Origin of the sequence: Collimonas sp. OK607 (assembly GCF_900111995.1) — a bacterium.
Taxonomy (GTDB): Bacteria; Pseudomonadota; Gammaproteobacteria; order Burkholderiales; family Burkholderiaceae_D; genus Collimonas.
Genome location: NZ_FOKF01000003.1, coordinates 1 through 222,858, shown reverse-complemented (window position 1 = coordinate 222,858; position 222,858 = coordinate 1). Strand labels below are relative to the sequence as shown.

At 55.0% G+C, this 222,858-nt stretch carries 193 protein-coding genes, 2 tRNA genes, 1 rRNA gene, 1 other RNA gene, 1 pseudogene and 1 riboswitch; of the genes and pseudogenes, 77 read left to right on the top strand and 121 right to left on the bottom strand.

Features of this window, described 5'->3' with window-relative positions; translation table 11 throughout:
* The 3 genes and pseudogenes from BM029_RS04260 to BM029_RS04250 all read left to right on the top strand — a co-directional run.
* Positions 1-324, top strand: a pseudogene (locus BM029_RS04260) (DDE transposase); the annotation flags it as partial.
* Between the two features lie 318 nt (positions 325-642).
* The gene (locus BM029_RS04255; RefSeq protein ID WP_371329080.1) at positions 643-1,788 is read left to right on the top strand and encodes a branched-chain amino acid ABC transporter substrate-binding protein; all 1,146 of its coding nucleotides are present in this window, start codon (positions 643-645) and stop codon (positions 1,786-1,788) included.
* 280 nt (positions 1,789-2,068) lie between these two features.
* On the top strand, positions 2,069-3,196 hold the full coding sequence (locus BM029_RS04250) for a branched-chain amino acid ABC transporter substrate-binding protein (RefSeq protein ID WP_092432959.1): 1,128 nt from the start codon (positions 2,069-2,071) through the stop codon (positions 3,194-3,196).
* Between the two features lie 144 nt (positions 3,197-3,340).
* On the opposite strand, the gene BM029_RS04245 is transcribed toward BM029_RS04250, so the two are convergent.
* Entirely contained in the window at positions 3,341-3,652 is a 312-nt protein-coding gene (locus BM029_RS04245; protein WP_092432926.1) for a c-type cytochrome, read from the bottom strand.
* A gap of 163 nt (positions 3,653-3,815) precedes the next feature.
* On the opposite strand from BM029_RS04245, the gene BM029_RS04240 reads away from it, so the two are divergent.
* The 4 genes from BM029_RS04240 to BM029_RS04225 all read left to right on the top strand — a co-directional run bounded on the left by BM029_RS04240 (position 3,816) and on the right by BM029_RS04225 (position 7,564).
* A complete protein-coding gene (locus BM029_RS04240; RefSeq protein ID WP_092432924.1) occupies positions 3,816-4,052 on the top strand; it encodes a TIGR04438 family Trp-rich protein in 237 nt (78 codons plus the stop codon).
* A gap of 112 nt (positions 4,053-4,164) precedes the next feature.
* Positions 4,165-5,058: a LysR family transcriptional regulator gene (locus tag BM029_RS04235; RefSeq protein ID WP_092432923.1), complete on the top strand. Its 894-nt coding sequence runs from the start codon at positions 4,165-4,167 to the stop codon at positions 5,056-5,058.
* 5 nt (positions 5,059-5,063) lie between these two features.
* Complete coding sequence (lgt, locus tag BM029_RS04230; protein ID WP_092432921.1) at positions 5,064-5,921, top strand: prolipoprotein diacylglyceryl transferase; 858 nt, start codon at positions 5,064-5,066, stop codon at positions 5,919-5,921.
* Between the two features lie 77 nt (positions 5,922-5,998).
* A complete protein-coding gene (locus BM029_RS04225; protein WP_092432919.1) occupies positions 5,999-7,564 on the top strand; it encodes a malonate--CoA ligase in 1,566 nt (521 codons plus the stop codon).
* Here the strand turns inward: BM029_RS04225 and BM029_RS04220 are convergent.
* The 5 genes from BM029_RS04220 to BM029_RS04200 all read right to left on the bottom strand — a co-directional run bounded on the left by BM029_RS04220 (position 7,551) and on the right by BM029_RS04200 (position 9,539).
* The gene (locus BM029_RS04220) at positions 7,551-8,015 is read right to left on the bottom strand and encodes an EVE domain-containing protein (RefSeq protein ID WP_092432917.1); all 465 of its coding nucleotides are present in this window, start codon (positions 8,013-8,015) and stop codon (positions 7,551-7,553) included. The two genes, BM029_RS04225 and BM029_RS04220, sit on opposite strands and share 14 nt — an antisense overlap.
* Positions 8,016-8,101: 86 nt before the next feature.
* A non-coding RNA gene (ssrS, locus tag BM029_RS04215) (6S RNA) lies at positions 8,102-8,282 on the bottom strand.
* 121 nt (positions 8,283-8,403) lie between these two features.
* Positions 8,404-8,715, bottom strand: a complete 312-nt coding sequence (locus tag BM029_RS04210; RefSeq protein WP_092413779.1) for a cell division protein ZapA — start codon at positions 8,713-8,715, stop codon at positions 8,404-8,406.
* Positions 8,712-8,951 (bottom strand): coiled-coil domain-containing protein, encoded by a 240-nt coding sequence (locus BM029_RS04205; protein WP_092432915.1) that lies wholly within the window; start codon positions 8,949-8,951, stop codon positions 8,712-8,714. Before BM029_RS04205 ends, BM029_RS04210 begins: the two co-directional genes overlap by 4 nt.
* A 72-nt stretch (positions 8,952-9,023) precedes the next feature.
* Positions 9,024-9,539, bottom strand: coding sequence for an FUSC family protein (locus tag BM029_RS04200; RefSeq protein WP_092432913.1), 516 nt, complete (start codon positions 9,537-9,539; stop codon positions 9,024-9,026).
* Positions 9,540-9,783: 244 nt separating this feature from the next.
* On the opposite strand from BM029_RS04200, the gene BM029_RS04195 reads away from it, so the two are divergent.
* A complete protein-coding gene (locus tag BM029_RS04195; protein ID WP_092432958.1) occupies positions 9,784-10,998 on the top strand; it encodes a lactonase family protein in 1,215 nt (404 codons plus the stop codon).
* A gap of 14 nt (positions 10,999-11,012) precedes the next feature.
* Here BM029_RS04195 and BM029_RS04190 read toward each other — a convergent pair whose 3' ends face one another.
* The 6 genes from BM029_RS04190 to BM029_RS04165 all read right to left on the bottom strand — a co-directional run bounded on the left by BM029_RS04190 (position 11,013) and on the right by BM029_RS04165 (position 18,932).
* Entirely contained in the window at positions 11,013-11,237 is a 225-nt protein-coding gene (locus BM029_RS04190; RefSeq protein WP_092413782.1) for a formate dehydrogenase subunit delta, read from the bottom strand.
* A 59-nt stretch (positions 11,238-11,296) separates the two neighbouring features.
* Positions 11,297-12,112, bottom strand: a complete 816-nt coding sequence (fdhD, locus tag BM029_RS04185) for a formate dehydrogenase accessory sulfurtransferase FdhD (RefSeq protein ID WP_092432911.1) — start codon at positions 12,110-12,112, stop codon at positions 11,297-11,299.
* Between the two features lie 17 nt (positions 12,113-12,129).
* Positions 12,130-14,997 (bottom strand): formate dehydrogenase subunit alpha, encoded by a 2,868-nt coding sequence (gene fdhF / locus BM029_RS04180; protein WP_092432910.1) that lies wholly within the window; start codon positions 14,995-14,997, stop codon positions 12,130-12,132.
* A 51-nt stretch (positions 14,998-15,048) separates the two neighbouring features.
* Positions 15,049-16,605, bottom strand: coding sequence for a formate dehydrogenase beta subunit (locus BM029_RS04175; RefSeq protein WP_092432909.1), 1,557 nt, complete (start codon positions 16,603-16,605; stop codon positions 15,049-15,051).
* Positions 16,602-17,117, bottom strand: a complete 516-nt coding sequence (locus tag BM029_RS04170; RefSeq protein WP_092432957.1) for a formate dehydrogenase subunit gamma — start codon at positions 17,115-17,117, stop codon at positions 16,602-16,604. Before BM029_RS04170 ends, BM029_RS04175 begins: the two co-directional genes overlap by 4 nt.
* Positions 17,118-17,294: 177 nt before the next feature.
* Complete coding sequence (locus BM029_RS04165) at positions 17,295-18,932, bottom strand: OFA family MFS transporter (protein WP_092432907.1); 1,638 nt, start codon at positions 18,930-18,932, stop codon at positions 17,295-17,297.
* A gap of 165 nt (positions 18,933-19,097) precedes the next feature.
* Between BM029_RS04165 and BM029_RS04160 the strand changes: the two genes are divergently transcribed.
* From BM029_RS04160 to BM029_RS04140, 5 genes are all read left to right on the top strand, one after another.
* Positions 19,098-20,174, top strand: a complete 1,077-nt coding sequence (locus tag BM029_RS04160) for a substrate-binding domain-containing protein (RefSeq protein ID WP_092432905.1) — start codon at positions 19,098-19,100, stop codon at positions 20,172-20,174.
* Positions 20,175-20,386: 212 nt separating this feature from the next.
* Positions 20,387-21,166 (top strand): basic amino acid ABC transporter substrate-binding protein, encoded by a 780-nt coding sequence (locus tag BM029_RS04155; protein ID WP_092432903.1) that lies wholly within the window; start codon positions 20,387-20,389, stop codon positions 21,164-21,166.
* Between the two features lie 15 nt (positions 21,167-21,181).
* Complete coding sequence (locus tag BM029_RS04150; RefSeq protein ID WP_092432901.1) at positions 21,182-21,973, top strand: basic amino acid ABC transporter substrate-binding protein; 792 nt, start codon at positions 21,182-21,184, stop codon at positions 21,971-21,973.
* Between the two features lie 50 nt (positions 21,974-22,023).
* Positions 22,024-22,818, top strand: a complete 795-nt coding sequence (locus tag BM029_RS04145; protein ID WP_092432900.1) for a basic amino acid ABC transporter substrate-binding protein — start codon at positions 22,024-22,026, stop codon at positions 22,816-22,818.
* Between the two features lie 174 nt (positions 22,819-22,992).
* Entirely contained in the window at positions 22,993-23,736 is a 744-nt protein-coding gene (locus tag BM029_RS04140; RefSeq protein WP_092432899.1) for an amino acid ABC transporter permease, read from the top strand.
* 183 nt (positions 23,737-23,919) lie between these two features.
* Here BM029_RS04140 and BM029_RS04135 read toward each other — a convergent pair whose 3' ends face one another.
* Together BM029_RS04135 and BM029_RS04130 are read right to left on the bottom strand one after the other, a co-directional pair.
* Positions 23,920-27,234, bottom strand: coding sequence for a UvrD-helicase domain-containing protein (locus BM029_RS04135; RefSeq protein ID WP_371329079.1), 3,315 nt, complete (start codon positions 27,232-27,234; stop codon positions 23,920-23,922).
* Positions 27,225-29,972 (bottom strand): PD-(D/E)XK nuclease family protein, encoded by a 2,748-nt coding sequence (locus BM029_RS04130; protein ID WP_092432896.1) that lies wholly within the window; start codon positions 29,970-29,972, stop codon positions 27,225-27,227. Before BM029_RS04130 ends, BM029_RS04135 begins: the two co-directional genes overlap by 10 nt.
* Positions 29,973-30,297: 325 nt before the next feature.
* Here BM029_RS04130 and trxA point away from each other — a divergent pair, with 325 nt between their 5' ends.
* The 6 genes from trxA (at position 30,298) to BM029_RS04100 (ending at position 36,234) form a co-directional block, all read left to right on the top strand.
* A complete protein-coding gene (gene trxA / locus BM029_RS04125) occupies positions 30,298-30,624 on the top strand; it encodes a thioredoxin TrxA (protein WP_092414674.1) in 327 nt (108 codons plus the stop codon).
* Positions 30,625-30,728: 104 nt separating this feature from the next.
* Positions 30,729-31,991, top strand: a complete 1,263-nt coding sequence (gene rho, locus BM029_RS04120) for a transcription termination factor Rho (RefSeq protein ID WP_014004861.1) — start codon at positions 30,729-30,731, stop codon at positions 31,989-31,991.
* A gap of 276 nt (positions 31,992-32,267) precedes the next feature.
* The gene (locus tag BM029_RS04115; RefSeq protein WP_092432894.1) at positions 32,268-33,554 is read left to right on the top strand and encodes an MFS transporter; all 1,287 of its coding nucleotides are present in this window, start codon (positions 32,268-32,270) and stop codon (positions 33,552-33,554) included.
* Between the two features lie 249 nt (positions 33,555-33,803).
* Complete coding sequence (locus BM029_RS04110) at positions 33,804-34,073, top strand: type B 50S ribosomal protein L31 (protein WP_061532390.1); 270 nt, start codon at positions 33,804-33,806, stop codon at positions 34,071-34,073.
* Between the two features lie 232 nt (positions 34,074-34,305).
* The gene (locus BM029_RS04105; protein ID WP_092432890.1) at positions 34,306-36,024 is read left to right on the top strand and encodes an ArnT family glycosyltransferase; all 1,719 of its coding nucleotides are present in this window, start codon (positions 34,306-34,308) and stop codon (positions 36,022-36,024) included.
* A 123-nt stretch (positions 36,025-36,147) separates the two neighbouring features.
* A tRNA-Leu gene (locus tag BM029_RS04100) sits at positions 36,148-36,234 on the top strand.
* A gap of 284 nt (positions 36,235-36,518) precedes the next feature.
* Here BM029_RS04100 and BM029_RS04095 read toward each other — a convergent pair.
* From BM029_RS04095 to BM029_RS04020, 16 genes are all read right to left on the bottom strand, one after another.
* Positions 36,519-37,178, bottom strand: a complete 660-nt coding sequence (locus BM029_RS04095) for a DUF2968 domain-containing protein (RefSeq protein ID WP_244544893.1) — start codon at positions 37,176-37,178, stop codon at positions 36,519-36,521.
* 185 nt (positions 37,179-37,363) lie between these two features.
* The gene (locus BM029_RS04090) at positions 37,364-38,731 is read right to left on the bottom strand and encodes a sigma 54-interacting transcriptional regulator (protein WP_092432955.1); all 1,368 of its coding nucleotides are present in this window, start codon (positions 38,729-38,731) and stop codon (positions 37,364-37,366) included.
* Positions 38,732-38,827: 96 nt separating this feature from the next.
* Positions 38,828-40,483: a pilus assembly protein TadG-related protein gene (locus BM029_RS04085; protein ID WP_256381599.1), complete on the bottom strand. Its 1,656-nt coding sequence runs from the start codon at positions 40,481-40,483 to the stop codon at positions 38,828-38,830.
* A gap of 86 nt (positions 40,484-40,569) precedes the next feature.
* Entirely contained in the window at positions 40,570-41,016 is a 447-nt protein-coding gene (locus tag BM029_RS04080; protein ID WP_092432881.1) for a DUF3613 domain-containing protein, read from the bottom strand.
* Positions 41,017-41,053: 37 nt separating this feature from the next.
* A complete protein-coding gene (locus tag BM029_RS04075; protein WP_139217196.1) occupies positions 41,054-41,956 on the bottom strand; it encodes a tetratricopeptide repeat protein in 903 nt (300 codons plus the stop codon).
* Entirely contained in the window at positions 41,953-42,909 is a 957-nt protein-coding gene (locus BM029_RS04070; protein ID WP_092432879.1) for a type II secretion system F family protein, read from the bottom strand. The genes BM029_RS04075 and BM029_RS04070 overlap by 4 nt, the downstream gene beginning before the upstream one ends.
* A 41-nt stretch (positions 42,910-42,950) precedes the next feature.
* Positions 42,951-43,880, bottom strand: coding sequence for a type II secretion system F family protein (locus tag BM029_RS04065; protein ID WP_092432878.1), 930 nt, complete (start codon positions 43,878-43,880; stop codon positions 42,951-42,953).
* 2 nt (positions 43,881-43,882) lie between these two features.
* The gene (locus BM029_RS04060; protein ID WP_092432875.1) at positions 43,883-45,238 is read right to left on the bottom strand and encodes a CpaF family protein; all 1,356 of its coding nucleotides are present in this window, start codon (positions 45,236-45,238) and stop codon (positions 43,883-43,885) included.
* Positions 45,239-45,355: 117 nt separating this feature from the next.
* Positions 45,356-46,660, bottom strand: coding sequence for a MinD/ParA family protein (locus BM029_RS04055; protein ID WP_092432872.1), 1,305 nt, complete (start codon positions 46,658-46,660; stop codon positions 45,356-45,358).
* A gap of 20 nt (positions 46,661-46,680) precedes the next feature.
* On the bottom strand, positions 46,681-47,997 hold the full coding sequence (locus tag BM029_RS04050; protein ID WP_092432869.1) for a type II and III secretion system protein family protein: 1,317 nt from the start codon (positions 47,995-47,997) through the stop codon (positions 46,681-46,683).
* A 56-nt stretch (positions 47,998-48,053) separates the two neighbouring features.
* Positions 48,054-49,079 (bottom strand): Flp pilus assembly protein CpaB, encoded by a 1,026-nt coding sequence (cpaB, locus tag BM029_RS04045; protein WP_092432867.1) that lies wholly within the window; start codon positions 49,077-49,079, stop codon positions 48,054-48,056.
* Between the two features lie 167 nt (positions 49,080-49,246).
* Complete coding sequence (locus BM029_RS04040) at positions 49,247-49,708, bottom strand: TadE/TadG family type IV pilus assembly protein (RefSeq protein WP_092432866.1); 462 nt, start codon at positions 49,706-49,708, stop codon at positions 49,247-49,249.
* An 82-nt stretch (positions 49,709-49,790) separates the two neighbouring features.
* Positions 49,791-50,333: an A24 family peptidase gene (locus BM029_RS04035; protein ID WP_211482430.1), complete on the bottom strand. Its 543-nt coding sequence runs from the start codon at positions 50,331-50,333 to the stop codon at positions 49,791-49,793.
* 71 nt (positions 50,334-50,404) lie between these two features.
* Positions 50,405-50,593: a Flp family type IVb pilin gene (locus tag BM029_RS04030; RefSeq protein WP_092432864.1), complete on the bottom strand. Its 189-nt coding sequence runs from the start codon at positions 50,591-50,593 to the stop codon at positions 50,405-50,407.
* A 490-nt stretch (positions 50,594-51,083) separates the two neighbouring features.
* Complete coding sequence (locus tag BM029_RS04025; RefSeq protein ID WP_092432863.1) at positions 51,084-52,802, bottom strand: ShlB/FhaC/HecB family hemolysin secretion/activation protein; 1,719 nt, start codon at positions 52,800-52,802, stop codon at positions 51,084-51,086.
* Between the two features lie 225 nt (positions 52,803-53,027).
* Positions 53,028-54,548, bottom strand: coding sequence for a collagen-like triple helix repeat-containing protein (locus BM029_RS04020; protein ID WP_092432861.1), 1,521 nt, complete (start codon positions 54,546-54,548; stop codon positions 53,028-53,030).
* A 369-nt stretch (positions 54,549-54,917) separates the two neighbouring features.
* Between BM029_RS04020 and BM029_RS04015 the strand changes: the two genes are divergently transcribed.
* A complete protein-coding gene (locus BM029_RS04015) occupies positions 54,918-55,832 on the top strand; it encodes a 5'-nucleotidase (protein WP_092432860.1) in 915 nt (304 codons plus the stop codon).
* A gap of 25 nt (positions 55,833-55,857) precedes the next feature.
* Here BM029_RS04015 and BM029_RS04010 read toward each other — a convergent pair whose 3' ends face one another.
* Both BM029_RS04010 and BM029_RS04005 read right to left on the bottom strand, forming a co-directional pair.
* Entirely contained in the window at positions 55,858-57,510 is a 1,653-nt protein-coding gene (locus tag BM029_RS04010) for a 3-(methylthio)propionyl-CoA ligase (RefSeq protein ID WP_092432858.1), read from the bottom strand.
* Between the two features lie 186 nt (positions 57,511-57,696).
* The gene (locus BM029_RS04005; RefSeq protein ID WP_092432855.1) at positions 57,697-60,009 is read right to left on the bottom strand and encodes an NADP-dependent malic enzyme; all 2,313 of its coding nucleotides are present in this window, start codon (positions 60,007-60,009) and stop codon (positions 57,697-57,699) included.
* Positions 60,010-60,331: 322 nt separating this feature from the next.
* Here BM029_RS04005 and BM029_RS04000 point away from each other — a divergent pair, with 322 nt between their 5' ends.
* Positions 60,332-61,510, top strand: coding sequence for an FAD-dependent oxidoreductase (locus tag BM029_RS04000; RefSeq protein WP_092432853.1), 1,179 nt, complete (start codon positions 60,332-60,334; stop codon positions 61,508-61,510).
* A gap of 154 nt (positions 61,511-61,664) precedes the next feature.
* On the opposite strand, the gene recQ is transcribed toward BM029_RS04000, so the two are convergent.
* The 5 genes from recQ to BM029_RS03975 all read right to left on the bottom strand — a co-directional run bounded on the left by recQ (position 61,665) and on the right by BM029_RS03975 (position 66,316).
* Positions 61,665-63,521 carry a DNA helicase RecQ gene (recQ, locus tag BM029_RS03995; protein ID WP_092432852.1) on the bottom strand — a complete coding sequence of 619 codons (1,857 nt, stop codon included), beginning with the start codon at positions 63,519-63,521 and terminating at the stop codon, positions 61,665-61,667.
* 22 nt (positions 63,522-63,543) lie between these two features.
* Positions 63,544-64,416 (bottom strand): undecaprenyl-diphosphate phosphatase, encoded by an 873-nt coding sequence (locus BM029_RS03990; protein ID WP_092432850.1) that lies wholly within the window; start codon positions 64,414-64,416, stop codon positions 63,544-63,546.
* Positions 64,417-64,504: 88 nt separating this feature from the next.
* Positions 64,505-65,350, bottom strand: a complete 846-nt coding sequence (locus BM029_RS03985; RefSeq protein ID WP_092432849.1) for an undecaprenyl-diphosphate phosphatase — start codon at positions 65,348-65,350, stop codon at positions 64,505-64,507.
* 100 nt (positions 65,351-65,450) lie between these two features.
* On the bottom strand, positions 65,451-66,023 hold the full coding sequence (locus BM029_RS03980; RefSeq protein WP_092432846.1) for a DUF1439 domain-containing protein: 573 nt from the start codon (positions 66,021-66,023) through the stop codon (positions 65,451-65,453).
* A gap of 38 nt (positions 66,024-66,061) precedes the next feature.
* On the bottom strand, positions 66,062-66,316 hold the full coding sequence (locus BM029_RS03975) for a YkgJ family cysteine cluster protein (RefSeq protein ID WP_211482431.1): 255 nt from the start codon (positions 66,314-66,316) through the stop codon (positions 66,062-66,064).
* A gap of 302 nt (positions 66,317-66,618) precedes the next feature.
* Between BM029_RS03975 and BM029_RS25840 the strand changes: the two genes are divergently transcribed.
* The 9 genes from BM029_RS25840 (at position 66,619) to BM029_RS03930 (ending at position 75,939) form a co-directional block, all read left to right on the top strand.
* The gene (locus tag BM029_RS25840) at positions 66,619-66,888 is read left to right on the top strand and encodes a hypothetical protein (RefSeq protein WP_092432842.1); all 270 of its coding nucleotides are present in this window, start codon (positions 66,619-66,621) and stop codon (positions 66,886-66,888) included.
* 4 nt (positions 66,889-66,892) lie between these two features.
* Positions 66,893-67,399: an RNA polymerase sigma factor gene (locus BM029_RS03965; RefSeq protein WP_092432841.1), complete on the top strand. Its 507-nt coding sequence runs from the start codon at positions 66,893-66,895 to the stop codon at positions 67,397-67,399.
* Positions 67,396-68,205 (top strand): anti-sigma factor, encoded by an 810-nt coding sequence (locus BM029_RS03960; RefSeq protein WP_092432840.1) that lies wholly within the window; start codon positions 67,396-67,398, stop codon positions 68,203-68,205. Before BM029_RS03965 ends, BM029_RS03960 begins: the two co-directional genes overlap by 4 nt.
* Positions 68,206-68,353: 148 nt before the next feature.
* Positions 68,354-69,013, top strand: coding sequence for a TetR/AcrR family transcriptional regulator (locus BM029_RS03955; protein ID WP_092432839.1), 660 nt, complete (start codon positions 68,354-68,356; stop codon positions 69,011-69,013).
* A 2-nt stretch (positions 69,014-69,015) separates the two neighbouring features.
* Positions 69,016-70,167, top strand: coding sequence for an efflux RND transporter periplasmic adaptor subunit (locus tag BM029_RS03950; protein WP_244544891.1), 1,152 nt, complete (start codon positions 69,016-69,018; stop codon positions 70,165-70,167).
* A gap of 3 nt (positions 70,168-70,170) precedes the next feature.
* Entirely contained in the window at positions 70,171-73,365 is a 3,195-nt protein-coding gene (locus tag BM029_RS03945; RefSeq protein ID WP_092432836.1) for an efflux RND transporter permease subunit, read from the top strand.
* Between the two features lie 219 nt (positions 73,366-73,584).
* On the top strand, positions 73,585-74,244 hold the full coding sequence (locus BM029_RS03940) for a protein-L-isoaspartate O-methyltransferase family protein (protein ID WP_092432835.1): 660 nt from the start codon (positions 73,585-73,587) through the stop codon (positions 74,242-74,244).
* An 8-nt stretch (positions 74,245-74,252) separates the two neighbouring features.
* Positions 74,253-74,576 carry a rhodanese-like domain-containing protein gene (locus BM029_RS03935; RefSeq protein WP_092414619.1) on the top strand — a complete coding sequence of 108 codons (324 nt, stop codon included), beginning with the start codon at positions 74,253-74,255 and terminating at the stop codon, positions 74,574-74,576.
* Between the two features lie 61 nt (positions 74,577-74,637).
* Positions 74,638-75,939: a TolC family outer membrane protein gene (locus BM029_RS03930; RefSeq protein WP_092432832.1), complete on the top strand. Its 1,302-nt coding sequence runs from the start codon at positions 74,638-74,640 to the stop codon at positions 75,937-75,939.
* A gap of 29 nt (positions 75,940-75,968) precedes the next feature.
* Here the strand turns inward: BM029_RS03930 and BM029_RS03925 are convergent, their stop codons facing one another.
* Positions 75,969-76,613, bottom strand: coding sequence for a TetR family transcriptional regulator (locus BM029_RS03925; protein ID WP_092432828.1), 645 nt, complete (start codon positions 76,611-76,613; stop codon positions 75,969-75,971).
* 286 nt (positions 76,614-76,899) lie between these two features.
* On the opposite strand from BM029_RS03925, the gene BM029_RS03920 reads away from it, so the two are divergent.
* The 4 genes from BM029_RS03920 (at position 76,900) to galE (ending at position 83,902) form a co-directional block, all read left to right on the top strand.
* Positions 76,900-78,126 (top strand): efflux RND transporter periplasmic adaptor subunit, encoded by a 1,227-nt coding sequence (locus tag BM029_RS03920; protein ID WP_092432824.1) that lies wholly within the window; start codon positions 76,900-76,902, stop codon positions 78,124-78,126.
* Positions 78,127-78,137: 11 nt separating this feature from the next.
* Entirely contained in the window at positions 78,138-81,290 is a 3,153-nt protein-coding gene (locus BM029_RS03915; RefSeq protein ID WP_092432823.1) for an efflux RND transporter permease subunit, read from the top strand.
* A complete protein-coding gene (locus tag BM029_RS03910) occupies positions 81,283-82,725 on the top strand; it encodes an efflux transporter outer membrane subunit (RefSeq protein WP_092432821.1) in 1,443 nt (480 codons plus the stop codon). The genes BM029_RS03915 and BM029_RS03910 overlap by 8 nt, the downstream gene beginning before the upstream one ends.
* Before the next feature lie 142 nt (positions 82,726-82,867).
* The gene (galE, locus tag BM029_RS03905; protein WP_092432820.1) at positions 82,868-83,902 is read left to right on the top strand and encodes a UDP-glucose 4-epimerase GalE; all 1,035 of its coding nucleotides are present in this window, start codon (positions 82,868-82,870) and stop codon (positions 83,900-83,902) included.
* Between the two features lie 74 nt (positions 83,903-83,976).
* Here galE and BM029_RS03900 read toward each other — a convergent pair whose 3' ends face one another.
* The 5 genes from BM029_RS03900 to BM029_RS03880 form a co-directional block, all read right to left on the bottom strand.
* Complete coding sequence (locus BM029_RS03900; RefSeq protein WP_244544897.1) at positions 83,977-85,236, bottom strand: O-antigen ligase family protein; 1,260 nt, start codon at positions 85,234-85,236, stop codon at positions 83,977-83,979.
* Positions 85,237-85,369: 133 nt separating this feature from the next.
* The gene (locus tag BM029_RS03895) at positions 85,370-86,374 is read right to left on the bottom strand and encodes a glycosyltransferase family 8 protein (protein WP_244544890.1); all 1,005 of its coding nucleotides are present in this window, start codon (positions 86,372-86,374) and stop codon (positions 85,370-85,372) included.
* A 246-nt stretch (positions 86,375-86,620) separates the two neighbouring features.
* Positions 86,621-87,379 carry a YdcF family protein gene (locus tag BM029_RS03890; RefSeq protein ID WP_244544889.1) on the bottom strand — a complete coding sequence of 253 codons (759 nt, stop codon included), beginning with the start codon at positions 87,377-87,379 and terminating at the stop codon, positions 86,621-86,623.
* Positions 87,380-87,402: 23 nt separating this feature from the next.
* Complete coding sequence (gene waaA, locus BM029_RS03885; protein ID WP_244544888.1) at positions 87,403-88,740, bottom strand: lipid IV(A) 3-deoxy-D-manno-octulosonic acid transferase; 1,338 nt, start codon at positions 88,738-88,740, stop codon at positions 87,403-87,405.
* Positions 88,737-89,618, bottom strand: coding sequence for a Kdo hydroxylase family protein (locus BM029_RS03880; RefSeq protein WP_092432811.1), 882 nt, complete (start codon positions 89,616-89,618; stop codon positions 88,737-88,739). The genes waaA and BM029_RS03880 overlap by 4 nt, the downstream gene beginning before the upstream one ends.
* A gap of 209 nt (positions 89,619-89,827) precedes the next feature.
* Here BM029_RS03880 and fdnG point away from each other — a divergent pair, with 209 nt between their 5' ends.
* From fdnG to BM029_RS03840, 7 genes are all read left to right on the top strand, one after another.
* Positions 89,828-92,896 (top strand): formate dehydrogenase-N subunit alpha, encoded by a 3,069-nt coding sequence (gene fdnG, locus BM029_RS03870; RefSeq protein WP_139217195.1) that lies wholly within the window; start codon positions 89,828-89,830, stop codon positions 92,894-92,896.
* Positions 92,897-92,904: 8 nt separating this feature from the next.
* Positions 92,905-93,891 (top strand): formate dehydrogenase subunit beta, encoded by a 987-nt coding sequence (gene fdxH / locus BM029_RS03865; RefSeq protein ID WP_092432807.1) that lies wholly within the window; start codon positions 92,905-92,907, stop codon positions 93,889-93,891.
* Entirely contained in the window at positions 93,888-94,529 is a 642-nt protein-coding gene (locus tag BM029_RS03860) for a formate dehydrogenase subunit gamma (RefSeq protein ID WP_092432806.1), read from the top strand. Before fdxH ends, BM029_RS03860 begins: the two co-directional genes overlap by 4 nt.
* Before the next feature lie 10 nt (positions 94,530-94,539).
* Positions 94,540-95,475, top strand: coding sequence for a formate dehydrogenase accessory protein FdhE (fdhE, locus tag BM029_RS03855; RefSeq protein ID WP_092432804.1), 936 nt, complete (start codon positions 94,540-94,542; stop codon positions 95,473-95,475).
* A complete protein-coding gene (selA, locus tag BM029_RS03850) occupies positions 95,476-96,933 on the top strand; it encodes an L-seryl-tRNA(Sec) selenium transferase (protein ID WP_092432803.1) in 1,458 nt (485 codons plus the stop codon).
* Positions 96,930-98,870, top strand: a complete 1,941-nt coding sequence (gene selB / locus BM029_RS03845) for a selenocysteine-specific translation elongation factor (protein WP_092432802.1) — start codon at positions 96,930-96,932, stop codon at positions 98,868-98,870. The genes selA and selB overlap by 4 nt, the downstream gene beginning before the upstream one ends.
* Before the next feature lie 61 nt (positions 98,871-98,931).
* A tRNA-Sec gene (locus BM029_RS03840) sits at positions 98,932-99,027 on the top strand.
* Here BM029_RS03840 and waaC read toward each other — a convergent pair.
* From waaC to rfbB, 20 genes are all read right to left on the bottom strand, one after another.
* Positions 98,989-100,020, bottom strand: coding sequence for a lipopolysaccharide heptosyltransferase I (waaC, locus tag BM029_RS03835; RefSeq protein WP_092432800.1), 1,032 nt, complete (start codon positions 100,018-100,020; stop codon positions 98,989-98,991). The genes BM029_RS03840 and waaC overlap by 39 nt on opposite strands.
* Positions 100,021-100,044: 24 nt before the next feature.
* Entirely contained in the window at positions 100,045-101,433 is a 1,389-nt protein-coding gene (locus BM029_RS03830) for a phosphomannomutase/phosphoglucomutase (protein WP_092432799.1), read from the bottom strand.
* 208 nt (positions 101,434-101,641) lie between these two features.
* The gene (locus BM029_RS03825; protein WP_092432798.1) at positions 101,642-101,962 is read right to left on the bottom strand and encodes an H-NS histone family protein; all 321 of its coding nucleotides are present in this window, start codon (positions 101,960-101,962) and stop codon (positions 101,642-101,644) included.
* A 45-nt stretch (positions 101,963-102,007) separates the two neighbouring features.
* Positions 102,008-103,942, bottom strand: a complete 1,935-nt coding sequence (locus tag BM029_RS03820; protein WP_092432797.1) for a polysaccharide biosynthesis protein — start codon at positions 103,940-103,942, stop codon at positions 102,008-102,010.
* Positions 103,943-104,018: 76 nt separating this feature from the next.
* Entirely contained in the window at positions 104,019-104,579 is a 561-nt protein-coding gene (locus BM029_RS03815) for a sugar transferase (RefSeq protein WP_092432946.1), read from the bottom strand.
* A 100-nt stretch (positions 104,580-104,679) separates the two neighbouring features.
* Entirely contained in the window at positions 104,680-105,273 is a 594-nt protein-coding gene (locus BM029_RS03810) for a sugar transferase (RefSeq protein WP_092432780.1), read from the bottom strand.
* Positions 105,267-106,418, bottom strand: coding sequence for a DegT/DnrJ/EryC1/StrS family aminotransferase (locus BM029_RS03805; RefSeq protein ID WP_092432778.1), 1,152 nt, complete (start codon positions 106,416-106,418; stop codon positions 105,267-105,269). Before BM029_RS03805 ends, BM029_RS03810 begins: the two co-directional genes overlap by 7 nt.
* Positions 106,419-106,421: 3 nt before the next feature.
* Positions 106,422-107,039 carry a GNAT family N-acetyltransferase gene (locus BM029_RS03800; RefSeq protein ID WP_092432777.1) on the bottom strand — a complete coding sequence of 206 codons (618 nt, stop codon included), beginning with the start codon at positions 107,037-107,039 and terminating at the stop codon, positions 106,422-106,424.
* Positions 107,036-108,259, bottom strand: coding sequence for a glycosyltransferase family 4 protein (locus BM029_RS03795; RefSeq protein ID WP_092432775.1), 1,224 nt, complete (start codon positions 108,257-108,259; stop codon positions 107,036-107,038). Before BM029_RS03795 ends, BM029_RS03800 begins: the two co-directional genes overlap by 4 nt.
* 1 nt (position 108,260) lies before the next feature.
* The gene (wecB, locus tag BM029_RS03790; protein ID WP_092432774.1) at positions 108,261-109,388 is read right to left on the bottom strand and encodes a non-hydrolyzing UDP-N-acetylglucosamine 2-epimerase; all 1,128 of its coding nucleotides are present in this window, start codon (positions 109,386-109,388) and stop codon (positions 108,261-108,263) included.
* 2 nt (positions 109,389-109,390) lie between these two features.
* Positions 109,391-110,500, bottom strand: coding sequence for a UDP-2-acetamido-2,6-beta-L-arabino-hexul-4-ose reductase (locus tag BM029_RS03785; protein WP_244544887.1), 1,110 nt, complete (start codon positions 110,498-110,500; stop codon positions 109,391-109,393).
* A 1-nt stretch (position 110,501) separates the two neighbouring features.
* Complete coding sequence (locus tag BM029_RS03780) at positions 110,502-111,536, bottom strand: polysaccharide biosynthesis protein (RefSeq protein ID WP_092432772.1); 1,035 nt, start codon at positions 111,534-111,536, stop codon at positions 110,502-110,504.
* Between the two features lie 99 nt (positions 111,537-111,635).
* Positions 111,636-112,883 (bottom strand): hypothetical protein, encoded by a 1,248-nt coding sequence (locus tag BM029_RS03775; RefSeq protein WP_092432771.1) that lies wholly within the window; start codon positions 112,881-112,883, stop codon positions 111,636-111,638.
* Between the two features lie 34 nt (positions 112,884-112,917).
* On the bottom strand, positions 112,918-114,147 hold the full coding sequence (locus tag BM029_RS03770; protein ID WP_092432769.1) for a glycosyltransferase family protein: 1,230 nt from the start codon (positions 114,145-114,147) through the stop codon (positions 112,918-112,920).
* Positions 114,144-114,956 carry a glycosyltransferase gene (locus BM029_RS03765; protein ID WP_092432767.1) on the bottom strand — a complete coding sequence of 271 codons (813 nt, stop codon included), beginning with the start codon at positions 114,954-114,956 and terminating at the stop codon, positions 114,144-114,146. The genes BM029_RS03770 and BM029_RS03765 overlap by 4 nt, the downstream gene beginning before the upstream one ends.
* Positions 114,957-114,962: 6 nt before the next feature.
* Positions 114,963-116,234 carry a flippase gene (locus tag BM029_RS03760; RefSeq protein ID WP_092432765.1) on the bottom strand — a complete coding sequence of 424 codons (1,272 nt, stop codon included), beginning with the start codon at positions 116,232-116,234 and terminating at the stop codon, positions 114,963-114,965.
* A gap of 273 nt (positions 116,235-116,507) precedes the next feature.
* Positions 116,508-117,410 (bottom strand): dTDP-4-dehydrorhamnose reductase, encoded by a 903-nt coding sequence (gene rfbD / locus BM029_RS03755; RefSeq protein WP_092432764.1) that lies wholly within the window; start codon positions 117,408-117,410, stop codon positions 116,508-116,510.
* Positions 117,407-117,952, bottom strand: a complete 546-nt coding sequence (rfbC, locus tag BM029_RS03750; protein ID WP_092432762.1) for a dTDP-4-dehydrorhamnose 3,5-epimerase — start codon at positions 117,950-117,952, stop codon at positions 117,407-117,409. Before rfbC ends, rfbD begins: the two co-directional genes overlap by 4 nt.
* Before the next feature lie 2 nt (positions 117,953-117,954).
* The gene (gene rfbA / locus BM029_RS03745) at positions 117,955-118,854 is read right to left on the bottom strand and encodes a glucose-1-phosphate thymidylyltransferase RfbA (RefSeq protein WP_092432760.1); all 900 of its coding nucleotides are present in this window, start codon (positions 118,852-118,854) and stop codon (positions 117,955-117,957) included.
* Positions 118,854-119,933, bottom strand: coding sequence for a dTDP-glucose 4,6-dehydratase (gene rfbB, locus BM029_RS03740; protein WP_092432759.1), 1,080 nt, complete (start codon positions 119,931-119,933; stop codon positions 118,854-118,856). Before rfbB ends, rfbA begins: the two co-directional genes overlap by 1 nt.
* A gap of 385 nt (positions 119,934-120,318) precedes the next feature.
* On the opposite strand from rfbB, the gene BM029_RS03735 reads away from it, so the two are divergent.
* Complete coding sequence (locus BM029_RS03735) at positions 120,319-121,152, top strand: symmetrical bis(5'-nucleosyl)-tetraphosphatase (RefSeq protein ID WP_092432943.1); 834 nt, start codon at positions 120,319-120,321, stop codon at positions 121,150-121,152.
* Positions 121,153-121,156: 4 nt separating this feature from the next.
* Here the strand turns inward: BM029_RS03735 and BM029_RS03730 are convergent, their stop codons facing one another.
* From BM029_RS03730 to BM029_RS03705, 6 genes are all read right to left on the bottom strand, one after another.
* On the bottom strand, positions 121,157-121,909 hold the full coding sequence (locus BM029_RS03730; protein ID WP_092432757.1) for a lysophospholipid acyltransferase family protein: 753 nt from the start codon (positions 121,907-121,909) through the stop codon (positions 121,157-121,159).
* Positions 121,906-123,195: a dihydroorotase gene (locus BM029_RS03725; protein ID WP_092432754.1), complete on the bottom strand. Its 1,290-nt coding sequence runs from the start codon at positions 123,193-123,195 to the stop codon at positions 121,906-121,908. Before BM029_RS03725 ends, BM029_RS03730 begins: the two co-directional genes overlap by 4 nt.
* Before the next feature lie 241 nt (positions 123,196-123,436).
* Positions 123,437-124,396 (bottom strand): aspartate carbamoyltransferase catalytic subunit, encoded by a 960-nt coding sequence (locus BM029_RS03720; RefSeq protein ID WP_092432752.1) that lies wholly within the window; start codon positions 124,394-124,396, stop codon positions 123,437-123,439.
* Positions 124,389-124,910 (bottom strand): bifunctional pyr operon transcriptional regulator/uracil phosphoribosyltransferase PyrR, encoded by a 522-nt coding sequence (gene pyrR, locus BM029_RS03715; RefSeq protein WP_092414588.1) that lies wholly within the window; start codon positions 124,908-124,910, stop codon positions 124,389-124,391. Before pyrR ends, BM029_RS03720 begins: the two co-directional genes overlap by 8 nt.
* 29 nt (positions 124,911-124,939) lie before the next feature.
* A complete protein-coding gene (ruvX, locus tag BM029_RS03710; protein ID WP_092432750.1) occupies positions 124,940-125,338 on the bottom strand; it encodes a Holliday junction resolvase RuvX in 399 nt (132 codons plus the stop codon).
* A gap of 39 nt (positions 125,339-125,377) precedes the next feature.
* Positions 125,378-126,037 (bottom strand): YqgE/AlgH family protein, encoded by a 660-nt coding sequence (locus BM029_RS03705; protein ID WP_256381598.1) that lies wholly within the window; start codon positions 126,035-126,037, stop codon positions 125,378-125,380.
* A 131-nt stretch (positions 126,038-126,168) separates the two neighbouring features.
* On the opposite strand from BM029_RS03705, the gene BM029_RS03700 reads away from it, so the two are divergent.
* Entirely contained in the window at positions 126,169-127,257 is a 1,089-nt protein-coding gene (locus BM029_RS03700) for an RNA-guided endonuclease InsQ/TnpB family protein (protein WP_092432748.1), read from the top strand.
* A gap of 128 nt (positions 127,258-127,385) precedes the next feature.
* On the opposite strand, the gene BM029_RS03695 is transcribed toward BM029_RS03700, so the two are convergent.
* The 6 genes from BM029_RS03695 to BM029_RS03670 form a co-directional block, all read right to left on the bottom strand.
* Positions 127,386-133,328 carry a hybrid sensor histidine kinase/response regulator gene (locus tag BM029_RS03695; protein ID WP_092432746.1) on the bottom strand — a complete coding sequence of 1,981 codons (5,943 nt, stop codon included), beginning with the start codon at positions 133,326-133,328 and terminating at the stop codon, positions 127,386-127,388.
* Positions 133,329-133,471: 143 nt separating this feature from the next.
* On the bottom strand, positions 133,472-135,865 hold the full coding sequence (locus tag BM029_RS03690) for a methyl-accepting chemotaxis protein (RefSeq protein WP_244544886.1): 2,394 nt from the start codon (positions 135,863-135,865) through the stop codon (positions 133,472-133,474).
* Between the two features lie 79 nt (positions 135,866-135,944).
* A complete protein-coding gene (locus BM029_RS03685) occupies positions 135,945-136,535 on the bottom strand; it encodes a chemotaxis protein CheW (RefSeq protein WP_092414582.1) in 591 nt (196 codons plus the stop codon).
* A gap of 64 nt (positions 136,536-136,599) precedes the next feature.
* Complete coding sequence (locus BM029_RS03680; RefSeq protein ID WP_038485766.1) at positions 136,600-136,965, bottom strand: response regulator; 366 nt, start codon at positions 136,963-136,965, stop codon at positions 136,600-136,602.
* 77 nt (positions 136,966-137,042) lie between these two features.
* Positions 137,043-137,459, bottom strand: coding sequence for a response regulator (locus BM029_RS03675; protein ID WP_092432742.1), 417 nt, complete (start codon positions 137,457-137,459; stop codon positions 137,043-137,045).
* A gap of 160 nt (positions 137,460-137,619) precedes the next feature.
* Complete coding sequence (locus tag BM029_RS03670) at positions 137,620-137,772, bottom strand: rubredoxin (RefSeq protein ID WP_038495022.1); 153 nt, start codon at positions 137,770-137,772, stop codon at positions 137,620-137,622.
* A 98-nt stretch (positions 137,773-137,870) separates the two neighbouring features.
* Between BM029_RS03670 and BM029_RS03665 the strand changes: the two genes are divergently transcribed.
* Both BM029_RS03665 and hemL read left to right on the top strand, forming a co-directional pair.
* Positions 137,871-138,722 (top strand): bifunctional hydroxymethylpyrimidine kinase/phosphomethylpyrimidine kinase, encoded by an 852-nt coding sequence (locus BM029_RS03665; RefSeq protein ID WP_092432740.1) that lies wholly within the window; start codon positions 137,871-137,873, stop codon positions 138,720-138,722.
* A gap of 87 nt (positions 138,723-138,809) precedes the next feature.
* The gene (gene hemL, locus BM029_RS03660) at positions 138,810-140,093 is read left to right on the top strand and encodes a glutamate-1-semialdehyde 2,1-aminomutase (RefSeq protein ID WP_092432738.1); all 1,284 of its coding nucleotides are present in this window, start codon (positions 138,810-138,812) and stop codon (positions 140,091-140,093) included.
* Positions 140,094-140,186: 93 nt separating this feature from the next.
* Here hemL and corA read toward each other — a convergent pair whose 3' ends face one another.
* From corA to mpl, 8 genes are all read right to left on the bottom strand, one after another.
* Positions 140,187-141,152, bottom strand: a complete 966-nt coding sequence (gene corA / locus BM029_RS03655) for a magnesium/cobalt transporter CorA (protein WP_092432735.1) — start codon at positions 141,150-141,152, stop codon at positions 140,187-140,189.
* Positions 141,153-141,255: 103 nt separating this feature from the next.
* Positions 141,256-141,951: a monofunctional biosynthetic peptidoglycan transglycosylase gene (gene mtgA, locus BM029_RS03650; protein WP_092432733.1), complete on the bottom strand. Its 696-nt coding sequence runs from the start codon at positions 141,949-141,951 to the stop codon at positions 141,256-141,258.
* A 47-nt stretch (positions 141,952-141,998) separates the two neighbouring features.
* The gene (gene aroE, locus BM029_RS03645; protein WP_092432731.1) at positions 141,999-142,838 is read right to left on the bottom strand and encodes a shikimate dehydrogenase; all 840 of its coding nucleotides are present in this window, start codon (positions 142,836-142,838) and stop codon (positions 141,999-142,001) included.
* On the bottom strand, positions 142,835-143,734 hold the full coding sequence (locus BM029_RS03640; protein ID WP_092432729.1) for a TonB C-terminal domain-containing protein: 900 nt from the start codon (positions 143,732-143,734) through the stop codon (positions 142,835-142,837). Before BM029_RS03640 ends, aroE begins: the two co-directional genes overlap by 4 nt.
* Positions 143,735-143,904: 170 nt before the next feature.
* Positions 143,905-145,986, bottom strand: a complete 2,082-nt coding sequence (locus tag BM029_RS03635) for a ribonuclease catalytic domain-containing protein (RefSeq protein ID WP_244544885.1) — start codon at positions 145,984-145,986, stop codon at positions 143,905-143,907.
* Positions 145,987-146,037: 51 nt separating this feature from the next.
* On the bottom strand, positions 146,038-146,700 hold the full coding sequence (locus tag BM029_RS03630) for a chorismate--pyruvate lyase family protein (protein WP_092432727.1): 663 nt from the start codon (positions 146,698-146,700) through the stop codon (positions 146,038-146,040).
* Complete coding sequence (locus BM029_RS03625; protein WP_092432725.1) at positions 146,700-147,296, bottom strand: YqiA/YcfP family alpha/beta fold hydrolase; 597 nt, start codon at positions 147,294-147,296, stop codon at positions 146,700-146,702. The genes BM029_RS03630 and BM029_RS03625 overlap by 1 nt, the downstream gene beginning before the upstream one ends.
* Complete coding sequence (gene mpl / locus BM029_RS03620; protein ID WP_092432723.1) at positions 147,293-148,705, bottom strand: UDP-N-acetylmuramate:L-alanyl-gamma-D-glutamyl-meso-diaminopimelate ligase; 1,413 nt, start codon at positions 148,703-148,705, stop codon at positions 147,293-147,295. The genes BM029_RS03625 and mpl overlap by 4 nt, the downstream gene beginning before the upstream one ends.
* 228 nt (positions 148,706-148,933) lie before the next feature.
* On the opposite strand from mpl, the gene BM029_RS03615 reads away from it, so the two are divergent.
* From BM029_RS03615 to BM029_RS03570, 10 genes are all read left to right on the top strand, one after another.
* Positions 148,934-149,587 (top strand): hypothetical protein, encoded by a 654-nt coding sequence (locus tag BM029_RS03615; RefSeq protein ID WP_092432721.1) that lies wholly within the window; start codon positions 148,934-148,936, stop codon positions 149,585-149,587.
* Positions 149,587-150,108 carry a TlpA disulfide reductase family protein gene (locus BM029_RS03610; protein ID WP_092432720.1) on the top strand — a complete coding sequence of 174 codons (522 nt, stop codon included), beginning with the start codon at positions 149,587-149,589 and terminating at the stop codon, positions 150,106-150,108. Before BM029_RS03615 ends, BM029_RS03610 begins: the two co-directional genes overlap by 1 nt.
* A gap of 129 nt (positions 150,109-150,237) precedes the next feature.
* Positions 150,238-150,675: a type II 3-dehydroquinate dehydratase gene (gene aroQ, locus BM029_RS03605; protein ID WP_092432718.1), complete on the top strand. Its 438-nt coding sequence runs from the start codon at positions 150,238-150,240 to the stop codon at positions 150,673-150,675.
* Between the two features lie 112 nt (positions 150,676-150,787).
* Complete coding sequence (accB, locus tag BM029_RS03600; RefSeq protein WP_092432717.1) at positions 150,788-151,249, top strand: acetyl-CoA carboxylase biotin carboxyl carrier protein; 462 nt, start codon at positions 150,788-150,790, stop codon at positions 151,247-151,249.
* Positions 151,250-151,419: 170 nt separating this feature from the next.
* The gene (gene accC, locus BM029_RS03595) at positions 151,420-152,802 is read left to right on the top strand and encodes an acetyl-CoA carboxylase biotin carboxylase subunit (RefSeq protein WP_092432714.1); all 1,383 of its coding nucleotides are present in this window, start codon (positions 151,420-151,422) and stop codon (positions 152,800-152,802) included.
* 52 nt (positions 152,803-152,854) lie between these two features.
* Positions 152,855-153,766 carry a 50S ribosomal protein L11 methyltransferase gene (gene prmA, locus BM029_RS03590; protein ID WP_092432710.1) on the top strand — a complete coding sequence of 304 codons (912 nt, stop codon included), beginning with the start codon at positions 152,855-152,857 and terminating at the stop codon, positions 153,764-153,766.
* A gap of 10 nt (positions 153,767-153,776) precedes the next feature.
* Positions 153,777-155,216, top strand: a complete 1,440-nt coding sequence (locus tag BM029_RS03585; protein WP_092432708.1) for a DUF3426 domain-containing protein — start codon at positions 153,777-153,779, stop codon at positions 155,214-155,216.
* A 105-nt stretch (positions 155,217-155,321) separates the two neighbouring features.
* Positions 155,322-156,254: a carbohydrate kinase family protein gene (locus tag BM029_RS03580; RefSeq protein WP_092432707.1), complete on the top strand. Its 933-nt coding sequence runs from the start codon at positions 155,322-155,324 to the stop codon at positions 156,252-156,254.
* 205 nt (positions 156,255-156,459) lie between these two features.
* Positions 156,460-156,690, top strand: a complete 231-nt coding sequence (locus tag BM029_RS03575) for a hypothetical protein (protein WP_092432705.1) — start codon at positions 156,460-156,462, stop codon at positions 156,688-156,690.
* 103 nt (positions 156,691-156,793) lie between these two features.
* Complete coding sequence (locus BM029_RS03570) at positions 156,794-157,333, top strand: peroxiredoxin (protein WP_092432703.1); 540 nt, start codon at positions 156,794-156,796, stop codon at positions 157,331-157,333.
* Positions 157,334-157,415: 82 nt separating this feature from the next.
* Here BM029_RS03570 and BM029_RS03565 read toward each other — a convergent pair whose 3' ends face one another.
* Positions 157,416-158,651 carry an MFS transporter gene (locus BM029_RS03565; protein WP_092414561.1) on the bottom strand — a complete coding sequence of 412 codons (1,236 nt, stop codon included), beginning with the start codon at positions 158,649-158,651 and terminating at the stop codon, positions 157,416-157,418.
* Between the two features lie 179 nt (positions 158,652-158,830).
* Here BM029_RS03565 and BM029_RS03560 point away from each other — a divergent pair, with 179 nt between their 5' ends.
* Entirely contained in the window at positions 158,831-159,652 is an 822-nt protein-coding gene (locus BM029_RS03560; RefSeq protein WP_092432702.1) for an AraC family transcriptional regulator, read from the top strand.
* Here the strand turns inward: BM029_RS03560 and dapA are convergent.
* The 3 genes from dapA to BM029_RS25835 form a co-directional block, all read right to left on the bottom strand.
* Positions 159,634-160,506 (bottom strand): 4-hydroxy-tetrahydrodipicolinate synthase, encoded by an 873-nt coding sequence (gene dapA / locus BM029_RS03555; protein ID WP_092432700.1) that lies wholly within the window; start codon positions 160,504-160,506, stop codon positions 159,634-159,636. The genes BM029_RS03560 and dapA overlap by 19 nt on opposite strands.
* Positions 160,507-160,787: 281 nt before the next feature.
* The gene (locus tag BM029_RS03550; RefSeq protein ID WP_092432699.1) at positions 160,788-161,396 is read right to left on the bottom strand and encodes a glutathione S-transferase C-terminal domain-containing protein; all 609 of its coding nucleotides are present in this window, start codon (positions 161,394-161,396) and stop codon (positions 160,788-160,790) included.
* 94 nt (positions 161,397-161,490) lie between these two features.
* Positions 161,491-161,667 (bottom strand): hypothetical protein, encoded by a 177-nt coding sequence (locus tag BM029_RS25835; RefSeq protein ID WP_170850969.1) that lies wholly within the window; start codon positions 161,665-161,667, stop codon positions 161,491-161,493.
* Positions 161,668-161,671: 4 nt separating this feature from the next.
* Here BM029_RS25835 and purB point away from each other — a divergent pair, with 4 nt between their 5' ends.
* Entirely contained in the window at positions 161,672-163,039 is a 1,368-nt protein-coding gene (gene purB / locus BM029_RS03540) for an adenylosuccinate lyase (RefSeq protein WP_092432695.1), read from the top strand.
* Positions 163,040-163,117: 78 nt separating this feature from the next.
* On the opposite strand, the gene secF is transcribed toward purB, so the two are convergent.
* The 5 genes from secF to queA all read right to left on the bottom strand — a co-directional run bounded on the left by secF (position 163,118) and on the right by queA (position 168,987).
* Positions 163,118-164,062 carry a protein translocase subunit SecF gene (secF, locus tag BM029_RS03535; RefSeq protein ID WP_092432693.1) on the bottom strand — a complete coding sequence of 315 codons (945 nt, stop codon included), beginning with the start codon at positions 164,060-164,062 and terminating at the stop codon, positions 163,118-163,120.
* 109 nt (positions 164,063-164,171) lie between these two features.
* Positions 164,172-166,037: a protein translocase subunit SecD gene (gene secD, locus BM029_RS03530; RefSeq protein ID WP_092432690.1), complete on the bottom strand. Its 1,866-nt coding sequence runs from the start codon at positions 166,035-166,037 to the stop codon at positions 164,172-164,174.
* Between the two features lie 176 nt (positions 166,038-166,213).
* A complete protein-coding gene (gene yajC, locus BM029_RS03525; RefSeq protein ID WP_092414554.1) occupies positions 166,214-166,567 on the bottom strand; it encodes a preprotein translocase subunit YajC in 354 nt (117 codons plus the stop codon).
* A gap of 244 nt (positions 166,568-166,811) precedes the next feature.
* Positions 166,812-167,939: a tRNA guanosine(34) transglycosylase Tgt gene (tgt, locus tag BM029_RS03520; RefSeq protein ID WP_092432688.1), complete on the bottom strand. Its 1,128-nt coding sequence runs from the start codon at positions 167,937-167,939 to the stop codon at positions 166,812-166,814.
* 28 nt (positions 167,940-167,967) lie between these two features.
* Positions 167,968-168,987 carry a tRNA preQ1(34) S-adenosylmethionine ribosyltransferase-isomerase QueA gene (gene queA, locus BM029_RS03515; RefSeq protein WP_092432941.1) on the bottom strand — a complete coding sequence of 340 codons (1,020 nt, stop codon included), beginning with the start codon at positions 168,985-168,987 and terminating at the stop codon, positions 167,968-167,970.
* Positions 168,988-169,183: 196 nt separating this feature from the next.
* Here queA and recG point away from each other — a divergent pair, with 196 nt between their 5' ends.
* From recG to BM029_RS03495, 4 genes are all read left to right on the top strand, one after another.
* Positions 169,184-171,319: an ATP-dependent DNA helicase RecG gene (gene recG / locus BM029_RS03510; protein ID WP_092432687.1), complete on the top strand. Its 2,136-nt coding sequence runs from the start codon at positions 169,184-169,186 to the stop codon at positions 171,317-171,319.
* 124 nt (positions 171,320-171,443) lie between these two features.
* Positions 171,444-172,391, top strand: a complete 948-nt coding sequence (locus tag BM029_RS03505; RefSeq protein ID WP_092414551.1) for a LysR substrate-binding domain-containing protein — start codon at positions 171,444-171,446, stop codon at positions 172,389-172,391.
* A gap of 146 nt (positions 172,392-172,537) precedes the next feature.
* Entirely contained in the window at positions 172,538-173,392 is an 855-nt protein-coding gene (gene ubiA, locus BM029_RS03500) for a 4-hydroxybenzoate octaprenyltransferase (protein ID WP_092432685.1), read from the top strand.
* 93 nt (positions 173,393-173,485) lie between these two features.
* On the top strand, positions 173,486-173,809 hold the full coding sequence (locus BM029_RS03495; RefSeq protein WP_092414549.1) for an ElaB/YgaM/YqjD family protein: 324 nt from the start codon (positions 173,486-173,488) through the stop codon (positions 173,807-173,809).
* Between the two features lie 100 nt (positions 173,810-173,909).
* Here the strand turns inward: BM029_RS03495 and proC are convergent, their stop codons facing one another.
* Both proC and BM029_RS03485 read right to left on the bottom strand, forming a co-directional pair.
* Positions 173,910-174,734 carry a pyrroline-5-carboxylate reductase gene (gene proC, locus BM029_RS03490; RefSeq protein WP_092432683.1) on the bottom strand — a complete coding sequence of 275 codons (825 nt, stop codon included), beginning with the start codon at positions 174,732-174,734 and terminating at the stop codon, positions 173,910-173,912.
* Positions 174,731-175,468 (bottom strand): YggS family pyridoxal phosphate-dependent enzyme, encoded by a 738-nt coding sequence (locus BM029_RS03485; protein WP_092432681.1) that lies wholly within the window; start codon positions 175,466-175,468, stop codon positions 174,731-174,733. Before BM029_RS03485 ends, proC begins: the two co-directional genes overlap by 4 nt.
* A gap of 122 nt (positions 175,469-175,590) precedes the next feature.
* Between BM029_RS03485 and BM029_RS03480 the strand changes: the two genes are divergently transcribed.
* The 3 genes from BM029_RS03480 to BM029_RS03470 are packed head-to-tail and all read left to right on the top strand — an operon-like array spanning position 175,591 to position 178,311.
* A complete protein-coding gene (locus BM029_RS03480) occupies positions 175,591-176,634 on the top strand; it encodes a type IV pilus twitching motility protein PilT (RefSeq protein WP_092432679.1) in 1,044 nt (347 codons plus the stop codon).
* A gap of 49 nt (positions 176,635-176,683) precedes the next feature.
* Positions 176,684-177,820 (top strand): PilT/PilU family type 4a pilus ATPase, encoded by a 1,137-nt coding sequence (locus BM029_RS03475; protein WP_092432677.1) that lies wholly within the window; start codon positions 176,684-176,686, stop codon positions 177,818-177,820.
* Entirely contained in the window at positions 177,817-178,311 is a 495-nt protein-coding gene (locus BM029_RS03470; protein WP_092432675.1) for a glutathione peroxidase, read from the top strand. Before BM029_RS03475 ends, BM029_RS03470 begins: the two co-directional genes overlap by 4 nt.
* Before the next feature lie 39 nt (positions 178,312-178,350).
* Here BM029_RS03470 and BM029_RS03465 read toward each other — a convergent pair whose 3' ends face one another.
* The 9 genes from BM029_RS03465 to BM029_RS03425 form a co-directional block, all read right to left on the bottom strand.
* The gene (locus BM029_RS03465; protein ID WP_092432673.1) at positions 178,351-179,064 is read right to left on the bottom strand and encodes an MIP/aquaporin family protein; all 714 of its coding nucleotides are present in this window, start codon (positions 179,062-179,064) and stop codon (positions 178,351-178,353) included.
* A gap of 98 nt (positions 179,065-179,162) precedes the next feature.
* Positions 179,163-180,659, bottom strand: a complete 1,497-nt coding sequence (gene glpK, locus BM029_RS03460; protein WP_092432671.1) for a glycerol kinase GlpK — start codon at positions 180,657-180,659, stop codon at positions 179,163-179,165.
* A 151-nt stretch (positions 180,660-180,810) separates the two neighbouring features.
* A complete protein-coding gene (gene glpD, locus BM029_RS03455; RefSeq protein WP_244544884.1) occupies positions 180,811-182,340 on the bottom strand; it encodes a glycerol-3-phosphate dehydrogenase in 1,530 nt (509 codons plus the stop codon).
* 495 nt (positions 182,341-182,835) lie between these two features.
* Positions 182,836-183,630 (bottom strand): DeoR/GlpR family DNA-binding transcription regulator, encoded by a 795-nt coding sequence (locus tag BM029_RS03450; RefSeq protein WP_092432667.1) that lies wholly within the window; start codon positions 183,628-183,630, stop codon positions 182,836-182,838.
* Between the two features lie 100 nt (positions 183,631-183,730).
* Positions 183,731-184,978, bottom strand: a complete 1,248-nt coding sequence (glcF, locus tag BM029_RS03445) for a glycolate oxidase subunit GlcF (RefSeq protein ID WP_092432665.1) — start codon at positions 184,976-184,978, stop codon at positions 183,731-183,733.
* Between the two features lie 22 nt (positions 184,979-185,000).
* The gene (gene glcE / locus BM029_RS03440; RefSeq protein WP_092432940.1) at positions 185,001-186,083 is read right to left on the bottom strand and encodes a glycolate oxidase subunit GlcE; all 1,083 of its coding nucleotides are present in this window, start codon (positions 186,081-186,083) and stop codon (positions 185,001-185,003) included.
* A gap of 19 nt (positions 186,084-186,102) precedes the next feature.
* The gene (locus BM029_RS03435) at positions 186,103-187,602 is read right to left on the bottom strand and encodes an FAD-linked oxidase C-terminal domain-containing protein (protein WP_092432664.1); all 1,500 of its coding nucleotides are present in this window, start codon (positions 187,600-187,602) and stop codon (positions 186,103-186,105) included.
* Positions 187,603-187,766: 164 nt separating this feature from the next.
* Complete coding sequence (locus BM029_RS03430; RefSeq protein ID WP_092432938.1) at positions 187,767-188,654, bottom strand: LysR substrate-binding domain-containing protein; 888 nt, start codon at positions 188,652-188,654, stop codon at positions 187,767-187,769.
* Between the two features lie 51 nt (positions 188,655-188,705).
* Positions 188,706-190,115 (bottom strand): FAD-binding oxidoreductase, encoded by a 1,410-nt coding sequence (locus BM029_RS03425; protein WP_092432663.1) that lies wholly within the window; start codon positions 190,113-190,115, stop codon positions 188,706-188,708.
* Positions 190,116-190,224: 109 nt separating this feature from the next.
* Between BM029_RS03425 and BM029_RS03420 the strand changes: the two genes are divergently transcribed.
* On the top strand, positions 190,225-190,782 hold the full coding sequence (locus tag BM029_RS03420; RefSeq protein WP_092432662.1) for a cob(I)yrinic acid a,c-diamide adenosyltransferase: 558 nt from the start codon (positions 190,225-190,227) through the stop codon (positions 190,780-190,782).
* Positions 190,783-190,841: 59 nt separating this feature from the next.
* Here BM029_RS03420 and folE2 read toward each other — a convergent pair whose 3' ends face one another.
* The 4 genes from folE2 to BM029_RS03400 all read right to left on the bottom strand — a co-directional run bounded on the left by folE2 (position 190,842) and on the right by BM029_RS03400 (position 194,842).
* Positions 190,842-191,645 (bottom strand): GTP cyclohydrolase FolE2, encoded by an 804-nt coding sequence (folE2, locus tag BM029_RS03415; protein ID WP_092432660.1) that lies wholly within the window; start codon positions 191,643-191,645, stop codon positions 190,842-190,844.
* A 114-nt stretch (positions 191,646-191,759) separates the two neighbouring features.
* Positions 191,760-193,631, bottom strand: a complete 1,872-nt coding sequence (gene dxs / locus BM029_RS03410) for a 1-deoxy-D-xylulose-5-phosphate synthase (protein ID WP_092432658.1) — start codon at positions 193,629-193,631, stop codon at positions 191,760-191,762.
* Between the two features lie 12 nt (positions 193,632-193,643).
* Positions 193,644-194,579, bottom strand: coding sequence for a polyprenyl synthetase family protein (locus BM029_RS03405; RefSeq protein WP_092432656.1), 936 nt, complete (start codon positions 194,577-194,579; stop codon positions 193,644-193,646).
* Positions 194,576-194,842: an exodeoxyribonuclease VII small subunit gene (locus tag BM029_RS03400; protein ID WP_092432937.1), complete on the bottom strand. Its 267-nt coding sequence runs from the start codon at positions 194,840-194,842 to the stop codon at positions 194,576-194,578. The genes BM029_RS03405 and BM029_RS03400 overlap by 4 nt, the downstream gene beginning before the upstream one ends.
* 243 nt (positions 194,843-195,085) lie before the next feature.
* Here BM029_RS03400 and BM029_RS03395 point away from each other — a divergent pair, with 243 nt between their 5' ends.
* The 3 genes from BM029_RS03395 (at position 195,086) to BM029_RS03385 (ending at position 198,249) form a co-directional block, all read left to right on the top strand.
* Positions 195,086-196,189: an aromatic ring-hydroxylating oxygenase subunit alpha gene (locus tag BM029_RS03395; protein WP_092432654.1), complete on the top strand. Its 1,104-nt coding sequence runs from the start codon at positions 195,086-195,088 to the stop codon at positions 196,187-196,189.
* Between the two features lie 188 nt (positions 196,190-196,377).
* Positions 196,378-197,337: a DMT family transporter gene (locus BM029_RS03390; RefSeq protein ID WP_092432652.1), complete on the top strand. Its 960-nt coding sequence runs from the start codon at positions 196,378-196,380 to the stop codon at positions 197,335-197,337.
* Positions 197,338-197,382: 45 nt separating this feature from the next.
* Entirely contained in the window at positions 197,383-198,249 is an 867-nt protein-coding gene (locus tag BM029_RS03385; protein WP_092432651.1) for a sulfurtransferase, read from the top strand.
* Between the two features lie 100 nt (positions 198,250-198,349).
* Here the strand turns inward: BM029_RS03385 and BM029_RS03380 are convergent, their stop codons facing one another.
* Positions 198,350-199,093 carry a ZIP family metal transporter gene (locus tag BM029_RS03380; RefSeq protein ID WP_244544896.1) on the bottom strand — a complete coding sequence of 248 codons (744 nt, stop codon included), beginning with the start codon at positions 199,091-199,093 and terminating at the stop codon, positions 198,350-198,352.
* Here BM029_RS03380 and BM029_RS26205 point away from each other — a divergent pair.
* Positions 198,996-199,217 carry a hypothetical protein gene (locus BM029_RS26205; RefSeq protein WP_244544899.1) on the top strand — a complete coding sequence of 74 codons (222 nt, stop codon included), beginning with the start codon at positions 198,996-198,998 and terminating at the stop codon, positions 199,215-199,217. The genes BM029_RS03380 and BM029_RS26205 overlap by 98 nt on opposite strands.
* Before the next feature lie 38 nt (positions 199,218-199,255).
* On the opposite strand, the gene BM029_RS03375 is transcribed toward BM029_RS26205, so the two are convergent.
* Together BM029_RS03375 and polA are read right to left on the bottom strand one after the other, a co-directional pair.
* The gene (locus BM029_RS03375; RefSeq protein WP_092432649.1) at positions 199,256-200,140 is read right to left on the bottom strand and encodes a dienelactone hydrolase family protein; all 885 of its coding nucleotides are present in this window, start codon (positions 200,138-200,140) and stop codon (positions 199,256-199,258) included.
* A gap of 90 nt (positions 200,141-200,230) precedes the next feature.
* Positions 200,231-203,026, bottom strand: coding sequence for a DNA polymerase I (gene polA / locus BM029_RS03370; RefSeq protein ID WP_092432647.1), 2,796 nt, complete (start codon positions 203,024-203,026; stop codon positions 200,231-200,233).
* Here polA and BM029_RS03365 point away from each other — a divergent pair, their 5' ends adjacent.
* From BM029_RS03365 to BM029_RS03350, 4 genes are all read left to right on the top strand, one after another.
* Entirely contained in the window at positions 203,027-203,764 is a 738-nt protein-coding gene (locus tag BM029_RS03365) for an LOG family protein (RefSeq protein ID WP_092414526.1), read from the top strand.
* Between the two features lie 114 nt (positions 203,765-203,878).
* The gene (locus tag BM029_RS03360) at positions 203,879-204,316 is read left to right on the top strand and encodes a hypothetical protein (protein ID WP_211482429.1); all 438 of its coding nucleotides are present in this window, start codon (positions 203,879-203,881) and stop codon (positions 204,314-204,316) included.
* Between the two features lie 125 nt (positions 204,317-204,441).
* On the top strand, positions 204,442-205,398 hold the full coding sequence (locus tag BM029_RS03355; RefSeq protein ID WP_092432645.1) for a homoserine kinase: 957 nt from the start codon (positions 204,442-204,444) through the stop codon (positions 205,396-205,398).
* Positions 205,399-205,432: 34 nt separating this feature from the next.
* A complete protein-coding gene (locus BM029_RS03350; RefSeq protein WP_092432643.1) occupies positions 205,433-206,236 on the top strand; it encodes a BPSS1780 family membrane protein in 804 nt (267 codons plus the stop codon).
* A 116-nt stretch (positions 206,237-206,352) separates the two neighbouring features.
* Here the strand turns inward: BM029_RS03350 and BM029_RS03345 are convergent, their stop codons facing one another.
* Positions 206,353-208,632, bottom strand: coding sequence for a UvrD-helicase domain-containing protein (locus BM029_RS03345; RefSeq protein WP_092432641.1), 2,280 nt, complete (start codon positions 208,630-208,632; stop codon positions 206,353-206,355).
* A 201-nt stretch (positions 208,633-208,833) separates the two neighbouring features.
* On the opposite strand from BM029_RS03345, the gene BM029_RS03340 reads away from it, so the two are divergent.
* Both BM029_RS03340 and BM029_RS03335 read left to right on the top strand, forming a co-directional pair.
* On the top strand, positions 208,834-210,087 hold the full coding sequence (locus BM029_RS03340; protein ID WP_092432640.1) for an MFS transporter: 1,254 nt from the start codon (positions 208,834-208,836) through the stop codon (positions 210,085-210,087).
* A gap of 108 nt (positions 210,088-210,195) precedes the next feature.
* The gene (locus BM029_RS03335) at positions 210,196-210,684 is read left to right on the top strand and encodes a Dps family protein (protein ID WP_092414521.1); all 489 of its coding nucleotides are present in this window, start codon (positions 210,196-210,198) and stop codon (positions 210,682-210,684) included.
* Positions 210,685-210,733: 49 nt separating this feature from the next.
* On the opposite strand, the gene thiE is transcribed toward BM029_RS03335, so the two are convergent.
* From thiE to thiC, 5 genes are all read right to left on the bottom strand, one after another.
* Positions 210,734-211,348, bottom strand: a complete 615-nt coding sequence (thiE, locus tag BM029_RS03330) for a thiamine phosphate synthase (RefSeq protein WP_092432639.1) — start codon at positions 211,346-211,348, stop codon at positions 210,734-210,736.
* A gap of 4 nt (positions 211,349-211,352) precedes the next feature.
* Positions 211,353-212,171, bottom strand: coding sequence for a bifunctional hydroxymethylpyrimidine kinase/phosphomethylpyrimidine kinase (locus BM029_RS03325; RefSeq protein WP_092432933.1), 819 nt, complete (start codon positions 212,169-212,171; stop codon positions 211,353-211,355).
* A 14-nt stretch (positions 212,172-212,185) separates the two neighbouring features.
* Complete coding sequence (locus tag BM029_RS03320; RefSeq protein WP_092432637.1) at positions 212,186-212,998, bottom strand: thiazole synthase; 813 nt, start codon at positions 212,996-212,998, stop codon at positions 212,186-212,188.
* 99 nt (positions 212,999-213,097) lie between these two features.
* On the bottom strand, positions 213,098-213,298 hold the full coding sequence (gene thiS, locus BM029_RS03315) for a sulfur carrier protein ThiS (RefSeq protein ID WP_092432635.1): 201 nt from the start codon (positions 213,296-213,298) through the stop codon (positions 213,098-213,100).
* Positions 213,299-213,306: 8 nt separating this feature from the next.
* Positions 213,307-215,220: a phosphomethylpyrimidine synthase ThiC gene (thiC, locus tag BM029_RS03310; RefSeq protein WP_092432633.1), complete on the bottom strand. Its 1,914-nt coding sequence runs from the start codon at positions 215,218-215,220 to the stop codon at positions 213,307-213,309.
* A gap of 100 nt (positions 215,221-215,320) precedes the next feature.
* A riboswitch (TPP riboswitch) is annotated at positions 215,321-215,428 on the bottom strand.
* 259 nt (positions 215,429-215,687) lie between these two features.
* On the opposite strand from thiC, the gene BM029_RS03305 reads away from it, so the two are divergent.
* Together BM029_RS03305 and BM029_RS03300 are read left to right on the top strand one after the other, a co-directional pair.
* Complete coding sequence (locus BM029_RS03305; RefSeq protein WP_092432631.1) at positions 215,688-218,522, top strand: valine--tRNA ligase; 2,835 nt, start codon at positions 215,688-215,690, stop codon at positions 218,520-218,522.
* A 68-nt stretch (positions 218,523-218,590) separates the two neighbouring features.
* On the top strand, positions 218,591-219,052 hold the full coding sequence (locus BM029_RS03300; protein WP_092432629.1) for a DUF2147 domain-containing protein: 462 nt from the start codon (positions 218,591-218,593) through the stop codon (positions 219,050-219,052).
* A gap of 100 nt (positions 219,053-219,152) precedes the next feature.
* Here the strand turns inward: BM029_RS03300 and BM029_RS03295 are convergent, their stop codons facing one another.
* From BM029_RS03295 to rrf, 5 genes are all read right to left on the bottom strand, one after another.
* Positions 219,153-219,995 carry a 2-keto-4-pentenoate hydratase gene (locus BM029_RS03295; RefSeq protein ID WP_092432627.1) on the bottom strand — a complete coding sequence of 281 codons (843 nt, stop codon included), beginning with the start codon at positions 219,993-219,995 and terminating at the stop codon, positions 219,153-219,155.
* 140 nt (positions 219,996-220,135) lie between these two features.
* The gene (locus tag BM029_RS03290; protein WP_092414689.1) at positions 220,136-220,588 is read right to left on the bottom strand and encodes a YaiI/YqxD family protein; all 453 of its coding nucleotides are present in this window, start codon (positions 220,586-220,588) and stop codon (positions 220,136-220,138) included.
* Between the two features lie 55 nt (positions 220,589-220,643).
* Complete coding sequence (ruvB, locus tag BM029_RS03285; protein ID WP_092414513.1) at positions 220,644-221,702, bottom strand: Holliday junction branch migration DNA helicase RuvB; 1,059 nt, start codon at positions 221,700-221,702, stop codon at positions 220,644-220,646.
* A 105-nt stretch (positions 221,703-221,807) separates the two neighbouring features.
* Positions 221,808-222,386 (bottom strand): Holliday junction branch migration protein RuvA, encoded by a 579-nt coding sequence (gene ruvA / locus BM029_RS03280; RefSeq protein WP_092432625.1) that lies wholly within the window; start codon positions 222,384-222,386, stop codon positions 221,808-221,810.
* Positions 222,387-222,553: 167 nt separating this feature from the next.
* Positions 222,554-222,666 (bottom strand): 5S ribosomal RNA (gene rrf / locus BM029_RS03275).
* Positions 222,667-222,858: the final 192 nt, after the last annotated feature.

The window sequence follows — 222,858 nt, the reverse complement described above, 5'->3', positions numbered from 1 at the left end:
AAAACCGTGGACGGCGTATATCAGGAAATATGGGGCACCCTGATCGCCTACAACATGATTCGCCTGGAGATTGCCAAGGCAGCATTGGTGGTCAAATGTGAACCCACGCAAGTAAGCTTCATCCGCGCCTTTCATTTGATCCAGTTCGAGCTTCACTGGGCCGCCGTCAGCAGGTCCTACGGCAAGCTGCCCGCTTCGATGAAGCATCTCCGTGAAAGGCTCGTTAGCCTTCTCAATGACGAACGGCCCGATCGAAAATTCGACCGGGCCGTTAAGGCAAAACCACAGCGCTATGCTACTCGCGTTCTACGAAAACCTGCTTAACTGAACGGCATTACCGTCTGACGGGGCGTTTTTTTATTTCTCGTTATTACGCATCAAAATTACCGGCAGTATCGCCAGAAGCGATCGCCGTTTATCTCTCAGCCAGTCACAGCCTGCCACGGCCAGCGTTGTTCGCGCCAAATATCCCGTTATTCCAGCCGCATTTCCCACCCAGGCCATAAGGATATTGTCTAAAAGACATGAAAAATCCTATACGGGGATTTTTTTCTGTTGTAATGTTTGCATGTTCTGCGGAACATGCAGAACAAACAGCAGGGCAATCTTTGCTTATTTACCCTTAGGAGGAAACACGTGCAGATGAAGAACAAAATGTTGCCGTTGGCTGCAGCAATCGCGATGGCACTGGGCGCTGTCGGCTCGGTCCATGCAGAGGAACAAATCGTCAAGATCGGCCATGTCGGTCCCGTGACCGGCCCTTCGGCCCATCTCGGTAAAGACATGGAAAACGGCGCCAAGATGGCGATCGAAGAATTGAACGCCAAGGGCATTACTCTCGGCGGCAAGAAAATCAAGTTCGTACTGCTGACAGAAGATGATGCGTCCGACCCAAAACAGGGTACGGCCGCAGCGCAAAAACTGGTGGACGCCAAGATCGACGGCGTCATCGGCCACATGAATTCGGGCACCACGATACCCGCTTCCAAGATCTACTACGATGCCGGTATCCCGCAAATCTCGCCGGCTGCCACCAGCCCGAAATACACCCAACAAGGTTTTAACAGCGTATTCCGCATAGTCGCCAACGACGGCCAGCTGGGCGGCACGCTGGGACGATATGCGGCCACCACCCTGAAGACCAGGAATATCGCCGTCATCGACGATCGCACTGCCTACGGCCAAGGGGTTGCGCAAGAGTTTGCCAAAGGCGCCAAAGCGGCCGGCGTCAATATTGTCGCGACCCAGTTCACCAATGACAAGGCAACCGATTTCAACGCAATCCTGACTTCGATCAAAGCCAAGAATCCGGACGTGATTTTCTTCGGTGGCATGGACGCGGTTGCCGGCCCGATGCTGCGCCAGATGAAGGCGCTCGGCATCAAGGCCAAGTTCATGGGCGGCGATGGCGTCTGCACTGGCGAACTGGGCAAACTGGGTGGCGATGGCGTGATCAATGACCAGGTGGTGTGTGCGGAAGCGGGCGGCGTCGAAGATTCGGGCAAGAAAGGCCTGGACGATTTCAAGGCGGCTTACCAGAAGAAATACAACACTGAAGTCAAACTGTATGCGGCCTACTCGTACGACTCTGTGATGACCATGGTGGAAGCCATGCAAAAAGCCAATTCCGCCGATCCGAAAAAATATCTGCCGGAACTGGCAAAGATCCACTACAAGGGCGTGACCGGCACAATCGCCTTCGATGCCAAGGGCGACATCAAGGACGGCGCGCTGACCTTGTACACCTACAAGGATGGCAAGCGTACTTTGCTGGCCGTCACTAAGTAAATAACATCCACCGGCTGTTCCATGGAAGCGTCCGAACCTAGGGCGCTTTTTTTCTTTTACGCACCACTGCTTCGCACATTACACATATCATTCTGTCGAATTGACAAAAAAACATATAAAAGCGCTTTGCGAAGCTATTCTTATGTTGTACCGTTTAACTCCCCGGACAGGCCGAACTACTGATTAAAGTCGACTGTCTAAAAATTTACTTACCGTCAATTCACTAATTTAATAATTTCGCCGCAAATCCTCAGGAGGAAACCAGGTGCACAAAATGAAAATGATTCCGTTGACCGCTGCCATCGCAATGACCCTGTCTGCAGGCGCCTATGCGCAAGAACAAGTGGTCAAGATCGCGCACGTCGGCCCCATCACAGGCCCCATCGCCCACATCGGCAAGGATAATGAAAACGGCGCCAGGATGGCGATCGAAGAATTGAATGCGAAAGGCATCACGCTGGACGGCAAGAAAACCAGATTCGTGTTGATGGCGGAAGATGATGCGTCCGACCCGAAACAAGCCACTGCGGTAGCGCAAAAACTGGTCGACGCTAAAGTTGCCGGCGTCATTGGCCACGTCAATTCGGGCACGTCGATTCCTGCGTCGAAAATTTATTACGATGCCGGCATCCCGCAAATTTCGCCGTCGACTACCAGCGCAAAGTATACCCAGCAAAATTTCAACACCACCTTCCGCGTAGTGGCTAGCGATGCCCAACTGGGCAGCGCCCTGGGCCGTTATGCAGCCAAGACATTGCATGCCAAGACCGCAGCAGTGATCGACGACCGCACCGCCTACGGCCAGGGCCTGGCGGAAGAATTCACCAGGGCAGCCAAGGCGGCCGGCATGACCATCGTGTCAACCCAATACACCAACGACAAAGCGACCGACTTCAACGCGATCCTGACCTCGTTCAAGGCCAAGAAGCCTGATGTCGTGTTCTTCGGCGGACTGGATGCCGGCGGCGGCCCTATGCTGCGCCAGATGAAGCAACTGGCCATCAAGGCAAAATTCATGGGCGGCGACGCCATTTGCACTTCCGACCTGCCTAAACTGGCGGGCGACGGCATCGGCAACGATCAGGTGATTTGCGCCGAAGCCGGCGGCGTGGAAGAATCCGCCAGAAAAGGCCTGGACGATTTCAAGACAGCCTACAAGCAGAAATTCGGCAAGGATGTCGTGATCTATGCGCCGTACACTTACGATGCCTTGATGACCATGGCAGACGCGATGCAAAAAGCCAAGTCGGCCGATCCGAAAAAATACCTGCCGGAACTAGCCAAGATTCACCACAAGGGCGTGACCGGCATGATCTCGTTTGACGCCAAGGGCGACATCAAGGACGGCACGATCACTTTGTATACCTACAGGGATGGCCAGCGTACCCAGTTGGCGGTGACCAAGTAATTTCGTCGCAGGGTGGGCACGATGTGCCCGCCGTGGATGCCAGTTAAAAAGCGTTCCGGTTGCCGGGACGCTTTTTTTATTGGACCTGTAACCGTAAAAAAAGGCGCTCATCTGAGCGCCCTGTTATCGGTATGGCCTGCGCTTTTACTTCAGCGACAAAATCCATTTCACCAGCGTATGCGCTTCGGCTTCGCTCACTTGTGGATTGGCCGGCATCGGGATCGCACCCCAGGTACCTGTGCTGCCCTTCATGACTTTTTGCACCAGCATGTCTTCAGCGCCTTTTTGACCGGCGAATTTCGCTGCAACGTCCTTGTATGCAGGACCGACCACCTTGTTAGTTACCGAGTGGCACGCCAGACAGTTCTTGGCTTTTGCCAGATCCAGACCGGCATCCGCCAGGGCGGAACCTGAGGCCATTGCACCAAGCACTGCACAGATCAACAAACGTTTCATTCTTATCTCCGTCAAAAAAATGTGACACCATTTTACCTGCCCGTCTGCATTGTCTCATATCCCGGAAACACCTACATACATCTGAAATTCAACATATCAGACCGACATCCGTTGACCACAGGCATCTTTCGCCCTATCCTTTCCGCAAAGTAAAGGGAAAGCCATGCCACTGATTATTCTTATCGTTTCATTAATAGCGTTAAAATACTTCGAGATTGGTCCGTTTGCCGGCATATCCTGGTGGTGGATCGCTGGCCTTATGGCGGTTGCCTTTATCTGGTTTGAGTTCCTGGAGCGGATGCTCGGCCTGGACAAGCGCAAAGCGCACGAAGCCATCGAAAAGACCCGGCAGGAACGGGTCAAGAAAACCTTTGATAACCATAAAGGCCGGGGCCGCTGAAATACGCAGGAAGACATCGTTATGCAACACCAAAAGCCGGTACTTCTCCGGCTTTTTTATTAGTTACGGGCTTTTGACGACGAATGTTTGACGACGAATTTAAGAAGAACATATGAATATCGAGCTGCGACAACTGCGCTATTTCGTGGCGGTTGCCGAAGAAAAGCATTTCGGCCGCGCCGCACTGCGGCTGCACATGACGCAGCCGCCGTTATCGCAAGCCATCCAGGCGCTCGAAGCCAACCTTGGCACGCCACTGTTTGCACGCACCAAACGCAGCGTTGCCCTTACACCGGCGGGGCTGGCGCTGCTGCCTGAGGCGCAACGCCTGTTGCAGCAGGCCGCCACCCTGCCCGATCTGGTGCGGCGTGCGGCTTCCGGTGAATCCGGTTTGCTAACCCTGTCGTTTGTCTCTACCGCCGATTACAGTATCTTACCTCCGCTGCTACGGGCCTTCCGTGAAGCCTATCCGCAAGTGCAAATCGACTTGCAGGAAGCCACCAGCGATCTCCAGCTGGCGCAATTGATGGAAGGCAGGATCGATGCCGGCCTGCTGATCCCGCCCTTACCGGACAAGGCCAAGCTGGCGCTGGATTATCAGCCGGTTTTATCGGAACCGCTGATCCTGGCGGCACCCAGCGGGCTCAAGGTTTTGCGGACCAAGGGCAAGATCGCGCTGAGCTCCCTGGCAGACATGCCCTTGATTATTTTCCCGCGCCGCATCTCGCCAGGTTTCCACGACACCATCCTGGGTTGTTTCCGGGCCGCCGGCGTCACCCCGCATATCGGCCAGGAAGCGATCCAGATGCAAACCATCGTCGGCCTGGTATCGGCTGGCATGGGAATCGCGCTTGTGCCACAATCGGTGTCGAACCTGCAACGCCCGGGGGTCGACTATCGCGAATTGCAGGATCAGACGCCGCTGGTAGAGATCGGCCTGGCCTGGCGCCGTGATAATGTTTCGCCCGTACTGCAAGCCTTTTTGGAATTATTGAGAAAGAAATAAAGAACATGCTGATTCATCCATTACCCGACCCGATCGCCTTTTCTCTGGGGCCGCTCCATGTCCGTTGGTACGGCCTGATGTATCTGCTGGCGTTCATCCAGTTCATCTGGGTCGGCCGTATCAGGATCAAGCAACCGCACATTGCCGCTGCCGGCTGGAAAAAAGAAGATATCGACGACATGCTGTTTTATGGCGTGCTGGGGGTAGTGATCGGCGGCCGCCTGGGGCAGGTATTCTTTTACGATCCGGCCTACTATTTTTCCAACCCGAGCGAAATCATCGCAGTCTGGAAGGGCGGCATGTCGTTCCACGGCGGCTTTATCGGCGTCATGGTTGCCATGTGGTGGTGGGGTCGCAAGTCGGGCCGCAAACTGATGGATATCATGGATTTCATCGCACCCATGGTACCGCTCGGCTATGCCGCCGGCCGCCTCGGCAATTTCATCAACGGTGAATTACCGGGCCGCGTAGTCTCCGATCCATCGCTGCCGTGGGCCATGATCTGGCCTAACGTGGACAGCCTGCCGCGCCATCCTTCGCCGATTTACCAGATGCTGGTTGACGGCATTTTGCTGTTCATCGTCCTCTGGATATTCTCGCGCAAACCGCGGCCGCGCATGGCCGTGGCCGGCATGTTCTCGCTGCTGTACGGCTGCGCCCGATTCTTTACCGAATATTTCCGCGTGCCGGACTATAACGTGACGTTTGGCGGCATCACCATTTCCGCCGGCCAGATGCTGTCGGTGCCGATGATCGTATTAGGCATCGTATTGCTGGTCATCGCTTATAGAAAGCCGTATCAATTTGCTGGCGCCGCCGATGCGCCGCCAGCCAAAGCCCAAACAGGCAAATCGACATCCTGAACCAAAGTGCGGGCGTTCGCCTTGCCACCTGCAGGTGACCCGGCGAACGCTTCCCGCCTACCTTTTCCGCTTTGACTATGACAGCCAATCTTTACGCCCTTTTTGCGTCACGCTTTCCTGCCGATAAAACCGCTTGCTGCATCGAAACCCATGACGGCCAGTACTACACCTGGAGCGACATCGAACGCGCCTCCGCCAAGATGGCCAATCTGCTCAGCAGCCTGGATCTGCCAAGCGGCGCGCGAATCGCCGTGCAGGTGGAAAAATCACCCGAGGCATTGATACTTTATCTGGCGACATTACGCGCCGGTTTCGTCTACCTGCCTCTGAACACAGCCTACCGTGCAGCCGAAATCGAATACTTCATCGGCGATGCAGAACCCGCGGTATTCGTCTGTTCGCCACAGAATTTCGGCTGGATAGCCCAGATCGCATTCAAGGCCGGCACCCGGCATCTGTTTACGCTGGATGAAGGCGAAGGTGGTAATGGCCGCAGGAACTCCGGATCGCTACTGGCGCGCGCCATGCATCACCCGGACCAGTTTGAGACAGTTGAAAAGCAAGCCGACGACCTCGCCGTGATCCTGTACACCTCGGGCACCACCGGCCGCAGCAAGGGCGCCATGCTTTCGCACGGCAATATCGGCTCGAACGCCCAGGTGTTGCAGCAATACTGGCACTGGCAAGCGGATGACGTCCTGCTGCATGCGCTGCCGCTGTTTCACATCCATGGCTTGCTGGTGGCGGCCAACGGCGCGCTGCTGAACGGCAGCAAGATGATTTTCCTGCCAAAATTCGACGCTGCAGAAGTCTGCCGGCAGCTCCCCCGCAGCACGGTTTTCATGGGCGTGCCGACCTATTACGTGCGACTGCTGGCGAACAGTGGATTCGATCGCAATACTTGCCGCAATATCCGCTTGTTCGTGTCCGGCTCGGCGCCCTTGCTGGCAGATACCTTTGCCGAATTTACCGCACGCACCGGCCACACCATACTGGAACGCTACGGCATGAGCGAGACCGCCATGCTGACCTCCAATCCGTATGCCACGGAGCGGCGCGGCGGTACCGTCGGCCTGCCTCTGCCGGGCGTCTCGTTGCGCTTGATGACAACGGACAGTAATGGCGACAGCATGGTTTGCGGTACGAATGGAATCGGCGATATCCAGGTCAAGGGACCGAATGTATTCCATGGTTACTGGCGCATGCCTGAAAAGACTGCGGAGGAGTTCACAGCCGACGGCTATTTCAAGACCGGCGATGTCGGCAAAATCGATAGCAATGGTTACCTGGCGATCGTAGGCCGTAGCAAGGATTTGATTATTTCGGGTGGTTATAACGTCTATCCGAAGGAAATCGAAAGCGTGATAGATGAAATCGATGGCGTGCTGGAATCCGCCGTGATCGGCATTCCGCACGTGGATTTCGGTGAGGCGGTTACTGCTGTAATCGTGAAACGGCCGGAAGCCACGCTGACGACGGCGGATGTGATCACCTTGATGAAAAACACGATTGCCAATTTCAAGGTGCCCAAGCAGGTGTTCTTTGCCGAAGAACTGCCGCGTAACACCATGGGGAAAGTCCAAAAGAACTTGCTGCGCGAGCGTTATGCAACGCAAGTCGCCGGCATCGTCACGCCTTCATGAGCTTGGTTGTGATGTGGCGCCATTCTGCAGCGCTGACCGGCGTGATGGAAAGCCGGTTGCCTCGGCGCAGGATCTGCATCTCGGCCAGCGCTTCCTGTTCTCGCAATTCGGGCAAGGCGATGAGGCGCGTTTTCTTCAGGGCGCGCACATCGACCAGCATCCAGCGCGGATTCTCGCGCTCTGCCTTGGGATCGAAATATTTACCCTTGGGATCAAACTGCGTGTCGTCCGGGTAAGGCGTGCTCGCCACTTCGGCCAGGCCAGCTATCCCTGGCACGGCGCAGCCGGAATGATAGAACAGCACGCCGTCGCCGACCCGCATCACATCGCGCATGAAATTGCGTGCTTGATAATTGCGCACGCCATACCAGGCGATGGTTTGTTTGGGCATGCCCAGGACGTCGTCGATACTGGCGTCGTCCGGCTCGGATTTCATTAGCCAATAACTCATTTCGCCCCTAATCTGATATCAAAGATAATATGGAAAATCCGGTCGAAAATAAAAAAAGCGGCTACACATGTGCAACCGCTTTAGAGTCAAGTCCCGCCTGTGCCGCTTTGTCGGCATCCTGAACCAAAGCGATTCAAGTTGGCCGCAGTTAGTTCAATTTCGGGCTCATCGGACTAGCGACGCTCACACCTATCGAACAAAATTCCGCAGCCGTTGCGTATAAATGGTTCAAGGATTTTATGACAATCGCGAACACGGCAGGAGACGTTAGTCTACTCCAAACGATATCCAAGTCAAACCCCTTTTGGCAAAATTTTTGGTGCCATGCGGTCGGCAAAGCAGCCAGATACTTGGCTGACCGGAAGATGCAACGTCATGGCAACAAGAATTAAAACAAGTCTTCCTGTGCAGCCAGCGCTTCATCCAGGACCGCGTGCATCGCAGTGATGTTCTGCTTCACCTCTGACATGGTGAGATCGGACAACGGGCCTGCGGGAGCTTTGCTGCCCAATAATTCGGCAGCGATGCCAAGCGCGGCGATGACAGCAATGCGATCATTGCCGCGAATTTTCCCGGCATCGCGGATGGCAGACATTTTGCCATCCAGATAGGTGACGGCTTCCTGCAGCGCCTTTTCTTCGCCTTCTTTGCAAGCCAGTGTGTATGGCTGGCCCATGATGCTGACATTTAACTGGCTCATGTAAGCTCCTGATCTTGCAACGATTTTTGCGACACCGCTTCCGGCAATGCCGGGAATTTCTCCAGTAAAGCAGCTACCCGCTGATGCGCTTCTCCGATGCGTTGCTTCAACTCTTCGTTTTCACTCTGCAAACCGGTCACGCGCAGGCGCAGTTCGGCATTTTCGCGACGCAAGGCGTGCGTCAGCTCGGCCAGCTGGCCGATTTTCTCTGATAATTGATGGAATTCTGAAATCATTTTGTCACTATAGTGTCGCTAAGGAAATTACGTCAATAGATTCGAACAATGAATCTAGCGGCTGATCATCGATTAGGTGTTGGTCGGTGCTGGCGCCAGGCGCTTGAGTACATAGGAATACGCCAATGATTGCAATAATGCCACGGTACTGCCGGCGATAACCTCTCCGACCCGCAACAAAGCATACTGCAACTCCTGATGCAGGCCTTTACCGCCAATTGCAGCTGACATCAAGATAACCACGGTTGCCGGGCCCAGACGCCAGTTGGCGGGATAGTTCTGCAACAGCATGGCCACCAGCACCGATGTTGCCAAAGCGACCAGCAAGGACAGAAATCCGGGGCCGAGAACGACCAGCGCCAGACAAGCCACCACGCAGCCATTCAAGGTATTGATCAAACGGGCCCGGAAGTTTGCCTTGGCCAGGTTGACATCCGGCTCAGTCACAATGATCAGGGAAATCAAGGCCCAGTACGGCTCGTCCAAACCCAGGGCGCGCAATCCGTACCAGGTGATCAACGACCCCGTCACGATCTTGATCAGATAAACCAGGGCATTTTTTCTGGGACTAATGAATTGAAAGTCCATTCCGGCCTTTAGAATTTCGGTGCGATCGCCATTTTAGCCGAGAACCTGATTCGCCCCGAGAATTCAGTACCTTACACTGTGACACGGACCTCTGGCGAACGTTCGTCCGTGGCGGCGGTGAATTTACATATTGCCAATCGGTTTGGATCACCCTATATTCATTCGTCGCAACAATCCGGCAAGTCATTCGGCACATGGTCCGGAAAGAAACGCCGAAGCCGCCGGCTCGGCTACCGGAGAAAATATGCAGATTCAGCCAGCGATCTTCCGCCTGTCCAAAAGGATGGCGCTATCCATTGCCCTACTTACCATGACCAGTATGCCGCTAAAAGCCGAAACGCCGTCGACTCTTGCCCCCGCGCTATTTGCCTATGTCGGAACCTATAACCCTAACGGCGAAGGCGTCTACCTGTTCAAGGTGGATGGCCAGTCAGGCGCGCTGAGCCGGGTGAAAGTCGTCAGCACGCTGCCGAATGCGGCCCAGCTAGATCTCGATGCTGCCGGCAAAACGCTGTATGTAGCAAGTGAAGTGGACAATTACAACGGTAGCCAGCACGGCGTGCTGGCGGCGTATGCGGTGAACCGGACTGATGGCTCGCTAACGCTGTTGAATCAACAGGATGCGCAAGGTAAGAACCCGGTGCATATGGCGCTGACACCAAAACAGAATTATCTGCTCGCCGCGAATTACGGCAGTGGCTCGGTGGCGTCGTTCCCGCTAGCTGAAGACGGTAGCTTGCAGTCGGCCGTATCGATCCGGCAAAGCACCGGTCCGGTTGGCGCCGAGCGACCCGAGGCCGCTGCTATCGGCAGCTTTACCGCCAGCGGCCATGACAGTCCGCATGCGCACATGATCGCCAGCGACCCCAGCGGCAAGTTTGTCTTTTCTACCGACCTTGGGCTGGATCGGATATATCAATGGCGCTTTGATCAAAGCACCGGCAGCTTGATGCCGAATACGCCGCCCTTCATCAAGGCGTCGTCGGCCGGCGCCGGTCCGCGCCATTTCGTGTTTCATCCCAATGGCAAATATGTCTACCTGATCAATGAAGAATCTTCAACGCTGACGCTCTATCACTTCGATCACGCCACAGGAACTTTGCACGAACAGCAAACCGTCTCAAGCCTGCCGAAAAATTATCAGGGCACCAGTTTTGCCTCCGGCCTTGCCTTGAGCCACGACGGCCGCTTCCTGTATGTGGCAAACCGTCTGCACAACAGCATCGCCCAGTTCGCCATCGGCGCGCAAGGCAAACTCAGCTGGGTAGAGGAAACATGGACCCGCGGCGACTATCCGCGCAGTATCGTGATTGAGCCGCAAGGGCGTTACATTTATGCACTGAACCAGCGCAGCGACAATATCACCCAGTTCGCCATCGACAAGCACAGCGGCAAGCTGAAATTCATCGACGGGTATACCGGGCTGGGCAGCCCTTCGCAGATGGTGTTTTTACGCTGACCGCTTACTGCAAATTACTGCAGCTTGCCGGGATGCTGCTGAATCGCCTCCAGCACGAAGGGCTTGAGATCTGCCCCCCCCTGTTCTTCAATATGCGCCAGCAACGCGCGCCGCATGCGCGGCTCCCAGCTACGCTTCAGGTGGCTGGTGAGATCCGTCATGGCTTGCTGGTGGTCGGGCATGGTCTCGAAAAATGACCCGATCTGATTGGCCATCTTCACCAGGTGCTCTACATTCATTGCGCTACCCTTTCTGCTGCAGTTTGGTTTTGGCGGTGGTCATGAAAATTCATGGCAGCTCATGGCAACAACCGCTGCGGATGAGCGTACACCACATGACCGGGTTGCCGCACGAAGCCAAGCAAGGTGACGTTGGCCTGCTCCGCCAGGCGGATCGCCAGCGCAGTCGGCGCCGATACCGCGACGATAAAACCACAGCCCGTGCTCGCTGCCTTTTGCACCATTTCATAACTGGCGCGGCTGGTGATCAGCACTGCGCCGCTGGAAAAATCCTGTTTAGGATTTTTTTGCGCCAAGGCGCCGATCAATTTATCGAGCGCATTGTGGCGCCCGACATCTTCCCGAACCAACGCAATCTTGCCGTCAGCCTGTAGCCATGCGGCGGCGTGGGTCGCACCGGTTACCTGCTGCAAATGCTGCTGCTTCTGCATGTCGGACATAGCCGCGTATATGTCTGCCGCCGAGAACTGTGCATGGGAAACTACCGGCGCCGGCCTGCGTACCGCCTGCTGCAAAGTTTCCGCTCCACACAAGCCACAACCGGTACGACCGGTCAGGTTGCGCCGCTTCTCCTTGAGCGCGACAAAACGTTCAGTGGCAATCTGCATCTGCACCTGAATCCCGTCCACTGCCGTGACAATCTCGCAATCGAACAACTCACTTCGATCCTGCAAGATTCCCTCGGTCAAGGAAAAACCCAGTGCAAAATCTTCCAGGTCGGCAGGCGACGCCATCATCACGGCATGCGAAATGCCGTTGTATTCCAGCGCCACCGGCACTTCTTCGGCAACCACGTCGCGGCGCTTGCTGACGACGCCGTTACTCCACCTTTCGACATCGACTTCAGTGCTGCTGGCGTATTCGGGTGTGGCCATGCTATTCCTCTATGCGATTACTTGGTGACTGCAGCCTCAGCCTCATGCCCGGCTTGCCCTTGCAGCAGCTTCAGCTGCTGCTCGGTGAAACGGCTGAACTGCTTCTGCCATTCGGAAGGCTGGCTGACCGGCATGACCTGCACCGCCGTGACCTTGTATTCCGGACAATTGGTGGCCCAGTCGGAATTATCGGTGGTAATCACATTGGCGCCTGATTCCGGGAAATGGAAAGTGGTGTATACCACGCCCGGCTGCACTCTTTCAGTCACCGTTGCGCGCAATACGGTCTGTCCGGCACGCGATTCAATGCCGACCCAATCGTCTTCCTTGATGCCTCTGTCTTCGGCGTCATGCGGATGGATCTCCAGCCGATCCTCGCTATGCCACTCGACGTTCTCGGTACGCCGGGTCTGTGCGCCGACATTGTATTGCGACAGGATGCGCCCGGTGGTCAGGATCAGCGGATACTTCTGCGTGACCTTTTCGTCGGTAGCGATATATTGCGTATTGATGAATTTTCCCTTGCCACGCACGAATTCATTGATGTGCATGATCGGTGTGCCTTCGGGGGCCGCGTCGTTGCATGGCCACTGCAGGCTGCCGGCCTGTTCCAGCTTGGCATAGCTGACGCCGTGAAAGGTGGGTGTCAGCGCGGCGATTTCGTCCATGATTTGAGAAGGATGCTGGTAATCCATCTGATAGCCGAGGGCCGCGGACAAGGCGACAGTGACTTCCCAATCCGACTTGCCGCCCTTTGCCGGCATCACTTTTCGTACGCGAGAGATACGTCGTTCAGCGTTGGTGAAAGTGCCATCCTTTTCCAGGAACGACGATCCGGGCAGGAACACGTGCGCATATTTGGCGGTCTCGTTGAGGAACAGATCCTGCACCACGATGCATTCCATCGCTGCCAGCGCGGCGGTGACGTGCTGCGTGTTCGGGTCCGACTGCACGATGTCCTCGCCTTCGCAATACAAGCCCATGAAACCGCCATCCATGGCGGCGTCGAACATGTTCGGAATCCGCAAACCCGGCTCGGGGCTCAGCGTGACGCCCCAGGCTTGTTCGAACTCGCCGCGCACGGTGCTATCCGAAACATGGCGGTAACCTGGCAATTCATGCGGGAACGAACCCATGTCGCAAGAGCCCTGGACATTGTTCTGGCCGCGCAGCGGATTGACGCCGACGCCTTCGCGGCCGACATTACCGGTCGCCATCGCCAGGTTGGCGATACCGATCACCATGGTCGAACCTTGCGCATGCTCGGTCACGCCGAGGCCGTAGTAGATGGCGCCGTTGCCAGCAGTGGCAAACAAACGTGCGGCACCGCGTAGCTGGTCTGCGGGCACGCCAATGACGTCAGCCATCATTTCCGGCGAATTCTCCGGCCGTAATACGAATTCCTTCCAGTCGGCATAGGATTTCTGGTCGCAGCGTTCTGCGACGAAATCTTCCTTCTGCAAACCCTCTGACAAGATCACGTGCGCCAGTGCAGTGATCAAGGCGACGTTGGTACCGGGCCGCAGTTTGAGATGGTAATCGGCTTGCACATGGGGTGATTTCACCATGTCAGTGGTGCGTGGATCGATCACGATCAACTTGGCGCCCTGGCGCAGGCGGCGTTTCATTTGCGAAGCAAACACCGGATGTGCAGCAACCGGATTGGCGCCGATGACCATGATCACATCCGACTTCATCACCGAATCGAAAGTCTGGGTACCCGCCGACTCGCCCAGCGTTTGCTTCAAGCCGTAACCGGTAGGTGAATGGCAGACGCGCGCGCAGGTATCGACGTTGTTATTGCCGAACGCGGCACGCACCAGCTTTTGCACCAGATAGGTTTCTTCATTGGTGCAACGTGATGATGTGATACCACCGATGGAATCTTTACCGTGCTTGGCCTGGATGCGGCGGAACTCGCTGGCGGCATAGGTCAGCGCTTCGTCCCACGACACTTCGCGCCATGGATCGGTGATCTTGCTGCGTATCATCGGCTTGGTGATGCGGTCCTTGTGGGTCGCGTAACCCCAGGCGAAGCGGCCTTTTACGCAGGAGTGGCCGTGGTTGGCCTGACCGTCTTTGTGCGGCACCATGCGCACCACTTCATTGCCTTTCATTTCGGCCTTGAACGAACAGCCGACGCCACAATACGCACATGTCGTGATCTTGCTGTGTTCGGCCTGGCCCATCATGATGACGGTCTTTTCAGTCAGTGTCGCAGTCGGGCAAGCTTGCACGCACGCGCCGCAGGACACACATTCCGACTCCATGAAGCTATCCATCTGTCCTGCCGATACGCGCGATTCGAAACCGCGACCGTCGATCGTCAGCGCAAATGTACCCTGGGTTTCTTCGCAAGCACGTACGCAGCGGTTACAGACGATGCATTTGGATGGATCGTAGGTGAAGTAAGGATTCGATTCATCCTTTTTCATCTTCAGATGATTGTCGCCTTCGTAGCCGTAGCGCACTTCACGCAAACCGGTCACGCCTGCCATGTCCTGCAATTCGCAATTGCCGTTAGTGGGGCAAGTCAAACAATCCAGCGGATGGTCAGAGATGTACAACTCCATTACGCCGCGCCGGATATCGGCCAGTTTCGGGGTCTGGGTCTTGACCTTCATTCCCGGCTCGCACGGTGTGGTGCAAGATGCCGGATAGCCTTTCCTGCCATCAATTTCCACCAGGCACAAACGGCAAGAACCAAACGGCTCCAGGCTGTCGGTAGCGCACAATTTCGGTACGTTGATGCCGGCTTCTACCGCCGCACGCATGACCGAAGTGCCGGCTGCCACTTCGACGCTAACGCCGTCGATTTCCAGTACCACTGATTTTTCGGATTGCTTGGCCGGTGTACCGTAGTCAAGTTCATTAAGCTGATTCATCACATACTCCTGGTTCCATTGGAACGTGGATGGTGTTAGTCGTGCAAGCTATCAAGCGGCCTTGTCGGCGGCGCTGCTGGCAAAATCTTCGGGAAAATGATCGAGAGCCGACAGCACCGGCAACGGCGTCATGCTGCCCATCGCGCATAAAGAGCCATTGATCATGGTGTCGCACAGATCCCGTAGCAGATGTATTTCATGCACCTGGCCGGCGACAATCTTGTCGATCACTTCGACGCCGCGGGTGGAGCCGATGCGGCAAGGCGTACATTTTCCGCAGGATTCAACCGCGCAGAATTCCATTGCGTATCGCGCTTGTTTTGCCATGTCGACGCTATCGTCGAACACCACGATGCCGCCGTGGCCCAGCATGCCGCCGACAGCAGCGAAGGCTTCGTAATCAAGCTTCGTGTCAAATAGCGACTCCGGCAAATATGGTCCCAACGGGCCGCCGACTTGCACTGCGCGTATCGGCTTGCCGCTGGCGGTGCCGCCGCCAAAGTCGAGCAGCAATTCGCGCAGGGTGACGCCGAACGCCTTCTCCACCAGGCCGCCGTATTTGATATTGCCTGCCAACTGCATCGGCAAGGTGCCGAGCGAACGTCCCATGCCGTAATTTTTATAGAAGGCGGCGCCACGCGCCAGGATGATCGGCACCGAGGCCAGCGAGATCACGTTATTGATGACGGTCGGCTTGCCGAACAAACCTTCGATGGCCGGCAACGGCGGCTTGGCACGCACCACGCCACGCTTGCCTTCCAGGCTTTCGAGCAATGCGGTTTCTTCACCGCAGATGTAAGCGCCAGCGCCTTTACGAACCTCCAGATGGAAGGAATGGGGTGAACCGAGAATATTCTCGCCCAGATAATTGTGGCCGTTTGCCGTGGCGATTGCCTGGTTCAGCGCCGCGATAGCATGCGGATACTCCGAGCGGACATAGATGTAGCCCCGGGTCGCACCAACCGCCAGCGCTGCAATCGTCATGCCTTCGATCAGCATGAACGGATCGTCTTCCATCACCATGCGGTCCGAGAACGTACCCGAATCGCCTTCGTCGGCGTTGCAGACTATGTATTTTTGCGCAGCCTGGGTGTTGGCCACCGTCTTCCATTTGATGCCGGTCGGGAAAGCCGCGCCGCCACGGCCACGCAGGCCGGACTCCAGCACTTCCTGCACCACGTCTGCGCCGGACAGTGTCAAGGCGCGCCTCAAACCGGCGTAACCTTCATGCGCAAGATAATCGTCCAGCGACAGCGGATCGGTGATGCCGACGCGGGCGAAGGTCAGACGCTCCTGGTTTTTCAAATAAGGAATTTCTTCGACCAACCCCAAGGCCAGGCGATGCTGGCCGCCAGCCAGAAAATCGGCATCGAACAGTTCCGCCACATCGTCCGGCTCTACCGGCCCGTAACCGATGCGTCCGGCGGCAGTAACCACTTCCACCAGCGGTTCCAGCCAGAACATGCCGCGTGAGCCGTTGCGTATCAAAGTAATTTCCTGGCCGCGCTTACCTGCTTCGGCAACGATTGCCGCGGCAACCTCGTTGGCTCCCAGCGCTAGCGCGGTAGAGTCGCGCGGTACGTAAACAGTAATACCGGTAGTACTCATTGCGCACCTCGCTTGGCACGCACCAGCTTGTTGAATTTGTCGTTACTGACGCGCGCATACAGATCGTCGTCGATCTGTATGTTCGGGCCGCAAGCGCATTGGCCAAGGCAATACACCGGTTCCAGCGTGAACTGGCCATCGCTGCTGGTACCGTGGAAATCACAGCCCAGCGCCGCCTTGGCGTGCGCGGCAAGCGCTTCTGCGCCAACCGCCTGGCAGGCCTCGGCCCGGCATAGCTGGACTATGTGGCGCCCTGCGGGTTGCTGGCGGAAATGGTGGTAGAAGCTGATTACGCCATGCACTTCGGCACGCGACAGATTCAACTGGTCCGCGATCAACGGCACTACCGATGCCGGTACGTAGCCGAGCGCATCCTGGATCGCATGCAAGACCGGCAGCATGGCGCCGGGCATGTTTTGATATTCTTGAATAATGGATTTGACCTGGTCCAGATCAACAGATGGGTCCGACGGTACAACTTGCGATACTTGCGACACTTGAGAGCTTTGCATCTTCACGACTGTCTCCTACCGGTATTCGGTACTACAAAAGGTGCGCAGAATGGATGTTCTTGTTTTATAACTCAATGCACCCTGATCGGCGCACAACGTTGCGTCTTGAAACCTGTACTACACTGATCAATCGTAGGGTGGGCACGGATGCCCACCCTGCTTCACTACTGAACTCTATTACTTAAACAATACTGCAGATTTCTGCAGGGTGATCGAAATCCCCCAAACCAGAGGAATGATCACCGCCGCCCACGACGCCCACAGCACAGCCGGATTACCGCCGTTGCCGATGGTCGCCATCACTTCCGGCGCCAGCACCGCTTCGCCGCTGGCGGAAGCCTGTTCATGCGCCAGTTGTTTCTCGCGTGCCAGTTCTTCCGGCGTCATGAAGTACTTTTCAGCGACCGGCCTGATCATCAGGTTGCACAGCAGGCCAACTACCAGCATGCCGGCCAGGATGTACATCGTGGTGTTGTAGACCGCTTCACGTGGGATACCAAGCGAGAGTTGATATTCGCGCATGTAGTTCACTACCACCGGCCCGAGAATCCCGGCAGTCGCCCACGCTGTCAGCAGACGGCCATGGATCGCGCCTACCATCTGGGTGCCGAACAAGTCAGCCAGATAGGCCGGCACCGTTGCAAAACCACCGCCATACATCGACAGGATCAGGCACACGGCAGCCACGAACAGCGCCACACTGCCGGCCGCACCGGACCAAGGCAAGCTCACATACAGCACGAAGCCGAGGACAAAGAACACGACATAAGTCATCTTGCGTCCGATGTAGTCAGAGCATGTGGCCCAGACGAAACGGCCGCCAATGTTGAACAGGCTGATCAAGCCGGTAAAGCCGGCGGCAATCGCCGCTATCGCACTTTTTTGTTCAACCGACAAATCCGCAAACTTGGCGCTCACACCCAGCAGATGGCCGCCGAACATTTCTTGCAACATAGGCGACGCCATGCCGATCACGCCGATACCAGCCGAGACGTTCAGGCACAACACCAGCCACACCAGCCAGAACTGCGGGATGCCCCAGACTTTGCTGACATGTACGTGGTGCTGGGTGATCATGGCGTTGCTATTGGTGACAGGCGGAGTCCATCCAGCCGGTTTCCAGCCGCTAGGCGGAATCCGGTAACCGAAAGCGCCGGCCATCATGAATACAAAGTAGATCAGAGCCATCACGACAAAAGTTTGCCAGACGCCGACTGAAACGTCGTTAGCGAAATGCTTCATCAGCTTGTCTGCCAACGGACTGCCGATCAGCGCACCGCCGCCGAAGCCCATGATCGCCATGCCAGTCGCCATACCGCGACGGTCCGGGAACCATTTGATCAGCGTCGACACGGGCGAGATATAACCCAGCCCGAGACCAATCCCGCCAATCAAACCGGAGCCTAGCCAGATCAGCCATATCTGATGCAGATAAACTCCGAGCGCTGAAATCAGCAAACCTCCGCACCAGCACACCGCAGCCACAAAACCGGCCTTGCGCGGACCGACGTGTTCCAGCCAGCCGCCCCAGATTGCCGCCGATGTTCCGAGCAAAACGAAGAACATGGTGAAGATCCAGCCAAGCATTGAAATTTTCCAGTCGCAATTACTTGCGAATATTTCAGCAAAGAAACTCATGTCCTTTGCGCAAACTACCGATTCCTTGATGCCGACCGCTTTCGACAGCGGCAGCCAGAACACGGAAAAGCCGTAAGCCATGCCAATACACAGGTGGATTGCCAACGCTGCGGGCGGCACCAGCCAACGGTTGAAGCCTGGACCTGCGATGGTCCGTTCCTTATCTAAAAATCCCACATTCCCCCCTGGAAATAAAAAAAGCTTATATGTACCATAGGTAATTACTTACATATAGTTTTATTTGAGAAATATTTTGTTTCCTTATATTTCCTCTATATATTTCCTATAAATATACAAAATATCACTAGTAGATGGCCTGCTCAATAGGCTATATTTTGCATAATGTATAGAGTCAAAATAAAGCCGCATTGGGAAATTTCGCGCGATGCAGAGTCGCCACTGGATACTGCTGTTTTATTGACATTACTTACGGCAATCCAGGAAACCGGCTCGATTGCCAATGCCGCCAAACAGACCGGCGGTTCTTACCGTCACGCCTGGGGCTTGTTACGTGCAGCAGAACAGATGTTCGGTCACCCACTGGTAGAAACCGGGCGCGGCCGCGGTAGCCGCCTGTTGCCGCTTGCAGAAAAACTGATCTGGGCTGATCGCCGCATCGCGGCGCGTTTGTCGCCGACACTGGAGACCCTGGCGTCCGAACTGGAAGGTGAGCTGAGCAAAACAGTAAGCTGCGGGCCGCCGATGATCCGCCTGAACGCCAGTCATGGCTTTGCCGTTGCGGCATTGCTGAATCAGCTGAATGAACGACGCCTGCCGGTGGAACTGCGTTATCGCAATAGCGCAGATGCGGTGGCGGCCCTGGCGCGGCAGGAATGCGACCTGGCCGGCTTTCACGTGCCGCTGGGAGAATTCGAAGAAGCATCGGTAGCCAGCTATCGCCAATGGCTGGATAAAGACAAACATTGCCTGGTTCACCTGGCGGTACGCAACCAAGGCTTGATGGTGGCGCCGGGTAATCCGAAAAAAATCGCCGGCTTATCCGACCTGACCCGATCCGGCGTACTTTTTGTCAACCGCCAACCGGGCTCCGGTACGCGCATGCTGCTGGAACTGATGTTGTCCAGGCAAGCGTTGTCGCCCACTGCCATCGACGGTTTCGAAACCGCAGAATTCACCCACTCCGCAATTGCCGCCTTTATCGCCAGCGGCATGGCCGATGTCGGTTTCGGCGTACAGACTGCGGCTCAGCGCTTCGGTCTGGATTTCATCCCGCTGGTGCGGGAGCGTTATTTCTTTGCCATATCCTGCAGCGCCATGAGCGACCCGCTGATGCAGCAAGTGATCAGCATCTTGCAATCAGCCTCGTTTCGCGAAATAGTTGACCAGATCAGCGGCTACGATGGCAGCGCCACCGGTCAGATCTTGTCGCTGTCGGAAGCGTTCAAGAGCCTGCAATAAAGTCGCCATTGCCGCCACACATCTATATAAATCATTGTTATTTACATAGATGAATCTAAAATAGCGGCTTACTCCAAACAATATTGATAAAATTGCAACTACATGCTCCGGCCAGAAAGCCGCACGTGGCCGCAACTCTTGAACGCTGGCTTTCGTTGCCGCGTTGCCGATATGAACTGGAACACATTACCCATCTTTACTGGAGAGACTCAATGAAACGCATTTTCAATCTGGGCCTGTGCGTACTCGCGCTGTCGTTGGCAGCTTGCGGCAAGCAGGAACCGAAAACGGCGGCAGCGCCTGCGCCGACTGTATATCTGGTCGGCGCCGAGGCGACTTTTGCGCCGTTCGAATACCAGAATGAACAAAAGGAAATCGTCGGCTTTGATGTCGATGTAATGAATGCAATCGCCGACAAGGGCGGTTTCAAGATCAAGTTCGTCAACACGCCGTTCGAAGGCATCTTCAATTTCCTGGCGCAGGGCGACCGCGATCTGCTGGCATCGGCAATCACGATTACCGATGAACGCAAGCAGACCGTCGATTTTTCCGAGCCCTACTTCGAAGCCAATCAACTGATCGTGGTGCCGAAAAATTCCACAGTCACGAAGTTTGCCGATTTGAAGAACATGAAAGTGGGCGTGCAAAGTGCAACCACCGGCGATGAAATCGTGCAAAAGGAATTGGGCAAGAGTAATCCCAACATCAAACGCCTGGAATCGGCGACCCTGGTCATGAAGGAACTGGAAGGCGGCGGCGTCGAGGCAGTCGTATCCGATAACGGCGTGATCAAGAATTACATCAAGAACAATCCATCCGAAGGTTTCCGCTTCATCACCGATCCGGCATTCCCTAAAGAGTACTACGGCATCGCAGTCAAGAAGGGCAACGCCGAGTTGCTGGCCAAGGTCAACAAAGGACTGGCGGCAATCAAGGCCGACGGCACTTACGACAAGATCTACGCCAAGTATTTTGCTGAATCGTCCAAATAAGCGCCGGGAGAAAATATGAAACAACGATATCTGCCGGCTCTGACTCTGGCGTTGGTATGTTCACTTGCCGTTCTGGCAGGTTGCGGCAAGAAGGATAACAACGCTGCGGCGACCACGGGCAACATTGAATACGTAGTTGGCGCCGACGGCGCATATGCTCCCTTCGCTTCCGAGAATGAACAGAAAGAACTGGTTGGCTTCGATGTCGAAATCATGAAAGCCGTGGCCGACAAGGCCGGCATCAAGATCCGGATCGTCAATACACCGTTCGACGGCCTGTTCAATGCCCTGTCCCAGGGCGACCGCGATATCCTGATTTCCACCATCACGATCAACGACCAGCGTCGTCAAACCATGGATTTCTCGGAACCTTACTTTGTGGCCAAGCAGCTGATCGTGCTGCCGTCGAATTCCAAAGTAGCTAAATTCGAAGATCTGAAATCTTTGAAGATCGGCGTTCAGAGCGCTACTACCGCTGACGAAGCGGCACAAAACCTGGTCGGCAAAAACAGCCCTAGCGTCAAACGCTTCGAGTCGATGCCGCTGGCGTTTCAAGAGCTGGAAGGCGGTGGCGTCGATGCCGTGGTCGGCGACAATGGCGTCGTCACCAATTTCGTGAAGAACAATCCGGGCAAGAATTTCCGCATCGTCAACGATCCGGCTTTCCCTAAGGAATATTACGGAATCGCGGTCAAGAAGGGCAATGCCGACTTGCTGGCCAAGCTGAATCACGGGTTGGAGCAGATCAAGGCGGATGGCACCCAGGACCGGATATACAAGAAGTATTTCGCGGACGAGAAGCTATAAATTCGATTATAAACTCAGCTAAAAATCCGACTTATTTTTGCGAGAGCACCATGAAAAAAATGTTACGCCGTTACCTGCCGCTATGCGCTCTGAGCATGAGCCTGCTGGCAGTGGGCGCCTGCAGTAAAAAGGAAGAAGCACCGGCGGCAGCTGCCAAACAAAACCTGTACGTGGTTGGGGTTGAATCAGCTTACGCGCCGTTTTCCGCTGAAAACGAAAAGAAGGAAGTGGTCGGTTTCGACATCGACTTGATGAAAGCGATTGCGGCAAAAATCGGCATCGAAGTGAAATTCGTTCCGACGCCGTTCGAAGGCATCTTCAATTTCCTCGCGCAGGGCGACCGCGATCTGCTGATTTCAGCCATCACGATTACCGATGAGCGCAAGCAGACTGTGGATTTTTCGACGCCGTATTTTGAAGCCAGCCAGTTGATCGCCGTCCCGCAAAACAACACCTCGGTCAAGCAGTTCAACGACCTGAAAAACATGAAAATCGGCGTGCAAAGCGCCACTACGGGTGATGAAGTGGTACAAAACCTGGTGGGAAAGAACAATCCGAGCATCAAGCGCTTCGATTCCACCACGCTGGCCTTGAAAGAACTGGAAAGCGGCGGCGTCGATGCCGTGGTGGCTGACGATCCGGTGGTGAGGAACTACATTACCAACAATCCGTCCGCCAGCTTCCGCGTAGTAAGCGATGCCGGCTTTCCGAAAGAGTACTATGGCATTGCGGTACGCAAGGGGAATACCGAGCTGCTGGCCAAAATCAATCAAGGCCTGGCAGCTGTCAAAGCTGACGGCAGCTTTGACAAAATCAATGCAAAGTACTTTGGCGGCAGCAAATAAGCAGCAAGTAAATAGTTGAAAATCCCCCGCAGACCGCCTGTTTTTTGGCTGTCTGCGGCAACTACGGTATAATTTTGCGCTAATTTTTAGTATCTTCTTGCATAGCCCGGATCGCCAACCAGCCGGGTTACGCGTCCATTCAGCCCGTCACACCGTTTCTTCTCAACAATACTTATGGATTTTCGCTGGAGCATCATACAAGGCTACGCGCCGCTATTCGTCAAAGGCTTCTTCATGACGCTACAGGTCGCCGTGATCAGTATCGTCATCGGCACCATCCTGGGCTTATTGCTGGGCATGCTACGTTTGGCGGATGTCAAACACGGCCCATGGAAATGGCCGCTCCGCGTGCTTAAAGGGCTGGCCAGCTTCTATGTCGCCTTCTTCCGCGGCACTCCGCTGTTCGTGCAGATCCTGCTGATCCACTTTGCAGTGATGCCGGTGCTGATCCATCAAGACAACGGCCTGCTGATCTCCGGTGAGCTGGCGCGCACCATCAAACAGGATTACGGCGCCTTCATCTCCGGTGTCGTGGCCTTGTCGTTGAATGCCGGTGCGTATATTTCCGAGATTTTCCGCGCTGGTATCCAGTCGATTGATCGTGGCCAGACGTATGCGGCATCCAGCCTCGGCATGGGTTACAAACTGACCATGCGTTATGTGGTGCTGCCGCAAGCGTTTCGCCGCATGCTGCCGCCGCTTGGCAATGAAGCGATCACGCTGCTCAAGGACTCATCGCTGGTGTCGGCCATCGGCCTGGCCGAGCTGGCTTACGCTGCAAGGACCGTGGCCGGTGCCTATTCGCGCTATTGGGAGCCATACATCACGATTTCCGTGGTCTATTTCGCCATGACCATGTGCCTGGCTATGTTGGTTGGCCGGCTGGAAAAGAAATACGCGGCGCCGCATCACCGTTGATTGCACGCCGGCTATTTCCATGATCTGGTAGGGTGGGCACGCATTTGTGCCCACGCGTGATCCACTTCACGTACACGTCTGTTTCGGCAGCGCATGGGCATGCACTCCGGTTATCGCGGTCACGCGTGGGCATTCATGCCCACCCTACGGTTGCCTTGGCGTGAATTATAGGTGCGCTCTTATTTAGTCAATTTCGGACAACCGTCCGTCCACTGTCAGCAACGCCGTTCGCAAGCGCTTATCCGCAAACACCGGCTGCGCCGCTTGCCGGTATGTGCGCAGCTGAGTCGTATACGCCGCGCGTTCGCTGTCGAGCAGATTGCGTTTGTAATCCAGGATCCACACCTCATCGTCAAAGATCACCACCCGGTCGAAACGCAGCACGACGTTATCGGCGATGATTTCCATTTCATTGCGGGCGTGCAAATGTAAGGCTGGATTAAAGAAATGCGCCAGATCGGCCTGCCCCAGAATGGTCTGGGCCTGATGTCTGATCAGCTTTGCCAACGCTAGCGGACACGGTAGCCAGCGCGCAATTGTCTCGGCATCCGGCAGCAGCACCGGCCATTGACCATGCTGGGTGACTCGTTCCAGCAATCCGTGCAACGCGATACCTTCAGCTATCGCCTGATTATCGAAAGTGGCAGCGACTGCTACCACCGGCGGCGGCAATTGCGGAGGATCGAATATTTCCTGCTCAAATCTTTGTGCACCATCGACGACAGCAGCAGCTTCTGCTACTGCATCGAAACTGGCTTCAGGAACATGTTCAAGCCGTGCGTACCAACTGTCATCCGTCACGCCGCCGCTTCTGCCTGCGACGCCGCTAATGATCAGCAACTGCTTGGCGCGGGTGGTAGCTACGTACAACAGGTTCCAGTCTTCCTGCGTCTTGAAACCTTCTTCTGCCGCAAACAAAGGATCGCGCGCAGCGCCGCGCTCGGCGCTGCTGCCGAACGCGGAAAAGTGCTGCGGCGCTTCCGCGTCTTGCGGCCAGTCGCACAGGATACCGTAGTCGTCGCGGGCAGGTTTGCTGTGGTTGGCGTCCAGCAGCACCACTACCGGTGCTTCCAGTCCCTTGGCGCTATGTACAGTCAGTATCCGTACTGCATCGGTCGCGGCATCGATACTGGCTTCGTCAGGCGCATCGCCGCCGGCGGCGTTTTGCAAGCTGCGCAAGGCATCGATAAATTTCGGCAGGCTGGGATAGCGGCCCGCATCCATATTCAGTGCAAGTTCGACGAAGGTTTCGATGTTGCCGATGGCCTGGCTACGCGACAAAGGCGTCGCGGCTTGCGCATAGCGGGCCAGCAATTGGCCTCGGTGCAAGATAACATCGAGCAGATCGTGCACCGGCAAACGTGGTGCAGCCTGCAGCCAATCTTCCAGCAGAACACTAGCGCGTTGCAGCGCCGGCGCGGCGTCATGCTCCAGCGCAGCAGCCCGCAGACGGGGCCACCAACCTCGTTCGGTGCGTTGCGCCAGACCGATCAGATCATTATCGCTGGCGCCGAAGATCGGCGATTTCAATACATGGCCCAATGCCCGCGCATCGTCAGGTGTGATCAGGAAAGTCAGCAAGGCAATCAGATCGGAGATTTCCAGCGACTCCAGCAGGCCGCCGCGCTTGTCGGACATGAACGGTATGCCGGCTTCGCGCAGCGCGCTTTCGTAAGCGCCGAGATGACTGCGTTTCTTAACCAGCAACATCACGTCCGACCACTGTATTTTGCGGCTACCCTGCTCCTGAAGCACTACCAGTTCTTGCCTGGCGCGCCATAAAGCTTGCGCCAGTTGCCTGCCCTCGTCGCGGCGGCGCGCATCTTCCGATTCTTCACGTGCGGTCGTCAAGGGATTACGCAGGCCCTGCGGCGCCTCCGCTGCCTCATCGCCGGCTTGCCGGATCAACGGCAAACGCCACACAACGCCGCCGACTTCGCCCAATGTGGTTTGTGCTGAGAACAAGGGGTTGGCGTAGAAGCTGGCGTTCAACACATCGACAATCGCGCTGGCGTTGCGCCTGGTCTGATTGGCTTGCAACACCGTGGCGCCCTGCTCTTGCAATAACTTACGCGCGGCTTCGAACACGCGCGGCTCGGCGCGGCGGAAACGATAGATCGATTGTTTCGGATCGCCGACCACAAACACGCTCGGCTGGCCGGCATCTTCGCCATAGGCGTTCAACCAGGCGCGCACGATGCTCCACTGCAGCGGATTGGTGTCTTGAAATTCGTCCAGCAGGATATGCTTGTAGCGGCTGTCGAGCCGGCTTTGCAGATAGGCCGCGCTTTCCGGATTGGTCAGCAAGCGGTAGGCTTGCCATTCCAGGTCGGCGAAATCGAATACACGCTGCTCTGCCTTGAGCGCCTGATAGCATTCCAGATAGGCATTGCCAACGCTGAACAGATGCTGGTTCAAACTGATTACGGTACGTTCGTAACTGCGCTTGCGCAGCAACTTAAGCGCTTCCCCGGTCGCAAAAAATTCTGCTTCGAAGGCATCAAGGGCATTGCCGCCCAGGCTGTTTTCCAGTGCCTTCAGAAAATCCTTGGTTTTGCCGTTACTCCGCGGCTTGCCTGCGTCATCGAAGAACTGATTACAGAGCGCATCGAAATTGCCTACTGCCGCGCCCGCGGTCAGTGCCATTTCAATCGCGGTCGCGCGTTTCTGGTTGGTCGCCGAACCCTGCCCAAGTAACCAGGCAATCTGCTTCACCTGAGATAATAATTTCTCGTCGTCCCACAAGGACAGGCGGGCGTCGACTTCGGCATCTTCGCCGCACATTTCACGCAGCCATTCCATCGGCGCATCCACACCCTGCTGGATTACCGCCCACCACTCGGCGCGCTTATCGAGGAAAGCGTTCAATAATTTCCTGGTACTGAAATCGCCAACCAGCTGATATAGCGTCAGCAAATCCTGCTTGACCTGGCTATTATCTTCATCGTTCAGCGATTGCATGAAACGCAGATAAGCATCGGCCTGCAACTCGCCGGTTTTCTCTGTCAACGCGTAGCCGTGCGGCACCCCCGAAGCCAGCGGCGCAATTTTCAGCAGACGTGCGAACCAGCTATGAAAAGTATCGATAGATAAACTTTGCGGACTGGCCAGCACGCGCTCGTACAGATTGCGTGCTGCAGGCAATACCTGGGTCATGGCTTGTGGCGCGATACCGCGCTCCAGCAGCAAGTTGCGCACTTTGGCATCCGGCTGCAGGGCCAGATCGTGCAACAGTTCCAGCAACCGTTCGCGCATTTCCTGCGCGGCCTTGCGGGTAAAGGTAATCGCCAGCAGCTCGGATGGTGCGGCGCCGGCCAGCAACAGGCGCAACATGCGCGCCACCAGCAACCAGGTTTTACCGCTGCCGGCACACGCTTCCACCACCACCGAATGTTGAGGATCGCAAGCGGCATTGGTAAAACCCTGTGCGTCGACCACTTCGCCATTCATCCGATAAGCGCTCGGTAGCGCGATTTGCACAGGCTCGGTCATTCCCATGCTCCCTTGCGACACAGGCCGCGTACATCGCAATACTGGCATACCGATGCGACACCGTTGGCAGGCAGGCCGACGCCGCGCGCAATCGCTTCCACATTGATCGTAATCTGTGCGGCCAAAGCGCGTTGCGCTTCGTCATAATCAGGTGCGCTCACATCACCGACCTTGTCTTTGGTAGTTTCCAGCGCGACGTAGTGCGCCGCCGCAACCGGTCGGTCCGACAGCAAACCGTAGAAGGCCAGTTGATGATCTTCATGGTCTTTGAGTTTCTTATTCAGCACGAGCTGGTTGTTGGTCTTGTAATCCAGTACCGCACGTTCCCCGGCATCGTTCTCGTCGATCCGGTCAATCCGCCCATGCAGGGTCAGGTCGCGGTCTGCCAGCGGCATCGGCTTTTCATACGCCTGTTCGCCAAACACAAAACGCCAGCCTTGGGCTTCGTGCTCATTGGCCCAGATGACATAAGCAGAAATGACTTTTTGCCAGCGCGAGTAGTAACCCAGGGCTGCGGCATTTTTGGCTATGACTTCGTCGAATAATTTTTTTGAAATATCCACCAGCAACGCTTCGCGCTGATCTGCCGGACGTGGCTGATCACGCAGGGTTTCGTGATAGGTTTCCAGGATTTCATGCAGCCAGCCGCCGTAGTCACGCTTTTCCGGCAGATCGGACAGCTCATCCAGCGACGCCAGGCCCAACATGCGCCGGGCAAAAAATTGATACGGGCATTGAATAAAACTGTTGTAAGCACTGGCTGACAGACGGCTTGGTGTCAACTGCGGCGCTGCCGGCCTCGGCATGATTGACAGTGTCGCCTGCAAGGTTTGTGCAGCAATCTCCGCCCGCGTTTCAGTCAGTGCAGGCGCGGCATTACGCGCCAAGGTCAGTTGCAAGCGCTGGATCCATGGGCTGACCGGGTTCGGTTCACCATCCTTGTGCGCCTGCCAGGACAGCACTACCTGCGGATTCATCGCCAGCAATTCGACCACGTCGCGCAATTGCTGGCGCTGCCGGCTCTCGCGTGTCGCTAGGCCCAGCTCACGCCTGACGGTATTGGCAAAGAACAGCGTCTCTTGCGGTTGCGATGGCAGGTGGTCGGCGTCGGCGCCAACCATCAGCACCGCATCGAATGAGCGCAAGCGGGCGCCATTCAACGGCAGCATCACTACCCGGCGGTCATTGATGGCGCTGATGAAACTGGTGTCGTCGAGCTGCAGATTGACCAGCGCGCGCCATTCCGGAAAAGAGAATAGCGCAGCATAATCTTGACCCAGCGCATTCGCCGGTGGCGCAATATGCTGCAACAGCTGCAAGATCTGCTGGCCCGCCGAATCCGCGCTGAGCGCCGACGCGATGCCCAAGCTATCCAATGCCGAAGTGGTGGTAGCAATCCAATCGCGTAAATTCTTGCGACCGCTGAACAATGCTGCCTGCTGCGCGAGCAACGCTACCGTCTTTTGCTCCGTGGGCGCCGCATTCAACGCATTGATCACCGCGCGCCACTCGCCGAGCACGTTGGCGCGCCGCAGCAGCAATTCTATTTTCATCACCAGTGCCGACTTGTTGGCGACGCTGTCCTGCGCCTCATGCAACAAATCCCTGGGCGCTTCGTTCAATACAAACGGCGACTTCAGCAAATCCAGCAAGGCGGTGGTTTCGCCGCGCGCAGCGACAACATCGAACCAGGCGGCAATGGCGGAGGCAGCGCGCGTAGTCGATAACTTCCAGCCGGTTTCATCGGCCACATGAATTTGCGCACGTTCCAGCAAGGCGCGAATCCGCCGGGCCACTACCCGGTCCTGCGCCACAATCGCCAGATTGGTTTTGCCTGACCGCAGCCAGTCGATCACCATTTGCGCGCCCTGCACCGCTTCGTCTTCGACACTGCTGGCGGCGCACAATTGCATCTCGGCCGGTAGCGCAAGATCGCTGGCTGCGATGTCGGTGCGTTCTTCGTTGGTTGCGACTTCCACCATCTCCGGCCACGCCATTGTGTAAGTCGGCAGTATTGCCTGCGCACGCCAGTCCAGCGTCATCGTAACCACCCGTTGACGCATGGCATAGGCGTCGAGAAAAGCCTGCTCCAAAGGCTCCGGCGCTACCGAACTGATCCAGATCAGCGGCTGGCTGGCGCTTTCCGCTATTTGCAGCATTTGCGCGAAGCGTGCCGCTATCGCATCGTCGGCATCCAGCTGGCTTTTCCAGATCGACCACACCAGCTGCGTCTCGTCCGACAATAATTTACGCGCATCCGGCGACAATTGTTCCAGCGCGCTTTGCCAGCGCTGTTCCGGATCACTGGCAGCATCGGCATGCAGCCCGGGTAATAAAGCCTGGGTCAGCTCATCTGATAGCGCTAACAGCGTTTGTGCCAGCGGCAGCAGATCGGTATTGCGACGCGCGGTAAATAATTTTTTCAGCCAGCCGTGCTGGCGCAACTCAGCATACAAACGCATCAGCCGTTCGCTGGCGGGCAGCACATTCGGCAACGGTGGCAACGTCATCAACCAGCCGGACAAGGTAAAGAATTGCGGCGGCACGAAAGTCCCGCCTAATTCCGCAGCGATCGCTGCTTTCAACGGCTGCGCATGAGCGAAAGTCGGCAGCACCACGCGCCAGCGGGCGAAATCGCGCTGGCCGCGATCACCGCTATCCTCGCGGCAGGCCGCCAGCAATGCACGTGCCGCAGCCGGCCAGAAGTTGGCAGATGGCACAAGTTTTATGGATTCTAGGGACATGTGGCTCACTGGATGGACGGGACCCGCCGGTCGGCTACGAGAATTGGCACTCTCGCATTTTTGCAACAATTAGCCCTCATTTTATGCGAGGCCTTGAAAAAATAAGCTCGAAATAATTACATCGCCCACACTTTTTATAAAAATCGGTTATTATTTAGTGAATATCCCGCCGCAACACCTCTTACCACACCCACAAAAACTTGAATTCGCGCACGGCATCCCCACTTATTAAATAGAATAGGGAACGCCGATGGCAACCACCAAGCAGGAATGGTAAGTAGTCTTGGCACACATTGATTCTTTTTTCCCTCACACTGAGGAAACCATGAGCGAACACATTAAACATACTTCCGACGCATCCTTTGAAGCAGATGTACTTAAATCGGACAAACCGGTCCTGGTCGATTTCTGGGCTGAGTGGTGCGGTCCTTGCAAGATGATTGCCCCTATCCTGGAAGAAGTCGCCAAGGAATACGGCGACAAGCTGCAAATCGTCAAGCTGGACGTTGATGCCAACCAGGCAGTGCCTGCCAAGCATGGCATCCGTGGCATTCCGACCTTGATCCTGTTCAAGAACGGCGTTCCTGCGGCACAAAAAGTCGGCGCGCTGGCCAAAGGCCAACTCACTGCATTCATTGATTCGAACCTATAATAACAACCGCGGCGATGCGCCCGCATCGCCGCTTGTGTTTTACTAACGACACCACGCAGTTCCCTCCCCCACCCAATACTTCCCATCCCGGGACACTCATACCTATGCATTTATCTGAATTAAAGGCGTTACACGTCTCCGCCCTGCTAGAAATGGCAATCGGCCTGGACATCGATAACGCGGCGCGATTGCGCAAACAAGAACTGATGTTCGCGATCCTGAAAAAGCGCGCGAAATCAGGAGAACAGATTTTTGGCGATGGCGCCCTCGAAGTACTGCCTGACGGCTTTGGTTTCCTGCGCTCGCCCGACGCCAGCTACATGGCGTCCACCGACGACATTTACATTTCGCCTTCGCAAATCCGCCGTTTCAATCTGCATACCGGCGATTCGATCGAAGGTGAAGTGCGTACGCCGAAAGACGGCGAACGCTATTTCGCACTGGTCAAGGTCGACAAGGTCAACGGCGAATCGCCGGAAGCGTCGAAACACCGCATCCTGTTTGAAAACCTGACGCCACTGCACCCGAACAAACCGCTGCCGCTGGAACGCGACATGCGCGGCGAAGAAAACATCACCGGCCGTATCATCGATATGATCGCGCCTATCGGCAAAGGCCAGCGCGGCCTGCTGGTGGCGTCGCCGAAGTCGGGTAAATCGGTCATGCTGCAGCACATTGCGCATGCCATCACGACTAACCATCCTGACACCGTGATGATCGTCCTGTTGATCGACGAACGTCCGGAAGAAGTGACAGAAATGCAGCGCTCGGTGCGCGGCGAAGTGGTTGCATCCACTTTCGACGAACCGGCCACACGTCACGTACAAGTCGCCGAAATGGTGCTGGAAAAAGCCAAGCGCCTGGTGGAAATGAAAAAAGACGTGGTGATCCTGCTAGACTCGATCACCCGCCTGGCACGTGCCTACAACACCGTGATCCCTGCTTCCGGCAAGGTCCTGACCGGCGGTGTCGACGCCAACGCGCTGCAACGTCCGAAGCGTTTCTTCGGCGCCGCCCGTAACATCGAAGAAGGCGGTTCGCTGACCATCATCGCTACTGCCCTGATCGAAACCGGCAGCCGCATGGATGACGTGATCTACGAAGAGTTCAAGGGTACCGGCAACATGGAAGTGCATCTGGAACGCCGCCTCGCCGAGAAGCGCGTTTATCCATCGATCAACCTGAACAAATCCGGCACCCGCCGCGAAGAATTGCTGATCAAGCCTGACCAGCTGCAAAAAATCTGGGTACTGCGCAAGCTGCTGTACAGCATGGATGAAATCGAAGCGATGGAGTTCATCCTCGACAAGATGAAGTCGACCAAGAATAACGCCGAGTTCTTCGACATGATGCGACGCGGCGGCTAATCGGCCTCGACCCCGGCCCGTTTCGGTTGAAATCCATCTCAATCGAAAATAAAAAAAGTCTGACCTGCGCAAGCACGTCAGATTTTTTTTGTCGTAAGGTCGGCGCATTTGTTATTTCTGACATTACTAATCTCGGATCTGTAAAAAAGCCTTTTTTTACGGCAGAAAATCGTGATTTACAGCAAGGATTGCGGGCTGATTGATAAGGTGTAGACTGATCGAGCTCACCGGTTAAATGCCATTCTTCCGAACCTAAAATTTTCGCGACAACACACCATGGCCACGACTCAATCCAGCCCATCGAAATTCGGCACCGTTCTGCGGGTTACCAGCGGTAACTTCATGGAGATGTTCGATTTCTTCCTATTCGGCTTTTACGCGACCTACATTTCAAAAACCTTTTTCCCGGCCGGCGATGAATTCGCTTCGCTGATGCTGACTTTCATGACTTTCGGCGCGGGCTTCCTGATGCGCCCCCTGGGCGCAATCATTCTTGGCGCCTATGTCGACCGGGTTGGCCGCCGCAAGGGTCTGATCACTACCCTGGCACTGATGGCGGTCGGCACCATGCTGATTGCCTTCGTACCGGGTTACGCCACCATCGGCTATGTGGCGCCGCTGCTGGTATTGATCGGCCGCTTGCTGCAAGGATTTTCGGCAGGGGTTGAACTGGGCGGCGTCTCGGTCTATTTGTCGGAAATGGCAACGCCCGGCAACAAGGGCTTCTATGTCAGCTGGCAATCGGCCAGCCAGCAAGTGGCGATCATCGTCGCCGCGGCGATCGGTTTCGGCCTGCAAGTGTGGCTGCAGCCCGCGCAAATCGCCGACTGGGGCTGGCGCGTGCCGTTCTTTGTCGGCTGCATGATTGTGCCGGTGCTGTTCGTGATTCGCCGCTCCCTGCAGGAAACCGAGGAGTTCATGGCGCGCAAGCACAAACCGGCAGTGCGCGAAATCCTGCGCTCCATGGTGGATAACTGGGGCCTGGTGGTTGCCGGCATGATGCTGGTATCGATGACTACCGTGTCGTTCTACCTGATCACCGTCTACACGCCGACTTTCGGCAAGAGCGTATTGAAACTCACCACCATCGACGCGCTGGTGGTTACCTTCTGCGTCGGCGTTTCGAATTTCATCTGGCTGCCAGTGATGGGCGCCCTGTCAGACCGCATCGGCCGCAAGCCGCTGCTGCTGACATTTACCATACTCACCATCCTGACTTCTTATCCAGCCTTGTCGTGGCTGGTGGCCGACCCGACCTTCCAGAAGATGCTGATGGTGGAACTCTGGCTGTCATTCCTGTACGCCAGTTATAACGGCGCCATGGTGGTGGCCCTGACCGAGATCATGCCGGTCGAAGTGCGCACTGCGGGCTTTTCCCTGGCCTACAGCCTGGCAACGGCGATTTTTGGCGGCTTTACCCCAGCCATCGCAACCGGCCTGATTGAGTACACTGGCGATAAGGGCGCACCTGGCATGTGGATGACTGCCGCAGCAATATGTGGCTTAATTGCAACACTATATTTGTACCGCAAAAGCGGCAATCAAAAAATGGTGCCTGCATAGAACAAAAACCAGCCCCAGCCTGGGTGAATCCTCTACTCGCCCAGGCCGTTATCAAAAAACAAAGTAAAAATCAGTTCTGAAATTCCCCAAGGCACTGATTTCATTCGTTTTTTCCATTTCGCAACCGGATTTACCGAGTTTTATTGTATAATTCGCGGTTTTCCACCCCCGGCAAGTGATCGACAATCGGGTCAAGAAGCAAGACGACCGACGAAGTGATTGATTGGCTACCACTCAATAGAGGCAATTATGAAAGACGGCATTCACCCAAATTACCGCGAAGTTCTTTTCCACGACGTTTCGAACGATTTCAAGTTCGTGACCCGTTCGACTATCCAGACTCGCGAAAACATCACTCACGAAGGTAAAGAATATCCTTTGGTGAAGATTGAAGTTTCGTCGGAATCGCATCCGTTCTACACCGGTCAACACAAAATCGTCGACACCGCCGGTCGCGTTGACAAGTTCCGTAAGAAATTCGGTACTGTCGGCTCCAAGACTTCGATCGCAAATACTTAATTCGATCGCATGTTTAAAAAGGCAGCTGCGGCTGCCTTTTTTTGTTTATCGGGATTGGCAGCAACGCAGAATCCATCGCCGACCGCTGCAGTGCGCCAACTCTTTGATAAATCATAAAGAAGTGGTTATTTCCTTGAGAATATCAAGAACAAAAATTACGCTCAGTAATAGCGAAGTAACCCGCTATCCGGCACAATACCCAGCAATTCAACATTGATCAGACGCCATTGTGATGAAGCCCGTCCGCCTTCCTGCCTCCGCCACCAGCGCACTGCCACGCTGGGGCCTGTGGGCGCTGGGATTGCTCTATATCTTGCCCGGCCTGATCGGACGCGATCCGTGGAAAAATGAAGACGCATCCGCCTTCGGCATCGCCTGGACCATGGCCCATGGCGGCATCGCCGACTGGCTGATGCCGAACATCGTCGGCCTGCCCATGCCAGGTGAAAGCCCGCTGACTTACTGGATAGGCGCAATCTGCATCAAATTATTCGGCGGGTTGCTGGGCGATCCGCTCGCGGGCCGATTGCCGGCAGTCGGATTTTTCCTGGTCGGTTCGCTATCGGTCTGGTATGCCACTTATTTGCTGGGACGACGCAGCGAAGCGCAACCGCTCAGACTGGCATTCGGTGGCCAGCCGGAACCCGCCGATTTTGGCCGCACCCTGGCCGACGGCGCATTCCTTATTTATCTCGGCAGTCTCGGTTTACTGTTGCAAAGTCACGAGCCAACCGCCAAGAATTTGCAAGTTTCACTGGTGGCTTTTTCCATCTATATTGCGGTGCGGCTGTTTGAGGCACGCAGCCTGCGTAGTGCGGCCATGCTCGGCCTCAGCTTCGGCCTGCTGATCCTGACCCGCGGCTGGCTGGTGCCGATGGCATTGCTGTGCGGCTTGCTGACACTGGCTTTTATCCGGGAAAAAGCCATCGCCAGGGATTTGCTGCTGATGACATTACCCGTCACGTTGGCGGTTGCGGCCACCTGGTTCGTCGCCAGCTGCGTGCTATTGCCAGGTGCAATGGATCGCTTCGTCGCCTGGGAAATTTTCAATCTGCGACAACTGAGCTGGCCGACCTGGACCGCATTATCGTATTACTTTAAATACGGCATCTGGTTTGCATGGCCGGCATGGCCTTTCGCCGGCTGGGCGGTATATGCGTGGCGCCAGCAACGCTCGACTTTGCATATCGCATTGCCTCTCGCATTTTTCATCAGCCTGACGATCGTGCTGTTGCTCAATCCGCATCCTGAAGAAGGCATTTTGCTGCCCTTGCTGCCGCCGCTGGTGATTCTGGCCGCATTCGGCTTGCCGACCATGAAGCGCGGCGCCATCAACGCGGTGGACTGGTTCTCTGTGATGACCTTGACCGCCTGCGCGGCATTTATCTGGCTGGCCTGGATCGCCAAGGAAAGCGGCTGGCCGGCACAGATTGCCAAGAATGTCTACAAACTGGCGCCAGGCTTTAAACCCGAGTTCAATCTGATCGCGCTGGTAATCGCCCTGCTTGGCTCGGTATTCTGGATTTTGCTGGTGAACTGGCGCCTGTCACGCCGGCCGGCGGTCTTGTGGCGCGCCGTGGTGCTGTCCTCAGGCGGCGTGATTCTCTGCTGGCTGTTGCTGACCACCTTGTGGATGCCATGGATCAATTACAGCAAAAGCTACGCCGGAGTGGCCGCGCAAATCGATCAGCACCTGCCTGCAGTCAAACAATGCGTGGATACCAACGTGGGCCCGGCGCAGCGCGCATCGTTTGCCTATTTCGGTAGCATCCCGTTTGGCGAAAATGGCCAGCCCCATTGCGATTTCCTGCTGTATCAAGACAACATCTCGGTCAAATCCGACGATGCGATCTGGCGCGAATTCAAGGGTAACTGGCAACTGCTGTGGACCGGCCGCAGGCCGTCGGATCGCGATGAGCGTTTCCGCCTGTATCAGCGGGTCGGTAAGTAATCTTATCTATTTGTCCGATCTTGTAAGAAGGATGGCGGTAGCTAATATCTCCGGAGAAAAATAGATTCATGCAGAAAGGCTATTGATCGCTCCGCAGAAATCAGTCATAATAGCGGACGCGTTGCCGAGATGGCGGAATAGGTAGACGCACGGGACTCAAAATCCCGCGCTGGAGACAGCGTGCCGGTTCGATTCCGGCTCTCGGCACCAAAATGAATACGCTCCTGCATAGGAGCGTTTTTCATTTCTGCCAAAGAATAAGTACCAGTAATTAAGCAGCAGCTATTACCTTCAGCAATACCACGCCGTACCCTTCCCTTTTTTATACCCAGAATTGTCCTGATAATTTCCCGCACCAGTCAAGATGCCGGGGACTGCGACGTAATGTTGCATACCCGTCTGGTCAAAAAAAATCGGAATGCGCCGAAGTACGCATCCCGATGTATTTTCTGCCTAAGCGCCAAACCCGATTGCCGGGCCCGATATTGCCGTCGTTATTTCTTGCTAGTCTTGCTGCCGCCGAAATTGCCGCTATCCAGTACGGTTTGCTGTGCTTCCAGTGTACGAATACGGTTTTGCAAACCCTGCAACTCGCTGCGTGCCGTTTGCTGTTTGCTGCTTAGCAGCTGCGCTTGCTGACGTGCCTGATCCTGTTGGACCGAGACATTCTGCTCTTGCTGCTGCTGAACCACCAGATCGTTTTGCAAGGCGTTCAGTCTGGTTTCCTGAGCCGCAATAAGCTGCTCGGTGTATTGCTTCTCTGCTTCCAGCTTGATGCGGCGGATATCTACCTCAGCCAGTTTCTCGGTCTGGCCGACGAAACTCTTGTAGACCTGCTCGGCCTGCGTTTCCGACATGGTTTTCACGACGCGCCAGAAATTCTTTTGTTGGAACAATGCGACATAATAGGTACGGGTATCCGGTTTGAACAACTGGCTAGCGCCGTAGTTACCGTTATAGGTCGTACGCAATTCGCTCACACCCTGGCTCTGCATCAATTGCTGCAACTCGCTGATGGTGCTGTTGGCGCTGTTGGTGGCACTAATCGCAGACTTGGCAGCAACAGTGGCCGGAGTAGTTGAAACTGCTGTCGGCGCGGGGCTTGCTGTAGATGATTGCGCCAGTGCGTTGACCGACAAACCTGCAATGAGCATTCCGAGTCCTAAACCGCGGACTGCTTTGCATACATTCACTTTCATCCCCTGATTCCTTCGCTAACATTAGTTTTGTCGGTATGAGTTACAGCTAGTAGACAATTTTATCTGTAATCCTGTTGTTGCTGGGCACTGTTTTTAGTTAAACCAACGCTGTTGTTATTTTGTCACGCCATCATACCCAATTATTCGGTCTCACCGATAGCTTCGGTGTCCGCAATCTGGAATTTGCGCATTTTTTCCCACAACACCTTACGGCTGATGCCCAATGCATGCGCGGTATCCTGGCGTCGCCAGCCGTTGGCATCCAGCATGGAAAGAATCCTGCTGCGTTCGGCCAGATCCCATTTTTTCCGTACCGCGGTCAGGTCGGTGCCCTCGTTCACCCTCTCCATGGTGCCCAGTTTGTCGAACACGCGATCGATGCGGACACGATCCCAGACGCCCAATTGGCGATAGATGATGCCAACCCGCTCAGCCACGTTGCGCAGTTCACGCACGTTACCCGCAAATTTCGCTTCTGCCACCAGTTCCAGCAGCCAGTCCGGCGGTTGCGGGATCTGATCGTAGGTCTGCGCCAGCAGCGTGTTGAAAATCGCGATCTTGTCGATTCTGCCGCGTTCTTCCAGATTAGGAACGCGCAGCTCAATTACGGCCAGCCGATAATACAAGTCGGCGCGAAACATGTCTTGCTGCACCTGCTCGCGCAAATTGCGATTGGTCGCCGCCACCAGACGGAAATCCAGTTTGACCTCAGTTTGTGAACCAAGCCTGGTGACCGTGCTTTGCTCCAGCACGCGTAATAGCTTGACCTGCTGGTACAACGGCAAATCGCCGATCTCGTCGAGGAACAAGGTGCCGCCATCGGCCTGTTCGAAATAACCTTTGTGCGCCAGCAAGGCGCCGGTGAACGCACCTTTGGCGTGCCCGAAAAACAGCGATTCGAACAAACCGTCCGGAATGGCGCCGCAGTTGACGGCCACAAACGGCCCGTGGCGGTAACGGCCGTGCCGTTGATGCAAAAGCTGCGCGATGCGTTCCTTGCCGACCCCGGTCTCGCCGATAATCAACACGCTGGATTCGCAATCGGCGAAAGCTTCAGCCTCGGCCACCAGCATCTGCATGGATTCGGACTGCGCAATCAGCGGCTGTGGCGCACGATCGGCGCTGGCGCTGGCGTGCAGCTCGGAGGCCAGGCGGAACACCAGCTTGCGCAATTCGGCGCAGGTAAAATCGAGCATCAGGATATGCGAATATTCGACCGGATACACGCGCGGATTGGCAGTGCGCCCGACTTCGGCCACCCAGATCACCGGCATACCATGCGATTTCTGCCAGGCGTCGATAGAAAATTCGGCATGCTCGATCACCGTCACCGAAATCACCGCCAACGACGGCCGCGACGACACCTGATCACGCGTCACCGGCAAGCCGTCGGCACGAATCACTTCAATATCGAAACTCGCCAGACATTGCGAAATCCGGTCGGCAATATCCGAATTGCCTTCCCATACGTATATGTCGAGACTTTCTTGCAAAGGTTTGTTTTGCATGGTCATTTCTTTTCAGTCTTCGCAGATCAAAATCGCACAGGCTGGACGATTTGGTGTGCGCCGTTTTTTGTCATCACAGTATTCTCATCATATAGCTCAATAGACCAGTTTCACGTTGCCGCAGCTGATGGAAGACAAGTTCAGCGTACTCTGACCAACGCCGATTCCCAATGCTGAGAACAACGTATCGAGTACACCGCCAACAGCTGCCAACACCGGGTTTAACACAGCGCCCAAAGTCATCAGCAATGGGTTCAGCAGGCTAAGAATTCCTCCAAAAGAAAAACTTTTTGATGTGATAATTCCTCCTAAGGTCGTGCTTAAGGAGGAACCAACAGTCTGGCTGCTAGGGCCGTTTGGGGAAACGCCTGGAGGTGGCGGTGGATACAACGGCACTGTTTGAGATTGAGTTGTCGGCAATGTGTTGATGCCGAGAGTCACCAAGGGAAATACCGTCACCTGATTTGTGGGGTCAGTTATATCAGGACACGACCCTGGCTGACTCATGGCATTCTGCCCCTTTGCCAGACAAACTTGTGCTACCCCTGTTGTCACATTGAATTTCGCGCTTTGCGGCGCACTGCATCGCACGCTGTCGAGCTGGGCAATGCCTGGAGCAACGTCAATGAAAAGAGGAAGATTAACCAAACCCAGCAACGCGTTCACGTTGAGCGCCAGCCGAACCTGGGCCGACTTTGCTACTGCACTTTTTGGGGAGCCGACAGCCATCTGTGGCGGTTCAATCACTCTTAATTGCAGCCCGACCTGGCCCAAGGGACCGAGGTCTACATTGGCGCCAAGATTAATCAGGTTATTTCCGTTAGCGAGTTGAAGGGTCCCTATATTTAATAAATCAAGGACATTGATCTGTGCGCTCAACGCTGCTACTCCGTCAGCTGGATTCAGTTTCAAAATATCGCCAATTTTGAACTGAATCGCGCTCAATGGTCCAGAAGTCAACTTCACGAGGTCTTTATTGATAGCGGCAATATCAAGGTTTGTCGGCGACGCAGCTGACAGAGCCTGTATGCTCGCACTGACAAGTTGCCCCAACGATACCTTAGCATTTATTACTTGATCAATGCTACCGACATTCAGGCCCATATTGGCAAGCACCTTCAGCAATGAAACCTGCGCTCCAAGCAGTCCTTTATACGAGGCTAGAGACAAGCAAATATTACTTCCTAGAAGACCGTTGACCAAGAGCGCCGTCAACGATCCGCTAGCAGTGCATAGAGAGAGCAGTCCTGTCCCGATAGAGAACGCTGCAATAGGACTGCTGCCAGATGCAATCGCCTGAGCACTGAGGGCACGCCCTCCCAAACCAAAGAATACCGGCACAGTCTGCGACACTACGACCTTCACTGCGTTCAGAGACGTTCCCGCCGCGGGCGCGGGAATAGAAAAATAATCGGGGGCCGGATTGGCTGCCGGATCCCATACACCGCAAATCGGGTTAATTGCATTTGCCATTGCATTCGGAGCAGCATTCGAGAAACCATTGGCCTGCGCGTTACCAATCGCCGCCTGCACTACCTCGGGCACGCATGTGGTGGGATTGCCCATTGTAACGAGCTGCTGAGCCCCAGCCAGCGCGGCCAGATCAGCCACTTTTTGCAGATCACGCTTCATATAAAACAAATAACCAATGTCAATTGACGACAACAAGATGACCATTATGGACAAGCAAATTGCAGCCATGATCGCAATCGAACCGCGTTGACAACCAGCCTCGCGCCGTCGGTGGCGCATGACTGACGGTTGATCCGCATCGGGATTCGAACATAAATTCATGAAAGTTGGCACCGATCTGATATCGCTATCCGCATTCAAAATTACTAGTTTGAGGCACCCTTCGATACCTTGTTTTCATAAAATTCCGGCAAAGGATGCTTGAAGCTATCAAGGTAGCGTTGCCAACTCGCATCAGCCGTCGCTCCTAACATCGGTAATCGAGGACCTGCAACACGGCCATCGGCTTGCGCCTGCAATAAGGTATGTGTGACGTCACCGATACGTATCGTTGCTTGCTGCTCTGCCGCGACAGGTGTTTCCTGTGTCTGCACAGGCGCGGTGGAAGTCGTGCGTGAAACGGCGGATGCACTGGTGGTTGCAGGCCGGGCCGCCGGCACTGATGTGTTTGCCGTCGCGGCTACCGGTTCCTGCAACAGCTTTCCTGTGAGCGGAGACCGTGTCTGTGCTCCCGCATCCGGAATCCAGGCTATCACCAGTAATACGGCGCCAACGAACAGACTGCATTGACCGGGAATTCCTTGCGCTTTCATTGCATACCTCTTGAGCAAAAGTTTAATTGCATGACATTCAACCACCGTTGCCAAATCTGTCTAGCATCGACTGGAACGGCGTAGCCGGAGACAATACCGAATCTGATTTTTTACCCGTGGTGACGACAGATCCTTTCACGTTGGCTTTTGCGCCATCAGCGGAATCTTGAACCGCAACCACAACAGGCTGTTGCTGCCCAATTTCGGCCGCCAGTCGATACACAGTCGCTCGACTTTCCGCGGACAAGCTCGCCTTGTCCATCACGGCGCGTGCCTTTCCGGCATCGCCTGAAACCAACAGGAACAACGCCAGATTGCCTATCATTTTGCGATTATCGGGCGCCAGCTCCGCAGCTTGGGCCAATGGCACTCGCGCAGCAGCAATATCGCCGCTACGTAACATCGCATAGCCGAGATCGCTCAACATCACTGGATTGGTCGGCTCGCGTTTTGCCGCTTCCCGTAACGAAGCGGTGGCCCCCTTGTAGTCGCCATTCTGTGCCGCCATCAGCCCCAGGCCGTGCCAGGCGGCACTAGCCTCGGACGAGTTCAATAATTTACGGTAAGCGGCATCCGCAGCGGCGCTTTGCCTGGTTTCACGCAATGCGTCGGCACGCAAACGCTGGATGTCCGGCGTACTGCCATTTTGCTGTTCGTAAGCATCGATATGCGCCAGCGACGCAAAGTACATGCCCTTCTCCTGCATTTGCCTAATCACCCCCAGATACATGCCTTTGTTGTCAGGCGTCGGAGCCTTTTCTTCTGCCTCCTGACGGAGTTGCGCCGTTTCGACCTGCTGCGCGTACATCTTTGCAGAACTTGTGCCGCAACCAGCCATTACCGTTGACAACAGTACGATGGAAACCGGCACGGTCCAGCTCGATAGAAACTGTTGCGGCACCCGCCAGGCCTTGTTTTCTTGCGTCAGAAAAGACTTCATATATGTCCACTCATTTTCGAGAGAGCCCGGATTACGGCTAAAAAGCCCATGCCACCGGTAATCACCAATAATCCAGGCAGAAGAGTCAGCACCATGACTCCAGTCATCTTTACCGTCAGCTTCCCTATTTTTTCTTTCATATCCAGTTTGCGTTGTTCGCGAATCCGTTCACTGAACAATTTGAGCGGTTCTTGCACCGCGCCGCCGTGATGCTCCACCTGCACCAGCAGACGCGATACGGCGCGCAAGTCCTCGTTGTCGAATACCGTGGAAAATCGCCGCATCGACTGTTCCCTGCTGCGCCCTGTACTGTATTGACGACCGGCGATCGTCAGCTCCTCGCCCAGTACCGGCAATACATTACCGAATTCGTTTTCAATGACATGCAAGCTCTGGTCAACCGACAAACCCACGCCCTGCAACAAGCGCAGCAGGTCAATCAACAATGGCAGTTCGTCAGCAGCCAGGCGCTGACGTTTGCGCGCAACCCGCTGCATCACCCATTTCGGTAACATGTAACCCAAGGCGACGCCAAAAAAAATAATCAACAACACTGATAGCCATCTTCCGCGATCAAACAGCAACAGGCCCAGCAACGGCAAACTGATCGCCAACACTACCCGAGCCAAAATGAATTGAGACTGTCCACGGGTATCGTTGACACCGCACTGATCTAACAGATGACGATCTTCCTCCGCCACCAGCTGGCGCCCCAACGAAGTATCCAGCCAATTCGCACTGAGCGCGATCAGGCGTTCGCGCCAGCCTGGCGGTTCAGTCTGCACATTGGGCATAGCCACGGGCCTGTCGTGTGCAGCGATCTTTTTATCAATCGTGGCCAGATTGCGTTTGAGCCGCCACGCCCTTGCTATCAACGCCCCGCCCACCAGCAACAGAGCAGCTGCCATCAATAGGATCGCCAGGATAATCAGCGTATGTTGCGTTGTATTCAACGTAATTCCACCTCATGTAGCACTCAACATCAAACTTGTAGTCAGACCGACTTCGCCAGTCGAAACAAGCCATAACCACCGATCACTTCGAGAACGACTGCACCGATCAACATTTTTTTCCCAATGGGGTCATGCCACATATTGAGAAACATATTGTTATTAAAAATAATCAGGAACAAACCGATAGCAACAGGCAAAATACCCATGATCCAGCCAGACAGACGGATTTCCGCCGATAGAGCGACCAACTCATTTTGAGCGTGTTCCAGATCACGCATAAATGCCGCCATGCGTTCCAGAACCAAATCGGAACGTCCGCCAAAGCGTGAAGAAACGCCGATCACGGCAGCCACCAGGTCGAGTTCCTTGAATCGAAAAATCGCTGCCTGCTGGCGTAACGCATGTTCCAGGTCGACCCCGGCTTGCACCTGTCGGTTGGCGCGATCCAGTACTACTCGCAACGGTCCCTCGGTACCTACTATGCCAGTTTGAAAAGCCGCGCCGATGCTGTTGCCAATGGTGACCAGACGTACCAAAGTGTCCAGGAATCCTGGCAATTGCCGCACCATGGTGCGTTGCAATTTCGAGCTTCTTGACCAAAAATAAAAAGTCATAAGCATTAGGTATAGGAACAACGTTCCCAGCGCTGAAAGCCATCCGCCGAACAACAAAGCCAACAAGGTCAGGCCGACGCCAGGCGCCAGCAACTTAAAATACAATTTACCGTCAGGTTGCTGAATCCCTGCACGCAAAAAGAAATGACGCAGAGTTTCTATTTGCAATTGCAAATGCGGCACCGTTTCGTTCCCGCCCTGGAACTGCTGCTGTAACGGCTGCATTCCTTGAATTTGCCTATCCACAAACGCAGCGCTGACATCTTGCCGCGAACGTTGTTGCGCGCGCTGCCACAGCCATAGCGCAGTGCCCGCCATTAGCAGAGCTGCAGCTAGTAACCAAAGGACGATATGCATGACTAGCGTCTTCCAGGCTGCGTACCGGTACTTTGACCAAAACCACCGGTATTCGGACTGCCCGTGCTTTGCTGGCCAAGCTGGCGCTGCCGTTGCAATTTCGGTGCATGCGGGAAGATGCCCAGCGATACCCAGCGGTCTGTTTCTTCACCATCCGGGCCGATATAGCTCTCGTGCTTATACAGCTCTTGCAGGGTGATGATGTTGTCGCCCATGCCTGTGACTTCGGTAATCGAAACGATACGGCGGCGGCCATTGGAAAGCCGGCCGATCTGCACGATGAAATCAAGAGCGCCGGCAATCTGCCGCCTGAGGCTGCTTTCACTGCCCTGGAAACCGGCAAAGCCGGCCAGCATTTCGATCCGGTACAAGCATTCGCGCGGGGTATTGGCGTGAATCGTGCCCATCGATCCGTCGTGGCCGGTATTCATGGCCTGCAGCATTTCCAGTACCTCGGCGCCGCGTACTTCACCGACGATAATCCGATCCGGGCGCATCCGCAGGCTATTGCGGATCAGGTCGCGGATACTGACTGCACCGGCGCCTTCGAATCCACCCAATCGCGATTCCAGGCGCACCACATGCGGGTGGTTGAGCGACAGTTCGGCGGTATCCTCCACGGTCACCACACGTTCAGCTTCCGGGATGAAAAATGCCAGGGCATTCAGCAGGGATGTTTTGCCGGAACTGGTGCCGCCTGAGACCAGGATATTACAGCGGGCTTTCACGGCGTTATCCAGCAGCGCATAGATCTCGTCGTTCATGGTGCCGAGATTAAGCAGGTCGGTAGGCTTCAGCGGCTCTTTGCGGAACTTGCGAATCGACACCATGGGTCCGTCTACAGATAACGGTTCAATCACCACGTTCAGCCGGCCGCCATCCGGCAAGCGCGCATCAACCATCGGATTCGATTCGTCCAGCCGACGCCCGAGCGGCGCCAGGATGCGCCGGACGATACGCAGCAAATGAGCGTTATCGGTAAAGCGTAGCGTTTCGCGCTGCAATATGCCGTGGCGCGAAACGAACACGTCGTTATAGCCGTTGATCAGGATATCTTCGACGGTCGCATCGGCCAGCAAGTCTTCCAGCGGTCCCAGACCTGCGAGCTCTTTGGTCAGGGCATCGGCAATCTGCCGCACCTCGGCTTCATTCAAGGGGATACGCTGCAGACGGACAAAGCCGTCAACGTCCAGATTAACGAATTGCTGGATCGCGCTGCGCGACCAACGGCCGAATTCAGCGCCTAGTTCTTCAATCCGCGTCAGCAAATGATCGTAGGCCGCCGTCTTGATATCCTGGAATTCCTGGGTATTCGAAAACGTTTGGTCGTCATCAGCAAATTCAATCTGGTTACTCACGTTTGTATCTCCCGTCTTTCATCTGGAGCCGCTTCTCGCCTGTTCATTTCCAATTATTTGAACGGGTACCAAGATCGCGGTGCGCATTACGCTTACGTTGTGCCTGAATCGGCTTGCTTATTTTCGTAATAAAATTTTCGGTAGCCAGCGTCCCACCCCGTGCTTGTGCGACACCGTCTCGTCATGACTGAGTAAGCCGTCGATCAAACCATCGAGCGCCTTTACGTAGGAATCGTGCGGAGCGACTTCATGCAGCAGCTTGCCGCGATTGGCGCTGGAAGTCAGTTTCAGCGTACGTTCCGGTAAAGTCGCAAGCAAAGGCAATTTGAAACGTTCGGCTATCTGGCTGGCAGCCATGCCGAAACGATCGTCATAACGATTCACTACCAGACGTCGCTTGCCGTCATCCGGATGACGGCCGTTCAATTCTTGCAATGTACCCGCCAGCGACACCAGCGCCCCAACGCTTTGATCCGTCACCAGCCATACCTGGTCGGCCGCCCCGGTCAGGTTGGCTATGAATTCATGGTTGGTAAAGCCGCCAAGATCCGCGATCAGCACATCGAAATACAGACGCAAGCGGTCCAGCAACGCCAGCGCATCGTGATGCGAGACGGTGCGCATCTCACTCAAGCTGTGAGGCAGGGAAATCACGGTTACGCCACCTGGGCTGCGCGGCAGTGCGGTGTGTACCAGCGTTTCGTCCAGGCGGCGCAGATTACGCACAGCTTCGGCAAAATCGAAATTGCCGTTGGCGCTCAAATATAACTTGCCGTCTCCGGCAGGCAGGCCGAGATCGAGCAGGGCCACACGACTGTCGGCCGCATTTCGCTTGCCATCGTGACTCGTATTGCGTTGCTGAATCATGTCAGCGAGATGCGCCGCCAGCGTGCTGGTGCCGATTCCGGGACGTACACCGAGCAAGGTCACCAGTTGCCCGCGCCTGACCGGCGCCGGATTTCGCGCCGCAGCCTTGGCCAACACACGTTGTACTACATCGCGCGCTTCATCTTCCGAAGCACTGACGTCGATGAAGTCACTCACGCCGGCTCGCAATGCGGCAATCGTCCCTTCGGGAAAAGCCATGGAACCGACTGCCACCAAGGGTAGCGTCGGTAGTGTTTTACTTAATGCACGCGCCAATTCAATCGCGTGCGCGGTGGTGCCGAGAGAGTCAATGGTCAGGACTCCGCCATGATCGCTGACTGACTCGATCCCGGAAAAATCAAGCAATACCAGCAAGGGATTGAGTTCAGCTATGCGTGACACTAATTCCGCCACGTCGGCTTTTTCTTGTAGCAAGGTACCCCATTTACTCAAGGCTGCGCCGAGCCATTCGGCTTGCGTGCTGTTACGCGAGCAAAATACGAAACGGCTCAGCGCCGTCAGTTCATTCAAAGCCTTGTTGCGAGCGTTCATCATGTGGCCCAAATAGTTATCGCTTACTTAGAAAATCCTGGCAACTCATCCCGGCTGGCTCCTCCAAGCAGATAACTTCCCCACGCGGTACCTGCTGTATTGCGGCGTTCCTGTTCTTCGCCCGGAAGTGGCAGCGGTACATTCTTTGCCATGGGCTGGACCACATGTGGTGTGACGATAATCACTAATTCCTTGTCGTTCTGGGTATAGCTCAGGTTACGGAAAAAGCTGCCGATAATGGGCAGGTCTCCAAGTAACGGAATTTTATTAACATTAGATTTTGTGGAGCGTGAAACCAGGCCGCCAATAATGAAACTTTCTCCATCGCCTAGCTCAACCGTGGTATCTGCACGCCGCGTGGTAATCGCCGGGATCGATGGACTACCGGCACCGCCGATATTGATGGCATTGGCATAATCGATATCGCTGGCTTCAGGGGCAACTTTCAAAGCGATCCGGCCCTTGGCCAGAATGGTCGGCGACACAGTCAAGCCTATGCCGAAAGGCTTGTAGACAATCGTGGTGGTGCCGAGACCTCCCGACTGAGGAATAGGTAGTTCGCCGCCCGCCAGAAAGCTTGCGCTTTGCCCCGAAAGCGCGGTCAAAGATGGTTCTGCCAATACGCGCGCCATGCCATTACCTTCAATCAGGCGCAAGTTACTGCTCAGGCTGTAACTGCCTCGGCTAAACTTGGTCAACAGACCGAATGCCGACGACACCGTTGACAATCCGCCGTTAGAAGCAAGATTGCTGCCTAGATTAAAACTGAAGTTGCCGCGATTCAGGCCGGCTGAAAAATCAAAACCGATTTCTTTCAATACTGTTTTGCTGAACTCGACAATCTTGACGTCAATCTGCACCACGTTGCCGCTGTCTATGGTCGAGATATCGAGTACCTTGCCTTTACCTGCCACGTCAGTTGCTGCAGCGCTGCTTTTTGTGTGATCCAATAACGAGGCTGCCTGGCCACTGATCACGCTCGCTGCGCCGCGAACTTTCACTTCGGCGCCTCCCTGTCCTGCCAGGGCAGCCTGCAAGTCACCCATTACCGTTACTCTCCAGGTATTTGCCGGTATGCCTTTGGCCCAAGCCGTCACTGTGGTGGTACCGGCTTTTTTCCCGACCAGAATCACACTGCCGCTCTTGCCGCCGGAACCGCGTACCATCAACACATCCGCCACTTCCGGATCGGCTACGGCAATGCGCTCTAGCGTACCTGCAACCGGCAGGCTCTGCTGCTCGCGCATGCCGAGGGTGATATCCGCGGTAGCGGCCATGGAAAATACCGGAATTACACTTGCGCTCAATAGCAATGGCAGAACTAGGTCGTGAATTTTCATGAGTTGCGGTCGATCCTGTTATTGATATAGGCCTGTCATTGAAAAACATCTTCGCCTCAAAAGGCCACCGACTCCCGTTGCGTACCGCGGATCACTTCGACTGTTCCGGAATTATTGGCACCTCGGTTCTGCACCGCGCCCGATTGCACAGCGACGCTATTGGCGCTATTCGCATACGGCTTGCGGCTTGATGCGGATTTGGAGTCACCAGCCAATCCACTCATCTCCATGCCGGCAAAAGCCTGATTGTCGGGCTGCTTCATGGCTTGCTGCTGATCCCGGGTCAGGTCCTTTTTCCCCGCGAGCACGGCTGTCGGCACCGGGAACAATGCCGGATCAGGCGCTGTTGTATCAGCCGGATTGCGCAATGCCAGCATCAACTTGCCGTTCTGGGTTGCCAGCAGCAATCGATTGATATCAGCGACCGGCGTCGCCAGCACTGCAGTACGAGCGACTTGCTGGGCTTGCTGCGACGATTGCACTTGCTGGCCCGATTGCGATGTTTGCTGATTCGGTATCGCTCCTGCGCTGCCGCCACTGGTAGCAGTACCGATCACTGCCGCGCCATAAGACAGAACTTGCAAGCGCGACATGAGCAATCGCGATTGTGATTTCTCAATCTCCTGGCCTTGCTTGAGGGTGAAAAACACATCCACGTAATCGCCCGCCTGGACACGATTGCCCGCGCCTACAATTTCGTCGACAGGAATCGCCACCGCGCGTTCACCGTCCGCCAATTTCACTGCCAGGCCACTTGCCAGGCCGCTTTCTGTAATCGGGGTACCGGCACCGATGTCAATCAAGGGAATTTTTCCAACTACCGAGCTGGCCTGGCTATACGCGCCGGCGGGATTGATCGGCAAGGTCACCAGGCTGATGTCATCGGTGGCAATCGCCTTGCCCGCCGCTAGCGCGCGTGCCGCCACTACAACCTCGTATTGTTTGGAAGTGCTGGCGACTACCGCGGTCGGCGCCGCCGAAATCGGCGGCGGTGGGCGACTGCCCAGCCACCAGGCCACAAATGCCAGACCGAGCGCCGCTGCTACCAATATTGCTGCAACAATTTTTGTCAGGTTATTCATAGCTTGTACTCGATGCTTGTCCGAACGGAGATAATGTTCAAAGTAATTCCCATGCAAAACTCAAATCAACAAGAACGTTAGGTCATCGGCGCATCGATTCGAGACCGACAAAAATCGACATGTCCCCCAAAAGATAAATAATTTCCGGCCGCATGACATGACAATATTCAATCAATTTGCACGGTGGCCGAACTTCCCAGTGTGGTGGGTAGCGCAATACCCATTCCAGGTAATGACGGCACCAGTGGATGAGTGGTATATGGATAAGTGACTTTGACCGTGATGCAACGTGCGCTGCTGGAGGCAGCGCATGGCATCGGTGCTGGCGGCGTACATGTGTCGACATGCACTAGCCAGCTGACAAGCGGAGTGACGGTAGCACAGGCTGCAGTGCCACGGTCGGCATCGACGACGGTGTATCGTAGCGCGGCACGCGCACCCTCCTCGGCGGCCAGTGTCATTGACTGCTGCGCCAGGAAAATCATGCCATAGGTAATTATCCCGTATAGCATCAGGAAAAATATCGGAAAGATAAATGCAAACTCTATCGCTGCAACACCGTGCTGGCCTAGTGTCCTGGCTCTCGCTCCGATGCCGGGATGAACCGCATATTTATATTTGTTATACATCCCTGCTCCCGATCTTTACCGCCGATACGATCAGTGCATTACCGACGCGTGCTGCGCTGACATGCATGACGCAAACGAGAACTCAAATCAATCCTGGCACTGCTCCGGCGCCATGTACCCCCATCCAGGCCCCAGCCAGAGCCAGGTACGCTGCATAAGGAATACCAACGCGGTTACCGCGCTTCTCCAGCATCCGCTGGTATAAAGGCCGTTGCATCACCCACATCATGGCCAGTTTCAGATCTCGTGCGATTTCCAGCCGCGATGCGTAGACGACTACGGCGTGAACGAGAGCCATCAGCGACGCTATCAGGAACACCGGCAATAACGCAGTCGGTCCAATCAATAAACCAAGCACCGCAAAAAACTTTACATCGCCTGCTGCCATCGCTCTCAGTGCATACAAAGGCAAGAAAAACACCAATCCCGCGGCAAAACCAGCGAACGCGCTCAACCAACTTATTCCGTTTAACCCGTTGCCCAAAATAACAAAGCATCCAAGTTGCACAGCAGTTGCAATCAACAACAAATTATTGGGAACACGGCGAAACAAGTAGTCGTATAGAAATACTGTGGCGCAAAACACCAGAAGCGGCAGCATCAAGAAAAAACTTGTATCGAACATTTTTTGCCCCGTCTAACTAATCGGCAAAAATAGTTGGACAGTTCAAATATCTGATTGATATTCCGCTTTCTTTATGGAGCCTTTGTTGGAACAGCTGTCTTCAACTGAGTGTCAATGTTGCCAAATATGCTAGTTAGATCGCTACCTATATTGGTCGCTCCAACAATGATCGCTACAGCAATCAGGCCAGCAATCAGGCCATACTCGATAGCAGTAACGCCATCCTCATCCCGAAGAAATTTCATTAATTTGGCATTCATTGTGATCTCCTGAAAAAGCACATACCTCACTAAAGTAGCTACCCCAGGTGCTGAAATCCGCGGCCAAACGATCCCCACATTCAACCGTGAATAACGACTCCTGATCTCGGACTACGCGGTACCAGCATAGCCTTGAATAAACATTACCTCAAGATAAATTTTCCTTTTTAGAAACACACAAATAGAGTTATTTCTCTAATTGTATTTCATAGGAGAAATGCGGATTATGCTGAAATATCGTTTTACATTATGAAACAAATAATTTCAAAAAAAGAAATAACAATTGATTTTAGACAACGCTAAAATTCAACTATAAACATGTAATTTTAATAACTTTTTTCATCCTAATAAATAGCTTTATCTTGACGGATTGACACATGAATGAGCGCATATGTAAGTGCGCATCAATTGCTGTTTTTGGCGACTATCTTCCGGCATATATTTAACGTTAGAGTGCGTCGATAGCTAATCGCCCGGCATGACGCGAAATTTAATCCAACTGATACGAGTAAGATGCATTCACACGCGGCGATCTCGAACTGGAATTGATCGGAACGTCTCCCACCGGTTTTGCCAGCGACAGGTCAAGGGTGTAGTAACGGTCATCCGAAAAGCGCACTCCTAGCGCAATTGAACCCAGGGTATCGTGGGCCAAGGGGCCGGAATTCGAATACACGCGAGAATGATCCAGCAGGAAATAAGGCTGCACCTTCTTCAGATAGGTGTAACTCATCGGGAACATGCGATTGACTTCGGCCGAGATGCCCCAGCCTTTGTCGCCGGCCAATTCACCCACCGGATAGGCGAGACCGAACAGTTTGCCGCCGAAACCGATCTGTTCCGAGGTCGGCAAAATATTGCTGCTGTACTGCACGCTGGTGGCCACCGCAACGCCGAAACCGCCGGGCAGCTGATTCGATTGCGCCGCTTGCAAGGTGACCTTGGTAAAGCCCAGGTCGACGTTGCTGCTCTCGCTTCGAGTGCCGAGCCCGCTCACTGCTTTATATACACCGACACTCAACTGACGTGTCTGCTGCAGTTTCTCCGGCCCGGTTTTGACATCGACCCAGGCGGCTTCCGCGCTCAATACCCGTACCTGGGAACTAAGCTCTAACGTCATCGGCGTGGCCGGCACCGAACGCGTGAACTCCTGGCTATTTTCGGCGCTGTAAGCGCCGCCGGTGACGGTCAGGCTATGGGTGTTATCGAGGATCACCGGATAACTGAGGGAGCCGCCGGCGTGTACGGTTTTGGTTTGATAGCGCGCTTGGTATTGCACACCTTCCAAAGCCGAATTTTCCGGCTGGGCCCGATAATCGGACCAGTTCAGCTTGCCCAACAGGCCGTCATTGCCGATTGGCTGGACATAATTGATCGCATAATATTTTTCGTCCTGCGGTCCGCTGGGTTGCAGCGTGCTGACTGTCACCTGCTCACCCAACGGCGTCAGACCATTGGTGCTGGCGGTCAGCAAACCGCGTATTCCGGGTTGCCGGTAATCGGCGCCAACCCCGACCGTGACCGGCCGTCGCTTCACCGTCAGCACCATATCGGCAGCGCCATCGGTGGTGGTAGGCGGCGCTACGTTGGCGACAATCTTGACTCCTGGCTGCAGGCTGAGGATGCCGGCGACCCGTTCAAAAGTGGCGCGGCGTAACGGCCGTTCTTGTTGCAATTGTTCAGCAATCTGCTTCAGGCGCTCTTCGTTACCGCCGGGATTGCCTTCGATCTTGACGTTCTTGACGTAGCCCTCGACTACCGTGACCACTACCACGTTATTCTCGAAACTCTGCGCCGGGATAAAGGCAAATGAAAGCGGGTAACCCCGGTCCTGATACATCTGCGTGACCTTGTTGGCAGCGGCCAGCAATTCGGCGACTGTGGTATCGCGGTTAGCCAACGGCGCAAATAACGCAGCTACCTGATCGAACGGCAGGGTTTTCACGCCGGCGATCTGGAAACGCGACGGCGTCAGATGGCTTGCCAACAAATTTTGCAGCGCGGGATCTACCGCCTGGGTCTGGATATTGATAGTCACCGGTGCGCTTGGCGGCGCCTCGGCTTTGGGTAACGTATCGGCCGGATTACCTTGCAGCGGACTGCGCCCATCCGCATGTGCAGGCAAAGAATACGACGCCATCAGGCAGTAAGCACTGCTGACCGCGATCACCGCAGCACGGTGGTAGCACCTCGATTTGAATAGTTGCATGCTGCTACGGCTCTCGTTCGTTGTAGACGGTAAACCTGCCCATTAATCGGGATGTATCGGGATGCGAAGTCACTATTAAATTACGGCAATAATTCATATAGTGCAACTATTTTGTTGTAGCATATGTTGGCATTCCGCCCCGCCATGACTTGACTGTTTAGCCTGCCTGCTAAACAAAAAAGCCTTGGTCGTAACCAAGGCTTTTTTGCAAACCGCCGCTACTGCTTATTTTTTTACTAAACCACCAAGCAAGCCGCTCAACAATCCCGTTGTTTGTCCGCTACCTGCGGCGCCCCCGGTTCCTGCGGAACCCGATGAGGTCAAGCCTGCTACCAAATTGGTCACCGGGGCCAGAGGACTGCCACCGCTTGCACCACCTGCGGCGCCACTCAAAGTCCCCAACAGACCTGTGACCGGAGCCAGAGGACCACTACCGCCTGCACCGCCCACGGAACCGCTCAAAGTCCCTAACAAACCGGTGACCGGAGCCAGAGGACCACTACCGCCTGCACCACCGACGGAACCACTCAAAGTCCCTAGCAAACCGGTGACTGGAGCCAAAGGACCACTACCGCCTGCACCACCAACGGAACCACTCAAAGTCCCCAGCAAACCGGTGATTGGAGCCAAAGGACCGCTACCACTTGCACCGCCGACGGTGCCGCCCAAAGTTCCTAACAGGCCAGTGACTGGCGCCAGAGGACCACTACCGGCGCCGGCTAATGCACCGGTGAGGCTGCCAGTCAGGCCATTCACAGTACTAACCACGGGAGCCAGCGGTCCGACAAGGGCGCCAAGCAGCGCATTGTCAACCGGTTGCACGATGCCGCCGGTTTTATTTCCCAATAAAGGCTGGTCGGTGCCAGTCACACCGTTGACAGCAAGATAGCCAACCAGATTGCCTGTGTTGCTCACTACCGGGCCGAGATTACTGGCGACAGGCACGCCGGAATTAGTCAGGCCATCACCGACGCTGGCGACAGTACCGCCAACCACACCCAGTAAAAGATTAGCCGGCTGATTCACCGCTGTAACATTGCCAACGGTCTGGAGCAAGGTCCCTGCAGTGCTGGTCAATGGCTCAATCGCGGTGCTCACCGTTTGCGTGACTTGTTGTACCGGACCGGTCGTCAATGCCGTATTAAGTGTCGGCGCCAAAGTACCGGAGATGGTGTTGCCGATGGTGCTGACCAAACCGCCAACCGGCGCGGTTACCGGCGCCAAAGCACTAAGCGGACCGCTACTGCCCAAGCTGGTGACTACCTGTCCTGTACTGTTCACGGTGGCGCCAAGCTGCGCGATCACTCCGCTGGTACTGCCGACCGTGATACCCACCGGGTCCTGCGCTGTGCCGATTTGCCCCAGGCCGTTAGTCAAGCCGCCACCGAGCACAGTAACGATGCCGCTGGCATTGTCGATTACGCCATTCAATGCGGTCTTGGTAGCAGGTGTGAGCGGCAACTGGCTGACGATTGTATTGCCGGCGCCGTCAACCGCTGTACCCACGCTCGATACGGTGGTGCCTACGTTCGAGATCAGATTGCTCGATGAAGCAGTCGGCGGTGTCGGAGGTGTCGGCGGCGTGACTGGAGGGGGGTTAGTCGGTGTGGTGCCGCCAGGACCGGTACCCGCTGTATTACCGCGTGCGCCATCAGCATGTATGCCACCGCTGCCGCCGCAGCCGCTGAGCAATGCTGTCAGTAATATGGATGCCGCTAGCAATCCGCCTTTTTTCGATGCTTTCATGATCTATCTCCCTTTTTGATGACTCGGATAAAGCTATGCCTACTGTCTTTTCGCAAAGAGCGTGCCAGCCAGAAACGCCTTCAAAACAGCAACAGTTGCAGCTCACCAAACATCATGCAAATGAGAAAAAGAACTTATAAATCAATGACTAACAGAAACATTTACTCCTGGAACGATAACATTGCCGTGCCGGCCGCCACGGCCTTTGACACGTAACATGTAACGTAACGCGAAGGAACAAAGCCGGCGTAACACGACGAATAAATTGCAAAAAACATCACCTTACAAGCATGTCCCTGATGATCCGTTAATAGTTGCCCCAACGCCTATAATGAGCGCTCTCGCTAATCGACCTCAAGACTACCAACCATGCCGCAGTCCTTAGATAATTTGCTGGTAATCGGAATTTCATCCCGCGCGCTATTCGACCTGGAAACCGAAGAGGCGATCTTTCGGCAACAGGGGCTGGAAGAATATCGCCGTCACCAGTTGCTCAATGAAGACCAGGTCCTCAAACCTGGCGCTGGGTTCGCCTTGGTAAAAGCGTTGCTGAAACTGAATCAGCTGACCGGCCAGCGTTTCGTCGAGGTAGTCGTGATGTCGCGTAATTCCAGTGAGACCTCGATGCGCATCTTCAACTCGATCAAGCATTACGGCCTCGACATTACGCGTGCCGTGCTGTCCGGCGGCGCTTCGTTGGCGCCGTATTTGCACGCCTTCAACGTCAGCCTGTTCTTGTCCTTGCATGAGGATGATGTCCAGGCTGCCGTGAATTCCGGCGTGGCGGCGGCGCTGCTGTATCAAAAACCGGAGAATGCACTGGAAGAGCTGGAGCAGATCCGTATCGCGTTTGACGGTGATGCGGTTATTTTTTCAGATGAATCGGAAAAGATTTATCAATTGGAGGGGATTGAAGCATTTGAGAAACACGAACGCGAAAACGCCATGCTGCCGTTGCCGCAAGGCCCGTTTGCGCGGCTGTTGCTGGCGCTGTCGTATATCCAGAATAACTTCAAGAATCCGGATGGACACGCGGCGCCTATCCGTACCGCGCTGGTGACGGCGCGCTCGTCGCCGGCACATGAACGCGTGATTCGCACCTTGCGCGCCTGGGATGTGGCGATCGATGAAACCTTCTTCATGGGCGGCCTCGTCAAATCGGATGTGCTGGCCGCCTTCAATCCGCACATGTTTTTTGACGACCAGCCCGCGCATTGCGAACGTGCCGCCGGCACCGTGCAAACCGGGCGCGTGCCATGGAAACAGGCGGGAGAGCTGCAGTAAACCTGCCGGCTGCTGCGACAATGCTTCAGGCAGTCGGCAAGACATATCCCTTGAACTGTTCCCGCAATTTGTTTTTCAATAGCTTGCCGGTAGCACCGATCGGCAATGCGTCGACAAAAGCCACGTCATCCGGCATCCACCATTTGGCGATCTTGCCTTCAAAAAATTCGAGCAGCTGCTCGCGACTCACTTCCATCCCCGGCTTCCTGACTACCACCAGTAACGGCCGCTCGTCCCACTTCGGATGAAACATTCCGATACAGGCGGCCATTTGCACCGCCGGATGCGCCATCACTATATTTTCCAGGTCTATGCTGCTGATCCACTCGCCGCCTGATTTGATGACGTCCTTGCTGCGATCGGTTATCTGCATGTAGCCGTCGGCATCGATGGTCGCCACGTCGCCAGTGGGGAACCAGCCATCCTGCAGCACCTCCCCGCCCTCATTCTTGAAATAGGTATCAACTACCCACGGCCCCTTGACCAGCAGGTTGCCGTAAGTGACGCCATCCCATGGCAGCTCCTGGCCGGCATCGTCGACAATTTTCATATCGACGCCGTAGATCGCGTGGCCCTGCTTTTGCAGCAGCAATTCCTGTTCTTCAAGAGGCAAAGATAAATGCCTGGTTTGCAGGCTGCCGGTGGTGCCCAGCGGCGACATCTCGGTCATGCCCCAGGCGTGCACCACATCTACGCCATAACGATGGCGCAAAGCTTTCATCATCGCTGGCGGGCAGGCGGAGCCGCCGATGATGGTGCGCCTGAAGCTGGAGAATTTCAGCTGGTTTTGATCCATATAGTTCAGCAAGCCAAGCCAGACCGTCGGCACGCCGGCAGAAAAAGTGACTTGTTCTTGCTCGAACAGTTCATACAGGGATTTCCCATCCAGTCCGGGACCGGGAAACACCATTTTCGCGCCCGTAATCGGTACCGCGTATGGCAAACCCCAGGCGTTGACATGAAACATCGGCACTACCGGCAGCACCACATCGCGCCCCGATATGTTCATGGTGTCCGGCATGGTCGATGCCAGTGAATGCAACACAGTCGAGCGATGCGAGTACAGGGCGCCCTTGGGATTGCCGGTGGTGCCCGAGGTATAGCACAGGCTGGAGGCGGAATTCTCATCGAACAATGGCCAGCTGTACTCGTCAGGACTGGCTTCCAGCAAGGCCTCGTAGCACATCAGGTTGGGCAGTTTGCTGTCTTGCGGCAGATGCTCGGGGCCGCACATGGCGATGTAGCCTTTGATGGTCTTGGCCAGCGGCGCCACCGCCTCCACCAGCGGCAGGAAGCAGACATCGAACAGCAGGTATTGATCTTCGGCGTGGTTGGCAATGTAGCCGATCAGGTCCGGATGCAGGCGTGGATTGATTGTGTGCAGCACCGCTCCCGAACCGGATACCGCGTAGTACGCCTCCATATGCCGATAACCGTTCCATGCCAGGGTGGCAACCCGCTCGCCCATCTTCACGCCCAGCGTGCCCAAGGCATTGGCAAGCCGGCGTGCGCGGCGATGGCAATCGCTATAGGTGTAGCGATGGATATCTCCTTCAACCCGCCGCGAGACTATTTCGTTGCTGCCGAAATAGCGGTCTGCGTGCTGCAGAATGCTGGAAATGAGCAACGGCTGGCTCATCATCTGCCCCATCAACGGACTCTTGGGATACTGTGACATTGCATCTCCTGATGTTGTAATGAAACCGCTTTTTTAATGAAACAGCGTACTCACAATAATCCAGGGATGACATATATGTCAAAAACAAAAAGGCCCGACTTTACCGCCGGTCGTCTGGCGTTAAAATCGGGCCCGTCTATTCTTACTTGCTACTGGTACTACTGATACCTGTATCTTACCGTGCGTTTACCGTGCCGAAATCGCGTCCACCACGCACAAGGCGGTCATGTTGACGATACGGCGCACCGTTGCCGATGGCGTCAGGATGTGGACCGGCTTGGCGCAACCCAACAGGATCGGACCGACCGCCACACCGTTGCCGCAGGTGTTCTTGAGCAGGTTGTAGGCGATATTAGCGGCATCGATGTTTGGCATTACCAACAGGTTGGCATCGCCTTTCAACGACGAATCCGGCATCGTTTTTCTCAGCAGCTCGGCGTTCAGCGCGGTGTCGCCATGCATTTCGCCATCGACTTCCAGCTCCGGCGCCAGTTCCTTGATGATAGCCAGTGCATTCCGCATTTTCCGCGCAGAAGCGCTGTCGCTGGAACCGAAATTCGAATGCGACAGCAAGGCTGCGCGCGGCTTGATGCCGAAGCGCAGCATTTCTTCCGCTGCCAGGATCGTGATTTCCGCCAGTTGCTCGGCAGTCGGATCTTCGTTGACATGGGTGTCGACCAACACCAGTTGGCGATCTGTCAGGATCAAGGCATTCATCGCGGCGTAGACATTCACACCTTCGCGACGGCCCAGCACCTTGTCGATGTAGTTCAGATGCAGGCTGGTGGTGCCGTAAGTACCGCAGATCATGCCGTCGGCATCGCCTTTGTGGATGGCCATCGAACCGATCAAGGTATGACGGCGGCGCATTTCCAGTTTGGCGTATTGCTCTGTCACGCCCTGGCGCTTGGTCATCGCCAGGAAAGTTTGCCAGTAATCGCGATAGCGCGCATCGAATTCCGGATTGATGACTTCAAAATCGACACCGGCTCTCAGACGCAGGCCGAAACGCTCGATGCGCTGTTGCAGCACCGCTGGACGGCCAACCAGGATCGGCCGCGCCAGATTTTCATCGACCACCACTTGCACTGCGCGCAGGACGCGTTCTTCTTCGCCTTCAGCGTAGACGATCCGCTTTTTCTCGGCCGCTGTCTTCTTGGCGACCTGGAACAACGGCCGCATGAAGGTACCGCTGCGATAAACGAATTGCTGCAGCTTGTCGATATAAGCATCCATATCCTTGATCGGACGGCTGGCGACGCCGGACGCTTCAGCGGCCTTGGCGACTGCCGGTGCAATCTTGATCATCAGACGCGGATCGAACGGCTTTGGAATGATGTATTCAGGTCCGAACGACAGATTGGCGATGCCATAGGTCGTGGCGACGATGTCCGATTGCTCGGCTTGCGCCAGCTCGGCAATCGCATGCACCACCGCGATTTCCATCTCACGCGTGATTGTGGTGGCGCCGCAATCCAGCGCGCCGCGGAAAATGTAAGGGAAGCACAGAACGTTGTTAACCTGGTTCGGGTAGTCCGAACGGCCAGTCGCCATGACCGCATCGTCACGCACCGCCTTGACATCTTCCGGCAGGATTTCAGGCGTCGGGTTAGCCAGCGCCAGCACCAGCGGCCGTGGCGCCATCGCCTTCACCATGTCTTGCTTGAGCACGCCGCCGGCCGACAGGCCGAGGAAAATGTCGGCACCCGGGATCAGCTCGGCCAGGGTACGCGCATCGGTCTCGCGCGCGAAACGCAGCTTGTCCGGATCCATCAATTCAACCCGGCCTTTGTAGACCACGCCAGCCAGGTCGGTGACGAAAATATTTTCAATCGGGAAGCCGAGATCGACGATCAGATCCAGGCAGGCCAGCGCTGCGGCGCCTGCACCGGAGACCACCAGCTTGCAGCTCTTGATGTCTTTGCCTACTACCTTCAGGCCATTCAGAATCGCCGCGCCGACGATGATAGCGGTACCGTGCTGGTCATCATGGAAGACCGGGATCTTCATGCGGTCGCGCAATTTGCGCTCGATCTCGAAACACTCTGGCGCCTTGATGTCTTCCAGGTTGATACCGCCGAACGTCGGCTCCAGCGAGGCGATGATGTCGCACAGCTTTTCCGGATCGTGTTCGTTGATTTCGATATCGAAGACGTCGATGCCGGCGAATTTCTTGAACAGCACGCCCTTGCCCTCCATCACCGGCTTCGATGCCAGCGGGCCGATATTGCCAAGGCCGAGAACGGCGGTACCGTTGGTGATAACTGCAACCAGGTTGCCGCGTGCCGTGTAGCGGAAAGCATTGGCCGGATCGGCCACGATTTCTTCGCAGGCCGCAGCCACGCCCGGCGAATAAGCCAGCGCCAGATCGCGCTGGTTCGTCAACAGCTTGGTCGGGGTTACGCTTATTTTCCCGGGGGTTGGAAACTCGTGATACTCAAGCGCAGCTTGGCGCAATTGTTGGCGGAGCTCTTCTTTTTTATCAATCATCGAATCCATATGCCTCTGTCCCCAAGTCTAACAAGTGAAAGTCTTTGATTTTATCAGACTGCTCGCCGTGAACCATGTGAATTTCGCATTGTGAATGAGGATTTCACGTAACCATTTACAATAACTATCGATTAATAATTATTGATTAATTTTCATTATTATAAATATCCACTATTCACTGGGAATACCCGGAAAATGATCGAGATCAAGCTAGTACTACCGATGTTGTAATAAAATTGCCCCCCGCACGCATGACGGCGGCTTACCGCTCAATGCAGACAAGATTGAAGACCGTTTTTTCATCACCGCCAACCATCCTCCAGGACACTCCATGAAACCCATCATCATTATCGGCGCCGGCATGGCTGCCTATTCTCTGGCGCGCGAAGTACGCAAGCTGGACAAGAGCGCCGAGCTACTGATCATTACAGCCGACGATGGCGGTTTCTATTCCAAGCCGATGCTTTCCAACGCCTTCGCCCAAAAGAAAGTGGCGGCGCAACTGATCTCGCAAAGTTCGGCGCAAATGGCGGAACAGATTGGCGCCGATATCATGACCAAAACCCGGGTCAATGCCATCGACACTGCACGTAAGGTAGTTGACACCAGCAACGGCGCTTTCGAATACCGGCAACTGGTGCTTGCCGTCGGCGCCCAGCCAATCCGGCTGAACCTCGTCGGCGACGCCAGCGACCGCGTGCTGTCTGTCAATCACATCGACGATTACGCTACGTTCCGCGCCAAGTTGCTGCCCGACCTGCAAGCATCGGCCCGCGTGGCGATTCTGGGCGCCGGTTTGATCGGTTGCGAATTTGCCGACGATCTTGCTGCGCACGGCCATACGGTTACGCTGATCGACCCCAATCAATTGCCACTGGCAGCGCTGGCGCCGCAAGCTTTGTGCGAAGGCTTGCACGCGGCACTGACTGCGCGTGGCATCAACTTGCGACTTGGTACGACTGCCTCCAGCATCGACCATGCAGACGGTGCAATCAAGATTACTCTGTCGAATGGTGAAGTGGTCGTTGCCGATGTGGTCTTGTCGGCCGTCGGCCTGCGTCCCGACCTGGCTCTGGCGCAAGTAGCGCAACTGACCACCGGCCGCGGCATCATGGTTGATAGCCATGGCCGCACCAGCGCTGCCGACGTGTACGCGCTCGGCGATTGCGCCGAGTACCGCGTCGACCGTGAAGGCCGCACCAGCCCGTTGCCATACATCGCACCGATCCTTACGGCTGCGCGTGCGATTGCCAAGACATTGACTGGTGATGATACCGAAATCGATTTGAAACATTCGCCGGTGATCGTCAAGACACCGAGTTATCCGCTGGCGCTGATACCGCCGCCACCGCACACGGTAGCCGCCGGCCGCTGGGAAACCGAACTGGATGGCGCCACCACTATCTGCCGCTTCTTTGATGCGCAAGGGGTGATGGTTGGTTTTGGGGTTGCTCCGCAAGAAGCGAAAATCAGGCAAGCGTTGATGGCGGCTTTGGGTACGTCAGCGTAGGTGGTTTGACGGTGCTGTTGTAGGGTGGGCACGCCTTTGTGCCCACGCGTGAACTCACTCCACGCACTTGCCTATTTCCGCGCCGCGGAGGCCCTTACTCCGGTTATCACGGTCACGCGTGGGCACAAAAGCGTGCCCACCCTACGTTGCAGCATTACACAAACTCGGCAATCAGCTCCACAATTTCCGCGCCGTAGGTTTCCAGCTTCTTCTCACCGACACCGCTGACACCGCGCAAGTCATCCAGGGAAGCTGGTTGCGCCTTGGCGATTTCACGCATGGTGGCGTCGTGGAAGATGACGTAAGCGGGCACGTTGTGTTTGCGCGCAGTCTCGACCCGCCACCAGCGCAACTTCTCGAAAATCGCCTGTTCCAGCGTCGACAGATCCGTTTCGACATAGCCCTTCGGCTTGCTGCCGCTGCGTTTCTGCTTGACCGGCTTTTGGTATTCCCGCAACTGTACCGCTTGCTCGCCGCGCAGCACAGGACGCGCCGCATCGGTCAGTTTGAGCGCGCTGTATGCCTCGTGGTCGACCGTGATCAGGCCAAGCGCAATCGACTGCCGCATGATCGCCCGCCACTCGGCTTCGCTGCGATCGCTGCCGATGCCAAACGTCGACAGTTGATCATGGCGCCATTGCTTGATTTTGTCAGAGTCTATGCCGCGCAAGACATCCATCACATGCATCGCGCCGAAGCGCTGGTCGACCCGGTAAATCGTCGACAGCAGCTTTTGCACCACCACTGTCGCATCGAATGACACCGGCGGGCTCATGCAGGTATCGCAATTACCGCAACGCTCGGAGCCCTGACCGAAATAATCCAGCAAGCGCACGCGGCGGCAGTGCAGGGTTTCACACAACCCCAGCATGGCATCCAGCTTGACGCCCAGCACCCGCTTGAAGACCTCGCCTGCTTCCGACTCATCGATCATGCGCCGTTGCTGCACCACGTCTTGCAAACCGTACGCCATCCAGGCGTTGGCAGGCCCGCCGTCGCGGCCGGCGCGGCCGGTTTCCTGGTAATAACCTTCAATACTCTTGGGTAAATCCAGATGCGCGACAAACCGTACATCCGGTTTATCGATCCCCATGCCGAATGCAATAGTGGCCACCATCACGATGCCGTCCTCGCGCAGGAAACGTCCTTGATTCTTGGTCCGTTGCGCGTAATCCATACCGGCGTGATAGGGCAAAGCCTGAATCCCCTGTTGCCCCAGAAATTCAGCGGTTTCCTCAACCTTCTTGCGCGACAGGCAATACACGATGCCGGCATCGCCGCCATGCTCGCTTTGAATAAAGTCGAGCAGCTGCTTGCGGCCGTTGGCTTTTTCAACAATCTGGTACCGGATGTTGGGACGATCGAAGGAGGAAACGAAACGTGCGCCCTGCTCAAGTTGCAGGCGCAGCGCAATTTCTTCGCGGGTCTGCTGGTCGGCAGTGGCGGTCAACGCAATCCGCGGCACGTTCGGAAAACGTTCGTGCAGGATGGACAGCTTGATATATTCGGGCCGGAAATCATGCCCCCATTGCGATACGCAATGCGCTTCATCAATCGCAAACAAGGCAATCTTGGAAGATTCCAGCAAATCCAGGCAACGCGGCGTCAGCAAGCGTTCCGGCGCCACATACACCAGATCGAGATCGCCACTGCGCACGCGGCGTTCGATCTGCGATGCCTCTTCGTAGGTTTGCGTAGAATTCAGGAAAGCGGCGCGCACACCGACTTCCGCCAGCGCGTCGACCTGGTCTTGCATCAACGCGATCAGCGGCGACACCACCACCCCGACCCCATCCCGCAACAACGCCGGAATCTGGTAACACAGCGACTTGCCTCCACCGGTCGGCATCAGCACCAGCGCATCCCCACCGTTGGCTACATGACTGACAATCTCAGCCTGCTGGCCACGAAAAGATGGATAACCGAATACCGTTTGCAGTATATGAAGTGCTTGCGGGTCGGCACTGACGGATGCTTCTGCTGAATCTGACGAATGTGGCGAATGTGGCATTAGTTACTTAAGGAATCTTGTATTAGCTGAGGAAGCCGTTATGTACGCCGACCAGGAGAAATACTCCCAAAGCGACGCGATAGATGATGAACGGCCAGGTTGAGAACTTCTCCAGGAATTTCATCAAACCCCAGATCGCGCCAAAAGCCGAAATGCTGGCGACCACCAGGCCGAAGATCAGCAACAACCAGGTCTCCAGCGGCATGTGCAAATGGAACAGCACCAGCAACTCTTTCAGCCCCGCCAGCGCAATCGCCGGCAAACCGAGCAGGAAGGAGAAACGTGCCGCTTCTTCACGCTTGAAATTAAGGAACAAGGCGGCAGTCAGCGTCGAACCGGAACGCGACACGCCCGGAATCAGCGCACCGACTTGCGCCAGGCCGACGATCACTGCATCGCGCATACGCATCTCGCCGACAGTGCGGCGATGACGGCAACTGAGTTCTGCGAGCGCCAGCAGCACACCCATGGCGATACAGGCATAGCCGATCACACTCAGGCTGCGCAACGGCGAGCCGCAGGCGTTCAGCACATGCGACAGGGACAGTCCGGCAATCCCGATCGGGATCGTCGCCAGGATGATCGCCATCCCGAGACGGAATGACGGGCTGCTGAAATTGCGTTCACGCACCGCCGTGATGCTGCCGACAGTCACTTCGCGTACATCGCGCCAGAAATAACTGACCACTGCCGCCAGCGCCGCCAGCTGCATCGCTGCAGAAAAAGCGGAGCCGGGATCGTGCCAGCCGAGTATGGCTGGAACGATGCGCATATGCGCGGTGGAAGAAATCGGCAATAACTCAGAGATCCCCTGAATCACGCCCAGAATCGCTACCTGTAAATAGTCTAGCGATGCAAACCCGATATCGGTACCAGCGGAACATACACTTGCCACAGCAATCTCCAGTTCAGAATTGAATGATTACAATTTTATAAAATGCCGATGATTTTTCTTTTGCGGGTCACGCAAGAGCAGACCCGGCTCAATGCGCCCAATTTACCCAACCGGTATATCCGGTCACGATCACCACCAGGCCAAACACAATCCGGTACCACGCGAACACGGTGAAATCATGGCTGCTGATATAACGCAACAACCAGCGCACGCACAGGAACGCCGAGACGAACGCCGCTGCGGTGCCGATCGAGAACAGCGGGATATCGGCCGCCGACAATAGCGCGCGATCTTTATATAGGGAATAAATGGTGGCGGCAAACAAGGTAGGAATTGCCAAAAAAAATGAAAACTCGGTAGCCGCCTTGCGTGACAGGCCAAACATCATGCCGCCGATAATCGTTGCACCTGAACGGCTGGTGCCGGGAATCAGCGCGAACGCCTGGGCAATGCCGATCTTCAGCGCATCCAGCGCGCTCATGTCGTCCACCGATTCGACCCTCGCAACCCGATCACCATTCTTGTTACGGCGCTCAACCCAGAGGATCACAAAGCCGCCGACAATCAGCGCAATCGCCACCGGCAAAGGCGCGAACAGTTTTTCCTTGATCATCTTGCTGAACAACAGCCCCAGTATCGCTGCCGGGATAAAAGCGATGGCCAGGTTGATAACCAGTCTGCGCGCCTTGACGTCGTTAGGCAGGCCGCGCAGCACCGCACCGATACGGGCCCGATATTCCCAGCATACGGCGAAAATCGCACCGGCCTGGATGGCGATGTCGAACACTTCGGCTTTTTCACGCGTAATGTCGGCCGTAAAGTCCAGCAAGCTGCCGGCCAGAATCAGGTGGCCGGTCGACGAGATAGGTAAAAACTCGGTGAAACCTTCGACCAGGCCCATGATGAGCACTTTTAACGCGAGAACAATATCCATGTAATGTGGGAGTAAAAAAGTGAAAGGAAATCAGGCTCCGGGGCGAATGATACCGCCCAGGCCGTTGTAAAGTTGCTGGATATTTCTTAAAAACAGCCGGCTATTTTACCGGTTCAAAGGTAACCACCAGATTTTCGGGCCTGGTGCCGATTCTTGTCGGCATGAAAGCGACGCCGGCATAACGTAGATCTTCCGGCTTGAAGGTATACAACGGGACGTTGGCCAGCAACTGATGCGCCAGCAAATTGCCTATCTGCGTTACTTGCGCGGCGTAGGTATTGTCGAGGCCGTCCAGCACCAGGCTGTCCAGCTTGGGCTCCTGCAATGTCACCGCGCTGTGCGGGTTATCCAGGGTCAGTACGCCCGAGATCGCCATCTTGCCGCTCCATGACTTACCTAGCAGGGGCATGGCGAGCGTCACATCGGTTGCCATCGACAAGCGATTCTGCTCCGGCGGCAAGCTCAGCAGGGCCTTGTTGGCGGTAATCTCGAACAGGCCCAGGTAACGTTGCGAAAACGGCAAGCGCTTGTCGACCGATTGCTGCAGTTTAGTTAACGGGAATTCGACATCGCGCGGTCCGATAAGGGCGGCGCATGACGATAAGAGCAGTGAGGTGAATAGCGCCAACAACACCGGCATGACCTTGCCGAGAGTCAATTTTTTAGATTGCATTCAAATTTTTCCTTTTTCTGCGGATCAATAGACTGACCCTACGCAGCGGTCAATCGTTCCAGCGTTGCCAGGTAATGCATCGCATGCGCTTGAGAACTGCCGCACATATCCAATGCCGGCTGCAGGCTGGCGCAAACGGCAGGACGATCCGGGCTGCCGAAAATCCGGCAAAGATTGGCGTGATCCAGCTGAATACAGCGAACACCCGCCGGCTTGCCATCGGGCATACCAGGAATCGGCGACGAAATCGACGGCGCGGTACAGCAGGCGCCGCAATCGGGACGGCATGAGATGCCTTCCGCGCTCATATCGGCATGCACATCGGCACTCACGCCGTGACCTCGGCAATTAGTGTATATTTTGAAAACATTTTACGATCTATAGCATTGCAAATTGAACCGAAGGCCAGATTCTACTTGCAATCACCTTCCCTACCGACGCCTCGATTGCATTCAATCGCCGACATCAAGGCAAAAATATCTTAAATATCTTTGATGGCATGGAATAAATGGTTCGGATTTGCGTTCACGTACATGAAATTGCATTTTTTGCATTTCATTTAAATGAATCTCCGGGAGTAGCCGATATAAAACACATGAATCATTTATTTCTTAGCGCAGTCTTTGCCATTGCAGCGGGTTCTTATGGTGTTTTCTTAACTTTCGCTGTCTACCCGTCTGTAGCAGGCGCGAGCCAGCTACGTACTACATTTGACGGTAATATCCGCAACAATTCGCTGGCGCTGAGCCCGGACGAAACCATCGCAGTCGTTTTCAACAGCGAGCGCACTGTGCCAGTCGGCAAAGAACCTTACGGCGCCGCAAAGAACTGGCTCCCGCAACTCTTTAAAATTTCTTTTGATTGAGACTATGCAAGATGCACGTGCTGAATTGCTTGCCTGTATTCCCCGCCTGCGCCGCTATGCCCGTGCGCTGGTAGGGGGCCATATGGGTGCCGACGATCTGGTGCAGGATACGATTGAGCGTGGCCTGGTAAAACTGCCAATGCGCCCGTTTAGCGGCAACATGCGTGCCTGGCTGTTCAGCATCATGCATAACCTGCACATAGACCAAATCCGAAAAATGCGGTTGCCGACCGAAGTATTGGACGATGACACATCTGAATTGTCCGTCGCAGCTGCGCAAACACTTGGGCTTGAAATACGTGATCTGGAATCATGTCTGCGGCTGCTGCCAGCCGGGCAACGTGAAGTCCTGCTCTTGGTGGCATTGGAAGAAATGAGTTACGACGAAGTCGCCGCCACCTTGCAAATCCCGTTGGGAACCGTCATGTCGCGGCTGTCTCGTGCACGCGAAAAATTGCGCGCACTGATGGATGGCCGCACCGTCGTATCGCCGTTGAAGGTGGTTAAATGAATCAGTTACCTGTTACAGAAGCAGACTTGCATGCATATGTGGATGGCTTGCTGCCGCAATCCAGAAGGACGGAGATCGAATCGTACCTGGCGTCGAGGCCAGCCGAAGCAGAACGGATAAATGCCTATCGCGAACAGTCTGCCCGGCTGCGCGCGCTATTCGAACCCGTGCTGGATGAGCCGATGCCGCCGCAGTTGTCTACGCTAACTGCCCCGCCTGCGCCAGCGCGCGCGCACCTGCAACGCTATGCCGCCGGCCTGGCGATCGCTCTTATAGGCGGCGTGGCGGGATGGGTACTGAACGGACAAACGCAATCCGGTACGATGCCTTTTCGGGCCTCGGCTACAGCCCCCGCATCCGCCAGAAATGTGACGGCACTGGCGCATCAGGCGGCAATCGCCCATGCCGTCTACAGCCCGGATGTGCGACGTCCGGTCGAGATCGACGCGGATCAGGAAGATCAACTCGTCGCGTGGCTATCGAAACGGATTGGCACCCCGATTCGTCCGCCCAAGCTCGGCAAGCTGGGGTATGAGTTAATTGGCGGTCGTCTGTTGCCAGGTGAAAGCGGCCCTGTTGCCCAATTCATGTATCACGACGGCACAGGCCGGCGTCTCACCTTGTACGTCTCCACTGAACAGACGCACAACAAGGATACCGGCTTCCGCTTTACGCAAGAAGGACCAGTCAATGTCTTCTATTGGATTGACGGCAAGTTTGGCTATGCGCTGTCTGCGGGTATGGATAAAGGTGAACTTGCCCGTGTCGCCAACGCGGTCTATGAACAGCTGGATAAACCTGGATGAAACGGGTATGTGAACCGGGTATGACGCGTGCCCATGATGTGTGCCTACGCCTACGCCGCCGCCTTGCCTTGACACTCCCGCTGTTGCCGCTTACATTACTGACTCCAAAGTCAGTTAATAAATAACCGAAGCAGGCAACCAGGCATTCATGAACTGCCCTTTCAGCTCCAAACCCCGTTGGGCCAGACGCAAAGAAGCACGTCCGCAGGAATTGCTGGCGGCCGCGCTGGATTTGTTCGTCGAACGCGGATTTGCGGCCACCCGATTGGGCGACGTTGCGGCCCGGGCTGGCGTCTCCAAGGGAACGCTGTACCTGTACTTTGAGAACAAGGAAGAATTGTTCAAGGCAGTGGTGCGCGAAAACATGCTGCCGCTGCTGGATGAGGCAGACGACATCATCGGCAGCTACGAAGGCTCCAGCGCCGATCTGTTCCGTCACATCATCCTGGTCTGGTGGGAGCGTATCGGCGCCACCAAACTGGCCGGGATTACCAAACTGATGATGGCCGAATCGGGCAATTTCCCCGAACTGGCGGCGTTCCATCGCGAAGAAATCAGCATGCGCGGCGACGCCATGCTGGTGGGCCTGCTGCAGCGTGGCATCGAGCGCGGCGAATTTCGTGCGATCGACGTCCACCAGACCGCCAATGTACTGGTCGCACCGGTCATGATGCTGATGATGTGGCAGCAACCTCTCAATCCCTGCCACGTCGAAGCGGTCAACCCGGAAACTTATCTGAAGAGTTTTATCGACCTCTGCCTGCATGGCTTGCTTAGGCAGCCGCCCCCTGCTCCAACTAACCAATGACTATGCCGAAACGCCGTAAACTGTGGATCGCCATCGCTGTTGTCGGCATTGCGGCGGTGCTTGGCATGTTCCTCATGGCGCAACGCAAGGCCGCTCTGCCGGTGCCGCAAAAGCCGGCAGCCGCCGCTCCCAGCCTGGAGTTCCTTGCAAGCGATGTGATGCGGGTAACGCCGCACGATCTGCGTGACGTCTTGACGCTTTCGGGCGCCCTGCGCGCCGTCAACCAAGCCCAGGTCAAAGCCCGGGTCAGCGGCGAAGTACGGGAAGTGCTGGTAAGAGAAGGTGCAAGCGTCAGCAGCGGCCAGGTCATCGTCAAGATGGACACCAGCGAATATCGGGCACGCGTCAATCAGGCGCTGGGATCGCAAGTAGCGGCGCAGGGCCAGCTCGATATCGCCAGCAAGACCCGCGCGAACAACAAGGTCCTGGTGGAAAAAGGTTTCATTTCCAAAAATGCCTTCGACAATGCCGCCAGCCAGTACGACATCGCCAAAGCCAATGTCGACTCCGCCAACGGTGCGCTGGACGTAGCGCGCAAGGCGCTGTCGGATACGGTGATCCGGGCGCCGATCAGCGGCTTGATCAGCCGCCGTTCGGTGGAACCCGGCGAGAAGGTATCGCCCGATAATAACCTGCTGGAAATCGTCGATTTGCAGCAAATGGAAATGGCGGCCGCGGTGCCAACCTCGAACATACTGAGCGTGGCGCTGGGCCAGGAAGTCCGGTTGACGCTGGACGGTTTGCCCGCCCCGGTGATCGGCAAAGTGGCCCGCATCAACCCATCGATTGAAACCGGTTCGCGCTCGATCATGGTGTACATCCAGATCGACAATCCGCAGGGCTTGCTACGGGCCGGCATGTTTGGCGAAGCGCAGCTGACCCTGTCACGGAAAAACGGCGTGCTGACTGCACCGCAATCGGCAATCCAGAGCGACGCCAGCGACAACTATGTGTACCTAATAGAAAACGGCAAGGTGCAGCGCCGCAGCGTCGCTTTAGGGTTGCGCGGCACCGACGGCGATAGCAGCAATGCAGTGGAAATCGTGAGCGGCGTCAGCAACGGCGCCCGCATCGTCAAGGTGAATCTCGGCAATCTGCCGGACGGCGCCAGCGTCAGGGTACTTGCCGCCAAACCCGTCGGCGGCAAGGGCTAAGCCATGTGGTTCACGCGCATCAGCATCGGCAATCCGGTACTGGCCACCATGATGATGATGGCCTTTGTGGTGCTGGGGCTGTTCTCCTACGACCGGCTGCGGGTGGACCAGTTTCCGGACATCACGTTCCCGGTAGTGGTGGTGCAAACCTTGTATCCCGGCGCCTCGCCGGAAACGGTGGAATCGGATGTCAGCCGCCCGATTGAAGAAGCGGTCAACACCATCAATGGCATCGATACCCTGACCTCGCGCTCGTATGAAGGGCAGTCGGTAGTCATCGTTCAATTCAACCTGAATGTCGATCCGACCCAAGGTGCGCAGGATGTGCGGGAAAAAGTAGCCGCAGTCAAAGCCGCCTTCCGCAAGGAAATCAAGGAGCCGCTGATCACGCGCTACGATCCGGCCGATGCGCCGATCTTTTCAATCTCGGTCACCAATGATCCCAAAGCCAAGCCGCGCGACTTGCGCGAGCTGACCACCATCGCCGATCAAATCGTCAAGAAGCGCCTGGAGAATGTGCGCGGCGTCGGTTCGGTGACGCTGGTGGGCGGAGTCAAACGGCAAATCAATATCTACGTCAAACCGGTGGAGATGGAATCGCTGGGGATCGGGATCAATCAAGTCGAAGATGCAATTCGAAATGAAAATCAAGAGCTGCCGACCGGCGCGATCCGCAGCACCGACAGTGAAAAAGTTGTGCAAGTCCTGGGTAAGTTCAAGGACCCGCAGCACTTCAACGATATCGTGGTGGCGATACGCGGTGGCCAGAGTGTCAAGCTGTCGCAAATCGCCACTGTAGTCGATGGCCAGGAAGAACAGGAGAACCTGGCGCTCTACAATGGCCAGCGCACCCTGGCGCTGGATATCCTGAAGGCGCAAGGACAAAACACGATCGAAGTGGCGGACGGCTTGATGCAGGCCATGCAAGAGCTGCAAACTACCATGCAGACCTTGCATCCCGGCGTCAAGATCCAGGCCATCCAGGATGGCTCGCGGCAAATCCGTGTCGGCGTCCATAATGTCCGGCAAACCTTGCTGGAAGGCGCTGCACTGACGATTCTGATCGTATTCCTGTTTCTCAATTCATGGCGCTCTACCATTATCACCGGGCTGACTTTGCCGGTGGCGTTGATCGGCACGTTCCTGTTCATGAACATGTTCGGTTTCACCATCAACATGATTACGCTGATGGCGCTATCGCTGTGTGTCGGCTTGCTGATCGACGACGCTATCGTGGTGCGTGAAAATATCGTGCGCCATGCCGGCATGAGGCTCAACGGTCGTTTCAAGAGCCACAAACTGGCGGCGCTCGACGGCACAGCTGAAATCGGCCTGGCGGTATTGGCCACCACCTTTTCCATCGTCGCCGTGTTCTTGCCGGTCGGCTTCATGGGCGGCATCATCGGCCGCTTTTTCCACCAGTTCGGCATCACGGTGACCGCGGCAGTTTTGATCTCCATGTTTGTCTCGTTCACGCTGGATCCGATGCTGTCTTCCATCTGGCCTGATCCGGCATTACATACCGATACCGACGACGCCGGCCACAAGCAACGCCGTGGCATCTACGCCAACACCATCGGCCGTGTGCTGGAGGTGTTCGAGCGCCTGGTGCAATGGCTGTCGGACGGTTACCAGGTGCTGCTCAAATGGTCTCTCGGCCATCGGAAAATGACGGTAGGGATTGCCGTACTTGCCTTCGTTGCCGGCCTGGCGCTGCCGGCTGCCGGATTGGTCGGCACCGAGTTCATCCCGAATGCCGATTACTCCGAAAGCGGCGTCACCTTCTATACGCCGGTCGGTTCTTCACTGGAGCTGACGGAAACCAAGGTCCATCAGGTCGAAAACATCCTGCGCGAATTTCCCGAAGTGCAGGATATCTACACCACCGTCAATACCGGCGCATCGCAGGGTAAAAATTACGCGTCCATCTTTATCCGCCTGACCCCGCGCCAGCAGCGCAAACGCAGTAATGCCGAGCTGACGCCGTTGCTGCGTGAGCGCCTGTCGCAGGTGGCCGGTATCACGGTGACCCAGGTCGGTTCGCTGGCAGCGGCCGGCGGCGATAGCAAACAGGTAAGATTGAGCCTGCTGGGCCACGACCTGAAGGAACTGGAGCGCTTGTCGGCCGAAGCGCAGCGCCGCATGCGTACGGTGCCTGGCCTGGTTGACCTCGATTCCAGCCTGAAAGACAACAAACCCAACATCGCGGTGACGCCGAAACGCAATATCGGCGCCGACCTCGGTATCGGCGTGGCGCAAATCGGTAATGCCTTGCGCCCCCTGCTGGCGGGTGAAGCGGTCAGCAGCTGGCGCGGCCCGGATGATGAGAATTACGATGTCAACGTCCGCCTGGCGCCGTCCGACCGCAATGCCAGCGAGGATTTGTCGCGCCTGATGCTAGCCAGCACCCAGCTCAACAGCGACGGTTCGGCCAAGATGGTGCCGTTGCGCCAGGTCGCCGACATCGCAGCTTCCACCGGCGCCAACCAGATCAACCGGCGCGACCTGAATCGCGAGATCGAATTGTCGGCCGACGCTGTCGGCCGTTCCGCCGGCCAGGTCAATGCCGATGTCAAAACGGCGCTGGACAGCATGCACTGGCCCGCTGGCTATCGTTATCAGGTGGGAGGCACCACCAAGAGCATGCAGGAATCGTTTAACTACGCGTTGATCGCCTTGGGGCTGGCGATCATTTTCATTTACATGATCCTGGCTTCGCAATTTGCCAGCTTCTTGCAACCGCTGGCGATCATGTCGGCGCTGCCGCTGACCTTGATCGGCGTGTTCCTGTCGTTGATGATTTTCCGCTCCACCCTGAACATGTTTTCCATCATCGGCTTCATCATGCTGATGGGCCTGGTGACCAAGAATGCGATCTTGCTGGTCGATTTCGCCAACCAGGCGCGTAAAGCCGGCGCCGAGCGCAGCGCGGCGCTGCTGGAGGCGGCGCACGTGCGCCTGCGCCCTATCCTGATGACGACGCTGGCGATGGTGTTCGGCATGGTGCCGCTGGCCTTTGGCGTGGCCGAAGGCTCCGAACAGCGCGCGCCGATGGGACAAGCTGTTATCGGCGGGATTATCACTTCGTCACTATTGACGCTGGTGGTAGTGCCGGTGATGTATACCTATCTGGATGATTTTGGCAGTTGGGTCAAACGCAAGTGGCAAGGTAATGCCGTTGTAACCGATGAGGTTTGAAATCTATTTGGCAATACCGAAGTTTTTTACGGCCTATGCGAGGAGCCGCCCGAACTAACCGGGGTCAGAGTGAACTTTCGGTATGTTTTATCGCCGAAAGTTGACTCCGACCCCAGATCACTATGTCGTCGATTCGCATCTGCAAACAGGTTCTTAATAGGTTTTTGAGGGTGGCCTTTGATAGAATGAGCCCTTTATTTTCACTACCGAGCCTTAACCATGAATATCGAACAAGCCCGCTTCAACATGATCGAACAGCAAATTCGCCCTTGGAATGTGCTGGACCTGGACGTCCTGGAACTGCTGACGGTAGTACGGCGCGAAGAATTCGTCCCCGCCGCCTACAAGAGCCTGGCGTTTTCCGACACTGAAATCCCGCTGCCAGGCGGCGAAAGCATGCTGGCGCCTAAGGTTGAAGCACGCCTGTTGCAAGAAGCTGCCGTAAAGAAACATGAGCAAGTGCTGGAAATCGGCTCCGGTTCCGGCTACATGGCCGCGTTGCTATGCTACAAGGCCCGCCATGTTACGACGGTTGAAATCGATCCCGAGTTGAAAACATTGGCGGCAAAGAACCTGGCGGCCTACGGCATTACCAATGTCGAGGTTGCACTTGGCAGCGGCGCCCAGGGTTGGGACCAAAGCGAAACCAAAACCTACGACGTGATCGTAATTTCCGGTTCACTCTCCACTCTGCCGGACGCTTTCCTGAAGCAGCTCAATGTCGGCGGCCGGATTGTGGCAATCCTCGGCGACGCACCGGTGATGACTGCACAAATCATTACCCGTACTTCGGACAATAGCTACAGCACCCGCCAACTGTTTGAAACCGATGTCAAGCCGTTGCGTGACGCCGCTGCTCACTCCAACTTCAAGTTCTAAGCCAACCTATGCAACATCTCACTGCCTCAGAACTGGCCGCCTGGATCGCCGATCCGCAACGTCCGACGCCGTTGTTGCTGGATGTGCGCGAACCTTGGGAATACGAAACTTGCCATATAGATGCAGCACGGCTGATGCCGATGCAAACGGTGCCCGCGCATCTGAATGACCTGGAAGAAGATCAGGCCATCGTCTGCATCTGCCATCACGGGGCGCGCAGCATGCAGGTCGCGGCGTTTCTCGAGCGTCAGGGGTTTTCTGCCGTCAGCAACCTGACCGGCGGCGTCCACGCCTGGGCGCAGCAGGTCGATCCAGGCATGCCGACCTACTAGACATCCAGATATCGCTATTTAGATATATACATCGACCTGCCGCACTGTTCCGGAGAATGTAATGCGCAATACCCTGATGGTTTCGTTGGTCGCCAGCGCATTGCTGGCCGTGAATGCGCACGCAGTCGATCTGGTTCAGACCTATCAGCAAGCGCTGGCCAACGATCCCGTGTATACCAGCGCGCGCTATGCGCTGAGCGCCAGCAACGAAGCTGGCATACAGGGACGCGCCAGCCTGTTGCCGACAGTCGGCTTCGGCGGCAGCTACAGCCGCGCCGGAGAAGCCTGGACCACCATCACCAATAACTACAGCCTGCAGCTGACCCAGCCACTGTTTCGTCCGGCTTATTGGCAACAGTATCAGGAAGGCAAATTATCGGTGGCCGCGGGTGAAGTCCAATTTGCCCAAGCGCAACAAGATTTGATATTACGCGTCAGCCAGGCTTATTTTGACATCTTGACGGCGCAGGACGTTTTGGCCTCCCTGCAAGCCCAGGAGAGTGCGATCGCCGAGCAGCTTGCTTCCGCCAAGCGCAATTTCGACGTCGGCACCGCTACCATTACCGACACCAACGAGGCGCAAGCCAGCTACGACCTGGTGGTCGCGCAGGAAATCGCGGCCCGCAATAGCCTGGAAGTCGCCCGCAATGTGCTGCAACAGATCATCGGCAAACCGCCGGCACCACTGGCGACCCTGCGCCCCGGCGTCCAGCTGAGCGCGCCGCAACCGGCGGCGATTGAGACCTGGGTTAGCAGCGCCGAACAACAGAATTTCGGTGTGATCGGCCAGGGAATAGCGCTGGATATCGCGAAGCATGAGATCAAGAAGAGCCGTTCCGGCCATCTGCCTACGGTCGATCTGGTGGCCAGCCGCGCGCATTCGGATGTCAGCGGCAGCCCTATTCCCTTTTACAATATCTCGCAAATGTCCAACTCGATCGGCGTGCAATGGACCATTCCGTTGTATGCCGGCGGCGCAGTCAACAGTAGCGTGCGGCAGGCGGTGGCACTGGAAGACAAAGCACGTTCCGATCTTGAAAATGCGCGCAGGGCTGCTGCGCTGAATGCACGCCAGGCCTATCTCGGCGTCAATAGCGGATTGGCTCAGATCAAGGCGTTTGAGGCTGCCGAGATTTCCAGCCAGTCATCGCTGGACTCCAATCGCCTTGGCTATCAGGTTGGCGTGCGCATCAATATCGACGTGCTGAACGCGCAACAGCAGCTGTATTCCACCCGCAGGGATTTGGCAAAGGCGCGTTACGACACGCTGATGAATAGTCTGAAACTCAAGTCCGCAGTGGGGACGTTGAAAGAAGAAGACCTACAGCAAATCAATGGCTTGCTGGTGCCGGCGGTATATTAAGTTACGCTGCGTAAATCGCACTTCGTAAATCAGGCTTCGTGATTCTTGAGCATGAATGGCGAAGTCTTGAACATGTGAATGCAGTTATCAACTACTTTCGAGACATTTTCCGCGAGATCGAAACTGTGCGGACTGAAGGTCCAGTTGCTCAAAATGCCGAACAGCAGTCCTTGCACCATGACCGCAGCCATGACCGGATCCAGTTCGCGCGGCAATTGCCCTTTCGCAACGGCAAATCGCAACAAGCGTTCTATATCGGTACGACCTTGTAGAAAGCATTCGTGCTGACGAATAAAAATGGGATCTTCCGGATCAACCAGTTCACACTTGTGCAAAACGATTTCAAAAATCTTGCGCGACTGCGAATTCAGCGTCGCTTCCTGCAACGTGAACAAACATCTGTTGCGAAACTGGTTTAAGGGATCGTGTGCATTTTCGTCGGCGGTTTTTTCAATCATCGCCTCCATCGGCAAGCGCACCCGCTCGCACATGGCATCGAATAAATCGCTCTTGTTCTTGAAGTGCCAATAGATAGCGCCGCGCGTAACGTCGGCGGCAGCGGCAACATCGGCCAGCGTGGTACGCGATACGCCGTTCTGGTGAAACACCTCCGCGGCGGCATCAAGGATGCGGCCACGGGTTTCCAGTGCTTCTTCTTTTGTACTTCTAGCCATTTTGTGCTGACCTCCAAACTTATACGGTGCTGTGCATGTTCGTTGTGGTGCGTCGTGCATCTGCAGCAAATAATTAAATAGCAACAAAACGCAACATATGCAAATCACATACATTCGTGCATGTATGTATAATAGCAGCATTCCGGCTGTTCCACCTGCTTTCTGGCAACGCATCCGGTGCAACAAAGCCATTAGTTATATATCCTATGTCAATTCCAGAAGCAGAGTTACCTGTCAGATTTGCAGTCTTTCCTCAGACTTTCTTCAATTACCGTGCGAGAATTTTATGAATTCAGTTAGCTCCATCAATCGTCTCACGCGTATCACCCTGGCTATCGCGGTATTGTCCGCTGTCGCTGCCTGTGGCAAAAAGCCAGATGCCCAGGGCGCGCCTCCGCCACCTGGTGTTTCCTTTATCACTGTTGCGCCAGAACGCCTGGCTCTCACAACTGAACTACCGGGTCGCCTGGAAGCGACACGCATCGCTGAAATTCGCGCGCGTACCGCCGGCATCATACTCAAACGCAGCTTCCGCGAAGGCAGCGACGTCAAGTCTGGCGAAGTCCTGTATCGCATCGACCCGGCGCCAATGCAAGCGGCGTACGAGAGCGCGCAGGCAACGCTGGCCAGAGCCGAAGCAAATCTGACGACTGCAACCCTGAAAGCACAGCGTTATAAACCGCTGGTGGATGTCAATGCAGTCAGCAAGCAAGAGTACGACGACACTGTTGCAACGCAAAAGCAAGCTGCCGCAGATGTAGCTTCCGCCAAAGCAGCGCGTCAGACCGCCAGCCTCAACCTGGGCTATGCCACTGTGACCTCGCCGATTTCCGGCCGTATCGGCAAGGCGCTGGTCACTGAGGGCGCGCTGGTTGGACAAGGCGAAGCAACCCAGCTGGCCACCGTGCAGCAAATCGATCCGATCTACGTCAACCTGACTCAGTCCAGCACTGACATTCTCAAATTGCAGCAAGCAATGAAGAGCGGTCAGTTGCAAAGTGCCGGTCAAGGCCAGGCTAAGGTGACACTGAAGACCGAAGATGGCAGCACTTATCCGCAATCGGGAAAATTGCTGTTTTCGGATTTGACGGTCGACCCTACCACCGGTTCGGTCACCCTGCGCGCCGAGTTTCCTAATCCTGACCACAACCTGTTGCCCGGCATGTATGTACGCGCCAAGCTGGAACAGGCAGTGAACGACTCTGCCCTGACAGTACCGCAACAAGCAGTCCAGCGCGACCTCAACGGTTCCTCCGTGTTTGTGATCGGTGCCGACAATAAGGTAGTAGTACGGCCGGTAAAAGCCGATACGGCACAGGGTGACAAATGGATCGTCACCGATGGTTTGAAGAGCGGCGATAAAGTGATCGTCGATGGTTTGCAAAAAGTCAAACCAGGCGCGGTAGTTAATCCGTCGCCATGGAATCCGACTGCTGCCGCCGCACCAGCTGCTGCAGCGGCTGCTGCAAGCACCGGCGCCAGCGCCGCCGCAGCTGCCTCAACTGCTAAATAAGGAGCCTATTAATGGGCAAGTTTTTCATCGACCGCCCCGTATTTGCGTGGGTGCTCGCCATCTTCATCCTGCTCGGGGGTGCTTTGGCGATCACGCAATTACCGGTGGCGCAGTATCCTTCGATTGCACCGCCAACGATTGTCGTTAGCGCGTCATACCCAGGCGCTACCGCGCAAACTATTGACGATAGCGTTACCAGCCTGATCGAACAGGAAATGAACGGCGCCGACGGCTTGCAATATATCGAGTCGCAAAGCCAGGCCGATGGTTCGGTATCTATCACTGTTACTTTCACTCCGGAAACCAATGCCGACCTGGCAGCGGTGGATGTGCAGAACCGTTTGAAACGGGTTGAAGCACGCCTGCCGGCGGTGGTTACGCAGAACGGTGTGCAAGTCACCAAATCGCGTAGTAACTTCCTGATGTTTATCGGCCTTTCATCATCCGACGGCAAGCTAGATCCGATCGCGCTGGGCGACTATTTGTCACGCAACGTGCTCAATGAAATCAAACGCGTGCCAGGCGTCGGCCAGGCGCAACTGTTCGGTACTGAACGCGCCATGCGGATCTGGATCGATCCAGTCAAACTGGTTGGCCTCAGCCTGACGCCAGCCGACGTAACGGCTGCAATCACAGCGCAAAATGCACTGGTCGCCGGCGGTACGCTTGGAGATTTGCCTAGCCCTGGCACACAGCAGATTTCCGCAACCGTGGTAGCAACCGGGCAACTGACTACCGTCGAACAGTTCGGCAATATCCAGTTGCGCGCCAATGCAGATGGCTCGATCGTGCGTCTGCGCGACGTCGCTCGCATCGAAATCGGCGGTCAGTCGTATGCGACTGCCGGCCGCCTCGACGGCAAGCCGACGTCCTTCGTCGGCGTGCAATTGTCGCCATCCGCGAACGCGCTGGGTACTGCTACAGCAGTCCACGCCAAGATGGCAGAACTGTCTAAGTATTTCCCTCCCGGCGTCACATACACCATTCCCTACGACACCTCGAAATTCGTCAAGATTTCGATCGAAGAAGTGGTCAAGACCTTGGTAGAGGCGATCATCCTGGTGTTCCTGGTGATGTATCTGTTCCTGCAAAACATCCGCTACACCTTGATTCCGACACTGGTCGTACCTGTCGCGCTGATGGGCACTTTCGCCACCTTGCTGTTGTTTGGCTTCTCGATCAACGTGCTGACCATGTTCGGCATGGTGCTGGCGATCGGTATCCTGATTGACGACGCGATCGTGGTCGTGGAAAACGTTGAACGCATCATGAGCGAAGAAGGTTTGTCGCCGCGTGATGCAACCCGCAAGGCGATGGGCCAGATTACCGGCGCACTGATCGGCATCACCCTGGTGCTGATCGCGGTGTTCATCCCGATGGCATTCTTCAGCGGTGCGGTTGGCGCCATCTATCGCCAGTTCTCGTTGTCGATGGTGGCTTCGATGGTGTTCTCGGTATTGATGGCATTTACGCTGACGCCAGCGCTGTGCGCCACTATCCTGAAACCGGTGGAAGCAGGACATCACCATGAGAAAAAGGGCTTCTTCGGCTGGTTCAACCGTAAGTTCAACGTTGCCACCACCAGCTATCAAGGCATTGTCGCCAAGATGCTGACCAAGACCGGCCGTTACCTGCTGATATATGGAGCGATCCTGATATGCGTCGGCTTGCTGTATGCACGCTTGCCAGCATCGTTCCTGCCGGCCGAAGATCAGGGCTACATCATCACCAACGTGCAATTGCCTGCCGGCGCCAGCAAAAACCGCACCTTGGAAGTCATCAAGACGATTGAAGACTATTACGCGAAATTGCCTGGTGTCGCCCACGTGGTTGCCATTACCGGTTTCAGCTTCTCCGGTAACGGTCAGAATGCCGGTTTGGTATTCACACCGCTCAAGGACTGGAGCGAACGCGGTCCGGATCAGTCCGCCGACGCGATTGCTGGCAAGGCATTCGGTGTGTTCTCGCAAATCAAGGACGCCATCGTCTATCCGCTGAACCCACCGCCGATCCCTGAACTGGGTAACGCCACGGGCTTTACCTTCCGCCTGCAAGACCGTTCGGGGCAAGGACATGCGGCATTGACCGCAGCGCGTAACCAATTGCTTGGCATGGCTGCGCAAAGCAAGATCCTGGCTGGCGTCCGCCCTGAAGGTCTGGAAGATTCACCGCAGCTGCAACTGGAAATCGATCGAGACAAGGCCAATGCCCAAGGCGTATCGTTTAGCGCCATCAATAGCACGCTGTCGACCGCACTCGGGTCTTCGTACGTAAATGACTTCCCTAACCAGGGCCGTCAACAACGGGTGATTGTGCAAGCCGATGCACCTCAGCGGCTGCAGCCGGAAGATCTGGCCAGGTTGTATGTCAAGAATACGCAAGGAAACATGGTGCCGTTCTCGTCATTCACCACCTCGCATTGGATCAAAGGCCCGGTACAACTGTCACGCTATAACGGCTATCCGGCGATGAAAATCTCCGGCGGCGCGGCACCTGGCCATAGCACCGGCGAAGCGATGGATGAAATGGAAGCACTGACTGCCAAACTCCCTCCCGGCTTCGGCTTTGAATGGACCGGCCAGTCATTGGAAGAAAAAACTTCCGGCGCGCAAGCACCGATGCTCTATGCATTGTCGCTGCTGGCGGTGTTCCTGGTATTGGCAGCCTTGTACGAAAGTACCTCCATTCCGCTGGCAGTGATGCTGGTGGTACCGCTGGGGATTCTCGGCGCATTGCTGGGCGTAACCTTGCGCGGCATGCCTAACGACGTCTACTTCAAGGTCGGGATGATTACCGTGGTTGGCTTGTCGGCGAAGAATGCGATTCTGATTATCGAATTCGCTAAAGACCTGCAGGCTCAAGGCAAGGGCCTGATCGAAGCGACGCTAGAAGCGGTGCACCTGCGGTTCCGGCCGATTCTGATGACCTCGTTCGCGTTCATCCTGGGTGTGTTGCCGCTAGCGATCAAGACCGGCGCCGGCTCGGGCAGCCAGCGTGCTATCGGTACCGGCGTGATGGGCGGCATGATCACAGCGACTGCCTTGGCGGTATTCCTGGTGCCGGTGTTCTTCGTGGTGGTACGCAAGCTCTTCAAAGGCAGCGAACGCCAACGCAAGCTGCACGCGGCCGGTCAGAAAATAGATTTGGAGAATCAGCATGTTTAATACGGCAATTACGGCGTACTTACCCAAGCAACTGACCGGCGCCCTGTTGTTGGCAGGGATCCTCTCGGGTTGCACCATGGCGCCGACCTACGTACGGCCGGAAGCGCCGGTGGCCGGCAGCTATCCGGCTGCTGCCGATGGTCAGGTGCAACTGGATGCGGCGGCGCTCGGCTGGCGCCAGTTTTTCCCTGACCAACGCCTGCAGGCGCTGATCGCATCTGCACTTGAAAACAACCGCGACCTGCGTACCGCAGCTCTGAACATCGAGCAGGCGCGCGCCCAGTACGACATCACCGCTTCAGATGCGTTGCCGCACCTGGAGGGCAATTTCAGCCGTACTCGCGGTCGTACAGCGGCCGATCAATTGGTTTCAGGCCAGCCCGCCGTCGGCACTGCTTATTCGGTGGGGTTGAACATGACCTCGTTCGAGCTGGACTTCTTTGGCCGCGTCCGCAGCTTGAAAGATGCCGCACTGGCGAGCTACCTGGCGACAGAGGAAGCACGTCAGTCCGTACAAATCAGCCTGATTTCGCAGGTTGCGCAAGCCTATCTGACCGAGCAGTCGTACGCCGAACAGCAACGGTTGGCGGAGCAAACCCTGGATAGCCGGCTAGACGACTACAAGCGCGACAAATTGCGCTTTGATGTCGGCGCATCGTCGGAACTTGATCTGCGCAATTCCGAAACATTGGTGCAGGCAGCCCGCGTGTCGCTAGCTACGCTGGTACGCCAGCGCGGCCAGGCCACCAACGCATTGGTACTTCTGGTCGGCAAGCCACTGGGCGACCTGCCAGCGCCGCAAACGCTGTCGGATGAAAAAATCGTCACCGACATTCCGGCCGGCCTGCCTTCCGATCTGCTGATACGCCGTCCTGATATCCGTGAGGCAGAACAGCAATTGCGTTCCGCCAATGCCAACATCGGTGCCGCCCGCGCAGCCTTCTTTCCGACCATTTCGCTGACGGCCGGGATCGGCAATTCAAGCACATCGCTCGGCAGCCTGTTCTCGGCTGGCAGCCGTACCTGGTCGTTTGTGCCGCAGTTGACCTTGCCGATTTTTGAGGGCGGACGCAACCGCGCCAACCTGTCGCTGAGCGAGATCCGCAAGAATCTGGCGATTGCCAACTACGAGAAAACCATACAGAGCGCATTCAGAGAAGTTTCCGATGCGCTGGTTGCCCGTGGCACGCTGGAAGATCAGCTGGCAGCTCAGGACGCATTCGTCAAAGCGCAGGAACAACGGGTGAAGTTGACCGATCTGCGTTACAAGAATGGTATCGCCAGTTCCACCGATCGCCTCAACGCGGAGCGTGATCTGTTCTCGGCACAACAGGCGCTGATCCAGACGCGGCAGCTGCGTTTGAATAATGCGATTGACCTGTATCGTTCGTTGGGTGGCGGGTTGAATGAGAATACCTTGGCGGCCAAGTCGTAATTTGACTGGATTTCAGTATTGATCCAAATAAAAAGGCGCCACACTTGTGTGGCGCTTTTTTTACCACTACAGTTTGCACATGTAGCTCGTAAAGCGGGTGAGCTATTTTCGAATTTACGATTCAAACTGAAATCAACTACTTATGAAGAAAACTATTGTCTTGACCGGCGCTACCGGATATATCGGCTCCCATACCTGGTGCGCCCTGATTGAGGCCGGATACGACGTCATAGGCCTGGATAATTTATGTAACAGCAGTATTGAAGTAATTGAACGGATCTCGACAATTACTCAGTCAAAATTGAATTTTGTTGAAGGCGATGTACGGGACAGATCTCTTCTCAACACCATTTTTTCACAAAACCAAATTGACGCGGTCATTCATTTTGCCGCGTTAAAATCAGTGGGGGAATCAGTTGAGAGTCCTCTTACCTACTACGATACCAATTTGAACGGCCTGCTAACCTTGTGCATGGTTATGGCGCAGCATGCGGTAAAGACACTGGTATTCAGTTCGTCTGCTACGGTCTATGGCGATCCCGAATCCATACCAATTAAAGAAGATGCTTCTTTAAAAGCGACCAGTCCGTATGGTCAAACAAAATTGATGAGCGAACAGATTTTGCGTGACCTGGAATGCTCAGATCATCAATGGAACATTGGCTATTTACGTTATTTCAATCCGGTCGGCGCCCATGAAAGCGGATTGATCGGAGAAGATCCGCATGGTGTGCCCAATAATCTGATGCCTTATGTGGCGCAAGTTGCCGTTGGAAAACTAGATAGATTGCGCATATTTGGGGGCGACTACCCCACACCAGACGGTACTGGCGTACGCGACTATATACATGTGATGGATCTGGCGGAGGGACATGTTGCTGCGTTATCACATTTACTTAACGGCAACGAATCTAACAAGACCTCATTCACAGTCAATCTCGGCGCCGGGTTTGGCGTCAGCGTTCTGGAGGTGATCCGAGCATATGAGAAAGCCAGCAAGCGTCCAATCCCCTACGAAATCGTTGCAAGACGGCCGGGGGATGTCGCCGCATACTATGCGGACCCTTCGCTGGCCGCAGAAATCATCAAATGGCATGCGACTCGAGGACTCGATGTTATTTGCAAGGATTCATGGCGCTGGCAGAAAATGAATCCGAACGGATTTTCTGACATCTGACGTATTCATCTGATTTTTATGAATATATTTAAAAATGTAGTCGAATTTCCAATATTGTTTATTTAATTAAAAATTTAAGAGAGAAGAGATTTATTTTCATTTAAATTTTTCTTACGCTTTATTATATACGTCAAGAAAAATGCAATACTTATGACATAGTATGGATAAATTTCCCACCACAAAAATATAACATCGACCAATCCCAGGACGAGAAATCCAAGGCAGAGTGCCACACCCATTCCTGCCGTATACCGGACTCCGGCATCGTCATTACGCATATCACGCAAGAAATAATACGCCGGAGCGAAATACAACCCTAGTATCGCGAAGAGTCCGAACAAACCAAGCCGGGACATCATAAATAATACTTCGTTATGTGAATGCGGAAAAGTTGCTGCTGCAGAAGTAATAATATTCCGCTTGGATAATTCTTCCAAAGCTTTCGGAAAATTTTCTACGCCGACACCAAAAATAGGATGTTCTTTGAACAACACCCAAGATCCCCGCCATAGCTGAAGGCGAGTACCAAGAGAACTATCGATATTTTCACCTGCAGAATACTGACTCATATCGCTTTCGGCAACAGAGACGCGCTCTTTTACAATTTGACCGAAATAAGATACGGCACCAATCAGAACTACAAAAAAAACGATAACTGATAGCTTATAACTGAGACGAATATTTTTTGTGACCACACAGGCAATAGCAATAAGAACTGGTATCGTAAGCCAAACCCCACGTGACTGGGATAAATAAGCTACATATAAACCGGCACATAACGCGACAATTTTTAAAGCAATAATGACCACATCATTAGATTTATTCCATGCAATCGACATTGCAGAAAAAACTCCAAGCAACAAGGCCATTTCAGCAAAAATTATAATTGGAATGAAATCCGATCCATAACGTGTTGCTCCACCACCAGTAAGTACATAGATTTTGACCGCAGACAGGAAAGCCCCTATTACAAAGGCCCATTGGACATGTTTCATGAACTTGATCGGCACAAATGAAAATACCCAAAAAATCAGGGCGAATATTGCAAGCCGAAATGGTGGATCGTATGTTCTACCGGTAAATTCGCCAGATCCAATCTGATTCGCAAGTACGGCAATCAGTGGGCCGCACATCGCCAAGGCAAGCGGCCAATATTCTTTCGTCAATTGAAAGAACGTCTTATCGTCGGACCGACTCCGAGATACAAGTAAGCTGATGCCAGCTATAAACAGTAGTGCAAAAAGCACTCCTGCTGCACGATCTACAACCAATGCCAATATATAAAAGGCTACGATTAAGGCAGTAACCAGTAATTTCATGTAACGCAAGTGCATCTCCGATTTACGAATGTTTTCCATCTAACGCATATACAACCATCTTCTTTTTAACAATTGAAGCTTGGTCTAAATCACAAATCAGATGTCTTTTCATAAATTATAAAAACTAATAAAACATGACATTAAGCATTTATGCTTTTGCTCTGCTTTTAAAATATTGAATAAATTTTTTCCATAAATATTTAATATGCCAACCTATACCTTCAATGACTCTATCTTGCTTGATCAGAAATTTTGAGAACAACTTTAATTCTTTGACACTTTTTGGCTGGTCCAGTGGCATGTCAGCCCAGGAAGACATTAACTGATATTCGATGAATATGGATTTTGCTTCGTGCAAACACCAATCCTGCCAAGGCTTTACCGGCCCTGTGAAATGCATGAACACAACAGGTTCCGTCACATTCAGCGTTGTACCACCTTTGCTGAGGAAATCTACCAAGTGGTAACGAAAATTCCATTTTTTATCGATATATTTTGTATATCCATTTAATATAATATTCAATGCATCCTGATCCGCAAAACGTAATTCTTGCATTGATAGTATAGTTAATGCTTTATTTTGTGAGTCATTCGCAATCCAATTATCAACATCGATATACATCACACCTGCGTTGAAATATTCTGGATTTTTCAAATTTAGCGCTGCGACCTGTGTCTTTACAGTGGTTTGAATTTCATCTTGAACAACTGCAGCAATACACCCCGTCATTTCAACAGATGACAACTCTTCCAGTTTACCCATGCATAGGATATCGGCATCAAGATAAAGCACCTTTTGAGTTATCCCACGCAACAGATTCGGGATTAACAATCGAACAAATGTTCCAAGTGAGTGTTGTGAAAAACAAGGAAATTGAGAGAATTCAGATAATATGTCAGAATCTAAAACATGAATTTTTATTGATGTATTGAAACTGCTTTCCAATTGCGCCAGCCGACGTCGATTATCATCCGTAATGGAAAATGCAAAGACGTGAAAAATAAAATCCATATCAGGATTATTTTTAATAACAGAGGTGATATTTACACCCATGCCACGGAAGTAATTGGTATCGACTCCGAAGGCGACATGCATTACGGCAGGGTTGAGAATAGTATCTGATGCTGGGGTACAAGATGAAATGGCGCTCAATTGCAATCCTTACCAACTTATATTGTGTGAATCCTCAAATCTCAAGGATGAAAATCTAATCGAGCTGAATTTATTAAAAATATATACTTGAGAGCAATGCAGTAAGACCACTTCGTTTTCTTAAAGTAGCGAAGGATAGCAAACTTAGGGTCCCCATGTCATTAGAACGCTCTGCGTAAAGAGACCACCCGGATCTCGCTGGTTGACAAACTTAGAGTTAACTTGTGGTCACACAGTTCCAGCTTGTCACAAACCAGCATGTCTTGCTGTATACCAAAACACTCCTAGCCATTCATGCATTGCGTACGCGCTACGACGCATACCTTCGCCCGACGGCAGGAAACTCAAAAGGGTAAACCGCTCCTGGCTAAAAAATATTGTCGGAGCGGCAATCACTTCCAACCCTGTCTGGGCAAACACCAACCGCGCGCGCTGCATGTGCAAGGCATCGGTAACAAGGATGATTTTTTTCACATTCGCTTGTCTTAACATCTCGGCTGAAAATTTTGCATTTTGCTCTGTATCGTCTGATTTCCCTTCCTGCCATTTTACCGGCGTAGCAAAATCATCCTGCAAACTCTGTGACATCACTGCCGCCTCCGACACTGCCGAACCGTCTGGCATGCCACCGGATACCAGGATCGGCAACCCGGTTTGACGCTGAATCTTGGCGCCATAACGCAAACGGGCCAAAGTCCAATAGTTTGGTTGGTCTTTGCTGTCGTACTCGGGAGCATTTCCCAGGCGACCGCCTCCTAATATAACAATCGCCTGCGCATCGCTATCCGCACTTAAAGTCAATGGCGACGAATGCTGTTCCAGCGGCGCAACCAGCAATAATGCACCGGCCTTACTGCTTAATACGGCAAGCAGTAGCAACGCGGCTACACTGACTGTCACGCCAAGGCGCGGATAGGCACGCCGCAGCAGCATGCCGATGACGCAAAGAACAATGAGATTGGTTGGTAGAAGTAGCAGCATACTAACCACTTTGGTGATGATCACAGTTGCATGCATGGTAGACAATATTAGATAAACGGCGCCAGCAGAGCCATGGTCCGCGCGGTGGCGCCACGATGCTGTTGCGCAAAATGGGTGGCTTGTTCGCCCATCGCCGAGCGTTGCAGATCATCCTGCAACAGCTGCCGCGCCGTATCCAGCATGGTGTCGACGTCACCCACTCGTAGCGCGGCGCCGGCAGCAATCGCCTGTTCGGTAATATCTGAAAAATTGAAAGTATGCGGCCCGATCAATACCGGCTTGCCAACCGCAAACGCCTCGATCAGGTTTTGGCCACCCATCGGCAGCAGGCTACCGCCGATGAATGCCACATCGCACATTGCGTAATAGGCGAACATTTCGCCCATCGAATCGCCGATCAGCACCTTCACTTGCGGCGGTACCGGTTCGTCAGCCAGTCGGGTGCGGCGCAACGGCGGCAATCCCTTTGCTGCAGCCATGTCTGCCACTTCATCGAACCGTTGCGGGTGACGCGGCACTATGATGGTCAGCAAGTTAGCTGGCAGCAAATCGGTATGGGCAGGATCATGGCCGCGCCTGGACAATGCATCGAAAATCAATTCTTCTTCACCATCGCGCGTACTGGCACACAGCAGCACCGGACGATTACCGATCTGCCCGCGCATCGCAGCGCCGACGGCCAACAATGCAGGTGAAGGCGTGACGTCGAACTTGAGGTTGCCGGTCACGTGCACGTTGTTGCCACCGAGTTGCTGCAAACGTCCGGCATCTGCTTCAGTTTGCGCGCCAACGCAGGACATGCCGCTGGCAGCCTCGGTCATCAATGTGGAAAAACGTTTACCGCGACGCAGCGACCGCGCCGACAAACGCGCATTCACCAGCGCCACCGGCACCTTGTAGCGCCCGCATTGGACGATCAGGTTCGGCCACACTTCAGTTTCCATCAGCACGCAGAGGCGCGGCGAGAAATGGCGCAGGAACCGTCCCACCATCCAGCCGGTATCGTAGGGAAGAAAGCATTGCAGCACCCGCGGCGATTTGCCAAACAAAGCCTGTCCGGTAGCGCGACCGGTCGCCGTCATATGGGTCAACAAAATAGCGTGATCTGGATAGGTATCCAGCATGGCTGCAATCAAAGGCTCGGCAGCGCGCGTTTCGCCAACAGAGACAGCATGCACCCACAGGAATTTGCGCGATGCCAGCGCCGGCGACAGCGGTGGATAAAAGCCGATGCGCTCCGCCACATGCTGGCGATAACCAGGTTCCTTGCCGCCGCGGCGCCACAAGCGCAGCAATACGAAAGGCATCGCTAGCCACCATACTGCCGAATACAACAAGCGGATACGCCATGCCCGCCCTGCATCAAAACCCGATGCAGCGCTCATTCGGTCAGCGCACGGCCGGTCAGACGACGCAAAATTGCGAGCGGGCTAGCGCCTGGATCGTATTGCCTGGCTGCGGGCAGATGCAAGGTTTGCTCCATCATGTACTGGCCCGACATCACGGCATGCGGAGTCTGGTCGGAAAAACAAACCCAAACCGATCCTGCGGCAAATGGCTGCGTCACCTGCGGACCATCTTTTTGATATGCCGGATCTGATTTCATGGCGTCATGTAATTGCAGCATCAGATGATCGTATTCGCTACGCAGGGATTTGGTGACATGCAAGGCATTCAATGCCTGCGCCTGCCAGCGCGAATATGATGTCACCCTAGGCAAGAACCGTTGCGCCACATCTTCGAACGGTTCGCCAACCCGCCAAACGCGTGGTACGCCGTCCGGATTCACATTGGCAAATACGCGCAGAATGCGTTCGCCGTAATTAGGACGCGACGGGAATGCATCAACATGCAGGCGGCGATCATCGGCACGCCAGGATTGGGCGCGGGTTTCCACCTGCATCGGCCGATAACTGGTCGGCGCCATGCGCAGTTCGCTGCGTGTGTCTGCGTATGCAGGCAACAAGGAATAAATCAGTTGCTGCGCTTGCGCTCTAAAGCGCCCGATCATGTTGGCCAGCGCCGCCTGGTCAACCGCGTCGCCCAGCGCGCCTTTCAGCTTGCCATTGGCATCCAGGCTGATATTGCGGCTCTTGGGATCGCGCACTGCCGGTGTCAGGAAGCGCTGTTCGTCGGCCGTAAACGCGAAGCTGAGATGCGGGAAATACAGGACTTTTCCTGCCTCAAGCGCGGAAATCCAGGCTGAATTCGGTGTGCTGATCTGCCAGTCGGCAATATCGATTTCGAGAATTTGTTGTTCCATGGCCGTATTATGCCGCGTTGCGATGACTGCGGGAACAGCGCGATAGCTTCGCCTGTGAAATAGTTGCTAATTAAGAAATAAAATTGAACGGTATTGCCTGCACAAGGCGAGCGTATTTGGTTCTGTTGACAAACAAGAATCCAATCTATAATGAAAACCAGCAGGTTCCTAAACCGGTTTGGCATGAATACATACAGGGAGGTCTCCCCATGGTTCAAATGTCGCGGCGCCAGTTTCTTAAAACGACTGGCGCTACCCTGGCAGGTTCGAGTCTGGCGCTGATGGGATTTTCGCCGGCGCCGGCGCTGGCGGAAGTACGCAGCTATAAACTGACACGCACCGTCGAAACCCGCAATACCTGCCCCTACTGCTCCGTCAGTTGCGGAGTCCTGATGTACAGCCTCGGCGACGGCGCCAAGAATGCCCAAGCCAGCATCATTCACATCGAAGGCGATCCGGATCATCCGGTCAATCGCGGCACGCTCTGCCCCAAAGGCGCAGCTTTGCTCGATTTCGTACACAGTCCAAGCCGTCTCCAGTTCCCCGAATATCGCGCGCCAGGTTCCAAGGAATGGAAACGCATGTCATGGGACGATGCGCTAAGCCGTATCGCCACCTTGATGAAACAGGACCGGGATGCGAATTTCGTCGAAAAGACGCCGGAGGGCCTGACCGTCAACCGCTGGCTGACCACAGGCATGCTGGCAGCATCGGCCAGCAGCAATGAAGTCGGCTACCTGACGCATAAAACCATACGCAGTCTTGGCATTCTGGGATTCGATAACCAGGCGCGTGTCTGACACGGTCCGACGGTGGCAGGTCTTGCCCCGACGTTTGGCCGTGGAGCGATGACGAATCATTGGGTCGACATCAAGAATGCGGACGTTATTCTCATCATGGGCGGCAATGCAGCCGAGGCGCACCCGTGCGGTTTCAAATGGGTGACAGAAGCCAAGGCGCATAACAAGGCGAAGCTGATCGTGGTTGATCCGCGCTTTACACGCTCGGCCTCGGTGGCGGATTTCTACGCGCCGATCCGTACCGGCACCGATATCATTTTCCTCGGCGGTGTCATCCGCTATCTGCTGGAAAAGGATCAGATTCAACACGAGTACGTCAAGAATTACACTGATTTCACCTTTATCGTACGGGAAGACTTCACTTTCGACGACGGTATTTTTTCAGGCTACAACGCGGAAAAACACAACTACACCAAGACCACCTGGGATTACGAACTGGGTGACGACGGTTTTGTAAAAACCGATCCGACCCTGGCCCATCCACGCTGCGTATTCAACCTGATGAAACAGCACTACGATCGCTATACACCCGAGATGGTGGAGAGCGTGTGCGGCACGCCCAAGGAGAAATTCCTGAAAGTGTGCGAGATGCTGGCATCCACCGCATCGCCGACGCGTGCCGGCACCATCTTGTACGCACTCGGCTGGACCCAGCATTCGATCGGCTCGCAAATCATCCGCACCGGCGCCATGGTGCAACTGCTGCTCGGTAATATCGGGATTGCCGGCGGCGGCATGAATGCCTTGCGCGGCCACTCGAATATCCAGGGATTGACCGATCTGGGGCTGATGACTAATCTGCTGCCGGGTTATATGACGCTGCCCTCGGAATCCGAGCAAGACTACAGCAAATATATCGCCGCGCGCGCCAGCAAACCGTTGCGTCCCAATCAACTGAGTTACTGGCAGAACTACGGCAAGTTCCATGTCAGCCTGATGAAATCATGGTGGGGCGATGCCGCCAAGGCAGAGAACAATTGGGGCTACGACTATCTGCCCAAGCTGGACAAACCGTACGACATGCTGCAGGTGTTCGAGCTGATGAAACAAGGCAAGGTCAACGGTTATATCGCCCAGGGCTTCAACCCGCTGGCCGCAGCGCCGGACAAGGGAAAAATCGGCGCCAGCCTGGCTAATCTGAAGTTTCTGGTCATCATGGATCCGCTAGCTACCGAGACTTCCGAGTTCTGGCAGAACCATGGCGTGTTCAACGACGTCGATCCGAGCAAGATACAGACTGAAGTATTCCGCCTGCCAACCACCTGCTTTGCCGAAGAGGATGGCTCGCTGGTGAATTCCGGCCGCTGGCTGCAATGGCACTGGAAAGGCGCACCGCCGCCGGGCGAGGCGCGCAGCGATCTGGAAATCATGTCGGAACTGTTCCTGAAGATTCGCAAGATGTACGCCACCGACGGCGGCAAATATCCTGATCCGATCCTCAACCTGTCATGGCCCTACGCCAATCCGGAAAGCCCGACCGCCGAAGAACTGGCCAAGGAATACAATGGCCGCGCGCTCAGCGACCTGGCAGACCCCAAGGATGCGACCAAGATCGTGCGCAAGAAAGGCGAACAGGTAGCAGGCTTTGCCGAACTGCGCGATGACGGCAGCACGGCCAGCGGTTGCTGGATTTTTGCCGGTTGCTGGACCGAAGCCGGCAACCAGATGGCGCGGCGCGACAACTCCGATCCGACCGGTATCGGGCAAACCCTGAACTGGGCATGGGCATGGCCGGCCAACCGGCGCATCCTGTATAACCGCGCATCATGCGATCTGAATGGCAAACCGTTCGATCAAAAACGCAAGGTGATCAGCTGGAACGGTCAGAAATGGGGCGGCGTCGATGTTCCCGATTTCAAGGTGGACGAAGCGCCGACGGGAGGCATGGGACCGTTCATCATGAACCCGGAAGGCGTGGCGCGTTTCTTTGCCAGGGCTGGCATGGCCGAAGGACCGTTCCCGGTGCATTACGAACCGTTCGAAACGCCGGTCGGCTATAACCCGCTGTTCCCAAAAAATCCGGCGGCGACCAGCAATCCTGGCGCGCGGGTGTTCCCCGACGACCGTGCCATGTTTGGCAAGGCTGATGCATTCCCGCATGTCGGCACCACTTACCGGCTGACCGAACATTTCCACTACTGGACCAAGCATGCGCGCCTCAACGCCATTCTCCAACCCGAACAGTTTGTCGAGATTGGCGAAGAACTGGCGAAGGAAGTCGGCGTGGTTGCCGGTGAGCGGGTCAAGGTGAGTTCCAAGCGCGGTCACATTATTGCCGTGGCAGTTGTGACAAAACGCATCAAGAAAATGACGATTGAAGGCAAGCCGGTGCATCACGTAGGGATCCCGATTCACTGGGGTTTCAAGGGTTTGACCAAACCGGGCTACCTGGCCAACACGCTGACACCGGGTGTGGGCGACGGTAATTCGCAAACGCCGGAATTCAAGTCGTTCCTGGTCAAGGTTGAGAAGGCATAGGAGAAACCATGGCCCTGCAATCACTCGATGTCAAACGCGTTTCCGCCACCACTACGCCGCCACCCGGCGTGCGCGAGCCGGTGACCGGTACTGTCGCCAAACTGATCGATGTCACTAAATGCATAGGCTGCAAAGCCTGCCAGACCGCATGCATGGAATGGAACGATCTGCGTGACGAGGTCGGCGTCAACGTCGGCGTGCTGGATAATCCACCTGACATGACGGAACACTCGTGGACCGTCATGCGGTTCTCTGAGTACGAAAATCCGGATGGTAATCTGGAATGGCTGATCCGCAAGGATGGCTGCATGCATTGTGAAGATCCGGGCTGCCTCAAGGCTTGTCCGTCGCCCGGGGCGATTGTCCAGTACAACAACGGGATCGTCGATTTTCACGAAGAAAACTGCATCGGTTGCGGCTATTGTGTAACCGGTTGTCCATTCGACGTCCCGCGCATTTCAAAGAAGGACCACAAAGCCTATAAGTGCACGCTCTGTTCAGATCGGGTCGCCGTGGGCCAGGAACCGGCTTGCGTCAAGACCTGCCCTACCGGCGCGATTGTATTCGGCACCAAAGAGGACATGAAGACGCACGCAGCGGAGCGCATAGTCGATCTCAAGGAGCGTGGCTTCGCACAAGCCGGCCTGTACGATCCGCCAGGCGTCGGCGGCACGCATGTCATGTACGTATTGCATCATGCGGATAAGCCTTCGCTCTATCATGGCTTGCCAGACAATCCGCACATCAGTCCGTTGGTCGGTTTGTGGAAAGGTGTCGCCAAACCACTGGCGCTGGCCGGTATCGCGCTGACGGCGCTGGCGGGATTTTTCCACTATATCAAGGTCGGGCCGAGTGAGGTCTCGGAGGATGACAAGGCGGCGGAGCAAGAGGAAGCCGACGCCGCTACCAGGCGTGCCGCGCTACTCACTGCGCCGGCAGTCAACATGAATGATCCCCACGATCCCAACATCAACTCGCAGGATCTGCCGCCATGAACAACGCCGACCGAGATGTAGAAAAAGACCGCATCGTCCGTTACAACGCCAGGGAGCGCATCAACCACTGGCTGGTTGCCATCACCTTCGTGGTGCTGGCGCTGTCCGGACTGGCGTTGTTCCATCCAGCGATGTTCTGGCTCACCTTTGTATTGGGCGGAGGTACCTGGACGCGCATCTTGCATCCGTTCATCGGACTGGTGATGTTTGTCTGTTTTGCGATACTGGCCGTGGGTTTCTGGCGTTACAATCTGATCGAAAAGAATGACATTGCCTGGCTAAAAGGCATCCGCGACGTGGTCAGCAATCGCGAAGAAAACCTGCCGCCGGTGGGGCGCTACAACGGTGGCCAGAAGTTGCTGTTCTGGACCATGATCGCCTGTATGATAGGGTTGCTGCTGTCCGGTATTGTCATCTGGCGCGCTTGGTTTTCCTGGATGTTCCCGATACTTGTGATCCGGGTTGCGGTGGTGCTGCATGCGCTGTGCGGCTTCGTGCTTATAGTTGGCATCGTCGTGCATATTTACGCGGCCATCTGGATCAAGGGAACGGTAGGCGCCATGACACGCGGCACCGTCAGCCGTGCATGGGCGCGCAAGCATCATCCGGCCTGGTACCGGAAAATGACAGACGAATGAAGGAACCGACTTGCAACGTATCCTCGAACCGGGTGAAATCGAAGCACTTGACCACAATGCCATTCCACGCATTCGCATGCCGGAGCGCGCCAGCGTATTCAGCAATCGCGCGCAACGCCTGAAACAACTCGCTGCAGGAAATGCCATCGGTGGCTACCTGAGCCTGATGGCGGTACTGGCAGAGGCACAGCAGCAAACATTGAACAAATTGGCCGGTGAGCCAGACGACCAAGCTCAGGACCAGGCCCGCATCAACCTGGTGCACGCGCATTTGATGCCACTGATTCTGGCTACAGATCAGGTGCGTAATCCGCACTGGCAAACTGTCTTGATTCAATTACTCGAGCATGTCGCCAAGGCCGGCAACATCCCAGCTGCCGTAACGCAACTGGTAGCGCGACTTCAACAAACCGGCGCCAACGAACGTGACAGTCAGGCTGAAGCAATCCTGCGCAGCAATCATGAGATTGTCGATCCGGCCAGCGCCCCGTTTTACGCTGCAGCCCTGCAAGTGGTGTGCTGCGATCTTGTGACCCGCTTCAGCGAACGCGATGTACCGCTGCTGGATACACCAGGCCTGTGCCCATGCTGCGGCTCACTGCCGGTTGCCAGCGTGGTGCGCATGGATGGTCAATCGCAGGGACATCGATACCTGCAATGCAGCATGTGCGCGGCCGAGTGGCATATGGTGCGCATCAAATGCAGCTATTGCGATTCCACAAAAGGCATCGCCTATCAGGTCATAGAAGATGGTTCGGCAGCTATCAAGGCCGAGACCTGCGATGAATGCCACAGCTGGCTGAAAATCTTCTACCAGGAAAAAGATCCCTACCTCGAACCGCTGGCCGACGACCTTGCCAGCGTAGCCCTCGATCTGCTGATGGGCGAAACGGTTTACGCACGCCGCCATGGCAACCCCTTGCTCTGGCAATCCACGGAGAACTGAATGGCTGGAGCAACCACGCAAGCTGAGGCAGCCACTACCTCGATCGCCTCTGTCAGTGACATTCCATCCGTCGACCGTGTTCTGACTCTGACGGAATCCCAGCCGCTGATGACGCAATACGGACGTACTCAGGTAACTGCTGCGGTACGTAAGCACCTGGATAAGCTGAGAAGCGATGCCCTTGCCGGCAAACTGGTGCAGGCAGATGTGGATGATTCACAGCTGGTAGACATTCTCGGAAAGCAGCTGGCAGCCGCCAGTCGATTGCATCTGCGCGCATTGTTCAACCTTACCGGCACTGTGCTGCATACCAACCTCGGCCGTGCGCTGCTGCCGGACGAAGCGGTGCAGGCGGTGGTCAGCGCGCTGACATCTCCCGGAAATCTTGAATTCGATCTGGAAACCGGTGGCCGCGGCGACCGTGACAGCCTGGTTGAAGACGTATTGTGCGAACTCACCGGCGCCGAGGCAGCCACCGTTGTCAACAACAACGCTGCCGCCGTGTTGCTGATGCTGAATGCGCTGGCGCAGAGGAAAGAGGTCATCGTCTCGCGCGGCGAACTGGTCGAAATCGGCGGCGCATTCCGTATCCCCGACATCATGCAGCGCGCGGGAGCAAAATTGGTGGAAATCGGCACCACCAACCGCACCCATCCGGCGGATTACGCCAACGCCATCACACCGCGCAGCGCGATGCTGATGAAGGTTCATTGCAGTAATTACGCCATTAGCGGCTTCACACGCAGCGTCGAAATCTCCACGCTGGCAGAACTGGCGCGGCCACACGGGCTGCCTGTTACGGTTGATCTTGGCAGTGGCACATTGGTTGACCTGACGCAGTGGGGCTTGCCCGGGGAGACAACGGTACGGGAGACCATACGTCAAGGGGCTGATCTGGTGACGTTCAGCGGCGACAAGCTGCTGGGCGGGCCGCAGGCAGGGCTTATCGTCGGTCGCGCGGACCTGATAGCCCGCATCAAAAAAAATCCGCTGAAGCGCGCGCTGCGCGTCGGCAAGCTCACCCTGGCCGCACTGGAGCCAGTGCTCAGACTTTATCTGGCGCCCGAATTTCTGGCGGAGCGCCTCACAACCTTGCGCTTGCTCACCCGTAACCAGCTGCAGATACATGCCCAGGCCGAACGCCTGCTGAGCGTATTGCAGACGGCACTGGGAACCAGCTATACCGTCACCGCAGAAGCAATGTTCAGCCAGATTGGCAGTGGTGCATTACCAGTCGACCAGCTGCCGAGTTACGGCCTGGTAGTGCGCGCCGGGAATGCCCCCAATGGCGCCAAACGCCATGGCCGCGCACTCGACAAACTGGAAAAATCCCTGCGCCAGTTGCCGCGCCCGGTCATCGGACGGATTGCCAACGACGCACTGTGGCTGGATTGCCGCTGCCTGGAAGAACGTGATGAAGCCTTGTTCAACACACAGTTGCTGGATCTCTCCATATGATCGTCGGCACCGCCGGGCATATCGATCACGGCAAGACCACACTCATCAAGGCGCTGACAGGCGTCAATACCGATCGCCTCAAGGAAGAGCAAGTCCGGGGTATTTCGATTGAGCTTGGTTATGCCTACACGCCGCTGCCGAACGGCGAAGTATTGGGATTTATCGACGTCCCTGGCCACGAGCACCTCGTGCATACGATGGTGGCCGGCGCCTCCGGCATCGACTTCGCATTGCTGGTGATTGCCGCCGACGATGGCGTCATGCCGCAAACACGTGAGCATCTGGAAATCCTGCAGTGGCTGGGAGTCGAAACAGGCGCAGTAGCCCTGACAAAAATCGACCGGGTCGATCACGCGCGCATTGCTGAAGTCACCAGCGAAATTCAGCAACTGTTGGCGACCACCATGCTCGCAGACGTATCGATCTTTCCGGTCGCCGCGCATGACCCGCAAGATGCTGGAACCGCCGCCCTGCAGCAGCATTTGCATGAGATCGCGCAACGCATGCAACCGCGTCGAGACGACGGACTATTCAGGCTGGCGATTGACCGGGTATTTACCCTTGCAGGGCACGGCACAGTGGTGACCGGAACCGTTTTTTCCGGCCAGGTCCACGTCGGCGATCACATCGCGTTGATGCCAGCCGGCGACATGGCGCGTGTGCGCAGCCTGCATGTGCAAAACCGATCGGCTTCCGGCGGCCATGCCGGACAGCGTTGCGCACTCAACCTGACTGGCATCGACAAGGATGCCATCAAGCGCGGCGACTGGCTGGCCGATCCACGCGCGATGACGCCGTCGACACGGATTGATGTGGAACTTCAGCTGTCAGCCCATGCAGGCGTATTGCTGCGCAATCGCTCTCCTCTGCATATGCACTTGGGTACCTTGCATCAAGTTGCCCTGGTCACGCCGCTGGAAGGAAGTACGCTATCTCCGGGCAATCGCAGCAGAGTGCAGCTGCAATTTGAAACGCCTGTCTGCACGATTCCGGGCGACCGCTTTATCGTCCGCAATGCACAGGCAAACATGACCATCGGCGGTGGCCACGTACTGGATCCGGCTGCCCCTGCGCGCAAGCGTCGCACGCCGGAACGTCACGCCTGGCTCGATGCGATCGAACATATGCTGCATGGTGCCGGCATCAGCGCGTTGCTGCAAGCCGCTGCGCCTGGCGGTTTGCGTCTCTCCGTGCTGATGCAGCTTAGTGGATTGTCATCCACCGCATTGCAATTGCCGGAAGACGCACAGTCGATTGTCACGGGTTCGCAAGAGCATGATAATTTTGTTATGTTGTCTGCCCAATGGCAGTCGCTACGAACACTGGCCGTAACTGCGTTGACCGAGTTTCATGCACGCTTTCCTGATGAACAAGGTGTCGATAGCGCACGCCTGCGACGGATGACGCTGCCGGCACTGGATAGCGCGCTGTGGTTAGCAGTCGTCGAATCCCTCACAGGCGATGCGACGATTCAGCGCAGCGGACCATGGCTGCACCTACCGCAACATACGGTCACTCTGTCAGAAGATGAACAAGCGCTGGCGCTGCTGCTTCTGTCAACACTGGCCGCTGCCGGATTTGATCCTCCCTGGGTGCGCGAACTGGCGCAGGCACACAGGATTCCCGAAGAACAGGTGCGGCAGCTCTTGCGTAAATTGCTGCGGCAGGGGCTGGTATATCAAATTGAGCGCGACCTGTTTTATCACCATGACCGTGTACGAGAGTTAGCCGAGCTGCTGGCGAGTCTGGCGGCAGAACAAATGCCAGAACATGGCTCTACAGTTGCGAACGGAATAAACGCCGCACGCTGGCGCGATGCCACGGGGCTGGGCCGTAAGCGCGCCATCCAGATTCTGGAATTTTTCGATCGAATAGGCTATACCCGCCGCATACGTGATGCGCACGTATTGCGCGACGGTGATGTGAACTGGTTCTGATGGCGCAGGAATCGCGAATCAGGATAAAGGATAAAGGATAAAGGATAAAATAACGCACCAAGGAAGGCACACGTATCCGGTGATGCGGCCGGGCTTCAAACCCGGTGGGGGGTGCCAGTCACTCCCGGGTAGGTTCGACTCCTGCTGCCTTCCGCCAATCGATTTTTTGCGTCAGCGTGTCCACCGCCAACGCGACCTGTTCCACAGTAGGAGGCGCGCCAAGTTCACCCAGATTGATAATTTGCGACGACCAGTTGCCTTCGGTTTTCCAGCGCGGCGAATCGCAATATAGCTCAATGGTCGGACGGTTGAATGCAGCCGCGATATGGGTCAGGCCGGTATCGACGCCGATCACCAATGCAGCACGCTGAGCCAGCAATACCGCTTCCATCAGCGGCAATTTGGGGAGCACCTGGGCATTGGTCATTTGGCTTGCCAACTGCTCCGCAGTTTTTTTCTCAGCATCGCTGCCCCAGGGCAGCAACACCGGCAGATCGCGTTCGGCCAACAAGGCGGCAATGCGCACCCAGTTAGCATTGGGCCACTGTTTGGCAGCGCGCGCCGTGCCATGGAAAAAAACGGCATATGGTTCGTCTGGCAGCCATGCTGGTCGCTCCGCGGACGTCATGGCCGGAGGATGCAGATTGAAATCTGCAACGCCATCAACGCCGTAGCCAAGCGCCTTTGCCGCTACTTCGCGGGCGCGCAATACAGCGTGCGTATGCAGGCCCACTTCGACACTCTTGGTATGAAATATGCGTGACAGCGGCTCATAGCCGGAGCCCTCAGTCGCGTTTGCCAATCCGACCCGTTGGCCACCGGGAGCAAGCCGCGCCATCCGCATGACTACGCTGGTTTTCAGCAAACCTTGCGTATCGAACACGATATCGTAGGCATCCTGCTTGAGCTGTTGCCTGAAATTCGAAATTTCCGCCCGTGTGGCGGCGGACGACAGACTCTTGCGCCAGCGCCGCAGGGCAATCGGTATGATGCGACGTACGTCGTGATTCATGCGTACCAGGCCGGTGTAACCCTCTTCCACGACCCAATCGATATTCGCGTCGGGATAGTGGCGTCGGATGTCCGACACCATTGGCATGTTATGCACCACGTCGCCTAAAGAGGAGACGCGAACGATCAGGATGTTCAAATCGGAGCCGCTTCGACAGGTAAATTAGAAAGGCAGCGATGCATGGGGTTTGGCAGCCAGAATTACGCGCTTGAATTCAGACTGGATTCGAGCCAGAGCCTGTTCCGACTCGGCCTCAAAGCGCATCACCACAACCGGCGTGGTGTTGGATGAACGCGCCAGGCCGAAACCATCTGCATATTCAACGCGCAAGCCATCGATCTTGATAATTTCATCAGATCCGGGGAAATGCGCTTCGCGCTGCAATTTCTCGATCAGGGCGAAATTCTCCCCTTCTTCCAGCTTCAATTGCAATTCAGGTGTGCTGGAGGATTGCGGCAATGCATTCAACACCGCCGAAGGATCGCTTTCGCGACTCAGCAGTTCCAGCAAGCGCACGCCGGCGTACAAACCGTCATCAAAGCCGTACCAGCGGTCTTTGAAGAAAACATGGCCGCTCATTTCACCGCCCAGCGGCGCACCGGTTTCACGCATCTTGGCCTTGACCAGCGAATGACCGGTTTTCCACATCAGAGGCTTACCGCCGTGCTTGGCAATCCATGGCGCCAGGTGGCGGGTACATTTGACGTCGTACAAGATTTCGCGGCCCGGATGACGCGTCAGCACATCTGCCGCAAACAGCATCAGTTGCCGGTCCGGATAGATAATTTGGGCATCCTTGGTGACGACACCGAGACGATCGCCGTCGCCATCGAATGCCAGGCCGATTTCGGCATCTGAATTTTGCAATGCGCGAATTACATCTTGCAGGTTTTCGGGATGGGCCGGATCGGGATGATGGTTAGGGAAAGTGCCGTCCACTTCACAAAACAGTTCCTGTACTTCGCATCCGAGTGCGCGATAGAGCTCGCCGGCAAAAGCGCCGGCCACGCCGTTGCCGCAATCGACTACGATTTTCATTGGCCGCGCCAATTTGGTATCGCTCACAATGCGCTGCAGATAGGCATCCTTGATGTCGTGCTGGCGGTAGCTACCGGGCGGCGTTGACACGGTGGTCTTGACGCCGCCATTCGCGATAGCCTGATACAGCTGCTGGATGGTGTCGCCGTATATCGCTTCACCGGCCAGCACCATCTTGAAGCCGTTGTAATCGGGAGGATTGTGACTGCCTGTGACCATGATCCCGGATTGCGCGCCAAGTACATGCGTAGCGAAATAAACCATAGGCGTCACCACAACGCCCAGATCCACTACATCCACACCAGCGTCCTGCAAACCGGTTGCCAGGGCAGAGGTCAGTTCCGGCCCGGACAAACGGCCGTCGCGGCCGATAATCACCACTTGTTCGCCTTTGGCACGCACGGCAACACCGAATGCCTGGCCGATTTGGCGGGCGATACCGGCGTCTAACGTGGTGCCGATGACACCGCGAATGTCGTAAGCCTTGAAGATCGATTTGGAGAGTGGGAGCATAGTTTTATGTAATGAGAACGCAGGGTTCCGCGGGGAGAAAACTTCAACAATATTGGTTCACATGCCGCTGCCGGCATGGATGAGACGTTTCACCGAACCGAAAGATACGGGCCTGATTCCAGGCACGTATCTTTCGGTTCAGGTACCGGTCGTCAGGCTGGCGCTATTTCGCGGAAAGCAAAAACAACGGCGATTGTTTCGATGATTGTTATACGCGTATGGCATCCAGCGATTGACCGGAAGCGACCCAGTCCTGAATCCATTTAGGCTGGCGACCGCGGCCGGTCCATTGCAATAACGCATCCGAAGGATGGCGATAACGCACCGCTACTTTTGTCTTGGAAGCAGCGTTCTTGCCACGCGACTGAGCGCCCAGCAAATCCTGCAGCGAGATCCCTGCACTTTGCGCGATAGCTAAAATTTGTTCGCGTGCCTTGACCTGCTCCTGATGTTCGCGATCTTTCAAAGCTTGCTTGACTTGATCCTGCAATGCACGTAACTCGGCTACTGTTAATCCCGATAAATCCATGCTACCCCCGATAAGTGAAATTCAATCAAATTATTGCTGCCTCGATTAATGCAGCGTCGTATCGCTCACCTCTGACAAGCGACGTTTGGCGCGCCATATAAAATCTTCAATTCCACACTGCGGTGCATACTCGGCGACTGTGCGCAGCAATAATTCACGTACTTCCTCGTACGCAAACCTGGAGCAAGCGTCTTCCAATTTACCCAACAAATCTTCCAGTGTTGCCCACGGAATTTCAACTTCCTGCGCGCGCATGATCAGCGGATGTTCAGTGCCTTCGACATTTTCGCCAATCAACAACTCTTCGTATAATTTTTCGCCAGGACGCAAACCTACGTGGTTGATTTCTATCGTGCCGTCTGGCGTTGTATCCGATAATACTTCCAGCCCACTTAGATGCACCATCCGCGTCGCCAGATCAATGATTTTTACCGGATCGCCCATGTCCAGGACAAACACATCTCCCCCCTGTCCCATCGCTCCGGCCTGCAGCACCAGTTGCGCCGCCTCGGGAATGGTCATGAAATAACGGGTGATTTCGGGGTGCGTTAATGTGATTGGCCCACCTGCCATGATCTGCTTGCGAAATAAAGGAACAACTGAACCGGATGAGCCGAGCACGTTACCAAAACGCACCATGCAAAATCTCGTCGTTGACGCACCTTTGACTTGCGCTCGTGAAAACGCTTGCAAAATCAACTCGGCAAATCGTTTGGTTGAACCCATTACATTGGTCGGCCGCACCGCTTTGTCAGTGGAAATCAATACGAATGATTTGACGCCGGCAGCCATGGCGGCTTTGGCTACGCTCAGCGTACCAAACACATTATTCCGGATACCTTCGATCGGATTGTGTTCAACCAAGGGCACGTGTTTGTAAGCTGCGGCGTGGTATACCGTTTCAACTGAAAACGTGCGCATGATGCGTTCGCATTTCTCCGTTTCCAGCACCGAACCCAGAAACGGCAACAATTCAATTTTGAGACCTAGGCTGCGCTGCAACTCGCTCAGCTCCTGCTCAATCGCATATAGGCCGAATTCTGACATTTCAAGCAAGATCAGGCGCGACGGCCGCTGGCGTATGATCTGACGACAGAGTTCTGAGCCGATCGAACCGCCTGCCCCCGTTACCATCACAGACTGATTCACTATACAAGCAGAAATCAGTTCCGGATTAGGCTCCACTGGGTCACGTCCAAGCAGATCCTCAATCTCGACCTCACGAATATCCTGCACGCGCAGTTCGCCATTGACCAGGCTCTTGATTGGCGGCGTTACTTTGATTTTGACTTTGAGGGGTTCCAGTTTATCTAGAATGTGCTTTTGCTGTAGCTTGCTCAAGGAAGGCATTGCCAGCAAAATTTCTTTGAAATTGTATCGCCCAATCAAGTTGGCTAAATCATTAGCCGCGAATACTTTGATGCCTGCAATGGTGGCTTTTTGCAATTCCTTCTTGTCATCTATAAATGCTACCGGCAAATACTCGTTGCCGGCCCGAAGAGCACTCGCCAACTGTGTACCGGCCTGACCGGCACCGTAGATCGCTACAGGTACCGCACCGTTCACTCCGCTAACACGCAACAGATACCCTCGTGCCAGAAATCGGCTAGCCGTCACGTACAAGATCGCACTAACCCAATAGATACCAAAAACTGCCCTGGAATAGCCAGCTGTTTGAGTAAAAGTCCCGATAGCACCCAAAGCAACTACCGACAGCGTTACCCCAAATACCACTACATAAACAATTTTATGGTCTATGAAACGGATAACAGCTCTATACAATCCTAATCTTAAAAAAATAGGTATTGATATTAAAGGTGCTGTCAAAATCAATAAGCTATATTGATGCAGCAACCACGAATTAAGACCATCATGACGCAGCCATATCGCCAGACAAAATGTGAGTGGCAACAAAATTAGATCTGCAGATGCTGCAATTATTTGCTTATGAACGCGGGGCAAGCTTAAAAAAGAAATCATATTGATAATTCAGCGGATAACCCGCATAAGAAATCGAAATACCTCTAAGGTAACAACCTGGATGCTTCACAGGTGATCAATGCATCACTCCGTCTCTTCGAATTACTTTTAAAAAAGTAAGAAGTACGATTTTCATATCAAAAAAAAACGATTGCTGCTGTAAATACTCAACATCTAATCTGACTTTTTCTGGAACCGACAGTTCATCTCGTCCATTAATTTGGGCCCAGCCTGTCAATCCTGGAAGTAAAACCTCTACACCGGATTTTGTACGCAATTCAATCAGACAATCCTGATTGAACAGCGCAGGCCTCGGGCCGACAAAACTCATATCCCCTTTGATGATACTCCAAAGTTGAGGTAATTCATCCAAACTGGATTTGCGCAAAAAAGGGCCAACTGGGGTCAAAAATTTATTGGAGTCGTTTAATAAATGCGTCGCCACTTCAGGTGTATCAACCAGCATAGTGCGAAATTTTGGCATCTTGAAAATAACGTTATTACGACCTACTCGATTAGACCAATACAAAACAGGACCACTTGAGGTGCATGCAATAAGGAAAACAATAATTAAAAGAGGCGATGAAAAAATTAATAGCAATAACAGGCTTAAAAACAGATCAAAAATACGCTTCATGATTATATGTATCAACTTCATCTAATAAAATCGATATAATTTTCCGAATCGCAGACTTTAACGTATCAATATCTGTGAAAGAAGTTGTAATGAACGGGTTTTATTTAATGATCACCCACAAAGTGCGGAAGATAATCTTCAGATCCATTCCAAAACTGCGTTCTTGTACATATCGCACATAATATTTCATCTTAACAGGAAGAATCTCTGTCATATACGCTTGTTCCGCATCGGTTGCTCTACCAAGTATCGTGCTTTCATCTTTGTATTCGATTGATGCCCAATCAGTAATACCAGGTGGCACGGATAACACGATATTACGAATATCCACAGGATAACAGGCAATAAAGCGGGGCACCTCTGGGCGAGGCCCTACCAAGCTCATATCACCGCTAAGCACATTTAACAGCTGTGGCAATTCGTCAAGTTTATAGCGACGTATCACATGTCCAACATTTGTTATCCGTGCATCACGGCCAACGGTGATCTGCCCTTTTGACTCACTGTCCGTCGTCATAGTACGGAATTTGAATATACGGAACAACTTATTATTTTTACCAACCCGCTCCTGCCGAAAAAAAACTGGCCCGGAAGAATCAAGCTTGATCCGGCAGGAAATCCATAAAAATAGCGGGGATAATAAGATGAGCCCTATCAGCGCCGCAAAAAAATCAAAACAACGTTTAATCAGCACAGCAATTCTTTCAGAGCTTGTATTACTCGTGTTTGATCCTCATCACTCATTTTCGTATATAGCGGGATACTCAGCATCGCTCTATAAGCGGCATCGGCATGAGGAAATTGCTCGGGGGCCAAGCCATAGGTATCGCGCCAGTACGGTTGCCTGTGCAAGGGAACGTAATGCACACTGGTGCCGATGCCTCGGTCTGACAGAGCTTGAATAAATGCATCCCGTCCAATACTGACGTCCTCGCGGAGACGGATCACATAAAGGTGCCATGAGTGGGTACCACCAGCTGGAGCATCCGCTGGCAAAATCAAAGGCAATCCCGCCAGTTCTTCGGCATAGCGTTTTGCCAACTGCTGCCGTCGCACCAAAAAGCGATCAATCTTGCGCAACTGATGAATTCCCATCGCAGAAGCGATATCAGTTAAATTATATTTAAACCCCGGCGCAACAATTTCATAAAACCAAGAAGGTGTTTTGGAGGTAAAACGATCAAATGCATCCTTGCTGATGCCATGAAGACGCATAATTTTCATACGCTTGGCAAGGGCAGGATCTTTTGTTACAACCATGCCACCTTCGCCAGTGGTCATAGTCTTGTTTGCATAAAAACTGAATACAGTAATATCGCTGTCCAAAGTGCCTATCAAACGCCCCTTGTAGCTGGTCGGGAATGCATGCGCCGCATCCTCTACAACTTTCACCCCATGTGCATGGGCAAGCTCCAATAACGCATCCATATCGCACGCCAAACCGGCGTAATGCACCGGCATGATCACCTTCGTTTTCGATGTGATGGCGGCTTTGACTGCTGGCACATCGATATTGAGCGTAATAGGATCAACATCGACAAAAACCAACTCCGCCCCCAGATACCTGGCAACTTCGGCAGTTGCAGTAAAAGTAAGCGTCGGCACGATTACCTCATCGCCGGGCCCGACGCCTAAAGCCTCTAACGCCAAATGCAGTCCTGCAGTCGCTGAATTCACTGCGATCGCTTCGCCGCCATCGCCTAAATAAGCGGCGAAATCCTGTTCGAATTGTTTGGTTTTCGGCCCGGTGGTTACCCAGCCCGAGCGCAGACATTCGACAACTTCCTGAATTTCTTCTTCGCCGATTTCGGGAAGAGCAAACGGTAAAAATTTAGTCATGAATTAGATATTTCCAAGAGGTTTTATATATCGCAACATCGGCCTGGACCCTTGTTGCATGAATTGGGATTCCTGCTTATAACCGTATTTCGTATAAAAGGAATTGACGTGATCATTATTTTCCTGATCCGTCGTCAAATACACAAATTTAAGGCCTTTCGACAAAACTTCTTGCTCAAACCCTGCCAGCAACTGCCCACCCAACGATTTCCCGCCAAAATGAGGGGCTACTCCAATGCTGCTTAACAAGGCAGCCTGATGCAGAGTCTGTGGCTGATCTCCCTTGTAGAACAAGGCGCCATAGATTTTATGCAACACCGGCAGCGGCCTGCGCAAGATGGCCGGAATGGCGCGGATGAAAAATATTGCTCCCCGCTTTCTCCTTAGTCGCTTAAAAAATGTATCTGGTTCAGTAGTACCGGCAGCGAATCCTAAAATTTCCTGTCCCCGGCTAGCGACCACCAGGAGACCTTGCTCGCCATCCAGAAATCCCCGATACAACTCTCTAAGAAATCCATCTCCCAATGAAGTAAGAAAAAATCCTTTGAATGCGTCTTTATGCACCAAAACAATCGCTTCGATATCGGCCGAGGTGGCAGTTCTGATCTGTACTGAAGTCATCCCTTTTGCTCGTTTCTTGTATACAGCATTTTCTGCAATATTTCGGCGATTTTCGCACTACCAATTTTTATCGACATGTTTTCCATATAAAAATCGTAGCCATTTTTGCCCATCCGGGCCCAGTCGTCCTTTTGATTAATCAAACTGGTAATCGCTTCAGCAACGCTGCTTTCATTTTCGGGAGCAGCTTTTACACCTGCATTAACCGTCTCGATTAATTGACCTGTTTCTCCGCCTACCGCCATCAGCAATGGCTTCTTCCCATATAAATACGATTGAGTCTTAGATGGAATCGTAATGTCAAATAGCCGCTGATTCTTCAAATGGGCAAGAAGGACATCGGCTCTGTTCTGAAATTTCTTCACTTCCTTCGACGGAATATAGCCAAGAAAGAAAATATTTTTCGCACCCAGAGACTGCAAATGCTCTTTCAATGCAGCTTCCTCAACCCCAGTTCCAATGATAATCAGGCACACCTCGCTGCCATTAAAGCGAGAAAATGCCGAAATAACAGGCGTCAATGCTTGCGCAGCGCCAAGATTGCCAATATAACAAAATTTATGCTTGAATTTCTCGATTTCAGCATCGAACAGGGCTGTTTCATCGGAATACTCTTCAAGACACCAGTTATAAATTACAGAAATCTTTTCTGCTGGAACATTTCTTTCAATCAATGCTTTTTTATATCCCTGCGACAACACGACGATTTGGTCAGCCCGTCTATAAATATAATTACAAAGACCTGACAAAAATGAATATAAGCGGCCTTGTTTTGCCGAATTGGTCGCCACCAAGGCATCGGGCCATAAATCTTGTACATCAGTGATAAATGGCACACCTCTGATCATCTTATAGAAAGAAGCCAATATTCCGGTTGTTACTTGAGGATGATATGCGTAAACGACATCCGGTTTTTTCTGAAAACAAAGTGCAATCATCGCGCTTATCATGAATGATGCGTATGTCACAGCGCGTGATATTTTTGACCTGGAATGCGATATATGCGAGTAGACACGGATAATATTAATCCCATTGATTGTCTCGGTTTGCCACAGCCGCATCTTATAACCAGGAAATATCTTACCAGTCGGATAATTCGGAAAAGTTGTGATGACATTGATGCTCAGATCTGGATTTTTCTCACGTAATTTGCTTAAAAAATCCAGACCTTTGATCGAATATTCAGGATCAAATAATTGGCTGATAAATAACATGCGCATATTATTTTTTCCAAACAACCCGGTTAACGTAATCGGTATAACTATGAATGATGCGCACTACTTTATCTGATACATTCGACGCGCTATAATCCGCTACCAGCTTCAAATCTCGCTCCCCACCACGTCTCTGCTGGTCCAGTATCTTCAAACTTTGCAGTACGCGGTCGGCCTCTAGCCCGGTCATCATCACCGCGGCCTCTTCCATTCCTTCCGGCCGCTCGTGTGCTTCGCGAATATTCAATGCCGGGAAATTAAGGATAGAAGACTCTTCGGTAATCGTCCCGCTATCAGACAAGACGGCCCTGGAACACGCCTGCAACTTCACATAGTCTTTGAAACCAAGCGGTTTAAGTAAACGAATCAACGGGTGAAATTTCACGCCCTTCGCGTCCACCTTTTTTTGCGTGCGCGGATGGGTTGATACAATGACCGGTTCGTTATACGTCTCGGCTACAGCATTCAGCACGTTCACTAATTTTTCGAAATTGATTTCCGAGTCGATATTTTCTTCCCGATGTGCGCTGACGACGAAATATTTACCTTCCGTCAAACCTAAACGACTCAATGCATCAGACGCATCAATTCCTTCTTTATAGTGATGCAGCACTTCATACATCGGACTGCCCGTCTTGATGATTCGATCAGGCGGCAGCCCCTCGCGCAGCAGATATTCGCGCGCTATAGCGCTGTATGTAAGATTGATGTCGGCGGTGTGGTCCACAATCTTGCGATTGGTTTCCTCCGGCACGCGTTGATCAAAGCAGCGATTGCCTGCCTCCATATGAAAAATCGGGATTTTCCGGCGTTTAGCGGGAATTGCGGCCAGACAGCTATTGGTGTCTCCCAATATAAGCAGCGCGTCAGGTTGGACCTGCGCCAAGACAGCATCGACAGCGATAATCACCTTGCCGATGGTTTCTGCGGCATTGGCGCCCGCGGCATTGAGAAAATGATCGGGTTTGCGGACTTCGAGGTCCTGGAAAAAAATTTCGTTCAGTTCGTAATCGTAGTTTTGTCCGGTATGCGCGATCACATGATCACAATATTCGTCCAATTTCGCCATCACTCGGGACAAGCGAATAATTTCCGGTCGTGTTCCAACGACCGTCATAACTTTCAGTTTTTTCATGATTAAACCTTGTACGTAATCGTATCTGGGTGCTGACGATCGAATATCTCATTCGCCCATAGCATCACAATCATTTCTTCATCACCGATGTTGGTGATGTCATGCGACCAGCCGGGAATAGTTTCCACTACTTCGGGTGAGCTAGCACTGGTGCAATGCTCGTGCGTCTCTCCGGTATCTATATGGCGGAAGCAAAAACGTGCCTCGCCTTTGATGACTAGGAACTTCTCTGTCTTGGTGTGGTGGTAATGACCGCCTCGGGTAATGCCTGGATGTGCAGTAAAGTATGAGAACTGACCGGAGTCATGGGTTTTCAGCATCTCGACAAAAACACCGCGTGGATCCTCATGTTTGGTCAAAGGATAAGAAAACTGTTCTGGCGTGAAGTATGTGATGAAAGTCGAATACAGTGCGCGCGTCAACCCGACGCCAACCGATTCAGTCACAAGCGACTTCCGGCTATCCTTGAATGTTCGCAAGCGCTGCGCCAAATCACCTACCGAAATGCTATAAACCGGTCGCACCTGTTGATAGCCCTCACTCGGCGGACGCTGATCCATGATCCGCAAAAAATCTGTAACGACGTCGTCCACATACACCAGCTGAATTTCGGCTGCGGGATCGTTGATTTGAATGGGTAAGTCGTGGGCAATATTGTGGCAGAACGTTGCCACTGCAGAATTATAATTTGGCCGACACCATTTACCGAATACGTTCGGCAAGCGATAAAGATAGGTGGGCGCGCCGATTTCGACCGTCAGCGCACGCAGAGCGTTCTCTGCCAACAACTTGCTGGTACCGTAAGCATTACCGCGCTCTGCCTGGATGGACGACGTATAAACGAGCGGCACAGAACGACCACTGGAGCGCACAGCATCACACAAAACGCGGGTCAAATCCGTATTACCCTCAGTGAACTCTGTTTCGGTTTGCGGGCGGTTAACGCCGGCCAGATGAAAAATAAAATCTGCAGCAGCAACTTTTTCTGTCAGCGCTGACAGAGGATCGTGTTTAAGGAATGTGAAGATTTCGATCTCTGTCCGCTCACGTAAATGACTCAGTAAATTTTTACCGATGAAACCATTGGCTCCAGTCACCAGCACTTTCATCATATCAGCCCTCCGCGACGGGGTTTTCACCGCGTTCTATAGCACGGATAAAGTCCAGTTTCGAGAGCAATGCCTGCATACCCGCGACGTCCAGACGTTCCGTATTATGCGAGTTATAGTCTTCGCAATTAGAAATTTTCTGTTCGCCCTGCTCCACAAATTTCCCATAATTCAAATCGCGTAAATCCGGTGGTACGCGGAAATACCCGCCCCGATCCTCGGCTGCAGCCATTTCCTCACGGCTTAACAAGGTTTCATACAGTTTTTCACCATGACGTGTACCGATGATATTGACGGGATGTTCTGGCTTTTTCATGGTCGCCAATAACGCCGTTACCAAGGTTTCAACCGTTGCCGCAGGCGCTTTTTGGACGAAGATATCCCCGTTGGAGCCATGCTCGAAGGCATACAGCACCAGGTCAACGGCGTCCTCCAATGTCATCATAAAACGCGTCATCGCAGGATCTGTGATGGTAATCGGTAGCCCCGCCCTCACCTGATCCACAAACAACGGAATCACAGAACCGCGGGAGGCCATTACGTTACCGTAGCGAGTTCCACAAATGACGGTCTTAGCATCGTCCACATTTCGCGACTTTGCGACCATAACTTTTTCCATCATCGCCTTCGAGATACCCATGGCATTGATAGGATAGGCTGCCTTATCGGTACTGAGACATACAACGCGTCGCACGCCATTTTGAATGGCCGCCTCCAACAGATTATCAGTCCCGATGATATTTGTCTTGACCGCTTCCATTGGGTGAAATTCGCAGGATGGCACTTGCTTCAAGGCAGCTGCGTGGAAGATAAAATCGACCCCACGGGTAGCATTCAGAACGCTCGAATAGTCCCTCACATCCCCAATATAGAATTTCAATTTTGAGCTATTGTATCTTTTGCGCATGTCGTCCTGTTTTTTTTCGTCACGGCTAAATATGCGTATTTCGCTAATATCCGTGTCTAAAAATCGCTTTAGGACAGCATTACCGAAAGAACCTGTTCCGCCAGTAATCAATAATAATTTATTTTTAAACATTTTCAATCATTCTTTAATATCGAATTTTCGACAATGCAATAATCTTTGGTAGAAGACGCGAATGTCAAAGGTTTCATTGCAAAAATTTTACAAAAATCATTACTGCTTTATATTGAAATTAGAATTTCTCTGGCTGGAACATCTGGAAACGGCAACAGCTGCGAGACCAATCAACAACATTCCGTTTGAAGAAAATATATATGGATTTGTCGCCGAAACGAATAAATATAATAGCAATCCTGGCGCTAGCCACTGATAATTTTGAGGCGCAGCACGAATACTAGAGAACAGACGATAAATTATCGCAACAAAAGCCATTACCCCTACCATTCCAAATACTCTGAGAAACTCAAAATAAGTTAACTCTGTTTTACTTGCACCCTCTTCAAGCATGCTAGAAAATGGCTGTGACCATACATGCGCATTAAATCCTTGCCCAAATAAAAGAGTAGCTGGATCAAGAAATATCTCGAAATATGAATTCAAGTAACCAATTTTTATAGCGTTACTGGCATCAGCTGAATTTAACATATCGGCAACCACATTAAAATCAAATATAGATATTCCAATAAAAAACAAAAATAACAAACCTAAAAAATAGAGCAACGACATAAATTTATATCGCCGCCAAAAAAAGACCAGGAAAATACCTACGACCGAAATCAACATATTTGCCCGTGTTCCGGACAAAAATAGTGCGATCACTGGCAGCATCAAAAGCAAGAATTTCCTCAAAGATGGTTTTTCAAAAAAAACCCATGCCTCATGTGCCAATAGGAACATAATCATTGGTGAGGCGATGAAATAAATGTAATAAAAATTTATTCCGCCATAATTTCTTTCACCCAAAAAGGCTGCTCCGCCAACGACAAAAAAATAAATCCAGTCTAATGGCAAATTTGCAAGCAAGAAGATCAGAGCCAAAATAATAATTAAGCTCAAACAACGAAGCGAAAAAATATGAGCTCTAAAAGCAACACTTAAATTTTCATTACTAAAATAAATTAGCGAACATGCAAAATAGATACCTCCAACCAAATAAGAGGTATCAATAAAATTCCCCTCCCACAATCCTCCTCTAATGAACGCAACTGTCATACCATAGAAAGGAAGACAGTACACAAAGAAAAAAAATAAAGAAATATAGGGACGATGAATTCTTAGCACAGGCCCATTGAAAAAAAAATTAATGGCTAACACAAAAAGAACACAGCCCAGGGCCACATATCGCAACCCGTAGATCCATCCCGTTGGATCAAAAACAGCTGCAAGCCAAAGAATATATATAGAAAATGCAGATAGCATTGAAATGCCACTCTTCAGCTTTGAATTTCCAATTTGATTCATTTTAATTCATTCAAAATTCATAGTCGTTCTCAATCTATATTTTCCACATATCGCGATTTTGTCTGTAACTTGAAAGATAAACAAGCAGTCTAGCGAAATTAGCAAAGCGATTCGGTCCCAATATTCTCAAGATTAAGCGCATAGAAATGTTAATGAAGGAAAATTTTGCTTTATGCTTGCCAATGTCCGCATAACTGCTGGATTTATATGCAACGGGTTTTTTTTCCAAAAGAAAATTTTTCCTTGCAAATTTACCTACGGGTCCATTTGAATCAAATGGGTCATGGCCACACGGCAGTTCTTGAGAGACACTCGCATATGCACGACGAAGAGTTGGAGAAATATAATCTCCATTTGACATAAAATCAAAACCATATTTTGTCTTTGATGCATCGGTAGTATTTCTGTCGAGCGCGGCTTTGTAGGAAGCACTTAACGCCAATAAATCCTTGCCGCTCTTGCCTTTCGCGAAGAAAGTACTTCTACTTAAAAGATCCGGATTTTTTTCATCAAAAGAACTAAAATGAAAAAATATGAGGGGATATTCCTCATTAACGAGATATAAACCACTCGTGTCTATCGAAATATCTCTTTCTTGCAAATTCCAAAAGGCGACGTTATATCCCAAATTAAATGAAACATAAAGATTTTTGAAAAAGCAAGGCGCTATGCTTACCCATTTTTGATCCGTAGACAAACCAAATTGCGCCTCAAAATAACAAAACCGAAAACAACGATCACTCCACCATTGCAAAAAGCTCAAGCCTTCATCTGATTTAGTTATAGCAAAAAAACCTAAATTGAACGAACCGAACCGCATCATTCCTACATCGCTATTTTGCCACGTATTATCATGCGGTTTCGTATAGTGCGGTGTTAGTACAATAGGATATTTTTCAAGATCCGATAAAATCGGGGCGAGAGAATGGTAAACACATGTATCAGGATCTAGAAAAATGACCTTGTCGAATACTTTCAATAATTGGAGAGAAATAAACGGTTTAACAGAAGTGCTAAATTCGGTAATATCGTATTTAAACGCAAGTTCGTATAGTTCCTGCACCCCGACATCTTCGATCCAAATAAAATCCGCTAGTCTATCCGGAAGTGCAACATCACATTTTCTATCAATCAGATATATTTTTAATTTCTTTTGTTCGTATCGCAATAATGATTCAGCCAGAGCTAATGCTTTCGGCAAATATGCCAAGTTGCAAACTGTAAAAACCGCATACTTTTCGTTCTCTAAAATGGTCATCATCATGCCTTTTTTTCATCAACCGAATTTAAAAATCTCACACTTGCTTGAAATATTATGTAGATAAGTAAGAATTTTATAATATGTCCGGAAAACTTAATATCGCCAGAGCTTAATGTGGTTCCTATCAATCTTAAACTTGAAATGGATGCATCCAATATTCGCGAATATGAATAAGCCCGCATAGAGTAATATTTGCCAAATATTTTATACTTCTTATCGCCCTGCTCTGTAACGTGATCAAATCCTGGAGTGCAAGAATACTCACCAATCCTCAACCCTCCTCTTTTTGATCGGAAACAGAATTCATAATCTACACAATCAACGAAATATTTCTCATTATGCCAATTTAATTTTTTTAGATTTTTTAAATAAAATAGGCTGCCACTATTAATCGCTAGAGGCACATCTTTGAAGCAATTCTGCTCATTTTTTTCTTTAGATTTTTTTGAATTAAATACTACCGCGCTATGCGTCAATTCTAATTCAGAATGATCACAAAAATAATTTTCGATACACTCTAATGTATCTTTATTAAATATCGTATCTTGATCAAAAAAAACTAAACCTGAATTATTCTCAAAATATGCTTGGGCGCAGACAGATGAAACTCCTAGTCCTAAACCGAGATTTTTTCCGCCGGTAAGATACTTTATTTTTCCTTTTTCATCACAAAATTTTCTAACACTTTCTTCTTGCGGTGAATTATCATATATATAGATATCATATCCAAGCTCCAGTGCCATCTGAATTCGGCTTAATAAACCATTTCCCGGATTGTATATCACGAATCCAATTGCAATATTACGAACCATTTTGTTTCATTTTCTCAAAGTACTTTTTGCGACGCTTTGCAAAATAAATAAATCCATCCCAACCCGTAGCACCCAAATACCTGCGGCCCCCAACAAACCAAAAAATTTCAATGCAATAAGTAACAAGGGCACATATGCAATTAATTCAAAAAAATGGATTAGAGCCGTTGTCCGGACATTTCCAGATGCTTGAATTACAGCAAATGGTATTTGTGCAATGCCGTTGAATAAGATTCCAAAAGCCAGAATCGAGGTTAACATCCACGATTTTTTTGCAAAATCTACTCCCAACCATAATGACAGACCCAAATATGATCCTAATGCAATGATCAAACAAACGGGTATCATGACTTTCACAACAATTAAAACAGATCTTTTATATAAGATATTTGCCACAACTATATCAGTTGAAATTAAAGACGACAATCTCGGAAATAAAGCTGCAGTTAATGCTCCGGGAATAATTAATACTCTTATCAAAGCATCGAACGGCACAGTATAGTAAGCAACAGAGGCGGCACCAATAATTGCAGAAATTAGAAACCGATCTGCAGTAACCATTAAAGGACTAATTATATTTGATATAGTCATCCATATCCCAAACTGCCACAGATCACGAACATGCGCATAGCTAGTTTTTGCGCTTATCCATGTCCAGCCCAATTTTTCTTTAATGGGATAAATGTGTAATACCATATTTAATAAACGGGCAAATACTAAACTTGCCACAGCAATTTCAAGCACTGGACCAAATACGATTATGCTTATCACTGGCAGTCCAAAATTTGCGACACCCAGTAACATCTTCAAAAGGTTTATTTTTTTAAAATCCTCATATCCTTCTAACACACCTCGCAAGCCAGTCGTAATTGTGGTCAAAGGTATGCCAATTGCTGCAATTGCCAAGGAATACACGGCATTTTTTCGCAACAAAATGCTCACATTTAACCATGAGTACCCTAGAGGCGCAGCTAACAATGCCAATATAATTCCGCCAATTATCCCGGCAGCAATGGTAAATACCAAACCTGCTTTAATCAGCTGAGGCAGTTCATGAGTTATTCCTAGTGCACGCTGTGACGCTACTTTTTGAGTAAGTGCACGGCCCAACCCAAAATCAAATAGACTGAAATAACCTATAAGAGCCCAAACGAGAGTCAATATTCCAAAGGCTTCAACACCCAACTCACTCATCAAATATGGAATTGAAAATATGCCCACCAATAGTGGTGCTCCGGTGCCAGCGAGATTCCAAATTGTATTTTTCTTAATTGACATTAAAATTCCGGTAAACTAACAATTTCTACTCTTCTCATTTCTTTAAATAATTGACTTTATTGGAAGAATTATGATTCAATAAAAATCAATTATTTAAGATTAAAAAACAATAACCAACTGTATATAATTTCTAATCAATTAGTCCATTTAACTAATCGATCTCGCCAATTGATATCAATACCGTTTATTAAAATTCGAGGCATCAGCTAGGAATTTCAATCGGGCGAGCCTGCTCAGAATCAAGTATCGTGAGAACAGGCTCAGAAACAGAAATTATTCTTGACACAACTTGAGCGCATTTTCCCAGCTCGGCAAACTGCCGAATGCACTCATTAGTCGTTCGCAGCTCAATACCGAATTTCCCGGACGCTTCGCGGGTAGCGGATAGTCTTGAGTTGTGATTGGGATGACTATCGGTTTTTTGGGAACAGTTGGATGATTAATGACTGCTTGAGTAAATCCGTGCCAGGTTGTTTGACCTTGAGCACTAAGATGATACAGTCCTGAGCAGTCTTGCCATGAATCTTGCAATTTATGACTTGCTTCGTCATGGGATATCGCCACCGAATACGAGGAGTTCAGTTGTGCCACGATATGAGCCGTGGTTTCCGCTATAGTACGGCACCATGTCGGTGAGCCATGCTGGTCTGCAACAATACGCAGTTCGTCGCGCTCTTGCGCTAACCGCAATACTGTTAGCAAAAAATTCTTACCCCGCATTCCATAGACCCAACTAGTGCGCAAGATCAAATGTGGGATGCCAACAGCTTGAATAGCTTGTTCACCTGCGAGCTTCGTTTTCCCATAAACATTGATAGGACAGGTCTTATCATCTTCCGTATAGGCGCCAATCTTGGTACCATCGAATACATAATCCGTAGAGTAATGAATCATTGCTGCACCAAGCTTTTTGGCCTCCTCCGCCATAACCGCAGGAGCATCTCCATTAATACACATCGCAAGCTCAGGCTCGCTTTCAGCTTTATCGACAGCAGTGTAGGCTGCCGGATTGATGATCAGTGCGGGTTTTATCTGACGAATTACCTCGCGCACCTGGTGCAGGTTCGACAAATCCATCTGGCTACGGTCAAGAGCAATGATTTCCCCCAAACCTTGCAGACTACGCTCCAATTCATAACCAACTTGGCCAGTTTTCCCGGTAAGCAAAATTCTCATTCAAATACCTCCGCATCTGCCAATAATTTAGCCTCTTGATCTTTTCCGGACAATAGAGGCGCGTCGTGAACCGGCCAACTTATGGCAATCGCAGGATCGTTCCAAAGAATACTGCGCTCAAATTCAGGTGCCCAGTAATCAGTAGTTTTATAAAGGAATTCCGCAGACTCGCTAGTAACGACAAAACCATGCGCAAATCCTTCGGGAATCCACAATTGACGCTTGTTTTCAGCCGACAGCGTTACGCCGACCCAGTGGCCGAAAGTTGGCGAACTTTTACGCACATCAACCGCAACATCAAACACCTCTCCGGCAACCACGCGCACCAACTTACCTTGCGGCTGACGAATCTGATAATGCAAGCCTCGCAGGACATTCTTAGCGGATTTGGAGTGATTATCCTGAACGAAGCTAGCCTTGAGACCAGTTAGCTCATTGAAACGGCGTTCGTTAAAGCTTTCGTAAAAGAAACCCCGATCGTCACCGAAAACCTTCGGCTCGAAAATCAATACTTCAGGAATATTCGTGGTTTGTACTTGCATGTTTAAAATACCTTATCTTTTAGTAAGCCCAACAAATATTGGCCATACCCGTTTTTCTTCAGCGGTTGCGCCAATTGCTCCAGTTGCTCAGCGCTGATGTAACCCTTGCGATAGGCAATTTCTTCTGGACAAGCGACTTTCAGGCCTTGGCGATTCTCGATCGTGGCAATGAACTGCCCTGCTTCCAGCAATGATTCGTGCGTGCCGGTATCCAGCCAAGCCATGCCTCGCCCCATCAACTCGACATTCAAACGATGCTGCTCCAGATAGACGCGATTGACATCGGTAATCTCGAGCTCGCCTCGCGGCGACGGCTTGATGCCGGCCGCGATATCGCACACGTCGCTGTCATAGAAATAGAGTCCGGTTACGGCGTAGTGGGATTTCGGCTGCGCAGGCTTTTCTTCGATACTTACCGCTCGTCGCTGGTCATTAAACTCGACCACGCCGTAGCGTTCCGGATCATGGACGTGATAGGCAAATACGGTGGAGCCTTCAGTGCGCGCCGATGCTTCGCGTAACTGGCTCTCGAAATCGTGGCCGTAATAGATGTTGTCGCCCAGAATCAAGGCGGACGGTGAGTCGCCGACGAATTCACGGCCGATGATGAACGCTTGGGCCAGGCCATCCGGAGTTGGCTGAACTGCGTAGCTTAACTCTATCCCCCATTGCCGCCCGTCACCCAGCAACTCTTTGAAGCGTGGTGTATCCTGCGGCGTCGAAATAATCAGGATTTCCCGTATGCCGGCCAACATCAGTGTCGTCAGCGGATAGTAGATCATCGGCTTGTCGTACACTGGCAGCAGTTGTTTTGAAACTGCCATGGTGACAGGGTACAGTCGAGTACCGGAGCCACCCGCCAGGATAATTCCCTTGCGGCTTTGCAATGTAGGCGCTGTCATCACTTGACCTCCACCGAATTTTGGCGCTGCTCGTAGTTTTTCTCTACCCATTTCAAATAATCGCCGGACTGGACATTGCTTACCCAATCCTGATTGGCCAGATACCACTGTACTGTCTTGCGAATGCCGGTATCGAAAGTTTCTACCGGCTTCCAGCCCAACTCACGTTCGATCTTGCGAGCATCAATGGCGTAACGGCGGTCATGGCCGGGGCGATCGGTGACGTAGGTAATTTGATCGCGATAGCTGCCGGCCGATTTTGGATCCAGTTCATCGAGGATGTCGCACAAGGTATGCACCACATCCAGATTGGCTTTCTCGTTCCAGCCGCCAATGTTATAGACCTCGCCAGGCTTGCCGGCTTCCAACACGCGACGAATCGCGGCGCAATGATCACTAACGTATAGCCAATCGCGCACTTGCTGTCCGTCGCCGTATATCGGCAATGGCTTGCCTGCGCGAGCATTGGTGATGATCAGCGGGATTAGTTTTTCCGGGAAGTGGTAAGAACCGTAGTTATTGGAGCAATTGGTGGTCAGCGTCGGCAAACCATAGGTATGGTGGTAGGAGCGGACCAGGTGATCCGAGGCTGCTTTCGATGCCGAATATGGACTGTTAGGTGCGTACTGAGTGCTTTCCGTGAACGGTGCGTCAGTGGGCCCCAGCGTGCCGTAGACCTCGTCGGTTGATACGTGCAGAAAACGGAAGGCTGCTTTTTCCGCATCTGGCAGGGCACTCCAATAGGATCGGGTAGCTTCCAGCAGTCCGAAAGTGCCGTTGACATTGGTTTCCACAAAAGCCGCTGGTCCGTGTATGGAACGATCGACATGACTTTCTGCAGCAAAATGGACAATCGCGCGCGGCTTGTATTGCGCTAGAAGAGCGGCAACCTGTGCAGTATCGCCGATATCGCCCTGCACAAAAATATGACGCGGATCCTGGCGAACGCTCGCCAGATTATTCATGTTCCCAGCGTAAGTAAGCTTATCGAAATTAATCACCGGCTCGTCATTTTGCGACAACCAGTCGAGTACGAAATTGGAACCGATAAATCCAGCTCCGCCAGTAATAAAAATCATGTATATGTCCTAAAAATAGAGTTCTGAAGACCATGCGTCGCGAGCGCTAGTTGTTGCGCGCCTCTTCGAAATGACCAAATTCTCGCGTAACCCGACATTATCCACTATTGGCGGCTAATATAAGTTACCTAAACAACATTTAACGGCCTTTAACCCGGCACATATTGGTAAGCCATGTAACATTTTGTTGCAAAACAACAACCTGACAATAGTTGCCTCTTGATTAGTTTCAGACAAATACAAATAGAGGAAGTGCCCCAGCCCGGCCCCCTCAAGCACGACATTAATTTAATACTTGCCTAAAAAACAAAATACCATTGGCGACTAAAAAGCCAGGCAGGCGATCTACAATAACGAACCTCAATTGTTGCAATCGCTACAAAATATGACATCCATCAGCACCACATTATTTGCCATCGGCGACTTGCAAGGCTGCCACCAAAGCCTGCTGGATCTCCTGAAACGCATCGATGCAACCACCCCCGACGCGCGCCTGATCTTCGTCGGCGACCTGGTCAACCGCGGCCCACAGTCACTGGCAACTCTCAGATTGATCCGCTCACTCGGCGATCGCGCACAAGCCCTGCTCGGCAATCACGATCTACATTTGCTGGCCGCAGCACATGGCATCCGCAAACTCCATCGCAGCGACACATTGGATGAAATTCTCAACGCCCCCGATCGCGACGAGTTACTCGACTGGCTGAGACAGTGCCCGCTGGCATTGCTGGAAGACGACCATTTATTTGTACACGCCGGCGCGTTGCCACAATGGTCTGCGGCTAAAACGGTGTCGTTGGCGCAAGAAGTTGAAAGCGTGCTGCGCGGTCCGCATTGGGTGGAGTTTTTGCGTGAAATGTATGGCAACCAGCCGGCGCGCTGGGACGACGCGCTACACGGCAACGACCGCTTGCGCTGTATCGTCAACGCTCTGACCCGCCTGCGCTTTTGCACCGAAGATGGCACTATGGAATTGGCTGCCAAGGAAAGCACTGGCACATCGATGCCAGGTTATTTGCCGTGGTTCGATGTGCCGCAACGGCAAACCCAGGACGTCACCGTGGTGCACGGACATTGGTCAACCCTGGGATTGGTGCTCAGACCGAATTTGATTGGCCTCGATACCGGCTGCGTATGGGGTGGCAAACTGACTGCGGTTCGGCTGGCCGATCGCATGCTGCTTCAGGTCAGCTGCCCGCAGGCGCAACGGCCGGGATAAAACTTCAGGTCCCGACCGCTTCTTTTTCCGTCACGCCCAATGCCTCTGCAATCGAGGCACGGGCGATAACGGCCAGGTCGCGACGATGTAATCCGGTCGTGTCGATAGGCGCCAATTGAATCAGCTCGGCTCGCATGGGAGGCGCTTTCAGAATCGCCAGCATGCTTTGGGCAAATGTCATGTCGCCGATGAAGTCCGCGGCAGGATGCAGCGCTCCGTGTTGATCCAGATAACGCAAGGCGTATGGCTGGACCGGTACTTTCGCATCGAGCGCGGCCTCGAACAGATTGGCGTGAAAAGGCAGGATTGAGCCCTGTGCCGCCGTGGTTCCTTCGGGGAAGAAGGCGACCCTGGCGCCAGCTTCAATACTTGTCACCAGGCCCTGGAATATGCGCCGTACATCACGCTGCTTGCCGCGCGCGATAAAAATCGTGCCGCCTTTTTCACACAACCAGCCGAGCAAGGGCCAGTCGCGGATATCCGACTTGCCCACGAACTGGCAAGTCTGGATCGAGTTGATGACAAAGATATCCAGCCACGACACGTGATTGGCAACGATCAGGGCGCGTGCTGCTGCCACGCTATTTTGCGGATTGCTTAGCGTGACGCGGACGCGGCAGATTGCCAGCAGCTCAACCGACCAACGCCGTATGCGCAACTGCCGCCCCGCCATATCGATCAGCGGAAACACGACCGCGCAAGTCCACAGGCCGACAACCAGATGCATCAGCACCCGTATCAAACGCAAGCCGCTCATACACGTTCGAATGCTATATGACCGGCCACAATCGTGGTCTTCACCCTTCCGCTCAGTTCATACCCGAGAAACGGTGTGTGCTTGCCCTGGCTGGCCAACTCTTTGGCCTCTACTTTCCAGCGCACGGCCGGATCGAAAATGCAGATATCGGCAATACTGCCAACCTTCAGCTGGCCGGCTGGCAAGCCGGCTACACGTGCTGCATCAGTGGTGATTTTTGCTACTGCCCGACTGAGTCTTTCCTGCGCCGGAGACACGCATTCCTCCGCCCATTTCAAAGCTAGCGACAGCAGCAGTTCGAGACCAGTGGCGCCGGGCGTTGCTTCGCCGAACGGCAGCAATTTTTCATCATCGTCGACCGGTGTATGGTCGGAACAGATTGCATCGATGGTGCCATCCAGCAGCGCCTGCCGAATTGCATCGCGATCGCGTTGCGAACGGAACGGTGGCGTCATTCTTGCGTTGGAATCGAAGAAACCGATATCGACATCCGTCATGTGGATGTGATGGGCGCCGACGTCGCAGCTGATCGGCAAGCCTTCTTTTTTGGCGTTCCTGATCAACTCCAAACCCGGTGCCGAAGAAATCCGGCATAGATGCACACGGGCGCCGGTCGCGCGCACCAGTTCAAAAATGGTATGCAGGCGAATCGTTTCTGCCATGGTCGGTACGCCCGACAACCCGAGCCGCGAAGCAACCGCGCCGCTATGCGCAATCCCGCCAAGCCCCAGATAAGGATCTTGCGGACGCAGCCAGACGGTGTAGTCAAAGGTCCGCGCGTATTGCAAGGCACGCAGCAGCACGGTGGTGTCCAGAATCGGCTCTTCGGCCTGGGCGAAACCGATACAGCCGGCATCGGTCAGCTCTGCCATTTCAGTCAGTTCCTTGCCCTTGAGTCCGACTGTCAACGCACCCAGCGGATAGACGTGCGCCTGGTTCAGGCTTTTGGCGCGATGCTTCAGCATTTCCACCAGGCCCGGCTCATCCAGCACCGGATCGGTGTCCGGCGGGCATACCAGGCTGGTGACGCCACCTTGCATGGCGGCCTGCATTTCCGATTCCAGCGTAGCCTTGTATTCGTAGCCAGGCTCACGCAGACGCGCACTCAGGTCGACCAGGCCCGGTGTCACCACCAGGCCGCTGGCATCAATCGTTTTATTAGCAGAAAAATCGGCGGGGGCGGCGCCAACGCCGACGATCTTGCCTGCTGCAATAAACAGATCCTGCTGCGCGTCGATATTGTTTGCGGGGTCGATCAGACGGCCGTTTTTGATGTGAAGTTTCATCTGTAAATGTTATGGCGATTCAATAAATAATTGTCTGGATAAAAGCACGTACGAGTAACGACATGCAGATGCGAACCGACGACATAGTGAACTGGTGTCAGAGTCAACTTTCGCAGGCTTTATCGCGAAACTTGACTCTGACCCCGGTTAGTTCGGGCTGCTTGTCGCATAGACGGTAAAAAAATCGGTGTTGCAATTTTTGCAGGCGCCTGGACGCAACGCGGGCTTATACGCGCTTATTTCAATTCCCTGCCAGAATGCTCATTACCGCCATCCGCACCGCGATGCCAAATGTCACCTGCGGCAGAATCACAGCCTGTGCACCGTCGGCAACTGCGGAGTCGATTTCCACGCCACGGTTCATCGGCCCCGGATGCATCACAATCGCATCCGGCTTGGCCAGTGCCAGACGCTCCGGTGTTAAACCATAACTCTTGAAAAATTCTTGGGCCGATGGCAGCAGCGCCCCGCTCATGCGCTCATTCTGCAAGCGCAGCATGATGATCACGTCAACGCCCTTCAAACCTTCGTTCATGTCGGTGAATACGCGCACGCCCATTTGTTCCAGGCCGCTCGGCAGCAAAGTGCGCGGTCCGATGGCGCGCACTTCCGGCACGCCCAAGGTTGTCAATCCGTGGATGTCTGAACGCGCAACCCGGCTATGCAGGATGTCACCGACAATCGCTACCGTCAGATTGCTGAAATCCTTCTTGTAATGCCGGATCGTGTACATGTCCAGCAAGCCCTGGGTCGGATGCGCATGACGGCCATCGCCTGCATTCACCACGTGGACGTGGTGCTGTTTAGTATCGGTAAGGTGCTTGGCGATCAGGTACGGCGCGCCGGATTGGGCGTGGCGCACTACGAACATGTCGGCATGCATCGCCGACAGATTGTCGATCGTATCCAGTAGCGATTCACCCTTGCTGGCGCTGGAGGCGGAGATATTCAGGTTGATGACGTCGGCCGACAAGCGCTTCGAGGCGATCTCGAAAGTGGTGCGGGTGCGGGTCGAATTTTCAAAAAAAAGGTTGAATACGCTTTTACCACGCATCAGCGGGACTTTTTTTACGTCGCGATCGCTAACGCCGACAAATGACGATGCTGTATCCAGGATGTGGGTCACCACCGAAGTCGGCAATCCTTCTATGGTCAACAGATGTTGCAGTTCGCCGTTTTTATTCAGTTGGGGATTAAGCATTAGAGTGCACCATCAGGGAAAAGCTGCCGTCGTCGGCGCGTTGAAGTTGTAGGGATTGGCCCGGTTGCAGCGTGACCGCATCGGCGACAAAATCGGCTGCCACCGGCAGGTCTCGCTCGCCGCGGTCGATCAGCGCCGCCAGCATGATTTTTGCAGGGCGGCCGTAATCGAACAGTTCGTTGATCGCTGCGCGCGTGGTGCGCCCGGTATACAACACGTCGTCCACCAGCAGGATCGTGGCGCCGTTGACATCGAACGGGAGCTGGGTCGGCTTGATATCGCTACGCAAGCCTTTTTCGGAAAAGTCGTCGCGATAGAACGATACGTCGATAAAGCCAAGGCGTTCGCCCGGATTCAATTGCAAGGCCGCGACCAGGCGTTCGGCGATCCATGCGCCGCCTGAATAAATACCGACTATGGCAACATTGTCGACCTGCGCCAACGCTGCTTTTACTTTCGCCTCAAGCACTTGATACAGTGCTTCGGCATCGAATTGGGGAGTGTTTGTAGTCATTGCATCTTCATCGCAAAATCAGAACAAAATCATTCAGATAAATCGTCAAAATACTGTTGCAGAATAATGGCTGCAGCCTGGTCGTCAATCACTTCTCCGCGCTGCTGCCTGATCACGGCAGACGAGTAGCGCTCATCCACCAGCACCGTGGCAACATCATAGCGGCCATGCAACTGGTTGGCGAAGCGCTGGCAGCGGACAGTCATTTCATGGGTTGCGCCATCAGGATGCAGGGGCAAGCCTACTACGCACAGGACCGGCTGCCATTCCTTGATCAGCACCGCGATTTCGGCAAACTTGCCGTCATTGGTAGCCGCACTGATTACCTGCAACGGTTGCGCCTGTTTCAGCACGGTATTACCAACAGCCACGCCGATACGCTTAAGGCCGAAATCGAAACCCAGCACGGTGCCGGCCAAGCCAGTCATGCCAGGCTCCCAAGCGGGTCATTTTGCCACTCCGGCAACTCACGCACGTCCGGATTCCGCAGTCAGCATATAGGGTGAAATGCCCAGCAGATTGACTGCTGCGGCAAAACGTTCGGCAATCGGCAATTCAAAAATGATGGCGGGATCGGCTGCCACGGTCAGCCAGCCGTTACGGACAATTTCACTTTCCAGCTGGCCGGCGCTCCAGCCGGAACATCCCAGGCTGACCAGGATCCGCTGCGGCCCGTTGCCATGAGCGACTTCCTCCAGCACATCTTTGGAGGTGGTCATGGCAATCTGATCAGTCACTGTCAGTGTTGATGAATACTGTTTGACCGGCATATGCAGTACAAAACCGCGCTCGACCTGGACCGGACCGCCAAACATTACTGGCCGTTCGGCCATCGGATCGTCGAAATCCAGCCCGCTCGCTGCGGGACTGATCTCAAGCTTCAGATCGATACGGTCGAATAACACCTGCATGGTCATATCGGTCGGTTTGTTGATTACCACGCCGAGTGCACCATTGGCATTATGTTCACACAAATAGACCACGGTCCCGCCGAAAACGGGATCCAGCATGGAGGGCATTGCAATAAGGAAATGATTTGTCAGATTCAGGGACGGCGAATCCGCGTCCGCCTTCGCGCCGCTCTTGGGCACGGGAGAATCTTCCGGAGTTGTATCGAGCTTAGCCATAGACGCATTTTATCAGGTTGCGCGTAAAATCCCGTCCTTCAGGTTGGGGATAAAAGCGCGGAAGCGACAGCCTCCTTGCATTTTTCTTTCGCTCCATGATACTGTGCATTCATACAGCAATTCAATATTCCATGGCAAAAGATTCTTCTCCATCAGATGAGGTTGTACGTGTTATTCGGCTCAGGCTGAAGGACAAGCACGCTGCCATCTTGAGGGAGAAATCTTTTTGGGCAAACCAGGTCTGGAATTACTGCAACGAACTCAGTTATAAGGTGTGGCAACGCGAGCGGCATTTCATGTCCGGATTTGATTTCGCCAAATACACCAAGGGCGCCAGCAAAGCCGGTGTTCCGTTGCACTCCCAAACCATCCAGGCAATCTCCGAAGAGTTCGCCGTTCGGCGCAAACAATTCAAAAAGGTGAAGCTGCGTTGGCGCGTCTCCAAAGGATCTCGCCGGTCGCTCGGCTGGATCCCGTTTAAAGCCTCTGCGCTGCAATATCGAAATGGCCAGCTCAAGATGTCAGGGATCGACGCGCCACTGTCCCTGTGGGACAGCTACGGCCTTTCCCAATACGCGTTGGGTGCCGGATCGATTGCGGAAGACGCCCGCGGGCGCTGGTACATCAATATCACGGTCAAAGTGAAGAAGACCGTATCGACTGCCACCAAAATGATCGGTATTGATCTGGGCTTGAAAGAGTTCGCCGCCTTCTCTGATGGCAAGAAAGAAGATTGCCAGCAGTTCTACCGCTTGGCTGAACATCGCCTAGCTGTGGCGCAGCGTGCAAAGAAAAAAAAACTGACCCGGGCGATCCACGCCAAGATCAAAAACAGACGTAAGGATTATCAGCACAAACTGAGCACCGCCCTGGTGGAGCAGAGCGGTGCCATCTTCATTGGCAATGTGAATGCGAGCGGTCTGGCAAAAACCACGATGGCGAAGTCTGTCCTGGATGCCGGCTGGTCACAATTCCGAACCATGCTCAATTACAAATGCATTGGTGCAGGGGTATGGTTCGAAGAGGTCAATGAAGCGTATTCCACCCAAGACTGTTCTGTGTGCAAAACGCGCAGCGGACCGAAAGGTCTGAAAGATCTTGGCATAAGAGAATGGACTTGCAAGGAATGCGGCACCCATCACGACCGCGACGTGAATGCCGCCAGGAACATTCTCCGTCGCGGACGTGCGACGCTAGCAGTAGGAATCCCCGTCGTTTAGGGCGGGGAGGACGTCAACATTTTTGAATGCGCTAAAGCCGCTTTGGCAGGGTGGGTGGGCACTTGTGCCCGCCTATGGAATTAGGCGCGTGAGTGGAAATCATCTCGTCCACGCACGCGCACAAATTGTTATTGCAGGGTACTAGCTTCTTTACTGATATATGACTTGATGGTGCTGATCAATTCATCTTCCTGATACGGCTTGCCCAGATACTCGTTGACGCCCAGCTCCATCGCGTAGCTGCGATGTTTAGCCGCCGTACGTGAAGTAATCATGATGATAGGGATATGACGGGTGCGTTCGTCGTTACGGATATTGCGGCTCAAATCGAAACCATCCATACGCGGCATTTCAATATCCACCAGCATCACGTCAGGTGTAATCGCTTGCAGTTGCTCCAGCGCGTCGACACCGTCTTTGGCCAACACGACCTGGTAACCTTCACGCGACAGCAAACGCTGAGTCACCCGTCGCACGGTCAGAGAATCGTCGACGACCATCACCACACTCTGGCTGCGCAAACCTTGCACGGCCTGAGCAACCTGCGCTGTCTGCAAGACGCCATGCTCGGCGCTGCTGCCCATTTCCGCCACGGCACCCATTACATCATGGGTAGCCATATCCGACTGCCGCGGCGCCCGCAGTTCTTGCGATGCATGTTGCAGCTGCCGCTGCGCCAACGGCACCGGATTCAAGATCAGCACGATATCGCCCGAGCCGAGTACGGTAGCGCCGGCAATCCCGATCATCCGCGACAGTTGCGGGCCGATATTCTTGACCACGACTTCTCGGTTGCCGATGATTTCATCCACATGCAGCGCGACCCGGTCATTGCCGCTGCGCAAAATGATGACAGGTGAATACTGCTGCGCCACCGGCACCATCTCGGCATCGCCCAGCAAGGTCGACAAATACTGCAGCGGCACCTTATGGCCTTGCCAGATCAGCGAGCCATCGTTGTAAGCCGCGGCCAGCGCCTTCGACTTCAATTGCTGCACCTGTTCGACCAGCGCCGACGGCACCGCATAGGTGCTGCCGCCAGTGGTCAACAGAACCACCTGGGTAACCGCCAGTGTCAACGGCAAGTGAATCGTGAAATGCGTACCCTGGCCAGCATCGCTGCTGACGGCAACACGGCCGCCCAGGGAAGCCGCTTCCGAGCGCACCACATCCATGCCGACACCGCGGCCAGCCAGTTCCGTGACATCCGCCGCGGTCGAAAATCCAGGGCGGAAAATCAGGTCGGTGGTTTCCAGGTCGGTTATCTGCTGATCGCTTTCCAGCAAGCCGATCGTGCGCGCCTTGTCGCGAATACGCTGCAGGTTCAAACCCTGGCCGTCATCCGACAATTGAATCAGAATTTCATTGCCGTCCTGACGGATTTCGAGTCTCAACTCGCCGGTTTCGCTTTTGCCGGCGGCGCGCCGCGCTTCACGGGACTCAATCCCGTGAACGATCGCATTACGCAGCAAATGCTCGAACGGACCGATCATTTTTTCCAGCACACTGCGGTCGATTTCAACGTTGCTGCCGCGGATATCCAGGTTGACCCGTTTATCCAGTTCTTTGGCGACCTGGCGCGTCAATCGATACAAACGCTCGGCGATACTCGCAAACTGCACCATACGCACATGCATCAGATCCTGTTGCAGATCACGTGTCAGGCGACGTTGCGTCAACAAGTCGGTGTTGGCGCCATCTACCGTAATGGTCAGATTTTTTTGCAGCGAGGCGACGTCGTTGACGCTCTCGGCCATCATCCGCGTCAGTTCCTGCAAGCGGGTAAAACGGTCGAATTCAAGCGGATCGAATTCGCGCTCGCCGGCCAGCGTCATGCGTGAACTGATCTGCGCTTCTGCCTGGATTTCGATTTCCCGCAACTGGCTGCGCAAGCGGTCGACGTTTTCAGTCAGTTCTGACAGAGACATCTGCAAGGTACCGATACCCGATTCGAGCCGCGAACGTGTAATCGACACTTCACCGGCCTGATTCACCAGCCGGTCCAGCACGTCGGCATTGACACGCACCTGCGACACCAGCCCGGTGGCGCTGGTCACTGCAGGCACCGGCGCCACACCGGGGGCCAGCGACGGCATTACGCTAGGTAAATTGACAGCCGAATGCGCTTCTGGCGTCGCGCCAGACTCAACTGAAGCAACTGGTGCCGCTGGCACCGGCTGCTGCGCTTGCGGATTGCGCAGATTCTCGAACATCTGCGCGCCGCGGTCATAGTGACTCAGCAATTCATCGATGGTCTGGCGGGAAGATGCACCCGCCTGCAGAACCACCTCGATATGGCTTTCCATCTCGTGCATATGCTGGCCAAGCACCATCGCTCCAGCCATGCGGGCGCTGCCCTTGATGGTGTGCAGATGGCGCAGGATTGCTTGCGACGGTTTGACGTCAGACGGGTTCTGCTGCCAGCTGCGCAATGCACTGCCGATTTGCGGCAACATGTCGCTACCCTCTTCCAGAAACACCGGCAACAAGTCGGGATCCAGTTCATCCCGGACCACTAACGCAGGATCGATCTCCTCCGTCGCAGCATCGAACAAATGGGGCACTGCCGCAACAGGATGCTGCGGTGTAACTGACAAAACCGGCGCGATCGATATCGGTTGTACCGGTTGTGCCGGTTGTACTTCGCCTGGTTCGGTGAGTGATCCGAAATGGCTCGCAACTACCGGTTCGGACTCACGTACCGCATTTACTTGCGGCGCTTCCGCCACATCGATATGCGCGATGGTCTCGGCGGCAGGCTCTTGCAGCGTCTCTGCTTCTACGCCACGCGATTCCTGGCCTTGCCACAAACTGTCCAGGCTGCTAACCAGGGCCGGTTCGTAATACGGCATGTCGCCTTGCGTAAATTGCTGCAACATCCATTTGACTCGCTCAACGCTGAGCTGGAGGGTGTCGTAATCGGATCCGTGCAGGCTGCCTGGCTGCAGCGCCATCCGTTGCAGCGCCATCTCCAGCGCATGCGCCACTTCCTGCAAAGGCTTGAAGCCGACCGTGGCGGAACTACCGGCCAGCGAATGCGCCGCATGCACCGACTGGGTCAACACCGGCCGCTCCGGCTCATGCCGCCATTCGGCAAAATCGTGCGACAGATGGCGTACCAGCTGATCGGTCTCGGCCAGATAAATATTGTAGAGCGGCAGGCTGATAGTCAAATCGCCAATTTGCTTGGTGCTGTCATCATGGCGAATTTCCTGCATGCCAGGAAAAGCGATTACCTCGGCGCTGACCGGCTCGGCCTGATGTTCTGGCGTTGCCTCGATAACCGCAGGCTCCGCAATTGCTTCAACATGATCTTCAGACAGAATCTCCGGCAATGGCGCCTGCTCAAGGTCAACTGAATCTGTAGCATGCGCGGCGCTAAAGAAAGCCAGATCGTCGTCGGTCAGCTGGATTTCCTCGGCCTGGAGCGGCACATCCGGCAAATCACCGAACTCATGCAATTCCTCTGGCGCGGCCAACAAAGCCGAAGCGTGAACCGGTACTGTCTCCGCAAATGCCCCGCCGTCGCGAACTCTTGCAGCAGCTTCAGCCAAGGCATCCGGCGTCTGTTGCGACTGTCCGTGCTGCTGAATCTCTTTTACCCAACCATCCAACTGCGTCACAGCGTGGTCCAGCAAGGCATTCAGATCGTCGCTTACTGCGCGCGATTCGGACAACCACAAATTCAATACCTGTTCAACGCTCCAGGCAGCTTCGCCGAAAGCGTTCAAGCCGATCATGCGGCCACTACCCTTCAGGGTATGAAAAGCACGGCGTAGTACGGTTAAAGGCTCTTGCTTATGGGGTGCGTCGTGCAGCAGCGGCAAGGTATTCCTGGCATTCGTCAGGACCTCGTCCGCTTCGGACAAAAAAATCTCACGCAGTTCGGCATCAGCCTCCTCGTCGCTTACTGCAATCGCGGCCACCGGTGCGGCGGCGGCAACTTCTGCCGTGTGTAGCGGCACAATGGTGGTGACAATGTCTGCCATCGATTGCTGCGAGCCGGTAAAATCCGGGTGATCGAGGATATCGATGGCGGCCTGGGCCCGATCGGTAGCTTCCGGATTGTCGCTCAACGCCGCGTCAACCCGCATCTGCACCAGCGACTCTTTCAATTTTTCCTGCAGTTCAGGATCATTCGGCTGCGCGGTCAGCGACAACGCCAGTTCCGCAGATTGCTGCTGATGCTGCAACAACTCATCTTCTACGGTTGCCAACTCGGGCAAGGACGGCAAGCTATCGCCAACGACCGTGTTTGCCACAATCGCATGGCTATCGCCAGCAGATGAAGGCACTATCGGATCGGGTAGCGGCGCCGCCACCATGGCACGCCGTTCCAGCAGGTTGATGCGGAACACGCCAGCGGCTTCATCAAAAGTAAAATGATTGTTTTGCGTATCCGACTGGTGCTGCAAAGTTTCTATAAAGAAGCTGAGCGCGCCGATGTTTTGCGCAATCTGTTCAAACTCTTTTTGTTCTGGAACAACATCACTGCCTTCAGCCGCAAAACGCTGCAGGGTGCTGCGCGTGTGTTCGACCACACGCATGGCGTCGCTCTGTTCCTGGATCGCCAGTGCGCCTTGAATCTGATGCAGCACTTGTTCGATCTGGGTTAATACCTCACGCCGTTCCGGATCGTTGAAAAATTCGTCCAGCATTTTTTCGACCTGGCGCAAGCTGGACAACATTTCAGAGGCCAGCATTTTGACGGTCTGGCGCTGCTGCGCTTCACGATAGATATCGTCAATCCATTGCGCCGGTTTGCCCAGCTTCTCACCGGACACCACCGACAACAGCCGCGCAGTCATCGCATCGGCGCGCTCGGAAAAATTCTCCGGCAGGCGGCTGATGTGGTTCAGCGTATTTTCAATGAACAACAGGCTGGTGGCGATTTCCATGCAGATCGCATCGCCTGGCCGCGAATGTGCAGCGTGCCGCGCTATGCCATTGAGTTCGCGCAGCAGCTTCGACAGCGATGGCGAGTTGAGCTGGCTGCCGGCTTCGCTCAAACCATGCATTTCCTGTTCGAAAGCAGCTGCCGGGCTGGCATCGCCGCTGGCGAGCCGGTCCCACATATTCTTGGCTTGGTTCAGGCGATCTTTGGCAGTGCCCAATGCATCCAGGCTGATCTGACCGTAGTGGCGGATGTTGTAGTCGGCCGGCACCAGGCCGTTCAAGCGATAAGCAACGCGAATCTGGTTTGCCAGCTTGGAGGCTTGTTCAACGCCGGCGATAAAAAACAGGGCGTCCCGCAACAACCGTTCCGAGATACTCGACGAGCCCTGGCTCAGACGTCGCAACTGCAGGTTAATACGGGCAAATAATTGTTTAACGTAGAGTTCGTTGGATATCTGGTCGTTAGCAACCGCTTCCGAGAAGCCGTGCATCACCCACCAGAATGCGCGCGACTGCTGGTTGCGCTGCATTTGCTCGACTTCCGTCACTACCACTTGCATGGCTGCGGCGTTTTCCAGCTCGACCGCCTTGTCGGCGCTTTTCAGGAATGGCAGCAGTGCGCGCTCGAAGCGCTTGCGCAACGGCAGGTAAACTTCGGCGTCGACTGCCGCAACCTGCTCCGCCACAGGAAAGTGGGGGCGAATGGTCAGGTCAGGGAAAAACAGATCGGCCGGGTGGATTCTTTCAGCGCCGCGGATCTCCAGCAACGCCTGATAGTAAGGGAACAAACGCACCGGCTGATGGCTGCCGCCCGCCAATACTTCATCCAGGTATTCGATCAATGCCTGATAGGCGTTGCCGATAACCTGCACATGCTGCTGATTCAGTTCGGCCTGGCCTGACTCGGCACGCTCGAGTATGTCTTCAATGGTTTCGGTGATGATGATGACGCCGTCGATGTCGACCATCTGCAAAGCGCCGTGCGCCTGGTGCAAATAGGTTTTGGCATGGCGGATGGCGGTGGCGTGATCGTCGCTGGTAGCGCCAGTCGCTTGGGACAAGGCGTTACCTGACTGATTCAGCGCCTCGCGAATTTCGCTCATCACCCATGACAATGGTCCGGTATCAAGATGCGTTCGCGCAGAGTCAGCGGTACTGGAAAAATCGGTGGTCATGACTGCCTCGTGAGTTCAGGGAGTGGCCAAGGGATCGACCACGATGCATACCCATTACCCAAGAGCGCAACTGCCGCACAAATTTGGGCAAGGATACCGCGCCTGCTGGTCCGGATGAAGGACAGCAAGCACGGTGCTACACATTAATTGGTCACGCGGAAACGCGATACCGAGCTCTTCAAATCTTCTGCCAGCTTGGACAGTTCACGAATCGACAAAGCCGTCTGTCGTGTACCTTCCCGTGTTTTCTCGGTAACTGAAAGAATGTTTTGAATGTTGGTAGCCACGCCGTTTGCCGAGTTGGCCTGCTGCTCGGTAGTGGAAGAAATGCTTTGAATCAGTTCCGCCAAACGGTTCGAAACGCGTCGGATATCCGACAACGCCGCACCGGCCGCATCTGACAGCTTGGCTCCTTCGACCACCCCTTGCGTCGAACGCTCCATCGCCACCACCGCATCGTGGGTGTCGGTCTGAATGGTACGTACCAGCGCGCCAATCTGCTTGGTCGCTGCACCGGAACGTTCCGCCAGACGCTGAACTTCTTCCGCAACCACCGAGAATCCGCGACCGGCTTCACCAGCCGAAGCGGCCTGGATCGCTGCGTTCAGCGCCAGCACGTTGGTCTGTTCGGTAATGTCTGAAATCAGTTCGGTGATTTCACCAATTTCCTGTGACGATTCACCCAGCCGCTTGATGCGCTTGGAAGTTTCCTGGATATGTTCGCGAATTTCGTTCATGCCGGAAATCGCGTTTTCCACCGCCTTGGAGCCTTCTTCCGCTGCACTAACCGACTGCCGCGCCACTTCAGCGGATTCACTAGCCGATTTGGATACGTCGGTAATCTGGGTCGCCATATCGAGAACCGCTTGCGTGGTTTCTTGAATATCGCGCGACTGCCGTTGCGACGCAGCCAGCAGTTCGATCGAAATACTTTGCGCCTGGTCCGACGCCACTGTCACCTGCTGTGCGGTTGCGGTAACCCGGCCAACCAGCCCGCGCAACTCTTCCACCGTGTAGTTAACCGAGTCGGCAATCGCGCCGGTAATGTCTTCCGACACCGTCGCCTGCACCGTCAAGTCACCATCCGCAACTTCCTGCAATTCATTCATCAGGCGCAAAATCGCGGCCTGGTTCTGGTCGTTGGCGTTACTTGCATCTTCTTCCTGGCGGATCGCTTGCAGACGCTGTTCTTCCGCTTCCATCCGGCGTACGTCAGCTTCGTGGGTACGGTGACGTCCGTCCTGCACCTGGACCCAGGCAATCCCTGCTGCTGCCAGCAGAGTAGTCAATGCAGCCAGCAACATCAGCCAGAACCAGATGCTTTGCGAGTCTTGTGCATCGCGATAGGTATCTTGCAATGCGCTCAGGCGTTGCTTGAGGTTTTCGTTCTCGGTAAAGATCAGTTGTTCCGATTGTTTAGCGGAAACGAAGTTCTGCATGTTGCCCAGAATCGAAGCCACCGATTCCTGATACTCGGCAAAGCTCTTTTCCAGTTCAGTCAGTTTGCTACGCTCTTCTTCGCTCTTGCTGGCCGGCAAGCGCAGTACGTCGCTACCGTTCAGGAAGCCGCTGACGATGTCGCGGAAAGTATTCGTATCTTTACCCAGCAAGAACGCCGTTTCCGGGTTCACACCTTCCGAGGTCAGGAATTCATTGGCGCTACGACCGAGACGCTGGGTCAACATGACCAACTGCGACGATGCAGCGATTTCGCGCGGGGTGGCGCCGGTCTGGGTTTTCAGAGTCGCGATCTGTTCCGACAGATCGAGCAGGTTCGGCGAGATGCCGTTCAGTTTTTGCAGCGTCACACCGAAACTGGTCAATTCCTTTTGCAGCTTGAGGATAGTGTCCGCTGCCTTGTCGGTATTCGACCAGACCTTGTTCACTTCATTCAGCTTGGAATCCATCGACGCACTTGGCGTGCCGATGTTGTGACCCTTGTAGTCGCCGCCCTTCATCAGGATACTCAAATCCTGGTTGAATTCCTTGCGGCTGTCGGCCAACTGCTTAAACGCTTCAGGATTACCCTGAATCGCATTCGGCGTCGCCTTACCGATACGCTGCGAGTGCATCAGCGCGTCACCGGCGATCTGGGTCTGGGTCGAGCTCATCGCCGAGCTCTTGGCGCTCAGCCACAGGAACAAGATAGTCAGCAGCAAAGCGCCGACCAGCACAGTCACCAGAAGACGGATCTGCTTCTGTTGCGGCAACTTGCCGATCAACGGCAGTGGTGTGGAATCAGGACTGGCGATGCTGGCCGCTGCGCTGCCAAAAGCGGTAGCAGTGGCAGCACCGGTTGCAGCAGCAGCGGATTCTTTGGCAGTTTCCTGAGGAGCGGCGGCAAACGCCGGCGTCGGCGCCGGTTGCGGCGCAGCGATCGGCGTCAATGTCGGCGCGGGCGACGGCTCAGGAATGAAACGTTCTTCCATGACAGTCTGTTCCGGGTCATGCATCAATGCGTCCTGCATGAAACGATCTCCTGCTTCGCCCTGCTCTTCCTTGGCCGCCTTGGATAAAGACGGTAGTTTGAATGCCATTACAGAATCTCCTAATTGCCAATTCGCTGCCACCGGATACTGCTGCCGTTGCAACCGCTGTTGCAACAGTACCTGGGACTCATAAACCTACTTGTAAAAAACGAGGGTCGTGCAAGATTTGGGCCATGCTCAGCTCGGTCCAGACCTGGGCGTCGCTATCGAGATAGCGTTTGGCGCCCGTCTGATCCAGTGAATCCGCGGCCTGCAAGGTCATCTGGGCGACGTTGCGCAGGCCCAAAACACGGGAAACCAGCAAGCCGCTGTTGAACGAAAATGTCGGTGCGAAAGCAACAATCCGGCACTCTTTGTCAATTTGCGTCACGCCATGGCCCTGAAAACGCGCAAAATCGATCACGCTGATCAGCGTACCGCGCACATTGCTCAGTCCCAGATACCAGTCGTGGGTCAGCGGCACGCGTGAAATCTGCTCGACAGCGACGATCTCGCCGGCCTCTTGCAAATTCAACAACCAGCGCGTCTGTCCGATCAACAAGCCAAGCTGGTTTTCCTGCTCATCAGTACCGCTACGCGCGGCTTGCATCCGCTCCAGCAAATGCGTTTGGAATTCGCGCAGCCGGCTGCGGCGCGAGTCGGCGTCAAGTGCGACCTTATTGACAGGTAGCGACGAAGGCGATGCTTCTGCCGTCAGATGCGAGCTTGATTGGGTCATATTGATTGGGCGCTCATTTGGCGTGAATTCAGCAACGTTAAATCCGGCGTTTGCAGCGCTTCAATTAACCAAGCGCTGCGATTTTTGCCAGCAGTTCCTTGGGATCGATAGGCTTCACAAGATAATCGCGTGCGCCTTGGCGCAAGCCCCAGATACGGTCGGTTTCCAAACCCTTGCTGCTGCAGATGATGATAGGGATATCCTTGGTGTCGTCATCACGCGTAATCGAGCGCGTTACCTGGAAGCCGTTCTGGCCGGGCATCACCACATCCATCAGGATCAGCTGCGGCTTGTCCGCCTTGATCTTGTCCAGGATGCCTTCGCCGTTTTCGGAAGTCGACACCGAATAGCCAGCCTTCGCCAGGATATCGGTCAGGAAATAACGCTCGGTTGGCGAGTCGTCGACGATGAGAATTTTCTGTATGGCCATGTTCAACCTTTATTTGCTTCGTACTTCAAATTATGTAAATCAGTTAGCCTGCCTTATGTTGCAAATTAAGCAGCAACTTATGCAGTAACCGGGATAACACCTTCCGCCGTCTGGGTGTGCTGGCGCACTGCCTTCAGCAGACTGTCTTTAGTAAACGGTTTGGTGAGATATTCGTCAGAACCGACCATGGCGCCGCGCGCGCGATCAAACAGGCCGTCTTTGGACGACAGCATGATCACTGGCGTAGCATGGAATTTAGCGCTTTTTTTGATCAAGGCGCAGGTTTGATAGCCATCCAGGCGCGGCATGAGGATGTCGCAGAAAATCAGCGCAGGCTTGTGATCGTTCACTTTTGCCAAAGCGTCGAAACCATCTTCGGCAAGTACCACCTGATAACCAGCCTGGCTCAGGAAAATCTCCGCAGAACGCCGGATTGTGCTGCTATCGTCAATTACCATTACCTTCAGGTTGACGCCGCCAAGTGATGTTGTCATGAAATTGTCTCATTCAATCCAGATAAATCTACGGCGTCACTGTAACAAAGAAAGACATTCCTTAGAACAATGTTTCTTACAGGTAGCCGATAAAGTTCAATTTATTTTGTAACTTGAGACGATAACTTGATATTCCTGCAATGAAAATGTGGTATTTGGCTTAAATCGCAACCATTTCAAAATCTTCTTTGCGCGCGCCGCATTCCGGACAAGTCCAGTTCATCGGAACATCGTCCCACAATGTGCCGGGCGCAATGCCTTCTTCCGGCAAACCGGCTTCCTCGTCATAGACCCAGCCGCAAATCAGACACATCCAGGTTTTGAACTCAGTTTTGGTAGTTTCGTTATTGCTCACAGCGGCGACCCTTCAATCAAGTAAAATGCAAAGTCGGATATCTTAATCTACCCGCCGTGCAAAACCAAACTTCTCCTCTTATATTGACCTTCGGCGTTGCCGACCCCGTCGGCGCTGCCGGAATTCAGGCCGATCTGGCCACTTTTTCCGCCATGGGCTGTCATGGCCTTTCTGTCATCACGTCTATCCTGATCGGCGATACCGCCCGCATCGAAGATACCCAGCAAATCGACGCCGACTGGGTAGCCGACCAGGCGCGCGTGCTGCTGGAGGATATGCCGGTGGCGGCCTTCAAGGTAGGCGCCGTCGGTAGTATCGAAAGCGTCTCGGTGATCGCCGAGATCGTCTCCGATTATCCGGAAATCCCGCTGATTCTAGACCCTTTTCTGTCAGCCATGCCGGATCAGGGGCAAGACAGCGAAGACTTGCTGACCGCAATCCGCGAACTGCTGATTCCACAAACCACGGTGATGCTGGTATCTGCGGTCGAGTTGTCGCGCCTGGCAGAAACCTGGCGCGAACCTTCGTCCGAAGACATGATGAGCATCGATGCGATGCGTATCATCGAACTCGGCTGCGAATACTTGTTCGTCACCGGCACGCCAACCTCCGCCGCCGAAATCGGCAACACCCTGTTCAATGAATCGGGCGTGGTCAGGCAAGATTCGTGGCCGCGCGTTTCCGGCTCGTTCAGCGGCGCCGGCACCACTTTGTCGGCGGCGATTGCAGCGATGCTGGCAAACGGCCTGGACGTACCTGAAGCAGTTTCAGAAGCGCAGGAATTCACCTTGGCGGCAGTCACCGCAGCGCAACGACTGGGAATGGGGAAACTGATCCCGGACCGGTATTTCTGGGCTCGTGAAGAAGGCCTGGAACGGCGTGACGAGGATGTCGGCGACGCCCCCTGAGCTTCTTGTTGTTTCTTGTGGTGCAGTGCTAAAAACAGCGCCTTACCAACATTTATTTCCGACGAATTTCTGACGATTATCAAGTACATGACTTCCAATAACGATACCCTGTTCGCCCGCGCCCAACTGACCACACCTGGCGGCGTCAATTCGCCGGTGCGCGCCTTCCGCTCTGTGGGCGGCACACCACGTTTCATCACGCGCGCCGAAGGCCCTTACTTCTGGGATGCCGACGACCGCCGCTACATCGATTACATCGGCTCCTGGGGCCCGGCAATTGTCGGCCACGCTCACCCGACCGTGATCAAGGCAGTGCAGGATGCGGCTGCGCGCGGCCTGAGTTTTGGTGCGCCGACCCAAGGCGAAATTGAAATCGCCGAAGAGATTTGCAAGCTGGTGCCGTCGATAGAACAAGTACGCCTGGTTTCCAGCGGCACCGAAGCCACCATGAGCGCACTGCGCCTGGCGCGCGGCGCCACCGGCCGCGACAAGATCGTCAAGTTCGAAGGCTGCTACCACGGCCACGCCGATTCGCTGTTGGTCAAGGCCGGCAGCGGCTTGCTGACCTTTGGCAATCCGACCTCGGCCGGCGTGCCGGAAGATTTCGTCAAGCACACGCTGGTGCTCGATTACAACAACACCCAACAACTGGAAGATGCCTTCAAGGACATGGGCGACCAGATCGCCTGCGTGATCGTCGAGCCGGTTGCCGGCAACATGAATCTGGTGCGCGCCACACCGGAATTCCTGCAAACCATGCGACGCCTGTGTACGCAGTACGGCACTGTATTGATTTTCGACGAAGTCATGTGCGGCTTCCGGGTAGCGCTGGGCGGTGCCCAGGCGCTGTACGACATCAAGCCGGACATCACCGCGCTGGGCAAGGTCATCGGCGGCGGTTTGCCGGTGGCGGCGTTCGGCGGACGTGCCGATTTGATGGGCCAAATGGCGCCGCTGGGTTCGGTCTATCAAGCCGGCACGCTGTCCGGCAATCCGGTGGCGGTAGCGGCTGGCATGAGCACGCTCAAGCTGATCCAGGAACCTGGTTTTTACACCAACCTGACAGCGCAAACCAGCAAACTGGTTAACGGCCTGAGCCAGGCCGCCAAGGATGCCGGCGTGACTTTCTGCGGCGATGCGATCGGCGGTATGTTCGGTTTGTATTTTGCGGAAACGGTGCCTGGCACTTACGCAGCGGTGATGGCGTCCAACAAGGATCTGTTCAACAAATTCTTCCATGCGATGCTGGACGCCGGCGTGTATCTGGCGCCGTCGGCATTCGAGGCAGGCTTTGTATCGGCGCAGCATGACGATGCGGTGATCGAGGCGACTGTCGCGGCTGCGCGCGGCGCGTTTGCGCAACTGGCGTAATGTAGGGTGGACATAAATGCCCGCGCGGATGGTTGCACCTCAGCGTGGGCAGAAAATCCTGCCCACCCTACTCCTTGTTGCGCAAGTTTCTTTTTAATTCAACCAGCCACGTCGGCGGAAATACCAGAACGGCGTGATCGCTGAACACACCATCAGGACCAGCGCAAACGGGTAGCCGAGAGACCAGTCGAACTCCGGCATGAAGCGAAAGTTCATGCCGTAGATACTGGCGATCAAGGTGGGTGGCAAAAACGCTACCGACGCGACCGAGAATATCTTGATGATCTTGTTTTGATTGATGTTGATGAAACCCACCGTCGCATCCATCAGGAAGTTGATCTTGTCGAACAGGAATGCGGTGTGGCCGTCGAGCGATTCAATGTCGCGCAAAATCTGCCGTGCATCTTCAAACTGATCCACGTTCAATAAACGGCCACGCATCAGGAAACTTACCGCGCGGCGCGTATCCATCATGTTGCGCCGGATCCGGCCGTTCAAATCTTCTTCATGCGCCATGGCGCTCAAAGCTTCGGCCGCGGCCTGGTCGGTAAGTTTCTTTTGCAATACGCGCTGACTAACCTCGTCCAGCTTCTTGTATACGCCCTCCAGGGCGTCGGCGGAGTACTCGGCATCGGTCTGGTACAGATCCAGCAGCACGTCCTTGTAGTCGCCTATAGACCCCGGCCGCGAGCGCGCACGCATGCGCACCAGGCGAAACACCGGCAGGTCTTCTCCGTGCACCGAAAACAAAATATTGCGCGCCAGGATAAAGGCCACGGTAACGGTGGACGACGGACCGTCGTCTTCTTCAAACAGAAAATCGGTGCGCAGATGCAGGTCGCCGTTTTCGGCTTCGTAATAACGGGCCGAGGCTTCGATATCCTTGACCTCGTCTTCACCCGGCAAAGTCACGCCGTAAATACTCTTGACCCAGGCACGCTCCTGATCGTTCGGCTCAGTCAGGTCGACCCATACCGGCTGCACTTTCTCAAGATCGCTGTGACTCTCGATGTTGACCTGGTTGAGACGGCCATTCTGCAAAACAAATACATTGATCATGCTTACCTCGGAGACTGTTTTTCAGAGAAGCTGCTGTTAAATTTCTTGCGTCCCGATAACCGGCACTCGCTGCAATTTAAACAACCTTCGGCAGACCCGTATATTAAGGCAATTCAGCTGATCCCATGCGTCGCAAGATCAGCCCGGTACGTTGCGACAAATAAGCCGAGCCGCGATTCTTATCGTAAAAACGCGGCTTCGGCAGCATCACCGCGAGTCGCGCTGCCTGGCTGGCGCCCAGATTGCTGGCAGAGGTTCTAAAGTAATGCTGGGCGGCAGCCTCGGCGCCGAAAACGCCATTGCCCCACTCCACCACATTCAGGTAAATTTCGAATATGCGTTCCTTGTCCATCCAGAACTCAAGCATGTAGGTGATGATCAGTTCCTGCCCCTTGCGCAGGTAACTGCGTTCACCGGACAGGAACAGGTTTTTCGCCAGTTGCTGGGTGATGGTGGAACCGCCGCGCACCACCTTGCCCTTTTTGGTATTTTTCTCGTAGGCCTGCTGCAGGGCATCCCAGTCGACGCCGTCATGTTCTGAGAAATTAGCGTCTTCAGAGGCGATAATCGCCCGCTTCAGATTAGTCGAGATGCGTGCGTAGGGCACCCATTTGAATTGCAATTGCGCGTCCGGTACGGTTTCCTGCAACTCCGACAAACGATGCCGCATGAAGCTGGTGGAGCCAGGATTATGATCGACCCACCACCAGATCTGTACGAAAAAATAAACCTGCAACAGCAGAACTGCGGCGATCAGCAGCATGCATATGCGCAGGAAAATTTTACCGGCTGACTTCATTTTGATTCCCTGCAAATAATCGATTTAACAAACTACCGGACAAACACTTACAGCTGCGCACGCAAGGCGGCAAACACGGCATCGGTATGCGGCCGCACGCCGCGCCAGACAAAAAACGATTCTGCCGCCTGCTCCACCAGCATGCCCAAACCGTCACGTACCTGGGCGCCATGGGCTGCCGCAAACTGCATGAACACGGTTGGCTGCGCGCCATACATCATGTCGTAGGCCAGTGTCGCCGGGCCGAATGCGCTGGCGGAGATTGGCGGCAACTCTGCCTGTAAACTGGCGGAGGTGGCATTGATCACAAGGTCGTATTGCTGCTGTACTTCGGCAAAACCGCAAGCGCTCAATGTGCGAGCGCCAACGTTATATTGCTGGAACTGCTGCACCAGCTCGAGTACTTTGGCGGTGGTGCGATTAGCAATTGTCAGCTGCGCCGGCCGGCATTCCAACAGCGGCAGCAAGACGCCGCGCGCGGCGCCGCCGGCTCCCAGCAACAGGATTTTTTTATGCGCGAGGTCGAAACCGGCATTCAGCACGATATCGTTTACCAGGCCGACGCCATCGGTGTTATCACCCAATATTTCATCGCCATCGAACTTCAAGGTATTCACCGCACCTGCGGCTTTGGCTCTGGCCGTCAACTTGCTGGCAAGCGCATACGCTTCCAGCTTGAATGGCACAGTGACATTGGCGCCGCGGCCGCCCTGCGCGACGAATTCCCGCACTGTCGCGACAAAACCGTCGAGCGGCGCCAGCAAGCGTGCATACTCCATGTCTTGACCGGTAGCGGCAGCAAAGCGTGCATGGATGTCGGGAGACTTGCTATGCGCAATCGGATTGCCGATCACAACGTAGGCGGCGAACGAAGGTACAGCGGTCATTGATTACTCCCACCCATCAGTTGCGCTTCCAGCTGTCCCTCACGGGTAAACTCGAAAGTGGAAATCACTTCCCATACATCGTCTTTGCCGCTGCTGCGCATATTTTCAGGAAAGCGCCCGAACGGTGCCGAGCGCTCAATAATTTTCAGGGTTGCGCGATCCAGGTCCGGATTGCCGGATCCGCGCTCGATTCTTGGACCGCCCTCTCGCGTGTATAGCGAGCCGTCCTGGTAAATGGGGATGTACACCACCAGCCTGCCGTATAAATTCCTGCCGTTCTTTTTCGGAAAATTCAAGGTGCCCAGTTTTTCGACCTTGTCCTGGAACGATTTGTAATAAGCGGCGTAGCCAACTGCGCGCGTGCTAGGGGTGATCTGCGTCTTTTTCGGCCGCTTGTTGTAATCGTCGATATTCTTGGCGATTTCCGCTTCCTTGCGGGCGATCGCCTTGGCGCTCTCAACCAGATCGCTGCCGGTAGGCTGCGGCGTGTTCTCGCTAGCCTTGTCGTGCAGATCCATGGCCGGCATCTTCAACGGTGTGTCCTTGCGCATTTGCGCCAGCATTTGCTGTTGCTGCTGTTCCAGCTGCTCGATCCTGCGCTTGGTCGCCTGTACGTTGTCGCCATCTTCCGACTTGCGCATATCGGGCAGCGGCGATTTGGCGCGGCCGGCATCGGCGTTACCGCCGCCATCCAGATTAGCTTGCGCCAGCGCCTCAGGCTTGACCGGCCTGGTATTGTGCTTGGCGTTCACCAGGATCACTTCGAGCGCAGGATCGGTGGGCTTCAGCTTGAACGCTTCCGGCGCCGCAAACCGTACCGCCAGCAACGCCGCATGCGCGAGTACCGACGCTGCGATGGCGCCGACCAGGATTCGATTTTGGAAAAAGGATTTCACGCGTGAGCTAAAAGTCGCTATAAAAGAGAGGGATTCTACGACAAAGCGAGATGCCTACGGGAAATTTACCGTTGCTTTCTTCGCTTATCCGTAGGGTGGGCACATCGTGCCCACGCGTGAACTCAACATCACCTGCGTCGCTAACGCGTGGGCAAAAAAACTTGCCCACCCTACGGGCTCTTCGTATCAACTGCCGGCTCGCCTTCCGGAACCGGTGTCCCCTCATCAGGTTGATCCGCCAACGGCGCTTCAACTACTTCATGCGGCATATCCATTGCAGCATCCAGCTCTTCGGAAATTTCATCCGCATCCTCATCCTCGCCCGGCTCCTGCTCTTCAGCATCGGCGCTTGGCGCAGCGCAGACTTCCAGCAAACGTGCCTCGACCGTCAAATCGACCTCATCCCAGCGGATGATATCCAGCTTGACCTGGGTTCCGCGCGCCAGCTGTTGCATGCCTGGCAATTTGATAATCAGCGGAATCTCAGCCAGGCGCAAGATTTCATCTTTCAGCACCGCCGCGTCAACCTGGCGTGCTTGCTCCTGCCCCAGCCAGCGCAGGCACCAATAGCGTTCCATATTCGACTGGAAATCGCCATAGCCTGAATACGCGGCATCGAAACCGGAGACGATCGCAAACAGATCGGCATCGCGCGGTTTGAATGGCGCTACCAGCGGCGCAGCGACGCCGCCTTCGACGCAAGCCAGGATCTGCCACTGGTTGACCAGGTCGGTATAACGACGCAAGGGCGAGGTGCTCCACGCGTATTGATCGACCCCCAGTCCTTGATGCGGCGCGGCGTGAGTGACCATGCGTACCTGCATCTTGGCCACCCAGCCGCCGCTGCCGCCACCTTGTGCACGATAGATGCCGGGCACGCCATGATCGGACATCAGCTTGCCCCAGCTGCTGTTGGCAAAGATCATCAATTCGGCGACGATCTTGTCGAGCGGCGCACCGCGCTTGCGGCGCGCGATGGTGACAACATCGTCTTCTACATAGAAGTTGAAATCGACCCGGTTGTTTTGCTCTGGCCGCAAGCCGAAACTTTCACGCTTGGCCATGCGGCCTTGCTCCAATACCTGTATCCATTTCCACAACACGGCAATGTCAGCCTTGTGCGGATAGTCGCCGGCGTCGTTGGCGAGATTTTCTTCGGTCACCAAATCGTCGAGCGTGTTGTGGCGCAGGTTGGCGGAAATCGGCACCAGTTCAGCCTTGGTTTCCGTGCTGATCACACTCCAGTCGGCAGGATCGAGAGTGGCGTACAGCGACAGCGCCGGGCAGTTTTTTCCTTCGGCCAAAGTGAAAGCCTCTACCAGTTCGTCCGGCAGCATGGTGATCTTGTCGCCTGGCATATACACGGTCGACATACGCTGGCGAGCAATCGCGTCCAGCGCATCGCCGCGCTTGATGCCCAAACCCGGAGCGGCGATATGAATCCCGATCCGTACCTTGCCGTCTGCCAGCGTCTGCACCGACAAGGCATCGTCGATTTCAGTGGTGGTCACATCATCGATGGAAAATGCCTGCACCGGCGCCAGCGGCAGATCCGCCACTGCAGGAATCGCGATATTGGGAAATCCGGAACCTTTGGGGAAAAATTCCAGCAGGAATTTGGAGAGATGCAATTCCTTCGGTGAGGCTATGCCGCCGACCGTTAGCATCAAGCGCTGCGGCGAAGTTTGCAATTCATTGCAAGCGGCCTCCAGCGCCTTGTATTCGAGGCTGTTCTTGTCCGGCTTGAACAAAAGCTGCAGCGCCAGCGGCTTCATCACATCGGGCAATTTCCCTGCCTTCAGCTGTTCGACGTATTCGGCCTGGACCAGGGCTTGCTGTCTTTTCTTTTCGATGCCGGCCTGGGCTGCTTTCAGCGAGGCTTCCGGCGCAGCCTTGTAACGGCCCTTGCCCTTCTTATAAAAATAAATCGGCGCTGTGTGCAGGCTTAACAACAAACCCGCAGCTTCCGTCGGCAGCGGTGCATGGCCGAAATATTCCGCGCCCAGTTCGGCGAATCCAAACTCTTCCTGGCCCGCGACTTCCCACAGGAAATCGAGTTCGATCTGTTGCGCGATTTGTTGCGCGTCTTCCAACAACTGCTGCGGTGTCGGTGTGGTGAATTGCAACAACACGTCCTTGGACTTGACCTTGCTGCGTTTGCCCGACTGCAGTTCGACCTGATAGGCCTCGCCTTGCTGCGACAGTACAACACCTGCTTTAAAGTCGCCGGACTCTTCAAAAAATAGATTCATTGCATGCTTTACGTGTGGATTTCTGATGATACCGCTGCCAGCAGCTTGTGCTTATCTTGCAGCGCCAAATGATAGTAATTGATGTGCCGGATGAATTTGCCGGGATAAATCAGAGGAAACCGAAAAACCGGGGGACAGCACCTTTATGTCCGGGCGGGCGCGCCGCAACTCCTCGATCTCGGGAAAAAATACTTCTGTCACCAGCATGACGCCGGTTTTGCGGCGGAAGGCCGAGCGCCGCGCCCATAACGGGTAAGGAAAATTGTCCTGGCCACTGGCAGCGCACATGCGCCGCACCAACGGATGATCGCCATACAGGCGGGCAAATTGCAGTTGCCCACGCTGCACCAGCGGATCGCCAAACAGCGTGGTGCCAAGTGAGCGCTCACCGAGGGAGCCGAAAAACGGCCATTCCGTGGTCGTCGCGTCGAGTGCCAGCACAGTGTGCCCCAACACCATGGGACGGTCGTCGCAACGCAGCAACACATCCCGCTCCTGCACCTGAAGGCGGCGCGGCAAGCCGATCGCCTGCCATTCCTCGGCCAGGCACATGGCGCGCTGCTGGCGCAAGCGCTGAACCCGAAACTGTTGGCAATGCGCCATCAGCTTATAGGTCAGCGAGACCGGATCGGTCAGCCAGTCGCGCAAGTTATCGGAGGGATCGACGCCGTTGGCATGATCATGCCACTGGGCGTAAGTACGGGAACGTGACATCAAGCCCCCGCCGTCGATGCCGGGTCGATTGCAATCCCGCAAAATGCCAGTACCGCATCGGCGTACTCGGCAAATTCACTGATGCCATGATCGCTGCCTTGTATCACCTGTTGCCTCGCTTGCGGGTAATGGCCGACCATTTCTTGCCAGTCGAGCACTTCGTCACCGGTGGCGGCAATCAGGAAATAACGCTCCGGTCGGGTGATCTGTTCGATCTGCAAAGCCCGCAATTCATCGATGTACTCGCGTTTGAATTCAAATGGCTCATCGGAATGATATTGCGTGCTGACACCAACATATTTTTCCAGGTCGCGCGGTGGCTTGACTGCCGGATTCAGCAGCACAGCACGACAACCCAGTTGCTCGGCCAGCCAGGTGGCGTAGTAACCGCCGAGCGAGGAGCCGATCAGGGTCAGGTCAGCCGGATCGCAATCTTGAATGCAGTCGCGCGCCAAAGCAATCGCGACAGCAGGTGATGCCGGCAGTTGTGGACACAGGTATTCGGCAGCCCGCCCCAGCTGCTGCATGCGTTCGGCTAGCAGACGTGCCTTGAACGATTGCGGCGAAGATCGAAAACCGTGCAGATACAAGATCATTGCAATTCCGGCAACGACAAAGAAAGCGCAGTCAGAATTTTTTGATGGACGCCGCCGAAACCGCCGTTGCTCATCACCAGTATCTGGTCCCCTGGTTTGGCCGCCTTGACGATCGCCGCCACCAGCTGGTCGAGCTGGTCGTAAGAACTCGCTTTGCTGCCAAGCGGCTGCAAAGCTGCGGCCAGGTTCCAATCCAGCGCGTCCTTGCCGGTGCCCTTGGCGCCATAGCCGAACACCAGGTCGGCCTCGCTCAGGCTACCCGGCAGCGCTTCTTTCATGGCGCCCAGCTTCATCGTGTTCGAGCGCGGCTCGAGCACTGCCAAGATCCGTGCCGCACCTACTTTTTTGCGCAAACCGGCGACCGTGGTAGCGATTGCGGTTGGATGGTGGGCAAAATCGTCGTACACCGCTATCTCGCGGACGCTGCCGCGCAATTCCATGCGCCGCTTAACATTTTCAAAGCGGGACAAGGCATCAATGGCCTGCGCTGGCGGCACGCCGACATGGCGGGCGGCGGCAATTGCGGCCAAGGCATTCATGCGATTATGCTCACCGCTCAATTCCCACTGCACCGTGCCCTGCGGTTCGCCATTGAAACCCACTTCAAAGTTGCCATTGTCTTGCGTGCGCAACGACCAGCCCTGCCGATCGTTATCACCGCCGAAAAATTCCTTTTCGCTCCAGCATCCGCGGTCCAGCACACGCTGCAATGCCGGTTCGCGGCCGTTGACGATCAGCCGGCCGACGCCAGGGATGGTGCGAACCAGGTGATGGAATTGGGTTTCGATCGCCGCCAGATCGGGAAAGATGTCGGCATGATCGTATTCCAGGTTATTCAGAATCGCGGTCTTGGCGTGGTAATGGACGAATTTACTGCGCTTGTCGAAAAATGCCGTGTCGTACTCATCGGCTTCGATGACAAAGAATGACGATGCCTCTGTGCCAGCGCCGGCCTTACCCGACAAACGCGCCGATATGCCAAAATTCATCGGCACGCCGCCGATCAGAAAACCCGGATCGTAACCGGCGTCTTCCAGGATCCAGGCCAGCATCGCTGAAGTCGTGGTCTTGCCGTGGGTGCCGGCCACCGCCAGAACCCACTTGTCGCGCAGAATATGCTCGCCGATCCATTGCGGACCCGAGATATAGGGTAAGCCGCGATTCAGGATTTCTTCCATCAGCGGATTGCCACGCACCACAACATTGCCGATTACGTACAAATCAGGCTGCAAAGCAGTTTGTTCGACACCGAAGCCTTGAATCAAGGTAATCCCCTGCTCTTCGAGCTGGGTACTCATCGGTGGGTACACATTGGCATCGCAGCCGGTGACTTTATGCCCGGCCTGTTTGGCCAGCACCGCCAAACCACCCATAAAGGTGCCGCAGATACCAAGGATATGAATATGCATTCTTGAGTTTCACTATGCAGAAAAGAGGAATACCGTGATTTTACCTGAGCGGCCGCCGCACCCGGTAACAGGGCTTGGAAAAAGTGGAATGCAGGGGGTGGGAAACACAAAACCGGCAAGTAGTTTCAGATTCTGCCCGGTCAGCTTAGTTGCAATTAGTTGCACATTCATCCACATATCCCTCAGGCTGCAGGACGGATGCCGTCAAATCGATTTATCATCCCTGTCATGACATCCAATCTCTCACCCGAACTAGAACAACTGCGCGCGGAAATTGCGGCGGCGGCGGCCCGCATGATTGCCGAGGACGGCGCCGATTATGGCACTGCGAAGCGTAAAGCTGTGGAACTGTGCGTCGGCAGCAAACGAGGCGGCGGTAAAATCCGTGGTGAATTCCTGCCTGATAACGCCCAGATCGAAGAAGAAGTGCGTATATATAACGAATTATTCTTTGCCGATACGCAACCGGCGCGACTCTTGCATTTGCGCAGGATCGCCGCAGAAATCATGGGCGAGCTGAGGCAATTTAAGCCTTATCTTACAGGCGCGGTCCTCAACGGCACTGCCGGGGAACACTCGGACATCTATTTACACCTGTTTGTCGACAGCCCCAAAGATGTCGAAATTTTCCTTTTTAACAAGAATGTACAATTTGAGCTGTCGACTAGCCCGCCCCTTAAAACTAGCGGTAATAACGAGCCGGTGGAAACCGTAAGTTTCATGTATAAAAAAGAAGGAGTTCATCTCACGCTATATGAAACTGACGATTTGCGCGGTAGTATCAGGGCCGCATCCGGTAAACGGGCCGAGCGTGTGATTCGGGCCGATCACAATGCGGTACTTGCATTGATCAATCCGGAAGACAATCAAAAAGAAGATTAATGAAAAGAAATATATTCATATTTGTGCCGATTGCCATTCTATTTTGCGTGATCGGCGTTTATTTTGGCGTCCAACGCCATACGCCTGCATCTCCTGAAAACGTGGCGGTAGCCAGTCTGCTAGCGCAGGAAATGCCTGACGCCAGTGGCAAGACCAGTGCATTGTCCCAACTGAAGGGCAAACCCCTGGTCGTCAATTTCTGGGCAACCTGGTGTGCGCCATGCGTGGAAGAGATGCCGGAACTGAATGCACTGCAGGCTGAGATAGCCGCTAAAAATATTCAAATCGTCGGCATCGGTATCGATTCCGCCGACAACATCGCTAAATTTGCGGAAAAATATAAAATCTCCTACCCATTGTATGTAGCCGGTACTGGCGCCACTGCGCTGCTGCGGCAGTTCGGCAACCAGAGCGGCGGCTTGCCCTTCACCGTCTTGATAGGCCGCGATGGCCAGGTAAAAAAAATGTACCTGGGTAGCATTAAATTCGACGAGTTACGAAAAGATCTGGGATTGCTGTAGCCTTGGCGCTCCCGGGAAAAATAATTCATATTGCCCCGCTGAAATTTAACAGAAACAAATTTCCCCTTGCCAGTCAACGCCATTTGACGGCAAAATGCGGCCATCATCGTCAAACGGAGCGTCATCTCCATGGCAAAAAATATACTTCTACTCAACGGACCCAACCTGAATTTGCTGGGTACAAGAGAGCCAGAAGTCTACGGTTCGACCACGCTGAGCGACGTCGAACAAGCAGCACGGGTCCAGGCAACTGCCGCCGGGGCTCGGCTTGAGCATTTCCAAAGCAATCACGAAGGCGCACTGATAGACCGCATCCACGCGGCCAAAACAGAAGGCGTCGACGCCATTGTGATCAACCCCGGTGGGCTTACGCATACCAGCGTGGCCTTACGCGACGCATTAACGGGAGTGGCAATCCGTTTTATCGAAGTCCACATCTCGAACATCCACCAGCGAGAAGCATTTCGGCATCATTCCTATTTATCGGAAGTCGCAGTGGGTGTCATTTGCGGTTTGGGTGTGGATGGTTACCGCGCCGCAGTTGATTTTGCCATTAAGAAACTCTAGTTGATAGCCTTGCAGTAGCTACTGAGTCTTTGCAGATTCTTTGCAACTGCGCTGAGCTGTCTGTCAAAAAAACGAAAATAGCTTTTCATTAATATATTCTGAAGGATTGCATATGGATTTGAGAAAACTCAAAACGCTGATCGACCTGGTCGCGGAGTCAGACATCGAAGAGCTTGAAGTGACCGAAGGCGAAAGCAAGGTCCGTATCGTCAAGTCGTCTGCTTCCCAGCAAAACCAGGTTGTCATGATGCAACCGCAACAACACCCTGCCCAATATCAGGTAGCGGCGCCAGCGCAGGCACCAGTGGCTGCCGCGGCACCGGTAGAAGCAGTACCGGAAGGCCATATTGTCAAATCGCCTATGGTCGGCACTTTCTACCGTTCGTCGGCTCCCGGCTCGCCAGCGTTTGTCGAAATCGGCTCGGAAATCAAAGAAGGCGGCACCCTGTGCATCATCGAAGCAATGAAATTGCTGAATGAAATCGAAGCCGACGTTTCTGGCGTAGTGAAGAAGATCCTGGTGGAAAACGGCCAACCGGTCGAATTCGGCCAACCATTGTTTATTATTGGCTAATTAATACCATTACGTCATCACTGAGTAGTCTGCACGGCGGCATCCGCGTTATACGGGTCTCGCCGTTCTGGTTGTTAATGCAGGGCCGTCTTCCGCCGTCATGCGAGGCCTGTGTTACCAACCCAATGCTTGATAACGCTTAACTTTTAGCGACGCATATACCAATTACTATGTTTGAAAAAATCCTTATCGCCAACCGCGGCGAAATCGCCTTGCGCATCCAACGCGCCTGCCGTGAAATGGGCATCAAAACCGTGATGGTCCATTCCGAGGCTGATCGTGACGCCAAGTATGTGAAACTGGCAGATGAATCGGTCTGTATCGGCCCTGCGCCGTCCAGCCTGAGTTATCTCAACATGCCGGCCATCATCAGCGCCGCAGAAGTCACCGATGCCGAGGCAATCCACCCTGGCTACGGCTTCTTGTCCGAAAATGCCGATTTCGCTGAACGCGTTGAACAATCAGGCTTTGTTTTCATCGGCCCGCGGCCGGCGAATATCCGCTTGATGGGCGATAAAGTATCTGCCAAACAAGCCATGATCCGTGCCGGCGTGCCTTGCGTACCGGGCTCTGAAGGCGCTTTGCCGGATGATCCGAAGGAAGTCGTCAAGATTGCCCGCAAGATCGGCTATCCGGTCATCATCAAGGCAGCCGGCGGCGGCGGCGGACGCGGCATGCGCGTGGTGCACACCGAAGCGGCGCTGGCCAACGCGGTAACCATGACCAAGACCGAAGCCGGCGCCGCGTTCGGCAATCCGGAAGTGTATATGGAGAAATATCTGGAAAATCCGCGCCACGTGGAAATCCAGATCCTCGCCGACCAGTTCAAGAACGCCGTCTGGCTGGGTGAACGCGATTGCTCGATGCAACGCCGCCACCAGAAGGTCATCGAAGAAGCGCCGGCGCCAGGCATCCCGCGCAAGATCATCGAAAAAATCGGCGATCGCTGTGCCGAAGCTTGCCGCAAGATGGATTACCGTGGTGCCGGCACATTTGAATTCCTGTATGAAAACGGCGAGTTCTATTTCATCGAAATGAATACCCGGGTTCAGGTTGAGCATCCGATCACCGAAATGATCACCGGCATCGACATCGTGCAGGAACAGATTCGTATTGCGGCCGGCGAAAAGCTGCGCTTCCGCCAACGCGATATCCAGCTATCCGGCCACGCGATCGAATGCCGTATCAACGCCGAAGACCCATTCAAATTCACGCCATCTCCTGGCAAAATCCTGTCATGGCACGCGCCTGGCGGCCCTGGCATCCGGGTTGATTCGCATGCATATGCCGGCTATTTCGTGCCGCCGCATTATGATTCGATGGTGGGCAAGGTGATTTCCTATGGAGCCACTCGCGAGCAAGCTATCAAGCGGATGCAGATTGCTCTGTCGGAAATGGTAGTGGAAGGCATACAAACCAACATTCAGCTGCATCGCGAGCTGATGATTGACGCCCGTTTCATTGAAGGCGGCACCAACATCCACTATCTGGAGCACAAGCTGGCCGAACGGCCGGTGGCGCCGAAGGAAACAGATAAAGCGGTAAAGAAATAAGTACGGATACTCGCCTTCGGGCGACGATCCACAACACACAGTAAGGCATCTGATGAGCTGGACCGAAATTGTTATTGAAGTTGCACTGAGCGACGCCGAGACGCTGTCTGATGCGTTGATGGATGCTGGCGCCTTATCGGTTTCGGTAGAAGATGCTGACCTGGGAACCGCCGCTGAACAACCTCTGTTCGGCGAACCCGGCATGGAGCCCAAGGAAGCCGCCTGGCAACGCAGCCGGGTGGTGGCTCTCGCCGAGGTCGATGCCGATCACGATGCTATCGTCAACAACGCCGCCAAAGCTTGTGGCGTCGCGGTCCCACCCTACTCTCTGCGTCCGGTCGCAGCACAGGACTGGGTGCGCCTGACGCAATCCCAATTTGAACCGATCCATATCGGCAAGAATATCTGGGTGGTGCCTAGCTGGCACGATGCGCCCGACGCCAACGGCCTGATCCTGGAACTCGATCCGGGCCTGGCGTTCGGCACCGGCAGCCATCCCACCACCCGCCTCTGCATGGAGTGGCTGGAAATCCATGTGCCGTTGCAAAAACCGCAATCGGTACTCGATTACGGTTGCGGCTCGGGCATCCTTGCCATGGTTGCCAAGAAGCTCGGTAGCACCGCCACCGTCATCGGCGTCGATATCGACCCGCACGCGATCGATGCGGCGCGTTACAACAGCGAACGCAATCATTGCGACGTCGCCTATTATCTGCCGGAAGATTTCAGCACGAAAAGCCCACTGCAAGTGTTCGATACCGTAGTGGCCAACATCCTGTCCGGCCCGCTCAAGCTGATGGCGCCGATGCTGTGCAGCCGCATCGCGGCCGGCGGCAGCCTGACTCTGTCCGGCGTGCTGGCAGAGCAGGCTGATGATGTCATTGCCGCCTACGCGCAATGGATTCCGTTGACCGTCTGGGCAGAGCAGGACGGCTGGGTAGCGTTGTCCGGAAGCCTGAAGTAAGCAGCACGCCATGGCGCTCGCGACCCAATGTCCGCATTGTCAAACTACCTTCAGGGTCGCCAATGACCAGCTGAAGCTTCGCGGCGGCCTGGTGCGCTGCGGCAGCTGCCGCGAAGTCTTCAACGGCATCGAACACCTGGTGCGGCCCGAAGTGGCAACCCCATCGGCAACGCCGGTAGCTACACCTGCAGCGGCGCCAGAGCAAGAAGTCCACACCGTTCAAACCCATGCTCTCGACTCCGGCCAGACTGCCGTAGCAGAACCTCAACATGATGAACCGCCACCTGCCGTTCACAACGCACCACAGCAGGAGCCGGCGCCAGAACCAATGCCGGCAGCCGTGGTTGCAACCGATCACCCGCTACCGACGATAAGCATCAGCGAACCGGTCGTCGTTAACACACATAAAAGCACACCTCAAAACGCACCCGAAACGAAGATCACGGCGTCGGATCGGGTAGAAGCCGCGATTGATGGCCTCGAAGAAGATTTACGCATCGCTGAAGAAACCAGTCAATCGGCGCCAGCCGATGTGCATCACACGCCATTCGGCTTGATCAAGCCGTCCGCCGCCACCGACCCGGACGAACCGACAACCAGTTCGCCGGCGCCGAATGTCTGGCATCGCCATGTAGACGATAACCATAGCGATGACGAAGATCATCAGATGGCGCGCATGACCTTGATGCACGTTGCGGGGCAAGACGATTACCCGCTGCCGGCAAAAACCGGAGCAAAAGACGGTACCGCGCACAGCGACGATGACGAGCTCGACCGCATCATCGACGAGCTTCAACGCAAGCCATGGCGCGGAGAAAAGAATGCCGCAGCTGCAGCCTCCTCGAACGCGACCGACAGCAGCGAAAGCAGTAGCAAAAAGAAAAGCCGCGAGAAAACTGCCGAACCCGAACTGGATGCCAGCGATGAACCAGACTTCGTCCTGAGCGCACGACGCAGGCAGCGCCTCGGCGGCCCGCTGCGCGGAGCCATGTGGGGCATAGGCGCACTATTACTAGTTGGATTGATTGGGCAGTCGACGTATTTTTTCCGCGACCAGCTGGCAGCACGCATGCCGCAGTTCAAGCCGGCGTTGATCAGCGCCTGCGCGAAAATCGGCTGTACGGTTGGCCTGCCTATGAAAATCGACAGTATTTCGATCGAGGCTAATGAACTGCAGGCAGTGGATCCGGCACGCAATCTGTTTTCACTCAACCTGTTGCTGCGCAATCGCAGCGACACTGTGCAAGCCTGGCCCAACATCGAGCTGACTTTGAACGATGCGAATGAGAAGGCGATAGTGCGGCGGGTATTTGCGCCTCACGATTATTTGAACGCATCGGTCAGCTCCGCGCAGGGTTTCGGCAGTGACCAGGAACAGCCTGTGAAACTGGGTTTTGAGCTATTGCAGCTGAAGGCATCGGGTTACCGGGTATATCTGTATTATCCGTAATGCTAAACTCGGTGTCGTTAATCGTCTCGTAGATGTTGTGAATTCCCGCGTGGGCGCTTCGTGCCCACCCTACATTTAAACCCTGTCCTACAAAATACAATTAATATGTCCTCTCTCATCTGCGGCTCACTGGCTTTCGACGTCATCATGCAATTCCCGGGACGTTTCTCGGATTCGCTGTTGCCGGATCAATTGCACAAACTCAGCGTCTCGTTCCTGGTGCCAACCATGCGCCGCGACTTTGGCGGCTGCGCCGGCAATATCGCCTATAACCTGAAGTTGCTGGGTGGTGATCCGCAAATCATGGCCACCGTCGGCCACGATGCCGGCGATTATCTTGCAAGACTGGATCAACAAGGCATTTCGCGCAAAACCGTGCGCACCATCGAGTCGATCTACACTGCGCAATGCTTCATCACCACAGACATCGACAATAACCAGATCAACGCCTTCCATCCAGGCGCGATGACCTACTCGCACGAAAATAAAGTGGCCGATGCTGGTCCGGTCAAACTGGCGATCGTGGCTCCCGATGGCCGCGACGGCATGTTGCAACACGCTGCCGATTGCGTGGCGCAGGGCATTCCGCTGATCTTTGATCCGGGCCAGGGCATGCCGATGTTCAACGGCGACGAATTGAAGCATTTCATCGAGCTCGCGACCTACATCGCCATGAATGATTACGAAGCCGAGATGCTGGCTTCACGTACCGGCTTGTCGCTGCCGCAAATTGCCGAGCGCGTATCGGCGCTGGTGGTTACCCGCGGCGAACTAGGCGCGGAGATATTTACCGCTGGCGGAAAAATCGACATTCCTTGCGTTAAGGCCGAACAAGTATTGGATCCTACCGGCTGCGGCGACGCTTTCCGCGCCGGCATGCTGTATGGCTTGAGCAACGGCATGGACTGGGCTACCACCGGTCGTCTCTCCAGTTTGATGGGCAGCATCAAGATTGCCCATCAAGGCCCACAGAATCACACACCTGACCGTGCCGAAATCGATGATCGATTCCATCGTGAATTTGGTTACCGATTGTAAAAGTAGCACATCAATTCCTATGCTACGCGCCAATACTGGGCGGGGTATATGAAAAAAATCAGTGAATTTCATCCTTATTTTAAAAATTATTTAAACATACTCCCATTCGTCACCAAATTTGCGTGATACATCTTGCCCTTCCCAAGCTGAACTTATCTGCTAGGCTTATATCCAATTTGTATTAGAACAATGGATGGAGAGCCTCATGAACAAACGACTTTTAATAGGTGTAACCTTACTGGGCACAACCTTGCTGCTGGGTGGCTGCGTCGCCTATCCGTACGGTGGTGACGCATATTATGGCGGCGGCTATTACGGTGGCGGCTACTACGCTCCGGCACCTGTCTATGTGGCGCCAAGCGTGGATATCGGCATTGGCTACTCGCGTGGATGGGGTGGCAGAGGCTGGGGCGGTGGCGGCTGGCACGGCCGTTAAGCAGCTTGTCACTTTAGCTTTTCACCTGCGCAGGCTGAACACGTGATTGGACAACGCTGCGATCTCGACGCATGATGCTACCTATCTTTAACCAGGAGTCCTCATGAAACGATTGATTGCCGTTTTATTGGTTTGCAGTGCTGTTGCAGCGCCGGCCTTTGCCGCCCTCAAGGCTGGCGAACAAGCACCGTCATTTACGACCCAGACCTCTCTCGGGGGCAAGATATTCAGCTATTCCCTGGCCGACGAACTGAAAAAAGGCCCGGTAGTACTCTACTTTTATCCGGCCGCCTTCACCAAGGGTTGCACCATTGAGGCTCACTTGTTTGCCGATGCAGTCGACAAGTACAAAGCGCTCGGCGCTTCCGTAATCGGCGTTTCAGCCGACAACATCGACACGCTCAACAAATTTTCAGTCAGCGAATGCCGCAGTAAATTCCCGGTTGCCGCCGATCAGGACCAGAAGATCATGAAGTCCTACGATTCGGTGCTGCTTTCCAAAACCAGCTACGCCGACCGGGTATCGTACGTGATCGCTCCCAACGGCCGCATCATTTACGAATACAGCAGCCTGGATCCGGATAAACATGTCAGCAATACGCTGCAGGCGCTGGAACAGTGGGTGGCCAAGCAGAAGAAATAATGCCGCGATGCTGTAATGCGGTAGCAGATAGAAAAAAAAAAGCGCGCTGTCGACAGCGCGCTTTTTTTACGTGAATTTTCAATCAGCCAGCAACTTTTCGCCGATGCCCCTCAAGATTCGGCAGGAACGCCGCGAGCAAGCCGATCAAAGGCAGGAAAGAGCAGACCTGATAGACAAAACGGATGCTCGTCATGTCCGCCAGCTGACCCAGGGCGGCGGCGCCGATACCGCCCATTCCGAAAGCAAATCCGAAGAACAGCCCTGACACGGTGCCAACTTTGCCAGGCACCAGCTCTTGGGCGAATACCAGGATGGCCGAGAATGCAGAAGCCAGGATCACGCCGATCACCACCGTCAGCACGCCGGTCCAGAACAGATTGGCATACGGCAGCATGAGGGTAAACGGCGCAACGCCCAGAATCGATACCCATATCACCAGCTTGCGGCCAACCTTGTCGCCGATCGGGCCGCCCAGCACGGTACCGGCAGCTACCGCGAACAGGAATACAAACAAATGCAGCTGTGCCGACTGTACCGACAACTGGAATTTATCGATCAGGTAAAACGTGAAGTAGCTGCTCAGGCTGGCCATGTAAAAGTATTTCGAGAAAACCAGCATCAGCAAGATACCGATCGAGAACATGACCTTCTTGCGCGGCAGCGCCACATAGTGCTGCTTTACTTTAGCCGGCTTGCCTTTGGCCTCCATACGCTTGCGCTTGTACCAGTTACCGATCTGCCACAGCACTACAATCGCCAGCAACGCTGCTGCAGAGAACCAGGCGATGCTGGTCTGTCCGTGCGGAATCACAATCCATGCCGCCAGCAACGGCCCCATGGAACTGCCGGCATTGCCGCCTACCTGGAATATCGATTGCGCCAGCCCGTGGCGGCCGCCGGAAGCCATACGCGCCACACGCGACGACTCGGGATGGAAGATGGATGAACCGGTACCGACCAGGGCCGCCGCGAACAGCAAGATGCCGTAGCTCGGCGCGACCGACAATATCAGCAGCCCTACCAAGGTAAAGCCCATTCCCAATGCCAGTGAATACGGCTTGGGATGTTTGTCGGTATACAGCCCCACCAGCGGTTGCAAGATCGATGCGGTAATTTGGTAAGTCAGGGTAATCAGGCCGATCTGCGCAAAGCTGAGATTGAAATTACCTTTCAGCAGCGGATAGATCGACAAGATCAGCGACTGGATCATGTCATTCAGGAAATGGGCAAAACTGATAGCGCCCAATACGCGAAAACCGGTTTTTTCGGCATCGTGCGATCCCAGCGTGGGGGAAATCTGCTTGGCAGCGGTTTGCATGGTGATGGAATGGCTAGTTGGAATAAGGTGCAAATGAGACGAAAAGCAGCCTGGTCAGGCGCGGTAATAACCCTTCCTACGACTCTTTCTCATTCGCAAGACATCAGTGTAAGCAAAAAAACCGAGACTGTTTTAAGATAGAAAGACATAATTTGTCGTGTTTCTGCCATTCTGCAACCATGCCCGTAAAAATACTTACCCATACCAAGATAGGCTTGGTGGATGTCGTCCCGGATGCACAACACCCGGTGCGTCTGCGCGCCCGTAACCTTGCCGCCGCCGAATTGCTGAGCGCCCACTCTCATCCCTGGGGCCAGGTCACCTATGCGCCGGAAGGCGTATTGCGGGTGAGCGTGGGCAACAGCACCTGGATCGTGCCGCCACTGCGGGCCATCTGGATCCCACCGTACGTGGAGCATGAAATGGCGACCATCGAAAAATCGCAATTGCGCGCCTTGTACGTCCATCCCGATGCGGCGCCGTTCCGCGGCCAGGAATGCATCGTGCTGGAAGTGTCGAGCTTGTTGCGTGAACTGATTGTCGCGCTATCGCAAGCCGACGACGACAGCCTGCGCGAGTCGCTACTCAGTCAATTGATACTGGACGAACTGGCCGAGGCAAGGACGCCCGGCATACGCGTCGCCCTGCCGACCGAAAAACGTCTGCAGGCGATCTGCCAGGCGCTGATGGAAACGCCCGATTCAAGCAAGACGCTGGCTGACTGGTCAGAGCAGGTCGGTGCTTCTGAGAGAACCCTGGCGCGCCTGTTCGAACGCGACCTGGGCATGACCTTCGGTCAATGGCGGCAACAGATCAGGCTGGCGCATGCGGCGCCGATGATCGCGCGCGGCATGCCGTTGTCGCTGGTGGCGGCCGAACTAGGCTACGCCAGCCAGTCGGCCTTTTCCGCCATGTTCCGGAAAACCTTCGGCCAGTCGCCGTCGACTTTCTTTGCGCCGAAAAAAATTAGCCAGGCTGCCAATCAGCAGACTTCGCTCTGAGCCAGATGCAACTGCCGTAGCTGCGCTTGTAACGGCGGGCTAGCTGCCGTCATCGGCGCGCGCAGTTCGTCGCAGATCCAACCCTGCTGCGCCAGCAATGCCTTCACCGGCCCCGGACTTGGCTCGGCAAACATCAGCCGGATCAGCGGCGCCAGTTCATGGAAAATGGCGCGGGCGTCGTGCAAACGCTGCTCGACAACCGCACGATACAGCGCTACGAAACGTTGCGGGCACACATTCACCGATGCCGAAATGGCGCCGCTGCCGCCCATGCACAGGCTGTTGAAGATGTTGATGTCTTCTCCCGCCAGCACTTGCAGGCGGCCGTCCGCGATCAGTGCCTGGGTGGTGGCTATCGATCCGCTGCAATCTTTGACCGCCTGTATCTGCGGATGCGCGGCGAGTGTCAACAGAGTCTGCAGTTCGATCTGCACGCCAGTGCGATAGGGAATGTCATACAACACCAGCGGCACCGGACTGGCGTCGGCCAGGCGAGTGAAGTGATCGATAATGCCTTGCTGTGACGGCCGTACATAATAAGGTGCGGGAATCAAAAAGCCGGCGATATCCCGCTCGCTAAACTGCCGCAGGTTTTGGTGCAACTGTCCACTATGATTGTCGCCCAAACCGACAATAACCGGCAAGCCGGCCGCAGCATCCAATACGGTGTACACCACCGCCTGTTGCTCAAGCTGATCCAGCGCGGCGGCTTCGCCGGTGGTGCCGAGCGCCACCAATCCACTCACACCAGCTTCGGCATAGTGACGCACCAGCTTGCGCAAAGCCGGATGGTCGACCTGGCCATCGGAAAAAGGGGTGACCAGCGCTACCCAGATACCAGTAAAAATTGACATTACAACACTCCTGAAAAAAATTAACTGAGTTGACCGTCGTGGGTCCGTTCAGAAGTGCGAAGGAGTTTGCGTGCGGGAGGGAGAGATTTATCCGAGAGCCTGCTGTTCCGTCGCCCATCTGACGGAACAGCGAGCTCCGGTCAGATGAGCTGCTGTTTTTTTGCTTTGACTACGCGGCACAATGCCACTGCACCGCTATGGGCAGGCTGGCATGTGGAATGAGAATTCTGCGTTGTCATGGTTGATGATTTTAATGCACGGGCTAATTTGCAAGGTACAACTTATTGAGGAACGGTATCCTTGAACGACTGACGCTCAGACAATTTCTCAAACAGCTTGGTCAGCGTCGGATAATCTTCGCGCCAGGTAATCTCTGGAAAACGGAAGCTGAGCCAGCCCAGTGCGCAACCTACCGCAACATCGGCCAGCGAATAATGGGTGCCGGAGCAGAATGGTTTTTCCGCCAGGCCCGCCGCCATCGCTTTCAGGCCGGCGTCGATCTTGCGTTGTTGACGATCGATCCATGCCTGGCTGCGCAGCTCTTCAGGGCGCAGGTTGTTTTCCAGGCGAATCAATACGCCGGCATCCAGCACGCCATCGGCCAGCGCTTCCCAGCATTTCACTTCGGAACGCTCACGACTGTTGATCGGAATTAATTTGCCAACCGGTGTCAAGGTGTCAAGATATTCGACGATCACGTGCGAATCGAACATGGCGCCGCCATCTTCCATTACCAGGCAAGGGACCTTGCCCAATGGATTGGAAGCCTGGATCTTGGTGTCTGCAGACCAGACGTCGTCCAGCACAAAGTCGTAATCAAGCTTCTTTTCCGCCATGACAACACGCACTTTGCGAACAAAAGGACTACCCAGGGAACCGATCAGCTTCATATGTCACTTACTGTAAAAAATGTTGGCTGATTATAGCATTCGCCTCCTGCCACTTTGTTCATCACCGACCCTGCCCGCGTGTAAAGCGACATATTTACCACGGTGCCAATGGTAAAATTCGATTTAGCTCGTTTTGCCTTGCGTTGTTGCCAGACGTTGTTGCTAAAATCTCAGATTGATTTTCTTGCGCACCTGCAGCGATGTTGCGCAGTTGCAAAATAGAAACAACTGGCGCGCCAGCCCTATCTTCACTCACCTCTATAGTCATCATTATCATGTCTCTTACCACGCTTTCCGCCCTGTCCCCGCTGGATGGCCGCTACGCCGCCAAAACCGATAAGCTGCGCCCGATCCTGTCCGAGGCCGGTTTCATGCACCACCGGGTCAAGGTTGAAATCGCCTGGCTGCAAGCGCTGTCGAGTGCCGGCTTTGCCGAGATAAAACCGTTCTCCGCCAGCGCCAGTGCGCTGCTAGACAAACTGGCAAGCGATTTCACAGAAGCTGATGCAGAACGCATCAAGGCCATCGAAGCGGTCACCAACCACGATGTCAAAGCGGTCGAGTACTGGCTCAAGGAACAAGTCAAGGACGTACCGGAACTGGTCGCAGCATCTGAATTCATCCACTTCGCCTGCACCTCGGAAGACATCAACAACACCTCGCACGGCATGATGCTGAAAGCCGCGCGCGATACCGTGCTGCTGCCAGCCTTGCAGCAAGTGATCGCCAAGCTGACCGAACTGGCGCACACCAATGCCGATTTGCCGATGATGTCGCGCACCCACGGCCAGCCAGCCAGCCCGACTACGCTCGGCAAGGAAATGGCCAACGTCGTGGCACGCCTGCAACGCGCGGTGAAACGCATCGCCGCGGTGGAAGTCCTGGGCAAGATGAACGGCGCGGTCGGCAACTACAATGCCCACCTGTCGGCCTACCCTGACTTCGACTGGGAAAATTTCTCGAAGAACGTGATCGAGCAGCGCCTGGGCCTGGTGTTCAATCCCTATACCATCCAGATCGAACCGCATGACTACATGGCGGAATTGTTCGATGCAATCAGCCGTACCAACACCATCCTGCTCGACTTGAATCGCGATATCTGGGGCTACATCTCGCTCGGCTTTTTCAAGCAGCGCACCAAGGCCGGTGAAATCGGTTCGTCGACCATGCCGCACAAGGTCAATCCGATCGATTTCGAGAACTCCGAAGGCAACCTGGGCATGGCCAACGCCGTGCTCAAGCACATGTCGGAAAAGCTGCCGCTGTCGCGCTGGCAGCGTGACCTGACCGACTCCACCGTGCTGCGCAACATCGGCGTCGGCCTCGGTTACGCAATCCTGGCTTACGATAGCTGCCTGCGCGGCTTGAACAAACTGGAAGTCAATCCGGGCCGCCTGGCGGAAGATCTGGACGCAACCTGGGAAGTGCTGGCCGAGCCGGTGCAAACCGTGATGCGCCGCTACGGCATTGAGAATCCGTACGAGCAGTTGAAAGAACTGACACGTGGCAAAGGCATCTCCAAAGATGCACTGCGCGAGTTCATCCTCAAGCTGGAAATCCCGCAGGAAGCCAAAGACCATCTGCTGGCCATGACGCCGTCCAACTACATCGGACATGCGGCAATGCTGGCGAAGAAAATCTAAAACTCAGCAAGCGACGCTCATCCCGTCAGACCAAAAAAAACCAGCCAAAAGGCTGGTTTTTTTTATAACTGCAAGGCCTTACACTACAGCGCCGTCAGTCTCGTCTTTTTCCTTGATCGGCTTGATCATGTCTTCACGCTTGACACCCAGCCACATTGCCACAGCCGCCGCCACGAACACCGAAGAGTAGATACCGAACAGAATACCGATAGTCAGCGCCAGTGCGAAGTAATGCAATGCAGGGCCGCCGAACACAAACATCGACAACACCATGATTTCAGTACTGCCGTGGGTGATGATGGTACGGGAGATCGTACTGGTGATCGCATGGTTCATGACATCCGACACCGCCAGTTTGCCGAAGCGGCGATCGCGGAAAGTTTCACGCACCCGGTCGAACACCACCACCGATTCATTCACCGAATAACCCAATACCGCCAGGATCGCCGCCAACACCGTCAGTGAGAATTCCCATTGGAAGAATGCGAAGAAGCCGAGAATGATCACCACGTCATGCAAGTTGGCGATAATCGCGGCTACCGCGTACTTCCATTCGAAGCGAATGGCCAGGTAAATCATGATGCCGATCACCACGAACAGCAACGCCATCAAGCCGTCATGCGCCAGTTCGTCACCCACTTGCGGTCCGACGAACTCGGTGCGTTTCAACTGGACATCAGGATCCTGTTGCTGCAAGGCTTTCAGTACGGTAGCGCTTTGCTCATTGGAATTTTCACCCTTTTTTGCTGGCAGGCGAATCATCACATCTTGCGCGGTGCCGAAATTGGTGACCTGGTTATCGGTATAACCAATGCCCTCAACCGTCTTGCGGATGCCCTCGATATTGGCCGGCTTGCTGTAGGCGACTTCGATTACCGTACCGCCGGTAAACTCGATCGACAGATGCAGGCCTTTCGAGAACAGGAAGAAGACGGCGAATACAAACGTCAGCGCCGAGATTGCATTGAATATCAATGCATGGCGCATGAACGGAATATCTTTTTTGATACGGAAAAGTTCCATCACATTCCTTTTGGTTCACACCACTGGTTCTTACCTGTGTGGCCGCGCATCCCTGGATGCCAATGCGGCCACAACGTTATTCAATATCCGCTTGCAGCTTGGTTGCAACTCAAGCGTTCGGTTTCCAGATCTGGCCAATCGACAAGCTCGTCAGTTTCTTCTTGCGGCCGTACCAAAGATTGGCGAAACCACGCGAAACGAAGACTGCCGAGAAAATCGAAGTCAGGATACCGAGGCAATGCACCACTGCAAAACCGCGAATCGCACCGGAACCGAAAATCAACAACGCCAGACCGGCAATCAATGTCGTCACGTTCGAGTCGAGAATGGTGGCCCAGGCGCGGTCGAAACCGATCGAAATCGCTGCCTGCGGCGAATTACCGTTACGCAGTTCTTCGCGGATACGTTCATTCACCAGCACGTTGGCGTCGATCGCAATACCGAGGGTCAGCGCAATCGCGGCGATACCCGGTAAGGTCAGTGTTGCCTGCAAAGTCGACAGCACCGCGATCAGCAACAACAGGTTGACCGACAGAGCCAGTACGCTGAACAGGCCGAACAGCATGTAGTAAATGATCATGAACACGGCGATGACGGCGAAACCGTACATGGTCGAGTCAAAACCTTTCTTGATATTCTCGGCGCCCAGTTGCGGGCCGATGGTACGTTCTTCGATGATCGTCATCGGTGCTGCCAGCGAGCCGGCGCGCAACAACAACGCCAGGTCGGCTGCAGCTTCCGGCGAACCCATGCCGGTGATCTGGAAGCGCGAACCCAACTCGCTTTGAATCGTCGCCACGGTCAGGACTTCGCCCTTGCCTTTTTCAAACAGCACGATCGCCATCGCCTTGCCAACCTTGCCGCGTGTAGCGTCGCGCATCTTGCGGCCGCCGTCGCCATTAAGGTCGATACTGACGGCAGGTTGCTGGTTCTGGTCGAAGCTGACGGCGGCGCTGGAGATATAGTCGCCGGTCAACACCGGATCCTTGTACAGCACTACCGGCGCATTCTTGCCGACCTTGAACAGTTCGGAACCGAAAGGTATGGCGGCGGTAGCTTCCGTGCCGCGGGTCACCGACTCATCCACCATGCGCACTTCCAGCGTGGCGGTACGGCCGATGATGTCCTTGGCGCGCGAAACGTCTTGCACACCTGGCATTTGCACCACGATGCGGTCAGCACCCTGGCGCTGGATGATCGGCTCGCTCACGCCCAGTTCATTAACCCGTTTCGACAAGGTCGTGATGTTTTGGGTAACGCCGTTATCGACGATCTGCTTGAGCGCTTCCGGCTTCAGCGATGCCGTCAGCATCGGGTCGGAACCGGCAACCGCCGGCGCCACCTGGATCAGCATCTCAGACAGTTGCGGCGCCAATATTTTGCGCGCCTTTTCCAGCGTATCCTGGTCGCGGAAACTGATTTCGATGGAGTCGCCATTGCGGTTGATGCCGCTGTAGCGAATATCCTTGTCGCGCAGTTCGCTGCGGGCGCTGGATTGCAAACCTTGCAAGCGTTTGTTGATGACCGCCTTGGTATCGACCTGCATCAGGAAGTGCACGCCGCCGCGCAAATCGAGTCCCAGATACATCGGGAACGCGTGGATGGCTTGCAACCAATGCGGCGTATTCGGCACCAGGTTGAAGGCGACCACGTAGACTGGATCGGTCGGGTCGGTATTCAGCTTTTGTTCCAGCAAAGCCTTGGCCTTGAACTGAGTATCGGTATCGTGGAAACGGGCGCGCACCGTGCCTTGGGCGCCGGCGGTCTCAAAAGTGACGCTGTCCGTCACCAGGTTACCTTGTTGCAGCACCTGCGAAACCTGGTCAGCCAGCGAGCTGTCGACCTTCAAGGTCGATTTGCCGCTGCTCACCTGTACCGCAGGCGATTCGCCAAAGAGATTCGGTATGGTGTACAGCACGCCAAACAGCAGCGCGATGACGATCAGAATATATTTCCAGAGAGGATAGCGATTCATAGTGATTCAGCGTTCTGTGCGAGTCTCAATATCAGATGAGTCTCTTGCTTGTGTGTGAGGCTGCCGATGCCCTGAGCGGATTTCGCTGCGGGGCTCTTTTCTGTATTTGACAACATACCTGACAAGTAACGAGAGCACCCATCCGGATGCTCTCATTCCATCAATCAGGGCAAATTTTACAGTGCCGTCTTGATTGTGCCCTTTGGCAGCAAAGTGGTGACCGAACCCTTTTGCACCACGACTTCAGTACCGCTGGCGATTTCCAGGGTGATGTAGCCGTCGGCAACTTTGGTGATCTTGCCCAGCATGCCGCCGGCGGTGACGACTTCATCGCCCTTGCCGAGTGCTTCCATCATGGCTTTTTGCTCTTTCTGACGCTTCATTTGCGGGCGAATCATCAAGAAATACAGCACTACGAACATCAGGATGATCGGCAAGAAGCTGGTCAGGTTGCCGCTCAGGCCCAGCGGGCCGGTGGCAGCGGTGGCTGCAGGTGCAGCTTGCGCATATGCATTGGAAATAATGAACACGAGTTGCTCCAAGTAGTAGTTTGAAAATAGCCCAGCATTCTAGCATTGGGTAGCGGCATACAACCGCCTGTGTGTCGCCCGTTGCCATTTATTGCCGGGAAAAATCAGCTCAGCCCGCCACGGCAACATGTACCGAGGCAGCTGGAACCAGCTGTCATAGACCGTTTTACCTAAAAATAGTTGCAAAAATACATATTTTTAAGATGCTTTACCAACAACTTACTGGTAACCTGCACTGGCAGCCTTATACGCCGCGCGCCCGGTCCACATGAAATTGCTTCACAAACACACTGAATTGGCCGACATCCAGGGCATTCCTGATATTTTTCATCAAATCCAGGTAATAGTGAAGATTGTGAATCGTATTCAACCGCGCGCCAAGGATTTCACCGGTGCGATGCAAATGATGCAAGTAAGCGCGTGAGAAATTGCGGCAGGCATAGCAGCCACAAGTCTCGTCCAGCGGCTTTTCATCTTCCTTGTAACGCGCATTCTTGATCTTCAGATCACCGAAGCGGGTAAACAACCAGCCGTTGCGCGCGTTGCGGGTAGGCATCACGCAGTCGAACATGTCAACGCCGTTCTCAACCCCGGCCACCAGATCCTCCGGTGTGCCGACACCCATCAGATAGTGCGGCTTATCGGCCGGCAGTTGCGGTCCGATATGCGCCAGCACGCGCATCATTTCTTCTTTCGGCTCACCCACCGACAGGCCGCCTATGGCAATGCCGTTGAAACCGACGTCCTGCAAGCCGGCCAGCGACTCATCGCGCAAATGCTCGTACATGCCGCCCTGGACGATGCCAAACAGCGCATTCGGATTTTCCAGCTGGTCGAACTCGTTCTTGGAGCGCTTGGCCCAGCGCAGCGACATCCGCATCGATTGCGCCGCCTCGTCGCTGGTGGCCGGCCTGCCCTCGATTTCATACGGCGTGCATTCATCGAACTGCATCACGATGTCGGAATTCAAGATCTTCTGGATCTGCATCGACACTTCAGGCGAGAGGAACAGTTTGTCGCCGTTAATCGGCGATGAGAACTTGACGCCCTCTTCGGTAATCTTGCGCATGGCGCCCAGTGAAAACACCTGGAAACCGCCGGAATCGGTCAGGATCGGTTTATCCCAACCCATGAACTTGTGCAGGCCGCCGAATTTTTCGATGACGTCATTGCCCGGCCGTAGCCATAGATGGAAAGTATTGCCGAGAATGATCTGTGCCTCGATCTCAACCAGTTCCAGCGGCGACATCGCCTTCACCGAGCCATAAGTGCCGACCGGCATGAAAATCGGCGTTTCAACAACGCCGTGGTTGAGTTTGAGACGGCCGCGACGGGCCTTTCCTTCGGTTTTTAGCAGCGTGAATTCAAGCATGGGTAGTAGCAATCTTCAATAATCAGGATCAAACGTTATTAGTAAGCAGCATCGCGTCGCCGTAACTGAAGAAGCGATAGCGCTGCGCGATGGCATGGGCGTAGGCGGAGCGGATACAGTCGTAACCGGCAAAGGCGGATACCAGCATCAGCAAGGTCGATTTCGGCAAATGGAAATTGGTGATCAGGCGGTCAACCGTCTTAAAGGTATAGCCCGGCGTAATGAACAATGCGGTATCCGCGCTTCCGGCCTGCAAAACGCCGGATTGCGAGGCCGACTCCAGCGCGCGCAAGCTGGTAGTACCTACCGCTACCACTTTGCCGCCGGCAGCCTTGGTCGCCCGCACGGCATCAACCGTGGCGTCAGTGATCGTATACCACTCGCTATGCATCTTGTGTTCTGCCAGGTTCTCGCTACGCACCGGCTGGAACGTGCCGGCGCCTACATGCAGCGTGACATAAGCAAACCCGATACCCTTTTGTTGCAGGCGTTCCAGCAAAGCCTGGTCGAAATGCAGGCCGGCAGTGGGCGCAGCCACGGCGCCGGCATGCTTTGCATAGACCGTTTGATAACGGGTTTCGTCGAAGGCATCGGCGTCATGCTCGATATACGGCGGCAGGGGCAAGCGGCCGTGGGCCTCGATCAGTTCGAACACATCGGCCGGGAACTGCAGCGTATAAAATTCACCGACGCGCTCGCCCACCACCACATCAAACGCCTCGGCCAGGCAAATCCTGGTGCCGGCCGGCGGCGATTTCGAGGCACGCACCTGGGCATGCACGGTACGGTTATCGATTACGCGTTCGACCAGTACTTCAACCTTGCCGCCGGTTTCCTTGACGCCGAAGAAGCGCGCCTTGAGCACCCGGGTATCGTTAAATACCAGCAGATCGCCGGGATTCAGGAGACCGACGATGTCGGCAAACTGACGGTCAATGAATTGTTCGCCGTCTATATGCAGCAGGCGCGAGGCGCTGCGCTCGGATAGCGGCGTTTGCGCGATCAGTTCTGGCGGCAGGTCGAAATCGTAATCGGAAAGAGAATGCATGTTCGGATAAATAATGAAATAACAGTCGGGGCGGCTCACACCCGGTTGCCAATACGGCTATAGGCTTTACAATGGCAAACGTTGAAATCCACCCTGGACAGGGATGCAGCAACCTGATGCCTGGTTTGCTACCTTTGCATAAGCAAACCCGCTATTTTACGCCCTGTAGCTCCCTGCCACCCAATAACAGTCCGATATGCCCGCTCCGAAGCGAAAACCTGCCACACCCGCCCCTTCTGCACCGGTTGCCAATACGCGTGCCAGCAAGCTGGAAAAGCTGGGGCTGCGCTCGGACATGGACCTGGTTTTGCACCTGCCGCTGCGCTATGAGGACGAAACCGAGGTTATCGCCATCCGGCAAGCCGGCATGATGGGTACTAGCGTAGCGCAAGTTGAAGGCGTCGTCACCGCCTGCAATATCCAATACCGGCCGCGGCGACAGCTGATCGTCACCATTGCCGACGACAGCGGCCAGCTAGTGATGCGTTTCCTGAATTTTTACGGCAGCCAGACCAAGCAGCTGGCGGTCGGCACCCGAGTCCGCGCACGCGGCGAAATCCGTCACGGCTTTTTCGGCGCCGAGGTGGTCCATCCCAATTATAAAGTGGTGCTGGAAGGTGCTCCGCTGCCGGACGTCCTGACCCCGGTCTACCCTGCCGGTGAAGGTTTGTCGCAGGTTTTCCTGCGCAAAGCCATCGCCGATGCCATGCAACACATCGAATGGCGCGACACCTTGTCGCCGGCACAACTGGCGGCGCAGCAATTGATGCCTTTCGAAACGGCGGTGCGCCTGCTGCACAATCCGCCGCCGGAAGTCGACGAGCATGCACTGGAAGATCGTTCCCATCCGGCCTGGGTACGCATGAAATTCGACGAGTTGCTGGCTCAGCAGCTATCGTTGAAACGGGCCCAGGTTGCACGCCGCGCCAAGAATGCCCGCGCGCTGCCGGTCGTAGGGCAATTGTCTGCCGCATTTCTAGCCACGCTACCGTTCAGCCTGACCAAAGCGCAACAACGGGTAGTGGCCGAAATCAGTGTCGACCTGTGTGCTTCATTTCCCATGCAGCGCCTGCTGCAAGGCGATGTCGGCAGCGGTAAAACCGTGGTTGCCGCGCTGGCAGCTGCGCAAGCCATCGACAGCGGTTATCAAGCCGTATTGATGGCCCCGACCGAAATCCTGGCAGACCAGCATTTCCGCAAGATTGCGGCCTGGATGGAGCCGCTTGGCGTGCGCGTGGCCTGGCTCACCGGCAGCCTGAAAAAGAAAGAAAAGCTGGCGTCGCTAGCCATGATCGAATCGGGCGAAGCACAGCTGGTGATCGGCACCCATGCCTTGATCCAGGACAGCGTGCAATTTGCCAAGCTTGGCCTGGTGATCGTCGACGAACAGCATCGTTTTGGCGTTGGCCAGCGGCTGGCCCTGCGTAATAAAACCACTTCCGAGAATGGCGGCGGTGACGCCGCTGAAAAAAGCGCGGCCGCGGTCGCACCACCAGTCGTGCCGCATCAATTGATGATGAGCGCTACGCCTATCCCGCGGACCTTGGCGATGACGTATTACGCCGACCTGGAAATCTCGGTGATCGACGAACTGCCGCCTGGCCGCACCCCGATCGTCACCCGGGCAGTCGACCAGATGCGGCGCGACGAAGTGATCGAACGGGTGCATGCGGCGGTGCAGGACGGCAGGCAAGCTTACTGGGTCTGTCCGCTAATCGAAGAATCGGAAGCCTTGCAATTGCAAACCGCGACCGAGACCTATGCGATGCTGGTGGAAGCCCTGCCCGACTTGCGGATCGGCCTGGTCCACGGCCGCCTCAAGCAAGCCGAGAAACAGGAAGTGATGGACGCCTTCAGCGCCGGCGCCTGCCACGTGCTGGTGGCCACCACCGTGATTGAAGTCGGAGTCGATGTCCCTAACGCTTCGCTGATGGTGATCGAGCATGCGGAACGCTTCGGATTATCGCAGCTGCATCAGCTACGCGGGCGAGTTGGACGCGGTTCTGCAGCGAGCGTATGCTTGCTGTTATACCAAAGCCCCCTCGGTCATATCGCCAAGCAGCGCCTGATGACCATGCGCGAGACCACGGATGGCTTTGAAATAGCCCGGCGCGACCTGGAAATCCGCGGCCCCGGTGAATTCCTGGGAGCGCGCCAGTCTGGCCAGGCCATGTTGCGCTTCGCCGACCTGACCACCGACCAGTGGCTGGTTGATCGTGCCCGCGATCTGGCGCAGACGCTGCTGCAAGATCCGACAGCCGCCAACCAGGCCACCGTCAGCGCCCATCTGGCGCGCTGGCTGGGCGGGCGGGAAGATTTTTTGAAGGTTTAAGGGACACGGCAGGATGGGCAAGGTGTTTTCCCCACGCTTTACCGGAATCGACGTTGTAGGTGAATCGGAGTTCACGCGTGGGCAGAGCTGCCCACCCTACGAAAAAATATGCGAAGATAACAACATGACACTGACCGAACTCAAATATATCGTCGCGGTTGCCCGCGTCAAGCATTTTGGCCATGCTGCAGAAGCATGTTTCGTGGCGCAACCCACTCTCTCAGTAGCGATCAAGAAACTGGAAGACGAACTGGGTGTCGTGATTTTCGAACGGGGCGGCACGGAAATTTCAGTGACGCCACTGGGTTCGCAGATTGTGGCGCAGGCCGAACGGGTGCTGGAGCAAACCGCCACCATCCGCGAAATCGCCAACCAGAACAAAGATCCCCTGGCCGGCCCTCTGCGGCTGGGTATCATCTATACCGTCGGCCCCTACCTGCTGCCGCCGCTGGTGAAAACCATGATCGAGCAAGTACCGCAGATGCCGCTTGTACTGCAGGAAAATTTCACCGTGCGCCTGCTGGAGCTGCTGCGCCAAGGTGAGCTGGATGCCGCCATCATCGCCCTGCCGTTTCCCGAACATGGCCTCATGGTGCAACCGCTGTACGACGAACCGTTTGTGGTAGCGTTACCCAAGCATCATGCCTGGGCCGACCGCGCCAGCATCAGCGCTCAGGATCTCAAATCGGAAACCATGCTATTGCTCGGCAATGGCCATTGTTTCCGCGACCAGGTGCTGGAAGTGTGTCCTGAAATGTCGCGCTTTTCGACTGCCGGCGATGGCATCGCCCGCACCTTCGAAGGTTCATCGCTGGAAACCATCCGCCACATGGTGGCTTCCGGCATCGGCATTACGGTGCTGCCGCAAGCTTCGGTACCCGATATCGGCGCCAAGGACGGCATGCTGCGCTACGTACCGTTTACCGCGCCGGGGCCATCGCGCCGGGTGGTGATTGTGTGGCGCAAAAGCTTCACCCGCCATGCCGCCATCGAAGCGGTGCAAAAGGCAGTGCTGGATTGCGGCCTGAAAGGCGTGACCTTGCTGCATGACGCACTTGCTGTCGAGGGTTGATCAAATAAGAAGTAAGCATCTGATACCTTGGGTGGAACAACGTTGCCGCCCAAGGCATTCTTCAATCCCGTGTCCGATCCTGTGACTTTTCCCGCTCATCTCTTACCCGCTGCCGCCTGACGGCAACGCCAATCGCACAAATTGCAATGAATCGTCTCAAACTCTATTTCCTGCTGATCCGCGCCAACAAACCGGTCGGCATCCTGCTACTGCTTTGGCCGACCCTGGCCGCCTTGTGGCTGGCCGCCGATGGCAAACCGGCCTGGACCCTGGTCGTGATTTTCTGCCTTGGCACGGCTTTGATGCGCTCAGCCGGATGCGCAATCAACGATTTCGCCGACAGGGATTTTGACAAACACGTCAAGCGTACCGCCGACCGTCCTTTAACCAGCGGTAAAATCGCTGCCTGGGAAGCGGTAATGGTTGCCGTGGTGCTGACGCTGCTGTCGCTGTTGCTGATCCTGCCGCTGAATACGCTGACCAAAGAATTGTCCGTGATCGCGGTAATCGTGGCCGGCAGCTACCCCTACTTCAAGCGTTTCTTCGCCATTCCGCAGGCCTATCTCGGCATCGCCTTCGGCTTCGGCATACCAATGGGATTCGCCGCCATACAAGGAACGGTGCCAGCGGCCGCCTGGCTGCTATTGCTCGCCAACGTATTCTGGGCCGTCGCCTACGACACCGAATACGCCATGGTCGACCGCGACGACGACCTCAAGATCGGCATCCGGACTTCCGCGATTACCTTCGGCCGTTACGATGTGCTGGCAATCATGCTTTGTTATGCGTTCAGTTTGGGATTAGTATTTGCTGTAGGCTGGCAATTCGGCTTACGCGGCTGGTTTAGCGCCGGCATGCTGCTGGCGGCCGGTTGCGCCGTTTATCACTACCGTTTGATCCGCACGCGCGAGCGCGCCGGCTGCTTTGCCGCCTTTCGCCACAATAACTGGCTGGGGGCGGCGGTATTTGGCGGGATTGCTCTGGACTACGCATTAAGATAACCGCATAACAATAAGACGCAACTTATGATGCGCAACTTATGATGGTATATTAGGCAACATCTTTCCCCCGCAATCCACATTGAAGAGGCAAACATGGCTACTACCAACGACAACGTAAAAGAGATGCGCGACAACCTGGCAGGCGAACTCAAATCCGTGATCAAGGAAGCAGAAACCCTGCTCGACGATACCCACGATCATGCTGAAAAAAAATATAATTCGGCGCGTGAAAAATTGAAAGCGGCACTGGAAACTGCTAAAACAGAGCTGCCGAAAGCCACAAAAAAAGCCGTGGCGCACACTAAACACGCGGCGCATGTGACCGATGAATATGTCGGCGACAATCCGTGGAAAGCCGTCAGCGTGGCAGCCGCCATCGGTTTGCTGGCTGGCCTGGTGATTGGCCGTAGCAAATAAAATCTGAAAGTCTGACGCGAGTCGTCATCCGGCTTGTCAGCGGCAAAAAAACAGCGGCAGTCGCGATGCGATTGCCGCTGTTTTTTTGCACCCAGCCGTGTCAGTCGCGGCCGAACTCGTCGCCCAATTCCTGTCCACGCGCTGCCGCTGCCTTGATGGCGGTGATGATTGCCCCTTTTACGTCAGCAGTCTCCATACTGGTCAACGCGGCATAAGTGGTGCCGCCCTTGGAAGTAACGCGTTCACGCAACAAGGCTACCGGCTCTGACGATTGCGCCGCAAGCTGCGCGGCGCCGACGAAGGTGGCCTTGGCCAGTTCGATACCCTGTTGCGCAGTCAAACCCAGTTCCTGGGCCGCCTGCTGCATCGCTTCGATAAAATAAAATACATACGCCGGGCCGCTGCCGGATACCGCGGTTACCGCATCAATCTTCGCCTCGTCATCCAGCCACACCGTGCTGCCCACCGCGCGCAAGATAAGATCGGCGGTTTCGCGTTGCTCTTCCGATACGCCGGCAGTAGCGACCATCCCGGTAATTCCCTGACCGATCAGCGCCGGCGTATTCGGCATGCAGCGTACGATGGCATCGTGGCCGCCCAGCCAGCGCGCCAGATCGACGGCGCGAATCCCGGCCGCAATCGACAACACCAGCTGCGTCGTAACGTGCGGCCGCAATTTGGCTACCATCTCTTTCATTTGCTGAGGCTTGACTGCCAGCACGATCACCTGGCTGTTGCTTACCGCCGCGTCGATTTCGGTTGCCGTGCTGACGCAAAAACGTTGCTCCAGATTCTGCAAGGCTGCCGGATTCAAATCGATCACATGGATGTTGGCGCCCTCCGTAACCTTGCCGGCCAGCCCGCCGATCAGGGCCGCCGCCATATTGCCGCCGCCGATGAAACTGATTTTTAGTTTACTGTTCATGATTCCTTGTTCCGTTCACGTTGCCCAAAAATTGCGCTGCCCACGCGCACGATAGTAGCGCCTTCTTCAATCGCCACCGCCATGTCTGCCGACATTCCCATCGACAAGGTATCCAGTTGCGGTGCCGCTAATTCCTGTTGCAGCTGCGTCAGCAATTCCCTGGTCTGGCGAAATGCCGCATGTTGTTTCTGTTGATCGTCGGTTGGCTCCGGTATCGCCATCAAGCCGCGTAACGCCAGCCCGGGCAATCCCACAACAGCTCGAGCCACGTCCAGCACTTCCGACGGCGCCATGCCGCTCTTGCTAGCCTCGCCGCTGATATTCACCTGCAGGCAGATATTCAACGGCGCCAGGTGTGGCGGCCGTTGCTGCGACAGGCGTTGGGCGATTTTTTCGCGGTCGACCGTATGCACCCAGTCGAAATGCTCGGCGATGGCGCGCGTCTTGTTGCTTTGAATCGGCCCGATAAAATGCCATTCCAGCAAGACATCAGCGCCGGCATCCGGTCCGGATTTGAGCGCCAGGTCGACCGCCGCCATTTTCGCCAGCGCCTCCTGCAGGTAGTTTTCACCGAAAGCGCGCTGGCCGGCGGTAATCGCTTCCAGCACCATCTCGGCGCCGAAGGTTTTGGACACCGCCAGCAACGCGACACTGTCAGGCTGGCGCGACACCGCGGCAGCCGCAGCCTGAATACTGCTATGGACGGCTTGCAACTTGTGGGACATTAAGGACATAATCGGAGAGTTTGAAAATTGCCGTAAAGAACTACCTACTTACATGGCCAGGCGGTCTGACAAGCGGTGCCCGGGCAGAAAAAATGCTTTTCAACAAACAAAATACAGCACAGGGATTATAAATGGACATTTCCGAACTTCTGGCTTTTTCGGTGAAGAATAAGGCATCCGATTTGCATCTATCCGCAGGCTTGCCGCCGATGATCCGGGTTCATGGCGATGTGCGCCGTATCAACTTGCCGCCGCTGGAGCACAAAGATGTGCATTCCATGATCTATGACATCATGAACGATGGCCAGCGCAAGGCATACGAAGAACATCTGGAATGCGATTTTTCATTTGAAATCCCCGGCCTGGCACGTTTCCGCGTGAATGCCTTCAACCAGGATCGCGGCGCTGCCGCCGTGTTGCGGACCATTCCATCGACAGTCCTGACACTGGAACAACTCAACGCGCCGCGTATTTTTGCCGAGTTGGCGCTGAAGCCACGCGGCCTGGTGCTGGTCACCGGCCCGACCGGTTCCGGCAAGTCGACCACGCTGGCGGCTATGGTCAATCACGTCAATGAAAATGAGTACGCGCATATCCTGACCATCGAAGACCCTATCGAATTCGTCCATCAACCGAACAAGTGCCTGATCAACCAGCGCGAAGTCGGACCGCACACCCATTCGTTCAGTAATGCACTGCGCTCGGCGTTGCGGGAAGACCCGGACGTCATCCTGGTCGGCGAATTACGCGATCTGGAGACCATCCGGCTGGCGCTGACAGCGGCCGAAACCGGTCACTTGGTGTTCGGCACGCTGCACACCTCTTCCGCCGCCAAAACCATCGACCGTATCGTCGACGTGTTCCCGGGCGAAGAAAAAGAAATGGTGCGCGCCATGTTGTCGGAATCGCTGCAAGCGGTGATCTCCCAAAGCCTGCTCAAGACCAAGGACGGCTCCGGCCGCGTAGCCGCCCATGAAATCATGCTGGGCACACCGGCGATCCGCAACCTGATCCGCGAAAGCAAGATTGCGCAGATGTATTCGGCGATCCAGACCGGCAGTAACATGGGCATGCAAACCCTCGACAGCAACCTGACCGAACTGGTCAAGCGCAACGTGATCTCGCTGGCTAGCGCACGTGCCGCGGCGAAAACACCGGATAATTTCCCAGGCTAAGTGACACCTCAAGCTAAGCTTAATCTGCAAATACATTAGGATAAGAATCATGGAAAGAGATCAAGCGACCAAATTCATGCACGACTTGCTGCGCCTGATGGTCAGCAAGCGTGGCTCCGATTTGTTCATTACTGCAGACTTCCCGCCCGCCTTCAAGATCGACGGCAAAATCACGCCGGTGTCGAACCAGGCGTTGACATCCATCCATACGCTGGAACTGGCGCGCGCCATCATGAGCGATAAGCAGGCGGCCGATTTCGAAGAAACCAAGGAATGCAATTTCGCCATCAGCCCGGCCGGACTGGGGCGGTTCCGCGCTTCGGCCTTTATCCAGCAAGGCCGGGTCGGCATGGTATTGCGGACCATCACCACCGATATTCCGAAATTCGAAGAGCTTGGCTTGCCGCCTACGTTAAAAGAAATCGCCATGACCAAACGCGGCCTGGTGATCATGGTCGGCGCTACCGGTTCCGGTAAATCGACCACGCTGGCGGCGATGGTCGGCTATCGTAATGAAAACAGCTACGGCCATATCATCACCATCGAAGATCCGGTCGAATACATCCACCCGCACAAGAATTGCATCGTCACCCAGCGTGAAGTCGGGGTCGATACAGATAGCTGGGGCGTGGCGTTGAAAAACACCCTGCGCCAGGCGCCCGACGTAATCCTGATCGGCGAAATCCGCGATCGTGAAACCATGGATTACGCGATCGCCTTTGCCGAAACCGGTCACCTGTGCCTGGCCACGCTGCATGCCAACAGCGCCAACCAGGCGCTGGACCGCATCATCAACTTCTTCCCGGAAGAACGCCGGCCGCAATTGCTGATGGATCTGTCGCTGAATCTGAAGGGCATCATCTCGCAACGGCTGATCCCGCTGAAAACCGTCAAGGGACGCTGTGTCGCAGTGGAAATCCTGTTGAACTCACCCTTGATTTCCGACCTGATTTTCAAGGGCGATGTCCATGAAATCAAGGAAATCATGAAGAAGTCGCGCGAGCTCGGCATGCAGACTTTCGACCAGGCGCTGTTCGATTTGTATGAAGAGGATAAAATCAGTTACGAAGACGCCCTGCGTAACGCCGATTCGGTTAACGATTTGCGACTTTCCATCAAGCTGCGCAGCAAGGACTCGAAAGACCGCGACCTGGCTGCCGGCACTGAACATCTGGGGATTGTATGAGTACCGACACCAGCATTTATGATTTCACCGTCAATCAACTAGACGGTGCGCCCAGCTCACTGGCAGCCTTCCGCGGCAAGGTGTTACTAATCGTCAACACTGCCAGCAATTGCGGTTTCACACCGCAGTACAAGGGACTGGAAGAGATTTACCAGAAGTACCATGACCAGGGTTTCGAAGTGCTGGGCTTTCCGTGCAATCAGTTCGGCGCCCAGGAACCGGGAACCGCTGACGAAATCGGCGCTTTCTGCGAGAAAAACTACGGCGTCACTTTTCCCTTGTTCGAGAAGATCGACGTCAACGGCGATCGCGCAGCACCGCTTTACCAATACCTGAAAAACGCAGCGCCGGGCTTGCTTGGCAGCGAAGGCATCAAATGGAATTTCACCAAATTCCTGGTGGGTAAGGACGGTGCCGTGGTCGACCGCTTTGCGCCACAGACCAAGCCGGAAGGCCTGGTTGCGGATATTGAGAAATTGCTGGCGAAGTAAACATATCGATGCCGCCGGCCGGCGGCATCGAAGACCTTATCAGTGCACCATTTGCAGGCCATACACCAGCGCTGCCAACACGCCGCCGGTTATAGAACCTATCACCGGTACCAATGCATAACCCCAGTCGCTATCGCGTTTACCCGGGATCGGCAGCAATGCATGCATCAAGCGTGGCCCCAGGTCGCGGGCCGGATTGATCGCATAGCCGGTGGTGCCGCCTAAAGAGACGCCGATACTCATCACCAGCAAGGCGACAGGCAAGGCATCCAATGCGCCCAGTCCCATCGTCGGCGATGCGATATTCAATACGCAATAGACCAGCACGAACGTACCGACCACTTCGGAAACTACATTGCCGAAGGTATTGCGAATCGCCGGAGCTGTGCAAAATGCGGCCAGTTTGAGATTACCGTCCGATGTCTCTGCGAAGTGATTGCGATACACCAGCCACACCAGGAAAGCACCCATCATCCCGCCCAACATCTGCGACAGGATGTAGCCAGGCACGCTGGCCCAGGCAAATTTACCGGCCACCGCCAGCGCCAGTGTTACCGCCGGATTAAGATGCGCGCCGCTGGATGAGGCGGCAACGAAAACGCCGACAAATACCGCCATCGCCCAGCCGACGGTAATCACAATCAGGCCGCTGCCGTTGCCATGGGTTTTACTCAAGAGAACGTTGGCAACCACACCGTTGCCAAGCAAGACAATCAGGGCGGTGCCCACGAATTCAGCTAAAAAGGGAGTCATGACAAACTCTTTCGGAAATAGGAAGGGAGAGGGGCGCAGATTCTGATCTGCGCTCCATTCTGTTTTTTTATCTAACAGTGTCTGCTACTGGCTGATGTTCAGGAATCTGCCCAGACCGTTGCCGCTGCAATCGCCCGCTGCCAGCCTTTGATGCTGGTCTGCACTTCTGCCGCCGGCAGCGCCGGCTTGAAGCGCTGGTCGAGCTGCCACTGGCCTTGCACGTCGTCCGTGCTGCTCCAGTAACCGACCGCCAGCCCAGCCAGATAGGCCGCGCCCAGTGCAGTGGTTTCCGTCACTTTCGGCCGCACCACATCGACGCCCAGGATGTCGGACTGGAATTGCATCAGCAGATTGTTGGCAGTAGCGCCACCGTCGACCCGCAGTTCCGGAATCACGATGCCGGCATCGGCTTCCATCGCCTTCAGCACATCCATGGTCTGGTAGGCGATGCTGTCGAGCGCGGCCCGCGCGTAGTGCGCAGATGTGGTGCCGCGGGTGATGCCAAAGATGGTGCCGCGCGCATGCGGATTCCAGTGCGGTGCGCCGAGGCCGGCAAAGGCTGGCACCAGGTACACGCCATCGCTACTCTTGACGCTACGCGCCAGGGCTTCGATTTCGGTGGAAGTCTTGATGATACCGAGACCATCGCGCAACCATTGCACCACGGCGCCGCCGATGAAGATACTGCCTTCCAGCGCGTAGTTAACCTCGTTGCCGATTTTCCAGGCAACCGTGGTCAGCAGATTGTTTTTAGAAATGATCGGCTTGGTGCCGGTATTCATCACCATGAAGCAACCGGTGCCGTAGGTATTCTTGACCATGCCGGGCTGGGTGCACATCTGGCCGAACAAGGCTGCCTGCTGGTCACCCGCAATCCCGGCCAGAGGAATTTCAGAACCGAAACCGGAAACTTCGGTATGACCGTAGACTTCACTGGAGGAACGTACTTCCGGTAGCATGCTGCGCGGTACGCCCATGATCTCGAGTAGTTCGTCATCCCACTCCATGGTGTGGATATTGAACAACATGGTGCGTGAAGCGTTCGATACATCGGTCAGATGCAATTTGCCGCGCGTCATGTTCCATACCAGCCAGGTATCGATGGTGCCGAATGCCAGGCGCCCTTGATCGGCCAGTTGTTGCGCGCCTTCGACGTTCTTCAGTATCCAGCGGATCTTGGTAGCGGAAAAATAGGAATCGACCAGCAAGCCGGTCTTGGCGCGGATGGTTTCTCCCAGGCCGTCGGCTTTCAGCTGATCGCAAAACGCGGCGGTGCGACGGTCTTGCCAGACGATGGCGTTATACACAGCCTTGCCGGTTTCACGATCCCAGACCACGGTAGTTTCACGTTGGTTGGTAATGCCGATGGCGGCAATCGACGTGCCGTTCAAACCGATGTTGGTCGAGGCCTCGGCCGCAACCCCGACCTGGGTCGACCAGATTTCCTGCGGGTCATGTTCAACCCAGCCCGGCTGTGGATAGATCTGGCGGAATTCTTTCTGTGCTGAAGAAACGATATTGCCTTGACGGTCGAACAGGATGGCGCGCGAGCTGGTAGTTCCTTGATCCAGGGCTAAAATATATTTGTCTTTCAACTTGTCTACTCCAAGGTTGGTGAATCCGCTTGCGCGGACCGGGGTGACTTTGGTCCGGAGACAATTCCGGGCCCGTCTTTTTTATCTTCCGATACAACATGCAAAAACTTCGCTACTGAACAACTGTATTAAAGTCCGATCCGGCAAAATTTCAGGCAAGCATGGCGGCCGGTGCCGGCATTTTCTGCTGCTCCAGCCAGTTGCTCAAACGATCGACAGCCGCTGCGTCAAACCGCAATCCCAGCTTGGAGCGCCGCCACAGAATATCGTCCGCAGTCAGCGCCCATTCGTTCTGCATCAGATAGCGCACTTCCGCTTCGTATAGATCCGCGCCGAACAATTCACCCAGTCCCGCTACGTCGTGAATGCCAGCCAGCAGGCGCGCGGCACGGGTGCCGTAGGTGCGCGCGTAACGCGCCGCCAGGGCGGTCGGCAGCCACGCGTGGCGCTGCTGGAAAATACGCCGGAACTCTGCAAAATCGGCATTGGCGATATCGCCACCGGGCAGCGCTTCGTCGGCCGTCCAGTGTTCTTTCATATAACCGAACAGCGGTTGCAAATGTTCCATGGCTTCTTCCGCCAGGCGCCGGTACGTAGTAATTTTTCCGCCGAATACCGACAGAACAGGCGCCTGCCCTTCTTCTGCTTTCAACTCCAGGCGATAGTCGCGCGTGACTGCGGACGGGTTGGCGATTTCTTCTTCCAGCAACGGCCGTACGCCGGCATAGGACCAGACCACCTGCGATGGCGTTACCGCCGTCTCGAAATAGCGGCTGACCGATTCACACAGGTAAGCAGTCTCTTCATCCGAAATTGCAACCTTGCCCGGATCGCCGCTGTACTCGACATCGGTGGTGCCGATCAGGGTGAAATCGGTTTCGTAAGGAATCGCAAAGACGATGCGCTTATCGGGATTCTGGAAAATGTACGCGTGATCGTGATCGAACAAGCGCCTGGTGACGATATGGCTGCCTTTGACTAAACGGATATGGTGCTGCGCTGAAGTATGCAAGGCGCCACTCAGCAGGCTGGCGACCCATGGCCCGGCAGCGTTGACGACACAGCGCGCCTTGATTTCCGTGGTCTCGCCAGTCAAGGTCGACTGCAAGGTGGCATCCCAGTATTGCTTGCCGCGTTTGGCTTCGATCAGGCGGGTTTTAGTCAGGATGGTGGCGCCACGTTCCCTGGCATCCATCGCGTTGAGAACCACCAGACGCGCATCCTGGACCGCTGCGTCGGAATAGACAAAACCTTTAGTCAACGTTTTTTTCAGCGGCGTGCCAGCGACATGCTTGCGGAAATCGATGACGCGGGAGCCGGCCAGCAATTCGCGCTTGGCCAGGTTATCGTATAAGAACATGCCGGCGCGTATCATCCAGGCCGGCCGCAAGTGCGATACATGCGGCATCACGAAACGCAACGGCGCAATGATATGCGGCGCCAGCCGAAGTAAGCGCTCACGCTCTTGCAATGCTTTGCGCACCAGGCTGAATTCGTAGTGTTCAAGATAGCGCAGGCCACCGTGGATCAATTTGGTACTGGCTGATGAGGTATGCGACGCCAGATCGTCCTGTTCGCAAAGCAACACGCTCAGGCCGCGTCCTGCAGCGTCGCGCGCAATCCCGGCGCCGTTAACGCCACCGCCCACCACCAATAAATCAACAATTTCACTTGATGCCACAGCTATCTCCTTGTGTCGGTAACACGCTTATCGGACAAATTCTATTGTTGCCAATTGGCAAAGTAGCATGCCTGCAATGTCACTGCACATCATAGAATATTTATATTCGAAAGTATATTGTTCGAATTCGAACATTGATAATCGTTTATATTTATCAAAAGAAATTTTTCGATAGCAATGGGCTTAATTACCTATAGGGAATTTCTATGTCGGCTCCGGCAAATAGAAATGTCGCTCTCTGAAAGTTTTTTTACGGTCTATGCGAAGAGCAGCCGGAACTAAGCGGGGTCAGAGTGAACTTTCGGTATGCCTTACCGCCGAAACTTCACTCTGACCCCGCTTAGTGGACCACGGAGCAGAAGCAGTAAAACGAAAAGAAACAAACCGACGATAAGTGAATCGCCTCTCTCCGTAGCCGTGATGTGGGGTCAGATAGTGCGGTACAGCGCACGAATAGCGCTGCGGGTGGGTACTTACAGTTGGACTACGTACGAGCTAAGCTGCTGCACCGCTCTCCGCGACAAACACATCGATTTTCGCTTCTTCGAAAATGCCGGCCATTTCTGCCGGCACCGGCCGGTCGGTAAACAGCGCATTGACCTTCGAAATATCGCCAAGCCGCACCAGCGCAGGCCGCCAGAATTTCGAATGATCGGCAACCAGGAATACCGTGCGCGAATGCTCGATGATCGCTTCTGAAACTCGCACTTCGCGATAATCGAAATCGCGCAGGGTGCCATCGGCTTCGATGCTGGAGATGCCGATGATGCCGAAATCGACCTTGAAGCGGCGGATGAAATCGATGGTTTCTTCGCCGGTAATTCCCAGGTCGCGGGCACGGACCACGCCGCCGGTGATGATCACCTCGCAGCCCGGATAGCCGCTCATTATCGCAGCCACGTTCAGGTTATTGGTGATGATCCGCAGATTACGGCGCCGGCTCAGGGCTTTGGCAACCTCTTCATTGGTGGTGCCGAGGTTGATGAAAAGCGTCGCCTGGTCTGGAATGTGTTCCACCACCAAGGCGGCGATGCGGCGCTTTTCTTCCGAATACAACCCCTGCCGCGCGCCGTAGGCGATGTTCTCGGCGCTGGAAGGCAGCCCGACGCCGCCGTGATAGCGCTGCAGCAGGTTCATCTCCGCCAGAAAATTAATGTCGCGCCGGATCGTCTGCTGCGTGATCTGGAAGCGTGTGGCCAGATGCTCTACCGTGACGAAACCGTCACGTTGCACATAACTCAACAACTCCTGCTGACGTGCATTTAGCTTTAGCGTTGAAATCTCTGGCATGAACCCTGTCCCGTGCGATTTTTATAAAAGACTTTTATTATGAATCATCTTTGGGCTGACATCCCATTTCGTCATTACGCCATCACGTCGCACAAACTATTCAGGACAAAGCCTGGTCGAGCAACTCTATCCAATGTTTGACCGGCGTCTGCGTACCCGATTGCAAATGCGTCAGGCACCCGATATTGGCAGAGACGATCATGTCCGGATGGCTGGCCTGCAATTTTTCCAGCTTGTTATCGCGCAAGCGATAAGACAGTTCCGGCTGCAATACCGAATAAGTACCTGCCGAACCACAGCACAAATGACTGTCGGCGCATAATTGCACATCGACGCCGACGCCCCGCAGCAGGCCTTCCACCTTGCCGCGGATTTGCTGGCCGTGCTGCAAGGTGCAGGGTGGATGATAAACCACGCGTTCAGGAAATTTTCCGCGCAGTTTTTGCTGTAGTTCAATTTCAAACTCTGGCAGGATTTCGCTCAAATCCTTGGTCAAGGCTGAAACGGCTTTTGCCTTTACTGCATATAGCGGGTCCGCAGCCAGCAAATGACAGTATTCTTTTACGGTCACGCCGCAGCCGGAGGCGGTCATGACGATCGCTTCGACGCCTTCTCCGTTGCTGCCGATCACGTACGGCCACCATGCATCGATATTGCGCCGCATATCGTCCAGGCCGCCAGCCTGATCGTTAAGGTGATAACGAATCGCGCCGCAGCAACCAGCCTTGGGCGCCACCAGCAATTGCACCTCGAGCGCATCGAAAACGCGCGCGGCAGCGCTATTGATATTGGGCGACATCGCAGGCTGTACGCAACCATCCAGCAATAACATCTTGCGAGCATGCTGACGCAGGGTTTGTTTTTTTTGAAGCACACCCGCCTCCTGCTTTTCCGGAATCTTGTTTTGCAATTTACGCGGCAGCAAAGGTCGCAGTAATTGTCCCGCCGCCATGGCCGGCTTGAACAGCCACGGGCGCGGCAAAAATTCTTTCAGCAGCTTGCGCGTCAATTGCTGCGCGACCGGTCGCGGCACCTGATCTTCCACCACCTTACGCCCGATATCGAGCAGGCGGCCGTATTCGACACCGGATGGACAAGTCGATTCACAATTGCGGCAAGTCAGGCAGCGATCCAGATGAGACTGCGTCTTGGCGGTTGCCGGCGCGCCTTCCAGTACCTGCTTGATCAGATAGATGCGCCCGCGCGGACCATCCAGTTCGTCGCCCAGCAATTGATAAGTGGGGCAAGTGGCCGTGCAAAATCCGCAATGCACGCAGGCGCGCAAAATCGCATCGGCCTCCTTGCCGGCGCGTGTATTCTTGATGAAATCGGCTAGATTGGTTTGCATGGCTTGCTTCGTTAATGATTGGTTAGAAGTCCGGATACATGCGGCCGATATTGAAGATCGCCGAAGGATCGAAGCTGGCTTTCAAACGCCGATGAATTTGTGCCACCGCAGGTGCCAGCGGATGGAACACGCCGGCACTCTTGTCAGTAGCACCGCCGGTACGATACAAGGTCGCGTGGCCGCCAGCGCCGGCAACCGCTTCGCGGATTTGCGCCGCATCGACATCCGTGATTAGCCAGCGTTGCGCCCCACCCCATTCGATCAAAGTCTCGCCGGGTAATGTCAGCGATGCAGTCGTCGATGGCAGCGACAGTCGCCACAAAGACTTCTGAGAAGTTGCCGCGGCAAAAAAGCAATGTGTCTGCTCACGGATTGCGTGCCAAAAATTATCGGCGTCGGCAACCGCTTCACCACCAAGATTTTTTTCTGCTGCACTCACCGCCGCCTGCGCACCGGACAGGCGCAGCGTCAGCATACCGTCCTGCCAGCAACTGGCGGAAATCGGCAGGGGCAAACCGCCCCATTGATTCAGGCTGCGGATCGCCTCGGCTTCGGTCATGGCAAAACGACGGCTGCTGCTGGCGACAGGGAGCGGCAAGACCTTCAATGAAACTTCGAGAATCAGGCCCAGCGTGCCGAGCGAACCGGCCAGCAAACGCGACACATCGTATCCCGCAACGTTCTTCATGACCTGGCCGCCAAAATGCAAGACATCGCCCTTGCCATCCATCAGCACCGCACCCAGCACAAAGTCGCGTAAGGCGCCAACCGCTTGCCGCGACGGCCCGGACAAGCCGCTGGCGACCGTGCCGCCAAGCGTAGCAGCACCGCCAAAATGCGGCGGCTCAAATGCCAGCATTTGATTGTGCTGCGCAAGCAGCGCCTCGACCTCAGCCAGCGGCGTGCCGCAACGCGCTGTAATTACCAGTTCGGTCGGCTCGTAATCGATGACACCGCTGTAGGCGCGCGTATCGAGCAACTCACCTTGTACTTGCTGGCCATACCAGCTCTTGCTGCCACCGCCGCGAATTTCCAGTGGCCGATGCTCTGCGCCTGCAGCGAGAATTTGCGCCCTGGCCTGCTGTTTGAATAACTCTGCGTCCATGTTTTCTTTTGTCTTTTGATTAAAAGCGCGGCAGATCTGCAAACTTCAACTGCCCGCGCTGAACGTGCATCTTGCCGTACTCGGCACAGCGTTGCAAAGTCGGAATCGCCTTATCCGGATTCAACAGGAATGCGGTATCGAAAGCGCGCTTGACGTTGAAGAACGCCTCGCGCTCCAGCGGTGAAAACTGCACGCACATCGAATTGATTTTTTCGATACCGACACCGTGCTCGCCGGTGATCGTGCCGCCGACAGCAACGCATAGTTCTAGAATCTCGGCGCCGAATTCTTCCGCACGATGAAATTCGCCCGCTACATTGGCATCGAACAAAATCAAAGGATGCAGATTGCCGTCGCCGGCATGGAATACGTTGGCGCAACGCAGGCCGTATTTTTTTTCCATCTGCTCGATCCCGAGCAATACCTGCGCCAGGTTCTTGCGTGGAATGGTGCCGTCCATGCAGTAGTAATCAGGAGAAATGCGGCCGGCGGCGGGGAAGGCATTCTTGCGGCCTGACCAGAAACGCAGGCGCTCCGCTTCCGAGGTAGATACTTCGATACGGGTGGCGCCGCTGGCATTCAGTACGTCACTCATTCGGCCGATTTCTTCTTCCACTTCTTCGATGGTGCCGTCCGATTCGCAGAGCAGGATGGCGGCGGCATCGATATCGTAACCAGCCTTGACGAAAGGTTCCACCATGCGCGAGCTGGTGCGGTCCATCATCTCCAGGCCGGCCGGAATGATGCCGGCGGCAATCACATTGGCCACCGCGTTACCGCTCTTCACGACGTCGTCGAATGACGCCATGATCACGCGCGCCGCTTGCGGCTTGGGAATCAGCTTGACCGTCACCTCGGTGACCACGCCCAGCATGCCTTCCGAGCCGACAAAGACCGCAAGCAAATCGAGACCCGGCGCATCCAGCGCACCGTTGCCGAGTTCCACCACTTCGCCGTCGATGGTAACCATCCGCACCCGCAGCACGTTGTGCACGGTCAGGCCGTATTTCAGGCAGTGCACGCCGCCGGAGTTCTCCGCCACATTGCCGCCGATGGTGCAAGCGATCTGCGATGACGGATCCGGTGCGTAGTACAAGTCGTGCGCAGCTGCCGCTTCCGAAATGGCCAGGTTGCGCACGCCCGGCTGCACCACGGCAGTCCGCGCATAGGGGTCGAGCTTAACGATGCGGGTAAATTTAGCGGTGGACAAGACCACGCCGTCAGCGATCGGCATGGCGCCGCCGGACAAGCCGGTACCGGCGCCGCGTGGCACGATAGGCACCTTGAGATCGCGGCAAGCCTTGAGGATAGCGACCACCTGCACCTCGTTCTCCGGCAGCGCGACCACCATCGGCGTCTGCCGATAGGCTGCCAGGCCGTCGCATTCGTAGGGCCGGGTATCTTCAATGTTGGATAACAGCGCATGTTCCGGCAGTAGTGCCCGTAATGCACTGACGACCTGCTGTTGACGAGCCGGGCTAAAGGCAGATTCAGCGGCGGCTGAGGCGAGCAGAGTCATGCTATTTTCCTAATTTTTCTATTAGTTGATTGGCTATCTGACTGAACGATTTCTGTTGTCGAGTATAACGATAATGTGTTTTTTACAGGATGATTTCCTGCTGAAAAGCTTGCACCGGGCAGATGAAATGTTTTCAGTTGCCAGACGCCGCCCCGCAATCCCGCTCAAATGCGGCTGAAAGTCTCTTTCATCCATTCGATAAAGGTTGTCACTTCAGGCCTCTCCTGCGGCTTTTGCTGGTAGACCAGATAATAAGCATGTGGCGGCGAGGTCAGGCTGATGTCGAACAATTGCACCACTTCTCCTTGCACAATCATCTGTTGGGCAAAATGCTTGCGGGTCAGGCCGACGCCATGGCCATGGCGCACCAGTTCCAGCAACAAACCCAGATCATCGGCGCGCAAACCGACGGAAGGCTCGGGCCAGTCCAGGCCGGCTTCCTGGAACCACGGCTGCCAGGGTTCAAGCGCGGAGCGCAACAAGCTGGCCTTGCGCAAATCGGCGGGTTTGTCGAGCGGGCCGATCTTCTTCAGATACGCTGGGCTGGCGACGGCAAAGGTCGGTTCTTCGAAGAGTTTCTCGGTAGTGGTGTTGGGGTACTTGCCGGCGCCGAAACGTACTTCGAGATCGCTCTCGGTCAAGCTCAGGTCATACAGCGGCACCGACAAGAATATCTCGACCACGATCTCCGGGTGCCGGCTGGCAAACCCGTGCAAATGCGGAATCAGCAAATGGCGTGCAAACGTCGGCGGCGCGGTGATCTTGACTCTTGGCTGCGCCTGAGCGTTACGTTGCGGCAGCGGAAATTCAGTCAGGGTGCGCAAGGCGCTGCGCACCACATCCAGATAACGGTGACCGAATTCCGACAAGGCGACAGTACGTCCTTCGCGCGAAAACAGACGCTCGCCGACGAAATCTTCCAGCAAGCGTATGCGGTGCGATAGCGCAGACGGCGTAATGCATAACTCATCCGCCGCCAGTGCGAATGAATGATGGCGTGCGGCGGCTTCAAATGCTGACAAGGCATGCACCGGCGGCAGCCGGTTGACCAAGGGAGTTTTATTCGACATGGCTGGCGGGTAAATTCAGAAAATGCAGCGGGCTCACCAACGGATTATCTTTCCCGGATTCATGATGTTCCTGGGATCGAAAGCATGCTTCAACGCGCGCATGGTGGCTATCGCTTCGACGCCATGCTCTTCAATCAGGAAATCGATCTTGTGCAATCCGACGCCATGTTCGCCGGTGCAGGTACCGTCCATGCCGATAGCACGGCTAACCATGCGCGCGTTGACACCTTCGGCGCGCGCGATGTCGGCGGCATCGTCAGGATCGACTAGCATCTGCACATGGAAATTGCCATCGCCGACGTGGCCGATAATCGAATACACCATACCGTTCGCTTCGCAATCGGCCTTGGTTTCGAGGATGCATTCCGCCAGGCGCGAGATCGGCACACAGCAATCGGTTGAAATCGCACGGCTGCCGGGACGCAATTGCAGCAAGGCGAAATAGGCGTTGTGGCGCGCGGTCCATAAGCGCGAACGGTCCTCCGGCCGCGTCGCCCATTCGAAACCGGTAGCGTGATGGTCGGCCACTACCGCCTGCACGATCTCTGCCTGTTCCTTGACGCCGTTCTCGCTGCCATGGAATTCAAACAGCAGCAGCGGTTGTTCCGGCAATGCCAGTTTCGAATGTGCATTGATGGCTTTGACGCCGTTTTCATCCAGCAGTTCTACCCGTGCCACCGGCACCCCGAGTTGTATCGTCTGGATCACGGCATTGACCGCATCGGCAATATTTTGAAACGAACATACCGCAGCCGAAATGGCTTCCGGTTGCGGATAGAGCTTGACGGTTACTTCGGTGATCACACCGAGCGTGCCTTCGCTGCCGACAAAAATGCGCGTCAGGTCGTAACCTGCCGCCGATTTCTTGGCGCGTGTGCCGGTCTTGATGATCCGGCCATCGGCAGTTACCACGGTCAGCGCCAGCGTGTTCTCGCGCATACTGCCGTAGCGCACAGCGTTGGTGCCGGAAGCACGGGTTGCCGCCATGCCGCCGATCGACGCATCGGCGCCGGGATCGATGGGGAAGAACAGGCCACTGTCCTTGATTTCGTGATTCAACTGCTTGCGGGTGACGCCGGTTTGCACCGTCGCAGTCAAGTCTTCGGCATGGATCGCCAGCAACCGGTTCATGCGCGACAGATCAATCGAAATCCCGCCCTGCAACGCCAGCACATGGCCCTCCAGCGAGGTGCCGCTGCCGAACGGGATTACCGGGATCTGGTATTCGCTGCATAGCTTGACCAGCGCCGCAACTTCTTCGGTCGATTCGACAAATACGACGGCGTCCGGCAGCATCGGGTCATACGAAGATGCATCGCGGCCATGATGCTCGCGCATCGCCACGGTGGTCGAAAAACGTTCGCCAAACAGCGCGCTGAGGGCGGCAAGCAAAGCATCCGGCAGCGGCTTTTTCAACGCCGCGAGGTCGGTTATGTGATTCATTGGAAGGTCTCCTTTTCCCATGAATTTTACTCCGCGGGACTGGTGTCTGCTGGTGTAAAGTACAAGCACTTCCATTCCACGCTAAATAAACAGAAAAAATCAGAAAACCATGGGTAATCGACTCTCAAAGATCGCCACGCGCACCGGCGATAACGGCAGTACTGGCCTCGGCGACGGCAGCCGCGTTGACAAGGACAGCTTGAGGATCCAGGCTATCGGCGATATTGACGAGCTTAATTCGCAGCTTGGGCTTTTGTTATGCGACAAACTGGATTCCGCACTGCGCGAAACATTGCTGTCAATACAACATGATTTATTCGATCTCGGCGGTGAACTGTGCATTCCCGGCTATACCTTGATCACCGACGCACAGGTGGCGCGACTCGATCGCCTGCTGGAAAAATACAATGCCGACTTGCCGCCCCTGAAGGATTTCATCCTGCCCGGCGGCAGCCACGCCGCGGCGCTGGCGCACGTCTGCCGTACCGTGTGCCGGCGTGCAGAACGCAGCATAGTCGGTTTAGGCAAGAGCGAAACGGTAAGTGAAGCGTTGCGGCAGTATGTGAACCGCTTGTCGGATTTGCTGTTCGTGTTGTCACGCGTGCTGAACCGGGCAGATGGTGGCAGCGATGTGCTGTGGCAGAAGGATCGAATGCGGGATGCTTAAAACAAAACAGGCCGGATGATGCGACATCATCCGGCCTGTTTTTTTGGGGCTGCTTGATATTACTTACACCGCTTATCGTGTTCGATCAACGCGTAGGCCGAGTGATTGTGGATCGACTCGAAGTTTTCCGCTTCCAGCACATAGGCCAGCACGCGCGGTTCGTTGTTCAAGGCCACCGCCACGTCGCGTACCAGGTCTTCAACAAACTTCGGATTTTCGTAAGCACGTTCGGTGACGTATTTTTCATCCGGACGTTTCAGCAAACCGAACAATTCGCACGATGCCTGCGCTTCGATACGGGCAATCAATTCATCCACCAGGATTTCGCCGTCCAACACCGCATTGACGGTAATGTGCGAGCGCTGGTTGTGCGCGCCGTAGGCTGAAATCTGCTTCGAGCAAGGGCACAGGCTGGTCACCGGCACCAGGACTTTCAAGGTCACTTCGAGCACGCCATGATTTATCTCGCCGGTCAGGCCCACTTCGTAATCCATCAAGCTTTGCACACCTGAAACCGGCGCCGTCTTGTTGATGAAATACGGGAAAGTCAGTTCGATGCGGCCGCGCTCGGCGTCCAGCAGGCTGACCATCTTGCGCATCAGATCGCCGAACGAGGTGACGTCGAGCGGTCCGTCCAGTCCTTCCAGCAGCGCGATGAAGCGCGACATGTGGGTGCCCTTCTGCTGTTCCGGCAGATGCACATACATGTTCCAGCTGCCGATGGTCGGCTGCGCGCCGGACCCGGTACGCACCGTAACCGGATAACGTACGCCTTTCACACCCACGCGCTGAATCGCCAGATGGCGGGTGTCGACAGTGCTTTGCACGTCTGGGATAGTCAGATTGGGGTCACGCGTGTTCATTGATATTTACCTTTGAATGAACGTAGGGTGGGCACAATGTGCCCACGCGGATGCCGATTGCGCTACTACCGCGTGGGCATACATGCCCACCCTACTGTATTAATTTTTACTCTGTTAATTTTGATTGACGACCAGACGTGGCTGATCTTTGCCGAAACGTTGACGTATCGATGCTGCGATACCTTCCGGATTCAAGCCGCATTGCGCCAACAACAGGGCGACGTCGCCATGGTCGATAAATTGGTCCGGCAGACCCAGATTCAAGAGCGGCTTGACGCATCCTGCCGCAGCCAGCGCTTCCGCTACTGCAGAGCCCGCGCCGCCCATGATGGAACCTTCTTCCACGGTGACCAGCGCATCGTGGGTTTTTGCCAGCTCCAGCACCAGCTCCGCATCCAGCGGTTTGATGAAACGCATATTGACCACAGTGGCATCCAGCAACTCACCGGCGGCGACGCTTGGCGCCAGCATCGAACCGAATGCGAGGATCGCCACGCTCTTGCCCTGACGCTTGATTTCACCTTTACCCAACGGCAAAGTAGTCAACTCCGGCGTTATCGCCGCGCCAATGCCGGCGCCGCGCGGATAACGCACAGCCGCCGGGCCGTTATAGTGATACGCGGTGGACAGCATCTGGCGACATTCGTTTTCGTCCGAAGCTGCCATCACTACCATGTTGGGAATACAGCGCAGGTACGCCATATCGTAATTGCCGGCGTGGGTCGCGCCATCGGCGCCGACCAGGCCGGAACGATCGAGCGCGAAGGTCACGTCCAGGTTTTGCAAAGCCACGTCATGGATCAATTGATCGTAGGCGCGTTGCAGGAAAGTCGAATAGATCGCCACTACCGGCTTCAAGCCTTCACAGGCGAGGCCGGCGGCAAAAGTGACCGCATGCTGCTCGGCGATGCCGACATCGTAGAAACGTTGCGGAAAACGCTTGGCGAAAGTATCCAGGCCGGACCCGCCCGACATGGCCGGGGTGATGCCGATCAGCTTGTCGTCTTGCGCTGCCATGTCGCACAGCCAGTCGCCGAAAACCTGTGTGTAGGTCATCTTGCTAACCGCAGCCGGTTTGATGCCTTCAGCCGGATTGAACTTGCCCGGGCCGTGATACAGCACCGGGTCGGCCTCCGCCAGCTTGTAACCCTGGCCCTTCTTGGTCACCACGTGCAGGAACTGCGGGCCCTTCAGGTGCTTCAGGTTTTGCAAGGTTGGAATCAGCGATTCCAGGTCGTGACCGTCGATCGGGCCGATATAGTTGAAACCGAATTCTTCAAACATGGTGGCCGGCACCACCATGCCTTTGGCATGTTCTTCAAGACGCTTGGCCAGTTGCCGCATCGGCGCCGGCAGGATCGACTTGCCGACATTCTTGGCTTGCGCATAGAACTGGCCCGACATCAGCCGCGCCAGATAGCGGTTCAAGGCGCCTACCGGCGGCGAGATCGACATGTCGTTGTCGTTCAGGATCACCAGCATGTTGATGTCGTCATAGACACCGGCGTTATTCATCGCTTCGAATACCATGCCGGCAGTCATGGCGCCATCGCCGATCACGGCAATCGCGTGGCGATCGGTCTCGCCTTTGGTCTTGGCGGCCAACGCCATCCCCAGCGCGGCCGAAATCGAGGTCGACGAATGGGCGGTACCGAAGGTGTCGTACTCGCTTTCGCAACGGCGCGGGAAGCCCGAGATGCCGTTAAGCTGGCGCAGCGTGTTCATGCGCTCGCGGCGGCCGGTGAGTATTTTGTGCGGATAAGTTTGATGACCGACGTCCCAGACGATCCGGTCCTCTGGCGTATTGAAGACGTAATGCAGGGCGATCGTCAATTCGACCGTGCCCAGGTTGGACGACAGATGGCCGCCGGTCTGCGCCACCGATTCGATGACGAATTCGCGCAGTTCATCGGCCAGCGGCTTGAGCTGCGCCCGCGTCAACTTGCGCAGATCTGCCGGGCTGTCGATTGTGTTGAGTATTTCCATATGCGCTAAACCCTAAGCTTTCCGTTGCACGATCAAATCCGCCAGCTCGCGCAGGCGACGTGCCTTATCCCCAAAGATCGCAAGCGCCTGATGGGCGTCGTTGCGTAATTTTTCTGCCAAAGCCTGCGATTCGGACAAACCCAGAATCGAGACATAAGTCGGCTTGTTGTCTGCGGCATCCTTGCCGGCGGTTTTACCCAGCGTGGCGGAATCGGCTGTCGCATCCAGAATATCGTCGACCACCTGGAACGCCAGGCCTATCGCTGTGCCGTAGGCTTCCAGCGCCTGGATTTCATTCTGCGCCAGAGCCTTGCCGCCCCATGCGCCCAGCAATACCGAAGCGCGCAGCAAGGCGCCGGTTTTCAACTTGTGCATCTGCTCCAGCTCAGCCAGCGACAGACTCAGGCCGACGCTCGCCAGGTCGATTGCCTGACCGCCGCACATGCCGAGCGAACCGGAAGCCTGGGCCAGCAAGCGCAGCATGACGATCTGGCGCGCCGGGTCCAATCCGGCGGCATCAATCTCAGCCAGCACTACGAAAGCCTGTGCCTGCAAGGCATCGCCCACCAGCAACGCGGTCGCTTCATCGTATTTCACATGCACGGTCGGTTTGCCGCGGCGCAGGGCATCGTCATCCATGCACGGCATATCGTCATGCACCAGGGAATACGCATGAATCATTTCGACTGCCGCAGCGGCGCGTTGCGCCACGGCGGCCGGCGTTGAAAACAATTCCCCTGCGGCAAACACCAGCAAGGGCCGGACCCGCTTGCCGCCATCCAGCACAGCATAACGCATGGCCTGGTGGAGCTTGACCGGAGTGCTGGCTTCCGACGGCAGGAACTGACCGAGGGCAGTTTCCATGTCGGCCTGTACCTGGCGCATCCAAGAAGTGAAATCGGACGCCGGTTGATCAATCAGGCTAGACAGTTGTACGGCAGCAGTCATTCTTCAGCTCCGCCGCTATGATCATTAAGCGCTTCACCGGCAAAGGGCTTGAGCATGTCGCCTTCCAGCACTTTGACCTGGCTGTCGACTTTTTCGAGTTGCAACGCGCAAAACTTGACCAGCTCCGAACCGCGTTTATAGGCGGCAACGGATGCTTCCAGCGGCAACTCGCCAGCCTCCATTTGGGCTACCAGCTGCTCCAGCTCGGTCATTGCTTGTTCAAACGAGGCAGGGCTGCTGGCGGAAATCGGATTTTTTGGCATAGTGGCCATATTGGCTATAAATAGTTTAGTCCGCTATTTTAGAGCAAACATCCATAACTCGTTGTATTTAGAGGAGTTGATTTAGAAAATAGGGCTGGATAACTAGCGTAAAGCAGCCCAATTTCAGCTTTTTATGGGATAATCCTCGGTTCTGTCCAAAATTTCCGTTTCATATTATTTGAACACAGGTTTTTGCGGATTCTTTCTCTCTTAGGTTGATACAACACATTTGGGGGTGGAGGGATGTCCGATCTGGCTTCTATTTCCAAGCTCGCGCGCTCCAATGCGCAACTTCCGGTCAACGTCTACTTTGACGAAGCGCTGTTAAAGCGTGAAATCCAGCAACTCTTTCAGAATGGCCCGCGTTACGTCGGCCATGAGCTGATGGTGCCCAACGTCGGCGATTACGCCACGCTGGCTTCTGAAAACGAAGGCCGTATGCTGGTGCGCAATCCTCAGGGGATTGAGCTGATTTCCAACGTCTGTCGCCATCGTCAGGCAAAAATGCTCGATGGCCACGGCAATGCGCGCAATATCGTCTGCCCGCTGCATCGCTGGACTTACGACCTCAAGGGCGAACTGATTGGCGCACCGCACTTCGGTGAAACGCCATGCATGAACTTGTCCAAAACACCGCTGCAAAACTGGAACGGCTTGCTATTCGAGCACAATGCCTTCCACGTCGGTGAAAAACTGGCGGAGCTCGGTGTCGCCAAGGATCTCGATTTCAGCGGCTACCTGTTCGACCACGTCGAAGTCCACGAGTGCGACTACAACTGGAAAACCTTTATCGAGGTCTACCTGGAGGATTACCACGTCGAGCCGTTTCATCCCGGCCTGGGCAGTTTTGTCAGCTGCGATGACCTGGAATGGCAATTTGGCAAGGATTACAGTGTCCAAACCGTCGGCGTCAACCACGGACTGGCGAAATCCGGCTCGCCTGCCTACAAAAAATGGCAGGAACAGGTTCTCAAGTTCAGCAATGGCGAACCGCCGAAGTTCGGCGCAATCTGGCTGACCTTATATCCCAACATCATGGTGGAGTGGTATCCCCATGTGCTGGTGGTGTCGACGCTATGGCCGCGCGGCCCGCAAAAAACCACCAATGTGGTCGAGTTTTATTACCCAGAGGAAATTGCGCTGTTTGAACGCGAAATGGTCGAAGCGGAACGTGCCGCTTACATGGAAACCTGCGTGGAAGATGACGAAATCGCATTGCGCATGGATGCCGGACGACGCATCTTGATGGAGCGCGGCGTCAGCGAGGTCGGCCCGTACCAGTCGCCGATGGAAGACGGCATGCAGCATTTCCACGAGTGGTACCGGAGTCAGAACGGCTTGACCTGAGTGGCTTGACCCGGTCGGATCCTCCGGAGAGTCCTTCGGAGAGTCCTGCATCCGACAACAAGGGCCGGAGTTTGCGTAAATGCGCAAACTCCGGCCCTTTGTCATTATTTAGTGCAATAAGAGCATGCACTGTCGCCGGAATCAGTCAAAATAGCAGCAACGCTCCTTTCGCTTCCGTCGCCCGCCCCATGCAATCACTCTGGATGTTGTTCGCTAGCCTCATGTTTTCGATCATGGGAGTCTGCGTCAAGCTTGCTTCCGATCATTACTCCATCGCTGAAATCGTGCTGAGCCGCGGCTTGATCGGCATGCTATTCATCATCGTACTGATTCTGCTGAAAGGCGGCACCTTGAAGACGCCCATACCGCGTCAGCATGTGTGGCGCGGCGTAATCGGCGTGATTTCCTTGTCGATGTGGTTCTATTCCTTCAGCCTGCTGCCGGTCGCTACCGCCACTACCCTCAATTACACCTCCTCGATATGGCTGGCCGCGATCTTGTTTGGCAGCGCGTGGTGGCGCGGCAACACGCGCTTTGATTGGGGTATGGCAGCCACCATCGTGATCAGCTTCATCGGCGTGATGCTGTTGATGAAACCGTCGCTCGATACCAATCAGACACTGGGCGGCATGATCGCCCTGGCATCCGGCCTGATCGCGGCCGTGGCGTACCTGCAGGTACGCCATCTGGGCACGCTGGGCGAACCGGAATATCGCGTGGTCTTTTATTTTTCGATGACCAGCACTATCGCCGGCCTGGCTGGAAGCACCTTGCTGCCCGGCGGCGGCGTCCCGTTCTGGCATGCACATAATATGCAAGGCGTGGCCTTATTGATTACACTGAGTCTATCGGCCACTGTCGCCCAGATGGCCATGACGCGCGCCTACCGTCTCGGCAATCCGCTGCTGACAGCAAACCTGCAATACACGGGCATCGTCTTTTCCAGCATCTGGGGCATTCTGATCTGGCACGACCAGCTTGGCTGGCGTGGCTGGCTTGGTACCGCGGTAATCCTTATCGGCGGTTTGCTGGCAACGTTTTATAATCAGAAGAAGGCGCGCCCACTCAAGCCGTTACATTCGGCGTTACATTCGGAAAATCCGCTGGATAACAAAATTAACCAGACTACCGAAACTCGCAGCTTGTGAGGTTGCCTCGCATCACCTGATACACACTTAGATAGAAGGACTGCCATGTCTCACGCCCATCCTTATACGACGCTGATTTCTGCCTCTAACTTGTTGCAGAATGCGCAAAATCCCAACTGGGTCATTGTCGACTGCCGCCACGATTTGACGGATGCCGCGGCCGGCAGGACGGCTTACGATGCCGGCCACATTCCTGAAGCCCGCTTCGCCAATCTGGACCGCGATCTTTCCGGCGCCAAACAAGCGGCCGACGGCAGCTTCAAAGGCCGCCATCCCCTGCCGGAAAAAGATGCGTTGCTCGCCACGCTGCGGGCATGGGGCATCAATGACGACACTCAGGTCGTCGCGTACGACGCCCAAGGTGGCATGTATGCTGCCCGCCTGTGGTGGCTGTTACGTTCCATCGGTCATAACTCGGTGGTAGTGCTGGACGGCGGACTGGCCGCCTGGCAAGCTGCAGGCGGAGGCTTATCGACTGCGGAGCCGGTACCGGCTAGCGGCAACATCAGCACCAAGCCGCCGCTGACCAACAGCGTCACCGCCCACGACGTGCTGGTCAACCTGACCAACCAGAGGCGCACCATCGTCGATGCGCGCGCACCAGATCGCTTCCGCGGGGAAAATGAAACGATAGACCCGGTCGGCGGCCATATTCCCGGCGCCAAGAATCGTTTCTTCAAGGACAATCTGCAGGCCGATGGCCGTTTCAAGCCGGGGCATCAGTTGCATGAGGAATTCGGCGCATTGATCAGTGAACCCAAGACGGCCGTGATGCAGTGCGGTTCAGGCGTCACTGCCTGCCATAATTTGCTGGCGCTGGAAATCGCCGGTTTGCACGGCGCGGCCTTGTATCCGGGATCGTGGAGCGAGTGGTGTTCTGATTCGACACGCCCGATGGCCAAGGGCGTTTAAGCCGTACGTAGGGTGGGCAAGTTTTTTTGCCCACGCGTTACCGGCACAATTGCGATAAATCGGAGTCCGCGTGGGCACAAATGCGTGCCCACCCTACTGTTTAATGATGATGGGCGTGACGGGTCAGGAATAGAACGATAGCTACGCCGGCGCCGATCAACAGGATCTGCGGAATCGTTTCACGCAGTGTGGCCCGGCGCTGCATTTGCGGCATCAAATCGCTGACGGCGATATAGATAAATCCCGAAGAAGCAAATACCAGCACGTAAGGAATCCATTCCATGCCGCGCTCGAGGGTAAAGTAACCCAGTAAACCGCCAAGTACCGCCATCAGGCTGCAGATCAGGTTATACACATAAGCTCGGGTCCGCGAAAAGCCGGCGTTGAGCAACACGATGAAATCGCCGATTTCTTGCGGAATCTCATGCACGATGATGGCCAGCCCGGTGATCAGGCCGAGATGCGGATCTGCCAGGAAAGCGGCGGCAATCAAGATACCGTCGGTAAAGTTGTGCAAGCCATCACCAACCAGGATCATCCAGCCGGCTTTGCCCGCCTCTTTCTTGTCATGCCCGTGATGATGCCCGTGGCCGTCATCTTCGTGATGATGGGAATGGCGCAGGATGGCGAATTTTTCCAGCACGAAGAATGCCAGCAGCCCGCCTAGCAACACGGCAAACAGCGTGTGGCTATCGGCCTGCGATTCGAAAGCTTCCGGCAGCGCGTGCAGCAAGGAAGTCGCCAGCATGATGCCGACCGACAGGCTGACCATGCGCTCGACCACCTTCGACAGCAGCGCGAACGAAAAAATAGCCGCGGCGGTTATGCTGAAAAGCCCGGCGATCGTGGTCGCCAGGAGAATTGAAACGAGTGTGGAATTAATTTTTGGCTCCGGCAATCAGAGGTTAAATGCAACATGGTTGCAAATTAGAACACAGCCGCTGCATTTCAGCAAATTTAACTGTTAGTTACTCTTAATTGCCAGGCCTCGACGCCTAAATCGGATTCAACTCACCCCGTGCGCTTTAAACCAGGCCAGGGTACGTTTCCAACCGTCCTTGGCATCCGCTTCCACATAACTAGGGCGATAATCGGCATTAAACGCATGGCCGGAGTTCGGATACACCACGATTTCGGATTTGCTGCTGCCTTTGGCGAGCGCCGCTTTCATCTGCGCCACGTGATCCTGGGTAATACCTTGGTCCTTGGCCCCATACAAACCCAGCACCGGCACTTTCAAGGTCGACGCAATGTCGACCGGCTGCTTCGGCATCAGCTCGCTCTTGTCGCCCACCAGGCTGCCATACCAGGCAGCAGCAGCCTTCACCTTGGGATTATGGCTGGCGTACAGCCAGGTAATGCGCCCTCCCCAGCAGAAGCCGGTAATCGCCAGCTTGTCGACATTGCCGCCGTTTGCCTTGGCCCAGGCGACGCAGGCATCGAGATCGCCCAGCACCTGGTCATCCGGCACTTTTGAAATCACGTTCTTGTACAACTCCGGAATCGATGCGAAAGCCGCCGGATTACCTTCGCGAATGAACAGGTCCGGCGCAATCGCCAGATAGCCGAGCTTGGCGAAGCGCCGCGTGATATCGGCGATGTGTTCGTGCACCCCGAAGATTTCCGACACCACCAGCACCACCGGCAAATTGGTTTTACCTTCGGGCTGGGAACGGTAGATCGGCACACTCAAGCCATTCGCCTGGACTTCCAACGGGCCGGCGGTGAGGCCGAAGGTATCGGTAGTGATCACGGTCTGCGCCATGACCGGCATCACTGCGGCGGCAAACCCGGTGCCCAGGGCTGCCTTCAAAAAGGTACGGCGGTCAACATCATCTGACAAACTGGTTTTTCCCACCAGGCTATCGAAATCCTGTTTCAAATTCGACATTAAAGTTTTCCTCCAAGGTTGATCTTCAACTATCTATTTGCATTGACCGGCACCAACCAGCCACCGTTAAATTCCATGCGGCCAATACACTCAATGCGCCTCGTCCCAATTCTTGCCCACTCCGACTTCGGCAATCAGCGGCACGTTTAGTTCAGCCACGCCTGCCATCAGCTGCGGCAGTTTTTCCCGCACCAGCGCCAGTTCGTCTTGCGGCACTTCCAGCACAAGTTCATCGTGCACCTGCATCACCATCTTGGATTTTAACTTTTCTGTTTCAATCCAGTTTTGCACGGCGATCATCGATAACTTGATCAAGTCGGCGGCAGTACCCTGCATCGGCGCATTGATCGCCGCCCGCTCTGCACCCTGGCGGCGCTGACCATTGGGCGAATTGATTTCCGGCAGCCACAAACGGCGCCCGAACACGGTCTCGACGTAACCTTGCGCCTTGGCTTGTACCCGCGTCATGTCCATGAACTGCTTGACGCCGGCAAAGCGCATGAAATATTTTTCAATATACATTTGGGCGGCGGCGCGCTCGATGCCGAGGTTGCCGGCCAGGCCGAACGCGCTCATCCCATAAATCAGGCCGAAGTTGATCACCTTGGCATAACGGCGCTGCTCGCTGGTGACCTCCGCTGCCGTGGTGCCGAAAATTTCGGCTGCAGTGGCACGGTGGATATCCACGCCTTCGGCAAATGCACGCAGCATGTTTTCATCGCCAGAGATGTGGGCCATGATGCGCAATTCGATTTGCGAATAGTCGGCTGAAACAATCACGCTGTCTTCAGGTGCTACAAACGCTTCGCGGATACGCCGCCCTTCGGCAGTGCGAATCGGAATATTTTGCAAGTTCGGATCGTTCGACGCCAGCCGTCCGGTAACGGCGACCGCCTGCGCATAATTGGTATGCACACGACCGGTTTCCGCATTGACCATCTTCGGCAGTTTGTCGGTGTAGGTCGATTTCAGTTTGGACAGGCTGCGGTAATCGAGCAGCACCTTCGGCAGAGGATAATCTTCTGCCAGTTTCTGCAGCACTTCTTCATCCGTCGACGGCGATCCGGATGGCGTTTTCTTGACCACCGGCAGCTTAAGTTTCTCGAACAGGATTTCACCCAGTTGCTTAGGTGAGCTCAGGTTGAAAGGCTGGCCAGCCAGTTCATAGGCTTGCTGTTCTATTTCCAGCATGCGCTTGCCCAATTCATTCGATTGGGTAGCCAGACGGCTGGCATCGATCAACACGCCATTGCGTTCGATCTTTTGCAGCACAACCGAAGTCGGTACTTCGATTTTTTCGTAGATGAATCTGAGCTTGGCGTCGTCGGCAATATGCGGCCACATGGTCAGATGCAATTGCAAGGTGATGTCCGCGTCCTCGGCTGCATATTCGGTAGCGCGGCCGATTTCAACTTCGTCGAAACCGATCTGCGAAGCCCCTTTACCGCACACCTCCTGGAATGTGATGGTCTGGTGATTCAGGTGACGCATGGCCAGGCTGTCCATATCATGGCTGCGATGCGATTCGAACACATAAGATTCGAGCAAGGTGTCATGCACGATGCCACGCAGGCTGACGCCCTGATTGGCAAATATGTGGCTGTCGTATTTCAGATTCTGGCCGACCTTGGGCTTGCTGTCGTCCTCAAGCCAACTCCTCATCTTTTGCAGCACCAGTTCGCGCGATAATTGCGCGGGTACATCCTGGTAACGATGTGCGACCGGAATATAGGCGGCAACGCCGACCTCGCAACACAGCGATATCCCGACCAGCTGAGCCGTCATCGGATCAAGCGAGGTAGTCTCGGTGTCGACTGCAGTCAATGTCGCCTTGTCGATACGTTGCAGCCACACGTCCAGCTGAGCTTCGGTCAGCACGGTTTCATAATGCCGTTCTACCGCAGCAAACAGGCTGCTCTGAGCCGGCTCGCCGGTGCCGGGTTTGTGATCGGCGACACTCTCTGCCGAGGCGATTTTACCTGCGCCGGCTTTCCCTGCACTATCCGCTGCACTGGCAGCGTTACCGGCACCGCTCAGATCGCGCAACCAGGTCTTGAAGTTATAGCGTGTGTACAGATCGATCAGCGTCTCGTTGTCTTGCTCCGGCGGCCTCAGGGATTCTGGGAACGCCCCCATGTGTGCGCTCAGATCGCAATCGGTCTTTACCGTCACCAGCTCCTTGGCCTTGGGCAGCCAGTCCAGCACCGCCCGCAGGTTCTCGCCGACGGCTCCCCCGATATTGGCAGCGTTGGCCATCACCTGGTCGACCGTGTCATATTGCGCCAGCCATTTAACCGCAGTCTTCGGCCCGACTTTGGAGACACCGGGGATGTTGTCGACGGTGTCGCCGATCAATGTCAGGTAATCGACGATGCGCTCCGGCGGCACGCCGAATTTAGCGATCACGCCGGCAGGATCCAGTGTCTCGTTGCTCATGGTGTTGATCAACGTCACGTGTTCGTTGACCAGTTGCGCCAGATCTTTATCGCCGGTCGAGACCACGGCTTGCATGCCATGGCGCACCGCTTCCACTGTGAGCGTGCCGATCACATCGTCGGCTTCCACTCCCTCAACCATCAGGATCGGCCAGCCCATGGCGCGCACGGCGGCGTGAATTGGCGTAATCTGTTTAACCAGGTCTTCCGGCATCGATGCCCGGGTGGCCTTATAGTCGGCGTACATGTCGTCGCGAAAAGTTTTACCTTTTGCATCGAACACGCAGGCAAGGTAAGCTGCAGGGTAATCGGTACGCAAACGGCGTAACATATTTATGATTCCATACATCGCGCCGGTCGGCTCATTGGCAGCATTGCGCATGTCAGGCAATGCATGAAAGGCGCGATAGAGATAACTGGAACCATCAACTAACAGCAGGGTTTTTTGCATATGGAATTGAACGGAAAAAATGTGCCGCGTTTGCGGCAAGTGACGGACGTCGAACGCGCAACTTCCAAGAAGGCACGCGAATCGTGGCATATGTTCACGATTATGGCAGAATTTATCGAGTCGACCGAACGCCTTTCCGAGTTGCATCCCGCAGTATCGATCTTCGGCTCGGCGCGGATCAAGCCAGACAATCCTTATTACCCCTTGTGCATGGATATTGCACGACGCTTTTCCGACGAAGGTTTTGCGGTGATTTCTGGCGGCGGCCCGGGCTTGATGGAAGCTGCCAACAAAGGCGCTTTCGAAGGTAAATCACCTTCGGTCGGCTTGAATATCGAATTGCCGCATGAACAAAGCGGGAATAAATGGCAGGATATCTCGCTCAGTTTCCGGCATTTCTTTGCCCGCAAGGTTGCCTTCGTACGCTACGCCGATGCCTATATCGTGCTGCCTGGCGGTTTTGGCACACTGGATGAGCTGACCGAGGTATTGACGCTGATCCAGACCGGCAAGTGCCGCCATATCCCTATCATCCTGGTCGGCAGCAGTTTCTGGAGCGGCTTGCTGGACTGGTTCCGCACCCAGCTGGTAACCGACGGCATGATCGCAGCCAAGGACATGGACCTGATCCAGGTGCTGGATGATCCGGCCGAGATTCTCGCTGCCGTGGTGGAATTCTACGAGGCGGGTGAAACCGTCATGGCGGAATCGGACCGTCACGCGAGCGTGTTGTTGTAGTACAGCAAAACAGCGTCGTCAAACAGATTACCGGCGTCCTTATCGCCTATCGGGGCCGGTGGTTTGTTACAATGAAGACTTCCATCTTGCTTTACTCAAGGTAGCCAAATTCTCATGAATAAATCTAAAGTCTGGCAGTTGTTGACTGTATGTGTTGCCTCATTGGCAACGCCTCTGCTTGTTGCTGCACAACAAACAAGTCAGCCGCCCAAGACCGTCGCTCCGCCGCCGCCCGAGCTGCAAAAGCTTGAAGAAGGCGAAGCGCCGTCCGTCACCGTGCGCAAGCCGGGTGAAGCGCCAGGCGACATCACGCAAAAGACGGAGCAAGGCCGGGTTACCGAGATCAAGGTCAATAGCGGCAACAGTACGTATTACGTGAAGCCGCAGTCGACGGCGGGCACTTTGCAGCCGGGCGATGGGCCTGTACGCGGCGCGCAATGGCAGATCAAGGAATTCGATATGGGCCACAAGCAACGCAAGGAAGGCGAGGCGGCACAGGCTGACGCTGACGCAGGCTTGCCGCCGCCGGCCGTGGCGACACCCAAGAACTAATTAAGCAAAAGCAACCGTAGCCACGCGGCGCAAGCGGTAACCACCGCCTTTGCGCCGCGTATTTATTCCGACATTATCCCGACATGGCATTGCCCTTGTCCCTTCTACGATCTCCGATTTTTCCCATGGCAGTATTTACCCCCGTCACGCTAGACGATCTCACACAGTGGATCCCTCCCTTTTCCTTAGGCAAGGCACTGGCAATCAGGGGGATTTCCTCCGGAATCGAAAACAGTAATTTTTTCATCAATACCGAGCGCGGAGAATATGTGCTGACGGTGTTTGAAAAGCTGAGTTTCGAACAATTGCCGTTTTACCTGGAATTGATGCGTCATCTGGCGCAGCGTGGCGTACTGGTGCCCGAACCTATCGCCAACCAGCAAGGCCAGATCCTTAATCCCCTGCACGGCAAGCCGGCTGCCATCGTCACCAAGCTGGAGGGCGATTGCCAACTGGCTCCGGCAGCGGTACATTGCGCTGAAGTGGGCGCAATGCTGGCAAAAATGCATCTGGCGGCACAAGACTTTCCAATTCGCCAACCCAATTTGCGCGGTCTGCCCTGGTGGCGCGAAACCACTCCGGTGGTATTGCCGTACCTGCCAGAAGACGGGCAACAGCTGTTGCGCAGCGAGATGGCGTTCCAGGAGACATTCGCCGCCTCGGAGACTTATCGCCAGTTACCGAACGGCCCGGTCCACGCCGACCTGTTCCGCAACAATGTAATGTTCGACGGCGACCGGCTGACAGGTTTTTTTGATTTCTACTTCGCCGGTTGCGATACCTGGCTGTTTGACCTGGCAGTGACGGTGAATGACTGGTGCATCAACCTGGCTGACGGCCAGCTTGACGTTATCAGGGTGAGAGCGATGCTGGATGCATACCATGCGGTGCGGCCGTTCAGCGCTGCAGAGCAAGACGCCTGGCAAGCAGCATTACGCGCAGGTGCGCTGCGTTTCTGGTTGTCACGACTCTACGATTTTTATTTACCGCGCGAGGCAGAAATGTTGACGCCGCACGATCCGACTCACTTCGAACGGATTTTGCGACAACGTGTGTCTCATCCGGCCCCGGCGCTGTATTAAGTGGAAATCTTAAACGAAATTCTTGATTGAAATAATGGAAAAATTGCCTGCAAAAACCGGATGGATATGGATAAAGGAAGGGTTTGCGCTGTTCCGCAAACAACCGGCCGAAATCTCCACGCTATTCCTGGCCTATATGTTCTTGATGCTGGCGCTCAATATCGTCCCGCTGTTGGGGCAGGTGCTGCCGCTGGTTCTGGTCCCGGTATTTGCCATGTCCTTCATGCAGGCTTGCGTGAATATCGAACAAGGCAAACGCGTCTATCCCAATCTGTTGCTGATCGGCTTTCGCTCACCGGCCTTGAAGAACCTGCTGACACTGGGCGCCCTCTACCTGGTGGCGGCGGTCATCGCGCTTGCCGCCTCGACCCTGATTGACGGCGGCGTGTTCTGGACCGCGGTAACCGGCCAGGCCGCGCTCGACGCCAAAGATATCCAACAGTCCAACATGTCGCTGGCGATGCTTTTTTCTGCCGCGGTCTACGTCCCGGCGGCAATGGCATTCTGGTATGCGGCGCCGCTCATCATGTGGCAAAAAATGGGAGTAATGAAAGCCGTTTTCTACAGCTTCTTCGCGGTATCGCGCGAGATGAAAGCCTTTACCGTCTACGGGCTGGCGTGGGCCGCCATCGGCGTTGTGCTGCCGGCGATCATCAGCGTATTGATTGCAGTACTGGTCGGTAACCAGGCTGTCACGCTCATGATCCTGTTACCGCTATCGATTGCGCTGACAGTGGTGATGTATTGCTCTTTCTACCCGACGTATACCCACATCTTCGGCAAGCCGGGAGCCGACTTGCCGCCGCAAGAAGCGCAGGAAACACCTACGCAAGAGTAAACGTAGCGTGGGCACATTGTGCCCACGCTGAATTCCCTCACGTATATGTCCGTTTCGGTGCCGCGTGTGTCCGCGCTCCGGTTATCACGGTCACGCGTGGGCACAATGTGCCCACCCTACGCGACCTTCTCCAGCTTCGCCACACTCAGATCCAGCAGCTTCATGCCGTGCTTGCCGAAATTGATATGGGCGCGGGCGTTGCCGCCGCTGCCTTCGATATTGACGATCACGCCTTCACCGAATTTCAGGTGTTCCACATTTTCACCTATGCGCCAGCCGATATCGCGCTTGCCGAAATTCTTGGCGATGCTGTTGGCAGCCTTCTCGGGCGCCTCATCCCACGCCGATTTCGAATTCGCGAACCAGCTATGCTGCTGCACTTTCGGCGACAGCCATTTCAAGGCATCTTCCGGCAGCTCGTCGAAAAAGCGCGAACGCATGTTGTAACGGGTCTGGCCGTGCAGCATCCGGGTTTGTGAAAAACTCATGTAAAGACGCTTCTTGGCGCGCGTGATGGCGACGTACATCAGACGTCGTTCTTCTTCTACGCCGGCATCTTCTTTCTGCGAATTCTCGTGCGGGAACAAACCCTCTTCCAGGCCGGTGATGAACACCGCATCAAACTCCAGGCCTTTGGCTGAGTGCACGGTCATCAGTTGCAAGGCGTCCTCGCCTGCTTGAGCCTGATTGTTTCCAGCCTCCAGCGACGCATGCGAGAGGAATGCCGACAACGGCGACATCACCGCCGCCAACGGTGCGTCAGCATCGAAAATTTCAATACCGTCGGCCGTCGTGATGGCAGCACCTGACACCGCCTGAGCCTTGGGGCCGAGCAGAGCCGGCGCATCGGCGCCAAATCCTTCTTCCGAAACAAACAAGGCGGCAGCATTGACCAGCTGCTCCAGATTCTCGATACGATCCGCGCCTTCCCGTTCATTGCGGTAGTGCTGCATCAACCCGCTCATGTCGAGCACGATCTGCACCATTTCCGGCAACGGCAGATGCTGGGTTTCAAAGCGCCCGCCTTCGATCAGCTTGAGGAATGATCCGAGGGTAGCACCAGCCTTGCCGGCAACATACGGTACCGCTGCGTAGAGGGAGATACCATATTGTTTGGCAGCGTCCTGCAGTTGTTCCAGGGAGCGCGCGCCAATCCCCCGTGCGGGGAAATTCACCACACGCAAGAACGCCGAATCATTATGCGGATTATCCATCAGCTGCAAATAGGCGACCGCATGCTTGACTTCAGCACGTTCGAAATAACGCTGGCCGCCGTAGACGCGATATGGAATACCGGACGCCACCAACGCATGTTCAATCACCCGCGACTGCGCATTGGAGCGGTACAGCACGGCGATTTCGCTGCGCGTGGCGCCTTCATTGATCAGGCTCTTGGTTTCTTCGATAATCCACTGCGCTTCCTGTAAATCGCTGGTCGATTCGTAGATTCGAACGGGCTCGCCATGACCGGCATCGGTGCGCAGATTCTTGCCGAGACGTTTGGTATTGTTGGCAATCAGGGTGTTGGCGCTATCCAGGATATGGCCGTGCGAACGATAATTCTGTTCCAGCTTGATGACGTTTTCGACCCGGAATTCGCGCTCGAACGCGGTCATGTTGCCGACATTGGCGCCACGGAAAGCGTAGATGCTCTGGTCGTCATCGCCGACAGCAAACACCGCACCACGCTGGCCGGCCATCAGCTTCAGCCATTTGTATTGCAGGTCGTTGGTATCCTGGAACTCGTCCACCAGGATGTGCTGGAAACGCGACTGATAGTGCTCGCGCAACGGCTGGTTGCGGCTCAGCAGTTCATAGGTGCGCAACAGCAGCTCGGCAAAATCGACCACGCCTTCGCGCTGGCATTGCTGGTCGTACAAATCGTACAGCTCGACGAACTTGCGGTTGTAATCGTCGTTAGCTTCGACTTCATTGGCGCGCAGGCCTTGATCCTTGGCGCCGTTGATGAAGTACATCAGATTCCGCGGCGGATACTTTTCATCATCGACATTCATCGCTTTCAGCAAGCGCTTGATCGCCGACAGCTGGTCTTGCGAATCCAGGATCTGGAAGGTCTGCGGCAATCCGGCATCGCGATAATGCGCGCGCAGCAACCGATTGCACAAGCCGTGGAAAGTGCCGATCCACATGCCGCGCGTGTTGATCGGCAACATCGCCGACAAGCGCGTCATCATTTCTTTCGAGGCTTTATTGGTAAACGTCACCGCCAGCACGCCGGCCGGCGATACTTGGCCGGTCTGGATCAGCCAGGCGATGCGGGTAGTCAGCACGCGTGTCTTGCCGGAGCCGGCGCCAGCCAGGATAAGTGCCGATTGCGCAGGCAAGGTAACTGCCGCGAGTTGTTCTGGATTGAGGTTGTGAAGAAGATTTTGCATCCCCGTATTATAAGCTGCGGGCGCGCCTGCCTGATGACCAGATCATGATTGATCTTGGCTTATCTCAGCCTAAACCTCGGCCTAAACTTATGGCCAAAATTGCCGGCGCCAGCAATATCCGGGCTAGAAGCGTAAAATACCGCATTGCATCATTGTCTACACCTTCGTAACAATCAACGCCCACCTACCAAGTCGTCCATCATGTCAGAAGAAGTTCGTCTCGACCGCGCCAGCCCGACGCCATCCGAGATCGCCGCAATCCCCGCAATCCCCGAGACTGCAGTTACTTTCCACATTGTCTCCACGGCATTTTTTACTTTCATTTGCTATCTTGCCATCGGCATTCCGCTGGCAGTCCTGCCCGGCTACGTCCACACCGACCTCGGCTACAGCTCCGTGCTGGCTGGCCTGGCAATTAGCATGCAATACCTGGCAACTTTGTTGAGCCGCCCGCTGGCTGGCCGCATGGCCGATTCAGTCGGCCCCAAAACCGCCGTGTTACGTGGCTTGATAGGTTGCAGCCTCAGCGGCGCTTTCCTGCTCATAGCGGCGTTTTTTACCCATATACCTGCGCTTAGCCTGGCCATCCTGCTGATAGGCCGCCTGGTGCTTGGCTGCGGCGAGAGCATGGTAGGCACCGGCGCCATTACCTGGGGCATCGGCCGGGTTGGCGCCCAGCACACGGCCCGCATGATTTCCTGGAACGGCATCGCCACCTATGGCGCACTGGCGATCGGTGCACCACTCGGCGTAGTGATCGCCCACACCTGGGGCCTGGCGGCGGTGGGCGCTACGGTGACAGTGTTGTCGCTAGCTGGCTTCTTCCTTGCCCGCATAAAGGCGGCGACAGCCGTGGTGCGCGGTGAGCACTTGCCGTTTCAACATGTATTACGTAAAGTATTTCCGCACGGCATGGGCTTGGCATTAGGCTCGATCGGTTTCGGTTCCATCGCCACTTTCATCACGTTGTTTTATGCCAGCCACCAGTGGCCGAATGCAGCATTTGCACTGACCATGTTCGGCACCTTCTTTGTCGGCGCGCGCCTGCTGTTTGCCCACACCATCTCGCGCTTCGGCGGCTTCCGGGTCGCGATCATCTGTTTTTCGGTGGAAGCGCTCGGGTTGCTGTTGCTATGGCAAGCAGGATCGCCGACGCTGGCGCTGGTTGGCGCGGCGCTCACCGGCTTCGGTTTTGCCTTGATCTTCCCTGCGCTCGGAGTGGAAGCGGTGAACCTGGTGCCGGCCAATAACCGCGGCAGCGCCTTGGGCGCTTACTCGGTGTTTCTGGATCTGGCGCTGGGCGTCACCGGTCCGCTGGCGGGACTGATCGTGAGCGAGTTCGGCTATCCCGAGGTATTCCTGTTTGCGGCAGCGGCGTCGCTGGCGGCGGTGGCGTTGACCGTCAGCATGTATCGGAGCTCGCAGCGGACGTCAGGCACTACTGTCGGCGGCTAGGAAAACATTTGTTGCGACGCTAAAACACACGCATTTCTTTGCCTCTTGCAAATTGACATAGAATTGAGCTGCAAGTCTTCGACCATCACTGTTAGAAGGAGTAGCGCAATGGTAAAGAAAAGCGTAGCGGTCATCGACATCGGCATCAGCGACAAGGACCGCAAGAAGATCGCCGACGGGCTTAGCAAACTGCTGGCCGATACCTACACCCTGTACCTGAAAACCCACAATTTCCACTGGAACGTGACCGGGCCGATGTTCAATACATTGCACCTGATGTTCGAAACCCAGTACAACGAATTGTGGCTGGCGGTGGACTTGATTGCAGAACGGATACGCGCGCTCGGCTATCCTGCGCCGGCTACCTACAAGGCCTTTGCCAAGCTGACTTCGATTTCGGAGGAAGAAGGCGTACCGACCGCGACTGCCATGATCCAGCAACTGGTGCAGGGACAGGAAGCAGTGACCCGCACCGCGCGTTCGATTTTCCCTGTAGTGGATGCAGCAGCCGATGAGCCGACTGCAGACTTGCTGACGCAGCGCATGCAACTGCATGAAAAAAACGCGTGGATGCTGCGTAGTTTACTGGAAACCTGACTGGCTTCGGCACAAGTGATCGCGGTTATGTAACCGCGATCATGGATACCTATTTGTTTGCGAACAGAGCCACAAAGCTGCGCGCGGCGGCAGTCGGATCATCAGCCAGATAAACACTGCTGATAGCCGCCACCATGTCAGCGCCGGCAGCAATCAACGGCACCGCATTCTCTTGCGTCATGCCGCCAATCACCACGTTCGGCACTGCGATTTCCGCCTTGGCCCGCGTGACTATATCGGGCGCCGTAGTTACCGGGTATTTCTTGACGCGCGATGGATAGAATCCACCGAACGCCACATAGCTGGCGCCGGCACGATACGCGGCATGCGCCAGCTCCAGATCGCCATAGCAGGAAGCGCCGACGATCTTGTCCGCACCCACCATAGCCCGCACCTCGGCCACGCTGGCATCGGTGCCGCCGACATGAATGCCATCCGCATCCAGCTCCAGGCACAGATCAACATAGTCATTGATGATGAACGGACGCTGGTAACGGCGGCACAGGCTCAGCAACGCTTCTGCCTGTTGCTTCCGCAAAGCTGCATCGGCGGTTTTATGGCGATACTGCAGCAGCGCCGCGCCGCCTTGCAGGGCTTGCTCGGTTACGCGTAGCAGCTTCTCGGTGTCATCCCAATCGGGTGTGACGATGTATAGACCCTTCATCGCTTTATCCTCGTAATTTTAGAAATGGCAGAGTCCGGCTCGGTATGCGCTGACCGACGGCAATCGCATAGGATTCGGCCAAAGTCTGCTGGCAATAAATTTGTGCGGCATCAATCGCTCGCTCGATATCCATGCCTTGCACCAGCAGCGCTGACAGTGCCGCCGCCAGCGTGCAACCGCTGCCATGAAACTCACCCGGCAAGCGCGGCCAGCTCCAGTTGCGATGTTGTGTTCTGCTGATCCAGCGGTTCAATACTTCATCTCGTTCCGGACCATGGCCGCCCTTCAGCAACACATGTTGGCAACCGCGCTCAAGCAGCATCGCGGCTTGTTGCTCCGGGCTTGCCTGGGCGCCGCACAGGCGATCCGCCTCGACCCGATTCGGCGTAATCACCGTGGCAAGTTCAAACAAAGGAGCGAGTGCTGCAACCGGATCTTCGCTGGCCAGGCTATCGCCATGGCCAGTCCCCAGCACCGGATCAAACACCACCGGCAAATCCGGTTGCCGTGAACGCAGGTCACGGATGATCGCGGCAATCGCTTCAGCATTGGCGCGATTACCGACGATGCCTAGTTTGACCGCGGAGATATCGATACGATCAACCAGCACCTGGGCTTGCTGCCGCACCAGATCAGTTGCGACCGGAAAAACGCCGAACACCCGCTCATTGTCCTGCACCGTCAACACTGTCACTACCGACAAAGGATGCGCTCCGAGCGCCGTAATCGCGGTGATATCGGCTTGCATGCCGGCGCCGCCGCTCGGGTCAGAACCGGAAAACACCAGCACGCAGGCCGGCGCTGCCGCACCGGCCGTGTCGATGTTTACCGCGGACTTCACTTGACTCGTCCGGCCATGGGAGACGATGGCGACGCAGCAAAGCGCTTCGGAATCCGACCGGCGAGAAAGGCTTCGCGTCCGGCTTCGATCGCCAGCCGCATCGCCCTCGCCATGCGGATCGGATCCTGCGCGCCGGCAATCGCGGTATTCATTAGCACGCCGTCGCAGCCCAGCTCCATCGCAATCGCCGCATCAGATGCAGTGCCGACGCCGGCATCGACCAGCACCGGCACTTTGGCCTGTTCGATGATCAGCGACAGATTCCATGGATTCAAAATGCCCATGCCGGAACCGATCAGCGACGCCAGCGGCATCACCGCCACACAGCCGATTTCTTCCAGTATGCGTGCCTGGATCGGATCGTCGCTGCAATACACCATGACGTCGAAACCGTCCTTGACCAAAGCCTCGGCCGCTTTCAATGTCTCAGGCATATTGGGAAACAGCGTACGCTCGTCACCCAGTACTTCCAGTTTGGCCAGCTTGTGCCCGTTCAACAACTCACGTCCGAGTTGCAGCGTATAGACCGCATCCGCCGCGGTATAGCAGCCGGCGGTGTTGGGCAATATGGTGTAACGCGATGGCGGCACCACATCCAGCAGATTGGGCGCCTTCGGGTCCTGGCCAATGTTGACGCGCCGGATCGCCACCGTGATGATCTCGGCGCCACTGGCTTCGGTGGCAGCACGCGTTTGCTCCAGGTCACGATACTTGCCGCTGCCTACCAGCAGCCGTGAGCTGTAGGTCTTGCCGGCGATGGTCAGGCCGGTGTCTTGTTGTCCCGTCTCAGGGAGAGAGTTCAGATCCATGACAAATCCTTTAAAAGATTTTGCAGGGTGGGTACGCGTGCCCACGCGGTAGTTGCGCCATCGGCGTCCGCGTGGGCATTGCATGCCCACCCTACGGGTTCAGCCGCCGCCGATCGCGCGCACCACGTCAACCTTGTCTTGCGGCTGCAAGATGCGTTGCGGCCACAAACTGGCTGGCACCACCTGCCGGTTGACGGCGACTGCCACCGCCTTCCCGGCCAGTTCCAGCGCCGCGATCAGCTGTTGCAGGTTCTCGCCGTCGGCCAGCGGATGCGGCGCGCCATTGAGTACGATTTCCATCACCGGCCTCACTGCTTGCTGTAGATTTCCGCACCGTTCTTGACGAACTCGACGGCCTTGATTTCCATCCCCTTCTTGATCGCGGCGATTTCGGAAATACCTTGCGCGGCGGCGTATTCGCGCACTTCCTGCGTGATCTTCATGGAGCAGAAATGCGGCCCGCACATAGAGCAGAAATGCGCTACTTTGGCGGAATCCTTAGGCAATGTTTCGTCATGGAATTCACGCGCCTTGTCCGGATCGAGGCCGATGTTGAATTGGTCTTCCCAACGGAATTCAAAGCGCGCTTTCGACAAGGCGTTATCTCGGATCTGCGCGCCCGGATGGCCCTTGGCCAGATCGGCTGCATGCGCTGCAATCTTGTAGGTGATGATGCCGTCCTTGACGTCGACCTTGTTCGGCAAGCCGAGATGTTCCTTCGGTGTGACGTAGCACAGCATCGCCGTACCGTACCAGCCGATGGTGGCGGCGCCGATGCCGGAAGTGATGTGGTCGTAGCCAGGCGCGATGTCGGTGGTCAATGGTCCGAGCGTGTAGAACGGCGCTTCGTGGCACTGTTCCAGTTGCAGGTCCATGTTTTCCTTGATCAGGTGCATCGGCACATGGCCCGGGCCTTCGATCATTACTTGCACGTCGTGCTTCCAGGCGATCTGGGTCAGTTCGCCCAGGGTTTTCAGTTCACCCAGCTGTGCTTCATCGTTGGCATCATAGATCGAGCCCGGACGCAAGCCATCGCCGAGGCTGAAGCTGACGTCATAGGCTTTCATGATTTCGCAGATGTCTTCGAAATGGTCGTACAAGAACGATTCACGATGATGCGCCAGGCACCATTTGGCCATGATGGAACCGCCACGGCTGACGATGCCGGTCAGGCGCTTGGCAGTCATCGGCACGTATTGCAGACGTACGCCGGCATGGATGGTGAAGTAATCGACGCCCTGCTCGGCTTGTTCAATCAGTGTGTCGCGGAAAATTTCCCAGGTCAGGTCTTCGGCTTTGCCGTTGACCTTTTCCAGCGCCTGGTAAATCGGTACGGTACCGATCGGCACTGGCGAATTACGGATGATCCATTCACGTGTTTCGTGAATGTGCTTGCCGGTCGACAGGTCCATGACGTTGTCGCCGCCCCAGCGGATCGCCCAGGTCATCTTTTCGACTTCTTCGCCGATCGAGGACGTCACTGCGGAATTGCCGATGTTGGCGTTGATCTTGACCAGGAAATTACGGCCGATGATCATCGGTTCGATTTCCGGGTGATTGATGTTGGCGGGGATGATGGCACGGCCGCGGGCGATTTCGTCGCGCACGAATTCCGGCGTGATTTCAGCCGGCAGCGAGGCGCCGAACGATTGGCCAGGATGCTGGCGGCCCATCAGGTCGGCCAGCTTGTTGCCCATCGGACCGGAGGCTTTCAGTTCTTCCAGGTATTCCTTGCGGCGCATGTTTTCACGGATCGCGACGAATTCCATTTCCGGCGTGACGATGCCTTGGCGCGCGTAATGCATCTGCGAGACGTTCTTGCCGGTCTTGGCGCGGCGCGGCTTACGGTGCAGGTTGAAGCGCAATTCCGCCAGCTTCGGATCGTTCAGGCGCTCGATGCCGTATTCCGAGCTTGGGCCTGGCAATTCTTCGGTATCGTCGCGCTCCATGATCCATGGCAGGCGCGGAGTCGCCAGGCCGGAGCGGATATCGATCTTTACATCTGGGTCGCTGTACGGTCCCGAAGTGTCATAGACGTAGATTGGCGGATTCTTTTCGGCACCGAACGAAGCCGGCGTATCCGACTGGCTGATCTGACGCATCGGGACGCGAATGTCGGGACGCGAACCAGTGATATAGATCTTGCGCGAATTCGGCAGAGGATGGATTGCGGCTTCATCCACCGTAGCAGTGGCGGACAGGAATTTTGGGTTGGCGTTCAATTTTGGCTCCTTTGCTTGTATTTCATATGGCTTGGAGCCAGCAAAGGAGTTTTCGAGTCTAGTGGCGCGGGATCACGGTAGTGTCTTGTGAATCGGCCGACAATATTCTCGACAGCTTCCCTTCGCTGGCATTACCCAGATCAGGTTCGAGGGTATTTCTCACCCGATTGCATTAACATTTCAGCAATCAGGACCCCTAGCGTTTGCTGCCCCGACGTTCAAAGCTCGAGACAACGGAAAAGATTTTACACCCGCAATCGGCTCGCGGTATATCGAAAATGTGGGCTTCCTTATCTCAGGTCAAGTATAGAAGTCCCGTTGAGGCTGCATTCGTGGCAATTCCGTCTACACGATTTGTGTTTACGTCAAAAAACCATGCGCCCCGGGCAGCATTGTTAGGAGCGAGTCGGCTGCGTACTTTATAATCATCGTTTTAGATCGTTTTTAGCAAAGAACCCCAACAAATCATGGAATTAGCCAAGTCTTTCGACCCTGCCGAGATTGAACAATTCTGGCGTACGGAATGGGAAAAACGCGGGTACTACACTGCTACCACCGACGCTGACAAACCATCTTTCAGCATTCAGTTGCCGCCGCCCAACGTGACTGGCACGCTACACATGGGCCACGCCTTCAATCAAACCATCATGGATGGCTTGACCCGTTATCACCGTATGCGCGGTTTTAACACGGCATGGATTCCAGGTACCGATCACGCCGGCATCGCCACACAAATCGTGGTCGAACGGCAACTTGATGCACAAAAGATCTCGCGCCATGATTTGGGCCGTGAAAAATTCGTCGAGAAAGTCTGGGAGTGGAAAGAACAATCGGGCTCGACCATCACCGGCCAGATGCGCCGCATGGGTGCTTCGACCGACTGGAGCCGTGAATATTTCACGATGGACGACAAGCTGTCCGGCACCGTCACCGAAGTTTTCGTGCGCCTGTTCGAACAAGGTCTGATCTATCGCGGCAAACGCCTGGTCAACTGGGACCCGGTGCTGGGCACCGCGGTGTCGGATCTGGAAGTGGCGTCGGAAGAAGAAGACGGCTCGATGTGGCATATCCGTTATCCATTTGCCGACGGCAGCGGCCATTTGACGGTTGCAACCACACGCCCTGAAACTTTGCTGGGCGACGTTGCGGTTGCGGTCGATCCGACTGACGAACGCTATATCCACCTGGTCGGCAAGATGCTCAAGCTGCCGTTGACCGATCGCGAAATCCCGGTCATCGCCGACAGCTACGTCGACAAGGAATTCGGTACCGGCTGCGTGAAGATTACGCCGGCCCATGATTTCAACGATTACGCGGTTGGCCAACGCCATCAGCTGGCGCAGATTACGATCCTGACGCTGGACGCCAAGATCAATGAAAACGGCCCGGCCCAGTATCAAGGCACGGACCGCTTCGTGGCGCGCAAACAGATCGTTGCCGACCTGGATGCACAAGGTTTGCTGGAATCGGTCAAGCCGCACAAGCTGGTTGTGCCGCGCGGCGACCGTACCGGTGTGGTCATCGAACCGATGCTGACCGATCAGTGGTTTGTCGCCATGAGCAAGCCGGCGCCGGAAGGCACGCACTTCCCAGGCAAATCGATTGCTGAAGTGGCCCTGGAAAAAGTCGCTAACGGCGAAATCCAGATGATCCCGGAAAACTGGAGCAACACGTACAACCAGTGGCTCAACAACATCCAGGACTGGTGCATTTCACGCCAACTGTGGTGGGGCCATCAGATCCCGGCCTGGTATGGCGACGACGGCAAGATCTATGTCGCCCGCGATGAAGCCGCTGCTCGCGCGCAAGCAGCGGCTGCCGGCTACACCGGCGAACTCAAGCGTGACGACGATGTGCTCGATACCTGGTTCTCGTCGGCGCTGGTGCCGTTCTCAACCCTCGGCTGGCCGGAAGAAACACCGGACTACAAGATGTTCCTGCCATCGTCGGTGCTGGTCACCGGTTTTGACATCATCTTCTTCTGGGTTGCGCGGATGGTCATGATGACCACTCACTTCACCGGCAAGGTGCCGTTCAAGACAGTCTACGTGCACGGCCTGGTACGCGATGGCAATGGCCAGAAGATGTCGAAATCGAAGGGTAATACACTCGATCCGATTGATCTGATCGACGGCATCGATCTCGATACGCTGGTGGCAAAACGCACGGTCGGCCTGATGAATCCGAAGCAAGCCGATAGCATTGCCAAGGCTACACGCAAGGAATTTGCCGATGGCATTCCTGCCTTTGGCACCGATGCATTGCGCTTTACCTTTGCCTCGCTGGCAACGCTGGGGCGCAATATCAATTTCGATCTCGGCCGCTGCGACGGCTACCGTAATTTCTGCAACAAATTGTGGAACGCTACCCGCTTCGTGCTGATGAACACAGAGGGTAAAGACTGCGGTTTCGACGGCCATACACCGGGTGTCTGCGACAAGGAAAATCTGCAGTTTTCACAAGCCGACCGTTGGATCGTTTCGCTCTTGCAACGTACTGAAGCTGACGTCGCCAAGGGTTTCGCCGACTATCGTTTCGACAATATCGCCTCGGGCATCTACAAGTTTGTCTGGGATGAATATTGCGACTGGTATCTGGAAGTCGCCAAGGTGCAGATCCAGCAAGGCAACGAAGCGCAGCAACGCGCTACTCGCCGCACTTTGCTGCGCGTGTTGGAAGTGGTGTTGCGCCTGGCCCATCCGATTATCCCGTTCGTCACCGAAGCTTTGTGGCAAAGCGTAGCGCCGTTGACCGGCAAGATACTTGATGCAGCTGGCGATTCGATCATGCGCCAGCCTTATCCGGAAGCGAATCTGGAAAAGATCGACGAAAGCGCTGAAGCCTGGATGACGCAATTGAAGACGCTGACGGATGCCTGCCGCAATTTGCGCGGCGAGATGCAATTGTCGCCGGCGTTGCGGGTGCCGTTGATCATCGCCGGTTCGGCAGAACAGCAAAGCACGCTGCTGTCGTTTGCTCCGTATCTGCAGGCACTGGCAAAATTATCAGAAGTGCAAGTAGTAGAGACTCTACCCGAATCGCCAGCACCGGTATCGATAGTCGGTGATGCTAAGCTGCTGCTCAAAGTAGAAATTGATGTTGCAGCTGAGCGTGAACGGCTGGGCAAGGAAATCACCCGTATCGAGGGTGAAATAGTCAAAGCCCAGGCCAAGTTAGGCAATGAAAGCTTTGTGGCAAGAGCACCGGCACAGGTGGTTGCACAGGAGCAAGAGCGTCTGGCTAATTTTTCGGGTACCCTTGAGAAGTTGCGCGAACAGTTTGCAAAATTAAAAGTATCTTGATTCCTCAATAACAATGTTGCTCCAGCCTGCAGCAATGCGGCTGGCGCCATAGAAACAGGAGACAGAGCATGAATAAACTTTTAATACGACTTTTGACGGCGGCAATCGCCAGCAGCGCCTTGCTGGCTGGCGGCGCTTTTGCACAAGACACTGGTTCAGCGGTCGGGCTGTGGAAAAATATCGATGACCACACTGGCAAACCTAAGGCATTGATCCGTATTAGCGAAGCCAATGGTGTACTCCATGGCAAAATCGAGAAACTGTTACGCGATCCGAGCCAGGATCAAAATCCGAAATGCGTCAAATGCGAAGGTGAGCTGAAAGACCAGCCTATCCTGGGCATGACCATCATCAACGGCATGAAAAAAGACGGCAACGAATACAATGGCGGCACCATTCTTGATCCGGATAACGGCAGGGTCTACAAAAGCAAAATGGCGCTGGTCGACGATGGCAAGAAATTGAATGTACGCGGTTATATCGGCGTACCTTTGCTGGGCCGTACACAGACCTGGATACGCGAAGAATAATTCGTTTGCCGGCGATGTAAACTGTTTCGAAAAAAATGCCGTTCAAGCTGCTAGCTGAACGGCATTTTTCTTGCTCGCGCTATTTGTTAGCGTTAGCAGTTTAGACGAACGATACAGTCAGGCCCGGTAACGCAATCCCTGAAAAAGCAGTGACCCAGGTCTGCCCGGCCTGCACCGGATAGGCATCAGTCCAGGTACCGGTAGTGACGATCTCGCCGGCTTGCAGAGGTGCGAACTGCTGTTGCGCATTCAGCTCCTGGTGCAAATGCCACAAGGCGTGTACCGGGCTGTCCAGCACATCGCTACCGAAACCGGCGCCACACAAGGTAACCGAGTCTTCGGTGCAGCACGATAACGAGACACTGGCGTTGGCCAGCATGCTGGCAAGGTTGCGACGGGTAGCGGCCGACAGCATATGCGGCTCGCCGACAATCAGCGTGCCGTGCAGGCCGAACGCCGCGATGGCATCGACCGCTTCGAATTTCCAGTCCGGGAATGGACACACGACAATTTCGAAAGCGTGCGCCATCCATTCGATGCACTCGGCGATTTCTTCCAGATCCGCATCCGGTGCCGGTGTTTTTCCCAGGCTGAACACGACTTCGGGTTCGATGCGCGGCTGCACTGCGCCCTCCAGGCTTTGAATCCCGCGGTTATCTTCGGCGTAGCGCACAGTGTTGTCGAAAACATGCGCCCAAATAGGGGCATTGATGGTTTCGGTGATGCCGTATTTCGACCAGATGGTGCGATTGCTGAATCCGACCTTGCGGCCGATCGGCGTGGCGCCTTGTCCGATACTGGCGTCGAGAATGCGTTTGCTGATGTCGTACCCATCCATCGGCGATAAGACGTCAGTAGCCGACAACAGCGGCATCAATTTGGCACACGCCCGCGCATCCAGAAGCTGGTTGGCGTAACGGTTAGCTTTGGTAGACATAAGCATGGTTGGCTTGCACACTATTAGTGAAGGCTATCGTATTGTCTGTGACGTTTAATTTTTACACAAGCGCAGAAATATTGACATTCAGGCACTTATATTGCGGGACGACACTGGGCCCGCGGTTCTTCGTTGATTAGAAACATTCATCGCATGCGCGATTTTTGTAAAAACTGATCTAACTGGGATGCGAACAAATGCCGGTCGCTCTGGCTAAATGCTGCCGGACCACCGGTTTCCACACCGCTACCGCGTAACTCATCCATGAAATTACGCATCGTCAGATGCTGCTGGATGTTGTCATTGGTATAAAACTCACCACGTGGATTCAATGCCTTGCCGCCCTTTTCAAGCACATCGGCAGCAAGTGGAATATCAGCGGTGATCACCAGATCTCCTGCTTGCAGCAATCGAACAATTTCACGGTCGGCAACATCAAAGCCGGACGGTACCTGAACTGCCTTGATGAAGCGGGACGGTGGCACTCTCAACAACTTATTAGCCACCAGAACTACAACGATTTGCAATCGATCAGCGACCCGAAACAGAATTTCCTTGATGACGTTCGGACATGCATCTGCATCAACCCAGATTTGCATTGCTGCTGGTGGCTGCGGTGTCACCTCGGCACCAGCATCGCCATCTGCGGGCGGATTAATTTTGCCCCCATAATTCACCATTCGGACCGGTACGTGGCGGTGCTACGCCAAAATGCGTATAGGCCAGCGGAGTAGCAATACGGCCGCGCGGCGTGCGCTGCAAATATCCTTGTTGAATCAGATACGGTTCGAGTACATCTTCGATCGTGTCGCGTTCTTCGCCAATAGCAGCGGCAAGATTGTCCAAGCCGACCGGGCCGCCGCCGAATTTGAACAGCACTGCTTCCAGCAATTTTCTATCCATGACGTCGAAGCCGACCGGATCGACATCCAGCATGACCAGCGCCGCATCTGCCATCGCCTTGGTAATTTCACCATTGCCTTTGACTTCGGCATAATCGCGCACCCGGCGTAACAGGCGGTTGGCGATACGCGGCGTACCGCGGCTGCGCTTGGCAATTTCAAAGGCGCCATCATCCACTATCGGCGCACCCAGCAAGGAAGCACTACGGGTCACGATCTTGCCTAACTGTTGCGGCGTATAAAATTCGAGGCGAGCGACGATTCCGAAACGGTCACGCAGCGGATTGGTCAGCATCCCCGCCCTGGTGGTTGCACCTACCAGCGTGAACGGTTGCAGATCCAGGCGCACCGAACGCGCTGCCGGACCTTCACCGATCATGATGTCGATCTGATAATCTTCCAGCGCCGGATACAGGATTTCTTCCACCACTGGCGACAAACGATGGATTTCATCGATGAACAACACGTCATTGGCTTCGAGATTGGTCAGCAATGCAGCCAGATCACCGGCGCGCTCCAGCACCGGTCCCGAAGTCTGGCGCAGATTGACGCCCATCTCGCGCGCAATGATATGTGCCAGCGTTGTCTTGCCCAAGCCCGGCGGACCGAACAGTAAAGTGTGATCCAATGCTTCGCGGCGTTGCCTGGCGGCGGTAATGAATATCTGCAGCTGATCGCGTATTTTTTCCTGGCCGACGTATTCGTCCAGTTGCTTCGGGCGCAAGGCTCGCTCGATCGCCTCTTCGTTCGGCGAAGCAGGCGTGGGAGCGATAATGCGTTGCTCGGTGAAATCGTCGGTTTGGATACTCATGGTCGGATTGTAGCGATTAGATATAAAAAAAGACATCCGCCCCACCAATAAAACAATAAAGACCGGCTTTGTGCTGTCCTGCAACAACTTGCCCCTGTAATTTATTTACAGCTTTGACAGTGCTTTCAATGCCAGTTTGATCCCGTCTGACACGGTGGTATCCGACGGTAACTGCTTGAGCGCCAGCATGGCTTCCTTGTCCGAATAGCCAAGCGCAATCAGGGCATTCAAGATATCGCCGCTGACATCGCTGGCATGATGGCTGCCGACCGGTCCCAGATCGGCGCCCAACTTGCCTTTCAATTCGAGCAACAGGCGCTCGGCTGTTTTCTTGCCGATGCCAGGCACCTTGGTAAGCCTGCCGGCTTCCTGCATGGTGATCGCCTGCGCCAGATCTTGCACCGACATGCCGGACAAAATGGACAATGCAGTACGGGCACCCACGCCGCTGATCTTGATCAACTGCTTGAATACATTACGCTCTTCAGCCGTGCCAAAACCATACAAAACATGCGCATCTTCGCGTATCGCCAGATGCGTCAGCAAGGCCACCTTTTCACCCAGCCCCGGCAAATTATAGAAAGTGCTCATCGGCACACCGACTTCATAGCCGACGCCGTTGCAATCAATTAATAACTGGGGAGGATTTTTTTCAAGCAGAATTCCGGAAAGACGACCTATCATCGCAGTTGGCCTTTATGTGAATCAATGAATGATACAGGACAACTGGTTAAAAACACAGTAGTTTTGTTGCCGCAAAGCTGAAATTGCAGGAAATTACGCCGTTGCATGAATCGAAAACACAAAGCAAAAACCCTCTGAACGTTTGTTCAGAGGGTTTTTTAATAAAAGCCTGACGATGACCTACTTTCACACTGGTTGCAGCACTATCATCGGCGCAAAGTCGTTTCACGGTCCTGTTCGGGATGGGAAGGGGTGGTACCAACTCGCTATGGTCATCAGGCATAACTTGTAACCGCTGTTCGTTCTCCAGGTGGAGCAACGCACAACGCAATCTAGAAGAAGTAGTTTTTTAACCCGACCTCACCAGGGTGGGTGAGGTCGGTTGGGTATGAATGTCCAAACGGTGTGTTGAGCACCTTGGCAAACAAATAAGCTCATCATATAACCTGCTAAGGTTATAGGGACAAGCCTC

Bases quoted from the DNA above. Each gene is read 5' to 3' on its own strand.
- BM029_RS04140 (WP_092432899.1), top strand. From the start codon at position 22,993: ATGGATTTTCGCTGGAGCATCATACAAGGCTACGCGCCGCTATTCGTC.
- BM029_RS03795 (WP_092432775.1), bottom strand. From the start codon at position 108,259: ATGCGCATGTTATTTATCAGCCAATTATTTGATCCTGAATATTCGATC.
- BM029_RS04130 (WP_092432896.1), bottom strand. From the start codon at position 29,972: ATGTCCCTAGAATCCATAAAACTTGTGCCATCTGCCAACTTCTGGCCG.
- BM029_RS04190 (WP_092413782.1), bottom strand. From the start codon at position 11,237: ATGAATGTAGAGCACCTGGTGAAGATGGCCAATCAGATCGGGTCATTT.
- BM029_RS03700 (WP_092432748.1), top strand. From the start codon at position 126,169: ATGGCAAAAGATTCTTCTCCATCAGATGAGGTTGTACGTGTTATTCGG.
- tgt (WP_092432688.1), bottom strand. From the start codon at position 167,939: ATGCTTGAATTCACGCTGCTAAAAACCGAAGGAAAGGCCCGTCGCGGC.
- BM029_RS03580 (WP_092432707.1), top strand. From the start codon at position 155,322: ATGTCCTCTCTCATCTGCGGCTCACTGGCTTTCGACGTCATCATGCAA.
- BM029_RS03690 (WP_244544886.1), bottom strand. From the start codon at position 135,865: ATGGCATTCAAACTACCGTCTTTATCCAAGGCGGCCAAGGAAGAGCAG.
- BM029_RS03610 (WP_092432720.1), top strand. From the start codon at position 149,587: ATGAAAAGAAATATATTCATATTTGTGCCGATTGCCATTCTATTTTGC.
- BM029_RS03290 (WP_092414689.1), bottom strand. From the start codon at position 220,588: ATGCAAATCTGGGTTGATGCAGATGCATGTCCGAACGTCATCAAGGAA.
- accB (WP_092432717.1), top strand. From the start codon at position 150,788: ATGGATTTGAGAAAACTCAAAACGCTGATCGACCTGGTCGCGGAGTCA.
- waaA (WP_244544888.1), bottom strand. From the start codon at position 88,740: ATGAGCGCTGCATCGGGTTTTGATGCAGGGCGGGCATGGCGTATCCGC.
- polA (WP_092432647.1), bottom strand. From the start codon at position 203,026: ATGCAAAAAACCCTGCTGTTAGTTGATGGTTCCAGTTATCTCTATCGC.
- BM029_RS03295 (WP_092432627.1), bottom strand. From the start codon at position 219,995: ATGCTTATGTCTACCAAAGCTAACCGTTACGCCAACCAGCTTCTGGAT.
- BM029_RS04080 (WP_092432881.1), bottom strand. From the start codon at position 41,016: ATGAAAGCGCAAGGAATTCCCGGTCAATGCAGTCTGTTCGTTGGCGCC.
- BM029_RS03615 (WP_092432721.1), top strand. From the start codon at position 148,934: ATGACATCCAATCTCTCACCCGAACTAGAACAACTGCGCGCGGAAATT.
- BM029_RS04065 (WP_092432878.1), bottom strand. From the start codon at position 43,880: ATGCATATCGTCCTTTGGTTACTAGCTGCAGCTCTGCTAATGGCGGGC.
- BM029_RS03565 (WP_092414561.1), bottom strand. From the start codon at position 158,651: ATGCAAACCGCTGCCAAGCAGATTTCCCCCACGCTGGGATCGCACGAT.
- BM029_RS03825 (WP_092432798.1), bottom strand. From the start codon at position 101,962: ATGGATTTATCGGGATTAACAGTAGCCGAGTTACGTGCATTGCAGGAT.
- BM029_RS03345 (WP_092432641.1), bottom strand. From the start codon at position 208,632: ATGCAAAATCTTCTTCACAACCTCAATCCAGAACAACTCGCGGCAGTT.
- BM029_RS03955 (WP_092432839.1), top strand. From the start codon at position 68,354: ATGAACTGCCCTTTCAGCTCCAAACCCCGTTGGGCCAGACGCAAAGAA.
- BM029_RS25840 (WP_092432842.1), top strand. From the start codon at position 66,619: ATGAATCATTTATTTCTTAGCGCAGTCTTTGCCATTGCAGCGGGTTCT.
- BM029_RS04200 (WP_092432913.1), bottom strand. From the start codon at position 9,539: ATGGACTTTCAATTCATTAGTCCCAGAAAAAATGCCCTGGTTTATCTG.
- BM029_RS04055 (WP_092432872.1), bottom strand. From the start codon at position 46,660: ATGATGAACGCTCGCAACAAGGCTTTGAATGAACTGACGGCGCTGAGC.
- BM029_RS03355 (WP_092432645.1), top strand. From the start codon at position 204,442: ATGGCAGTATTTACCCCCGTCACGCTAGACGATCTCACACAGTGGATC.
- BM029_RS04255 (WP_371329080.1), top strand. From the start codon at position 643: ATGAAGAACAAAATGTTGCCGTTGGCTGCAGCAATCGCGATGGCACTG.
- trxA (WP_092414674.1), top strand. From the start codon at position 30,298: ATGAGCGAACACATTAAACATACTTCCGACGCATCCTTTGAAGCAGAT.
- BM029_RS04240 (WP_092432924.1), top strand. From the start codon at position 3,816: ATGCCACTGATTATTCTTATCGTTTCATTAATAGCGTTAAAATACTTC.
- BM029_RS03305 (WP_092432631.1), top strand. From the start codon at position 215,688: ATGGAATTAGCCAAGTCTTTCGACCCTGCCGAGATTGAACAATTCTGG.
- BM029_RS03360 (WP_211482429.1), top strand. From the start codon at position 203,879: ATGAATAAATCTAAAGTCTGGCAGTTGTTGACTGTATGTGTTGCCTCA.
- BM029_RS03860 (WP_092432806.1), top strand. From the start codon at position 93,888: ATGAACAACGCCGACCGAGATGTAGAAAAAGACCGCATCGTCCGTTAC.
- BM029_RS04135 (WP_371329079.1), bottom strand. From the start codon at position 27,234: ATGGGAATGACCGAGCCTGTGCAAATCGCGCTACCGAGCGCTTATCGG.
- folE2 (WP_092432660.1), bottom strand. From the start codon at position 191,645: ATGAACACGCGTGACCCCAATCTGACTATCCCAGACGTGCAAAGCACT.
- rfbC (WP_092432762.1), bottom strand. From the start codon at position 117,952: ATGCAAGTACAAACCACGAATATTCCTGAAGTATTGATTTTCGAGCCG.
- BM029_RS03485 (WP_092432681.1), bottom strand. From the start codon at position 175,468: ATGTCCTTAATGTCCCACAAGTTGCAAGCCGTCCATAGCAGTATTCAG.
- BM029_RS03985 (WP_092432849.1), bottom strand. From the start codon at position 65,350: ATGGATATTGTTCTCGCGTTAAAAGTGCTCATCATGGGCCTGGTCGAA.
- secF (WP_092432693.1), bottom strand. From the start codon at position 164,062: ATGGAACTTTTCCGTATCAAAAAAGATATTCCGTTCATGCGCCATGCA.
- BM029_RS03350 (WP_092432643.1), top strand. From the start codon at position 205,433: ATGGAAAAATTGCCTGCAAAAACCGGATGGATATGGATAAAGGAAGGG.
- aroQ (WP_092432718.1), top strand. From the start codon at position 150,238: ATGGCAAAAAATATACTTCTACTCAACGGACCCAACCTGAATTTGCTG.
- BM029_RS03720 (WP_092432752.1), bottom strand. From the start codon at position 124,396: ATGCTTAATCCCCAACTGAATAAAAACGGCGAACTGCAACATCTGTTG.
- BM029_RS03585 (WP_092432708.1), top strand. From the start codon at position 153,777: ATGGCGCTCGCGACCCAATGTCCGCATTGTCAAACTACCTTCAGGGTC.
- BM029_RS03300 (WP_092432629.1), top strand. From the start codon at position 218,591: ATGAATAAACTTTTAATACGACTTTTGACGGCGGCAATCGCCAGCAGC.
- BM029_RS04110 (WP_061532390.1), top strand. From the start codon at position 33,804: ATGAAAGACGGCATTCACCCAAATTACCGCGAAGTTCTTTTCCACGAC.
- BM029_RS04205 (WP_092432915.1), bottom strand. From the start codon at position 8,951: ATGATTTCAGAATTCCATCAATTATCAGAGAAAATCGGCCAGCTGGCC.
- BM029_RS03965 (WP_092432841.1), top strand. From the start codon at position 66,893: ATGCAAGATGCACGTGCTGAATTGCTTGCCTGTATTCCCCGCCTGCGC.
- BM029_RS03930 (WP_092432832.1), top strand. From the start codon at position 74,638: ATGCGCAATACCCTGATGGTTTCGTTGGTCGCCAGCGCATTGCTGGCC.
- galE (WP_092432820.1), top strand. From the start codon at position 82,868: ATGAAGAAAACTATTGTCTTGACCGGCGCTACCGGATATATCGGCTCC.
- BM029_RS04160 (WP_092432905.1), top strand. From the start codon at position 19,098: ATGTATAGAGTCAAAATAAAGCCGCATTGGGAAATTTCGCGCGATGCA.
- BM029_RS03940 (WP_092432835.1), top strand. From the start codon at position 73,585: ATGAATATCGAACAAGCCCGCTTCAACATGATCGAACAGCAAATTCGC.
- selB (WP_092432802.1), top strand. From the start codon at position 96,930: ATGATCGTCGGCACCGCCGGGCATATCGATCACGGCAAGACCACACTC.
- BM029_RS03800 (WP_092432777.1), bottom strand. From the start codon at position 107,039: ATGACTTCAGTACAGATCAGAACTGCCACCTCGGCCGATATCGAAGCG.
- BM029_RS03675 (WP_092432742.1), bottom strand. From the start codon at position 137,459: ATGACAACATCACTTGGCGGCGTCAACCTGAAGGTAATGGTAATTGAC.
- BM029_RS26205 (WP_244544899.1), top strand. From the start codon at position 198,996: ATGATGCCGACCGACAGGCTGACCATGCGCTCGACCACCTTCGACAGC.
- BM029_RS03950 (WP_244544891.1), top strand. From the start codon at position 69,016: ATGCCGAAACGCCGTAAACTGTGGATCGCCATCGCTGTTGTCGGCATT.
- purB (WP_092432695.1), top strand. From the start codon at position 161,672: ATGTCTCTTACCACGCTTTCCGCCCTGTCCCCGCTGGATGGCCGCTAC.
- wecB (WP_092432774.1), bottom strand. From the start codon at position 109,388: ATGAAAAAACTGAAAGTTATGACGGTCGTTGGAACACGACCGGAAATT.
- pyrR (WP_092414588.1), bottom strand. From the start codon at position 124,910: ATGACTACAAACACTCCCCAATTCGATGCCGAAGCACTGTATCAAGTG.
- rho (WP_014004861.1), top strand. From the start codon at position 30,729: ATGCATTTATCTGAATTAAAGGCGTTACACGTCTCCGCCCTGCTAGAA.
- BM029_RS03365 (WP_092414526.1), top strand. From the start codon at position 203,027: ATGGAATTGAACGGAAAAAATGTGCCGCGTTTGCGGCAAGTGACGGAC.
- fdxH (WP_092432807.1), top strand. From the start codon at position 92,905: ATGGCCCTGCAATCACTCGATGTCAAACGCGTTTCCGCCACCACTACG.
- BM029_RS04145 (WP_092432900.1), top strand. From the start codon at position 22,024: ATGAAAAAAATGTTACGCCGTTACCTGCCGCTATGCGCTCTGAGCATG.
- BM029_RS03570 (WP_092432703.1), top strand. From the start codon at position 156,794: ATGAAACGATTGATTGCCGTTTTATTGGTTTGCAGTGCTGTTGCAGCG.
- cpaB (WP_092432867.1), bottom strand. From the start codon at position 49,079: ATGAATAACCTGACAAAAATTGTTGCAGCAATATTGGTAGCAGCGGCG.
- BM029_RS03375 (WP_092432649.1), bottom strand. From the start codon at position 200,140: ATGTCGAATTTGAAACAGGATTTCGATAGCCTGGTGGGAAAAACCAGT.
- BM029_RS03680 (WP_038485766.1), bottom strand. From the start codon at position 136,965: ATGGCCATACAGAAAATTCTCATCGTCGACGACTCGCCAACCGAGCGT.
- ruvX (WP_092432750.1), bottom strand. From the start codon at position 125,338: ATGACTGGCTTGGCCGGCACCGTGCTGGGTTTCGATTTCGGCCTTAAG.
- BM029_RS03765 (WP_092432767.1), bottom strand. From the start codon at position 114,956: ATGGTTCGTAATATTGCAATTGGATTCGTGATATACAATCCGGGAAAT.
- BM029_RS03575 (WP_092432705.1), top strand. From the start codon at position 156,460: ATGAACAAACGACTTTTAATAGGTGTAACCTTACTGGGCACAACCTTG.
- BM029_RS03335 (WP_092414521.1), top strand. From the start codon at position 210,196: ATGGTAAAGAAAAGCGTAGCGGTCATCGACATCGGCATCAGCGACAAG.
- recQ (WP_092432852.1), bottom strand. From the start codon at position 63,521: ATGCCACATTCGCCACATTCGTCAGATTCAGCAGAAGCATCCGTCAGT.
- BM029_RS03925 (WP_092432828.1), bottom strand. From the start codon at position 76,613: ATGGCTAGAAGTACAAAAGAAGAAGCACTGGAAACCCGTGGCCGCATC.
- BM029_RS03805 (WP_092432778.1), bottom strand. From the start codon at position 106,418: ATGACTAAATTTTTACCGTTTGCTCTTCCCGAAATCGGCGAAGAAGAA.
- BM029_RS04155 (WP_092432903.1), top strand. From the start codon at position 20,387: ATGAAACGCATTTTCAATCTGGGCCTGTGCGTACTCGCGCTGTCGTTG.
- BM029_RS03735 (WP_092432943.1), top strand. From the start codon at position 120,319: ATGACATCCATCAGCACCACATTATTTGCCATCGGCGACTTGCAAGGC.
- BM029_RS03775 (WP_092432771.1), bottom strand. From the start codon at position 112,883: ATGAATCAAATTGGAAATTCAAAGCTGAAGAGTGGCATTTCAATGCTA.
- BM029_RS03635 (WP_244544885.1), bottom strand. From the start codon at position 145,986: ATGAATCTATTTTTTGAAGAGTCCGGCGACTTTAAAGCAGGTGTTGTA.
- BM029_RS03405 (WP_092432656.1), bottom strand. From the start codon at position 194,579: ATGACTGCTGCCGTACAACTGTCTAGCCTGATTGATCAACCGGCGTCC.
- BM029_RS04105 (WP_092432890.1), top strand. From the start codon at position 34,306: ATGAAGCCCGTCCGCCTTCCTGCCTCCGCCACCAGCGCACTGCCACGC.
- BM029_RS03390 (WP_092432652.1), top strand. From the start codon at position 196,378: ATGCAATCACTCTGGATGTTGTTCGCTAGCCTCATGTTTTCGATCATG.
- BM029_RS03980 (WP_092432846.1), bottom strand. From the start codon at position 66,023: ATGCAATCTAAAAAATTGACTCTCGGCAAGGTCATGCCGGTGTTGTTG.
- BM029_RS04150 (WP_092432901.1), top strand. From the start codon at position 21,182: ATGAAACAACGATATCTGCCGGCTCTGACTCTGGCGTTGGTATGTTCA.
- BM029_RS04085 (WP_256381599.1), bottom strand. From the start codon at position 40,483: ATGCGCCACCGACGGCGCGAGGCTGGTTGTCAACGCGGTTCGATTGCG.
- BM029_RS03395 (WP_092432654.1), top strand. From the start codon at position 195,086: ATGTCCGATCTGGCTTCTATTTCCAAGCTCGCGCGCTCCAATGCGCAA.
- rfbB (WP_092432759.1), bottom strand. From the start codon at position 119,933: ATGATTTTTATTACTGGCGGAGCTGGATTTATCGGTTCCAATTTCGTA.
- BM029_RS03685 (WP_092414582.1), bottom strand. From the start codon at position 136,535: ATGACCCAATCAAGCTCGCATCTGACGGCAGAAGCATCGCCTTCGTCG.
- BM029_RS03960 (WP_092432840.1), top strand. From the start codon at position 67,396: ATGAATCAGTTACCTGTTACAGAAGCAGACTTGCATGCATATGTGGAT.
- BM029_RS03400 (WP_092432937.1), bottom strand. From the start codon at position 194,842: ATGCCAAAAAATCCGATTTCCGCCAGCAGCCCTGCCTCGTTTGAACAA.
- BM029_RS03935 (WP_092414619.1), top strand. From the start codon at position 74,253: ATGCAACATCTCACTGCCTCAGAACTGGCCGCCTGGATCGCCGATCCG.
- corA (WP_092432735.1), bottom strand. From the start codon at position 141,152: ATGATCAATGTATTTGTTTTGCAGAATGGCCGTCTCAACCAGGTCAAC.
- BM029_RS03695 (WP_092432746.1), bottom strand. From the start codon at position 133,328: ATGACCACCGATTTTTCCAGTACCGCTGACTCTGCGCGAACGCATCTT.
- dapA (WP_092432700.1), bottom strand. From the start codon at position 160,506: ATGTCAATTTTTACTGGTATCTGGGTAGCGCTGGTCACCCCTTTTTCC.
- BM029_RS03450 (WP_092432667.1), bottom strand. From the start codon at position 183,630: ATGCCAGAGATTTCAACGCTAAAGCTAAATGCACGTCAGCAGGAGTTG.
- BM029_RS04005 (WP_092432855.1), bottom strand. From the start codon at position 60,009: ATGGATTCGATGATTGATAAAAAAGAAGAGCTCCGCCAACAATTGCGC.
- BM029_RS04220 (WP_092432917.1), bottom strand. From the start codon at position 8,015: ATGAGTTATTGGCTAATGAAATCCGAGCCGGACGACGCCAGTATCGAC.
- BM029_RS03730 (WP_092432757.1), bottom strand. From the start codon at position 121,909: ATGAGCGGCTTGCGTTTGATACGGGTGCTGATGCATCTGGTTGTCGGC.
- fdhD (WP_092432911.1), bottom strand. From the start codon at position 12,112: ATGGCCACACCCGAATACGCCAGCAGCACTGAAGTCGATGTCGAAAGG.
- BM029_RS03785 (WP_244544887.1), bottom strand. From the start codon at position 110,500: ATGATGAAAGTGCTGGTGACTGGAGCCAATGGTTTCATCGGTAAAAAT.
- BM029_RS04020 (WP_092432861.1), bottom strand. From the start codon at position 54,548: ATGAAAGCATCGAAAAAAGGCGGATTGCTAGCGGCATCCATATTACTG.
- BM029_RS03910 (WP_092432821.1), top strand. From the start codon at position 81,283: ATGTTTAATACGGCAATTACGGCGTACTTACCCAAGCAACTGACCGGC.
- fdhF (WP_092432910.1), bottom strand. From the start codon at position 14,997: ATGAATCAGCTTAATGAACTTGACTACGGTACACCGGCCAAGCAATCC.
- BM029_RS04050 (WP_092432869.1), bottom strand. From the start codon at position 47,997: ATGAAAATTCACGACCTAGTTCTGCCATTGCTATTGAGCGCAAGTGTA.
- BM029_RS04015 (WP_092432860.1), top strand. From the start codon at position 54,918: ATGCCGCAGTCCTTAGATAATTTGCTGGTAATCGGAATTTCATCCCGC.
- mpl (WP_092432723.1), bottom strand. From the start codon at position 148,705: ATGCATATTCATATCCTTGGTATCTGCGGCACCTTTATGGGTGGTTTG.
- BM029_RS04250 (WP_092432959.1), top strand. From the start codon at position 2,069: ATGATTCCGTTGACCGCTGCCATCGCAATGACCCTGTCTGCAGGCGCC.
- BM029_RS03945 (WP_092432836.1), top strand. From the start codon at position 70,171: ATGTGGTTCACGCGCATCAGCATCGGCAATCCGGTACTGGCCACCATG.
- dxs (WP_092432658.1), bottom strand. From the start codon at position 193,631: ATGGAAATACTCAACACAATCGACAGCCCGGCAGATCTGCGCAAGTTG.
- BM029_RS04175 (WP_092432909.1), bottom strand. From the start codon at position 16,605: ATGAGTACTACCGGTATTACTGTTTACGTACCGCGCGACTCTACCGCG.
- BM029_RS03470 (WP_092432675.1), top strand. From the start codon at position 177,817: ATGAGTACCGACACCAGCATTTATGATTTCACCGTCAATCAACTAGAC.
- BM029_RS04075 (WP_139217196.1), bottom strand. From the start codon at position 41,956: ATGAAGTCTTTTCTGACGCAAGAAAACAAGGCCTGGCGGGTGCCGCAA.
- BM029_RS04225 (WP_092432919.1), top strand. From the start codon at position 5,999: ATGACAGCCAATCTTTACGCCCTTTTTGCGTCACGCTTTCCTGCCGAT.
- BM029_RS04115 (WP_092432894.1), top strand. From the start codon at position 32,268: ATGGCCACGACTCAATCCAGCCCATCGAAATTCGGCACCGTTCTGCGG.
- selA (WP_092432803.1), top strand. From the start codon at position 95,476: ATGGCTGGAGCAACCACGCAAGCTGAGGCAGCCACTACCTCGATCGCC.
- accC (WP_092432714.1), top strand. From the start codon at position 151,420: ATGTTTGAAAAAATCCTTATCGCCAACCGCGGCGAAATCGCCTTGCGC.
- BM029_RS03385 (WP_092432651.1), top strand. From the start codon at position 197,383: ATGTCTCACGCCCATCCTTATACGACGCTGATTTCTGCCTCTAACTTG.
- BM029_RS03915 (WP_092432823.1), top strand. From the start codon at position 78,138: ATGGGCAAGTTTTTCATCGACCGCCCCGTATTTGCGTGGGTGCTCGCC.
- BM029_RS03780 (WP_092432772.1), bottom strand. From the start codon at position 111,536: ATGTTTAAAAATAAATTATTATTGATTACTGGCGGAACAGGTTCTTTC.
- BM029_RS03705 (WP_256381598.1), bottom strand. From the start codon at position 126,037: ATGGCTAAGCTCGATACAACTCCGGAAGATTCTCCCGTGCCCAAGAGC.
- thiS (WP_092432635.1), bottom strand. From the start codon at position 213,298: ATGGAAATCGTACTCAATGGCGCGCCGCATCCGCTGGCCGACGGCGAG.
- BM029_RS04010 (WP_092432858.1), bottom strand. From the start codon at position 57,510: ATGTCACAGTATCCCAAGAGTCCGTTGATGGGGCAGATGATGAGCCAG.
- BM029_RS03475 (WP_092432677.1), top strand. From the start codon at position 176,684: ATGGAAAGAGATCAAGCGACCAAATTCATGCACGACTTGCTGCGCCTG.
- proC (WP_092432683.1), bottom strand. From the start codon at position 174,734: ATGAACAGTAAACTAAAAATCAGTTTCATCGGCGGCGGCAATATGGCG.
- BM029_RS03820 (WP_092432797.1), bottom strand. From the start codon at position 103,942: ATGATTTCTTTTTTAAGCTTGCCCCGCGTTCATAAGCAAATAATTGCA.
- BM029_RS03900 (WP_244544897.1), bottom strand. From the start codon at position 85,236: ATGCACTTGCGTTACATGAAATTACTGGTTACTGCCTTAATCGTAGCC.
- BM029_RS03630 (WP_092432727.1), bottom strand. From the start codon at position 146,700: ATGTCACGTTCCCGTACTTACGCCCAGTGGCATGATCATGCCAACGGC.
- BM029_RS03770 (WP_092432769.1), bottom strand. From the start codon at position 114,147: ATGATGATGACCATTTTAGAGAACGAAAAGTATGCGGTTTTTACAGTT.
- rfbA (WP_092432760.1), bottom strand. From the start codon at position 118,854: ATGACAGCGCCTACATTGCAAAGCCGCAAGGGAATTATCCTGGCGGGT.
- hemL (WP_092432738.1), top strand. From the start codon at position 138,810: ATGACTTCCAATAACGATACCCTGTTCGCCCGCGCCCAACTGACCACA.
- lgt (WP_092432921.1), top strand. From the start codon at position 5,064: ATGCTGATTCATCCATTACCCGACCCGATCGCCTTTTCTCTGGGGCCG.
- BM029_RS04170 (WP_092432957.1), bottom strand. From the start codon at position 17,117: ATGCAAAGCTCTCAAGTGTCGCAAGTATCGCAAGTTGTACCGTCGGAC.
- prmA (WP_092432710.1), top strand. From the start codon at position 152,855: ATGAGCTGGACCGAAATTGTTATTGAAGTTGCACTGAGCGACGCCGAG.
- BM029_RS03625 (WP_092432725.1), bottom strand. From the start codon at position 147,296: ATGATCTTGTATCTGCACGGTTTTCGATCTTCGCCGCAATCGTTCAAG.
- ruvB (WP_092414513.1), bottom strand. From the start codon at position 221,702: ATGAGTATCCAAACCGACGATTTCACCGAGCAACGCATTATCGCTCCC.
- BM029_RS03550 (WP_092432699.1), bottom strand. From the start codon at position 161,396: ATGAAGCTGATCGGTTCCCTGGGTAGTCCTTTTGTTCGCAAAGTGCGT.
- rfbD (WP_092432764.1), bottom strand. From the start codon at position 117,410: ATGAGAATTTTGCTTACCGGGAAAACTGGCCAAGTTGGTTATGAATTG.
- BM029_RS04040 (WP_092432866.1), bottom strand. From the start codon at position 49,708: ATGTATAACAAATATAAATATGCGGTTCATCCCGGCATCGGAGCGAGA.
- BM029_RS25835 (WP_170850969.1), bottom strand. From the start codon at position 161,667: ATGATGACTATAGAGGTGAGTGAAGATAGGGCTGGCGCGCCAGTTGTT.
- BM029_RS03480 (WP_092432679.1), top strand. From the start codon at position 175,591: ATGGACATTTCCGAACTTCTGGCTTTTTCGGTGAAGAATAAGGCATCC.
- secD (WP_092432690.1), bottom strand. From the start codon at position 166,037: ATGAATCGCTATCCTCTCTGGAAATATATTCTGATCGTCATCGCGCTG.
- BM029_RS03920 (WP_092432824.1), top strand. From the start codon at position 76,900: ATGAATTCAGTTAGCTCCATCAATCGTCTCACGCGTATCACCCTGGCT.
- mtgA (WP_092432733.1), bottom strand. From the start codon at position 141,951: ATGAAGTCAGCCGGTAAAATTTTCCTGCGCATATGCATGCTGCTGATC.
- BM029_RS03880 (WP_092432811.1), bottom strand. From the start codon at position 89,618: ATGGAACAACAAATTCTCGAAATCGATATTGCCGACTGGCAGATCAGC.
- BM029_RS03320 (WP_092432637.1), bottom strand. From the start codon at position 212,998: ATGGATCTGAACTCTCTCCCTGAGACGGGACAACAAGACACCGGCCTG.
- BM029_RS04090 (WP_092432955.1), bottom strand. From the start codon at position 38,731: ATGCAAAACAAACCTTTGCAAGAAAGTCTCGACATATACGTATGGGAA.
- BM029_RS04095 (WP_244544893.1), bottom strand. From the start codon at position 37,178: ATGCTCATTGCAGGTTTGTCGGTCAACGCACTGGCGCAATCATCTACA.
- ruvA (WP_092432625.1), bottom strand. From the start codon at position 222,386: ATGATAGGTCGTCTTTCCGGAATTCTGCTTGAAAAAAATCCTCCCCAG.
- BM029_RS03760 (WP_092432765.1), bottom strand. From the start codon at position 116,234: ATGTCAATTAAGAAAAATACAATTTGGAATCTCGCTGGCACCGGAGCA.
- BM029_RS03340 (WP_092432640.1), top strand. From the start codon at position 208,834: ATGTCAGAAGAAGTTCGTCTCGACCGCGCCAGCCCGACGCCATCCGAG.
- BM029_RS04025 (WP_092432863.1), bottom strand. From the start codon at position 52,802: ATGCAACTATTCAAATCGAGGTGCTACCACCGTGCTGCGGTGATCGCG.
- BM029_RS03420 (WP_092432662.1), top strand. From the start codon at position 190,225: ATGGGTAATCGACTCTCAAAGATCGCCACGCGCACCGGCGATAACGGC.
- BM029_RS04195 (WP_092432958.1), top strand. From the start codon at position 9,784: ATGCAGATTCAGCCAGCGATCTTCCGCCTGTCCAAAAGGATGGCGCTA.
- glcE (WP_092432940.1), bottom strand. From the start codon at position 186,083: ATGGACGCAGAGTTATTCAAACAGCAGGCCAGGGCGCAAATTCTCGCT.
- BM029_RS03830 (WP_092432799.1), bottom strand. From the start codon at position 101,433: ATGCTCCCACTCTCCAAATCGATCTTCAAGGCTTACGACATTCGCGGT.
- BM029_RS04000 (WP_092432853.1), top strand. From the start codon at position 60,332: ATGAAACCCATCATCATTATCGGCGCCGGCATGGCTGCCTATTCTCTG.
- BM029_RS03465 (WP_092432673.1), bottom strand. From the start codon at position 179,064: ATGACTCCCTTTTTAGCTGAATTCGTGGGCACCGCCCTGATTGTCTTG.
- BM029_RS04210 (WP_092413779.1), bottom strand. From the start codon at position 8,715: ATGAGCCAGTTAAATGTCAGCATCATGGGCCAGCCATACACACTGGCT.
- BM029_RS03725 (WP_092432754.1), bottom strand. From the start codon at position 123,195: ATGAAACTTCACATCAAAAACGGCCGTCTGATCGACCCCGCAAACAAT.
- BM029_RS03495 (WP_092414549.1), top strand. From the start codon at position 173,486: ATGGCTACTACCAACGACAACGTAAAAGAGATGCGCGACAACCTGGCA.
- BM029_RS03815 (WP_092432946.1), bottom strand. From the start codon at position 104,579: ATGAAGCGTATTTTTGATCTGTTTTTAAGCCTGTTATTGCTATTAATT.
- ubiA (WP_092432685.1), top strand. From the start codon at position 172,538: ATGAATCGTCTCAAACTCTATTTCCTGCTGATCCGCGCCAACAAACCG.
- BM029_RS03670 (WP_038495022.1), bottom strand. From the start codon at position 137,772: ATGTGTCTGATTTGCGGCTGGGTCTATGACGAGGAAGCCGGTTTGCCG.
- recG (WP_092432687.1), top strand. From the start codon at position 169,184: ATGCCCGCTCCGAAGCGAAAACCTGCCACACCCGCCCCTTCTGCACCG.
- BM029_RS03435 (WP_092432664.1), bottom strand. From the start codon at position 187,602: ATGACTCTGCTCGCCTCAGCCGCCGCTGAATCTGCCTTTAGCCCGGCT.
- BM029_RS03505 (WP_092414551.1), top strand. From the start codon at position 171,444: ATGACACTGACCGAACTCAAATATATCGTCGCGGTTGCCCGCGTCAAG.
- BM029_RS03425 (WP_092432663.1), bottom strand. From the start codon at position 190,115: ATGAATCACATAACCGACCTCGCGGCGTTGAAAAAGCCGCTGCCGGAT.
- BM029_RS03560 (WP_092432702.1), top strand. From the start codon at position 158,831: ATGCCCGTAAAAATACTTACCCATACCAAGATAGGCTTGGTGGATGTC.
- aroE (WP_092432731.1), bottom strand. From the start codon at position 142,838: ATGACCGCTGTACCTTCGTTCGCCGCCTACGTTGTGATCGGCAATCCG.
- BM029_RS04030 (WP_092432864.1), bottom strand. From the start codon at position 50,593: ATGAATGCCAAATTAATGAAATTTCTTCGGGATGAGGATGGCGTTACT.
- thiE (WP_092432639.1), bottom strand. From the start codon at position 211,348: ATGAAGGGTCTATACATCGTCACACCCGATTGGGATGACACCGAGAAG.
- BM029_RS04235 (WP_092432923.1), top strand. From the start codon at position 4,165: ATGAATATCGAGCTGCGACAACTGCGCTATTTCGTGGCGGTTGCCGAA.
- BM029_RS04035 (WP_211482430.1), bottom strand. From the start codon at position 50,333: ATGTTCGATACAAGTTTTTTCTTGATGCTGCCGCTTCTGGTGTTTTGC.
- queA (WP_092432941.1), bottom strand. From the start codon at position 168,987: ATGCATTCTCTTTCCGATTACGATTTCGACCTGCCGCCAGAACTGATC.
- glcF (WP_092432665.1), bottom strand. From the start codon at position 184,978: ATGCAAACCAATCTAGCCGATTTCATCAAGAATACACGCGCCGGCAAG.
- BM029_RS04245 (WP_092432926.1), bottom strand. From the start codon at position 3,652: ATGAAACGTTTGTTGATCTGTGCAGTGCTTGGTGCAATGGCCTCAGGT.